Here is a 230,686-nt window from a genome sequence, read left to right as displayed (position 1 = left end):
ATCTCGATGCGTTCGGCGCGCAGCGGGGCAGGGCTGACACTGGACAATTGCTGCAACCAGCCGGCGATGATCGAATCCACCACAAAGCGGTTGTAGGCGTTATAGGGGCTGATCGAATAGAAGCGCAGCCAGGCGCCCTGGGCGTCTTCGTGAAAGCTTGATTGACCCCGATAATTGGAGCCATACAAGGCTTCGAATCGAATCAGGCAGCGGGCGGCTTCTCGTACCGTCGGCGCCTGGGCCGCAGTGACGCCAGCAAGGCCAGCCTGGCTCAGGCGACTGAGCTGGCCCATGCGCAAGCCAAGGGCCGGGTTGCCGGTCAGTTGAATGGCGCTGTGGCCCAGGCGCATGTAGCGCGGTATCGACAGTCGGGCACCGGCTTCGCTCAGGCGCCCGGCGTCGAGGCCGTATTGATCGAGCAGTGGCTGAGGATCGACGCCATGACTGCGCACGGCATCGGCCAGGCTATGAACAAAGCCCACCGACAGATCGCCCAGGCGCATCGGCTGCGGCTTCATGGCTACAACCAGAGGTTCAGCAAACGCGCACCATGGGCATTGCCGTCGGCAAAATGCTGGCCGTTGCTGCTGAGGAAGCTGTGTCCGGCGCTGCCCTGATCCCAGAACTGACCCCGCAGGAACACACTCATGCCAGCGACGGCTTGACTGGCAGGTGTCCGGGTCGTGAGATTCAGGCGCTGCCAGGCCTGGCCTTCACTGACTTCTCCAGGCTTCAAGATGACCGATGTCGGCGCTGACGAGCCCCTGTAGCCACGCCACGGTTGATCCCAGGTGCCACGGCCGGCAACAAAGGCCGGTACCGCGACCAGTTGCACGCTTTGGTCGTTGAGCTTGAGGTAGTTTTCCGGGTACCAGCTGTCATGACCGATCAATACGCCCAGCCTTCCGGCGGGGGTATCAACGACATTGAGCGAGTGCTCACCGTTCGCCTTGATCCCGTTCTGTTCTGCGAAGAACGGGTGTATCTGGCGCTGGGGCTGGCCGATCGGCAGGCCCTCGCTGTTGAACACCACGCTGCTGTTGTACAGCGCGCCGCGGCCGATTCTCAAGGTGCCGTCGATGATGCTCGGTTCGGGCAGTACGATGGAACCCGCCACCAGCGTCACGTGGAATTCCCTGGCCAGCCCTCCGAACAATGCCTGGTAGTCTCTGGCCATCGCCTTGGCTTTCATGCGTAGGTGGGCATCGTCCAGACGGTTGCCGCCCTCGGCGCTGATCAACGCCTTGGCGAACTTCAGGGGATTGCTCACCGCCAGCCAGTTCATGGCCTCCTTGAGGGTGCTGGCCTGATACAACTCATCCTTCTCGCCGCTGACCATCAGCCAGGTACCGATGTGCTCCGGCAACACGACGACGGTCTTGCCGTTCAACAGACCCTGGTCCCGGGCTGCTTGCAGATAGGCCGCGAGCTTGCGGTGCAAACGCTCGGGGCTTTGATAATCGGTGGGAAACAGTTCGGGCTGAATGCCCAACAGATTGCCGCGGTCCGCAGGTGTGCCCTGGTCGACAGCCAGGTTGATCCGCAGATCCGAAAGGTAATGACCCACCGGCCGGTCTGCGGCCCACATCGCGTAGGTCGTGAGGGTGGCGAGCAACGCCATGGAAAATGTCAGGTACAAAAGTTTGCGCATGGGGAAACAGTTTACAGCCTGGAACCGGTTCGAGCATAAAGGGAATCAAGGCCTTAGTGGGCAAATTTCAAGGGTTGGCTGTTTTTTTCGCTGGCGGCTGCCTTTCTGCGCCGCGACGCGGCCATGAAAGGCTGGATGGGGATCTTGGGAGGAGGGGCGCCGGTCTGCCATCATTCGGCTTGACCGACCGGCAGGTGAGCGTCAGTTGGTGACCAGCAGTTCCGGGCCGAGGTAGTTGTTGATCTGGTCGATATCGTCGTCGCCCAGGCTGCCCACCGAGGAGGCCAGGCGCAGGCGCGACATCAAATAGCGCAATTTGGCCTCGAACAGATCGTGGCGCGCAACGAAAAGCAGCTCTTCGGCATTGAGGACGTCCGAGTTGGTGCTGGTGCCGCCTTCCTTGAAGCCCTTGCGTGACGATGCCAGTGAGCGTTCGTTGGACGCTACTGCCTTCTCCAGCGCGCGAATGCGTCTGGCACCGCTCAGAATGCCTTGAAACTCACGGGTGGTTCCGGTGATGACTTCCTGTCGCGCAGCGTCGAGTTCATCCAGGGCCTTGTCGCTGTTGGCGCTGGCCTGGCGTGTCAGAGCGCTGACGCCGCCACCGCTGAACAGCGGGAAATTGACTTCCAGTCCGATCGAACCGTAGCGGTTGCGTTGATTCAGCTCGGAGAGTGATTGGCTCTCACCCGCGGTGTAGCCGGCGATGAAATCCAGTGTCGGCCAGTGGCCGGCCCTGGCGCGCTTCACTTCTTCTTCGGCGAGGTCACGGCTATAGCGGCGTGCATGGATCAGCGGGCTATCGGTCTGGGCTTTGACCAACCAGTCCTGCAGGTTGCTTGGCAGTAGTGGTGGTGTATCGAAGCTCGGACGCAAGGTGGTCAGCGAATCGGGGGTTTCACCGATGTATTCCTCGAGCTTGCGGCGCGCGTTGACCAGGTTGTCCTGCGCTTCGATCAGTTCGGCTTCGGCGAGGTCACGGCGGGCGGTCGACTCGTCGACGTCGGTGACGGTGCCGGCCCCCAGTTCCAGGCGCCGTTTCGCCGAGGCGAGTTGTTCGTCGAAGGCGTTCAGCTTGGACTTGGCCAGGGTGATGGTTTCGCTGGCCAGGAGCACATCGAAATAGCTTTCGGCCAAGCGCACCGCGGCGTCCTGGCTCTTGGCATCGAATACCGCGTTGCTGTAGTCGGCACGTTGTTGACCCTGGCGGTACTCGGCCATCTTCTGTTTGTTGAACAGCGGCTGGCGCAGGCGCACGTTGGCGCCCTTGGAGTCGTAATGGAGATCTCTGTCGATGTTGTTCTGGCTTTGAGTACCATTGACCTTGTTGTTGTAGGCCGAGGCGTTGACCTGCGGTAACAGGCCGGCCTTGCCGATGGCGCGATTTTCCCCGCCGGCCTTTTTTTCATTCACGGCGGCCTGGTAGATAGGGCCCTGGAACTGCAACAGGTCCCAGGCTTGCTTGAGGTCCATGGCGCTGGCCGGCAAGGCCAGCCCCAGCAGGCAGAAGAGCAGGCAATGACGGTCCATTTCATTGTTCCTTGAATGAGCTGTCCACGCGTTCGAGCATTGGTTTAAGAAGATAGCTCATCATGTTGCGTTCGCCGGTCTTGATGGTGACGCTGGCGGGCATGCCGGGGCGAATGTGATTGCTGCCAAGCAGGCTCATGCCATCGGGGGTGACTTCCACCTGGGCCAGATAGAACGGCTGCTTGCTTTCCTCGTCCATCAGGCGGTCGGCGGAGATAGTCATCACACGTCCGGGGATGTTAGGCGTCTGGGCATGGTTGAAGGCCGGGAAGGAAATGTCCACGGGCAGGCCGGGGACCATCTTGTCGATGGCCTGCACGGGAATCATCGCGTCGACCTGCAACGGTTCGTTGAGCGGAACGATTTCCATGATCTTGAAGCCGGGCTGAATGATCCCGCCGACGGTGGCGATGCTCAGGGCCTGGACCATGCCGTCGATCGGCGAACGAATCACCGTGTGCGTCACTTCATAGTCGAGGGCGCGCAAGCGGTCGGCCAGGGTGGTGTTTTCCTTGGCGGTTTCCGTCAACTGCGATTCGACTTCCTTCAGGTAATCGTGCTGGCGCTGCAGGATGCGCAGCTTGATTTCGGTGGTCTGGCTACGCACCCGGGCAATGTTGTTCAGGTTCTCGGCCTGGCCGGCGGAGAGGTCGGCATTGCTGCGCTCCAGCTCAAGCAGGCGGTTGCGCGGCACATAGCCTTCGGCCGACAGCACGCGGGTGCCTTGCAGTTCCTGGTTGAGGAAACTGATCTGCGAGGCACGGGCGCTATAGACCTGCTGCAGGCCCTTGAGCTGCACTGCCGACGCCGCCAGGTTTTCCTTCAGGATGCTGATTTCGCCAGCGAGACCGGCGCGCCGTGTATCGAGCAGGCGCTGTTGCAGGTCCATGGCGGCTTCCAGGCGTTGGTCACCCTTGAAGCGCTTGAGCAGTTCGGGATCGAAGTTCACCACTTCGCGGTTGTCACGTTCCGCTTCCAGACGGTTTTCCACCGTCTTGCTGACGATGTACTGGGCGCTGACCGCCCCCTGTTCGGCAAGGGCGCGCAACGAGTCGAGGCGGACCACCTCCTGACCCTTTGTTACCAGATCGCCTTCGCGAACGAGAATGGCCTCCACGGTACCGCCGCTCAGATGCTGCACGGCTTTGCGATTACTGGTGACTTTGACCGTGCCTGTCGCTACCACGCCGGCATCCAGCGGCGCCAGCCAGGACCACAGGAGGAAGCCGCCGAAACCGGCGAGCACCAGCCACACGCCCCAGCGCGCGGGTTTACCGACGTCCAGATCTACCACGCTCCTGGGATCGGCTTGAATCATCTCGGTGTGTTGGCTCAGTTGCATGATCGGTCACTCCCGTGCTTTGACGGAGGCCAGTGGAGTCGACGCGCTTGCAGGGATCACACTGGCCTTGCGCAGCGCTGCGAACACTTCATCGCGCGTGCCGAGCATCTGCACGCCGCCGTCGCGCAGCATCAGTACCTTATCGACGGCACAGAGTACGTTGGGACGGTGAGAAATCAGAATGACGGTGGCGCCACGGCCCTTGAGTTCGGCCAGGGCATCGACCAAGGCCTTTTCGCCGACGTCGTCGAGGTTGGCGTTCGGTTCGTCCAGCACGATCAGATTGGGCTCGCCATACAGCGCGCGGGCCAAGGCGATGCGCTGCTTCTGGCCACCGGATAGCGGGCTGCCATCGGTGCCCAGGCGGGTGTCATAACCCTGCGGAAAACGCAGGATCATCTCGTGCACGCCAGTGATCTTGGCGGCGCGGATGACCGCTTCGCTGTCCACTTCGCCAAAGCGCGCAATGTTGTCGGCGATATTGCCCTCGAACAGTTCCACGTCCTGTGGCAGGTAGCCGAGCCAGGGGCCAAGCTCGCCCTTGTTCCAGGTGAATATGTCCGCACCGTCCAGGCGCACCTTGCCGGCCTGCGTCGGCCAGACGCCAACAAGCAGGCGGGCGAGGGTGGATTTGCCCGAGGCGGATGGGCCGATAACGCCGAGGCTTTCACCGGGGACAAGGCTGAAACTCACTCCGCGCAGAATCGTGTTGGGGGTACCCGGAGCACCTGCATACACATTCTCCACCGCCAGCATGCCCATTGGTCGTTGCAGCGACATGCTCGGTGGCCGGCGCGGAAAGTCTTGCAGCATCTCGTTGAGCCGGCCCCAGGCCGAGCGGCAGCCGAGCAGTTGCTTCCACGACGCGATGACCTGTTCTACCGGACCCAGCGCGCGACCGGTGAGGATCGAGCAGGCAATCATCATCCCCGGGGTGATCTTGCCTTCGATCGCCAGCAGCGCACCGGCGCCGAGGATCAGTGACTGCAACGTGATCCGCACGAAGCGCCCGGTGCTGCTGATCAAGGCGGCACGGTCGGAGGCCAGGGTCTGCATTTCCAGAATGCGCAAATGGCTTTGGAACCAGCGCTTGCTGATCGACGGCAGCATGCCCATGGCCTCGATGACCTCGGCGTTGCGCAGGTTGTTGTTGGCGTACTGGCTGGAGGAGAGGGCGGCCTGATTGGCTTCGGCCAGCGGCTTCTGCGTGGCCTTTTCAGTGAGCCAGGCCAGGGCCACCAGAATCAGCGAGCCGATCAGCGTGATCAGTCCGAGTATCGGGTGAATCAAATAGGCGACCAGCAGGTAGATCGGCGTCCACGGTGCATCGAAGAAAGCGAACAGGGAGTTGCCGGTGACGAACTGACGAACCTGGGAGAGATCTTGCAGGGCCTGGGCCGGGTTACCTCCGGCGCGGTTCAGGTTGCGCTCGAATGCAGCGGTGAAAATGCGTCGGTTGAGGTCCATGTCGAGGCAGTTACCGACCCGGATCAGTACACGGGTGCGGACCATTTCCAGCGTGGACATCAGCAAGAACAAACCTACTACCAGAACAGTCAGCATTGTCAGCGTCGTGACGTTGCGACTGACCAGGGCTCGATCGTAAACCTGCAGCATATAAATAGCTGGCGTCAACATCATGACGTTTATGACGCCGCTGAACCCTGCCAGCAAATAAAAGCTGCGGCGCAGACGAAAGAGCGCGTCGGCCAGTTCTGAACGGATGCTCGACTGCTTGGGCATTTTGATCCTCCCACTGCGAAAAGCCGATTGCCCTTGGCGCGCAACAGCTAACAGTAAATGTAGTCCCGTAAACAGCTTATGGACACGCAGGCTGGTCGCTCTATAGATGGCGAGTCTTCCGAAATCGCTGCGTTGCTCCCTTATGCAGCAGCGTAGGTGGCGCTGAATCACTCCGAAATAACATTTCGCTCTATACCAGCACACAACTTTCTATATGTCCTTAAAAAACAGCTAGTTGTGATGCCTGCCACCAGTCGTCTGTTTTAACGACGTAATATTGACAAAGTTTTGCTATGGAACTTTAGTCTTAGTTATCGGGGGGGCCGCCCGCCTGAAGCCTGTCATCGTTTTGGCAACGCAGGGCGCAGTGATTTCCCGGGAGGAGCAGAACCATGTCGATCATTTCGTTGTTTTGCAGAGGGAAGGGGCTGTCCAGGACGTTCGCCTTCACTTCCAGATTCCATGGCCCGCCCAGGGCTCGAATCCGCTCTGCCTGATCGCCCGGCGAGCAATTCATATCGCGAATTCCAGGCGCGAATCCCGGGTCCCGGGTAACGCCAGCTCTCGCAAAAAAACATAACCAACAAACTGCGCAAGCCATCACTTGACTTGGCGCGGGAGGATTTTCTCGTCCCGCGCCTTTAACCAGACAGATCGAGGGCAATCCAAAATGGCCAATTTCAACAAGTCGGACCTGGAATTCATCCTCAAGCAAATCTTTATCGCCGAGGCGAATGCCGCCGGCACCAGCCTCATTGATTTGCTTCCCAATACCCAGGTGCCGTTCGGCCTGCGTACCGTCGATGGCAGCTTCAACAACCTGGTCACCGGCCAGAGTGATTTTGGCGCCGCGGACGCTGACTTCCCACGCCTGCTCGATCCTTCCTTTCTATCGGCGCAGTACGCCGGAACAGGGACGGTGATCGACCCGCAACCACGGATTATCAGTAACCTGGTCGTCGACCAGACCGCCAACAACCCGGCGGCCTATGCCTCAGCGTTCGACCCGGGCCTGGACGGTGTACTCAACTTCGGCACGGTGGGTAATGACGACGTACTCAAGGATGGCGTACAGATAGTCACCAGCCCCGGACTGGATGGCGTGTTCGGAACGGCCGATGACAAGGACGTGTTCTTCATGCCCAACGTGTCGCCGGACGTCGGCCTGACCGCCAGCTTCAACTCGTGGATGACCTTCTTCGGCCAGTTCTTCGATCACGGTCTCGACCTGGTCACCAAGAGCACTACCGACGTCGTGTTCATTCCGCTGCAGGCGGACGATCCGTTGTTCGTCCCGGGCAGCCTGACCAACTTCATGGTGCTGTCACGCGCAGTGCATACCGCCGGCGCGGACGGAGTAGTCGGCACGGCCGATGATGGCCAGACCAACACCACCTCGCCGTTCGTCGACCAAAGCCAGACCTACGCCTCGCACCCTTCGCATCAGGTGTTCCTGCGCGAGTACGTCATCAACGCGGCGGGCGATCCTGTTGCAACGGGGCGCTTGATTACCAACCGCGACCTCGGCCCGGATGGCCGGTTCGGCACGGCCGATGATGGCGACGGCGAAAATGGCGGCATGGCGACCTGGGCAGTGGTCAAGGCCCAGGCCCGTGACATTCTGGGCATCAACCTGACCGACGCCGATGTGCACAACGTGCCATTGCTGGCAACCGATGCGTACGGCAACTTCATCCGCGGGCCGAACGGCATGCCACAGGTGGTGATTCGCGTCAGTAACGGTGCTGACGGCATCGCCGGGACGGCTGATGACGTCACTCAACTGGTCGAAGGCAACCTGGCAGCTCCCATCAGTCTGGCCAATGCCGTGAGCACCGGGCATGGTTTCCTCGACGACATCGCCCACAATGCCGCGCCGGTCGTCGTCGGCGGGGTTCTGCAGGCGGATGCCGACATCGCTATCGGCAATGCGCAGCCCGTTGGCCCTGGCGGCAACAACCTGACCTATGACAACGAACTGCTCGACGCCCACTATATTGCCGGCGACGGCCGGGTCAACGAGAACATTGGCCTGACCACCGTGCACCATGTGTTCCACTCCGAGCACAACCGTCTGGTTCAGCAATCGAAGGACACCATCATTGCCGCAGGCGATCTGGCCTTCCTCAATGAGTGGCTGGTGGACGACGTGGCCGCGATACCGACTACACCCGCCGAGATTGCGGCGTTGGTGTGGGACGGCGAACGCCTGTTCCAGGCCGCCAAGTTCGGCACCGAAATGCAGTACCAACACCTGGTGTTCGAAGAGTTCGGGCGGACCATTCAGCCACAGATCGACGAGTTCCTCGCGCCCACCGGCTATGACACCTCGATCAACCCGGCAATCCTCGCCGAGTTCGCCCACGTGGTGTATCGCTTCGGTCACTCGATGTTGACCGAGACCGTCGATCGCTTCGACCCCGCGTTCAATCCGCTGCTCACTGACCCCACCAACCCGGACTCGCAACTGGGTCTGATCGCGGCCTTCCTCAACCCGCTGGCGTTCGCCAGCAGCGGGGTGACTGCGGACGAGGCGGCAGGGGCAATCATTCGCGGTGTTACCCGCCAGGTCGGCAACGAGATCGATGAGTTCGTCACCGAAGCGTTGCGCAACAACCTGCTCGGTCTGCCGCTCGATTTGCCGGCCCTGAACCTGGCACGTGGTCGCGACACGGGCATCCCCACCTTGAATGAGGCGCGCCGCGAGTTTTACGCATCCACCGGCGACACCCAACTCAAGCCGTACATCAGTTGGGCTGACCTGGCAGACAGCCTCAAGCACCCCGAGTCGCTGGTCAACTTCATCGCGGCCTATGGCACGCATAGCACGATCACGGCGGCGACCACGCTGGCAGACAAACGCGCTGCAGCCTTTGCGCTGGTATTCAACGGTGCGGGTTCGCCGGCTGACCGCCTGGACTTCCTCAACAGCACCGGTGCCTACGCCAACGTAACCCAGGCCGGCGCGGATGGGGTACTGGGTACTGCCGATGACCTGACCGGTGTGACGATCACGGGCGTCGACGACATCGACTTCTGGGTCGGTGGCCTCGCCGAACAGAAGATGCCGTTCGGCGGCATGCTCGGCTCGACGTTCAACTTTGTGTTTGAAACCCAGATGGAGGCGTTGCAGAACGGCGACCGCTTCTACTACCTGGCGCGTACCGCGGGCCTGAACTTCGGCGCCGAGTTGGAAAACAACTCCTTTGCCAAACTGATCATGCTCAACACCGATGTCACCCACCTGTCGAACACCGTGTTCCTGACGCCAACGTTCACCCTTGAGGTGGATCAGACCGCCCAGTTCACCGGCCTTGGCGTGGATGGCCGTGCCGATCCGACCGGCGGTATCATGATCAATGGCGTGGAAGTCGTGTCGCTGGTGATTCGCGACAACCCCGACACCGTGGGTCCGGACACCAATTATCTGCAGTACACCGGTGAAGACCATATCGTCATGGGCGGCACTGCCGGCAATGACATCATCATTTCCGGTGAGGGCGATGACACCCTTTACGGCGACGGCGGCAACGACCGCCTTGAAGGCGGTGCCGGGAACGATGCGGTACTGGGCGGCGCGGGTGATGACATCATCAGCGATTCGTTCGGCGACAACCGTCTGGAAGGCAATGACGGTAACGATGTGATCATCGCTGGCAGCATGCTTGCCGGAGGCAACCTGATCCTGGGTGGCGATGGCCAGGACTTCATCATCACCACGGAAGACATCTCCCTGACCTTTGGCGGGCAGGGTGACGACTTCATACTCGGTGCCAAGACCAACCTGCCACCTATGGGTGGCGAAGGTGATGACTGGATCGAGAAGGGCACCCAGGACGGTGCGCCTGGCGATAACGCCTCGCCGCTGCTCAATGACGATGTGATCGGCAACGACATCTTTATCGGTGGTGCCGGTTTCGACGAAATGATCGGCGAGGGTGGCGATGACATCTTTACCGGCAGCGATGCCCAGGACAAGATGGAAGGGATGTCCGGTTTCGACTGGGTGACCTACAAAAATGACAGGACCGGCGTGACCGCTGACCTGACCATGGCCGCGCTGGCGCAACCGCATGGCAATACACCCAACCAGAATGCCGGCATATTCAATCCGGTGGGCGCCTCGCCGGCCTCGATTCTCGACCGTTTTGCCGAGGTCGAGGGCTTGTCCGGTTCAAGTTTCGGCGATGTGCTCAAAGGCGATAATGTCGATGCGGACACCATCATCAACCACGGTGGTACCACGGGCAGTGCGCTGACCAATGTGGCGTTGATCCGCGGTCTGGACCAGTTCCTGGCCGATGCCGGTCTGCCGGTCACCGGCTTTGCCACTGGCAACATCATCCTCGGCGGCGATGGCAGCGACCTGATCGAGGGCCGCGGTGGCGATGACCTGATCGACGGCGACAAATGGATCAACGTCAGGATTGCCGTTTATGACCCGGCAGACGTCAACCATACCGGCCCTGAGATCGCCAGCTTCGACAGCATGGTCGATATGATCCCGTTGATGCTGGATGGCACCATCAACCCTGGTCAGCTCAAGGCCGTGCGGGAAGTCATGCCCGGCACCTCGACGGGCGGGGCAGCCTTCGATACCGCCATTTTCTCCGGGCTTGAGGCCGAGTATGCGGTGACTGTCGACGACCGTGGCACGGCCGATATCACGGACGATGTCTGGACAGTGGCCGATAGCGTAGCGGGTCGCGACGGCACCGATACCCTGCTGCATATCGAACGCCTGCAGTTCGCCGATAACCAGCAAGTGCTGGTGGCGGGGGAGAATGCCCAACCGGATGGCAATCCGACTGTTGCCGATGGCAACGGCGGCGCGATCACCGTGGGCGATTTACTGACTGTCAGCGTGGCCGGGGTGACCGATGCCGACAACGTTGCGGCGGGTAATCCGCAGGGGTTGATCACCAACTCCTCTGTGTCCTACATCTGGCAATTCGAGGCCGAACCTGGCAGTGGCGTATTTGAGGATATCATCCTGTTGCCGGCTGGCGACCTGGCGTTCCAAAGCGCCGACGGCACCGCGTTCAAGGTCTCTCCTGACCTCGCCGGGTTGTCGTTGCGGGTCAAGGCGATCTATCAGGACGGTCACGGCACCACGGAGATCCTGTTCTCCACGCCGACGGCTGCCATCGTTGCCGGTGCACCGGTTACGCCAACGGTGCAGGTACCTGTAGTCGATGCCACCTCGGGTGGCGCGGGTCTTAACATGGTCCGCTCCGACCTCAACTTCATTCTTGACCAGATCAAGATTGCCGAGGCTGATGCGGCCGGTCAGGACATCCTCTCGCTGCTCCCGAACATCCGCGCGCCGCTGGGCCTGCGTACGGTCGACGGGTCAAGCAACAACCTGATGAACCTCAACGGCATTGACAACACCGAGTTTGGCGCCGCCGATAACCTCTTCCCGCGCGTGGGCGATCCGGTCTTCAATCCGGCGGAAGGGGGAACGTCGTATGCGCAGAACAACGGCCTTGTGATCGACTCGCAGCCGCGCACCATCAGTAACCTGATCGTCGATCAGACAGCGAACAACCCGGCGGCCTATGCCACGGCATTCGACCCGGGCCTGGACGGTGTGCTCAACTTCGGCGCGGTGGGTAACGACGATGTGCTCAAGGAAGGTGTACAGATTGTTGCCAGCCCCGGGCTGGATGGACAGTTCGGTACTGGCGACGACCGCGATGTGTACCTGTTCGAGAACACCACGTCGGATGCGGGATTGTCCGCGCCGTTCAACGCCTGGATGACCTTCTTCGGGCAGTTCTTCGATCATGGTCTGGACCTGGTGACCAAAGGTGGTTCGGGCACCGTCTTCATTCCGCTTCAGCCGGATGATCCACTCTTTGTCCCAGGTAGCCTGACGAACTTCATGGTTCTGACCCGCGCGACCAACCAGCCAGGGGCGGATGGCGTTCTTGGCACGGCCGACGACATCCATGAGCACACCAACACCACCTCGCCGTTCGTGGACCAGAACCAGACCTATAGCTCGCACCCGTCGCATCAGGTGTTCCTGCGCGGTTATGAACTTACCGCCAGCGGCCCCGTAGCGACAGGCCGGTTGATCACTAACCGTGACCTGGGGGCGGATGGCACGTTTGGCACCGCTGACGACGTTGAAATCGGTGGTATGGCAACCTGGAAGGTGGTCAAGGCCCAGGCACGCGACGTGCTGGGTATCAATCTGACCGACGCCGATATCGACAGCGGCCCGCTGCTGGCGACTGACGCCTATGGCAACTTCATCAAGGGGCCGAACGGCTTCCCGCAGGTTGTCATTCGGGTCAACAACGGGGCGGATGGCATTGCCGGCACCGCCGATGATGTCACTACGCTTGTCGAAGGCAATCCGGCCAGCCCGGTAAGCCTCGTGAACGCGGTGCGCACCAGCCATGCCTTCCTCAACGACATCGCCCACAACGCCGTGCCGGTCGTTACCGGCGGGGTTCTGCAGGCGGATGCCGACACCCTTGTCGGCAATGCGCAGCCCGTTGGCCCGGGCGGCAACAACCTGACCTATGACAACGAACTGCTCGACGCTCACTACATCGCCGGCGACGGCCGGGTCAACGAAAACATCGGCCTGACTGCGGTGCATGCGATCTTCCACTCCGAGCACAACCGGCTGGTTGCGCAGACCAAGGACACCGTGCTCGATTCGGGTGACGTGGCCTTCCTCAACGAGTGGCTGTTGACTCCGGTGGCCGCGTTGCCAACTACCCAGGCTGAGTTCGATGCGCTGCAATGGAATGGCGAGCGCTTGTTCCAGGCTGCCAAGTTCGGCACCGAGATGCAGTATCAGCACCTGGTGTTCGAGGAATTTGCGCGGACCATCCAGCCCAACATCGACCTGTTCTTCGCACCGACCCAGGTCTACGACGTCGACCTCGATGCCTCGATCGTCGCCGAGTTCGCCCACACCGTGTACCGGTTTGGCCACTCGATGCTGACCGAGACTGTCGATCGCTACGATATCGACTTCAACGTGATAGGCGATCCGAGCAGCGCCAACCCCGATCAGCAACTGGGCTTGATCGCGGCGTTCCTCAACCCGTTGGCGTTCGCCGCCAGTGGCGTGTCGCCAGAGGATGCGACCAGTGCGATCATCCGTGGGGTGACCCGGCAAGCCGGTAACGAAATCGACGAGTTCGTCACCGAGGCGCTACGCAATAACCTGCTCGGCCTGCCGCTCGACCTGCCGGCGATCAACATCGCCCGTGGCCGCGACGTGGGGATTCCTTCACTCAACGCGTTCCGCCGCGACATCTACAGCCAAACCGGTGACACCCAACTCAAGCCTTACAATAGCTGGGTCGACCTGGTGCAGCACCTCAAGCATCCGGAGTCGTTGATCAACTTCATCGCGGCCTATGGCACGCATGACACCATCACGGCGGCGACCACGCTGGAAGGCAAACGCGCTGCAGCTATGGCGCTGGTATTCGGTGGTGTGGGGGCGCCGGCTGACCGCCTGGACTTCCTCAACAGCACCGGTGCCTTTGCCAACGTAACGCTGGCCGGTAGCGATGGGGTACTGGGTACTGCCGACGACCTGAGGAACGTGACGATCACTGGCGTCGATGCCATCGATATGTGGATTGGCGGCCTTGCCGAACAGAAAACTCCGTTCGGCGGCATGCTCGGCTCGACCTTCAACTTCGTGTTCGAGAACCAGATGGAAAAACTGCAGGACGGCGACCGCTTCTACTACCTGGAGCGTACCGCTGGCCTGACGATGAATGCGGAACTTGAAAGCAACTCGTTCGCCAAGCTGATCATGGCCAACACCTCGGCCACGCACTTGCCGGGCGTGGTGTTCACGGATCCTGGGTTCTATCTGGAAGTGGACCAGGGTAGGCAGTTCAACGAAGGTCTGCTCGCCGTCGATCCGCTCGGCCCGAATGGCGCGCAGGTGGTGTTCCGCGACAACCCGCTGACCGTGGGGGCGGACACCAACTACATCAAGTACACAGGTGACGAGCACATCGTGCTGGGTGGCACCGAAAACGCAGACATCCTCATCGCCAGTGAAGGCGATGACACGGTCTGGGGTGATGGCGGCAACGATCGCATCGAAGGCGGTGACGGCAACGACCAGTTGCGCGGTGGCGCCGGCGACGACATCATCACCGACACCGGCGGCGACGATAACGTCCAGGGTGGCGACGGCAACGACGTGCTGCACGGTGGCAACGGCGTCAACCTGCTCATTGGCGGGTTCGGCAACGACTTCATCATTACCGGTGAGGACGCCTCCGAGGCCATTGGTGGCCAGGGCAACGACTTTATCCTGGGCAGCAAAGCCAACGAACAGGACATGGGTAACGAAGGCGACGACTGGATCGAGAAGGGCACTTCGGACGGTGCACCTGGCGACAACTTCGACCCGCTCGGCAACGACCCGGTAATCGGTCACGATGTCTACATCGGCGGTAGCGAGAACGATAAGTTCAACGGCGAAGGCGGCGACGACATCATGGTCGGCAGTCTCGGCCTCGGTGACCGCTATATCGGCGGCTCGGGCTTTGACTGGGCGACCTTCAAGGGGCTCGCCCAGGGCGTGAGCGTCGATTTCAGCGACCGCTTCTTCGATGTGCCTCCGCAGCCGGGTTCGGGAGCGTCGGCGCTGGTGCGCTTCGACATCATGGAAGGCCTGTCGGGTTCGTCCCACGGTGACTTCCTGCGCGGCGATAGTGAAGATGCGACTTCGCTACCTACCTCGGGAGCAACCGGCAGTGTGCTGACCAACATCAGCCTGATCAACGGCCTGGCGGGTCTGCTGCCAGCGGGAGCTACGTTCTTCGACGGTGGCAACATCATCCTCGGTGGCAGCGGCAGCGACCTCATCGAAGGTCGTGGCGGTGACGACATCATCGATGGTGACAAGTGGCTGAACGTACGCATCAGCGTACGGGCAAACGCTGATGGCACCGGAGCGGAAATCGCCACGTTCGACACCATGGAACCGTTGGTGCCGTTCATGCTCAACGGTACCTACAGCCCGGGCCAGCTGGTCATCGTGCGGGAGATTCTGACCGGCACTGACAACTTCGACACCGCGATGTTCTCCGGTAATGCATCGGAGTACAGCGTCACTGTCGAGGGCAACGCGGTCATCGTGACCGACCTGGTGGCCGGGCGTGATGGCGTCGATCGCCTGACGGGCATCGAGCGTCTGCAGTTCGCTGACCAGTTGCAGGCCTCCGGTGTTGGCGCCGCCTTGAACAGCGCTCCTGTGGGGCGTCTGGCGATCCTCGATGCCACCACCGGTGCGCGTGAAGACACTCCTGTCGCCGGCCAACTGCTGCGCGTCAGCAGTCAGTCGATACGCGACGCGGACAGCGTCAGTGCGGCCAATCCGACCGGCGCGATTACCGGTCCCGTGTCTTACTACTGGCAGGTCGAAACCATTGCCGGTTCGGGCATCTATGAAGACATCACAATTATCGCCGCCGGCGAGGCATCGCGGGTGACGGGCACCACCTATCGGGTGGCGGATGATGTCGCCGGTCTGAACCTGCGCGTTCGCGCGGTGTATCAGGATGGCAATAGTACGCTGGAGTTCGTCGACTCGTCGGCAAACAACACACCGACTGCCGGGCCTGGCATCCTCGGGCTTGCGGTGCAGAACCAGGTGTTGACCGCCGACCCGTCGACCATCGTCGACGTCGATGGCCTCAGCAATCCGCAGTTCACCTTCCAGTGGCAGGAGACCAACGGGGTTACCTTCGTCGACATCGTCGGAGCCACCACCAGCACGCTCACACTTGGTCAAGCCCAGGTAGGCGATCAGGTGCGCGTGGTGGTCAGTTACGTGGATGACTTCGGTGTAGCCGAAAGCGTTGCGTCCGACGCCACGGCTCCGGTGGCCAATGTCAACGATGTACCGACAGGCGCATTGTTGGTCAGTGATACGACACCGACTCAAGGTCAGGTGCTGACCGCGCTGACGGCCGGGATTGCCGATGCGGACGGGTTGGGCGCCTTCAGCTACCAATGGCAGCAAGGTATCGGGACTACCTTCACCAACATCGCCGGCGCGACCGCCGCGACCTTCACCCCAGGTGCGGCGCAAGTCAACCAGCAAATCCGGGTGATTGCGCGCTACACCGATGGCTTCGGTACGCTGGAGTCGGTGACCTCTGCGGCGACGGCGCTGGTCGTGCTGCTGGGGGCGGTGCAAACGGGCGACGCCCTGGCGAACAGCCTCGTCGGTACCGCGGGTAGCGATGTGCTGTTTGGCCTGGGCGGGAACGATACGCTCATTGGCCTGGGCGGTGTCGACCAGTTGTTTGGTGGCATCGGCGACGACAATCTCAGTGGCGGAGACGGCAACGACTTCATCAATGGTGAGGACGGTAACGACTTCCTCAACGGCGGTGCGGGTAATGACCAGATGCTGGGCGGAGTCGGCAATGACACCTACCGCGTCGATTCAGCCGGGGATGTGCTGACCGAGTTGACGGGTGAGGGTGCGGATTCCGTACAGACCTCGCTGGCCAGCTTCACACTGGGCGCCAACATGGAGCACATGATCTATCTCGGCGCCGCCAACTTCACCGGTAACGGCAACGCGTTGAACAACGTCATGACCGGTGGGACGGCCAATGACACCCTCAACGGCGGTGACGGCAACGACACACTGATAGGTGCCGCCGGCAACGACTTCCTCAATGGCGGTACGGGCAATGACCGGATGGTCGGTGGCGTCGGCAACGACACCTTCCGCGTCGATTCGAGCGGAGACCAGGTGGTCGAGACGGCGGGTGAGGGTGCGGACTCCGTACAGACGACACTCAACAGCTACACCCTGGGTGCCAACGTCGAGCACATGATCTTTACCGGAACCGGCAACTTCACCGGCAACGGCAACGAGCTGGCCAACATCATCACTGGCGGGGTGGGTAATGACATCCTCAGCGGCGGTGACGGCAATGACACCTTGCTCGGTGGAGCTGGCAACGACTTCCTCAATGGTGGTGCGGGCAATGACCGGATGGTCGGTGGCGTCGGCAACGACACCTTCCGCGTCGACTCAACCGGGGATCTGGTGACCGAGGTGGCAGGTGAGGGTGCGGACTCCGTACAGACGACACTCAACAGCTACACACTTGGTGCCAACGTCGAGCACATGATCTTCACCGGCGTCGGCAACTTCGTCGGCACCGGCAACGCGTCGAACAACGTCATCACCGGCGGGGTGGGTAATGACACCGTCAGCGGCGGAGACGGCAACGACACCTTGCTCGGTGCAACCGGCAACGACTTCCTCATTGGCGGTGCGGGCAATGACCGGATGGTCGGTGGCGTCGGCGGCGACACCTTCAACGTCAATTCAACCGGGGATCTGGTGACCGAGGTGACAGGTGAGGGTGAGGACTCCGTGCAGACGACACTCAACAGCTACACCCTGGGTGCCAACGTCGAGCACATGATCTTCACCGGCGTCGGCAACTTCGTCGGCACCGGCAACGCGTCGAACAACGTCATCACCGGCGGGGTGGGTAATGACACCCTCAACGGCCTTGACGGCGGCGACACCTTGCTGGGCGGTGCAGGCAACGACATCCTCGATGGCGGTGCAGGCAACGACGCCATGACGGGTGGTGCCGGCAACGACACGATGAATGCCAGCGCTGGCGACGATGTCTTCGTGTTCGGACTGCTGCCCTTCGGCAACGATCGGATCATCGGCTTCGATGCCAACGCGGCGGGTGGCCAGGATCTGCTCAACTTCGTCGGGGGCGGCATCACGGCTGCGACGTTCAACAGCAGTGTCAACGTTACCGATCTGGGAGCGGATACATTGCTCACCTTCGGTGCCGGCACCATCACCCTGGTAGGTGTGGGTGATCCGAACACCATCTCGGCCTCGGACTTCATTCTGGCCTCTTGATGTTCTGACAGGCACTGTCGCAAGGAGCGTGGACCACGGAGGGGAGGGCAATGGATGCCCTCCCTTTCTCTTTTCATTCTCCGGGGTTTTGTCCGCAATACCATCCGTTATCGGGGTGCCAGCAGCGTACTGGAACTCATCAAAACAGGTTGGAACCGAGCGGCGAAATCAAAAAACAATGGAAAAAGGAAACCCTGCCTTGAACATTTCAGCCATCTGCGTCTTGAGCAGTCTATTGGTTTCGATCGCGGCTTTTGCGACTGGGATGACTCCACTCTTCGACCTGGACTTCACCAGGTCCGCCACGGACACGCTGAAAAAACTGAATATCGACGACGCTGGTATTATCGCCGTCTCAAGTCCTGCCGCGTTTACCTTCTGCCGAAAAGGATCGCCAACGCTATGGAAGTATCAGGTGTTGGATCTGGAGCAACTGGCGGCGAACCAGACTGGCCAAAAGCGCACTTCGACGGATGATCAGCGTATTACCGTTGAGGAAATCGACAGCGCCGCCTGCGAGCAGGATCACCTTGCGCTATTGGTCAAACCGGCTATTTCGCGTGGACTGGTCCTTGGCTTGATCACCCTGTTTCTGTTGCTAGGCATCCGACACACCTACCGGGCAATCCAGTATTGCCGTTATGACCAGTCCGGGTTTTCGAAATCCGGATTGCAGCGGTTGAGCGAATCCCGGTTACCGCATCATTCAACGGTAATGGCGTTGACCGCGTGGGGTGTAGCCGCGGCCATGGCATTTGTTTACTTCGGGTTTTGGGCATGATCACTGATAGCCCAATGTTGCTGCTCATTTCGGTCAATAAGTTGTCATTTACGGTCATTGAGGGATGACGGCACGACTCTTAGTCTGTCGAACATGACTGATGGGGGCCGCAGAGCTCCCGCACTTTCCGTGATCGCTCGATGTGGAGTTACCGATGACCGCCGCTCAATACCCGCACCTGTTGGCTCCGCTGGACCTGGGGTTCACCACGCTGCGCAATCGCACCCTGATGGGGTCGATGCACACTGGCCTTGAAGAGAAACCGGGTGGCTTCGAGCGCATGGCGGCGTACTTTGCCGAGCGTGCCCGTGGCGGTGTCGGCCTGATGGTCACCGGCGGTATCGGCCCGAATGACGAGGGTGGCGTGTATTCCGGCGCGGCCAAGCTGACGACCGAAGAAGAGGCGCTCAAGCACCGTATCGTTACCCGTGCCGTGCATGACGCGGGCGGCAAGATCTGCATGCAGATCCTCCATGCCGGTCGTTATGCCTACAGCCCGAAACAGGTTGCGCCAAGTGCGATCCAGGCACCGATCAACCCGTTCAAGCCCAGGGAACTGGACGAGGAAGGCATCGAGAAGCAGATCAGCGATTTCGTCACCTGCTCGGTACTGGCGCAAACCGCCGAGTACGACGGCGTGGAAATCATGGGTTCCGAAGGTTATTTCATTAACCAGTTCCTCGCCGCCCATACCAACCACCGTACCGACCGCTGGGGTGGCAGCTATGAAAACCGCATGCGCCTGCCGGTGGAGATCGTTCGTCGCGTGCGTGAAGCGGTAGGCCCGAACTTCATCATCATTTTCCGTCTGTCGATGCTCGACCTGGTTGAAGGCGGCAGCACCTGGGAAGAGATCGTTCAACTGGCCAAGGCCATCGAGCAGGCCGGCGCGACCATCATCAACACCGGTATCGGCTGGCACGAAGCGCGGATTCCGACCATCGCCACCAAAGTGCCGCGCGCGGCGTTCAGCAAGGTTACGGCCAAGTTGCGGGGTTCGGTCAATATTCCGCTGATCACCACCAACCGTATCAACACCCCGGAAGTCGCCGAGCAGATCCTGGCCGAGGGCGATGCCGACATGGTGTCCATGGCGCGGCCGTTCCTCGCCGACCCGGACTTCGTCAACAAAGCCGCTGAAGGTCGTGCCGATGAAATCAACACCTGCATCGGTTGCAACCAGGCCTGCCTCGACCACACTTTCGGCGGCAAGCTGACCAGTTGCCTGGTGAACCCGCGTGCCTGCCACGAAACCGAGCTCAACTATCTGCCCGTGCAGCAACTGAAGAAAATCGCCGTGGTCGGTGCCGGCCCTGCCGGTCTGTCCGCCGCGACTGTGGCCGCCGAGCGTGGCCATCAGGTGACGTTGTTCGATTCGGCCAGCGAAATCGGCGGTCAGTTCAACATTGCCAAGCGCGTTCCGGGCAAGGAAGAGTTCTACGAAACCATTCGCTACTTCAACCGCAAGTTGCAGACCACCAACGTCGAGGTGTGCCTGAACACCCGCGTCGACGTGGCCGGGCTGGTTGAGGGCGGCTACGACGAAATCATTCTGGCCACCGGCATTGCGCCGCGTGTGCCGGCCATTCCAGGGGTGGAAAACGCCAAGGTGCTGAGCTACCTGGACGTGATCCTGGAGCGCAAGCCGGTCGGCAAGCGCGTCGCGGTGATTGGTGCCGGTGGTATCGGTTTCGACGTTTCCGAGTTCCTTGTGCATGAAGGCGTCGCCACCAGTCAGGATCGCGTTGCGTTCTGGAAGGAATGGGGCATCGATACACACCTTGAGGCGCGCGGCGGCGTCGCCGGTATCAAGGCCGCGCCCCATGCGCCGGCCCGCGAGGTGTTCCTGCTGCAACGCAAGACGTCCAAGGTCGGCGACGGCCTGGGCAAGACCACCGGCTGGATTCATCGCACGGGCCTTAAGAACAAACAGGTGCAGATGCTCAACAGCGTTGAATACCTGAAGATCGACGACGAAGGCCTGCACATCCGCATCGGCGAAACCGGCGAAGCCCAGGTGCTGCCAGTGGACAACATCGTGATTTGCGCCGGGCAGGATCCGCTGCGCGAGTTGCATGACGGCCTGGCGGCGGCGGGGCAGAGCGTGCACCTGATCGGCGGCGCGGATGTCGCGGCAGAGCTGGATGCCAAGCGGGCGATCAATCAGGGGTCGCGGTTGGCGGCGCAGTTGTAACAGACCGGTCAAGCGTGCCAATGGCCATCGCGAGCAAGCTCGCTCCCACACTGAATCTGTGTCGTTCAGCAGATCGAAGGTGGGAGCGAGCTTGCTCGCGATGGCTGCCTTTGAGCGACTAGAATGTAATTTCTTTTTTTAGCTCAATCAGGCGCCAATGCTTCTCCCACCCTCCACCTGGTTACCCCAGGCCCCCCTCGACCCCCTTCACCTCGACTGGCTCACTCAAGCCGGCATCGAAGTGGCAGTCCTGCGGCTGGACCGGATCGATCCGCTGATCAGCGGCAACAAATGGTTCAAGCTCATCGAACACCTGAAGACCGCCGACAGCCTGGGGGCCGAAGGAATCATCAGTCTCGGTGGCGCGCACTCCAATCATCTTCATGCGTTGGCGGCGGCGGGCAAGCGATTGGGCTTTTCCACCGTCGGCCTGTTGCGCGGGCATCCTCAGCAAACCCCGACGGTCAAGGACTTGCAGGCGTTCGGCATGGAGTTGCACTGGCTGGGCTACGCAGGCTATCGAGCGAGGCATGAAGCGGGTTTCTGGCAACCCTGGCAAACCCGCTATCCGACATTGCATCCGGTGCCTGAAGGGGGAGGTGGATTACCCGGTGCTGAAGGTTGCATGCAATTGCGGGCCAGGGTTTGTACCCAATTGGCGGGCTTGGGCTGGAATGACTATGACGGCTGGTGGCTGGCCTGCGGAACCGGCACGACCCTGGCCGGCCTGGTGCTGGCCGAAGCGGGAGATCATCCGGTATATGGTGCCCTGGCCGTGCCTGATGACCACGGAGTGGCGCAGCAGGTCGAGCGGATCGTGCAGGAAGCGGGGGTGGTCGATGCAGTGTATGAGCTGTTCGAGGCCAGTCGCGGCGGGTTTGCCAAGGTTGATCCGTTGCTGCTCGACTTTATTGAAAAGACGGAGCAGGTGGGAAATATTCCACTGGAGCCGCTGTATACCGGCAAGGCACTGCTGGCACTCAAGCACCAAGTGGAAGCGGGCAAGTTCGCCCGGGGCACGCGGCTGATCTTCGTCCACACTGGCGGCTTGCAGGGGTGGCGGGGATTCAATTCACAAACCTGAAAGTCACCGAAAACCAATGTGGGAGCGGTCAAGTTCAGGCGTCGCGGTTTACCCGCTTGGGCATCATCCGCAGCAATGTGTTATCGCCCACCACATAATGGTGATACAGCCCGGCCACGGCATGCAGGCCGATCAGCCAATAGCCGATAGTGCCGCCGAGCTCATGCCAGCCCTGGAGCTGTTTGGCCAGGTCCTTGTTTTCCGCTACCAGCATCGGCAGGTCGACACCGTAGAACATCACCTGATTGCCTTTGGCGCTGGTGACCAGCCACCCGAGAATCGGCGTGACGATCATGAAAATGTACAGCGCCCAGTGCATCAGCCTGGCCAGTGTCGTTTGCCAGTGCGGCGAGGTCGGGAAGATCTGCGGCGCCGGGCCGAGGCTGCGTGCGAACAATCGCAGCCAGACCAGAACGAATACGGTCAGGCCGAGCATGAAGTGTGATTCGACGATCAGCGTGCGTGCGCCACTGCCCTTGGGAAAGAATCCGCGAAACTCGATACAGGCGTAAACCAGCACCAGCAGGACCAGCATCAGCCAATGCAGCGTGATCGATACGGTGCTGTAGCGCGACTCAGAGTTTTTCCACGGCATAGGTGTTCCTCAGAGGTCCGGTTTAAAGCCACCGTTCTTGTCCGACGGTGTGCGTTAACTGTAATCCTGTTTCACCGGATTTGCCTGAGGCGATTGGTCGCTGGATGCTCGGGTTCGGGTAAAGGCAGAGAAAAACCTTGTAGGAGCGGTATTTAGCTCGACTGTGGCATTTCGCCGTTGGCCAGGCGCTTGTTGATGTCGGCGATCACTTCCGGCAGATCGGTGATGGTGTCGATCATGTAGTGCGGGCGCGAACTTTCGAACATCCCATGGATGCGCTTGCGCTCGCTGTCCAGCTGATCGCTGCCCAGAGCGCGATAACCTTCGTAGTCCAGGCCCAGGGCGTTGCCCGAACAGATCAGCGCAACGGTCCACATGCCGGCGCGGCGGCCTTCGAGAATGCCCGGCACTGTGTCATCGATCTTCACGCACGCGGCGACATCGTCGATGCCCAGGGCGATGACGTTGGCCAGCGCCTGGGCGGGCCATGGGCGACCATTCGGGACTTCGTCGGTGGCGACCACGTGGTCGGCCACGTAACCGTTGGTGGCGGCCAGTTCGACCACCTTGTCCATGACCTGTTTCGGGTAACCGGAGCAGGAACCGATCTTGATCCCTTGCTGGCGAAGGTTGGCGATGGTCTCCAGTGCCCCGGGAATCAGCGCCGAGTGCTCGGCGATTTTTTCGATCTGCAGCGGCATGAAACGCTGGTAGATCGCAGTGACGTCATCGTCGGTCGGCGTGCGGCCGAACACTTTGCGATAACGCTCGGCAACTTCCGGCAGGTCGCACAGGGTGCGGATGTGGTCCCACTTGCCCATGCCCATCGGGCCACGGGCTTCTTCGATGGACACCTGGACGTCGAACTCGGCGAAAGCCTCGACGAAAATCTGCGTCGGGGCGAAGGAGCCGAAGTCGACCACGGTGCCGGCCCAGTCGAGGATGGCGGCTTGCAGTTTGGTTGGGTTGGCGTAGTTCATGGCGTTTGGATTCCTGTGATATCGATCTATTCGGACATTCAGCTTTTCTGTGGGAGCGAGCTTGCTCGCGATAGCGGTCTTACATTCAACATGTGTGTCGACTGATCGGGCCTCATCGCGAGCAAGCTCGCTCCCACAGGGAATGTGGTGTGGTTTAGATTTCGAGCACTTCCATCTCGCGCAACACTTCGGCAATCGCCGCCACGGCTTCACGCATTTGCGCCGGGTTGACATGGCCGATGCAGCCGACGCGGAAGGTTTCGACCTGGGTCAGTTTGCCGGGGTAGAGGATGTAGCCCTTGGCCTTGACCCGCTCGTAGAATTCTTTGAACGCGTAGCGCGGATCTTTCGGGGCGTGGAAGGTGGCGATGATCGGCGCCTGGATAGCCGCCGGCAGGAAGCTGCGCAGCCCCAGTTTGCCCATCTCTTCCATCAATGCCTGGCAGTTGGCGGCGTAGCGTTCGTGCCGCGCCGGCAAGCCGCCTTCTTCGTTGTATTGCAGCAGGGCTTCGTGCAGCGCCGCGACCACATGGGTCGGCGGGGTGAAGCGCCACTGGCCGGTCTTGGCCATGTAGGCGTGCTGGTCCTGCAAGTCCATCGCCAGCGAATGCGAGTTGCCGGCGGCGCTGGCCAGGGATTCTTTGCGAGCGAAGACAAAACCCATGCCCGGCACGCCCTCCAGGCATTTGCCCGAGGCGGCGATCAGTGCGTCGAACGGCACTTGCTGCGCATCCACGGGCAGGGCGCCGAAGGAGCTCATGGCGTCGATGATCAGGCGCTTGCCGTGTTGCGCCACTACTTGGGCGATCTCTGGCAGCGGATTGAGGATGCCGGTACTGGTTTCGCAGTGAATCAGGGCGACATGGGTAATGTCTTGATCGGCACGTAGCAGGCGGTCGACGTCGGCGGCGGTGGTCGGCTCATCTTCTGCGGTTTCGAAGGTACTGAAGGAGCGGCCCAGTACTTCGCAGATTTTCGCCAGGCGTTTGCCGTAGGCGCCGTTGATCAGGACCAGAATCTTGCCGTCCCGAGGCACCAGCGTGCCGATCGCTGCCTCGACCGCGAAGGTGCCGCTGCCTTGCAACGGCACACAGTGGTGGGTGGCAGCGCCGTTGATGATGGCCAGCAGTTGCTCGCAGAGGCTGGCGGTCAGTTGATTGAAGCGGTCATCCCATGAACCCCAGTCGATCATCATCGCCTGACGGGTGCGGGGCGACGTGGTCAACGGGCCGGGGGTGAGCAGGATGGGTTCGGCAGTACTCATTCTCGTGTCCTCGCAATCGATGGGATGAAGCTACGGGGCCTAAATTGCAATTTGCCGTGTTATCAATCAAATTGTTTATTGTTATGCCAGCCATCAGTGAGGGTTATTCATGAACCTGTTTCAGCTCCGCGCCTTCGATGCCGTGGCCCGGGAAGGCAGTTTTACCCGGGCGGCGGCGCGGCTATTCATCAGCCAGCCGGCGGTCACCGGGCACATCAAGGCCCTGGAGGAGCACTACCAGATCACCCTGCTGCGCCGCACCGCCCGACGGGTGGAGCTGACGGAGGAGGGCACCAAACTGGCGGCAATCACCCGGGCGATGTTCGGCCTGGCCGAAGAGGCGCAGGTGATGCTCGAAGCCAACCGGCAATTGCTGACCGGGCGTCTGGAGGTGGCGGCGGACGGCCCGCACATGGTCATGCCCATGCTCGCCAGCCTGCGGGCGCGCTATCCGGGGATCACGGTGAACTTGCGCCTGGGCAACGCCCAGGAAACCCTGGCGGCGCTGCTGTCCGAACATGCCGACGTGGCGGTGCTGACCGAGGTCGAGCCGCGCAAGGGCCTGCATCTGCAGGCACTGAACGAGTCGCGGATTTGCGCACTGGTGCCCGACGGGCATCCTTGGGCGCAGAAGACTAAAGGCGTGCAGCTCAAGGAACTGGATCAGGTGATCATGGTGCTGCGCGAACCGAGTTCGATCACCCGGCGCACCTTCGATGAGGCTTGCGCCCAGGCCAGGGTCAATCCACGGGTGTTGCTGGAACTGGACAGCCGCGAAGCGGTGACCGAGGCGGTGGCCGCCGAACTGGGGGTGGGGGTGGTGTCGTCGGTGGAGGTCAGCCACGATCCACGGGTGGCGGCGGTGCCGATCATTGGCGAGGGGTTGGTGAATCGGCACATGATTGGCTGTATGGAGCGGCGGCGGGATTTGCGCTTGATTCAGGCGTTTTTCGGGTTGGCGCCAGTCAGGTAAACCGAGTTGCCTGCATCGCGAGCAAGCTCGCTCCCACAAGGGATTTGCGTCGACCACAGATTAATCAGACGATACACCACCACTGTGGGAGCGAGCTTGCTCGCGATGGGGCCGGACCTGCCTACACAAGACTCTCGCGCACCATCTCAAGAAACGTCGCCACCACCCGCCGCGAACTCTGCTCGCGCAAGCACACCAGGGTTTCCGTCAGCCTGCGTTTGCAATCGATAATCGGCAGCGCACAGACCCGCGAATCCGCACCAAACTCGGCAGCCGATACAACGCCCACGCCAATCCCCACCACCACCGCCTCCCGCGCTGCCTCCCGACCTTCAACCTGAATCGCCGGCCGAATGCGAAACCCGGCCCCCGCCATTTCCTCCTCCAGCGTCTGCCGGGTCACCGAACCGATTTCCCGCAATACCAGTGGCGTGTCGTCGAGGTCGGCGAGGGTGATGGATTCGCGGTCGGCCCACGGATGATTGCGCGACACGAACGCAACCATCGGGTCGTTGCGCAGGGGCAGTGAAATCAGGCGTTCATCGCTGACATCACGGCCCAGCAATGCAAGGTCGGCCTGATAGTTGAACAGTCGAAACAGCGACTCATCGGTGTTGCCGGTTTCGATCTTCACGCTGATCCCGGGGTAGCGTTCGCAGAACCGGGCAATCTGCGGCAGCACGTGCACCGGTGCATCCACTGCCAGAATCAGGCTGCCGGTCTGCAGGGCCTGGGATTCCTGAAGCAGTTCCTGGGCTTCCGCCTCGATCACAAAAAGCCGCTGGGTAACGCTCAACAGACGCTCGCCCAGATCGGTCAGGCGCACCGAGCGTTTGTTGCGGTGAAACAGCAAAACACCGTAGCGCTCTTCGAGCTTGCGCACCTGGTCGGAAATCGCCGGTTGCGTCAGAAACAGGCGTTCGGCGGCCTTGGTAAAGCTTCCATGGACCGCCACGGCGTGGAAAGCTTTGAGCTGGGCGTGGGACACCGACATGGGAATCTCCAGTAACAAGCTGAACTTATATTTGAAATACGATAAATCGATTTCACTTATTAATCAGTAATTGTTTTTATCCACCTCAGCCCCGCTGACTGGTCAGTCGAACAGCAGCGGGTGCCATGAGCCTGTGCGTGCAACTACAGGACTCATCTGACCGGTATCCGCCGTAGGGACAGGGCGATATCGCAGTGCTCAACAATAAAAACACAGGCGTTTTCTTCCAATTCTGCCGGCACACTCACACCCTGAGGTCAGAACCACAATGAACAAGCACATCGGCACCATCAAGCGTTGGCGCGTGCAGATCTTCGCGATCACCTGGCTCGCCTACGCCGCGTTCTATTTCACCCGCAAAGCATTCTCGGTCGCCAAGCTCGGTATTGGCGAAGACCCGACCTTCATGCTCGACAAAATGGCCATGGCCAACCTCGACGCCATCTACCTGACGGCTTACGCCGTCGGTCAGTTCACCTGGGGCATCCTCGCAGACCGTTTTGGCCCGCGAGTTGTGGTGCTCGGCGGGTTGCTGATTTCCGCCGCCGCGGCGCTGGTGATGGGCAACTTCGCAACGTTACCGATTTTCGCTACCTGCATGCTGATACAAGGCCTGGCGCAGTCCACCGGTTGGTCGGGGCTGTGCAAGAACCTCGGCAGCTTCTTTCCCTCCGAGCAACGCGGACGGGTATTGGGCCTGTGGAGTTCCTGCTACGCCTTTGGCGGTCTGGTAGCCTCGCCGTTTGCCGGTTGGTGGGCGTACACGCTCATCGGCAGCTGGCATGCGGCGTTCATTTCCAGTGCGGCGGTGGTTGGGCTGGTCGCCGTGCTGTTTTTTATTTTCCAACGCAACAAACCGGAAGACGTCGGCTTGCCGGCGGTGGAGCCGGAGCCTGAGCTGACCGCCGAACAAGCCGAGGCGCAAAGCAAAATCAGCATGTGGGAGCCTTTGAAGGAAATCCTGCGCAACCGCACGGTGCTGGTGCTGGGGTTGGCGTACTTCATGCTCAAGCCGGCGCGCTACGCGATTCTGCTGTGGGGGCCGGTGATCGTCTTCGAACAGATGCCTTCGGTGGGCAAGGTCGGCGCGGCGATCATTCCGACTGCGTTCGAGCTGGCCGGGTTGCTCGGGCCGATCCTGATTGGCCTGGCCTCGGACAAACTGTTCGGCGCCCGGCGCATGCCGGCCTGCGTGATCAGCCTGTTGGCGCTGACAGTGTCCCTGGCGTTTTTCATGGGCGCCCTGCATACCGGCAGCGTGCTGCTGGTGGTGGCGCTGCTGTTCGTCATGGGCCTGACCCTCTACGGACCGGACTCGATGATCAGCGGCGCGGCCGCCATCGACTTCGGCACCGCCAAGGCCGGCGCCACGGCAGCCGGCTTCGTCAACGGCTGCGGTTCGGTCGGGGCGATTCTCGGCGGGCTGCTGCCGGGCTACTTCGACACCGTTACCGTGTTCATCGTCTTCGCCGGCTGCGCCATGTTCTCGGCGCTGGTCTTGATCCCGCACTGGAACAGCCGCCCCGGTGGCCTGGGCACTCACTTCGCCTATGTGCCCAATCAAGCGATGACTATCAAACCCCTGCGTACCTGAATCCTGTCCCTCGTCGCCTGCTGCACCTGCGGCAGGCCGGCGTGTGGGCCACTGACCGGAGATTGACCCCATGAGACCCTTTTGGCTGGACCAGGCCTTGAAGGCTGATGCATCCGAAACCTGTCCGCCACTGGAAGGCGACGCCCGCGCCGATGTCTGTATCGTCGGCGGTGGTTACACCGGGTTGTGGACCGCGATCATGCTCAAGGAGCAGAACCCCGAACTGGATGTGCTGCTGATCGAAGCGGACATCTGCGGTGCCGGGGCCAGTGGACGCAATGGCGGTTGTGCGTTGTCGTGGTCGGCCAAGTATTTCACCCTCGAACGTTTGTTCGGTGTCGAAGAAGCCGTGCGTCTGGTCAAGGAGTCGGAGCGCAGCATCCATGCCATCGGCGCCTTCTGCGAACAATATGGGGTGGACGCCGATTACCGCCTCGATGGCACCCTCTACACCGCGACCAATCGCGCTCAGGTCGGCTCGACCGACGCTGTGATCGCGGCGCTGGAGCGCAACGGCATCAACTCGTTCACCCAGCGGCCAGTGGCCGATGTGCAGCGCATGGCCGGTTCCAGCAAACACCTGGAGGGCTGGTTTTCCCCGGCCGCGGCCAGTGTGCAGCCGGGCAAACTGGTGCGTGGCTTGCGCCGGGTAGCCCTGCAACTGGGGGTGAGGATTCATGAAAACACCGCGATGACCGGGCTGGAGGAGGGCCGACCGGCGGGCATTCAAACCCCCAAGGGCACCATTCGCGCCGACCGCGTGGTGCTGGCGATGAACGCCTGGATGGCCCGGGCGTTTCCGCAGTTCGAACGCAGCGTGGCGATCGTTTCCAGCGACATGCTGATCACCGAGCCTCGGCCGGATTTACTCGACGAAATCGGCCTGACCAGCGGCGTCACGGTGCTCGATTCGCGGATTTTCGTGCACTACTACCACAACACGCCGGACGGCCGGATCATGCTCGGCAAGGGTGGCAACACCTTCGCCTATGGCGGGCGCATGCTACCGGTGTTCGATCAGCCATCGCCTTATGCCGGCCTGTTGCAGAGCAGTCTCGCGGATTTCTTCCCGGCGTTTGCCGACGTCAAGGTCGAGGCGACCTGGAACGGTCCATCGGATCGATCGGTGACCGGGCTGCCGTTCTTCGGGCAGATGAGCGCCAGTGGCAATGTGTTTTACGGTTTCGGCTATTCCGGCAGCGGCGTCGGCCCCTGCCACATGGGCGGGCAGATTCTGGCGTCGATGGTTCAAGGCCTGGACAACCCCTGGACCCGTTCGCCGCTGGTCAATGGCCCTCTGGGCTTTTTCCCGCCGGAGCCGATTCGCTATATCGGCTCGCTGATGGTGCGCAACGCCATCCGCCGCAAGGAGCGCGCGGAGGATCACGGGCATCGGCCACGGCATCTGGACGTGCGTCTGGCGAAGTTCGCTGCTGCAGCCGGCAAGGCTGACAAGGGTTGAGCGTCAGGGTGCAGGGTCCGAGCGGGTGAGCAGCCAGTCGAACAGCAGGCGGGTATCGCCACGGGGCTCATGCGGGCGAGGGCGGTGAGGTTGTGGCCGAGGGCCCATGGTCGTACAAAGCACCGGGCGATCCGGGTCACTGTCGAGGAAAATCACCAGTACCTCGCTGCCAGCCACGGGCAAGCGGGCCGGATCGATCCAGTCCTCGGCGGTGGTCAGCGCCAGCGGAAGCCACAGGCCGTTGGACTCTTCTGCGACTGGTTGTGTGGCGGGCCAGAGGTTCACCTGAACCCGGCCATCCTCGTCCACTGCCGCCGGTTGCCCGACCGGGCCGCACACGCGACCGGGCTGATACCCGGGGATATTCGGCCTGGGTTGTTTGAGCGCTGGCCTGAATACCGTCGACCAGGGGATGGCGCTGAATTGATTGCGGTAACCCGAGGCCGTGCCCGGTGTGTCGTCGAGCAGAATGGATGACTGACACCCCTGATGGCGGATTTCGGTAACCAGCCACTGATCATTGAAATTCGCCAGCGGGTGCTCGGCCACTTGCAGGATCCGGCCACTGCGTAATGCCCCCTGGCTACTTTGACCGTGGATCTGCTGGTGACGGCAGCGCAGGCGTTCCAGTTGTCGACGGCTGAGCTGGTCGCGATGTTGTTGCTCGCCAGCGGGACAGTGCCTCGCCGTGGCGAACGAGTGATTGGCTGCGCCTTCGCTGATGTCCGCTGCACCCGGATTCCTGGCGCCTGGACGCACAGGGGAGAGCGTGGCGTCATGGCGCTGGAACAGTTCGCTGATCACCGGTTCCTGGTGTTCGCCGGGGGCGCCGCCGCTCATCGACATGAGCAGGGGCTCCTGGGGAAAACTCAGGCTGTCGTCGGCCAGCACCAGCACATGGCCGTCGCGTTGATGCTCGAAGTGATAGTGGATGCCTTCTTCCTCGCACAGCCGTTGCAGCAACGCCAGGTCGGATTCCTCGTACTGAATGCAAAAAGGTCGCAGGGGATAGTGCCTGGTTGCCAGTTCAAAGCGATAACTGCTGGCGGGCAACCCATGTTGCTCCAGCAATTGGCGCAGGATCATGGGCACGCTGGCGTGCTGGAAAATACGTCGGCATCGTTGCTGTTCCAGCACCTGGACACGAGGCACCAGCACCAGCTTGTAAGCGACCCGGTGCCCGCTTCGATGTTCACAACTGGCGCTGTCCAGCACGCCATGAATGCCTTGATCGTGGCCGAATTCGAGGAACGCCGGTTGGTGCAGCAATCGCTCAAGGTTCAGGGCTGGTGCCAGCCCGATCACCTCGATGTCGAATCGATAGGGCTGGTTGAGAGCTTCATGACCACTGAACCGGACCACCTGGAAGTTCAGGTCGTCTTCGAGAAGCGTCAGGGTGGTGGGACTTTCCTTGTCGTTGTGCATCGAACGCGCTACCGCTGTGGAGTAGGGTGCAAAGCGTACGAAACCCCGGCGCATTGCGGGCACGGTAAAGCGACATTTCCGAATTGCCCTACAACCGCTGGTGAAGATGTCGATGCAAGTCGGGATTTTTTGGTCGATTGCCAACTTTAGGCCGTATAAACTTGTGCAAAGCGTCGGCCAATAGATGTCTCGGCGCCACAGATGCCACAGATAAGAGAGTGAGAAATGGGCGCACAGTGGAAGGTTAAACACAAAGAAGCGGCAGCCAATGCCAAGGGCAAGATCTTCGGTAAACTGGTGAAAGAAATCACCATTGCTGCGCGCAACGGCGCTGATACTGCTACCAACGCGCACTTGCGCCTGGTGGTTGAACAGGCCAAGAAAGCTTCGATGCCCAAGGAAACACTGGATCGTGCCATCAAGAAGGGCGCGGGCCTGCTGGGCGAAACCGTGCAATACCATCGCGTGACCTATGAAGGGTTCGCCCCGCATCAGGTGCCGTTGATCGTTGAGTGCGTGACCGACAACATCAATCGCACCGTCGCCGAGATCCGCGTGGCGTTCCGCAAGGGGCAGCTGGGGGCTTCCGGTTCGGTGGCCTGGGACTTCAACCACGTCGGCATGATCGAAGCGTCGCCGGACACCCCGGATGCCGATCCGGAAATGGCCGCCATCGAAGCCGGTGCACAGGATTTCGAGCCGGGTGAAGAGGGTGCAACCCTGTTCCTGACCGAACCGACCGACCTCGACGCGGTGCAGAAAGCCCTGCCGGAACAAGGCTTCACCGTGCTGTCGGCCAAACTGGGCTACCAGCCGAAAAACCCGGTCAGCGGCCTGAGCGATGAGCAGATGGCGGAAGTCGAAGCGTTCCTCGAAGGCCTCGATAACCACGACGACGTGCAGGACATGTTTGTCGGGTTGGCGGGTTAAGTCTTTGTGTCAATGACGGTCATGTTGTTTGACAGACCGTCATCGCAAGCAAGCTCGCTCCCACAGGTTTAGCGCTACCCTGTGGGAGCGAGCTTGCTCGCGATTGACCGCGCAGCGGTCACAGACTTTCCAATTGCCGCACGATTTCGCTGAACCCCGGCCGTAGCAGCACTTGCGGCTGGCAGCAACGCTGTTCCAGATCTTCCAGTACCCCACGCTGTTCGGCGCTCAACCCCGAACTAACCCGCTCCAGCAGTTCGCCCAGCAACACCCCGAACGCCCGCACCTCGATCCGCTGCAAGGCGCGGCTTTCCAGGCTGTCGGAAATCCCGTGGAACGACGCCGCGCCAAAATCCCCCAGCAAGCAATCGCCCTGTTCATTCCACAGAATATTGTGCCCGTAGAGATCGCCATGGGTGATGCCGTGGTTGTGCAAGTGTTCGGCCACCGAGGCAATGCCCGAGGCAATGCGCAGCGCCACCGCCGCACTGAAACGCAAGCCTTCGGCATAAATGTCGCGGCTGCACGACGCCAGGCTCGGCAGGCTGGCGAGGTTGCGAAAACTCGGCGGGACCAACTGCATGACCAGCCCGGCGGTTTGTTGCGGGTGATCGACAATCCGCCCTTCGACGCGAATCAGATTCGGGTGCAGACCCGCGGTGATGCAGGCGTTCATCTCGTGCAGCGGCGAGCCATCGCTGGTCATTTCGCCCTTGTAGAGCTTCACCGCAACGGGCATGGCCGGTTGGTCGGTCGGTTGCCAGACAGCTTGATGAATCACTCCGGACGCCCCTTCGCCGAGTTTTTTCTCCAGGTGCAATGCCGACCAGTCAATGCGCGGTGTGGCATCGAGGGCGGCGGCATCGGCTTCGGTTTCCAGCGGATTACCGGCGTAGGCCAGCCAGGTCAGGCTCGGCAGCGTCAGCAGCCATTGCGGCAAGTCGGTGAATTGGTTGGCGGCGATGCGGATCAGCTCCAGCCGATGACAATTGTGCATCGACTCCGGCAACGCCTGCAGGCGGTTACCGGCAAGCATCAGCTTTTGCAGGTATGGCCGCTCTCCCAACGCGCTCGGCAGCGTCTCGATGCAATTGTCGGTCAGGATCAGCCAGCGCAGCAGCGGTGGCAGTGCCGCTGCGGGCACGTGGGCGATACGGTTGGCCTTGAAGCCGATCATCGTCAGTGCAGCGCATTGGCCAACACAGGCCGGCAACTCGGTGAAACGGTTATCGGAGCAGAACAGTACGCGCAAACGGGTCAGGCGATGCAAGTCCTCTGGCAGCGCGCTCAGAGCATTGCCGCTGAGGTTGAGCACTTCCAGCGAATCCGCCAGATCGAAGATCTCCCGGGGAAACTCGGTCAGGCCTTCGGCCAGATCCAGCCGCGTGATGCCCGACAACTCGCCGGCGCGCAATTGAGCAAGGGTATGCATGAACAGATTCGCCATTAACCTAGAGGAGGGCGCGGGGCCCCGGAAATGGGCGACATGATAGCGGGAAAGATGTGGCGACTGTCAGGCCACCTTCGCGAGCAAGCCCGCTCCCACATTTGATCGGTGTAGATCAAAAATTCTGTATCCGACACAAATCCATTGTGGGAGCGGGCTTGCTCGCGAAGAAGTCAGTCAATGCAACAAAAAGCTATCGATCAGACCGGTTCGCTGACTTCGACCAGTTGTCCCAGTCGGCTGCGTGTGCGCGCCAGATCAATGGCATCGCCACCCAGGCTTTCGCGCAATGAGTGCTGCCCGAGCAACGTCAGGTGCTTGTCCTGGTCGTACAGCACGTCGATGAGATTGATAAAACGCTGCTGGGCGGCAATCGTGCAATCGCCCAGCAGTGGCAGTTCATCGATGATCCAGCGGTCGAACTGGCGGCACAGCTCCAGATAATCCATCACCGCCGTGGGCTGATCGCACAAATCGGTGAAGGTAAAACCGACGCCGCGCCCTTCGCAGAAACGTGCTCGCAAATGCCGGGTACCTACCGGCAACGAAACAGGCGGGGCATTGTGCCTGGGCAGGTTCAGCGATTGTCGTTGCGCCACGCTCGCCGGCCAGACGTAGTGACCTTGAGTGAACAACTGATGCGCATGGGTTCGGGCCTGGCTGCGGTAGTCGTGGGGCCCGCCGACCTCCATCACCTGCATGCGCGCATTGATCAAGTCGATCACCGGTTTGAAGCGGGCGTGGTACAGCGGATTGGGCAACAGGCCTTCGGGCGGATAATTGGAGGTGACCAGCAACAGGATGCCGCGCTGGAACAGTGCCTTGAACAACCGGGTGATGAGCATCGCATCGCCGATGTCGTGCACATGGAACTCATCGAAACACAGCACCCGGCAATCGCTGAGCAGTTCATCGAGGGTGATCGCCAGGGCGTCGGCCTGATCGCGGTGCTCGAACATGCCCTGGTGCAGTTGGGCGAAAAACTGATGGAAGTGCAAGCGTTGTTTTTGCGCGAGGGGAATGGCCCGGAAAAACCCGTCGAGCAGCCAGCTTTTGCCGCGCCCCACGGCACCATGCAGGTAAAGGCCGGGAAGGGGTTTCGCCGCAGTGCCCATCAGCATGCAGGCATGCCGGGCCATGCAGTCGATCACCCGCTGTTGGCTGTGACTGAGGGTGTAGCCCCGGGCATGGGCCTGATGGCGAAAGTAGTCGTGGATGACCTGGCCTGCCGTGGCGCTGCCGGCAGCCGGTGCCTTGCCGAGAAGGCGACGCAACGTTTGCCAGCGCGATTTGATTCGCGAACGGCTGGGCGGTCGAACGGCCACTGGGATATCACCTCTGGTGTACGGGCAGGCTCTTTGTGCTGCGGCGCCATAGTGTAACCAGAGCAGGGAATCTGCTTCCAGCAGTGTCGGCATATTCCGGGCCACCGTCACTGGGCTCTAAAAGAACACCGCAAACTCCCACAAAAAAAAGCAGCTGGATGGCGATCAGAATTGAGTGGTCTGTTTGAGCATCCGCGCCGCCGGTGTATCCGCCGGGCTGACCATCGCATAGTTGTAGCCACTTCCCGACCAGTACTCGGCCTGCAACTCGCCATCACTGCGACTGCCCCTGGGCAGCAGGAAGTTTTTCGGCCCTGGCGGGCGCACGTAGAAACTGATTTTCTGCCCGCTCTGGTTCTCGTAGACCACCATCGCCGCCGTGCCTTGCTCGGTGCTCAGCAGGCGCCCGCTGACCGGTTTGAAACCGGCATCCGAAAGGTCGGGCAGGCGATTGGCCTGTGTGAAGTAGCGGTCGAGCCAGCCTTGCATGTCACCGTCGTCGCCGACTTTGAAATCCGCCGGCAGGAGGCCTTGCTGGGCAATCAGGCGATACGCCTGCAGCGCATCGGTCATTGGAAGCTGGGGACTCGCCAGTGTCATCTCCCGCGCTTGCCAGCCGCTGACACCGCCGACGCTGACGGCAATGAACAACATCGCGGCACTGGCCAGGTGTCGACGGGATTGGCGTTTAAGGCGCTGGCGTATAACCGCCGGATCCAGGTCCGGGTTCGCGGGTTGCTGCAAGGCACCACTCAGAGCTGCGCGCAGTGCCTGGGCATCCTGCTGCCAGGCGCGCACTTGCGCGGCCATCTGCGGGTTACCGGCCAGAAAAGTCTCCACCTGGCGTCGGTCGGCGTCGCTCAGTTGGTGGTCGACGTAGGCGTGCAGGTCACACTCGCTGGGGGGCATGCTGATCATTTGAGTCTCCGCAGGGAAGGGCGGTTGATTTCGCCATCGCTGAGTTGGCGCAGGGCCTGGCGAGCTCGGGACAGGCGGGACATCACGGTGCCGGTGGGTACGTCGAGAATCTCGGCGACCTCTTTGTAACTCAAACCTTCCACCGACACCCAGAGCAGCAGCGCGCGCTGCTCGGTGGGCAGCCGGTCGAAGGCGTTGAGGGTCGATTGGGCAATCACGGTGCGCTCCACCGAGGGCTGGGCATCGTCACGCCCGGTGAAGAATTCGAGCATGCGCGCGTAGCGCCGAGAGCGGCGGTGGGCATCGAGAAACTGCCGATAGAGAATCGAGAACAGCCAGGCGCGCAAGTCGCCCTCGGTGCGTTTGCCAGCCCAACTCGAGAGTGCCCGCTCCAGGCTCGCCTGCACCAGGTCGTCAGCGCTGCTGGTGTTGCGCGTCAACGACACGGCGAACCGTCGCAATCCTGGAATGATTTCCCTCAGTTGTTCGTCGATATCGCTCATGAAGTTCTGACTAGTCACTACGCTTGGGACTAGGAAGACGTCCGGTACCGGAGGTTATTCCACGTCAGAAAAAATAAACACCGCGCGTGGGAATAAACCTGCATGCGGTTCGTCTGCTTGATTCTTCTCACTTGTGGCCGATGGCCCTGGAGTCTTTCATGGTAGATCGATCATCACCGCCAACCCGGCCACCCTTGAGTGCGGCCAGCCTGACGTTGCGTCTGGCTGGCATTGCCGTGGTCGTTGCCGCCGTGGCTGGGGCGTTTGCCTACGTCAACGGCACCTTTGACCCACAGCGCCTGACCCCGAAGAAACTGATCAACGTGCTGGAAACCAACAACGGCGTGCATCCGGGTTTCCGTCGCAACCATTCCAAAGGCGTGTGCGTGATCGGGCATTTCGAGAGCAGCGGTGAGGCGCGCAGCTATTCCACCGCCCAGGTGTTCAACGAAGCTCGGACGCCGGTGGTCGGGCGTTTCGCCTTGCCGGCCGGCAACCCTTATGCTCCGGACAGTGCCGTGCCGATCCGCAGCATGGCCTTGCGCTTCACCCAGGCCAACGGCCAGCAGTGGCGCACGGGGATGAACAGCATGCCGGTGTTCCCGGTAGGCACGCCCGAGGCGTTCTATCAATTGCAGCAGGCGCAGTCGCCGGACCCGGCTACGGGCAAGCCGAACCCGACCGCGGTTCCGGCGTTTTTCGGTGCGCATCCGGAAGCTGCACCATTTCTGGCCTGGATCAAGACCGCCAAACCGTCAGCCAGTTACGTCACCGAGACCTATAACAGCGTCAACGCGTTTTATCTGGTGAACGCTGCCGGACAACGCCAGGCTGTGCGCTGGAGCATGGTGCCGGTAGCGCAGGATGCGTCGGGTGTCATGGCGCCCGAGGGCAGCGACTTTCTGGAGAAAGACCTGGTTCAGCGTATAGCCGCAGGACCGTTGCGTTGGCAGTTGAATATCATCCTGGCCAATCCCGGCGATCCCGTGAACGACGCTAGCAAAGCCTGGCCTGAAGGGCGCAAAGTGTTGAACGCAGGCACGCTGGTGCTGGAAAAAACCCAGCCGCAACTCAATGGCGAATGCCGTGACATCAATTACGACCCGCTGGTTTTACCCGCCGGTATCGAAGCATCCGACGACCCGTTGCTCGCCGCTCGTTCAGCCGGTTACGCCAATTCCTACCTGCGTCGCACCAGCGAAGTCAGCCAGTTGCCCGCCGCCAAACAGGAGGCCCAGCAATGAGCACCCAACCCAACCACTTCGCTCCATTGGCGCGACTGCTGCACTGGCTGATGGCACTGATGATCATCGCCATGCTGTTTATCGGTGCCGGCATGGTCGCCTCGGTGTCCGAACGGCATGAATGGCTGATCAATCTGCACAAACCTTTGGGTGTCGCGATCTTGCTGCTGGTGATCGTGCGGCTGGTGGTGCGGTTCTCCACCACGCAACCACCGCTGCCGGCGGATTTGCCGGGTTGGCAAGCGATGGCGGCCAAGGCCTCGCATGTATTGCTGTATGCCTTGATGCTGGTCTTGCCGCTGCTGGGCTGGACGATGATTTCGGCGTCGGGCGAACCGGTGATGCTCAGCAGTTCGCTGCAGTTGCCATCGATCGTGCCGGCGAACGCCCAGCTGTTTGCGTTTTTGCGCAAGGCCCATGGGTATCTGGCGTATCTGCTGTTTCTGACCGTGTTGCTGCATTTGGCGGCCGCGTTGTTTCACGGCTGGGTGCGGCGGGATGATGTGCTGGACAGCATGTTGCGGGGCAAGGATCGCGGGTGATTTCAAAGACTGCGAGCCGGTTGTTGCTGAAGGTGGCTCGTTGACCTGTCAACTTTGACAGTTTCGCTCCCCTGAAAAAGCACGTTCAATGCTCAAAGACTGCAGTGGCCCCGGACGAGGTCAGTCGAACAGCACTGATCGTGTTATTCAGGGAGACGAACCATGTTCAAGACTGCAGGTGTGCGTTGTATACGGCGTGTTTCTTCAGCGCTATTGATTGTGTCGTTGGCTGTGTTGCTGGGTGCCTGTGCCCATACATCGCCGCCTGATCCGGGTGGGGTGAAAAGCTGGGTTGTGGAGAATGTTGCGAGTAAATCGACGGAGCAACTGTATGCGGATTTGATTAAACCGGGGGTGTTTGAACGGTCGAGCTCTAATGTGATTGATGGTTATACCGTTGAGAGCGGGAATCTATTGATGCCGGACAAGTCTGTCGGCTCATTGGTGACAGTCAGGTCTGGTAACGGTGGGTTGACTGCTGTAATTGAACAACCCGGAAACAATGGTTTGCTTGTTGTCAAGGGTGAAGGTGAAAGTCGCTTTACTCCTTTCCCAAAACGAGATTATTCACTTCCGGATATGGTAGTGGAAGACGCAAATACCGTTGTGCCGAAGTCGCCAGCTTCGGCAGGACCCTATGTCATCGACATGCTCATTGGGTATTCACGTTCTGCGGTTGAGGCGGCTGGTGGAGATGCTCATGCCAATGCATTAGCGCAGGTGGAAAGCGTTAATTTGGCTTTGCGTAATTCGCTTGTAACAAATGTATCTCTGAAATTGGTTGGGGTACAAGTTGTTGAAAATAACTATTCGATCACACCGGGAAATAATCAGACTTTAGGGCTGCTACCCGAGATTTTTTCTGAGGGTATGAAAACATTCGAGCCGGATATGGTCTATGGCGTGTTTTCAGGTCATCCCGAAGACTCGGCAGTCGGTTGGGCGTATGCGCCAGGCAGGTTTGCTATTGGCTATGTTTATGGAGAGGCGTTTCGTCATGAAGTAGGGCATAACGCGGGCGGATTACATTGCCAGCATGATGGCGGAGGTATAGTCCCCTATGGATATGGCTTTGCGAACGGAAACACCTTTACCGCTCAATGCGGAAATGGTAGCCCGTATTATTCAACCCCCGATGTGCGTGATGCTCATGGTTTACTTATAGGCAATACCGCTACCGCCGACATGGCACGAGTCTGGCGTGAAAATGCCGCAAGATTGTCCTCCTACGCTCCTCCTTTCGATGGTGAACGGATGTCACTTATTAGTATTGCTGGCTCTTCTGAGGCACAGTTTGAAATAGATATGCCTGCGCGGTATCAAGCGGGATTAGTTGCTTTGGATAGTGCGGTAGGCCCAATAAAATTAGCTCCAGCACCGCAGGGCTATACCCGACTGACTATAAGTATGAGAAGCGATTCGGGCGATGAGCGTGAAGTCTATTTACGTGCGGAGCGAGCGATTGGTGAATGTCAAAGTTATGCTATGAACGCTTATGCAGCATGTCCTTTCTCAGGCAGTACAGCCGACAAGATTTATTTTAAGTTGACATTTAATGCAGATGATAATCCAGCCTTGCCAAGGTCCGTCTACAATGGCGCTCTAAAATTAGAGGCTCGTAATTTGGCTGGCAATTGGACGAAACCTGTTACTGTGCTTGTTTCGGTTGCGGGTAGTCATTAACGAAAAAACTAGAGATAAGGGTTAGAGAGGCAGATATGAAAACCTGACCTTGAATGAGGTCAGGTTTTCTTTATCTTTTTATCGTAATACCCCAACCATCTCAGCCACAGTCGTCAACACATCCTTCCCCAACTGCTTCGACCGCTTGCCTGACCACCCCGTCAACGGATTCGGATGATCGTCGTGATCTTTGAACGGCATTTCCAGGGTCAGCGAAAGGCAGTCGTACTTCTGGCCCACGCTGTTGCAGGCCAGCGTCATGTTGGCTTGACCCGGCTCGTCGCGGGTGTAGCCGTGTTTGGTCTGGAAATCCTTTGTGGTGTGTTTCAGGTGGTTGCGGAAGTGTTCTTCGAGTTTTTCGATCCGCGGTGTGTAACCCGGATTGCCTTCGCAAGCAGCTGTGAACACATGAGGGATTTCCTCGTCACCATGGACGTCGAGGAACATATCGACGCCGTATTTTTCCATCTGCTGCTGAACGAACAGGACTTCCGGGCTGATTTCCTGGCTGGCGTTCTGCCAGGCGCGGTTCAGGTCCTGGCCCATGGCGTTGGTGCGCAGGTGTCCGTGGAAGGCGCCATCCGGGTTCATGTTCGGCACCAGGTACAGGTCGGCGCCGGCCAGCAGTTTGTTCAGCACCGGGTCGTCGTTCTTTTCCAGGCGCTCGATCACGCCTTCCATGAACCACTCGGCCATGTGCTCGCCCGGATGTTGCTGGGCGATGATCCACACTTTGCGCTGGCCTTCGGCGCCGGTGCCTTTGCGCAATAGCTGGATGTCGCGACCTTCGACACTCTTGCCGGTGGTCAGCAGTTCGGTGCCGGCCTTGGTCAGCGCCTGCTCGATCAGCCAGTCGTGGCGGCCACGGCTGTAGGGTTCGAAGTAGGCGAACCAGGCATGGGTCTGCTCGGCTTCGAGGCTGAAGCGCAGGCAGTCGCCTTCGAAAATGGTCGGTACGCGGAACCAGTTGACGTGGTCGTAGGACGCCACCGCCTGATAGCCGGCCCAGGCCTTGTTGTAGGAGGATTGGCTGGCATTGTTCAGGCGAAACCAGTGCTCCTGGCCGACATGCAGGCCGCTGGCCTTGAAGTGGAACCATTGGAAATGGTTGCTTTTGGTATCGGGGCGGATCGCCAGCAGGGGCTTGAGCGGGTCGCTGACATCGATTACCTGGATATTGCCGCTGTCGAAGTTGGCACTGATGTCGAAAGAAGATTTAGCCACGGCCATAATCGGGTCCTTGAATATGATTTTTATGGTGGCTACTTTACACGCAAGAGTGGGGTGAAACCGAGAGGAATTGCGGGGTGCGAGGGTGGGGGCGTCCTCCTTGACGCCGCCGCAGCTTAGAGACTATGCGATTGATTCTCAAGTGCTATCTGTCGCTGGTTTTAGCCAATGATGCCGGGCTTCTCTTGCCAACTGGAATTCTTTTGATATCATCCGCGCCATCGAATTTTCGGCACCCAAAGACTTCATTAGCCTGAAGCCAAAGCCAGAAAAACTGGCAAAAAAAAGACCCGGCAAAAAGCCGGGTCAAAAACCGTGATTAGCCTGATGAGGAGATAGTCCAGGAGACCGACCTAAGGTCACCTGGTCCATCGACTGATCTCGCGACCAGTTGATGCAATAATAATCATTCTCGTTTGCAAGTCAAGCGTTTTTACCTGCGCGACAGGAAGATTCTTTCCTGCCCTCTCGATTTGTCTTCTCACCTCAACCGTTTTCATACTTCTCCAGCGATCGATCGACCATCGCCTTGGCCATGTCGATCATGTGCACCGTCGAAAATGCCAGGTCGCGGCTTGCGCCTTGCAGATGATTGGCGGACTCGTACGCGGTGGCGGCAGCACAGCGCAACAGGTCCAGGGCATGGACCAGAGCCTCTTCGCCGCTGATATTGCGGTTTACATCAAAAAAACGCGGCTCGGCCACTCCCTCCGAAACAGCTGGTTTCAAGTAATAGTCCAGCGCGCGTTGTGCCGCCGCTGAGTCCAGGGGCGAGGCAAAGGTGGTGTCGATGTGCATGTCCGGCAGGTCATTGGTGGGTTGGTTCATGGCGATGGCAAGCTCCGTGTTAGATTCAGATCCGTGAACCGATCCTAATACGAACTGTATTTGTGACGACAATTTAAATACTACATTTTGTGTTTTGATGGCTGGAGTCGCCCACGTATCGTGCCGCACATGGATAAATGGATTGAATTGGTCAAGGCCAAGATGAGTGAACTCAAAATCACTCAAGAGATACTCGCCGAGCGCCTCGGGATGTCCCAGGGCGGCATTGGCCACTGGCTCAACAAACGTCGTGAACCCGGCATCGAAGACATGAACCGTGTGCTGCGGGCGCTGGGCCTTGAGTTTCTCGAAGTGGCGCTGGTGATCCGGGAGCCGCAGGCGTCAACGGACGACGAAATCCCCCTGACACAGAAGTACAACCCGTACTTTCGCTACCCGGTCAGTGACTGGCGCGAACCTGCCGAAGTGCGTGACGGCGAGGTTCCGGTGTACGGAAAAGGGCACTTTGAACTGTCCGATTACCACGCCCGGGGGCCGGCATTCTGGTTGAGAGTGGCAGGCGATGCGATGACCGCACCCAATGGCATCAGTATCCCGGAAGGCATGCTGATCCTGGTGGACCCTGCGGTGGACGTCGAGCCTGGCAAACTGGTCATTGCCCAGTGGCCGGGCAGCAACGAAGCCACGTTCCGCAAGCTCATCGAAGAGGGCGGGCAGCGTTATCTGGTCCCGCTCAATCCGACGTATCCGAAAGCCTTGTACACCGAAGAGTGTCGAATCATCGGTGTAGTGGTTCAGGCAACAGCCAGGTTCTGATCAGATCGGTCCTCGCGATGCGTAGGACCGATCTCATTTCACGCTTCTTCCAGTTCGACCAGCGCACTGCCTTCGCTGACCATTTCGCCTTCCTGGCAATACAGCGCCTTGATCACCCCGGCGTGGGGCGCGCGGATGCTGTGCTCCATCTTCATCGCTTCCAGTACCACCAATTGCGCCCCGGCCTCGACCGATTGCCCGGCCTCTACCAGTACCCGGACGATGCTGCCGTTCATGGGAGCGGTCAGCCCGCCCTGATGGCTGTGGCTGGCCTCGACGGCGCTGATCGGGTCGTAAGACTCGATGCGGCGCAACTCGCCATCCCACTGCAAATACACATAGTCGCCACGGCGTATTGCGCGGTGCTGACGGCGCACGCCTTCGTGCTCGGTCAGCAGTTGCTCGCCATTGAGACGTGCGCTGTGGGCATTGATGTCGCCCAGCGTCAGCGCACGGTCCTGACCTTCACAACTCAAGTGAAGAGTGATTTCTCTCGGCAAGCCGGCACGCAGCCCGTTAGGTGCAGCCCACGGCGAACTCGGGTCATCGGCGCGGGTTGCATGGGGCTGGCTCTGGGCGAACGCCTGGGCGGCGGCTTGCCAGAAATCCTCGCTGAGTTCCGCTGGGGTCGGCAGCAACTGTTCCTGATAACGCGGAATGAAACCGGTATCCAGTTCGGCAGTGGCAAATGCCGGGTGGCCTATGATGCGCCGCAGGAAATTGATGTTGGTCTTCAGCCCGCCGATGGCGAATTCGTCGAGCATGCTCAGCAGGCGCAAGCGCGCCTGTTCACGGTCTTCACCCCAGGCAATCAACTTGCCGAGCATCGGGTCGTAGAAAGGCGAAATTTCATCGCCTTCTTCAACGCCGCTGTCCACTCGACGCCCCGGCCCTTGGGCGGATTCGCGATACAGCTCCAGGCGACCGGTCGCCGGCAGGAAATCATTGCCCGGGTCTTCGGCATACAGCCGCACTTCGATCGCGTGCCCCACCAGCGGCACCTGGTCCTGAGTCATCGGCAACGCTTCGCCGCGTGCCACGCGAATCTGCCAAGCCACCAGGTCGAGGCCCGTGATGGCTTCGGTGACCGGGTGTTCGACCTGCAGGCGGGTGTTCATCTCCATGAAGAAGAACTCGCCGCGCGCATCCAGCAAAAACTCCACGGTGCCGGCACCGACGTAACCGATGGCCTGCGCCGAGCGTACGGCGGCTTCACCCATGGCGCGCCGTAGCTCCGGACTCAGGCCTGGCGCCGGGGCTTCTTCGACGACTTTCTGATGACGACGTTGAATCGAGCAGTCGCGTTCGTTGAGGTACAGGCAGTTGCCGTGCTGGTCGGCGAAGACCTGGATTTCCACGTGACGTGGCTTGAGCAGGTATTTCTCCACCAGCATCCGCGAGTCGCCGAACGACGATTGCGCCTCACGCTGGGCCGAGGCCAGGGCTTCGGCCAATTGGCTGACGTCCTCGACCACTTTCATGCCTTTGCCGCCGCCCCCGGCCGTGGCCTTGAGCAACACCGGATAGCCGATGCGTTCGCAGGCGGCGCGGAAGGTTTCCAGGTCCTGGGCTTCGCCGTGATAACCGGGCACCAGTGGCACGCCAGCGGTTTCCATCAGGGCTTTGGCGGCGGACTTGCTGCCCATGGCATCGATGGCCGAGGCGGGCGGGCCAAGGAAAATCAGGCCGGCCGCTTCGATGGCGCGGGCGAACCCGGCGTTCTCCGACAGAAAGCCATAGCCGGGGTGAATCGCCTGGGCGCCGCTGGCCTTGGCGGCGGCGATCAGTTTGTCGATCTGCAGATAGCTGTCGACGGCCTTGCTGCCACCGAGGTCAACCCGAATGTCGGCTTCGCGGCTGTGCCGGGCGTCACGGTCGGTGGCGCTGTGCACAGCCACGGTGGTCAGGCCCAGGGCCTTTGCGGTACGCATTACCCGGCAAGCGATTTCGCCACGGTTGGCCACCAACAGGGTGGTGAGGACAGGTGCGCTCATCAACGGGGCTCCTTGGTGGTTTCGGCTTGCCAGCTCGGCGGACGTTTTTGCAGGAAGGCGCGCAGGCCTTCCTGGCCTTCGGGGCTGACGCGGATGCGGGCGATGGCGTTTTCGGTGTAGCGGCGCAATGCCGGGGTCAGTGAGCCGTCGCCGACTTCGCGCAACAGGTCCTTGCTGGCGCGCATCGCGGCCGGACTGTTGAGCAGCAGGTTGTCGATCCATTGATCGACTTTCTGTTCCAGCTCGGCACCTGCATAGCTCTCCGACAACAATCCGATTTCCCGTGCCCGTTGCCCGCCGAAGCGCTCAGCGGTCAAGGCATAGCGACGTGTAGCGCGCTCACCAATGGCTTGCACCACGAACGGGCTGATTACCGCGGGTGCCAGGCCGATGCGCACTTCCGACAGGCAGAATTGCGCATCATCGGCACCGATGGCCATGTCGCAGCAACTGATCAAGCCCAACGCGCCGCCAAAGGCCGCGCCTTGCACGACGGCCAGGGTCGGAATCTTCAGTTTGGCCAGGTTGTACATCAATTCCGCCAGTTCCCGGGCGTCATCGAGGTTGGTGGCGTAATCGAGCTCGGCCGATTGCTGCATCCAGGCCAGGTCGGCGCCGGCGCTGAAATGCCTGCCGCGACCGCGCACGATCAGAAACCGCAGGCTGGCATCGCTGGCGACTTTGTCGAGGGCGAGTATCAGTTCGCGGATCATTTCGGCATTGAAGGCGTTGTTCTTTTCTTCACGGCTGAGCCACAGCGTGGCAAATCCACGGGGGTCGGTCAGCAGTTCGAGGGTGTTGAAGTCGCTCATATTGTCCGTCTCCACAACTCTGTTCTGTAGGAGCGAGCTTGCTCGCGATGGTCTTGAGGGCGCCGCTGGGTGTCAGGCTTTCAGCGTTATCGTTGACGATCATCGCGAGCAAGCTCGCTCCTACAAAAAATCACATCCGGAACACGCCGAAGCGGCTCGGTTCGATTGGCGCGTTCAACGACGCGGACAAGGCCAGGGCCAGTACGTCGCGAGTCTGGGCCGGGTCGATGACACCGTCGTCCCACAGGCGCGCGCTGGAATAGTAGGGGTGACCCTGTTCTTCGTACTGGTCGAGGATCGGTTGCTTGATCTCGGCTTCCTGTTCGGCGCTGAAACCATGGCCGCTGCGTTCGGCCTGTTCGCGCTTGACCTGCACCAGCACGCCGGCCGCCTGTTCGGCGCCCATCACGCCGATTCGCGCATTCGGCCACATCCACAAGAAGCGCGGATCGTAGGCGCGACCGCACATGCCGTAGTTACCAGCACCGAAACTGCCGCCGATGATCACGGTGAACTTCGGCACCTTGGCGCAGGCCACGGCGGTCACCAGTTTCGCGCCGTGCTTGGCGATGCCGCCAGCTTCGTACTTCTGCCCGACCATGAAACCGGTGATGTTCTGCAGGAACAGCAGCGGGATGCCGCGCTGGCACGCCAGTTCGATGAAGTGCGCGCCTTTCTGCGCCGCTTCAGCGAAGAGGATGCCGTTGTTGGCGAGGATCGCGATCGGGTAACCGTGCAGGTAAGCAAAACCGCAGACCAGCGTCGTCCCGAACAGCGCCTTGAACTCGTCGAACACCGATCCGTCCACCAGCCGCGCAATCACTTCGCGCACGTCAAACGGTTGCTTGGCGTCGGCCGGGACCACGCCGTACAACTCGTCACTGCTGTAGAGCGGGGCGATCGGCGTGCGTTGCTGAACCTCGCCTTGCTTGCGCCAGTTGAGGTTGGCGATGCTGCGGCGTGCCAGTGCCAGGGCGTGTTCATCGCTCTCGGCATAATGGTCGGCCACACCGGAAATCTTGCAGTGCACATCGGCCCCGCCGAGGTCCTCGGCACTGACCACTTCACCAGTCGCGGCTTTCACCAGCGGCGGGCCGGCGAGGAAGATGGTCGCTTGTTCGCGGACCATGATTGCTTCGTCGGCCATCGCCGGTACATAGGCGCCGCCAGCGGTGCAGGAACCCATGACCACGGCAATCTGCGGGATGCCCATGGCGCTCATGTTGGCCTGATTGAAGAAGATTCGTCCGAAGTGCTCGCGGTCCGGGAACACTTCATCCTGACGTGGCAGGTTGGCGCCGCCGGAGTCCACCAGATAGATGCACGGCAGACGGTTCTGTTGGGCGATGGTCTGGGCGCGCAGGTGCTTTTTCACCGTCAGCGGGTAATACGAACCACCTTTGACCGTGGCGTCGTTGGCGACGATCATGCACTCGACGCCTTCCACACGGCCGATCCCGGCAATTACGCCAGCAGCGGGGACGTCTTCGCCATACACCTCGTACGCCGCCAGTTGGCTGATTTCCAGAAACGGTGAACCCGGATCCAGCAAGCGGTTGATGCGCTCGCGAGGCAGCAGTTTGCCCCGCGAGGTATGGCGTTCCTGAGCCTTCGGGCCGCCACCTTGCGCCACTTGGGCGAGCAGGGTGTGCAACGCGTCGACCTGTTTGAGCATCGCCGCGCTATTAGCCGCGAATTCCGCTGAACGGGGGTTGAGCTGGGTATGCAGGGTAGCCATGTGCAGCTCCGTTTAGCGGGTTTCGTTGAACAGTTCGCGACCGATCAGCATGCGACGGATCTCACTGGTGCCCGCGCCGATTTCGTACAGCTTGGCGTCACGCAACAGACGGCCGGCCGGGAATTCATTGATGTAGCCGTTGCCACCGAGAATCTGGATCGCGTCGAGGGCCATTTGCGTGGCGCGTTCGGCGCTGTAGAGGATCACGCCGGCGGCGTCCTTGCGCGTGGTCTCGCCGCGCTCGCAAGCCTGGGCCACGGCATACAGGTAGGCGCGGCTGGCGTTGAGTTGGGTGTACATGTCGGCGACTTTGCCCTGGATCAGCTGGAATTCGCCGATGCTTTGGCCGAACTGCTTGCGGTCGTGGATGTACGGCACGATCAGGTCCATGCACGCCTGCATGATCCCGGTCGGGCCACCTGAAAGGACAACACGCTCGTAGTCGAGGCCGCTCATCAGCACTTTCACGCCGCCATTGAGCACGCCGAGGATATTTTCTTCCGGCACCTCGACGTCATCGAAAAACAGCTCGCAGGTGTTCGAACCGCGCATGCCGAGCTTGTCGAACTTGTTGCTGCGGCTGAAGCCTTTCCAGTCGCGCTCGACGATGAAGGCGGTGATGCCGTGAGGGCCTTTTTCCAGGTCGGTCTTGGCGTAGATCACGTAGGTGTTGGCGTCCGGACCGTTGGTGATCCAGGTCTTGCTGCCGTTGAGCACGTACTTGTCGCCGCGTTTATCGGCACGCAGTTTCATCGACACCACGTCGGAACCGGCATTCGGTTCGCTCATGGCCAAAGCGCCGATGTGCTCGCCGCTGATCAGCTTCGGCAGGTATTTGGATTTCTGCTCGTGGTTGCCGTTACGGTTGATCTGGTTGACGCACAGGTTGGAGTGCGCGCCGTAGGACAACGCCACCGAAGCCGAGCCACGGCTGATTTCTTCCATGGCCACCACGTGGGCCAGGTAACCCAGGCCGGCACCGCCGTACTCTTCCGGCACGGTAATGCCCAGCAGGCCCATGTCACCGAATTTGCGCCACAGGTCGGCGGGGAACAGGTTGTCGATGTCGATCTGAGCGGCGCGCGGGGCGATCTCCTTGGCGACGAAGGACTGAACCTGATCGCGCAGCATGTCGATGGTTTCACCGAGGGCAAAGTTCAGGGATGGATAGTTCATGGGTCACCTTTTGGCTTTTTTGTCGGTTGGTGAGACTGTCAATGGGTTCTCACCTTTACGTTAACGTAAGCCTGTGACGAATGGCTGTCAATCACCCTTTACGTAAACGTCAACTTGAGCGAGAGTAGAGGCAGTTCAAGATAGAACGCGGACCTACCCTGTGGTGATGGCCTGTGGCGAGGGGGCTTGCCCCCGTTGGGCTGCGAAGCTGCCCCAAAATTTTCGATGTCTCGAAGATCTTGTGAGTGCTGCGCACTCAAACGGGGGCAAGCCCCCTCGCCACAGGTTGCTCCCATAGGTAGTCGCGGCAAGCCCATAAATAAAGACAATAGGGGTCGTCATGGATCAACCCAGTGCAAGCCCGCAACGCAGTTACACCCGTGGTTCCCAGGACAAAGCCTTGCTGGCGATGACCATCGGCCAGGCGTTCGACAACACGGTTGCGCAGTACCCGGACGGGGAGGCGCTGGTGGTGCGCCATCAACAGCTGCGTTATACCTGGCGGCAATTGGCCGAGGCCGCGGACCTGCACGCCAGGGCACTGCTGGCGCTGGGGCTGCAAGCCGGGGACCGCCTCGGTATCTGGGCGCCGAACTGTGCGCAGTGGTGCATCAGCCAAATTGCCACCGCGAAAATCGGCGTGATCCTGGTCAACATCAATCCGGCGTATCGCAGTTCCGAACTCGAATACGTGTTGAAGCAATCCGGCTGCCAATGGCTGGTGTGTGCCGGGGCCTTCAAGACCTCGAACTATCACGCCATGGTGCAGGGCCTGGTGCCGGAACTGGCGGAGCAGTCCATCGGCAAATTGCTCAGCGAGCGGTTGCCGGAGTTGCGCGGCGTGATCAGCCTGGATGTGCAGCCGCCCAGCGGTTTCCTCCCGTGGTCGCAACTGACGGATCTGGCTGGCAGCGTGTCTCCTGAACAATTGCGCGAGCGTCAGGAAAGCCTGCATTTCGACCAGGCGGTGAACATCCAGTACACCTCTGGCACCACCGGTTTTCCCAAGGGCGCGACCCTCAGTCACTACAACATTCTCAACAACGGTTACATGGTTGGCGAAAGCCTGGGCTTGACGGCGGTCGATCGCCTGGTGATCCCGGTGCCGCTGTATCACTGCTTCGGCATGGTGATGGGCAATCTTGGCTGCATCACCCATGGCAGTACGATGATTTACCCGAACGACGCGTTCGATCCGTTGCTGACCCTGGGCACCGTGGCCGAAGAAAAGGCCACCGCGCTGTACGGCGTACCGACCATGTTCATCGCCATGCTCGATCAACCTCAGCGTGCCGGGTTCGACCTGTCGAGCCTGCGCACCGGGATCATGGCGGGCGCAACCTGTCCTATCGAGGTGATGCGCCGGGTCATCAGCGAAATGCACATGAGCGAAGTGCAGATTGCCTACGGCATGACGGAAACCAGTCCGGTGTCGCTGCAGACCGGACCTTCAGACGACCTGGAACTGCGCGTGACCACCGTCGGCCGCACCCAGCCGCAGCTCGAAAGCAAGATCATCGACGAAGCGGGCAACCTGGTGCCGCGTGGCACCATCGGTGAGCTATGCACCCGCGGTTACAGCGTGATGCTCGGCTATTGGAACAACCCTGAAGGCACGGCGGACGCCATCGATCAGGCTGGGTGGATGCACACCGGTGACCTGGCGAGCATGAACGACGAGGGTTACGTGTGCATTGCCGGGCGCAACAAGGACATGATCATCCGTGGTGGTGAGAATATTTACCCGCGGGAGCTGGAAGAATTTTTCTTCACTCATCCGGCCGTTGCGGACGTGCAGGTGATTGGCATTCCCTGCTCGCGCTACGGCGAAGAGATCGTCGCCTGGATCAAGTTCCACCCCGGCCACAGCGCCACCGAGCAAGAGCTGCAAACCTGGTGCAAGGAGCGCATCGCGCACTTCAAGACGCCGCGCTACTTCAAGTTCGTCGAGGAGTTTCCGATGACGGTGACTGGCAAGATCCAGAAATTCCGGATGCGCGAGATCAGTATCGAGGAGTTGCGCGAAAAGCAGGAATGAAGAGGAAACCTGTGGGAGCGAGCTTGCTCGCGATGAGGGTGTGACATTCAACATTTGTGCTGACTGATCCACCGCCATCGCGAGCAAGCTCGCTCCCACAGTGTCTTGAAGAGTTTTCAGAATCGCAGACAGCACAAAGGGGAGCCGAAGCTCCCCTTTAATTTTCGTTGCGCGTGCTCTTTTTTTATTATTGAGGGTCGGTCTGTTTTTGTTTTTGGCAACCGTTGCCCTTTACCGCTGTTTTTGGCGATCCCCATTCGGGATCAAGAGCAAACGTATTTTTTTGAGCGCTGATCTACTTTCTCGCTGAGCGATCCAACCAGTTCGGGAGCTACCTGAAGGTAGTTTTATTATTCTCTGCCCGGTTGCGGGTAACTCCGAAAAGCACCCTGAAAAGCACATCTTCTCCAAAAAAATCTGTTAGCTGCGTCTCTGCCGTGTTGTTTTTGTTATGTCAGAGTCGTTACGTCTTGTTTTTATTAGGTTTGCCGCAATTTTTTTATTCTTGTTATGCGATAGATATAGCAGGAGGCGTGCCAACTTTATAAAAGCCTTTAAAATCAATGGTTTGAAAATTTTTAGGGTTTTGCGCCTCAGGCAAAACCCTACATTTTGTTTCCGTGTTACTCGCTTGCGCCCACGTTTGAGTCCGTGCGGTAACACCCGGACACACTCAGCGCACTCACTGTGCGCTGCCGGCCTTGGCCACGCGGGAGCCGGTAGGGCGACCCAATACCGTGCAAATCTGCTGGCCGGCGAGCATCAAGGCGTCGAGGTCGATTCCGGTGTCGATGCCCAGGCCGTTGAGCAGGTAAACCACGTCTTCGGTGGCGACGTTACCGCTGGCGCCCTTGGCGTAGGGGCAGCCGCCGAGACCTGCGATGGAGCTGTCGAACACCGAGATGCCTTCCAGCAGGCTGGCGTAGATGTTGGCCACAGCCTGGCCGTAGGTATCGTGGAAGTGCCCGGCGAGTTTTTCCCGGGGCACCTCCTTCGATACCACTTCAAACATCTTGCGGGTTGCGCCAGCGGTGCCGGTGCCGATGGTGTCCCCCAGCGAGACCTCATAGCAGCCCATGGCATACAGCTCGCGGGCGACCATGGCGACCTGCTCCGGGGCGACATGACCTTCATAGGGGCAGCCCAGTACGCAGGACACATACCCGCGCACAGTCACCCCATGTTGTCTGGCGGCGTCCATGATCGGCCCGAAACGCTCCAGGCTTTCGCTGATCGAGCAATTGATGTTGCGCCGGGAAAACGCTTCGGACGCCGCCGCGAACACGGCCACTTCCTTGACTCCGGCGGCGAGGGCATCTTCGAAACCGCGCAGGTTGGGGGCGAGCGCGCCGTAGACCACGCCCGGTTTGCGCTGGATCTGCGCGAAGACCTCAGCGGAGCCGGCCATCTGCGGCACCCACTTGGGCGAAACGAAACTGCCGACTTCGATATAGCCGAGCCCGGCTGCGGTCAGTGCGTCGACCAGTTGCACCTTATCGGTAACACTGATGGGTTGGGCTTCATTTTGCAGGCCGTCGCGTGGGCCGACTTCGACAATGCGTACGTGGGTGGGGAGGGACATGGGGTTCGACCTGTGCTGATTGTTCGGAGAACCCTGTAGGAGCGAGCCTGCTCGCGATGGGCTCCCAGGCACCGTGTTTATCCAGCAAACACGCGTTATCGTTAACGACCATCGCGAGAAGGCTCGCTCCTACAAGGGGTCGGGTTTTACTGAATGACTTCCTGGCTTTTGAGCGTCTGCTCCAGCGCCTGCACGCAGCGCTCTTCGGCGGTATCGAGCTCCAGTTTCATCTGTTCGATGTCCAGCATTTGCTGTTCAAGCTGCTCCCGGCGCTCACTGATTTTCGCCAGCATGCTGTGCAACTGTTTGGTGTTACCGCTGGACGGATCGTAGAGCTCGATCAGCTCGCGGCATTCAGCCAGGGAGAAACCGATGCGCTTGCCCCGCAGGATCAGCTTCAGGCTGACCTTGTCGCGGGGCGAGTAAATGCGTTCCTGGCCACGGCGCTCGGGGCTGAGCAGGCCTTGCTCTTCATAAAAGCGAATGGCACGGGTGGTGATGTCGAGCTCGCGGGCGAGATCGGAAATGCTGTAGGTCTGGCTGCTCATGGACGCGCTCGCAAAAGGTCATGGCGCTAAGCTAATGGCAGGTTGACGTTTACGTCAAGGGGCAGGTTTTTCCGGTGTGGAGAAGGGCCTCATCGCGAGCAAGCTCGCTCCCACAGGGATCTGTGTCGGACACAAGTATTGTGTTCGCTGGATACCTACTGTGGGAGCGAGCTTGCTCGCGATGGGGGCACCTCGGTATCAAGCCCTACACCTTCTCGAGCTTTTTCTCCTGCGCCGTCACCTGCTGGCACAACTCGATCATCTGCTCGCGCATCCAGCGGTTCGCCGGGTCCTGGTCAGTGCTTTCGTGCCAGTAGAGGTGGGTTTCCACCGGCGGTACATCGTTGACCGGCAGATAAAAGGCGTGCAAATCGTTACGACGGGCGAAGCGTTCCGGTACGGTCATGACCATGTCGGTCTGCTGCAACACTTGTGAGGCCATCAGGTAATGCTGGGAGCGCAGGGCGATCTTGCGCTGAATGCCCATCTTGCCCAGCGCCAGGTCGACATAGCCGAGGCCGCTGCGACGACTGGAAATATGGATGTGGGTCAGGCTCAGGTAATCGTCCAGTGTGAGTTTTTCCTTGCCCGCCAGCGGATGCCCCTTGCGCATGGCACACACGTAGCGGTCCTCCATCAACTTGACGTGACGCACCTGCGGGTCGGTGTTGAGCGGCGCATCCACCGCGAAGTCGAGGCGTCCGGCGGCCAGTTCCTTGGTGGTTTCGCGACGTTTGGACAGGAAGCTTTCGATGATCACCGCCGGAGCCAGGCGGCGCAGGCGCTGGAACAGCGGCGGCAGGATCACCGCTTCGGTCAGGTCGGTCATGCTGATGCGATAGGTCTTGACCGCTTGCTGCGGGTTGAAAATGCGGCTTTCCTGCACCGACACGCGCAGCAGCGAGAGCGCGTTGCGCACCGGGCCGATGATGTTCTGTGCCATGGGCGTGGGCACCATGCCCTGGGCGGTGCGCACGAACAACGGGTCGTTGAAGGTCTCGCGCAACCGGGCCAGAGCGTTCGACACCGCTGGCTGGGTAATGCCCACAATCTGCCCGGCGCGGGTCAGGTTGGCTTCGGTGTAGATCGCGTCGAAGACGATGAAAAGGTTGAGATCGACCTTGCTCAGATTCATTACGCGGCTCTCTTATTGTGTGGGCGGGCTGACCGTGACGATCAGCCGATCATATATCGGTGATGAATGTTTATACACGCCGAGAATAGGCTAGGTAAATTATCAACGCTGTTCTAGCATCGATACATGACCTAAAACAACCTCCCCCAAGAAGGTATCTCGCTCATGGATTTCGCTTATTCGCCCAAGGTTCAGGAACTGCGTGAGCGCGTAACAGCGTTCATGGACACCTACGTCTATCCCGCCGAAGCCGTGTTCGAGCGCCAGGTCGCCGAGGGCGATCGCTGGCAGCCGACGGCGATCATGGAAGAACTGAAACTCAAGGCCAAGGCCGAAGGCCTTTGGAATTTGTTTCTGCCTGAGTCCGAACTGGGTGCCGGCCTGACCAACCTCGAATACGCGCCACTGGCGGAAATCATGGGCCGCTCGCTGCTGGGGCCAGAGCCGTTCAACTGCTCGGCACCGGACACCGGCAACATGGAAGTGCTGGTGCGTTACGCCAACGAAGAGCAGAAACAACGTTGGCTCGAACCGCTGCTGCGGGGCGAGATCCGCTCGGCGTTCGCCATGACCGAACCGGATGTCGCGTCCTCCGACGCCACCAACATGGCCGCCCGTGCCGTGCGCGATGGCGACGAGTGGGTGATCAACGGCAAGAAATGGTGGACCTCGGGTGCTTGCGACCCGCGCTGCAAAATCCTGATTTTCATGGGGCTGAGTAATCCGGACGCGCCACGTCACGCCCAGCACTCGATGATTCTGGTGCCGGTGGATGCGCCCGGTGTGAAGATCGTGCGTCCACTACCGGTGTTCGGTTACGACGATGCACCTCATGGGCACGCCGAAGTGCATTTCGAAAACGTGCGGGTGCCCTACGAAAACGTCCTGCTGGGCGAAGGGCGCGGCTTCGAAATTGCTCAAGGTCGCCTTGGCCCTGGCCGGATTCACCATTGCATGCGTTCGATCGGCATGGCCGAGCGCGCCCTGGAACTGATGTGCAAGCGCTCGGTGAACCGCACAGCGTTCGGCAAGCCTCTGGCACGCCTGGGCGGCAACATCGACAAGATCGCCGACTCGCGGATGGAGATCGACATGGCACGCCTGCTAACGTTGAAAGCGGCGTACATGATGGACACCGTCGGCAACAAAGTGGCGAAAAGCGAGATCGCGCAGATCAAGGTCGTCGCGCCAAACGTGGCATTGCGGGTGATCGACCGGGCGATCCAGATCCATGGCGGGGCAGGGGTTTCCAACGATTTCCCGCTGGCCTATATGTATGCAATGCAACGCACCCTGCGCCTGGCCGACGGCCCGGACGAAGTGCACCGTGCGGCAATCGGCAAGTTCGAAATCGGCAAATATGTGCCGAAGGAGATGATGCGTAGCGGACACTAAGACCGCGGCGCCTGCCATTCGCGAGCAAGCCCGCTCCCACATTGGATCTCTCCACGGCGAAGATTCAGTGTGGGAGCGGGCTTGCTCGCGAAGGCGTCATTCCATTCAATGCACCAACATCTGGCTCAATACACCCAAACCTCAACCCGCCGATTCTTGATCCTTCCCTCATCGGCGCTATTGGCCGCCACCGGCATTTCGGCACCGAATCCGCGAATCTCGCGAAACACCACGCCGCTCTTCACCAACTCCCGCCGTACCGCCATGGCCCGCAGCTTCGACAACAGATCGGCGCGCGCCGGGTCGCTCTTGGCATCGCCAAACCCCACCAGCGTCACTTGCCCAGCCGTTTTGTCGTGCTGCTTTATATAGTCGAGCACCCGCCACAGGTCTTGTCGGGCCTTGTTGTCCAGGGTGGCGCTGCCTTCCTCGAAACGGAAGTTCACCGACAACCGCTGAGCATGTCTGCTTAGCGCCTGATAACCCTCTGGCATCAACGCATTGGGGGTAACGGCCATGGCCTGGACGGTTTGGGCAATAAAACCGTTGGCGGCCACAATGGCCTGACCCTTAGTGCTTTGGGCAAACGCCACCAGGGCATTGGCCCAGGGATTTTTTCCGTTGGGTGGCAGATAGAAGAACAGCCGACGGGACAGCGGATAATCTTCCGTGGCAATCAGGCTGTTGAGCGGCGGCATGGCTTGCGATTGACCGTCGACAATGGCCACGGCTTTAGCCTGGCGCACGTAGGGCAAACCGATGAAACCGATGCCTTGCGGGTCTGCGCTGACCGCATCGGACAATTGTTCGCTGGACTCGAAGCGCTTCGCCGCACCGCCGAGGGTTTTCCCATGGCCGCTGAGGACCAGTTCCTTGAAGGTGTCGTAGGTCCCGGACTGATTATCCCGTGCATACAGATGAATCGGCCCGCCGCGACCGCCAATGTCTTCCCAGCTCTTCACCTCGCCACTGAAAATGCGCGCCAGCTGCACTGTGTCGAGTTGGTTCAGCGGATTGTCCGGATGAAGGACGATCGCCAGGCCATCGATGGCAATGACCTGTTCGGCGCTCGGGCTTTTCAGGTCGCCGAGCGATTGCAGGCTGGCCAGTTCGCTGTCCTTGATCGGGCGCGACGAGGCGGCCAGATCGGCGCTGGCTGCTTTGAGTGCAGTGAAACCGGTGCTGGAGCCATGGGCCGCTACCTCCACCACGACCCGACGGCCCTGAACGGTTTCGCCGACGATGCGCAGTTCGTTGGCGGTGTCCGGGGTTTCACGGCGGATCTTGCGCAGGCCCTGTTCACTCAACAGACCCTCGACCAGTGCCGGCCCCAATGCCGCACCGATGGTGTTGGAACCCTGAATCCGCAGCGCCGGGCCGTGTTCGGGTGTCGGCAAGTCGCCGGCCGAGGCCGCCTGCGGCAAGCCCGTGCACAGCATCAACAGGAACAACACGCGCAGCATCATGCCGGCACCATATATAGCCAAAGGAGGTGTCGGGAGATTAAGTCAGTAAGGTTTCCGAAAAATGACAAATTGCAGTGGTGGTCCCCTGTGGGAGCGAGCTTGCTCGCGATGGGGCCTTTACATTCAATATCGATGTTGAATGTAAGACTGCTATCGCGAGCAAGCTCGCTCCCACAGGGGATTGTGGTTGGTCCTGAATCAGCTCAACTCAAGCCAGATCGGCGCATGGTCCGAAGGTTTTTCCATGCCTCGCAGTTCATAGTCCACACCGGCGGCCTTCACCCGTGGCAACAGGCCGTGGGAGGCGAGGATCAGGTCGATGCGCAGGCCACGTTTGGGCTCGTCTTCGAAGCCACGGCTGCGATAGTCGAACCAGCTGAAGGTGTCGGTCACGTCCGGGTTCAAGTGACGGAAACTGTCGACCAGGCCCCAGTTTTTCAGGCGGGCCATCCACTCGCGCTCTTCCGGCAGGAAGCTGCACTTGCCGGTTTTCAGCCAGCGCTTCATGTTGTCCGGGCCGATGCCGATGTCGCAGTCTTCCGGGGAAATGTTCACATCGCCCATCACCACCAGCGGCTGGTCGTTCTTGAACTGGCTTTCCAGCAATTGCTGCAAATCGCCGTAGAAACGCTGCTTGGCCGGGAACTTGGTCGGGTGGTCGCGGCTTTCGCCCTGTGGGAAATAACCGTTCATGATGGTCACCGGTACGCCGTTGGCGTCGGCGAAGGTGCCCCAGATGAAGCGTCGTTGGGCGTCTTCTTCGTCGGTGGCGAAACCTTTATGCAGGGCCAGCGGCTCCTGGCGCGAGAGCAGGGCGACGCCGTAATGGCCTTTTTGCCCGTGGAAGTACACGTGATAACCCAGGGCCTGCACCTCGGCCAGCGGGAACTGTTCGTCGTGGACCTTGGTTTCCTGCAAGCCGATCACATCGGGCTGGTGCTTTTCGATCAGCGCCGCCAGCTGATGGGGGCGGGCGCGCAGCCCGTTGATGTTGAAGGAGACGATCTTCATGGTCGGCAGTCCTGGCAAAAGGGCGATGCTAGCTGACATGTGGGAATCGGGCCAGTGTGGGGTGAGGGGATTCGGCTGTGCCTGTCAGATGTGTATGGGCAGTGATGGCCCTTTCGCGAGCAAGCCCGCTCCCACAAAAGCAAGGCTGGCGCATCACCTGTGGGAGCGGGCTTGCTCGCGAAGGCGATTTCATTGCCTACACTCATTTCGGAACTGTGTCAGCGCCAACAGGCTCGTAACAACAAGAGCGCAGCCACCCGAGCTGTGCCGGGGAGATCAACCGTCATGCCCGAAACCTCGACCGCCATCGCCGATATTCACATGCTCGACAGCGGCTACGGCCGCGAAGCGCGTTCGTTGCTGTACCAGGCTTATCGACACGAGCCGACCTTCGGCTATCTGTTCGAAGCCGAGCGCCCCGGCTACGAACAGCGGGTTCGCGCCACAGTGCGCGAGTTGGTGACCCAGCACTTTTTTCAGGACCTGCCGGCCATCGGCCTGCTGGTCAACGACCGCCTGATCGGTATCGCCCTGATCGCACCGCCGCAACGTCGCCTCGGCGTCACCGAAAGTTGGGCCTGGCGCCTGCGCATGGTGCTCAGCACAGGATTTCGCTGCACCCGTCGCTACCTCGAATATCACGATGCCGTGGAAGCCTGTCTACCGAACGACTCGGTGCACGTCCTGCCGTTGCTGGGGGTTCATCCGCAGTTCCAGGGAAAACATTTCGGTGAACAACTATTGCAAGCCGTGCACAACTGGTGCGCAGTGGATGAAAATTCACAGGGCGTGATCCTCGATACCGGGAACCCTCGCTACCTGGAGTTCTATAAGCGCCAGGGCTATCAGGAAATCGGTGAAGTTGCCGTAGGACCGATTCGCGAGCACGTGTTTTTTCACCCCAATCCCCAGGTGTTACATACTGCAACCGCTTGAACGGCGAACTTTCTTTGCATGTCAGGCTCTATCACGCTTCCATGTTCATGATCCATGCTCGTGATAGCATCCGCGCCTATGAAGTTTCCAGGAAGAATTACCAGCGGTGTGCTGATGCTGATGACCAGCTGCGCAGCGCTGGCAAAAAGCGAATTGGATGTACGGATCAAACCGTCCAATGACGAGCTGAAAGCCAATATCGAAGGCTATATCGGCAGCCTCGGCGATCGCGATGAAGAAGCGTTGCTGCGCTTCAGCCGTGGCGCCGAAGAACAGGCGCGCAAGGCCGCCCAGGCCTTGGGCTATTATCAGCCGCACATCGACAGCGAGGTGAAGGGCGGCGAAAAGCCGCGCCTGGTGTTGACGGTCGACCCCGGCGAGCCGGTGCACTTGCGCAACGTCACGGTGCGCGTCGACGGTCCGGCAGCCTCCCTCAAGGCCTTTCGAATTCCCAAAAGCGACGCGCTCAAGCCCGGCGCCGTGCTCAACCATGGGCATTACGAGGACGCCAAGCGCCTGATCCAGAATCAGGCTTCGCGTTATGGCTTTTTCAGCGGCCGTTTCACCCGTTCAAAACTGTCGGTCGACCCCCGTGCCGGCGTCGCCGATATCGAACTGATCTATGAAAGCGGTCCGCGCTATACCTTGGGCAAGGTCAGTTTCGAGGGCGATACGCCGTTCGATGACGAGTTGCTGCAACGCATGGTGCCGTTCAAGACCGGCACGCCGTATGACTCGGAACTGATCGCCGAGCTCAACCAGAACCTGCAATCGAGCGGCTACTTCGAAGGCGTGCGCGTGGACGCGGCACCCACGGCGTCCAGGGACGAGGCGATCCCGGTGGACGTCAAGCTCGAAACCCGCAAGCCGCGGACCATGGGCCTGGGCCTGGGTTTCTCCACCGACGTCGGCCCGCGGGCCAAGGCCAACTGGACCCGGCACTGGGTCAACGCGCAAGGGCACAGTTATGGCTGGGAAACCGAAGTCTCGGCACCTCGGCAAAACGTCGGGTTGTTCTACGACATTCCGCTGGACCCGCCACTGACCGACAAACTGCGTTTTGCCGGTGGCTACCAGAATGAAGAAATCGCCGATAAGGACAGCCACAGCAAGCTGCTGACCCTCGGCCCCGAGTGGCACAGCAAACTGCCCAGCGGCTGGCAACGGGTGGTGTCGCTGAAGTGGCAGCGCGAGGATTATCAACTGGGCGATGACTCGGGACTCAGTACCTTGCTGATGCCCGGTGTGAGCTATTCGTACCTCAAAAGCGACAACCGCATCGACCCGCACAACGGTTATCGCCTGCAATTCGAATCCAAAGTGGCCAAGGAAGGTCTGGGTTCCGACAGCAACCTGCTCTACGGCACGGCATTGGTCAAAGGCCTGACCACGGTGTTCGATAAACACCGCCTCCTCGGGCGGGTGCAGGTCGGCGGCAGTGCCACCAACGGTTTCAAATCGGTGCCGCCATCGCTGCGCTTCTTCGCCGGTGGCGACCAGAGCGTGCGTGGCTACGACTATCAGAGCCTGTCCCCGGAAAACTCCGACGGCGACCGCATTGGTGGCCGCTACATGGTCGCCGCCAGCGCGGAGTATCAGTATTCCATCGCGGAAAAATGGCGGATCGCGACCTTTGTCGATCAGGGCAACTCCTTCAACACGCTCGAACTGCCGAACCTCAAGACTGGCGTCGGTATCGGCGTGCGCTGGGTATCGCCGGTGGGGCCGATCCGCCTCGACCTGGCCCACGCGCTGGACGACGATGGCGGTATTCGACTGCACTTTTCCATGGGGCCTGAGCTTTGAAGCGTGGTTTGAAAGCAACACTGCTGACGATGGCGGCGCTGCTGGCAGTGGTTGTCCTGACGCTGGCCACGGTGCTGGGCACGGCGACAGGCAGCCGCTGGGCATTGGGTTTCGTGCCGGGCTTGACCCTGGAAAACTTCCAGGGCCGGCTGGGCGGGCAGTGGAGTGCCGACCGGGTGCTGTGGCAGCAGGACAGCAACCGGGTTGAACTGAGCAAGGTGATTTTCGCCTGGTCGCCGTTGTGCCTGACCCGCATGACCCTGTGCATCGAGCAATTGCAGGCCGATCAGGTCAGCCTGACGTTCCCGCCGGGTGCCGAAGAGCCAGGCAGCGGCCCGATCACGCTCCCGGAGCTGAAGTTACCGTTGGCCCTCGAACTGGGAGAGATCAAGGTCGGCAGCCTGTTGTTCAACGGCAGCGAAGAGCTCAAGGGCATGCAATTGGCGGCGCACTGGACGACGGCCGGTTTGAAGATCGACGCGCTATCGATACAGCGCGATGATCTGAGCCTGAACCTCTCCGGCCTGTTGCAACCTTCCGGCAACTGGCCCCTCAGCGCCTCCGGCAAGTTGACCCTGTTGTCGACGCCTGAGCCGCTGGCGCTGGCGCTGAAAGTCGACGGCGACCTGCTCAAGACCCTGAACCTGAACGCCGACAGCAGCGGTTACCTCAACGGGCAACTGACCGGCGAACTGCAACCGCTGGTGGAAAACCTGCCGGCCAAGGTGCGGATCACCGCCGATGGCTTCAAGCCCAGTGCCGATCTGCCGGACACCCTGCAACTCAATCAGCTTGAACTCACGGGGGCAGGCGACTTGAAGAACGGCTACGCGCTGCTCGGCAAAGCCACACTGCCCGTCGAGCAAGGGCCCGTCACCCTGGCGCTGCAAGGCAAGGTCGACGCCAAGGGCGCGCAGATCGCCGCGCTGGACCTGACCGCCAACGACAAGCAAAGCCTCAAGCTCACCGGACAGCTGGATTGGAGCAAGGGCTTGAGCGCCGAGGCGAAGATCGACTGGCTGGATTTCCCGTGGCACAGGCTCTATCCGCTCATCGACGAACCGCAGGTAGCGCTTCGCACGTTCACCGGCGAAGTCTCTTACACCGACGGCAAGTACCTTGGGCATTTCGCCGCGGCGGCGGATGGTCCGGCCGGCGCCTTCACCCTGGCCAGCCCTTTCGCGGGCGACCTGACGAAAATCTATCTGCAACAGATTCAACTCCAGGCCGGGCAGGGTAAGGCTGAAGGGCACCTGGACCTGCAATTTGCCGACGGCATTGCCTGGGACACCGCGCTGGACCTGTCGGCGATCAACCCGGCGTACTGGGTCGCGGAGCTGCCGGGCACACTGGCCGGGCCGTTGCGCAGCACGGGTGAGATGAAGAACGAGGTGCTCAGCCTCAATGCCGACCTGGACCTCAAGGGCAAACTGCGCGGTCAGCCTGCGGTGATCCAGGCCAAGGCCGATGGCCGTGGCGAGCAATGGAACCTCAAGACCCTGCAAGTTCGCCTCGGCGACAACAGCATCAGCGGCAAAGGCAGCCTGCAACAGAAACTCGCCGGCCAGATCGATCTCAAGCTGCCGCGCCTGGCCCAGCTCTGGCCGCAACTGCGCGGCCAGCTCAATGGCCGCGTGGATGTCGCCGGCACACTCAAGGCGCCCCAAGGCAAGCTTGACCTGCAAGGTTCGCAACTGGCTTTCCAGGACCATCGCCTGCAAAGCCTGAACCTGGACGCCACGCTGGACAGTGCGCAACGGGCGAAAGTCGACCTCAAGGGCAGCGGCATCCGGGCCGGTGACACTTCACTGGGAACCCTGACCGCCAGCGGCCAGGGCGATATCAAGAGCCAGAAGCTGAACCTCGATCTGCAAGGGCCGAAGCTGAAACTGGCGCTGGGTCTGGACGGTGCGCTGGACAAAGGCAATTGGCGCGGACGCCTGGCCAGCGGTGATATCCAGGCCGGTGGCCAGGACTGGAAGCTGCAAGGGCCGGCGAAACTCGAACGCCTGGCGGACGGCAAAATCACCTTTGGCGCCCATTGCTGGGCCTCCGGCCAGGCCAGCCTCTGCGGTGAAGACGCGCGCCTGATGCCCGAGCCGAAGCTGCGTTATCACCTCAAGCAATTCCCGATCGACAGCCTCGCGCAGTGGTTGCCGAAGGATTTCGCCTGGCAGGGTCGGCTCAACGCCGACCTGCAACTGGACCTGCCGGCCAGTGGCCCGAACGGCCAGGTCAGCGTCGATGCCGGCGGTGGCACGTTGCGCATCAAGGACAAGGATCAGTGGCTGGACTTCCCGTACCAGACCCTGAAACTCACCAGCAAACTCACGCCCAAGCGCATCGACACCGAGCTCAACTTCGTCGGTGGCAAACTCGGCGAACTGATGGTGCAGGCGCAGCTCAATCCGTTGCCGAAGAACAAACCGTTGAGCGGCTCGTTCCGCTTGAGCGGGCTGGACCTTTCAGTGGCGCGACCGTTCGTGCCGATGGTCGAGAAACTGACCGGGCGCTTGAATGGCAGCGGCACGATTTCCGGTGGGCTGCTGGCACCGCAGGTCAATGGCAGCCTGCAACTCAGCGACGGTCAGATCTCCGGTCCTGAGTTGCCAATGGAGCTGAAAAATCTGCACCTCCAGGCGCTCATCGCCGGTGAAAGCGTGCAACTGAACGGTGGCTGGGACAGCGGCAAGGCCGGGCATGGCAGCCTGAACGGCAACGTCGCCTGGGGCCAGGCGCTGGTGGTGGATCTGGCGCTCAAGGGTTCGCAGTTGCCAGTCAGCGTCGAGCCTTACGCCAAGCTGGAAGTCGCACCTGACCTGAAAATCTCGATGAAGGGCGATGAGTTGGCCATCGCCGGCAAAGTGCTGGTGCCTAGGGGCGACATCACCATTCGCGAGTTGCCGCCATCGACGGTCAAGGTCTCCGATGACACGGTGATCGTCGGTCAGCAGACCGAGGAGGGCAAGCCGCCGCTGGCAATGAAAATGGACATCGAAGTGCTGGTCGGTGAGGACAAGCTGAGCTTTGCAGGATTTGGCCTGACCGCGAATGTGCAGGGGCATGTGCACATCGGCGACAACATGGACACCCGTGGCGAGCTGTGGCTCAACGATGGGCGATATCGCGCCTACGGCCAGCGGCTATCGGTGCGCCGGGCACGCTTGCTGTTTGCAGGTCCTATCGATCAGCCGTACCTGGACATCGAGGCCATTCGCAAGACCGACGACATCATCGCCGGCATTCGTTTGAGTGGCAGCGCCGAGCAGCCGACCACGCAGATCTTCTCCGAACCGGCCATGAGCCAGGAGCAGGCCCTGTCCTATCTGGTGCTCGGGCGTCCGCTGAGCAGCAATGGCGAAGACAACAACATGCTCGCCCAGGCGGCCCTCGGGTTGGGCTTGATGGGTAGCTCCGGGGTGACCAGCGGCATCGCCAAGAACCTGGGCATCCAGGACTTCCAGCTAGACACCCAGGGCAGTGGCGATGCCACCAGTGTGGTGGCCAGCGGCAATATTTCCGAGAAGCTCAGCCTGCGCTATGGCGTCGGCGTGTTCGAACCGGCCAATACCATTGCCCTGCGCTACAAGCTGAGCAAGAGGGTCTACCTCGAAGCCGCCGGCGGCGTGGCCAGTTCGCTGGACATCTTCTACAAGCGGGATTTCTAGGCCTGCGTTTTCGTTAAAACCGAGTTGCCCCCATCGCGAGCAAGCTCGCTCCCACAAGGTCCAGTGCGATCCCTGTGGGAGCGAGCTTGCTCGCGATGGCGTCAGTGTGGCCGCAACAAATCCCGACGCCATTGATCAACTATTTACCAAGCATGCTAACTATTACGTTGACATTCGCTGCCTAGGCAGTAACATCTTGACATACATTCACTGCCTAGGCAGCTAATTGGTGGTCAGATGAAACATTTCTCCCCGGAAGATTTCCAGAATTGCCATCTCGGCCTGTTGCTCGGGCGTGCCGCGCTGCTCAAGGACCGGATCATCGACACCCACATGGAACCCCACGGCATCACCGCCGCGCAGTTCAAGGTGTTGATCATCATCGCCCAGTACGGCGTCGATTCTCCGGGCGAGTTGTGCCGGCACCTGTCCCTGGACAGCGGCTCGATGACGCGCATGCTCGATCGTCTGGAACAGAAAGGTTTCCTTGCCCGCCAACGCTCCGAGGCAGATCGCCGCCAGGTGCAGCTTGTGCTCACGGAAGAAGGGCAGAAGCTCGCCGGGCGGTTGCCGCACATCGGCGCCGAAGCCATGAATGAACTGGCCGGTGCCATCACTCCGGAAGAACTGAAAACCCTGGAGTTGATCCTGAAGAAAATTTTGGTGGCAGCCGGTGACGCGATCACGCTGCTGCGGGTAGGTGACAAATGAGCAGTAACCCCTTGCGTACCGGCTTGAGCCTGGTGCTGTTGGCCATGAGCGTCGCCGGTTGCGCCAGTTACAGCGGCCTGAAAACCGAAGGCGTCAGCCTCGACGCGAAGGCCCTCAAGGCCGGGCAATCCCTCAGCGGTGTGACGTTGTCCCCCGCGGCCTGGCCAAAAAGCGACTGGTGGAAAAGCCTCGGCGACCCACAGCTCGATGGCCTGATCCGCGAGGCCCTGCGCGACAGCCCGGACATGCAGATCGCCGATGCCCGTGCCCATCAGGCCAGCGCTGCCGCTTCCGCAGCCGACGCTGCGCGGATGCCGACCCTGGATGCCAGCGCTGGTGTCAGCCGTTCGCGCTTGGCCCGGGACCAGGACCCGCTCGGGCAGGGTGACGCTTACGCCACCGTTCGCAACATCAGCACCGGTTTCAACTACGACTTCGACCTGTGGGGCGGTCAACGCGATGCCTGGGAAGCGGCCCTCGGCCAGGCTCGCGCCGCCGAAGTCGACCAGCAGGCTGCGCAACTGACGCTGGCCGCCGATGTCGCCCGGGCCTATAGCGATCTCGGTCAGGCGCACATCGTCTACGACCTGTCCAACGAAGACCTCAAGCGCACCCGGCAAATGCTCGACCTCAGCCAGCGGCGCCTGACTGCCGGGATCGACAGCCAGTACCAGTTCCAGCAGACCGAAAGCCTGGAAGCCACTTCCCAGGCCAACCTGATCGACGCCGAAAAACGCTTGAACAGCGCGAAAATTGCCCTGGCCGTTCTGCTCGGCAAAGGCCCGGACCGCGGCAATGAAATTGCCCGACCCAACATTCTTCAGTCGAGTGCGGTAGCGCTACCTTCGGTGCTGCCGGCCGAGTTGCTCGGGCGTCGCCCGGACCTGGTGGCCGCGCGCTGGCGGGTCGAAGCGGCGAGCAAAAGCATCGACGCCGGCAAGACCCGGTTCTATCCCAACCTGAACCTCAGTGCCGCTGTCGGCGCCGAATCCTTGCTGGGCGATGCGATGTTTGGTTCGGCCAGCCGCTTCTTCAACATTGCACCGACGATCTCTGTGCCGATCTTCGACGGTGGCCGCTTGCGCGCCGACCTCGATTCTCGCGACGCCGATTACGACCTCGCCGTGGCGCAGTACAACAAAAGCCTGGTCAAGGCGCTGGGGGATGTCAGCGACAGCGTCAACCAGCTGCGTGACATCGGCCGGCAGATCGCTGCCCAGCAGCACGCCACCGACATCGCCCAGGATTCCTACAACACCGTGGTCCAGCGTTACGGTTCCGGCATCGGCAACTACCTGGACGTGCTCAGCATCGAGCAGCAATTGCTCCAGGCCCAGCGTCAGTTGGCCAACCTGAATGCCGAGCAGATCGACCTGTCGATCCAACTGATGCAGGCGCTGGGCGGCGGTTTCCAGCCTGAGGCCATCGCCTCGGCCAACGCCACGTCAGCCACGCTGACCCACTAATTCAAGGTACTTGTCATGGCCACTGCCGATACAACTCAACCTCCTGAAAACACCCAGGGCAACCCCAATTCGGGCAAGCGCAAGTTCATGCTGCTGGTCCTGGCTGCCGTCGTCGTGCTCGGTTGCGCGGGTGTCTGGGCCTACCACGAATTCTACGGGCGCTGGAGCGAAAGCACCGACGACGCCTATGTGAACGGCAACGTGGTGGAAATCACGCCGCTGGTCACCGGCACCGTGGTCAGCATCGGTGCCGATGATGGCGATCTGGTCCATGAAGGCCAGGTGCTGGTGAACTTCGACCCGAACGACGCCGAAATCGGTCTGCAAAATGCCCAGGCCAATCTGGCGCGTACCGTGCGTCAGGTGCGTGGCTTGTATAGCGATGTGGACGGCATGAAGGCCCAGGTCAACGCCCAGAAAGCCGAAGTGCAAAAGGCCCAGGACAACTTCAGCCGCCGCAAGAACCTCGCCGCCGGCGGGGCGATTTCCCAGGAAGAGCTGTCCCACGCCCGCGACGACCTGACCTCGGCGCAAAACGCCCTGGCCAATGCCGAACAAAAGCTCAAGACCACCAGCGCGCTGGTCGATGACACCGTGGTTTCATCGCACCCGGATGTGATGGCCGCTGCCGCGCAACTGCGCCAGGCCTACCTGAACAACGCCCGCAGCACCTTGATTGCACCGGTGACCGGTTACGTGGCCAAGCGTTCTGTACAACTTGGCCAGCGCGTGCAACCGGGTACCGCGCTGATGGCGGTGATTCCGCTGGATCAGCTGTGGATCGACGCCAACTTCAAGGAAACCCAGTTGCGTGACATGCGCATCGGCCAACCGGTGCAGATCGAGACGGACCTGTATGGCAGCAGCGTCAAATACAGCGGCATCATCGACAGCCTCGGCGCCGGGACCGGCAGTGCGTTTGCCTTGCTGCCAGCGCAAAACGCCACCGGCAACTGGATCAAGATCGTGCAGCGCGTGCCGGTGCGAGTCCACGTCAACGCCGAGGAGCTGGCCAAACATCCGCTGCGGGTCGGCCTGTCGACCATGGTCGATGTGGACCTGCACGACCAGAGCGGGCCGGTGCTGGCGCAACAGCCGCCGCAGAAGGCTTCGTTCAGCACCAGCGTCTATGACCGTCAGCTGACCGAGGCCGACGCGATGATCACCCAGTTGATCCACGACAACAGCGCCGCGGTCAGCAAGACCGCACAACGCTGATATGCCAGTCCGTCATCAACCGGAAATTGTGGGAGCGAGCTGTGGCGAGGGGGCTTGCCCCCGTTGGGCTGCGAAGCAGCCCCAAAATTTCCGATGTATCGAAGATCTTGTGAGTGCTGCGCACTCAAACGGGGGCAAGCCCCCTCGCCACAGCTCGCTCCCACAGGGTTAGCGGCGCTAGCCGAGTTTCAAAGGATTTGCGATGAGCAATAACGCGTCTTTCACACCGCCCAGCCTGTTGCTCAGCACCATCGGCCTGTCGCTGGCGACCTTCATGCAAGTGCTCGACACCACCATCGCCAACGTGGCGCTGCCGACGATCTCCGGCAACCTGGGCGTGAGTTCGGAGCAGGGCACCTGGGTCATCACCTCGTTCGCCGTGAGCAACGCCATCGCCTTGCCGCTGACCGGTTGGCTCAGTCGGCGTTTCGGCGAGGTGAAGCTGTTTGTCTGGGCGACGTTGCTGTTCGTGCTGGCTTCGTTCCTGTGCGGGATTTCCACCTCGATGCCGGAGCTGGTGGGCTTCAGGGTGCTGCAAGGGGTAGTGGCCGGGCCACTGTACCCGATGACCCAGACCCTGCTGATTGCGGTTTACCCCCCGGCGAAACGGGGGCTGGCGCTGGCGCTGCTGGCGATGGTCACAGTGGTCGCGCCGATTGCCGGGCCGATCCTCGGCGGCTGGATCACCGACAGCTACAGCTGGCCGTGGATTTTCTTCATCAACGTGCCGATCGGCCTGTTCGCGGCATGGGTGGTCACCCGGCAGATGAAAAAGCGCCCGGTGGTCACCAGCCGCCAACCGATGGATTACGTCGGTCTGATCGCGCTGATCATTGGCGTCGGGGCGCTGCAGATCGTGCTCGACAAGGGCAACGATGCCGATTGGTTCGAATCCAGCTTCATCGTGATCGGCTCGGTGATTTCGGTGGTGGCCCTGGCGTTCTTCGTGATCTGGGAAATGACCGACGAACACCCGGTGGTCAACCTGCGCCTGTTCGCCCATCGTAACTTCCGCTACGGCACCATCGTGCTGATCCTGGGCTATGCCGGGTTCTTCGGGATCAACCTGATTTTGCCGCAGTGGCTGCAAACGCGACTGGGCTACACCGCGACCTGGGCCGGTTTTGCCGTGGCCCCGCTGGGGATCCTGCCGGTGCTGCTGGCGCCGTTTGTCGGTAAGTACGCACCGAAATTCGATATGCGCCTGCTGGCGGGCGGGGCGTTCCTGGCCATCGGCCTGAGCTGTTTCATGCGCGCAGGCTTCACCAATGAAGTGGACTTCCAGCACATCGCCATGGTGCAGCTGTTCATGGGGATCGGCGTAGCGCTGTTCTTCATGCCGACCCTGACCATCCTGCTCTCGGACCTGCCCCCGAACCAGATTGCCGACGGTTCGGGGCTGGCGACATTCTTGCGGACCTTGGGCGGCAGTTTCGCGGCGTCGTTGACCACCTGGATCTGGATTCGTCGGGCGGACCAGCACCACGCTTACCTGACCGAAAGCATCACCCCCTTCGATCCGGCGACCCGCGAAGCGCTGACCCACCTGGGCGGGGCAGGGGCCAAGGCCTATACGCAGCTGGACCAGATGGTGATCAGCCAGGCGTACATCATGTCCACGGTGGACTACTTCACCTTGCTGGGTTGGATGTTCGTGGGGTTGATACTGATTGTCTGGCTGGCCAAGCCGCCGTTTACGGCGAAGGCCGGGCCAGAGGCTTCCGCGGGGCACTGACAAACACAGTGGAACCCATGTGGGAGCGAGCTTGCTCGCGATAGCGGTGGATCAGTCAACAAAGATGTTGGATGTTAATCCGCTATCGCGAGCAAGCTCGCTCCCACAGGGATCTCCTGCAGCCTTCAGTTCGCGGGTGCTGCCAGTTGCGGTGGCGGAGTGAAATCAAACGGCGCCAGCGCAAACCCTTGCTCATCCACCTGCAATGCCCACCCTTGACGATCCCAATCCCCCAGCACAATGCGCCGGGCCGCTTGCTCGCCAAGCTGCAACTTGTGAATCGCGGGGCGGTGGGTGTGCCCGTGGATCAAGGTCTTCACGCCGAATTCCTGCATGATCCGCGGAATCTCTTCGGGCGTGACATCGACGATGTCATTGGCCTTCATCCGCGTTTGCGCACGGCTTTCACTGCGCAGTTTGCGCGCCAGCTTGTGCCGGGTGCGCAGCGGCAGATGCCGCAGGATGAACAGGGTGATCGGGTTGCGCAGGTAGCGACGCAGCTTCATATAGGCTTCGTCGCGGGTACAGAGGCTGTCGCCGTGCATCAGCAGCACCGGCTCGCCGTTGAACTGCACGACACTCGGATCCTTCAACAAGGTGCAGCCGGCTGCTTTGCAGAAGGCCTTGCCCAACATGAAGTCGCGATTGCCGTGCATCAGGAAAATGGCCGTGCCGCTGTCGCTCAATTCGCGCAGGGCCTGGCAGATGGAACGCTGGAAGGGTGTCATGGCGTCGTCGCCAATCCACACCTCGAAGAAGTCGCCCAGAATGTACAACGCACTCGCCGAGCGGGCGCGTCCGGCGAGCAAATCCAGAAACGCCCGGGTAATGTCCGGGCGCTCCTCTTCCAGATGTAAATCTGAAATCAGCAATATCACTCAATGATCTCGGCTTTCTCGATGATCACGTCGTCTGCCGGTACGTCCTGGTGGCCGGACTTGGAAGTGGTGGCCACGCCTTTGATCTTGTCGACAACGTCGGTGCCGGCGGTCACTTTACCGAATACCGCGTAGCCCCAGCCCTGAACGTTCTTGCCGCTGTGGTTCAGGAAGCTGTTGTCCGCCACGTTGATGAAGAACTGTGCGGAAGCCGAATGCGGCTCCATGGTGCGGGCCATGGCGACGGTGTATTTGTCGTTGGAAAGACCGTTGTCGGCTTCGTTCTGGATGCTTGGACGCTTGTCTTTCTTTTCTTTCATGCCTGGCTCGAAACCGCCGCCCTGGATCATGAAGTTACCGATGACACGGTGGAAAACGGTGTTTTCGTAGTGACCGGCTTTAACGTACTCAACGAAGTTGGCCACGGTGATCGGGGCTTTGTCGGCGTTCAGTTCGAGGACGATGTCACCGAAGTTGGTAGTCAGTTTGACTTGGGTCATGATCGTTACTCACTAGAGGAATTCGTGGTGTTGGAACATCTCGTCCCGCCACCGGTTCAGCCTTTTTGGCCAAGGTGCGCAGTTTAGCGTGCCAGACGCGAATTTCGAGGCTGTTTTTTCATTTACGGCCTATTAAATGCGACGGTTTACAGAGTGCGCTCTGTCAGGTACTTGACGGCATCGGCTATGATAGCGGCTTTGTTTTGTCCGGCCTTCATTACGGCCACGCACTTGTACGTTCAAGGATCCTATGAGCAAGCCCACTGTCGACCCTACCTCGAATGCCAAGACCGGCCCTGCCGTGCCGGTCAACTTCCTGCGGCCGATCATCCAGGCAGACCTGGACTCGGGCAAGCACACGCAGATCGTCACCCGTTTTCCGCCTGAACCCAACGGCTACCTGCACATCGGCCACGCCAAGTCGATCTGTGTGAACTTCGGCCTGGCCCAGGAGTTCGGCGGCGTCACGCACCTGCGTTTCGACGACACCAACCCGGCCAAGGAAGACCAGGAATACATCGACGCGATCGAAAGCGACGTCAAATGGCTGGGCTTCGAATGGTCCGGTGAAGTGCGCTACGCCTCGCAGTATTTCGACCAGTTGCATGACTGGGCGGTGGAGTTGATCAAGTCCGGCAATGCCTACGTCGACGACCTGACCCCGGAACAAGCCAAGGAATACCGTGGCAGCCTGACCGAGCCGGGCAAGAACAGCCCGTTCCGCGACCGCAGCGTCGAAGAGAACCTGGACCTGTTCGCCCGCATGAAAGCCGGCGAGTTCAAGGACGGCGCACGGGTGCTGCGGGCCAAGATCGACATGGCCTCGCCGAACATGAACCTGCGTGACCCGATCATGTATCGCATCCGTCACGCGCACCACCACCAGACCGGTGACAAGTGGTGCATCTACCCCAACTACGACTTCACCCACGGTCAGTCGGACGCCATCGAAGGCATCACCCATTCGATCTGCACCCTGGAGTTCGAAAGCCACCGTCCGCTGTACGAGTGGTTCCTCGAGCACTTGCCGGTACCGGCCAACCCGCGCCAGTACGAGTTCAGCCGCCTGAACCTGAACTACACCATCACCAGCAAGCGCAAGCTCAAGCAGCTGGTCGATGAAAAGCACGTCAACGGCTGGGACGATCCGCGCATGTCCACGCTGTCGGGCTTCCGCCGCCGTGGCTACACGCCTAAATCGATCCGCAACTTCTGCGAAATGATCGGCACCAACCGTTCCGACGGCGTGGTCGACTTCGGCATGCTCGAATTCAGCATCCGCGACGACCTCGACCACAGCGCCCCGCGCGCCATGTGCGTGTTGCGTCCGCTGAAAGTCGTGATCACCAACTACCCGGAAGGCCAGGTCGAGAACCTCGAACTGCCGTGCCACCCGAAAGAAGACATGGGCGTGCGCGCGTTGCCGTTCGCCCGTGAAATCTACATCGACCGTGACGACTTCATGGAAGAGCCGCCCAAGGGCTACAAGCGCCTGGAGCCGGCCGGTGAAGTGCGCCTGCGTGGCAGCTACGTGATCCGCGCCGACGAAGCGATCAAGGACGCCGATGGCAACATCGTCGAACTGCGTTGCTCCTACGATCCGGACACCCTGGGCAAGAACCCGGAAGGTCGCAAGGTCAAAGGCGTGATCCACTGGGTGCCGGCCGCTGCCAGCGTCGAGTGCGAAGTGCGTCTGTACGATCGTCTGTTCCGTTCTCCAAACCCGGAGAAGGCCGAAGACAGCGCCAGTTTCCTGGACAACATCAACCCTGATTCGCTGCAGGTACTCACCGGTTGTCGTGCCGAGCCTTCGCTGGGCAATGCACAGCCGGAAGACCGTTTCCAGTTCGAGCGCGAAGGTTACTTCGTCGCCGATCTCAAGGACTCGAAACCAGGTCAGCCGGTATTCAACCGTACCGTGACCCTGCGTGATTCGTGGGGCCAGTGATTTAGCGTCAAGGAATAAACGTGCTTACGATCTACAACACGCTCACCAAGAGCAAAGAAGTCTTCAAGCCACTCGATGGCAACAAGGTGCGCATGTACGTGTGCGGCATGACCGTGTACGACTATTGCCACCTGGGCCACGGCCGCAGCATGGTCGCGTTCGACCTGGTGACGCGCTGGTTGCGCTTCAGCGGCTACGACCTGACCTACGTGCGCAACATCACCGACATCGACGACAAGATCATCAATCGGGCCAACGAGAACGGCGAGTCGTTCGAAGCCTTGACCGAGCGCATGATCGCGGCGATGCACGAAGATGAAGCGCGCCTGAACATCAAGAAGCCGGACATGGAGCCGCGTGCCACGGATCACATCCCTGGCATGCACGCGATGATCCAGACCCTGATCGACAAGGGCTACGCCTACGCCCCGGGCAATGGCGACGTGTACTACCGCGTCGGCAAGTTCATGGGCTACGGCAAGCTGTCGCGCAAGAAGATCGAAGACCTGCGCATCGGCGCACGCATCGAAGTCGACGAGTCCAAGCAGGACCCGCTGGACTTCGTTTTGTGGAAAGCCGCCAAACCGGGCGAGCCGAGCTGGGAATCGCCGTGGGGCGCCGGACGTCCGGGCTGGCACATCGAGTGCTCGGTGATGTCCACCTGCTGCCTGGGCGAGACCTTCGACATTCATGGCGGCGGCAGCGACCTTGAGTTCCCGCACCACGAAAACGAAATTGCCCAAAGCGAAGCTGCCACCGGCAAGACCTACGCCAACGCCTGGATGCATTGCGGCATGATCCGTATCAATGGCGAGAAGATGTCCAAGTCCTTGAACAACTTCTTCACCATTCGCGACGTGCTCGACAAGTACCACCCGGAAGTCGTGCGTTACCTGCTGGTGTCGAGCCACTACCGTAGCGCCATCAACTACTCGGAAGACAACCTCAAGGACGCCAAAGGCGCCCTGGAGCGTTTCTACCACGCGTTGAAAGGCCTGCCGAACGTGGTTCCGGCGGGCGGCGAAGCCTTCGTCGAGCGCTTCACCCAGGTGATGAACGACGACTTCGGTACGCCGGAAGCCTGCGCGGTGCTGTTCGAGATGGTTCGCGAGATCAACCGTCTGCGCGAGAGCGATCTGAACGCAGCGGCCGGTCTGGCAGCCCGTTTGAAAGAACTGGCCAGCGTGTTGGGTGTGTTGCAACTCGAAGCCGATGACTTCCTGCAGGCCGGCGCCGAAGGGCGCGTGGATGCCGCTGAAGTCGAGGCGCTGATTGCCGCGCGTCTGGCGGCACGCGCCGGCAAGGACTGGGCCGAATCCGACCGCATCCGCGACCAGCTCACCGCCATGGGCGTGGTGCTGGAGGACGGCAAGGGCGGCACGACCTGGCGTCTGGCTGACTGATTGCTTGATCCCGCTGTAAAACAAAACCCGCCTTGTGCGGGTTTTTGTTTTTGCGGTTGGACTCCAGGCTTGTGTTGACAGGGCAGACGCCACCGCGAGCAAGCTCGCTCCCACAGGTTCTGTGGTATGCGCAGATTTTGTGTTCGACACGGACACTGTGGGAGCGAGCTTGCTCGCGATGGTCTCAAGCCGAATATTACCGCTGCGATTCACTCGTCATTCAGTCTGGCGCAACCGCTTGTAAAGGGTATTGCGACTAACCCCCAACCGCCGCGCCAGATGGGAAATATTCCCCCCAACCGCCTGCAGCTGCCGATTCAACTCCTCGGCATCATCAAGATCAACCGCCAACGGCTCCTGCGACTCCACCGGCTCCATCTCCAGATCAACAAAAAAATCATCCGGCAAATGCTCCGGCCTTATCGGTTGTTCCTCGGCCATGGCCAACGCCACCTGCATCACGCTGCTGACCTGACGCAGGTTTCCCGGCCACGGATGGCGCTCGAACAGCGCCAATACCTCGCGGCTCAGTCCGGCCCATTGGCTTGGTTCGCGATGCTGTTCCCACAGGCGTTTGAACAACGCCTCTTTATCGCTGCGCTCTCTTAACGGTGGCAGTTCCAGGGTCAGGCCGCCGATGCGGTAATACAGGTCTTCACGAAACCGCCCCAGTTGTACCTGTTCGCGCAACGAGCGATTGGTCGCTGAAATGATGCGCAAGTCCACAGGAAACAACTCGCTGCTGCCCACGGGCTGCACGCAACGCTCCTGCAACACCCGCAACAGTCGTGCCTGGGTTGGCAGTGGCATATCGCCGATTTCATCGAGGAACAGCGTGCCTTTGTCAGCCTTGCGGATCAGGCCGATGCTGCCTTTCTGGTTGGCGCCGGTGAACGCGCCTTTCTCGTAGCCGAACAGCTCTGACTCGACCAGTTCGGCGGGGATCGCTGCACAGTTCACCGCAATAAACGCCTGTTTGCTGCGAGAGCTGGCCTGATGCAGGGCTTTGACGAAAACTTCCTTACCGACGCCAGTCTCGCCGTGGATTAACAGCGGAATGTCTTTTTCCAGCAACCGCTCGGCCTGGCGCACAGCTTTTTCCACGCGGCTGTCGCCGAAGTGCAGGGTGTTGAGGCTGATCGCGGCCGGTGTTGGCGCAGTCACGGCAGGTTCGGCGAACACTCGCGGCTGAATCGGAACCTGCTTGGGTCTTTTCAGCAGACACTGGAAGCGGTTGCGCCCGGAAGCCTGCAGCGAGAAGGGCAAGCCTTCGGGTTGATTCAGCAACTCCAGCAGCGAGACCTTGAACAGGCTTTCGACACTGACTCGCGACAGGCTGATGCCCAGCAGGTTGTCGGCCCGGCGGTTGGCCGACAGCACTTGGCCGGTTTCATCGAATATCAGCAATCCGGCCCACTGACTGTCGAGGTTGTTCAGCCCGGTGTTGAACGTCAGCTGAAAATGCTGGCCATGGAACAGGTTGAGGATCAACCGGTTTTCCACGGTCTGGCTCATCATCTTGACCATGCCCAGCGTGTGGGAGGGCGGCAGGTAGCTGTCGCTGGACACGTCCAGCACCGCGATCACCTTGCGCTCGGTATCGAATATCGGCGCGGCGGAACCGGTCATGAAGCGGTTGGCCTTGAGGAAATGTTCGTCGTGCTCGATGTGCACCGCTTGCTCGCAGGCCAGGGCGGTGCCAATGGCGTTGGTGCCGGTGCAGCGTTCCATCCAGCTGGCGCCGGCGCTGAAACCCCGGGCCAGTTTCGGCTCGATAAAGCGCTGGGTGCCCCACGACGTGAGCACCTGGCCCTGATGGTCGGCGAGCATGATCAGGCAATTGGAGTTGCTCAGGATGTTCTCGTAGTAGGGCAGCACTTCCTGATGGGTGGTTTGCACCAGTGAATGCTGGCTCTCCAGCAGTTGCGCGATGCCTGCGGCCGGCAATGGGTCGAATGCCGGCGTGCTCTGATGACTGAGGCCGAACGCGCGGCAACGGGACCAGGAGTCCTGGATGATGGCGTCGTGGGACAACGGCGATGCGGGTGCGGCCATGGCAGTCGATCTCTGAGCAAGCTTTTATTGTTGTTATTCAATTACACATGGCGCCCTGTGTAGGAGCGAGCTTGCTCGCGATGGACGTGAGGTCGCCTCGTTCCTTCAGGCAGCCCTCGTCACGTTGACCTCCATCGCGAGCGAGCTCGCTCCTACAAGGGCCGGAATACGGTCTGTAGAGTGTTGTTCACTAATGTTCATTGTCAACCGTTGAAGTGTTCAGTTGTTCAGTCGCGGTTGTTCATTTGTGTTCAGCAACGAACGTGACTCTGTAGTCATTTTCAGGAATTTCAAACTGAATCAATCGTTTGCAATTTCTGGCACAAATGTCGCTATACAGCTCCGGTCGCTTGACTCCAATAAGAAAAAGGCCGAGCCATGTCACTCACCCTGGAACACGTCAGCCGCACCGTCGAGGGCCAGACCTGGATCGACGATGCCAACCTGAGTTTTGAACCCGGTTCCTTCAACGTTTTGCTGGGTCGCACCTTGTCCGGCAAGACCAGCCTGATGCGCCTGATGGCCGGTCTGGACAAGCCCGACAGCGGCCGCATCCTGATGAATGGCGTCGATGTCACCCAGCGCCCCGTGCGCTTGCGCAATGTGTCGATGGTCTATCAGCAGTTCATCAACTACCCGACCATGACGGTGTTCGATAACATCGCCTCGCCGCTGCGTCAGGCTGGTGTTTCCAGCGAGCAAATTCAGAGCAAGGTGCTGGAAACCGCGAAGATGCTGCGCATCGAGAAGTTTCTCAAACGCTATCCGCTGGAGCTTTCCGGTGGCCAGCAACAACGCACGGCCATGGCCCGGGCGCTGGTCAAGGATGCCGAGCTGATCCTGTTCGACGAGCCGCTGGTCAACCTCGACTACAAGTTGCGCGAAGAACTGCGCCAGGAAATGCGCGAGCTGTTCAAGGCGCGCCACACCATCGCGATCTACGCTACCACCGAGCCCAACGAGGCCCTGGCCCTGGGCGGCACCACCACCATTCTTCACGAAGGCCGGGTGATCCAGAGCGGCCAGTCTTCGTCGGTCTATCATCAGCCGCAAACGGTGCTGGCGGCGGAGCTGTTTTCCGAGCCGCCGATCAACCTGATGCCGGGGCGCATTGCCGGCAACGAAGTGAGTTTCGCCAATTTCGTGCACTTCCCGCTGAACGTCGATCTGCGCCCGGTGGGCGAGGGCGAGTTCCGCTTTGGCGTGCGACCCAGTCATATCTCGCTGGTGCCGAGCAACGACGATGACCTCGAATTGGCGGTGACTGTCGAAGTCGCGGAAATCAGTGGCTCGGAAACCTTTCTGCACGTGCGCAACGAGCATTTCCTGCTGGTGCTGCACTTGCCCGGCGTTCACGAATACGACGTCGATGCGCCGATCCGCATCTACATCCCGACCCATAAACTGTTTGTGTTCGATACGCAGGGGCGGCTGGTCCAGGCGCCGGGCCGGCGTGTCACGAGGGTTGCCTGATGGCCGAAATTCGTTTGCAGAACCTCGCCCACAGCTACACCAAAACCCCGACGGGGCCGGAGGACTACGCGATCCGCGAGATGGACCACATCTGGGAGCAGGGTGGCGCCTACGCGTTGCTTGGCCCTTCGGGCTGTGGCAAATCGACCTTGCTCAACATCATTTCCGGGCTGCTCAGCCCGTCCCAGGGCCATGTGCTGTTCGACGGTAAAGCGGTCAACAACCTGACCCCGGAGAAGCGCAACATCGCCCAGGTTTTCCAGTTCCCGGTGGTCTACGACACCATGACGGTGTTCGACAACCTGGCCTTCCCGCTACGCAATCAGGGCATGGCCGAGGCCCGGGTGCATAGCAAGGTGCAGGAAATCGCCGAAGTTCTCGACCTGCAGAACCTGTTGAGCAAAAAGGCCCGCAACCTCACCGCCGACGAAAAACAGAAAGTCTCCATGGGGCGTGGGCTGGTGCGCGACGACGTGTCGGCGATCCTGTTCGATGAGCCGCTGACGGTGATCGACCCGCACCTCAAGTGGAAGCTGCGGCGCAAGCTCAAGCAGATCCACGAACAGTTCAACATCACCATGGTCTACGTCACCCACGATCAGCTGGAGGCCTCGACCTTCGCCGACAAGATTGCGGTGATGTACGGCGGGCAGATCGTGCAGTTCGGTACGCCAAGGGAGTTGTTCGAGCGCCCGAGCCACACCTTTGTCGGCTACTTCATTGGCAGCCCCGGGATGAACCTGATCGAGGTGCAGCCGCAACCGGGTGGCGTCGGTTTCGCCTCGACTCACCTGCCGCTGTCCGAGGCGATGCAGCAGCGTATTGCTGAATCGGAGTGGAAAACCCTGAAGGTCGGCATTCGCCCGGAGTTCGTCCATGTGTGGGACGAAGCCTTTGATGACGCTCTGCGGGCACAGGTCGTACACGTCGAAGACCTGGGCACCTACAAGATCATGACCCTCAACCTCGATGGCGTCCCCCTGAAAGTGCGCCTGGCCGAAGACAAACCGGTGCCGCAAGGCACGGCCTACATCAGTTTTCCGGCGCAGTGGCTGATGGTCTACGCCGATGAATTCCTGCTCGAAGCCAATGCCAACCAAGAGGCGCAGCCATGAACAAGGTGCAGAACAACAAGGCCTGGTGGCTGGTGCTGCCGGTGTTCCTGCTGGTGGCGTTCAGTGCGGTGATCCCGATGATGACCGTGGTCAACTATTCGGTGCAGGACATCTTCGACCAGTCCAGCCGCTACTTTGTCGGCGCCGATTGGTACAAGCAGGTGCTGCTCGATCCGCGCCTGCACGACTCGTTGCTGCGCCAGTTCATCTACTCGGCCTGCGTGCTGTTGATCGAGATCCCGCTGGGGATTGCGATTGCCCTGACCATGCCGACCAAAGGGCGCTGGTCGTCGGTGGTGCTGATCATCCTGGCGATTCCGTTGCTGATCCCGTGGAACGTGGTCGGCACCATCTGGCAGATCTTCGGCCGGGCCGACATCGGTCTGCTGGGGGCGAGTCTCAAGGCCATGGGCATCAGCTACAACTATGCGGCGAACACCATGGACGCCTGGGTCACCGTACTGGTGATGGACGTCTGGCACTGGACCTCGCTGGTGGCGCTGTTGTGCTTCTCCGGCCTGCGGGCGATTCCGGACGTGTATTACCAGGCGGCGCGGATCGACCGTGCCTCGGCCTGGGCGGTGTTCCGGCATATCCAGTTGCCCAAGCTCAAGAGTGTGTTGCTGATCGCGGTGATGCTGCGCTTCATGGACAGTTTCATGATCTACACCGAGCCCTTCGTGCTTACGGGTGGCGGTCCGGGCAATTCCACGACCTTCTTGAGCCAGACCCTGACGCAAATGGCGATCGGGCAGTTCGACCTGGGGCCGGCCGCCGCATTCTCGCTGGTGTACTTCCTGATCATCCTGTTGGTGTCCTGGCTGTTCTACACCGCCATGACTCACTCCGACGCCAACCGCTGAGGCCATCATGAGCAAAAGAAAGCTGATTCCACTGCTGATCTACATCCTGTTCCTGCTGGTGCCGATCTACTGGCTGCTGAACATGTCCTTCAAGAGCAACAGCGAAATCCTCGGTGGCCTGACGTTGTTTCCGCAGGATTTCACCCTGGCGAACTACAAGGTGATCTTCACCGATCCAAGCTGGTACACCGGCTACATCAACTCGGCGTACTACGTGAGCCTGAACACGATCATTTCCCTGACCGTGGCCTTGCCGGCAGCCTATGCGTTCTCGCGCTACCGCTTCCTCGGTGACAAGCACCTGTTCTTCTGGCTGCTGACCAACCGCATGGCGCCACCGGCGGTGTTCCTGTTGCCGTTCTTCCAGCTGTATTCCTCGATTGGGCTGTTCGATACCCACATCGCCGTGGCCCTGGCCCATTGCCTGTTCAACGTGCCGCTGGCGGTGTGGATTCTCGAAGGCTTCATGTCCGGCGTGCCCAAGGAGATCGACGAAACCGCCTACATCGACGGCTACAGTTTCCCCAAGTTCTTCGTGAAGATTTTCATCCCGCTGATCGGCTCCGGCATCGGCGTCACGGCGTTCTTCTGCTTCATGTTTTCCTGGGTCGAACTGCTGCTGGCGCGAACCCTCACTTCGGTGAACGCCAAACCGATCGCAGCGGTGATGACCCGCACGGTCTCGGCATCCGGTATCGACTGGGGCGTGCTGGCGGCGGCGGGGGTGTTGACCATCCTGCCGGGCATGTTGGTGATCTGGTTTGTTCGCAACCACGTGGCCAAGGGCTTTGCCCTGGGCCGGGTATGAGGAACTGATGATGGAATGGATGAGTTGGACCGTCCCCACGGCGGCGTTCTTCGGTGTCATTGCCTTGATCCTGGTGGGCATGACCACCTGGGAATTGCGTTCGCCGAGCGTGCTCAGGCGAGGTTTTCTACCGATTGCCACCACCCGTGGCGATCGGTTGTTTATCGGTCTTCTCGGCAGCGCCTACCTGCATCTGCTGGTAATCGGCGTCACCGACTGGAGCATCTGGGTCGCCTTCGCGATGTCCCTGGTGTGGCTGTTGGCTGTGATGCGTTGGGGCTAGTCGAATCGCTCGGCAATGTTGCTCCGAAACTCAATAAGGAGGTCTCTATGTTCGACAAAAACAATAAGCTGCGACATAGCATTTCATTGGCAGCCATGCTGGCACTCAGCGGTTTGAGCGCATCTGCCTGGGCTGATGCCTATGAAGACGCGGCGAAGAAATGGATCGGCAGTGAATTCAAGCCGTCCACCCTGACGGCTGATCAACAACTGGAAGAACTGAAGTGGTTCATCAAGGCGGCGGAGCCGTTTCGCGGGATGAGCATCAAGGTGGTGTCGGAAACCATCGCCACCCACGAGTATGAGTCCAAGGTACTGGCCAAGGCCTTCACCGAGATCACCGGAATCAAGCTGACCCACGACCTGCTGCAGGAAGGCGACGTGGTGGAAAAGCTGCAGACCCAGATGCAGTCGGACAAGAACATCTATGACGGCTGGGTCAACGACTCGGACCTGATCGGTACACACTTCCGTTACGGCAAGACCGAATCGATCACCGACCTGATGGCCAACGAGGGCAAGAACTTCACCTCGCCGACCCTCGACATCAAGGACTTCATCGGCATCTCCTTCACCACCGCGCCGGACGGCAAGATCTATCAATTGCCCGACCAGCAGTTCGCCAACCTGTACTGGTTCCGCGCCGACTGGTTCGAACGCGCGGACCTGAAAGCCAAGTTCAAGGAAAAGTACGGCTACGAGTTGGGCGTACCGGTGAACTGGTCGGCCTATGAAGACATCGCCAAATTCTTCAGCGAAGACGTCAAGGAAATCGACGGCAAGCGCGTTTACGGGCACATGGATTACGGCAAGAAAGACCCGTCGCTGGGTTGGCGTTTCACCGATGCCTGGTTCTCCATGGCAGGCGCTGGCGATAAAGGCATACCTAACGGCTTGCCGGTGGACGAGTGGGGGATCCGCGTCGAGGATTGTCATCCGGTCGGCTCCAGCGTGACCCGCGGTGGCGACACCAACGGCCCGGCAGCAGTGTATGCGACCACCAAGTACGTTGACTGGATGAAGAAGTACGCGCCACCGGAAGCGGCGGGCATGACTTTCTCCGAATCAGGTCCCGTGCCATCCCAGGGCAACATTGCCCAGCAGATCTTCTGGTACACCGCATTTACCGCCGACATGACCAAGCCTGGCCTTCCGGTGATGAACGCCGACGGCACGCCGAAATGGCGCATGGCGCCTTCGCCGAAAGGTCCATATTGGGAAGAGGGCATGAAGCTCGGTTATCAGGACGCGGGTTCCTGGACATTCATGAAGTCCACGCCTGAGAAACAAAAACTGGCGGCCTGGCTGTACGCGCAGTTCGTGACCTCGAAAACCGTGTCGCTGAAGAAAACCATCGTCGGCCTGACCCCGATCCGCGAATCGGACATCAACTCCCAGGCCATGACCGACCTGGCGCCGAAACTCGGTGGCCTGGTGGAGTTCTACCGCAGCCCGGCCCGCGTGCAATGGACCCCGACCGGGACCAACGTGCCTGATTATCCTCGCCTCGCGCAGTTGTGGTGGAGCCACATCGCCGAAGCCGCCAGCGGCGAGAAAACCCCGCAAGAGGCGCTGGATGGCCTGGCCAAGGATCAGGACGCAATCATGACCCGTCTGGAACGCTCGAAGGCACAAGCCACCTGCGCCCCGAAAATGAATCCAGAGCGCGATGCGCAATACTGGTTCGACCAACCGGGCGCACCGAAGCCGAAACTGGCGAACGAAAAGCCTAAGGGTGAAACCGTGAGCTACGCCGAACTGCTGAAATCGTGGGAGGCGGCGCGCAAGTAAAGCACTGGAGTTGTGAAAGGCGAACGGCACCGGGAGGTGCCGTTTTTTATAGTTGCTTGTGTCACCGCATTCGCCAGCAAGTTGGCTTGTTGGGTCGCCGCATCGCAGCGAAAACGTCGTTGAAACGATGTCGATAGTTCAGATCACCGCGCCACCCTCGGTTCGTGCAAGCCGGTCAGATCTCAATTGAGAGCTCGCCACCCTCGGCATATGTGCAACAAGCCAATGCGTAGCCCGACTCCAGTTCCGCAGTGCTGAGCGAGAAGTCAGGCGCTCTTTTGCATGCCCCGGAAATAACCTTGATCCTGCAACTGCCACAGATGCCTGAGCGACACTGACTGCGGATGGGTACCTGGTTGGCTTCCAACGCATCAAGCAGCGTTTGTCCACTACTGACCTGGAAATGGTGGTCCTGCTGATTTGATCGAGCACAGACAGTGGTCAGCGGGCTGTGTTCGGCTGCCGGTCCTGATTGTTCCATGCTGCTGAACGCTTCGATGTAACAGGGGATGTTGTTGTTCAGCTCCTTGACCAATACCTGCTGGGCGACGGAAAAGCCATGGCTGCCGCAAATGACTGCCGCGTCGACGGGAACTGAATCCGGTAAGGAAAGTTTAACCAGCCGTCCTCCGGTAAAGTGGTGAGAGTGTGTATCGATTGATTCTCGAGTAATAAAAAAACGAACGTTGAACCAGTTCGATCGAAACGCTAAGGCGAGGAGTTCCGCGAGGAAAGGTATGCTCGCAATCGTAGGTGAACTAACCAGCAGCGTTACTCTGGGAATGGGTTTATCTTTGCTTTCAAGCTCGACAAGGCTACGGATCAGCGCGATCGGCAATGTGATGCCGATACCGCCTGCCAGCATCAAGACATGCCGGTAGGCGATAATACTGTCCGAAGTGATGTTGCCACCAACGTTGGAAAAACAAAGGAGTGATCCGCAGCCGACGTTCGAATACAAAGTGTCCGATACTCCATTGTTGCCGGTGCGCTTGACCGTGATTTCAATTTGATTGATATCTCGCACCGCCGTGATCGAGTAATTACGTTGTTGTGCCGTGCCAGAGCGGTCTGGATGATTGATCGCAATATATCGTCCCGGCTTTAATTCATTGGGTTCAATGCATTGGGGCAATCGCAGCAGGTAAGTCTTCGTGTTGGTTGCTGCATCTGAGATTTTCTCGCAACTCAAGAACGTAAGCCGCTCCATGGTCGTCCCCTTCATGGTAAAGAGATAAGTACGTTTTTAATGAGTTGTTCAAGAAGTGCCAACTGATATCAGTGGGTTTCTTCGAGACCTATTCTGCTTAGCAATTTGTCGACCGACTCGGTGTAAACGTTGACTTCGCCAAGTGTTGCCGTGTCGTGGATGATGTCCGCATAGCGAGGCAGGCGAGCATGAGAAAATGCCATTTCCCACGCCCCCATTTCATTGTTTGCAAACATTGATACGGTTTTTTTAATAATGGCCTTTAAATGCGTTTTTTCATGTTGAGATAGCGTCGATATCAGATCTGCCGCTACATAACTGAATACACTGGAATGACTCCATTCATCCATCGCATGGGTCTTGGTGACTTGATGGCAAATGCTTTGAACGGAACTGTCTTCGGCCAGCGTTTTAAGATAGTCCGTAATCAGCGTTTCACTGGCGCAGGCGATACCGAAGCGAGTGAGTCTGCGCTCCCATTCGGCAGAACAGGACGATAGCACCCAATTCTTCCATTTGATCAGGTTGAAGTCGGTGAAATTCAGGTGTGCAAGATCTCTGTGGTGATAAATGTAGTTGCATGCGGTGACCGACATCTTGGTGTGCAGTGCTTCGTCAAGCAGTGCTTCGGAGATGGACTCCTGAAGCAATGCTCGATTCCTTGTTGCGCTGGGTGGCGTTTTGATGATGTCCTCGCAAGCTGGCGTGACGATGTCGCATTCGATGTAAATGGTTTTCAGGTTATAGATGATCCATGCATAGGAAAGGCATGTTGATTTCATTTCGGGAGAGGCTTCGATCCAGGCAGGGTGATTTCTGAAGGGAAGCAAGCTCTCGCAAAAGTCGTTTTTGCCGGGATCGAAGGCTAGCTCGGAATAAGTAGGTTGTTTGTTATTGACTGCGGCTCGGGTGCTCCAAAGCACCGAAAGTTTTTCGAGCATCTGTGCAACCGAGTAAGTTTGAATGTCGTGAGTGTTCATGATAGTTACCTTTTGTTCTAAATAGTCGGCCAGATGAGCTTTGTTAGAGTGGCAGGTCGAGCCAGTTTGAAATGATTTTCAGGGCAACGGTTTTCAATGACTTACCGTGTAAAGCTATCTGTCGACGCAAGTCGCGAGGGTCAATTGAGGCCATGTTCAATTCGGCTGCGTGACCGATCAGCCATTGTTCAAAGCGGTCAGGATCAATTTCCAGGTGGAACTGTAGACCCAGTATGTTTTTGCCGACACTAAACGCCTGATTGGCACAGAGTTTACTGCTCGCCAAGTGATGAGCTCCTTTGGGGATGTCGAATTGATCTCCGTGCCAATGCAATACGGCGACATCGTCGTTCAATAGATCAAGGCAGGAAGGGTGTGCGTCATTACTCAACTGTAAAGGGCTGAAGCCAATCTCCAAGTGCCCCATTGGATAAACGGAGGCTCCCAACACCCTCGCTATCAGCTGGGCACCAAGACAGATTCCCAACGTTTTTTTGTTGCTTTGCAAACGTGCGTTGATAAGTGCAATTTCATTTTCTATGAATGGGTATTTTTTTTCATCATAAGCACCGATCGGCCCTCCCAATATCACCATCAGATCAGGCGTTATGGGATCAACTGCCTGCAGCTCTTCCGAAGTGGCATCAATAATATGAATATTATAGTTGCGTTGAATCAACGGCTGTTCAAGTGTGCCAAGATCTTCAAAGTTTAAGTGTCGAATCACGAGTGCGTTTTTCATTGTGGCCCGTTTCTTGTAGTTGATCTGGGCGATAAATTAAACTCGGTACTCAGGTGTTGTCGAACGGCAAAATGTAAGAATTATGCAATAACATTTCTATTTGTTTGGGTTTTTATCCGTCGCCGGCCTCAATTCACTATGAATGCGAGGACTTTCTGACTCAGTCTTTAGGGGGGCGTGATGCAAGCGCCGAATAAAGATTGAATATATGTGACAAGAACTGACGTTCACATGGGAAGCATCCCTTCGGAAACCTGAATCAATAGCTGCTTGCAATGCTTGGTTCTTGCTGTCGGCGATTTCTGATGGGACATACAGATATTCTCCGGCAATAAGGTGGGCATCGATCTTAAAAAAACCAAACGCAAAAACGCCACTCGGAGGTGCCGTCTTGTTTGGCCAGTGCCCCCGGATCGCCCCCGGAGCAGGCTCGCGAACAGGCCATCCGCTGCGCTGACATAAATGTCGGCAGCGTTCTCAATGAGCTTTCTGGCTTTACCCGAAAGCTGCGGATCATCACTGAGTGTCCAGAGTAAATTACGCGTGTCGAGTAGAAGCCTCATTCGTGAGTGCTTTCAAAAACATCAAGCATTTCAACTGGTAGTGGCGCGTCAAAATCTTCTGGAAGCACCAATTTGCCTTTCCTCGTTCCGATTCGCTGCCCGACATTACCTTTGCGTTCGGCAGCAAAGGCATCGAAACCCTCTACGATTTCGGAAAAAAATCTCACTTTTTATTGTTAGTTCTCGCATTGGTTTATCAATCTAGAAGTCATTCAAGATAGAACCAAGTGCTCATTGCTGGATGTAGGACGAGGCGGGTAATCCCGCGTGAGCTTTCGGGGATTGTCGGAGGAGGGGAGCGCGCCGGTAACATATCCTACAAACGCAAAAACGGCACCCGAAGGTGCCGTTTCTGTTTACTACTGAATGGCTCTAAGCGATCAACCCGCCAGGCCCGACTGTTGAACCAGGTTCAGCAGCGGTTGTGGGTACAGGCCGAGGAAGAAAGCCAGTACCGCGATGGCCAGCAGCATCACGCCGCCTGCCTTCTGTTCCCAGTGCAATTGAGCGTCGACGCGGCGCAGGTTTGGCTCGATCAGGTACAGGGTGACCATCACTCGCAGGTAGTAGAACACGCCGATGGCACTGCCCAATACCAGCGAACCAACCAGCCACCACTGATGGGACTCGACGCCGGTGGCGATGATGTAGAACTTGCCGATGAAGCCCGCGGTCAGCGGGATACCGGCCAGGGACAGCATCATCACGGTCAGCACGGCGGTCAGGTACGGACGGCGCCAGAACAGGCCGCGGTATTCGTACAGGGCGTCTGCGTCACGGCCTTTGTACGGCGAGGACATCAGGGTGATCACACCGAAAGCACCGAGGCTGGTGATCACGTAGGTGACCAGGTACACGCCGATGGCTTCCACGGCCAGGCCCTTGCTCGCCACCAGGGCGATCAGCAGGTAGCCGAAGTGGGCGATGGACGAGTAACCCAGCAGACGCTTGAGGTTGCTCTGGGTCAGGGCCAGCAGGTTACCGAACAGGATCGACGCGATGGCGATGATGGTCAGCACGTTGCTCAGGACGCCGCTGCTTGCAGCAGGGGAGATCTGGAACAGGCGCACCATGACCGCGAACACAGCCACTTTGGCAGCGGTCGCCAGGAACGCGGCAACCGGCGCCGGGGCCCCTTCGTAAACGTCCGGTGTCCAGAGGTGGAAGGGTACCAGCGACAGCTTGAACGCCAGGCCGATCAGCATCATGCCCAGGCCCAGTTGTGCCAACGAGCTTGGCAGACCGGTAGCCGCCAGCGCCTGACCGATGCCGACGAAGCTCAGGGAACCCGAGTCTGCGTACAGCAGTGCCATGCCGAACAACAGGAACGCGGAGCCGGCGGCCGACAGCACCATGTACTTGATACCGGCTTCCAGCGAGCGCTTGTTGAAGAAGGCATAGGCCACCAGACCGTAGACCGGCACCGACAGCAGTTCCAGACCGACGAACAACCCGGCCAGGTGCTGTGCGCTGACCAGCACCAGGCCACCGGCGGCGGACATCAGGATCAGCAGGTACAGTTCTTCACGGTTGCCCGGGTAACCCGTGCCGCCATCGCCGAGGTAGGCGTGGGCGAGGGTGACACAAGCGAGGGTGGCGACCAGGATCAGCGCCATGTACAAGCAAGCGAAGCTATCGATTTGCAGCAGTGGGGTCACAGCCAATGGCGCGACCTTCAAGGCTGGCAGGATCGACAGCAACGCCAGGTTCAGACCCGCCACCGACAGCAGGAAGGTCTGGGAGTGGTTGCGGCGCCAGGCAATTGCCAGCATCACCACGATGATCGTGGCGCTGGTAATCAACAGCGGCGCTAGCGCGATAAAGTGTTGAGTCGTGAATTCCATAGCGCTCTTACCGGGCCGAAGCGAGTTGAGTGAAGGCGGTGCCGAGCCATTGCTGCACGCCATGCATCGTAGCGGCAGAGGTATCGAGGAACGGTTGTGGATAGACGCCGATGTAAATCAGCAGCGCTGCCAGACCGGCCACCATGATCAGTTCGCGACCATCCATGCCATGCAGTACCGCGTCCGATTTGGCCGGGCCGAAGTAGGCACGATGGATCATGATCAGCGAGTAGACCGAACCGAACACCAGGCCGGACGTCGCGATGATGGTGACCCATGGAGCGATCGGGAAGGTGCCGATCAGGATCAGGAACTCACCGACGAAGTTGCCGGTACCCGGCAAGCCCAGGGACGCAGCGGCGAAGAACAGGCTGAGGGCCGGCAGGTAAGCAATCTTCGACCACAGGCCACCCATTTCACGCATGTCGCGGGTGTGGGTGCGTTCGTACAGCTGGCCACTCAGGATAAAGAGTGCCGCTGCCGACAGACCGTGCGCCAGCATCTGCATCACCGCGCCCTGTAGAGCCAGTTGGCTGCCGGAGTAGATGCCGATCAGAACGAAGCCCATGTGGGAAACGGACGAGAAGGCAATCAGACGCTTGATGTCGGTTTGCGCGAACGCCAGGAACGCACCGTAGAAAATCCCGATCAGACCCAGGGTCATGGCGAACGGCGCGAACTCGGCCGACGCATTCGGGAACAGCGGCAGGGCGAAACGCAGCAGGCCGTAGGCAGCGGTTTTCAGCAAGATACCGGCGAGGTCGACGGAACCTGCAGTCGGCGCCTGGGCGTGAGCGTCAGGCAACCAGGAGTGGAACGGCACGACTGGCAGCTTCACCGCGAAGGCGATGAAGAAGCCGAGCATCAGGATGTACTCGGTGGTCGTCGACATCTTGGTTTTCAACAGGTCGGCGTAGTTGAAGGTAATCACGCCGGTGTCGTTGAAGTTGACCAGTACCAGACCCAGGATCGCCACCAGCATGATCAGGCCGGAAGCCTGAGTGAAGATGAAGAACTTGGTCGCCGCGTAGATCCGGGTTTTCTTGCCGTCCGAAGAACTGTGACCCCAGAGCGCGATGAGGAAGTACATCGGCACCAGCATCATTTCCCAGAAGAAGAAGAACATGAACAGGTCGAGGGCGAGGAACACACCGACGACACCGCCCAGGATCCACATCAGGTTCAGGTGGAAGAAGCCCACGTGACGCTGGATCTCTTTCCACGAGCAGAGTACCGAGAGGACACCCAGCAGACCGGTCAGCATGATCATCAACAGCGACAGGCCGTCGAGGGCCAGGTGCACGTTGATGCCGAAGCGCTGGATCCAGACGTGCTTGAACTCAAGCGCCCAGGTCGGGTCGGCGCCAGGCGCCGGGGCAAATGAATAATCACCGTTGGCCCACAGCCAGAGGCCGAGGGAGAGCAACAGGGACATGGTGATCAGCGCAATCCAGCGGGGGAGGGTGGCGCCGAAGCGCTCACCCATCCAGCACAGCAGGCCGCCGATGAAGGGGATCAGGATTAGCCAAGGCAGAATCATGACGGGCTCAATTCCTTTCGCAAGTTCGCAAGGTTCATATCAGACCGCTACCAGCACGACGGCGCCGATAACCAGCACGGCACCAGCAGCCATCGAGGCGGCATACCAACGCAGTTGACCGGTCTCGGTACGGCTCAGGGCGGTGTGACCGCCTTTGGCCATTCGCGGGATCAGACCGATGGTCTGGTCCAGCGGGTCTTTGCGCAGGATGTGGATGATCGCCAGGTACGGCTTGACGAACAGTTTGTCGTAGATCCAGTCGAAGCCCCAGGCAGCGAACCACCAGGCCGAGAGGATACGGCCGATGCCGCTGTTGGCGATGGCGGTGACGAAGCGACGCTTGCCGAGGAACAGCAATGCGGCCAGCAGGATACCGGCCAGGGCAATGGCGCCCGAGGCGATTTCCAGGCTGTGCTTGGCTTCGCCGCCGGCATGGCCGACGCTTTGCGGCAGTACGCCGTGCAGCGGTGGAACGATCATCGCGCCGACGAAGGTCGACAGTACGATCAGCACCGACAGTGGCAACCAGTGAGCGATGCCGTGACCGGCGTGGGCTTCGGTCTTCGCTTCACCGTGGAACGCGATGAAGATCAGGCGGAAGGTGTACAACGAAGTCATGAATGCGCCGACCAGACCTGCGTAGAGCAGACCGTTGTTGCCGCTGGCGAACGCTTCCCAGAGGATTTCGTCCTTGGAGTAGAAGCCTGCGGTTACCAGTGGCAGGGCCGCCAGGGCCGCGCCGCCGACGATGAAACTGGCGTAGGCCAGTGGCAGCTTTTTCCACAGACCGCCCATCTTGAAGATGTTCTGCTCGTGGTGGCAGGCAACGATCACCGAACCGGACGCAAGGAACAGCAGGGCCTTGAAGAAGGCGTGGGTCATCAGGTGGAAGATCGCGCCATCCCAGGCACCGACGCCCAGGGCCAGGAACATGTAGCCGATCTGGCTCATGGTCGAGTAGGCAAGGATACGCTTGATGTCGGTCTGAACCAGGGCTGCGAAGCCAGCCAGGACCAGGGTCACACCGCCGACGATGCCCACCAGGTGCAGGATTTCCGGCGCCAGGGTGAACAGGCCGTGGGTACGGGCGATCAGGTAGACACCAGCGGTCACCATGGTTGCGGCGTGGATCAGTGCCGAAACCGGGGTAGGACCGGCCATCGCATCCGCCAGCCAGGTTTGCAGCGGCAGTTGCGCGGATTTACCGACAGCACCACCGAGCAGCATCAGGGTGGCCATGACCATCCAGAAGTCGCCGGACTGGAATTTCTGCGGAGCCAGCACCAGCAGTTCCTGAACGTTCAGCGTGCCCAGTTGGGCAAACAGAATGAACAGGCCGATGGCCATGAACACGTCACCGATACGGGTCACGATAAAGGCTTTGAGTGCGGCGTTACCGTTGTTGCGGTTGCTGTAGTAGAAACCGATCAACAGGTAGGAGCACAGGCCCACGCCTTCCCAGCCGAAGTACAGGAACAACAGGTTATCGCCCAGCACCAGGAACAGCATGCTGGCGATAAACAGGTTGGTGTAGGCGAAGAAGCGCGAGTAACCGGCTTCACCGCGCATGTACCAGGACGCGAACAGGTGGATCAGGAAGCCGACGCCAACCACCACACCGAGCATGGTCAGCGACAGGCCGTCCAGGTACAGGGCGAAGTTCGGCGTGAAGCCTTCCACCGCCATCCACTGCCACAACACCTGGGTGTAGTGACCGCCTTCAGGTGGTGCGACATTGAATTGCCAGATCACGTAAGCCGCGACGATGGCAGACAAGCCGACGGAACCGACGCCGATCAGCGCCGAAAGGTTTTCCGAGAGACGGCCGCGAGAAAACGCCAGCAGCAGGAAACCGATGAGAGGGAACAGGAAAGTCAGATAGAGAAGATTCATCCGCGCATCTCACTGGCAGCGTCGATATCGAGCGTGTGGAAGCGGCGATACAGTTGCAGCAGGATCGCCAGGCCGATACTGGCCTCGGCGGCTGCCAGGCTGATCACCAGGATGAACATGATCTGTCCATCCGGCTGTGCCCAGCGGCTTCCGGCAACGATGAACGCCAACGCGGAGGCATTCATCATGACCTCCAGGCTCATCAGCACGAAAAGGATGTTGCGGCGGACCATCAGGCCGACCAGACCGAGGCAGAACAGGATGCCGGCGACCGCCAGACCATGCTCCATGGGGATAGCAGGCATCGTCATTGCTCCTTGGCTTCGTTGCGGCCCAAGTGGAACGCCGTGACGGCTGCGGCGAGCAGCAGCATCGAGGCGAGTTCGACCACCAGCAGGTACGGACCGAACAGGCTGATGCCCACGGCCTTGGCGTCTACGGTGGTGTGGCCGATGGCTTCACCGGTCTGGTGGGAGAACAGCACGTACAGCAGTTCCACCAGCAGCAGCGCAGCGAGGAGCACCGGGCCGCCCCAGATACCGGGCTTGAGCCAGACGCGCTCTTGCTGAACCGAGGCCGGGCCAAGGTTCAGCATCATCACCACAAACACGAACAGCACCATGATGGCGCCAGCGTAGGCGATCACTTCCAGGACGCCGGCGAACGGCGCGCCGAGGGCGAAGAAGGTCATCGCCACGGCAATCAGCGAAATGATCAGGTAGAGCAGGGCGTGCACAGGGTTGGTGTTGGTGATCACGCGAAGCGTGGACACCACAGCGATACCCGATGCGAAATAGAAAGCGAATTCCATCTTTCTTCCTTAAGGCAGCAAGCTCTTCACGTTGACCGGCTGGGCTTCGTTCTGCGCGGAGCCTTTCGGCTTCCCGGCAATCGCCATACCTGCAACACGATAGAAGTTGTAATCAGGGTTTTTGCCGGGGCCGGAGATCAGCAGATCTTCTTTCTCGTAAACCAGGTCCTGACGTTTGAACTCGGCCATTTCGAAATCCGGTGTCAGCTGGATCGCGGTGGTCGGGCAGGCTTCCTCGCAGAGGCCGCAAAAAATGCAGCGCGAGAAGTTGATGCGGAAGAAGTCCGGGTACCAGCGACCGTCTTCGGTTTCAGCTTTCTGCAGCGAGATGCAACCGACCGGGCACGCCACGGCGCACAGGTTACAGGCTACACAACGCTCTTCGCCGTCGGGGTCGCGGGTCAGGACGATACGACCACGGTAGCGCGGCGGCAGGTAGACCGGTTCTTCCGGGTACTGCAGCGTGTCGCGCTTGCGGAAGGCGTGGCCGAAAATCATCACCAGGCTGCGAAGCTGGGTGAAGAAGCCATGCACGATGTCAAATATGTACTTCATGATTCTCTATCCTCACTGAGCCGCGACGGCGGGCGTGTTGAGCAACACGATCGCAGCGGTCACCAGCATGTTGACGAGGGTCAGCGGCAGGCAGAACTTCCAGCTGAAATCCATCACCTGGTCATACCGTGGGCGCGGAATCGAAGCGCGCAACAGGATGAACATCATGATGAAGAACGCGGTTTTCAGTGCGAACCAGATGAACGGGATCTGCGGCAGGATGCCGAACGGACCGTGCCAGCCACCGAAGAACAAGGTCACCAGCAGCGCCGAGATCAGCACGATGCCGATGTACTCGCCGACGAAGAACATGCCCCATTTCATGCCGGCGTATTCAATGTGGTAACCGTCTGCCAGTTCCTGTTCCGCTTCCGGCTGGTCGAACGGGTGACGGTGAGTCACGGCCACGCCAGCGATGAAGAAGGTCAGGAAACCGAAGATCTGCGGAATGATGAACCACAGGTTCTGCGCTTGATATTCAACGATGTCGCGCATGTTGAACGAGCCGACCTGGATCACGATGCCCATCAGCGACAGGCCCATGAACACTTCGTACGACACGGTCTGCGCCGAGGCGCGCAAGCTGCCCAGCAGGGCGAACTTGTTGTTGCTCGACCAGCCGGCGAACAGCACCGCGTAGACCGACAGGCCAGCCATGGCGAAGAAGAACAGGATACCGATGTTGATGTCCGCCACGCCCCAGGTCGGGGTGATCGGGATGATCGCGAAGGCAATCAGCAGGGCGCTCATGGCGACTACCGGTGCCAGGGTGAAGATCATCTTGTCGGCGAATGGAGGCGTCCAGTCTTCCTTGAAGAACATCTTGATCATGTCGGCGGCGATCTGGAATGCGCCGAACGGACCGACGCGGTTCGGACCGTAACGGTCCTGCCAGAGGGCAAGCAGACGACGCTCGACCCAGCTCAGCAGGGCACCGCAAACCACCACGGCGAGCAGAATCACCACGGCCTTGAGGACCGTGATGATGATGTCGATCACTTCAGGAGTGAACCAGGTCATTGAGCTGCCTCCTGCAGACCGTCAACGGATTTGCCAAAGATTGCTGGCGGAATGCCGGCGATGCCCGCAGGCAGTGCCACCAGACCGGCGCCCAGCTCTTCGTTGATGCGCAGCGGCAGACGCAAGGTCTGGCCAGCGACATTCAAGCTCAGCATCGCGCCGTCATTGACACCCAGGCGGTCGGCTTCGGACTTGGCCAGCGACACGTAGGCGGCCGGGATGCGTTCCTGAACCGGAGCGGCTTTCGAAGAGTTCTCTTCGCTGCCGAACAGGTGGAAGAACGGCACGACCTGCCAGGTGCCCTGGGCCGGGTTGAACGCGCGCGGAACACTGGCGAACCAGTTCAGCGAGTCACCGCTGCTTTCGATCAGGCGGGTGCCCGGGTCGCCAGCGCGGATGTGACCACCGACTTCGTCCTGGAACTTGTTCCAGGCTTGCGGCGAGTTCCAGCCCGGAGACCAGGCGAATGGCACTTGCTGACGCGGTTCGACCGAGCCCGAGTAACCTTCCATCGAGAAGTTGAACGCGGTGTCGTTGTCTTGCGGGGCACGCGGTTCGTGCACGTTGATGTCGGCGCGCATGGCGGTACGACCGGAGTAACGCAGCGGTTCGCGGGCCAGTTTCATGCCCTTGATGCGGAACGCGGCGGACGGTGCGGCATCGACGATGCGATTCAGGATCGAAGTGCTGGAAGCGACGGCGGCGGTGGCGTGGTCCAGTTGGGTCCAGTCGATCGGCTGGTTCAGCAGGGTCGCGCGCAGGGCATGCAGCCAGCGCCAGCCTTCGTGAACCAGGATGCTCGCGTCCATGTACTTCGGATCGAAGACCTGGAAGAAGCGCTGGGCGCGGCCTTCCTGGCTGACCAGGGTGCCGTCGCCTTCAGCGAAGCTGGCGGCTGGAAGAACCAGGTGCGCGCGATCGCTGGTGGCAGTCTTCTGATGGTCGGCGACGATCAGTACTTTGGCGGCGGTCAGGGCGGCATCGACCTTGGCCTTGTCGGTACGGGTATACAGATCGTTTTCCAGCACGACGATGGCGTCGGCACGGCCATCGATCACGGCTTGCAGCGCGGCGTCGACCGATTCGCCACCGAGCATGGCCAGGCCGAGGCTGTTGGCCTCTGGCACGATCAGGCTGATGGAACCGTTCTTCTCGCGCAGTTTCAACGCTTTGGCGATGTTCGCAGCAGCTTCGATCAACGCCTTGGAACCCAACGAGGTACCGGCAATGATCAGTGGACGCTTGGCAGCGAGCAGGGCGTCGGCAATGCGCTTGGCCAGTTCGAGTGCTTCAGCATCCAGGCCTTCAACGGCTGGAGCGCTGGCGTCGAGGGCGTGAGCCACGGCGAAACCGATGCGGGCCAGGTCGTCTGGAGCGGCGTGAACGCATTCTTCCGCGATGTCGTCGAGCTTGGTTTCAGCCAGGCTGGCGATGAACAGCGGGTTCAGCGCGTGCTGGCCGATGTTCTTCACCGCGGCGTCGAGCCAAGGCTGGACGCGCATGGCGTCGGCCATGTCTTCGGCCTTGCCCTTAACCGATTGACGCAGGGACAGGGCCATGCGCGCAGCGGTCTGGGTCAGGTCTTCACCGAGGACGAACACGGCGTCGTGGTCTTCGATGTCGCGCATGTTCGGTACTGGCAGCGGGCTGTCTTTGAGCACTTGCAGGACCAGGCGGATGCGCTCCAGCTCGGCAGCTTCGATACCGGAGTAGAAGTGCTCGGCACCGACCAGTTCACGCAACGCGTAGTTGCTTTCGAGGCTGGCGCGGGGCGAACCGATACCGACGATGTTGCGACCGCGCAGCAGGTCGGCGGCTTTGTCCAGCGCTTCGTCGAGGCTCAGCTTGGTGCCGCCCGCCAGCTGCGGCTGGCGTGGGCGGTCTTCGCGGTTGACGTAGCCATAGCCGAAACGGCCACGGTCGCACAGGAAGTACTGGTTCACCGAACCGTTGAAACGGTTTTCGATACGACGCAGCTCGCCGTAACGCTCGCCCGGGGAGATGTTGCAACCGCTGGAGCAGCCATGGCAGATGCTCGGCGAGAACTGCATGTCCCATTTACGGTTGTAGCGCTCGGAGTGAGTCTTGTCGGTGAACACACCGGTCGGGCAGACCTCGGTGAGGTTGCCGGAGAACTCGCTTTCCAGGGTGCCGTCTTCTACGCGACCGAAGTACACGTTGTCGTGGGCGCCAAACACACCAAGATCGGTGCCGCCGGCGTAGTCCTTATAGAAGCGCACGCAGCGGTAGCAAGCGATGCAGCGGTTCATTTCGTGGGAAATGAACGGGCCCAGTTGCTGGTTCTGGTGGGTACGCTTGGTGAAGCGGTAACGGCGCTCGTTGTGGCCGGTCATTACCGTCATGTCTTGCAGGTGGCAGTGACCGCCTTCTTCACAGACCGGGCAGTCGTGAGGGTGGTTGGTCATCAGCCATTCGACAACACTGGCGCGGAAGGCCTTGGATTCTTCATCTTCGATGGAGATCCAGGTGTTGTCGGTGGCAGGGGTCATGCAGGACATCACGATACGACCACGGGTGTCGTTCTCGTCGGTGTACTGCTTGACCGCGCACTGGCGGCAAGCGCCAACGCTGCCGAGGGCAGGGTGCCAGCAGAAATACGGAATATCGAGGCCCAGAGACAGACATGCCTGTAACAGGTTGTCTGCCCCATCGACTTCGAGCGCTTTGCCGTCTACGTGGATAGTGGCCATGGTTCAAAGTTCTTCGTTGGCCCGGTGTCAGCGGGCGTGGCTAATGGAATCTTGTTATCCGCGTGAATCAACACAGCCGTTAAAGGCGTCATCACACGAAAAGCGAAGGGCGCGGGCCCTTCGCTTTTTAAGCGTTTACGCGCCGACTACGATCGGCCTTGCCAGAGGCGGGACGGCGGCGCTGACAGGCGCGATACCGGCTTCGAACTCATGGCGGAAGTATTTGATTGCGCTGCCCAACGGCTCCACGGCGCCCGGTGCGTGAGCACAGAAGGTCTTGCCTGGGCCGAGGAAACCGACCAGACCCAGCAGGGTCTCGATGTCGCCTGGCTGGCCTTCACCGTTCTCGATGGCCATCAGGAGCTTGACGCTCCATGGCAAGCCATCGCGGCAAGGGGTGCAGAAGCCGCAGGATTCGCGGGCGAAGAACTGCTCCATGTTGCGCAGCAGGGACACCATGTTGACGCTGTCGTCCACCGCCATGGCCAGGCCGGTACCCATGCGGGTGCCCACTTTGGCGATGCCGCCGGCGTACATTTGTGCGTCCAGGTGTTCCGGCAACAGGAAACCGGTACCGGCGCCGCCAGGCTGCCAGGCCTTGAGCTTGTAACCGTCGCGCATGCCGCCGGCGTAGTCTTCGAACAGCTCGCGACCGGTGACGCCGAACGGCAGTTCCCACAGGCCCGGGTTCTTGACCTTGCCGGAGAAGCCCATGAGCTTGGTGCCCATGTCTTCGCTGCCTTCGCGAGCCAACGATTTGTACCAGTCCACGCCGTCGGCAATGATCGCCGGCACGTTGCACAGGGTTTCGACGTTATTCACGCAAGTCGGCTTGCCCCACACGCCAACGGCGGCAGGGAAGGGCGGCTTGGAGCGCGGGTTGGCGCGACGGCCTTCGAGGGAGTTGATCAGTGCGGTTTCTTCACCGCAGATGTAACGCCCGGCGCCGGTGTGAACGAACAGCTCGAAATCAAAACCCGAACCCAGGATGTTCTTGCCCAGCAGGCCGGCTGCCTTGGCTTCTTCCACAGCACGGTTCAAGTGCTTGGCGGCGGTGGTGTATTCGCCACGCAGGAAGATGTAGCCACGGTAGGTTTTCAGTGCGCGGGCACTGATCAGCATGCCTTCGATCAGCAGATGGGGCAGTTGCTCCATCAGCATGCGGTCTTTCCAGGTGTTGGGCTCCATTTCATCCGCGTTGCACAGCAGGTAGCGGATGTTGATGGATTCGTCCTTGGGCATCAGGCCCCACTTCACGCCAGTGGGGAAGCCTGCACCGCCGCGGCCTTTGAGGCCGGAGTCTTTCACGGTCTGGACGATGTCGTCCTGGGCCATGTCGGCGAAGGCCTTGCGCGCAGCGGCGTAACCGTTCTTGGCCTGGTACTCGTCGAGCCATACGGCTTCGCCGTCGTCACGCAGACGCCAGGTGAGCGGGTGAGTCTCGGCCGAACGCTTGATGCGGTTGGCCGGACCGAAGGAAGTCAGGGTCATACGTAGCCCTCGAGCAATTTGGCAACGCCTGCAGGCTGCACATCACCGAACGTGTCGTCGTCGATCATCAACGCCGGCGCCTTGTCGCAGTTGCCGAGGCAGCAGACCGGCAGCAGGGTGAAACGACCGTCGGCGGTGGTCTGACCCAGGCCGATGCCGAGCTTGCTCTGGATTTCGCTGACCACGGACTCGTGGCCGCCGATGTAGCAGACCATGCTGTCGCAGACACGGATGATGTGACGGCCCACTGGCTGACGGAAGATCTGGCTGTAGAACGTCGCCACGCCTTCAACGTCGCTGGCCGGGATGCCGAGGATCTCGCCGATGGCGTACAGGGCGCCGTCCGGCACCCAGCCACGTTCCTTCTGGACGATCTTCAGGGCTTCGATCGACGCCGCGCGCGGGTCTTCGTAGTGATGCAGCTCGTGCTCGATGGCCGAGCGCTCGGTTTCACTCAAGGTGAAACGGTCTGTCTGGATAAGCGTGCTGTTCATGCTTAGCGGTCCACGTCGGCCATAACGAAATCGATACTACCCAGGTACGCAATCAAGTCCGCGACCATGCTGCCTTTGATCACCGAAGGGATCTGCTGCAAGTGCGGGAAGCTTGGGGTACGAATCCGGGTGCGGTAGCTCATGGTGCCGCCATCGCTCGTCAGGTAATAACTGTTGATGCCCTTGGTCGCTTCGATCATCTGGAAGGATTCGTTGGCCGGCATGACCGGACCCCACGAAACCTGCAGGAAGTGCGTGATCAAGGTTTCGATGTGCTGCAGGGTGCGCTCTTTCGGCGGCGGCGTGGTCAGCGGGTGATCCGCCTTGTACGGGCCTTCCGGCATGTTGCGCAGGCACTGGTCGATGATCCTGATGCTCTGGCGCATCTCCTCGACACGCACGATGCAGCGGTCGTAGGCATCGCCATTGGCGGCCAGCGGCACTTCGAATTCGAAGTTCTCGTAGCCCGAGTACGGGCGTGCTTTACGCAAGTCGAAATCGCAACCGGTCGAACGCAGGCCGGCACCGGTGACGCCCCATTCCAGAGCCTCTTTGGTGTTGTAGTCGGCGACACCGATGGTGCGGCCACGCAGGATGCTGTTGTCCAATGCGGCTTTCTGGTATTCGTCCAGACGCTTTGGCATCCACTCGACGAAATCCTTGACCAGTTTTTCCCAACCACGCGGCAGGTCGTGGGCGACGCCACCGATGCGGTACCAGGCCGGGTGCAGGCGGAAACCGGTGATGGCTTCGATCACGGTGTAGGCGCGCTGACGGTCGGTGAACGTGAAGAACACCGGGGTCATGGCGCCGACGTCCTGGATGTAGGTACCCAGGAACAGCAGGTGGCTGGTGATCCGGAAGAACTCGGCCATCATGATGCGGATGACGTCGACCTTCTCCGGCACCTTGATGCCGGCCAGCTTCTCGACCGAAAGCACGTACGGCAGGTTGTTCATCACGCCGCCGAGGTAGTCGATACGGTCGGTGTACGGGATGAAGCTGTGCCAGGACTGACGCTCGGCCATCTTCTCGGCACCACGGTGGTGGTAACCGACGTCCGGTACGCAGTCGACGATCTCTTCACCGTCCAGCTGCAGGATGATGCGGAACGCACCGTGCGCGGACGGGTGGTTCGGGCCGAGGTTGAGGAACATGTAGTCCTCGTTCGGACCGGAACGCTTCATGCCCCAGTCTTCCGGCTTGAAGCGCGCGGACTCTTCCTCGAGCTGTTGCTTGGCCAGGTTCAGGGTGAACGGGTCGAACTCGGTGGCACGGGCCGGAAAGTCCTTGCGCAGCGGGTGACCTTCCCAGGTCGGCGGCATCATGATGCGCGACAGGTGAGGGTGACCTTTGAAGTCGATGCCGAACATGTCCCAGACTTCACGCTCGTACCAGTTGGCGTTCGGCCAGATGCTGGTGACGGTCGGCAAGCTGAGGTCGCCCTCGGACAAGGCAACCTTGATCATTACGTCACTATTACGTTCGATCGACATCAAGTGATAGAACACGGAGAAGTCGACGCCGTTCGGCAGCCCTTGACGCTTGGTGCGCAGACGCTCGTCCACGCCGTGCAGGTCATAGAGCATGACGTACGGCTTGGGCAGGTTACGCAGGAAGGTCAGGACTTCGACGAGTTTGGCGCGGGCAACCCAAAGCACCGGCATGCCGGTGCGGGTCGGCTGGGCGGTGAACGCCTCCGGGCCAAAACGGTTGTTCAGTTCGACGACCACATCCTGGTCGTCTGCCTTGTAAGGCGGGATGTACAGAGCACTGCCTGTAGTCATGGTTATTTATCGCTTTCGGTCAACGTAAAGAATGAAGCCAGGTTCTCGTTCTATTTAAGAAGCAGATCTGGATCAGACTTCGTCGGGGCTGCGCAGGTTGGTGACTGCGATTCGCTGTTCGCGGCGCTTTTCCTTCTCGGAAGGCATCTCGGCGCGATAGACGCCTTGATCACCAACGACCCAGGAAAGCGGGCGACGCTCCTGTCCAATCGACTCCTGCAACAGCATCAAGCCTTGCAGGAAAGCCTCAGGGCGGGGCGGGCAGCCAGGCACGTAGACGTCCACGGGCAGGAACTTGTCCACCCCTTGAACGACGGAGTAGATGTCGTACATGCCACCGGAGTTGGCGCACGAACCCATGGAGATGACCCATTTAGGCTCGAGCATTTGCTCGTAGAGACGCTGAATGATCGGCGCCATCTTGATGAAGCAGGTACCGGCGATAACCATGAAATCCGCCTGACGCGGCGATGCCCGGATAACCTCGGCGCCAAAGCGCGCGATGTCGTGGGGCGCCGTGAAGGCGGTGGTCATTTCCACGTAGCAGCACGAAAGACCGAAGTTATACGGCCACAGGGAGTTCTTGCGCCCCCAGTTGATCGTGCCGTTAAGCACGTCTTCGAGCTTGCCCATGAAAATGTTTTTGTGGACTTGATCTTCTAACGGATCGGAAACGGTTTCCCGCTGGCCAATCGGATACTGCTCGTTAGGAGCATCGGGGTCGATCCTGGTGAGATTGTATTGCATTGCCAAAGCCTCATTGTTTCAGCTTCGCTTGCCGCTTGCGCCGAGCTTCCGGAGCCCAGTCAAGGGCGCCCACTCGGAATAGGTAGACAAGGCCTGCCAACAGAATTGCTATGAAAACGAGAGCTTCGACGAATCCGGTCCAGCCGCTTTCGCGGACGGACACAGACCATGCAAAGAGAAAGAGGGCTTCGATATCGAAGATCACGAACAACATCGCGACCAGATAGAATTTGGCTGAGAGCCGCAAGCGGGCGCCACCTGTAGGTAGCATGCCGGACTCGAACGGTTCGTTTTTGCTGCGGCCCCAGGCTTTTGACCCAAGGAGGCTGGAGACGCCCAGCATGAAGGCACAGAGGCCGACGACGCCTAGAAGGAAAATGGCAAAGCCCCAGTTGTGGGCCATGAGTCCTGTCGCTTCGGGCATGCTGGTAATCCTTAACAGAGAGCAAAGGTCTCTGAGCTTGAAAAGAAACAAAAGCAGTGACGATATGTCGCAGCAATCAATCCCGCTGATTTTATGGCTAAACACCCGGCAAGTAAAATTCCTATAGCGAAATTATTTATAGGAATAAGGACATAGCGCGCTTCAAAAGCCCCGCAGGCCTTGCGCCTTGGGCATTAGCCGGCATTTCGTCAATTATGTTTTGTAGGGAATGTAACGAACATAGTTGGCGCTAAATGATAATCAATATTGTTTGGCTTGGTTTTTAAACTGCTTATCCTTCGGATACTCCGGAAGTTGTCTTATATGGGCGTTACAGCAAGTAGCGGCGGAGAGCGTTTTAGCGGATTTTTCTGACGGTCGTAGCGCTCTGGATCAATGTTTTTCCAGGTCACCACCATCCCCTGTAGGAGCGAGCCTGCTCGCGATGGTGGTCAACGATGACGCTGGGGGCCTGAAACCCAGCGGCGTCCTCAGGTTCATCGCGAGCAGGCTCGCTCCTACAGAGGGGCGCTCATTGAATCGCAGGCAAAAAAACGCCCCGAACCAGTCGGGGCGTCAGAGGTGCAGCGCTGCGGTTAGCTTTCTATTCGGTCCGCAGCGGCTGATGTCTCAGGCGAAGCAGATCAGTGGAACTGTTCTTCTTCAGTCGAACCGGTCAGTGCGGTTACCGAGGACGAGCCACCCTGGATCACGGTGGTCATGTCGTCGAAGTAGCCGGTGCCCACTTCCTGCTGGTGCGCCACGAAGGTGTAACCCTTGGAGGCGTCAGCGAATTCCTGCTCTTGCAGCTTCACGTAGGCAGTCATGTCGTTGCGGGCGTAGTCGTGCGCCAGGTTGAACATGCTGTGCCACATGTTGTGAATGCCGGCCAGGGTGATGAACTGGTGCTTGTAACCCATGGCGGACAGTTCGCGCTGGAACTTGGCGATGGTCGCGTCGTCCAGGTTTTTCTTCCAGTTGAAGGAAGGCGAGCAGTTGTACGACAGCAGTTGGTCCGGGTATTCCTTCTTGATCGCTTCAGCGAAGCGACGAGCCTCGTCCAGATCCGGCTTGGCGGTTTCGCACCAGATCAGGTCGGCGTACGGAGCGTAGGCCAGGCCACGGGCGATGGCTTGATCCAGGCCGGCGCGCACTTTGTAGAAACCTTCCTGGGTACGTTCGCCAGTCACGAATGGCTGGTCGTACGGGTCGCAGTCGGACGTCAGCAGGTCAGCGGCGTTAGCGTCGGTACGGGCCAGGATGATGGTCGGAGTACCGGCAACGTCAGCAGCCAGGCGAGCAGCGGTCAGCTTCTGTACGGCTTCCTGGGTAGGAACCAGTACCTTGCCGCCCATGTGGCCGCATTTCTTCACGGAAGCCAGCTGGTCTTCGAAGTGAACGCCGGCGGCGCCTGCTTCGATCATGCTCTTCATCAGCTCGTAAGCGTTCAGTACGCCGCCGAAACCGGCTTCGGCGTCAGCCACGATTGGCGCGAAGTAGTCGATGTAACCGTCGTCGCCCGGGTTCTTGCCGGCTTTCCACTGGATCTGGTCGGCACGACGGAACGAGTTGTTGATGCGCTTGACCACGGTTGGAACCGAGTCCACCGGGTACAGCGACTGGTCCGGGTACATCGATTCGGCGGAGTTGTTGTCCGCAGCCACTTGCCAGCCAGACAGGTAGATCGCCTGGATGCCGGCCTTGACTTGTTGTACAGCCTGGCCGCCGGTCAGGGCGCCCATGCAGTTGACGAAATCTTTCTCAGGACGGAAGGCTGGCTTGGCACCCTGGGTCACCAGGTTCCACAGCTTCTCGGCGCCCATTTTTGCAAAGGTGTGCTCAGGTTGAACCGAGCCACGCAGGCGGACGACGTCAGCAGCGGAGTAAGTGCGTGTCACGCCTTTCCAGCGCGGGTTTTCAGCCCAGTCTTTTTCGAGGGCTGCAATTTGCTGTTCGCGTGTCAGTGCCATGGGAGATAAACCTCGTCGCGTCTTTATGAAAAGTTGTTCTGCGGTGGAAAATTCCTGCGCTCGCTGACCAGAAGCTTAAGCGGTCAAGTCGGATTCGGCGGGGAGGGCGACGGGATGAACGATCGGCTCGAGGGGAAGTGAGCAGGTAAAGGCGAACTGCGGGCGCATTCGGGCGTCGTGGGCCTTGGTGCGAACATCAGTGTGGTGCCGGGTTACCTATTACGCTTCCGTCCCTCGGGACAACTTCGTTCCAGTCGACAACCTCGTCAAACACACCTTGTGGGCGGTACAGACACGAAGCGGTTCGCGGGGTAGGTGCGAACATCGCCTCGAAGGCCCTTGCCAGGGCCTCTGATTAGCGGGAGCGAGGCCATCATGCCTTCGCTTTTTTGGCTCGTCAAACGTTTTGTAGTGCTTTTTTTAAGGCACTACATCTTTGGTCTAATACGACTCGTCAGTCAGTTTTTGGTGCTTTAGTCCAAGGTGTCGACTTTCACCCGCAAAGTCATGTCGTTGCGGCTCTGGGTCGAGTAGCTGCGGGTCAGGCCCTGATTGTCGGCCTGGGTCTGGCCGTTGACCCCGGCCAGCAGGATCCACTCACCGAGGTGGCCGGTGACGGTTGTGTCGGTGCTTTGTACGTTCACTACATCGGGACGTTCCTGGCTCATGCGGTCACGGTTGGTACTGATCGACAGATGAACGATGTCGCCGGTGACGTTTGCGGTGACGTAGAAGCCCTGAGTGACGTTGCGGTATTCGGTCTGGCTGCGCAGGTCGCCGTAGGAATCGGTCTGCGAACTGGTCAGCGGCACGCTCTGGCCGACCTGGATCAGCGCCGGTGTGCCTTCGCTGGCCTGCACCTGCTGAATGCCGCCGTCACGACTGTCGGTGGTGTAGTTGATGATGCGGGTCTGGCTTGGCTTGGCGCCGTTCACCGAATGACCCTGGTCACCCTGGAAGTTGTTGTCGCTGGTATCGACGGTGATCAGCAGGCGCTTGGGTGCGGTGTCGAGTTGGGAGAGAAGGGCTTTAAGTTCGTCGATCTTGCGTTGATCCGCGTTGACGATCAATTGATTACCGTAGGCGCTGACCTGTCCGTCCTTGCCGACGAAATCCTGCGCCACCGGCAGCAGGTCGGCACTAGTGTGGTATTTGAGGGGGATGATTTCTGTGGCAGCCAGCACCGAAAAACTGCAGCCGAGCAGTAGGGTGGTGAGCAGGGTGCGTAGGGACATGTCCGTTATCTCCGCGTTCTAAAGGCTTGATATTGCCACTTTGTCGGCCCGGGGTTTGTAGGAGCGAGCTTGCTCGCGATGGGCGTGAACGATAATGCTGGAAGTCTGACACCCCGCGGCGTTCTCAAGACCATCGCGAGCAGGCTCGCTCCTACAGTTTGTCGGCCCGGGGTGGGGTAAGTTGAATCGTAGACAGCAAAACGCCCCGGTATCCGAAGATAGCGGGGCGTTTTGTGGTGTTCTTCAGGCCGCCATCGCGAGCAAGCTCGCTCCCACAGGGATCGATGGTGTTGCTGAGATCTTCAGCAACTCACAAATCCAATGTGGGAGCGAGCTTGCTCGCGATGGCGGCACCTGGGCCTTATGCCGAATGGCGAACCATGTCCACGTGCGGAATCCCGGCTTCCAGGAACTCCTCACTGACCATGTGAAAGCCCAGTCGCTCATAGAACGCCGTGGCTTGTACCTGGGCGCTGAGCATCTGCTGCTTCAGCCCGCGCTCTTCGGCTTCACCAATCACTGCTTGCATCAGTGCATCGCCGACTTTCAGGCCGCGCCAGTCCTTGAGTACCGACACCCGGCCGACGTGCCCATCGGGCAGCAGGCGGGCGGTGCCAATCGGAAAGTCGCCTTCGAGGGCGAGGAAATGCACGGCCGTTACATCATCGGCATCCCATTCCAGCTCGGGCGGAACGGATTGCTCGGCGACGAACACCGTCTCACGAATGCGCCGGATCTCGGCGTTGTCCTTCTGCCAGTCTGCGACACGTACGTGAATCTTATTCATCGGCAAACCCCAGGCTTCCTTGCTTGACCAGTTCGCACAGCAGCCCGCGACCGTCTTCGTCGCTCAGCCAGTCGCCAAGGTTGTCGGCGTGCAGCGCGTCGGCGGCGCAGATCATCTTCAACAATTCGCGCAGTTTGCCCGGCAGGTAACGGCTCTGGCCGCTGGCGAACAGCAGCAGGTCGTCATCGACTTCAGACCACGCCAGGCGTGCGCTCGGGTTGCGAATCAGGATCGCGCCTTGTTCCAGGGCGGACATGAAGTCCTCTTCTTCGACGTCTTCCGGGCCCACCACCAGTTCCGGGTAGCGTGGCTCGGTCATGAACTGGCCGAACCAGGTCAGCAGCAGGCGCTCGTCGCTCATGTGCTCGGCCAGCAGGCCTTTGAGGCGGTCGAGTGCGTCGCGCTGGATCTGGTGAGGGTCGGCGGCCGGCAAGGCGTCGGCGTCGGTGTAGCGTTCTTCGTCCGACAGGAACTGGCTGAGGAAGTCGGTGAAGTGGGTCAGCACTTCAGCGGCGCTCGGTGCGCGGAAACCGACCGAGTAGGTCATGCATTCATCAACGGCAACGCCGCAATGGGCCAGGCGCGGTGGCAGGTAGAGCATGTCGCCCGGTTCCAGCACCCATTCATCGGTGGCTTCGAATTCGGAGAGGATGCGCAGGTCGGCGTGGGCCAGCATCGGGCTCTCGGTGTTGCACATCTGGCCGATCTTCCAGTTGCGCTTGCCGTGGCCTTGCAGCAGGAACACGTCGTAGTTGTCGAAGTGCGGACCAACGCTGCCACCCGGTGCAGCGTAGCTGATCATCACGTCGTCGATGCGCCAGCTCGGCAGAAAGCGGAAGTTTTCCAGCAGTTCGCTGACTTCCGGGACGAACTGATCCACGGCTTGAACCAGCAGGGTCCAGTCAGTTTCAGGCAGCTTGCTGAATTCATCTTCGGCGAACGGGCCGCGACGCAGTTCCCACGGGCGCTCGCCATTCTCGATGATCAGTCGCGATTCGACTTCTTCTTCCAGCGCCAGGCCGGCCAGTTCGTCGGCGTCGATCGGGCTTTCGAAATCAGGAATGGCCTGGCGGATCAGTAGCGGCTTTTTCTGCCAGTAGTCGCGCAGGAATTCCCGTGCCGTGATGCCGCCCAGAAGTTGAAGAGGAATATCAGGATTCATGTGTAACCTATTGAAAAAATGCACTTTTCAGACGGGAATAAAAACGCCCGGCGCGGCCGGGCGTCTTATAAAGGGTCTAGCGGTCGATCAGATGCGTTTGGCTTGTTCTACAGCGTTGCCGATGTAGTTCGCCGGGGTGAGCAATTTCAGCTCGGCCTTGGCGGCGGCTGGCATGTCCAAGCCGTCGATGAAAGTCTGCAGCGCTTCCGGGCTGATGCCCTTGCCGCGGGTCAGTTCTTTCAGCTTTTCGTACGGGTTTTCGATGTTGTAGCGACGCATCACGGTCTGGATCGGCTCGGCCAATACTTCCCAGCAGGCGTCCAGGTCGGCGGCAATCTTCTGCTCGTTGAGCTCAAGCTTGCTGATGCCCTTGAGGCTGGCTTCGTACGCGATCACGCTGTGGGCGAAGCCGACACCGAGGTTGCGCAGTACGGTGGAGTCGGTCAGGTCGCGCTGCCAGCGGGAGATCGGCAGTTTGCTCGCCAGGTGCTGGAACAGTGCGTTGGCGATACCCAGGTTGCCTTCGGAGTTTTCGAAGTCGATCGGGTTGACCTTGTGCGGCATGGTCGACGAACCGATTTCGCCAGCGATGGTGCGCTGTTTGAAATAACCCAGGGAGATGTAGCCCCAGATGTCGCGGTCGAAGTCGATCAGGATGGTGTTGAAGCGGGCGATCGCGTCGAACAGCTCGGCAATGTAGTCGTGCGGTTCGATCTGCGTGGTGTACGGGTTGAAGCCCAGGCCCAGCTCGTCTTCGATGAAGGCGCGGGCGTTGGCTTCCCAGTCGATCTCAGGGTAGGCCGACAGGTGGGCGTTGTAGTTGCCGACAGCGCCGTTGATCTTGCCCAGCAGCGGAACGGCAGCGACTTGAGCGATCTGGCGCTCCAGGCGGTAAACCACGTTCGCCAGCTCTTTGCCCAGGGTGGTCGGCGAGGCCGGCTGACCGTGGGTGCGCGACAGCATCGGCACGTCGGCGAAACGGATGGCCAGTTCGCGGATGGCGTTGGCGGTCTGGCGCATCAGCGGCAGCATCACGTCATCACGGCCTTCGCGCAGCATCAGGGCGTGGGACAGGTTGTTGATGTCCTCGCTGGTGCAGGCAAAGTGGATGAATTCACTGACCTTGGCCAGCTCCGGCAGCTTGGCCGCTTGCTCTTTGAGCAGGTACTCGATGGCCTTGACGTCGTGGTTGGTGGTGCGCTCGATCTCTTTGACGCGCTCGGCGTGCTCCAGAGAGAAGTTTTCCGCCAGGGTGTTGAGCACAGCGTTGGCTTCGGCGGAGAACGCCGGCACTTCACTGATGGCAGGGTGAGCGGCCAGGCGCTGGAGCCAGCGCACTTCAACCAGAACGCGGGCACGGATCAGGCCGTACTCGCTGAAAATTGGGCGCAGGGCCTGGGTTTTGCCGGCGTAGCGGCCGTCAACAGGGGAAACCGCAGTGAGCGAAGAAAGCTGCATGGGGTGTTCTCGGACAGTCGGGCAACGAAATGGGGCGCGTATCATACATGAAAAAATCCGCCGGTCCGTCGCCAACTGACCGGCGTATTACGCGTATTGCTGAGTTCGGTTCTGTCGATGCGGGTTATTCGTTACGCATCAAGGGGTAAAGCTCTTTGAGCAATTTGCGGCGGCTGATCACCAGTTGCCAGCGATGACCGCCCAATTGCCGCCACAGGCGTGCTGAGCGAATGCCGGCCAGCAGCAGGGCGCGAATTTTCGAGGCGTTGCTCGGTTGTTGCAGGTTGCGCATGTCGCCGTGCACCTGAATGCGCTGGCGCAGTGTGCTCAGGGTGTCCTGATACAGCGCGCCGCAGGCGGCGATCACGTTTTCGTGGGCCGGGCCGAAGTGTTCGACCTGGGACTGAATCTGCGGCAGGCGTTTGCCGATCACGTCGAGCATGTCCCCACGTTTGGCCAACTGACGCTCAAGGCCGAGCATGGCCAGGGCATAACGCAGGGGCTCGCGCTGCAGGGCGCTTGGGTCGCGTTCGAGGGCGCCGATCAGTGCGCGGTAGCCTTCGCGCAGGTTGATGTCGTCGCCACCATAGACTTCCAGCGTGTCCTTGGGGTCGCGGATCAGCAGGCTGCCGAGCATGCAGCTCAGGCCGGCTTCGTTGGTCTGGCCGGTCTTGGCGATCCTGTCCACCAGCACCGCGGCGAGAAACACCCCGCCCAGTGCCGTCAGTTGCTCCTGAATCGGGTTCATAGGGCCTGGCCCTTGCTCGTCCACGGCTCGGCTACTTCAATCACGCCGCCGCCGAGGCAGATTTCACCGTCATAGAACACCACGGACTGGCCCGGAGTGACCGCGCGTTGCGGATCATCGAAGGTCGCGCGATAACCGGTGGCGGTTTTTTCCAGGGTGCAGGGCTGGTCGCTCTGGCGATAACGCACCTTGGCGGTCAGTTTGCGCGGCTCGGTCAAATCGATCGGGTTGACCCAATAGATGTCCGAGGCGAGCAGGGCGCGGGAGAACAAGTAAGGGTGATCATTGCCCTGGCCAACGATCAGTTCGTTGTGTTCCAGGTCTTTGATCAGCACATACCACGGCTCGTCACCGGCGTCTTTCAGGCCGCCGATGCCCAGACCCTGACGCTGGCCGATGGTGTGGTACATCAGGCCGTGGTGACGGCCGATGACTTCGCCTTCGGTGGTCTTGATCTCGCCTGGCTGGGCCGGCAGGTATTGCTTGAGGAAGTCGCTGAAGCGGCGTTCGCCGATAAAGCAGATCCCGGTGGAATCCTTTTTCTTCGCGGTCGCCAGCTCGTACTTCTCGGCAATGGCGCGCACTTGCGGTTTTTCCAGCTCGCCGACCGGGAACAGGGTCTTGGCGATCTGTTCGCCACCGACGGCGTGCAGGAAGTAGCTCTGGTCCTTGTTCGGGTCCAGGCCCTTGAGCAGTTCGGTGCGACCATCGATGTCGCGGCGACGCACGTAGTGGCCGGTGGCGATCAGGTCGGCGCCAAGCATCATGGCGTAGTCGAGGAACGCCTTGAACTTGATTTCGCGGTTGCACAGGATGTCCGGGTTCGGCGTGCGTCCGGCCTTGTATTCGGCCAGGAAATGCTCGAACACGTTGTCCCAGTACTCGGCGGCGAAGTTGGCGGTGTGCAGCTTGATGCCAATCTTGTCGCACACGGCCTGGGCGTCCGCCAGGTCATCCATGGCGGTGCAGTATTCCGTTCCATCGTCTTCTTCCCAGTTCTTCATGAACAGGCCTTCCACCTCATAACCCTGCTCGATCAGCAGGAGGGCGGAAACGGAAGAGTCCACGCCGCCGGACATGCCGACAATGACGCGCTTCTTTTGTGTGTCAGAAGGGGCTGGATCACGCATAGGGATTCAATGAGTGTCTTGAAAAAGGACGCGATTCTAGCAGGCTCAGGCCCGCAAGGCTAAAGAGAAGGACGGATCAATTCGAGGCCGAAGTGTTGGCCTGCCAGATAGTCGTCGATGCAGCGGATGATCAGCTCGCTGCGCCAGTTGTCGCGCTGCTCGATTAATTCCTCACGGGTCAACCACTTGGCGCCGACGATGCCGTCATCCAGTTGATAATCCGCGTGGTGTTTCAGTGGTTTGGCGATGAAGCAGACCCGCTGGTAGGTCACGCCATTGCTCGGGGCGGTGTAGAGGTAAATGCCCAGTACGCCGGTCGGTTCGACGTCCCAGCCGGTTTCCTCGAGGGTTTCGCGCACGGCGGCTTCGGTCAGGGTTTCGTTCGGGTCCAGATGGCCGGCGGGCTGATTGAGCACCACGCGTCCGTGCTTGAGTTCCTCGACCATCAGGAAGCGGCCGTTGTCTTCGACGATCGTGGCGACGGTGATGTGGGGTTTCCAGTCCATAAAACTTCCTCAGTTTTGAATGTTGAAACACTATCCCTGTGGGGGCGAGCTTGCTCGCGATGGCGGCGAGTCAGTCACCAGAGGTGTTGGATGATATACCGCTATCGCGAGCAAGCTCGCTCCCACAGGGGTTGTGTGTTTATTCGGTATTGTGTGAGGTCCGGAAAACACAAACCCCGGCACAGGGCCGGGGTTTGTGATGTTCCCTTACAACCTTAAACCAGCGCAGCGACAGCCGCGTTGAAGGTTGCGCTTGGGCGCATGGCCTTGCTGATCAGCTCGGCGTCGGCGTGGTAGTAACCGCCGATGTCCACTGGCTTGCCCTGAACGGCGTTGAGTTCGGCAACGATGGTCGCCTCGTTCTCGGTCAGGGTCTTGGCCAGGGTCGCGAACTGCGCTTGCAGTGCAGCGTCTTCGGTCTGGGCAGCCAGGGCCTGAGCCCAGTACAGCGCCAGATAGAAGTGGCTGCCGCGGTTGTCGATGTTGCCGACTTTGCGCGATGGCGACTTGTTGTTGTCCAGGAACTGGCCGGTGGCCTGGTCCAGGGTCTTGGCCAGAACCAGCGCCTTGGGGTTGTTGTAGGTCACGCCCAGGTGTTCCAGGGACGCGGCCAGGGCCAGGAATTCACCCAGCGAATCCCAGCGCAGGAAGTTTTCTTCCAGCAGTTGCTGAACGTGCTTCGGAGCCGAACCGCCGGCGCCGGTTTCGAACAGGCCACCGCCGTTCATCAGCGGCACGATCGACAGCATCTTGGCGCTGGTGCCCAGTTCCATGATCGGGAACAGGTCGGTCAGGTAGTCGCGCAGTACGTTGCCGGTTACCGAGATGGTGTCCTTGCCGGCGCGGGTGCGCTGCAGGGTGGACTTCATCGCGTCGACCGGTGCCATGATCTGGATGTCCAGGCCGGCAGTGTCGTGATCCTTCAGGTAAGCCTGAACTTTCTCGATCACTACGCCGTCGTGGGCGCGCATCGGGTCCAGCCAGAAGATCGCCGGGGTGCTGCTGGCGCGAGCACGGTTGACGGCCAGTTTGACCCAGTCCTGGATCGGCGCGTCTTTGGTCTGGCACATGCGGAAGATGTCGCCGGCTTCAACAGCCTGTTCCATCAGCAGGTTGCCCTTGCTGTCGGTGACGCGAACAACGCCGTCAGCCTTGATCTGGAAAGTCTTGTCGTGAGAGCCGTACTCTTCGGCTTTCTTCGCCATCAGGCCAACGTTCGGCACGCTGCCCATGGTGGTCGGATCGAACGCACCGTTGGCTTTGCAATCTTCGATCACGGCCTGGTAAATGGTGGCATAGCAACGGTCCGGGATCACGGCTTTGGTGTCGTGCAACTGGCCGTCGGTGCCCCACATCTTGCCGGAGTCACGGATCATTGCCGGCATCGAGGCGTCGACGATCACGTCGCTCGGCACGTGCAGGTTGGTGATGCCTTTGTCGGAGTTGACCATCGCCAGGGAAGGGCGAACGGCGTAGACCGCCTGGATGTCAGCTTCGATCTGCGCTTGCTGCTCGGCAGGCAAAGCCTTGATGCGAGCGTACAGGTCGCCGATGCCGTTGTTCAGGTTGAAGCCGATCTGTGACAGCACGTCAGCGTGCTTGGCCAGTGCGTCTTTATAGAACTCGGCAACGATCTGGCCGAACATGATCGGGTCGGAGACCTTCATCATGGTGGCTTTCAAGTGAACCGACAGCAGCACGCCTTGTGCCTTGGCGTCTTCGATTTCAGCCGCGATGAAGCTGCGCAGGGCGTTTTTGCTCAGTACCGCGCAATCGAGGATCTCACCGGCTTGTACGCTGGTCTTTTCTTTCAGGACGGTAGCGGTGCCGTCTTGGGCGATCAGTTCGATTTTCACGGCGTCAGCGGCGTCGATCAGGGCGGCTTTTTCGCTGCCGTAGAAATCGCCGGTGCTCATGTGCGCGATGTGGGACTTGGAGTCCTTGGCCCAGGCGCCCATTTTGTGCGGGTGCTTGCGTGCGTAGTTCTTGACCGACAGCGGTGCGCGGCGGTCGGAGTTGCCTTCACGCAGGACCGGGTTCACGGCGCTGCCCTTGATCTTGTCGTAACGCGCCTTGGCTTCTTTGTCGGCGTCGCAGGTGACAGTCTCAGGGTAGTCCGGCAGTGCGAAGCCTTGAGCTTGCAGCTCTTTGATCGCGGCTTGCAGTTGCGGAACCGAGGCGCTGATGTTCGGCAATTTGATGATGTTGGCTTCAGGCGTAACGGCCAGGGCGCCCAGTTCGGCGAGGTGGTCGGCTACGGCTTTGTCACCCAGTTGCTCGGGGAAGCTGGCCAGGATGCGCCCTGCAAGAGAGATATCGCGGGTTTCAACGGCGATATCAGCCGAGGCGGTGAACGCCTCTACGATAGGCAACAGTGAATAGGTGGCGAGGGCAGGAGCTTCGTCGGTGAAGGTATAGATGATCTTCGAGCGGGTGGGCATATTCGGATTAACTCTCTCTTCTTTGCTAAAGCGTGCGCAGAAACTCGAGGGCGCCGGGTAAGCGCGTTCGTTCAAAGTCATCCATGAGCCGAATATCGAGGTTTCGTTGCTGTGATGTTGGGTGCATCAGTAGGGCGTCAAGTAGCCGGACTGCGATAACAGGCCGGCTTGCCGGGCGGAAAGTCTCATCGTAGAGCACTTCAGCCGTCGTGACCCTGTGGTCAGCGGGCGGCATTATACATAGGTAGCTGGCAATCTGCCGATGGTTCATATGCAACGAATGTCGTCCATTGGTCTAAAGGTCGCAGGGGCGAGCAGGGCGTAAGGTCACTCGTCGTGCTTGGTTTTGGCGCTTTTCCCTTTGCTTTCAGGCTTGTAGCGCGCGAGTTGCAAGGCTTTGCGCCAGATCGATGGAACATAGGGTTTGCGCGCCGATTCAACTGGGTTACGCTCGAACCAAGCCAGATGTTCAATCCAATCAATGGAGTTCAGCATGGGTTACAAGAAGATTCAGGTTCCAGCCGTCGGCGACAAAATCACCGTCAATGCAGACCATTCTCTCAATGTTCCTAATAACCCGATCATCCCCTTCATCGAAGGTGACGGCATTGGTGTCGACATCAGCCCGGTCATGATCAAGGTTGTCGATGCTGCTGTTAAGAAGGCCTACGGTGGCGAACGCAAGATTTCCTGGATGGAGGTGTACGCCGGGGAGAAAGCGACTCAGGTTTACGATCAGGACACCTGGCTGCCTCAGGAAACCCTGGATGCGGTCAAGGATTACGTGGTTTCCATCAAGGGCCCGCTGACCACCCCGGTCGGTGGCGGCATCCGTTCCCTGAACGTGGCCCTGCGTCAGCAGCTCGACCTGTACGTCTGCCTGCGCCCGGTGCGCTGGTTCGAAGGCGTGCCTAGCCCGGTCAAGAAGCCAGGCGATGTCGACATGACCATCTTCCGCGAGAACTCCGAAGACATCTACGCGGGCATCGAGTGGAAGGCCGGTACGCCGGAAGCCACCAAGGTCATCAAGTTCCTGAAAGAAGAAATGGGCGTTACCAAGATCCGTTTTGACGAGAACTGCGGTATCGGCGTCAAGCCGGTGTCCCTGCAGGGCACCAAGCGTCTGGCGCGCAAGGCCCTGCAATATGTGGTCGACAACGATCGCGATTCGCTGACCATCGTGCACAAAGGCAACATCATGAAGTTCACCGAGGGTGCCTTCAAGGAATGGGCCTACGAAGTGGCGGCTGAAGAGTTCGGCGCAACCCTGCTCGACGGCGGTCCGTGGATGCAGTTCAAGAACCCGAAAACCGGCAAGAACGTCGTCGTCAAGGATGCCATCGCCGACGCCATGCTCCAGCAGATCCTGCTGCGCCCGGCCGAGTACGATGTGATCGCGACCCTGAACCTGAACGGCGACTACCTCTCCGACGCCCTGGCGGCGGAAGTGGGCGGTATCGGTATTGCGCCTGGTGCCAACCTGTCCGACACCGTCGCCATGTTCGAAGCCACCCACGGTACGGCGCCGAAGTACGCCGGCAAGGACCAGGTCAACCCGGGGTCGTTGATCCTGTCGGCTGAAATGATGCTGCGCCACATGGGCTGGACCGAAGCGGCCGACCTGATCATCAAGGGCACCAATGGCGCGATTTCCGCCAAGACCGTGACCTATGACTTCGAGCGTCTGATGGAAGGCGCCAAACTGGTGTCGTCTTCCGGCTTCGGTGATGCGCTGATCTCGCACATGTAACAAAACGCAGGCACACAAAAACCGCCTGATTCAAGTAGATGAGTCAGGCGGTTTTTTTATGGCGCTATGACGGTGTGGACTTACACTGTAACGGTCTGTTGCGGGGCGGATGCCGTCGCTTTCGAAGCGCCCACCAGGCTGCCGATGTTGACCGCGTGCAGGCCTTTGGGGCCCTGGATGATGTCGAATACGACAGCTTGCCCGGCTTTCAGGGTTTTATAACCTTCCATCTGGATGGCGGAGTAGTGGGCAAACAGGTCTTCTGTCTTGCCGTCCTCATTGATGAAACCGTAACCCTTGGCATTGTTGAACCATTTGACCTTGCCGCTGACCTTGCCGCCTGACATACCCAACTCCCTCTGCAACACACTCCATCACTGGAGTATCATCCAGTACATCCGCAGTCGAATCTGTAAATAAGATTGACTCCGCGGACCTTTTTTACCCACTGTGGGCTCTATTGGTTGTAACACCGTTTTGCCGATAGTCAAGCTGACCCGGCAGTCGGAGTTGAAATCGCTGATAGCCGCCCCCACCACTGTATTTGAACAACTGACGAACCTTTCTTTCCATGCATGCAATCAGCCAGATTCGACTAACATTCAATCAGGATCGCCCGACTCTCCAGAAGGATCGCCCGGAGGAACACGACGACGATTCCGCAGGCATTGCTGTTCAGGAGGCCAAGCCTGCTTTACAGGCGCCGCCGATGTACAAGGTGGTTTTGTTCAATGATGACTACACACCGATGGATTTCGTCGTCGAAGTGCTCGAGGTGTTTTTTAACCTGAATCGCGAGCTGGCGACCAAGGTCATGCTGGCCGTCCACACAGAAGGACGGGCAGTATGTGGAGTGTTTACCCGCGACATCGCCGAGACCAAGGCCATGCAGGTCAACCAGTACGCCAGGGAAAGCCAGCATCCGCTACTCTGTGAAATCGAGAAGGACGGTTAATCGCCGGACACTTGGGTATGAGGTGAAGCTATGTTAAACCGCGAGCTCGAAGTCACCCTCAATCTTGCCTTCAAGGAAGCTCGTTCGAAGCGTCATGAGTTCATGACCGTCGAGCACCTCTTGCTGGCCCTATTGGACAATGAGGCTGCCGCCACCGTTCTGCGTGCGTGCGGCGCAAACCTCGACAAACTCAAGCATGACCTGCAGGAGTTCATCGACTCCACCACGCCATTGATCCCCGTGCATGACGAGGATCGCGAAACCCAGCCAACCCTGGGCTTCCAGCGTGTACTGCAACGTGCTGTGTTTCACGTACAGAGCTCGGGCAAACGCGAAGTGACTGGCGCCAACGTGCTGGTCGCGATCTTCAGTGAGCAAGAGAGTCAGGCGGTGTTCCTGCTGAAACAGCAGAGCGTTGCCCGTATAGATGTCGTCAACTACATCGCCCATGGCATTTCCAAAGTGCCGGGGCATGGCGATCACTCTGAAGGTGAGCAAGATATGCAGGACGACGAGGGCGGTGAGTCTTCTTCCTCAGGCAATCCCCTGGATGCTTATGCCAGCAACCTCAACGAACTCGCGCGCCAGGGTCGCATCGATCCGCTGGTGGGGCGTGAGCTGGAAGTCGAGCGCGTTGCGCAGATCCTGGCGCGTCGGCGCAAAAACAATCCGCTGCTGGTGGGCGAGGCGGGCGTGGGTAAAACCGCGATTGCCGAAGGCTTGGCCAAGCGCATTGTCGACGACCAGGTGCCGGATCTGCTGGCAAACAGTGTTGTTTATTCCCTCGATCTTGGCGCTCTGCTCGCGGGCACCAAGTATCGTGGCGATTTCGAGAAGCGCTTCAAGGCGTTGCTCAATGAACTGAAAAAACGTCCGCAGGCAATCCTGTTCATCGACGAGATCCACACCATCATTGGTGCGGGTGCCGCGTCCGGTGGCGTCATGGATGCCTCGAACCTGCTCAAGCCGCTGCTGTCCTCGGGTGATATCCGTTGCATCGGTTCAACCACCTTCCAGGAATTCCGCGGCATCTTCGAGAAGGATCGTGCCTTGGCCCGACGCTTCCAGAAGGTCGATGTGTCGGAGCCTTCGGTGGAAGACACCATTGGCATTCTGCGCGGCCTGAAGGGGCGTTTCGAAAGCCATCACAATATCGAATACAGTGATGAGGCCCTGCGCGCGGCTGCCGAACTGGCCTCGCGTTACATCAACGACCGTCATATGCCGGACAAGGCTATCGATGTCATCGACGAGGCGGGTGCCTATCAGCGCCTGCAACCGGTCGAGAAGCGTGTGAAGCGCATCGAAGTGCCGCAAGTCGAGGACATCGTCGCGAAAATCGCGCGGATTCCGCCAAAACACGTCACCAGTTCCGACAAGGAGCTGCTGCGTAACCTGGAGCGTGACCTGAAGTTGACCGTGTTCGGTCAGGATGCCGCGATCGATTCGCTGGCAACCGCGATCAAGCTGTCCCGTGCCGGCCTCAAATCCCCTGACAAGCCTGTCGGTTCGTTCCTGTTCGCAGGGCCTACCGGTGTCGGTAAAACCGAAGCGGCGCGTCAGTTGGCCAAGGCCTTGGGTGTCGAGCTGATTCGTTTCGACATGTCCGAATACATGGAGCGCCACACCGTATCGCGTCTGATCGGTGCGCCTCCTGGTTATGTCGGATTCGATCAGGGCGGTCTGCTCACCGAAGCCATCACCAAGCAGCCACACTGCGTATTGTTGCTCGATGAAATCGAGAAGGCGCATCCGGAAGTCTTCAACCTGCTGTTGCAGGTCATGGACCACGGTACGTTGACCGATAACAACGGGCGCAAGGCGGATTTCCGTAACGTGATCGTCATCATGACGACCAACGCCGGTGCCGAGACTGCAGCCCGCGCTTCGATCGGTTTCACCTATCAGGATCACTCGTCCGATGCGATGGAAGTGATCAAGAAGAGCTTCACGCCGGAATTCCGCAACCGTCTGGACACCATCATCCAGTTTGGTCGCCTCAGTCATGAGGTTATCAAGAGCGTGGTGGACAAGTTCCTTACCGAGCTTCAGGCGCAACTGGAAGACAAGCGAGTGTTGCTGGAAGTCACCGATGCAGCCCGCAACTGGCTGGCCGAAGGTGGCTACGACGCGGCGATGGGTGCTCGCCCAATGGCTCGCCTGATCCAGGACAAGATCAAGCGTCCGCTGGCGGAGGAGATTCTCTTTGGCGAACTGGCCGAGCATGGCGGTGTGGTACACATCGACATCAAGGACGGAGAGCTGACCTTCGAGTTCGAGACCACGGCCGAGATGGCCTGACGTTAAACCGCAAAACAAAAAGGCGCCGAGAGGCGCCTTTTTGCTGTCTGTTGATCGGCATGTCTGCTGTCTGTGGGAGCGAGCTTGCTCGCGATGGTCGTCAACGATGATGCGGGGAGTCTGACTTGACGTGGTGCTCTCAGGTTTTTCGCGAGCAAGCTCGCTCCTACAGGAGGTGGGGGGTAAATTACAGGCAAACAAAAACGCCCGGCATAAGCCGGGCGTTTTGTATTGACTTGCTTAGCGAGTGAGCCCTATCTCTGTAGGAGCGAGCTTGCTCGCGATGTTCGTCAATGATGATGCGGGGACTCTGACTTGACGCGGTACCGTCAGGTTTTTCGCGAGCAAGCTCGCTCCAACCTTATCGAGCGCGGTAAGTGATGCGCCCTTTGCTCAAGTCATAAGGAGTCAGCTCTACGCGCACTTTGTCGCCGGTAAGAATACGGATGTAGTTCTTGCGCATCTTGCCGGAGATGTGCGCGGTTACGACGTGCCCATTTTCCAACTCCACACGAAACATGGTGTTGGGCAGGGTGTCGACGACAGTGCCTTCCATTTCGAAGCTGTCTTCTTTCGACATGCAGTAAAGCCCTCGGTGTCCAATGAATGGCCCGGTGCAACTGCGCCAGGCAAAAGCGGCGTGCATTGTGCCCGAAAAATGGGGTTTAAGCCAAGGGGTTTAGGGGCGGCTCTAGTTTAGAACCACCCAGCGCTGATTAATCAGCAACTCAATAGGGCGATATTGAGTCTTGTAGTTCATTTTTTTGCAGTTTTTGATCCAGTAGCCGAGGTAGACCGCATCCAGCCCCAGCCGCCTGGCCTCGGCGATTTGCCACAGGATCGCATAGCGCCCAAGGCTGCGGCGCTCTTCGGCCGGTTCGTAGAAGGTGTAGACCGCCGAAAGACCGTTCGGCAGTAAATCGGTGACGGCGACGGCCAGCAGCCGGCCATTCAGGCGAAATTCATAAAATCTTGAAAACGGCAGGTCCCGCACCAGGAATGTCGAAAACTGGTCGCGACTCGGCGGGTACATGTCGCCATCGGCGTGACGCTGTTCAATATAGCGCTGGTAAAGGTCGAAGTATTCTTCGTTGAAGCCGGGCTTGGCTGGACGTACCTGCAAATCCACGTTGCGCTTGAAGATGCGTTTCTGTTGCCGGTTGGGCGTGAACTGTCCCACGGGAATGCGCGCCGGAACGCAGGCATTGCAATTCTGGCAATGCGGCCGATAGAGATGATCGCCACTGCGACGAAACCCCATCTCCGACAGGTCTGCATAGACATGCACATCCATGGGCTGGCTAGGGTCGAGGAACAGGGTTGTGGCCTGCTCCTCCGGCAGATAACTGCAAGAGTGCGGCTGAGTGGCATAGAACTTCAATCGCGCCAACTCGGTCATGATCAACCCTCGGGATAATGCTTTTGAATAAGTGTAAGCCACCTGCGCAAAAGTCGCTCAGCAAACCCAGCTAGCGCGATTGGGCTGGTCCAGATGCCTGGCCAGATAGTTGGCAAATTCATGGCGGGGTATCGCCCGGGCTCCGAGACTGTGCAGGTGATCGGTGGGCATCTGGCAATCGATCAGTACAAAACCCGAGTCTTTCAGATGCCGCACCAGTGTGGCAAAGCCGAATTTCGAGGCGTTGTCAGCGAGGCTGAACATGGATTCGCCGAAAAACAGCTGGCCCATCGCCAGGCCGTAGAGTCCGCCCACCAGTTCGTCCCCGTCCCACACTTCCACCGAGTGCGCGTGGCCACGCCTGTGCAGTTCGATGTAGGCGTCCTGCATGGCCTCGGTGATCCAGGTGCCGTCGGCGTAATCCCGGGGCGCGGCACAGGCGCGGATGACGGCGGCGAAGTCCTGGTCAAAGGTCACTTGATAGCGTTGCTGGCGTAGCAGTTTGTTCAGGCTGCGCGAGACGTGCAATTCGTCGGGAAACAGCACCGTACGCGGGTCCGGAGACCACCAGAGGATTGGCTGGCCCTCGGAAAACCAAGGGAAGCAGCCGTGGCGATAAGCCGAGATCAGCCGATCGGCGGACAGATCACCACCGGCAGCCAGCAGCCCGTTGGGGTCGCGCATGGCCTTTTCCAGTGGAGGGAAATGCAAGGTATTGCGTTGTAACCAAGTCAGCATGGCATCCGGGCTTGCAGAAGGGGAGGGCAGTGGCGGGTGTTGGCCCGCCATAAAGTTTGCCTTCAAACGGTTGGAATGTCGTCCAGGTATTTTTCAGCGTCCAGCGCCGCCATGCAACCGGCACCGGCAGATGTAACGGCCTGGCGATAAACGTGGTCGGCCACGTCACCGGCGGCAAACACACCTGCAATCGCCGTAGCGGTGGCATCGCCTTCGCTGCCACCCTTGACCTGCAGATACCCGTCGCGCATTTCCAGTTGGCCTGTGAACAGGTCGGTGTTGGGTTTATGGCCGATGGCGATAAACACCCCGGCCAGCGGCAGCTCCCGGGTTTCACCCGTGTGACTGTCCCGCAGGCGGGCACCGGTCACGCCGCTGGCATCGCCGAGCACTTCGTCCAGGTTTTGGTTCCAGTGCAGGCGAACATTGCCGTTGGCGGCCTTTTCAAAGAGTTTGTCCTGGAGGATTTTCTCCGAGCGCAGTTTGTCGCGCCGATGGATCAGGTGCACTTCTTTGGCGATGTTCGACAGGTACAAGGCTTCCTCGACCGCCGTGTTGCCGCCGCCGACCACAGCAACCACTTGATTGCGATAGAAAAATCCATCACAGGTCGCGCACGCCGAAACTCCTTTGCCGGCGAACGCTTCTTCCGACGGCAGGCCCAGGTATTGCGCGGAGGCGCCGGTGGCAATGATCAAGGCGTCGCAGGTGTAGGTGCCGCCATCGCCGATCAGCTCGAACGGTCGTTGTTGCAACTTGGCGGTATGGATGTGGTCGTAAACGATCTCGGTGGCAAAGCGTTCGGCGTGTTTTTGCATGCGATCCATCAGCACCGGTCCGGTCAGGCCTTCAACGTCGCCTGGCCAGTTATCCACTTCGACGGTGGTGGTGAGCTGGCCGCCTGCCTGGATGCCGGTAATGACAACCGGCTTGAGGTTGGCGCGGGCGGCATAAACTGCCGCGCTGTAACCGGCAGGGCCGGAGCCCAGGATAATCAGGCGGGAATGCTTCGCTTCGCTCATAAAAAACACCTCATAAGCCTTTGTCACCAAAGAGAATGCATGCTCAAATTGAATGGCATGTCATGTGCTGTTGACTATGCTGCATCCAAGGGTCTCAAGCATGGCGTCGTGCGTACAAACCCGTACAATGCCCTGCGTGTTACATATATTCAGTGTGCGCCGTGTTTATAGAAACAGGGGTGCAGTGTTAAAAGTAGTCCCGGTTACACGTGTTAACTTTATTACCTGCCTGGATTGGGCAGTTTTTTCGCGGTTTTTATAGACATTCACCAGATGGACGCGCCATTGGCGCAGGAAAAGAAGCGTTTTGAAGAAATCCACCGCAGCACCCAAACCAGCCGTCGTGCCGCTCTGGCGCCAGCACTTGCACTACCGACTCAAGGAAGGTGCGCTGATCGCCATCGGTGCCTTGTGCCTGTTCCTGATGATGGCCTTGTTGACCTATGGCAAGGATGATCCGGGCTGGAGCCATAACAGCAAGATCGACGACGTGCAGAACTTCGGCGGGCCAGCGGGCTCCTACAGCGCCGATATCCTGTTCATGGTGCTGGGTTACTTCGCCTACATCTTCCCGTTGCTACTGGCCATCAAGGCGTACCAGATCTTCCGCCAGCGTCACGAACCGTGGCAGTGGAGCGGGTGGCTGTTCTCCTGGCGCCTGATCGGCCTGGTGTTCCTGGTGCTGTCGGGCGCCGCTCTGGCCCATATCCATTTTCATGCCGCGACCGGTCTGCCGGCCGGTGCGGGCGGTGCGCTGGGGGAAAGCCTCGGCGAACTGGCCAGGAACGCCCTGAATATCCAGGGCAGCACGCTGTTGTTCATTGCGTTGTTCCTGTTCGGCCTGACTGTGTTTACCGACCTGTCGTGGTTCAAGGTGATGGACATCACCGGCAAGATCACCCTCGACCTGTTCGAGCTGTTCCAGGGCGCCGCCAATCGCTGGTGGGCGGCCCGTACCGAGCGCAAACAGCTGGTTGCCCAGTTGCGTGAAGTCGACGACCGTATGGATGAAGTGGTTGCGCCGACGGTCACCGACAAACGCGAGCAGGCCAAGGTCAAGGAACGCCTGATCGAACGTGAGCAAGCCCTGAGCAAGCACATGTCCGAGCGCGAGAAGCAGGTGCCGCCGGTGATTGCGCCCGCGCCGCCAAAGCCCGCCGCACCGAGCAAACGCGTCGAGAAAGAAAAGCAGGCGCCGCTGTTCGTCGACAGCGCCGTGGAAGGCACCTTGCCGCCGATTTCGATTCTCGATCCGGCGGAAAAGAAACAGCTCAATTACTCGCCTGAATCCCTGGCTGCGGTCGGCCACTTGCTGGAAATCAAGCTCAAGGAATTCGGCGTTGAAGTCGCAGTGGATTCGATCCACCCGGGCCCGGTGATCACCCGTTACGAAATCCAGCCGGCGGCCGGGGTAAAAGTCAGCCGAATCTCCAACCTGGCCAAAGACCTGGCCCGTTCCCTGGCCGTGACCAGCGTGCGCGTGGTGGAAGTGATTCCGGGCAAGACCACGGTCGGTATCGAGATTCCCAACGAAGATCGGCAGATCGTGCGTTTCTCCGAGGTGTTGTCGACTCCGGAATACGACAACTTCAAATCCCCGGTCACCCTGGCCCTGGGCCATGACATCGGCGGCAAGCCGGTCATCACCGACCTTGCGAAAATGCCGCACTTGCTGGTGGCCGGTACCACCGGTTCCGGTAAGTCGGTGGGTGTGAACGCGATGATCCTGTCGATCCTGTTCAAGTCTGGCCCGGAAGACGCCAAGCTGATCATGATCGACCCGAAAATGCTGGAACTGTCGATCTACGAAGGCATTCCGCACCTGCTGTGCCCGGTTGTCACCGACATGAAAGACGCCGCCAACGCCCTGCGCTGGAGCGTTGCCGAGATGGAGCGACGCTACAAGTTGATGGCCAAGATGGGCGTGCGAAACCTGTCGGGCTTCAACGCCAAGGTCAAGGAAGCCCAGGACGCCGGCGAGCCGTTGAGCGATCCGCTGTACAAGCGTGAAAGCATCCACGACGAAGCGCCACTGCTGCAGAAGCTGCCGACCATCGTGGTCGTAGTCGACGAATTCGCCGACATGATGATGATCGTCGGCAAGAAGGTTGAAGAACTGATCGCCCGTATCGCGCAAAAGGCTCGTGCGGCCGGTATCCACTTGATCCTTGCGACCCAGCGTCCGTCGGTGGATGTGATCACCGGTCTGATCAAGGCCAACATCCCGACCCGCATGGCGTTCCAGGTATCGAGCAAGATCGACTCGCGGACCATCATCGACCAGGGCGGCGCCGAACAACTGCTGGGCCACGGTGACATGCTCTACATGCCGCCGGGTACCAGCCTGCCGATTCGTGTTCACGGTGCTTTCGTGTCCGACGATGAGGTTCACCGCGTGGTGGAAGCCTGGAAGCTGCGGGGTGCGCCGGAATACAACGACGACATCCTCAATGGCGTCGAAGAAGCGGGCAGCGGCTTTGAAGGCAGCAGCGGTGGCGGCGACGGTGACGATCCCGAGGCCGACGCGCTGTACGACGAAGCGGTCCAGTTCGTGCTGGAAAGCCGTCGTGCCTCCATTTCTGCGGTTCAGCGTAAGCTGAAGATCGGCTACAACCGCGCTGCGCGCATGATCGAAGCCATGGAAATGGCCGGGGTCGTGACGTCCATGAACACCAACGGTTCGCGTGAAGTCCTGGCCCCGGGGCCGGTGCGCGACTGACCCGAGTATGAAAGGGGGGTGCCTTTGGCGCCGCCCGCACTCCCACGAATGTTATGAGGACTCCCATGCGTCTGATCCGCATGCTGTTGCTGCCGGTACTGGCCTTGACCACGCTCCAGGCTAACGCCGATGACAAGGACGTGGCGCGCCTGACCCAACTGCTGGAAAAATCCCAGACCCTGACCGCACGTTTCTCGCAACTGACCCTTGATGGCACAGGCACCCAATTGCAGGAAACCGCCGGCGAGATGTCCCTGCAGCGTCCGGGCCTGTTCTACTGGCACACCGATGCGCCGGCCGAACAGACCATGATTTCCGATGGCAAGAAAGTCACCTTGTGGGACCCGGATCTGGAACAGGCCACCATCAAGAACCTCGACCAGCGCCTGACCCAGACCCCGGCCTTGCTGTTGTCCGGTGACGTGTCGAAGATCAGCCAGAGCTTCGACATCAGTGCCAAGGAAGCCGGCGGCGTGATTGACTTCACCCTGAAGCCGAAAACCAAGGACACCCTGTTCGACAGCCTGCGCCTGTCGTTCCGCAATGGCTTGGTCAATGATATGCAACTGATCGACAGCGTCGGCCAGCGCACCAATATCCTGTTCACCGGGGTGAAGGCGAACGAGCCGATCCCTGCGTCCAAGTTCAAGTTCGATATTCCCAAGGGCGCGGACGTCATTCAGGAATAAACGGCTGATGCAAAACCTGTGGGAGCGAGCTTGCTCGCGATAGCGTTGGGTCAGTCGACATAAATGTTGAATGTGATGCCGTAATCGCGAGCAAGCTCGCTCCCACAGGGTCAGCGTTTTGGCCCGCAGGTATTAAGTAACCCGAGGTTTTCAACGTACGCCATGGATCTGTTTCGCAGCGCTCCCATCGCCCAGCCCCTGGCCGCCCGTTTGCGCGCGGCCAATCTGGACGAGTACGTCGGTCAGGAACACGTGCTCGCTCGCGGCAAGCCCCTGCGCGAGGCGCTGGAGCAGGGTGCCCTGCATTCGATGATTTTCTGGGGGCCGCCGGGCGTGGGCAAAACCACCCTGGCGCGATTGCTCGCGGAAGTCTCGGACGCGCACTTCGAAACGGTCTCGGCAGTGCTGGCCGGGGTCAAGGAGATCCGTCAGGCGGTGGAAATCGCCAAACAGCAGGCCGCGCAGTACGGCCGCCGCACCATTCTGTTCGTCGACGAAGTGCATCGATTCAACAAGTCCCAGCAGGATGCGTTCCTGCCCTATGTCGAAGACGGTACGCTGATTTTCATCGGCGCAACCACGGAAAATCCCTCGTTCGAACTCAACAACGCCTTGCTGTCGCGGGCGCGGGTCTATGTGCTGAAAAGCCTCGACGAAGCGGCCCTGCGCAAACTGGTGCACCGCGCGCTGACCGAAGAGCGTGGCCTGGGCAAGCGTAACCTGACCCTCAGCGACGAAGGCTTCCAGATGCTGCTGTCGGCTGCCGATGGCGATGGTCGGCGCCTGCTCAACCTGCTGGAAAACGCCTCGGACCTGGCGGAAGACAACGGCGAAATCGGCACCGACCTGCTGCAAAGCCTGCTCGGCGATACCCGCCGGCGGTTCGACAAGGGCGGCGAAGCGTTCTACGACCAGATTTCCGCCCTGCATAAATCGGTGCGCGGCTCCAACCCCGACGGCGCCTTGTACTGGTTTGCGCGGATGATCGACGGCGGTTGCGACCCCTTGTACCTGGCCCGGCGCGTGGTGCGCATGGCCAGCGAAGACATCGGCAATGCCGACCCCCGCGCCCTGAGCCTGTGCCTGGCGGCCTGGGAAGTGCAGGAGCGCCTCGGCAGCCCCGAAGGCGAGTTGGCGGTGGCCCAGGCCATCACCTATCTGGCCTGCGCGCCAAAGAGCAACGCGGTGTACATGGGCTTCAAGACGGCATTGCGCGCCGCCGCCGAGCACGGTTCGCTGGAAGTGCCGCTGCACCTGCGCAACGCGCCGACCAAGCTTATGAAACAATTGGGCTACGGCGATGAATACCGTTATGCCCACGATGAGCCGGACGCCTATGCCGCTGGCGAAGACTATTTCCCGGAAGAACTCGACCCGATCCCGTTCTATCAGCCCGTGCCCCGTGGCCTGGAGTTGAAGATCGGCGAAAAACTCAATCACCTGGCGAAACTCGACCGTTTAAGCCCAAGGCAGCGGAGAAAATAGTGCTTCCCTTGATCGTTGCGGTTTCCGTCGGCGGGGTGGCCGGCACGTTGTTGCGCTTCGTCACGGGCAACTGGATCAACGCGAATTGGCCTCGGCACTTCTATACCGCGACGCTGGCCGTTAATATCGTGGGCTGTTTGCTGATCGGCGTTCTATACGGTCTGTTTTTGATACGCCCGGAGGTGCCCATCGAGGTGCGTGCCGGGTTGATCGTTGGCTTCCTCGGGGGGCTGACGACTTTTTCATCCTTTTCACTGGATACGGTGCGCCTGCTGGAAAGCGGGCAAGTGCCGCTAGCCTTGGGCTATGCGGCGCTCAGCGTATTCGGCGGGCTGCTTGCCACCTGGGCCGGCCTGTCCTTGACCAAACTTTGATAAACGAGAAACCGACATGCTCGATTCCAAACTGTTACGTAGCAACCTTCAGGACGTAGCGGACCGCCTGGCATCCCGTGGCTATACCCTGGATGTTGCGCGCATCGAAGCGCTGGAAGAACAGCGCAAGACCGTCCAGACCCGCACCGAAGCACTGCAGGCTGAACGTAATGCGCGCTCCAAATCCATCGGTCAGGCCAAGCAGCGCGGCGAAGACATCGCGCCGCTGATGGCGGACGTCGAGCGCATGGCGGGCGAATTGAGCGCGGGTAAAGTCGAACTGGACGCGATCCAGACCGATCTGGACTCGATCCTGCTGGGTATCCCCAACCTGCCGCACGAATCGGTGCCGGTCGGCGAAGACGAAGACGGCAACGTCGAAGTGCGCCGCTGGGGCACCCCGACTGCCTTCGATTTCCCGGTTCAGGACCACGTCGCCCTGGGCGAGAAGTTCGGCTGGCTGGACTTCGAAACCGCCGCCAAGCTGTCCGGCGCCCGTTTCGCCCTGCTGCGCGGCCCGATTGCCCGTCTGCACCGCGCCCTGGCGCAGTTCATGATCAACCTGCACGTCACCGAGCACGGCTACGAAGAGGCCTACACGCCTTATCTGGTCCAGGCCCCGGCGCTGCAAGGCACCGGCCAGCTGCCGAAGTTCGAAGAAGACCTGTTCAAGATCGCGCGCGAAGGCGAAGCCGACCTGTACCTGATCCCGACCGCTGAAGTGTCGCTGACCAACATCGTCGCCGGCGAAATCGTCGATTCGAAACTGCTGCCGATCAAGTTCGTCGCCCACACGCCATGCTTCCGCAGCGAAGCCGGTGCATCGGGTCGTGACACCCGCGGCATGATCCGCCAGCACCAGTTCGACAAGGTTGAAATGGTGCAGATCGTCGAGCCATCGAAATCCATGGAAGCGCTGGAAGGCCTGACCGCCAACGCCGAGAAAGTCCTGCAATTGCTGGAACTGCCTTACCGCACTCTGGCGCTGTGCACCGGCGACATGGGCTTCAGCGCGGTCAAGACCTACGACCTGGAAGTGTGGATCCCGAGCCAGGACAAGTACCGCGAAATCTCGTCGTGCTCCAACTGCGGCGACTTCCAGGCCCGCCGCATGCAAGCGCGTTTCCGCAACCCGGAAACCGGCAAGCCGGAACTGGTACACACCCTGAACGGCTCCGGCCTGGCGGTGGGCCGTACCCTGGTCGCGGTGCTCGAGAACTATCAGCAGGCCGACGGTTCCATCCGTGTGCCTGAAGTCCTCAAGCCCTACATGGGTGGCCTTGAGGTCATCGGCTAAATGAACTATCTGCCGCTGTTTCACAACCTTCGCGGCAGTCGTGTGTTGGTCGTCGGCGGGGGGGAGATTGCCTTGCGCAAATCCCGCCTGCTGGCCGATGCCGGTGCGCTGCTGCGGGTGGTTGCACCTGAAATCGAAGCGCAATTGCGCGAGCTGGTTGCCGGCAGCGGTGGCGAGTGCCTGTTGCGTGGCTACGCCGAGGCGGATCTGGACGGTTGCGGGCTGATCATTGCCGCCACCGACGACGAAACGCTGAACGCACAAGTTTCCGCCGATGCCCATCGGCGTTGCGTGCCGGTCAACGTGGTGGACGCGCCGGCCCTGTGCAGCGTGATCTTCCCGGCCATCGTCGACCGTTCTCCCTTGATCATTGCTGTGTCCAGCGGCGGCGATGCGCCGGTGCTGGCACGTTTGATTCGCGCCAAGATCGAAACCTGGATTCCTTCCACCTACGGTCAATTGGCCGGGCTGGCTGCGCGATTCCGTCATCAGGTCAAAGGCCTGTTTCCGGATGTGCAGCAGCGTCGGGCGTTCTGGGAAGATGTTTTCCAGGGCCCGGTTGCCGATCGGCAACTGGCTGGGCAGGGCGGTGAAGCCGAGCGGTTGCTCCAGGCGAAAATCGATGGTGAGGCGCCAGTGGCGACCGGTGAAGTCTATCTGGTGGGCGCAGGGCCAGGTGATCCCGACCTGCTGACGTTCAAGGCATTACGTCTGATGCAGCAAGCCGACGTGGTGCTGTACGACCGTTTGGTGGCACCGGCGATTCTCGAACTGTGCCGTCGCGACGCCGAGCGGGTTTACGTCGGCAAGCGCCGATCCGATCACGCGGTGCCGCAGGATCAGATCAACCAGCAATTGGTGGATCTGGCCAAGCAAGGCAAGCGTGTGGTGCGATTGAAGGGCGGCGATCCGTTCATCTTCGGTCGTGGTGGCGAGGAGATCGAAGAACTGGCGGCCCATGGCATCCCGTTCCAGGTCGTGCCGGGGATCACGGCAGCCAGCGGTTGCGCGGCCTATGCCGGGATTCCGCTGACCCACCGCGATTATGCGCAGTCGGTGCGTTTCATCACCGGCCACCTCAAGGACGGCTCCAGCGATTTGCCATGGGCCGATCTGGTCGCCCCGGCGCAAACCCTGGTGTTCTACATGGGGCTGGTGGGCTTGCCGATCATCTGCGAACAGTTGATCAAGCATGGTCGCGCCGCCGATACCCCGGCGGCACTGATCCAGCAGGGCACCACGGTCAACCAGCGGGTGTTTACCGGCACCCTGGCGGACCTGCCACGACTGGTGGCAGAGCATGAAGTGCATGCGCCGACCTTGGTGATCGTGGGTGAAGTGGTGCAACTGCGCGAGAAACTGGCGTGGTTCGAAGGGGCTCAGGGGCAGGTCTGAGACCGAGTTGCCCCATCGCGAGCAAGCTCGCTCCCACAGGGGATTTGTGAACGACACAAATCAATTGTGGGAGCGAGCTTGCTCGCGATGGGGCCTTCAAAACCTGCACAAATCTCAAGCTCTGCGCCAAACCCCTTTCCCACTCAACCGCTCCCGATCATGGGCCGCGGTGAAGTCCTGCGCCGGCCCTTTCGGCACCACACCCGTCGGGTTGATGGTGCGGTGGCTGGCATAGTAGTGGTTTTTGATGTGGGTGAAGTCGACGGTCTCGGCAATCCCCGGCCACTGGTAAATCTCCCGCAGCCAGTTCGACAGGTTCGGATAATCCGCAATCCGCCGCAGGTTGCACTTGAAGTGCCCGTAGTACACCGCGTCGAAGCGAATCAGCGTGGTGAACAGGCGGATGTCCGCTTCGGTCAGGTACTCGCCCGCCAGATAGCGGTTGGCGCCCAGCAACAGCTCCAGCCGGTCCAGCTCGGCAAACACATCATCGAACGCTTCTTCATAAGCCTGTTGCGACGTGGCAAACCCGGCGCGGTACACGCCATTGTTCACCGCCGGATAAATCCGCTCGTTCAACGCATCGATTTCTCCCCGCAGCGGCGCCGGGTAGAAGTCCAGGTCGTTACCGGTCAGATCGTCGAAGGCGCCATTGAACATGCGGATGATTTCCGATGATTCATTGTTGACGATGCGCTTTTGCTGTTTGTCCCACAGCACCGGCACGGTGACGCGACCGGTGTAGTCGGCGGTGTCGGCGGTGTAGCGCTGGTGCATGAATTCGAAATGGTCGAGCTTGTCGCCGGTCGACCCCAGGTGCTGGTCGAAGGTCCAGCCGTTTTCCAGCATCAACCAACTGACCACCGAAACGTCGATCAGGTTTTCGAGGCCTTTGAGTTTGCGCAGGATCAGTGTGCGATGAGCCCACGGACAGGCCAGGGAAACGTACAGGTGATAGCGCCCGGGCTCAGCCGCGAAACCGCCGACGCCGGTCGGCCCCGGCTTGCCGTCAGCGGTCAACCAGTTGCGACGCTGCGCCTGTTCGCGCTGGAACGCACCGTCCTTGCTGCTTTCGTACCACTTGTCCTGCCAGCGGCCATCCACTAACAAACCCATGTTCAAGACTCCCGAAACCCATAATCGATGGAGTCGAGTCTATTCCGATGAGTTCGAACAAAAAGCGCAAAGATCGGGCGCGAATGATCGATTAAATCGATTTGTCCCGCGCGGCCCAGTATTTTTCAGCGGTTTCGAAGGCCTGTTCGCGGGTCTGGCCAAGGCCACGCAGGGCCAAGGCCATGGTCGAGATCAGGGCCATTTGCGGGTAGCTGTCGACCACGTCGCCACGCCAGACCGCTTTCAAATGCTCAGGATCAAGCGAGGCAGGTTTGACGTGACGCTGCGCCGACAACTGCGGCCATTCCTCGTCCCAGCTCTCGCCCCCGGTGGTGCCGTACAGGTGACTGTCGGCGTCCGGGTTGATCTCGATCTCGCCGCCATCGCCCTTGATCACAATGGCGGTATCACCGAGCAATCCACTGGCGTCGCGATGCACGGCCTGATAACCCGGGTGGAAAATGCTCTGCAGGCCACAACGGGCGCCCAGTGGGTTGAGGATCCGCGCTAGGGAGTGGATCGGCGAGCGCAGGCCCAGGGTGTTGCGCAGATCGATCATGCGTTGCAGCTGTGGCGCCCAGTCCATCAATGGCATGAAGGCCAGGCCGCCGTTATCCAGCGCCGAACCCACCTGTTGCCAGTTACGGCACAACGGGATGTTCAATTCGCCCAGCAGTTGCTCGCTGTACAAGCGTCCGGCCGTGTGGGCGCCGCCGCCGTGCATGAAAATCCGCACGCCGTTTTGCGCCAGGCACTTGGCCGCCAGCAGATACCACGGCAAGTGCCGCTTCTTGCCGGCATAGGTCGGCCAGTCCAGATCCACTGCCATTGCCGGAGGATTCAGGCGTTCGCGCAATGCCTCGGTGAAACCCGCCATCTCCTCGAAGCTTTCTTCCTTGTGCCGCAACAGCATCAGGAAGGCGCCGAGCTGGGTTTCCTCGACCTTTTCATCGAGCACCATGCCCATGGCTTCGCGGGCCTCGACCCGGGTCAGGTCACGGGCGCCGCGCTTGCCTTTGCCAAGGATCCGTACGAACTGGGCGAACGGGTGCTCGGCGGGCGTTTCGAGTGTCAGTGCTGGGTAATCGGTCATAAGCAATTCGTCGGTTTGGGCAGGCCCGCGAGTTTCGCGGCGAGTTTGGCGGGAGTGCCTTTGAACAGTCGGTTCAGGTGCAGGCTGTTGCCTTTTTCCGGGCCGAGTTTCAGGGCTGTGTACTTGATTAACGGGCGGGTGGCCGGTGACAGCTGGAATTCGGCGTAGAAACTGCGCAGCAGTTCGAGGACTTCCCAGTGTTCGGGCGTCAGTTCGATGTCTTCGGCCGCCGCCAGGGCACTGGCCACATCGGCGGACCAGTCACTCAGTTCGACCAGGAAACCGTCCTTGTCCAGTTCGATGGCGCGGGGGCCGACCGTCAATGCCTTCATAGCCAACTGTTGACCTTGTCGTAGTGAATCGACAGCTCGACGAAGGCCGGGTAATCGATGGCACTGGCCCAGTCTGGAACCGCAAGCGCACGGGCCTGGGCATCTTCGACCAGCACGAACAGCTTCAGGCCACGTGCGCTGAGCGCAGTGAACGGCGCGGTGCCTGGTTGCAACGCATAGGCGGCATCACCGGACAACAGCAACCCGTCGTTGGCGCCGATCACGCGCAGGCAACTGGTCAGGCGTTCGTCGCCGAACGGGGAATGAGACAACACATGCAAAGTCGACATCAGAGGGTGATCACCTGGTCGTAACGGTCAATGAGGGCGGTGATTTCGTGAGCGGCCAATACCTGGGCTTCTTCCAGCGACAGGCTGCTGGGGTCCAGGCCACGCCGGGTGATGCTGTCGCCACAGGCAAACAGTTCCTCGACACCGAACATCGGCAGGGCTTGCAGGTTGGCGCTCAGGTCTTTCTGTTGCAGGGCCTTGGCGTTCTGACCGGCGGCCAGCTGGAACACACCGTCATCGAGAAACAACAGGCCGATCGGCAGATCGAAAGCGCCCCCGGCCAGCACGATATCCAGCGCTTCCCGCGCGCCTGGGCCGGACCATGGCGACTGGCGGCTGATGATCAATATGGATTTGGCCATGTCATGCGCCTCCGAAACAGATCAGACGGTCGGCATCCTGCGCGGCGTCATGCAATTGGCCGAGTCCGGACAACTCCCACGGTGCACCGACGGCTACGGCCTCACGCTGATAGCGCCTGGCTTCTTCCTCGTTCAACACGCCACGACGCAGCGCGGCGGCGATGCACACCACGCCATCGAGTTGATGGTCACCGACAAAGGCACGCCATTGCTTGGGCAAGTCCGGTTCATCCTGGGGCGTGACCACGCTGGCGGACGCGTTGTAGACGCCGTCCTGATAGAAAAACAGCCGGACAATCTCGTGCCCGCCGGCCAGCGCGGCCTGGGCGAACAGCAGGGCGCGGCGCGAGGAGGGCGCATGGGCGGCGGAAAATACGGCGATGGCGAACTTCATGACGGACTCGATCAGCGAAACTGCCGCCATGATAATGCTTTATCGGCGGGGCGGCTAAAGTGATGTTGTCTGGGCGGGCCTCATCGCGAGCAAGCTCGCTCCCACAAGGGATTTGCGTCGGACACAAAATCAGCGACCACCACACGTCCACTGTGGGAGCGAGCTTGCTCGCGATGAGGCCCGCCCAGTCAACACCAGACTCAGCGCGGCATATACCCCAACTGCCAACGCCGCGGGATCTTCAACGACAGCACCCCGAGCCCGGCAGCCAGCAGGCCACTGGCAAACAACGCCTTGAGCCCAAGATGATGTTCCAGCACGGCACCGAGTACCGCGCCGGCGAACATGCCGGTCCAGGGGATCAACTGCACCCGCCAGCCGCTACGGCGCTCACCGAGCATCCAGCGGCCCAGCCCGCGGCCGAAACGCGACAGGGCACCGGTAACGTAGGTCAGGCCCACCGGCAGGCCATTCACTTCTTCCACCGCGGCGTTGAGCATGCCCATCGCGATGATCGCCGCCAGCAGGGCTGGCAGTTGCTCGTCATACGACCAGGCCGCGGCGGCGCACAGCAGGGCGGCAATGCACAGTAACAAGGGCAGGGTCCGGCGTCTGCCCAGGCGGCTGACGATAATGCCCAGCGCGTTGCCGACGATGAAGGTGGCGATGAGAATCACCAGGCGCAGGGTCAACCCAAGGTCGCCAGTACTGATGGCGACCGCCATCCGGGTGGTATTGCCGCTCATGAACGAGACGAAGTCGCCGCTGGCCATGAAACCGATGGCGTCGGTCATGCCGGCGAGTACCGAGAGCATGGCCACCAGGCTCAAGCCTATGCGCCCGCGCCATTTCTGTGTGTGCAAATGACCTGGGCTGGCGTGGGTCCTGGCGGTGTTGGGCAGCATCGGCGATGGCCTCCTTGAACAGTGTTTACGGTTTTATCCCATTCAACTCGCAATATTCCAGCCAGTCCATGCCGGCCATTTCCGCCACTTCTCGGTGCACTTCAAGGCGCTGCGCTTCGTAGTCCCGGGGCGTGGCGGCAGTCAACTGTAACGTCAGTTCCCAAGCGAACAGCTGCTGGCGTTCTGCTTCAGCTTCAAACGCTTCGTGCAGCCGTTCTTCGCGATACTGTGCCGCCGTTTCACCCTTGGCCTGGGCCAACAGCGGGTTGAGGTGGTCGAGTTCTTCGCGCAACTCGGGGCGCGCATCGAGAAACCGCTTCAGTGCTTGCTCATGCTGCAGTTCGGTTGCCGCCATGGTCGCTCCTTGTGAACGGGTTACGAGGATTGCTTCTTACTGGCCTTGGCCGCTGCCGCCAGGCATTCGAGGGCAAACTGTTCGGTGTAGGTCATCTGGATCGGCGTGGTTTCGCCTTTGACGGTTCTTTCGCCGTCGAGGATGTAGCGAATCCGCTTGTCGGTGACGCCGATTCGCTTGGCAATCCAGGAAGGCGTCTGACCGATCTGGCTGATCAGCTTGTCGGCATATTCAGTGCTCGGTTTGTAGAACTCGGCATTAGGTGTCATCAGGGTTCCAGTCATGGGTGCGATGGGGCGTTATTGGCGCGACAGGGTGCGCGAATCGTTGCGCGCTGTCGCGGTATAAATGCAGTAAAGCAGAACGGTACGGCCCGCCGGGGTGATAAAGTCCGCTTTTTCCTGATGAGTGAATGCAATGCGAATTCTGATGGTGGCGCTGGCCGTGACGTTGCTGACCGGATGCGCCGGTTCGGCGATGAACGACGCCCGCACCAAGGCCCCGTACAAGACCCTGAACTCGGAAAAACCGGGAAAAGACGTCGCCCAGTGCGTGCAGTTTTCCTGGCAGGACGAGGCCGTGTTCGGCGTCGATGCCGCTGCCTATCTGCAACCGGGGGAGAAGGGCGGCACGACGGTTTACACCCGTTCGGCGGAGTCTTTCGTCGACGTGACCACCGATGCCTCGGGCACGGTGTTGAGCTACTACGCACAGAAGGACGATTTCGTGGCCAAGCGCCGCTTGGCGGCGTTGGCGACTTGCCTGTGATCTGACGCTGTACCCCCTGTAGGAGCGAGCTTGCTCGCGATGGTCATCAACGAAAACGCTGGATGCCTGACACCCTGCGGCATTCCGGTTTTTTTCGCGAGCAAGCTCGCTCCTACAGGGGGGGGCGGTATGGATCAGTAGCTCAAGCGTTTCTGGAAGAAGAAGTGCTTGTGGCCCGGCGGGTAATCGGCAATGTGCCCGATCTCGCTGTAGCCGCATTTCTTGTAGAACCCAGGTGCCTGGAATTCGAAGGTGTCGAGCCACAGCCCGACGCAGCGCCGTTCCCGCGCCAGGTCTTCGGCCATCTGCATCAGTTTCGAACCCAGGCCCTGTCCCCGGGCCTGTTCCGGCACCACCAGCAAGTCGATGTACAGCCACTGGTAAAACAATCGGCCATGCAGGCCGCCGAGGATCTCGTCGTTGTCGTCGCGCACCAGCAAGGCGATGTGCTCGGGCACGTTGCCTTCGGCTTTCGAGCTGTTGTACGCGCGCAAGGGTTTGAGAATGGCCTGGCGTTGTTCATCCGTGGGGTTTTGCGACAGTTCGATACGCAGGTTCATGGCTATATCCTTATGGCAGTGAAACCGCAGCCTAGCGTGGTCGCCGCGAATGTTCCATCGGCACAAAGCAGGTGGAACCGTCGCCTGCGCGCAGATGTCACTCATTAGTACGCGTCATTCCAGAGTGCGACCGATGAGGACACGCCGTGAATATTTTCGAAGCCCTGCGCGAAAGCCATGAACGCCAACGTACTTACGCCAAAGCCCTGATCCACACCAGCGGCGACAGTCCCGAACGCGTCGAGGCCTACAAACAACTCAAGTCAGAACTGCAAGCTCACGCCACGGCCGAAGAGCGGCATTTCTACATCCCGTTGATGGAGTTCGACAACGGTATCGACCTCAGCCGTCATGGCATTGCCGAACATCACGAAATGGACGAAATGATGGAGGAACTGGACGGCACCGAGATGTCCAGCCCGGCCTGGCTGGTGACCGCGAAGAAACTCTCGGAGAAAGTGCATCACCACCTCGAGGAAGAAGAGCAGAGGTTCTTCCAGATGGCTGGCAAGCTGCTCAACGACAAACAGAAAGAGTCATTGGCCGGACAATACGAGAAGGAGTACAAGGCGCAGCTTGCCTGAGGAGGCAAGCGCTGTCCGTTTTCACTTAACATGTGGACCCTCAGACAAATCACAGGACGCGTTGTCATGTCGAACACAGCCGAGCGGGTCAACATCCTTGAGTCTCAGGTATTGTCCCACGACTGGTACCTGCTCAAGAAAATCACCTTCGATTACCAACGCAACAACGGCGAGTGGCAACGCCAGGTCCGGGAGGTCTACGACCGTGGCAATGGCGCGGCGATTCTCCTGTACAACCGCGAAAAGAAAACCGTGGTACTGACCCGGCAATTTCGCCTGCCGGTGTTCGTCAACGGCCACGATGGGCTGTTGATCGAAGTGGCGGCGGGGCTGCTGGAAGGCGCGGCACCTGAAGACCGCATCCGCGATGAAGCGGAGGAGGAAACAGGTTACCGCGTGCACCATGTGCAGAAGGTGTTCGAGGCGTACATGAGCCCCGGTTCGGTGACGGAAAAACTGCACTTCTTCATTGCCGAATACGACGCGAAGTTGAAAGTCAGCGACGGTGGCGGGCTGGAGGCGGAAACCGAAGAGCTGGAAGTGCTGGAGTGGACGTTCGAGGACGCGCTCGAAGCGTTTTACCGTGGCGAAATCTGCGACGCCAAGACCATCATGCTGTTGCAGTATGCGGCGATGAAAAACCTTTTCGCCCCAACCTGACCCTGTGGCGGAAGGGCTTTTGTGGCGAGGGGGCTTGCCCCCGTTCGGCTGCGAAGCAGTCGTCATCGCGGAGCGTGCGAACGTCCAGAATAAAAGTACAAATGCTTTTGGGACCGCTGCGCAGTCCAACGGGGGCAAGCCCCCTCGCCACAAAGATGCAGTGCGTCCCTAAAACAAATCATCCATGTGACTGGCGCCTGACCACTCGCAGCCCTCCAGGGTCAGCAACAACGCCTTCGCCTCAAGCCCACCGGCAAACCCGGTGAGCTTGCCCGACGCGCCAATCACCCGATGACAGGGCGCCACGATCGAAATCGGGTTCTTGCCATTCGCCGCACCCACCGCCCTGACCGCTGCCGGGTTACCGATCTGTTCGGCGATCTGGCCGTAGCTGCGCGTCTCGCCGAACGGGATGGTCAGCAGCGCTGCCCAGACCTTCTTCTGAAATTCCGTGCCGGCAAAATCCAGATCCAGTTCGAAGCGATCGCGGGTGCCGGAAAAATATTCGCGTAGCTGCGCAGCCGTGCGCACCAGGATCGGGTTGTCCGGCGCTTCGCTCATCGGTCCCAGGCGCACCCGCCCGGGTTTGTCGTTTTCCCAGAGGATGGCCGCCAGTCGTGAACCGTTCGCGACCAGCTTCAACTGGCCCACGGGGGAGGCCACGGTGGTGCATGTATAGGTCATGCAAGGGCTCGCGCAAAATTGCTGAACAGGCGTTAAGGATACTGCCTCGGCGGGGAGGCGCAATACGTAATCCCGACCATACTTGCCTACTGCTTTCGAAACGTTCCCCCTGTTTAATAACAAGAAGAGACTGACTCATGAAGTACGAACCTTTTGCCAAATCGCTGATTGCGACCTCATTGGCGCTCAGCTGCCTGACTGCTCATGCCGCCTCCGTGGCCCCGGCTACCGGGGAAAACGGCATGGTGGTCACAGCCCAGCACCTGGCCAGCCATGTGGGCGTGGATGTGCTCAAGAACGGCGGCAATGCCGTGGATGCGGCGGTCGCGGTCGGCTATGCGCTGGCAGTGGTGTACCCCGCGGCAGGCAACCTCGGCGGCGGTGGTTTCATGACCATTCAACTGGCGGACGGGCGCAAGACCTTCCTCGACTTCCGTGAAAAAGCGCCGCTGGCCGCAACCGCCAACATGTACCTGGACAAGGAGGGCAACGTCGTCCCCGATCTGAGTACCCGTGGCCACCTGGCCGTGGGCGTGCCAGGCACCGTTTCAGGCATGGAACTGGCGCTGTCCAAGTACGGCACCAAGCCGCGCAAGGAAATCATCGCCCCGGCCATCAAACTGGCTGAAGACGGTTTCGTGCTGGAGCAGGGGGATGTCGATCTGCTGGACTACGCCACCGACATGTTCAAGAAGGACATCAAGGATTCCGGCTCGATCTTCTTGAGCAATGGCGAGCCGATGCAGGTCGGCCAGAAACTGGTGCAAAAGGACCTGAGCAAGACCTTGCGGGAGATCTCCGACAAAGGCGCCGACGGTTTCTATAAAGGCTGGGTGGCCGACGCCATCGTCACCTCCAGCCAGGCCAACAAGGGCATCATCACCCAGGCCGACCTCGACAAATACAAGACCCGTGAACTGGCGCCCATCGAGTGCGACTACCGTGGCTACCACGTGGTTTCCGCACCGCCACCGAGCTCCGGCGGCGTGGTGATCTGCGAGATCATGAACATCCTCGAAGGCTACCCGATGAAGGAACTGGGCTACCACTCGGCCCAGGGCATGCACTATCAGATCGAGGCGATGCGCCACGCCTATGTGGACCGCAACAGTTACCTGGGCGACCCGGATTTCGTGAAGAACCCGATTGCCCATCTGCTGGATAAAAACTACGCGACCAAGCTGCGCGAGGCGATCAAACCACAAAAAGCCGCGGTATCCAGTGAACTCAAGCCCGGCGTAGCGCCCCATGAAGGCAGCAACACCACCCATTACTCCATCGTCGACAAGTGGGGCAACGCAGTGTCGGTGACCTACACACTCAACGACTGGTTCGGAGCCGGCGTGATGGCGAGCAAGACCGGGGTCATCCTCAACGATGAAATGGACGACTTCACCTCGAAGATCGGCGTACCGAACATGTACGGCCTGGTGCAGGGCGAGGCCAACGCCATCGCGCCCGGCAAGGCGCCGCTGTCGTCCATGAGCCCGACCATCGTCACCAAGGACGGCAAAGTGGTGATGGTGGTCGGCACTCCGGGCGGCAGCCGCATCATCACCGCGACCCTGCTGACCATGCTCAACGTGATCGACTACGGCATGAACATCCAGGAGGCGGTGGATGCACCGCGTTTCCACCAACAGTGGCTGCCGGAGGAGACCAACCTGGAAACCTTCACCACCAGCCCGGATACGGTGAAAATCCTCGAGAGCTGGGGCCACAAGTTCACCGGTCCCCAGGATGCCAACCACCTGGCGGCGATCCTTGTCGGCGCGCCATCCCTGGGTGGAAAACCGGTAGGCAATAACCGTTTCTACGGGGCGAACGACCCACGGCGTAACACCGGGTTGTCGCTGGGTTATTGAGGGTTGTGTCCGGAGGGGGACGGGCTTATGTTCGTCTCCTGACCCCTCGACATATCAAGGAAGGAAATCATGACCACTGCGTTGTTAATCATCGATGTCCAACAGGCTTTGTGTTCCGGGGAGTACGAGTGCTTCGAGATTGGACGGGTCATCAACACCATCAATGACCTGTCTGCCCGGGCGCGCAAGGCCGGCGTTCCGGTGGTGCTGATCCAGCATGAAGAAGAGGATGGTCTGTTGAAACACGGTGTCCCAGGCTGGCAACTGGCCGAAGGGCTGCAAACATCGCCCGAAGATCATCGCGTACGCAAAACCACTGGCGATTCGTTCTATCAGACCAACCTGCAACGGTTGGTGCCGGTAGAAGACTTCGAAAGGCTGGTCATCTGCGGTCTGCAAACCGATTACTGCGTGAATGCAACCCTGCGTCAGGCGCATCAATTGGGCTATGACGTGGTGCTGGCCGCCGACGCGCACTCCACCGTCGACAATGGCAATGTCACTGCCGAGGACATCATTGCCCAACACAACAAGGATTGGGCAGATCTGAGCGGCTCGGTGGCCCGGATCGATGTGGTCCCGGCTGCTGAAATCCGCTTCTGATAACACCATTGCGCCCCCCTTGTAGGAGCGAGCCGGCTCGCGATGGACGTTAACGATAACGCGGGGGGCCAGATACCCAGCGGTGCCCGGAAGTCCATCGCGAGCAGGCTCGCTCCTACAAGGGTGAACCGAAAATCTCGATCAGCTCGTTCAGGAACGCACTCACCAGGTCCCGCTGCCGCGCCGAATGCCGCACCGCCGCATGAAAACTTACCTCATAGCGCAGCAGATCCGGGTTCAGCGGGTGCAACTGCCCCAGCTGTTCATGCCGGGTCGCGTAGTGCTGCGGCAGAAACCCCAGGTGCTGGCCAGACAGAATCAGCAGGGCCGCGCCGTCCATGCTGTCGGTGAGCACGGTCAGGCGTTCGATGGAGGTGGGGGCCGGCATTTCCGGCAACGGATGGCTCGGCCAGACCCAGTCAAACCCGCTGACATCTTCCCGGGTCAGCGCGCCAACCTGCTCGAACAGTGGATGCGAGGGCGCGCAGTAGGCAATCTGGGTTTCCGGGAACAGCGGGAAATAATCGATGCTGGGCAAGCGGTGCCAGAAGTAACCGATGGCCAGGTCGATATGGCCATTGATGATTTTTTCTTCCAGCAGCGACGACGACAGCTCGGTGAAGTGGAAGTACAGCCCCTCGTGCCGCGCCCGCAAACGGGCAATGGCCTGGCCGATTTTCCTGTTCGCCACCGGGTCGATTTGCCCTAGCAAACCGATGTTGATACTGCCCGAGACTTTGCGATTGATGTGCTGCACTTCCACCCGGAAGCCCTCGGCCGCCGCCAGCAAGCGCCGGGCTGCCTCGATGAATTGAGTACCTTTGGGCGTTACCGAAAACCCGCCACGTCCGCGTTCGCACAGGCGGAAACCGACCCGCGCTTCCAGCGTTGCCAGTTGCGCGCTGATCGTGGGTTGCGTGGTGTTGAGAGCGGTTTGTGCCGCCGAGATGCCGCCCGCTTCGACGACGGTCAGAAATACCCGGATCAGACGCAGATCCAGCTCCGTTACAGTTCCCAGCATGGGGGCTCCCGATTCTCGCTTACATAGATACTGATCTATGTAAACAGTGTGCCTGCGATATTTTACTGCCAGAACTCACGCCCTACATTGCCGTGAAACCAGCGTCATCGTCAGCTTTTTCTGGAGTTTCACCTGATCTGGACGTCGTAGCGAGCGCTGTACCCACAAAAACAACAAACAACAGCATAGGAACAATCGTATGTCAGGTTCCCCAGTGTCTGCGCACGCCACCGAGGCGAGCGGCGGGTTGGCCATCGAAGGCCACTCCATCGATTACATTCCGGAAAACGAACGTCACGCCAAACTCAGCAGCCAGGGCCCATTCTGGTTCCTCGGCAATTTCCACTTCTTCACCATCTCCATCGGCTTTGTCGGCCCGAGCCTCGGCTTGTCGGCGCTGTGGACCATGCTCGCCGGTGCCCTGGGCATCATGTTCGGCACCATTTTCATGGCGTTCCACGGCTCCCAGGGCCCGGAAATGGGCCTGCCGCAGATGATCCAGTCCCGTGCGCAGTTCGGTTATCGCGGGGTGATCCTGGCGTTGATGGCGACGATGTTTGTGTTCGTGGGTTTCAACGTGGTGAACATCTCGCTGATCATGAACGGCCTTGAACATGTGTTCGGCATCGACCCGACCATCGTCGCCGTGGCCGTGGTGCTGATCGGCGCACTGTTGTCGATCTACGGCCACGACCTGATGCACAAGGCCTTCAAGTGGGCCTTGCTGGCGACCTTGCCGCTGTACGCACTGGTGACCATCGCCCTGATGTTCGGCGCAGGTTCCGAAGGCGTCACCCCGGCAACCGACCTGGGCTTCAACTGGGTGGCCTTCGCCACGTTGTTCGCCATCGGTGCCAGCTACAACATTTCCTATGCACCCTACGTGTCCGACTATTCCCGTTACCTGCCGAAAAACACCAGCCGAACGAAACTGATTGCGGCGGTGTTCATCGGCGCCTCGTTGTCGGGCAGCTGGATGATCGGCCTCGGTGCCTGGCTGGCGCAGCAATTGAACGCGGCGGATGCGCTGGTGGCGTTGAATCAGGTCGGCTCGTCGATGATTCCGGGGCTGGGTAATCTGCTGGTGATCGTTTCGGTGGCGGGCTTCCTGCCGATCATCGCGCTCAACACCTACAGCGCCATGCTGACGCTGCTGACCGGCGTCGACTCGATCAAAAAAATCACCCCGACACCCCGCGCCCGTGTGCTGTCGATCAGTGTGATCAGCGTCATCCTGTTGACCTGCGTGCTGTCGATCAAAGGTGACGGCATCGCTCTGCTGAACACCTTCCTGGTGTTGCTGCTGTACTTCCTCGTGCCGTGGACCGCCGTCAACCTGGTGGACTACTTCTTCGTGCGCAAGGGCCGTTATGCGATCCCGCATTTCTTCACGCCAAAAGGCATCTACGGCGCCTGGCAATTTCGCGGCATCGTTTCGTACCTGATCGGCTTCGCCGCGATGGTGCCGTTCTTCTACATCTTCAACGCAGCGGCCAACAAGGAAGTGTTCGTTGGTCCGCTGGCGCGGATGCTTGAAGGCGTGGACATCGCCTGGCTGGTGGGTCTTGTGGTGTCGGGGCTGACCTACTACCTGCTCAGTCGCTCGATTGATCTGGCCGCCGAACGCCGGGTGATCGACGCGCTGAGCGAAAGCGACATCGTCGCCATGACCCATTCATCTGCGGAGACAGTGCGTTGAACAACGCTAAAAACACAATGGTCGCCTGCTGCCAACTGGCACCGAAAATAGGCGACTTGGCCTACAATCGCACGCTCACCGAACGCGCGATTCGCCAGGCAGCCTTTCAGGGCGCGCAAGTCGTCGTGCTGCCCGAACTGGTGCAGAGCGGCTATCTGTTTGCCGACCGCTTTGAGGCGCTGGGCCTGGCGGAAACCGTTGATGGTCCGACCTTGCAACTGTGGCAGGCCTTGGCCCGTGAGCTGAACCTGGTGATCGTCGGCGGCTTCTGCGAGCGCCTGCCCGCTGATGAATTGGCCAACAGCGCGGCGATGATCGACGCCAACGGCCTGCGCGCGGTGTACCGCAAGGCGCATCTGTGGGATGCCGAGAAGGACATCTTCACGGCCGGCGATGCGCCACCGCCGGTGGTCGAAACGGTGCATGGACGGCTCGGTATGCTGATTTGCTACGACCTGGAGTTCCCCGAGTGGGTGCGTCTTGCGGCGCTGGCCAGGGCCGAACTGTTGTGCGCGCCGGTCAATTGGCCCGACGGTCCGCGGCCGCAAACCGAGCGCCCGGCCGAAGTGCTGCGGGTGCAGGCCAATGCCTCGGTCAACCGCATGTTCATCGCCGCCTGCGATCGCTATGGCCATGAGCGTGGAGTCGCTTGGGTCCAGGGCTCGGTCATCGTCGATGCCGACGGCTACCCGTTGGCCGGGCCGGCGGAGCAGGGTGGCGAGCAGATGTTGCTGGCCACGCTGAACCTCGCCGAGGCGCGCAACAAGCGCATCAGTGCGCGCAATGACCTGCATCAGGACCGCAGACCACAGCTGTACGGGTTGCACAGCACTTAGTAACCGATGATGTCATTGCGTGCTGGACGCTCGTCACGGGCCTATGGCATCGTCGAAACCAAAGGCCATGCAGTGAACGGGAACGCAATGATGGGGGAGGGAAATAAAGTCGAGGGCGACGCAACGATGGTCACGCTCAAGGCGTTCAATCATTGCGTATTGCACCTGGGCCGGCTGGCGCGGGAGAGCGGGGCGTCGCGGTTCATCGCCGATGGCCTGCAGGCATTCGGTCAGCTGGTGCCCTTCGCATCTGCCTGGTGGGGCGAAATGTCTGCACCAGGTCCTGAGGTGCCCATGCAAAGCTGGATGCATGGCAGCATCAATCTTCCTGAATCCTTTGCCGCCGAATGGCATCCGGTGGCGGCCAACGATCAATTCTCCTACGCCACGCTCAATCGTCCCGGTGAGGTGGTGTGCGACACGGGTTTCAACGACCCTTGCGAGGCGGTCAATGATTTCGCCCGGCGCTTCGACCTCTATCACTTGATGAGCATCACCTACGAATTGCCCGAAAGCGGCCTGATGTTTTTCGTCTGTCTCTACCGTGGTCAGGATGAACAGGCGTTCGAGGAGAACGAAGCCGAGCTGTTTTTGGCGTTCTGCGATCACCTGTTCCAGCTGTGGCGGTTTCAGGTGCAGGACATGATTCGCTTCGACAGCGAAAACGGCGCGAGTGATTTTGGCGTCGCGCGCATGGACGGCAGTCTGCTCTATGTGGGGGCCAGGTTGTGCGTCGCCATCCAGCGCGAACTGCCCGGCTGGAGCGGTTCCACGCTGCCACCGGAGGTGATCGCGCAATTGTCCAAAGCCCCCTGCGTGATCCGTCTGGGCCGCTGCGCCCTGACCCTGAGCCCCAACGCCGAACACGTCATCGTGTCCCTGGAAGCACCCTCGGGCGGGGACGGCCTGGCACCTCGGGAGCGCACGGCGGCGATGCTGTTCGCCGCGGGCCACTCCTACAAGGAAATCGCCAGAATGCTCGCCTTGAGCCCGTCGACCGTGCGCACCTATTTGCGTAACTGCTACTTGCAGCTCGGTGTGAAAAGCAAGGTGGAACTGGGCTCCGTCCTGCGTTCGCCGGGCGCGCTGACGGAGTCCGTGCGCCGGGACTGATCCCCGCCGTTTCAATTATTTGCCTTACCCCTCCTCATTTGCAGAGGTCCATTCGCGCGCCGCGCCCTATAGGGTAGGCCCTGTCTATACAAGGGCTTGCGCAGTCGCTTCGGGCCGCTTCAAAACAATAAGAACAGGGGTGAGGCATTTGAGACTTTCCAGGTTGTTCATCGCCGTTGCATCGACAACGGCGTTTTCCTGCGTGGCGTTGGGCGCGGCGCCCGCCGACACGGTCATGCGCAATGGCTACGTCTACACCGTCGATGGCCAGAATTCCGTGCAGCAGGCCATCGCCATTTCAGGTGGCAAGATCGTCTACGTCGGCAGCGATGCCGGGGTCGACGGCTACATCGGCAAGCAGACACAACTGATCGACCTGGCCGGACGCATGCTGATGCCGGGCTTCGTCGATGCACACATGCACCCCGGGGATGGTGGTCGCGCCATGACCTTGTGCGACCTGAAATACCAGACCATGACCCGCGCGCAGTTTCAGGCGAGCATCCAGGCCTGCCTCGATGCCGACAAGGACAAAGGCCCGGACGTCTGGCTGGAAGTGGGCAGCTGGGACCGCATGGGCATGACCGGGCTCGACGGCGATGCCGACAAATCGACCCTGGACGCGCTCAAGACCCAGCGTCCGATCCAGGTGCGCTCCACCGATTTCCACACCGTGCTCACCAACTCCCGCGGCCTGGAACTGGCCGGGATCAACAAGAACACCGCCGACCCCGAGGACGGCAAATACCGACGCGACAGCGCCGGCAACCCGAACGGTATTTGTGAAGACGGCGCCGCCGAATCGTTGGCCGCCGTGGTGCCGCCGGCGACCGACGCGGAAAAACTCAATCAGATGCGAGCGGCCCTCGACGCCATGCGCCAGCAAGGCATCACCAGTTTCTTCGATGCGCTGGCGGGGCCGGAAAACGGCAAGGCCTTCACCCGCCTGCAACAGTCCGGCGAACTGACCGCCCGGGCCTTGCTGGCGATCAAGCTGGACCCGGCCGCCGCGGCCGCCGACCCGGTGAAAACCATCGCCGAGGCCAAGGCCCTGGCCAGCACCTACGACCAGGGCGACGCGAGGGTCGCGCCGGGCGTGAGCATGCGCCACGTCAAACTGTTCTTGGACGGCATCATCAATGCCCCGGCGGACACCGGCGCCATGTTGACCCCGTACCTGCACAACAGCGGCACCGACAAGGCGCCGCAGTGGACGCCGGGCAAGAACCTGGGCGAGCTGTACTTCCCGCCGCAGGTGCTCAATCCACTGGTGCTGCAAGCGGTCAAGGCCGGTCTCGATCCGCACCTGCACGCCACCGGCGAGCGCGCGGTGCGCGACGCTCTGGACAGCGTTGCCTACGTGCGTCAGCAACTGCCCGGTCAAGACTTCCGCCCGGCCATCGCTCACGCCGAGTCAGTCGACCCTGCCGATTACGCACGCTTCAAGGCACTGGACGTCACGGCCACCATGTCGTTCCAGTGGGCGCAGCAGGCCCCGTCCACGGTCGACGGTACCAGCGATCACCTCGGTGCCGCGCGATTTGCGCGCATGGAACCCTCGGGCAGCATCGCCCATGCCGGCGGCCGTGTGGCCTTTGGCAGCGATTGGCCGGTCGATCCGCTGGATGAGTTCCTGGCGCTGAAAGTCGGTGTCACCCGTTCCGGCGACCCGAGCAATCCGCACAGCTATGGCCCCAAATATGCCGGGCGACTCAACGCCGATCCGGCGCTGTCGCGAGCCGAGGTGCTGCGCAGCATCACCCTCAGTTCCGCCGAACAGCTGAAGCTGGACGCGGTGCTGGGCTCGGTCGAAGTCGGCAAGTTCGCTGACCTGATCGTGCTCGACAAGAACTTCATGCAGGTGCCCGAGGAGGAACTGGGCCGCAATGACGTGCTGCTGACGTTGGTTGGCGGCAAGGTCGTGTGGGCCAAGGCGCCGTTCCTGGGACTGGCGCCACAGGTTGTTTCCCAAGTTGTCACTTCTCGATCCGTCCAATAAAAACTAGAGAGCGTTCCGATGCGATTTATTCCAAACCTGTTGGCCGCCGCGCTGGCATTGTCCTCGGTACAAGCGATGGCCGCCGCTGACCTGGTGTTGTTCAACGGCAAGGTCTTTACCGCCGAACCCGGCCAGGCGCTGGTGCAGGCTGTTGCGGTGCAAGACGGCAAGATTCTGAAAGTGGGCAGCGATGCCGAAATCAATGCCCTGGCCGATGCCAAGACCCAGCGCATCGACTTGGCGGGCAAAGTGTTGATGCCTGGCATGATCGACACCCACAGCCACCCGGTGGTGGGCGCTTTCGACAGCATGAAAGCCAACCTGCTGGACGAGGTCAAACCCTTGCCGGAACTGGAGCAATGGTTGATCGAGGAAGACAAGGCTGGACGCGCACGCGCCGGCGATGTGATCAGCGTGGCCGGGGTCAGTTCGGCTTACTGGGAGAAAAGCCGTGAACTGGGCAAGGTGTTCAACCAGGGACGCTGGGCGGATCAACCGATTGTCTTCAGTGGCATCGACGGGCACACCGGTTGGGCCAACAACGCGATGCTCAAACGCCTGGACATCGACACGGCGCTGGTCAAGAGCCTGCCGGAAAAGGAACGCGGTTACATCGGCCATGAAGCGGACTTCACTCCTAACGGCTACTTTGCCGAATCCCGCTGGGACGTGGTGCGTAACGGGATTCCGGCGCCCACCCCGGAGGCCATGCTCAAGGCCGCTCGCGAAGCGGTGAAGATCAACAATCAATTCGGCGTCACCGCCTGGATGGACGCGGCGGCGAACGGCGGCAGTGAGGATTCGCTGTTCGATTTCCATGCCACCGCCGAAAGTGTCGGCGTGCTGCCGCTGTACAAGGAACTGGCGCAGAACGGCGAACTCAGTGCCCATGTCGCCGCGCTGATGGTCACCAATCCGAAGAGCAAACCTGCCGACCTGGAGGTGATCGCCACGGTAATGAAACAGTTCGAGGGCGTGCCTAACCTGACGTTCCCCGGCGTCAAGGTGTTTGTCGACGGCATTCTCGAATTCCCGGGGCAAACAGCGGCAGTCGTCGTGCCGTACAAGAACAGCCACAAGGACGGTCAGCTGCTGACCGACCCGGCGCACTTTGGCGAACTGGTGGTGGCAGCGGAAAAACGCGGCTGGATCGTGCACATGCATGCCGTCGGCGACCGCGCGGTGCGTGAAGCGCTCAATGGCGTGGCGTATGCGCGCAAACTCAGCCCGACACCCGTGCCCCACAGCATCGCGCACCTGCAACTGGTCAACCCCAAGGAGTTTGCGCGCTTCAAGCAACTGGGCGTGATTGCCTCGATGCAACTGCTGTGGGCCACCGGCGAGTCCTACACCGTCGAACTGGTCAAACCTTACATCAGCGCCTTTGCCTACGGTTACCAGTATCCCGCGCGGTCCTTGCATAACGCCGGCGCGACGATTGCCGGTGGCAGCGACTGGCCGGTGTCGAGCGCCAATCCGTTCAACGCCATTGCCCAGGCCAGCACGCGCAAGGGTCCGTTGGGCGTACTCAATGCCAAGGAAAGCATCGACCGCCAGACCATGTTCTACGCCTACACCATCAACGCGGCGAAAACCCTGCGCCTGGATCAGCAGATCGGTTCGCTGGCACCGGGCAAGCAGGCCGACCTGATCATCCTCGACCGTGACGTGTTCAAGGTCAGCGATGACGAACTGTTCGAAACCAAAGTCCTGAACACCTTCTTCGCCGGCAAGCAGGTCTACGCCCCCGCGTCCTGACCTGCGTACACCTAGCACACGCAAAAAACCGCCAGCCCCTCGTAGCGCGAGGGGCCTGGCATCGCCATGCCTGAAATTCCCGTACGCCATAACAACAAGAGAATTGTATGAACGCACTTTCAGCATTGACCCTCGCGACACTGGCATTGATCCCCCTGACCAGCCAGGCCCTGACCCTCAACGATGATTTCAGCCTGGACATGACCCTGGGCGTCGTCAGCGATTACCGCACCCGGGGCATCTCGCAGACCTTGGGCGATCCGGCAGTGCAGGGCGGCGCAACGCTGTTGCACAGCAGCGGCCTGTACATCGGAGCCTGGACCTCCAACGTCGATTTCGGCGGCGGCTTCGATACCCGCCAGGAGCTTGAGTACTACGCCGGTTATTACTGGCAGGCGACGGATGCCATCAGCCTGGATCTGGGCTACATCAAGTACGACTACCCGAAAAATTCCGACTTCAACCTCAGCGAGGTCTACGCCGTCCTCGACCTGTACGGCGTGAAGCTGGGTGCCTATTACTCCAAGGACACGCCGAACTTCTTCGGCGAGGACCAGGACACCCTTTACACCTACCTGGGCTACAAAATCGAATTGCCGGCCGAAGTCGGCCTGGACCTGCGCTTTGGGCGCAACGATGTGAATGACCCCGCGTTCTGGTCCGCCAATGGCGATAGCCGTGAGTCTTACTACGAGTGGGAGGCCAAGCTGACCCGCGACTTCGTCGGCGTCACCTGGGGCCTGAGCTATATCGACACGGACTTGTCGAAAAGCGAGTGCGCCAGTTGGTACGGCTATGACGACCTGTGCTCGGCCACGGTCGTTGCCAGTGCCACCAAGACCTTCTAAGTTCAGCCCCGACAACAAAAACAGTTCCTCAAAGGAAACACCCTCATGAGTGCGCAACGCAGTCCCCTGATCGAGACCCGCTCGATCGATTTCATTCCCGAGGCTGAGCGACACGGCAGTCTCTATAGCCAGTTCACCCTGTGGCTCGGCGCCAACCTGCAGATCACCGCCATCGTCACCGGCGCCCTGGCCGTGGTGCTGGGCGGCGATGTGTTCTGGTCGCTGATCGGCCTGTTGATCGGGCAAGTGTTGGGCGGTGCCGTGGTGGCGTTGCACGCGGCGCAGGGGCCGAAGCTCGGGCTGCCGCAGATGATCTCCAGCCGAGTGCAGTTCGGGGTGTATGGCGCGGCGATCCCGATTGTCCTGGTGTGCCTGATGTACCTGGGGTTCAGCGCCACCGGCGCGGTGCTGTCGGGGCAGGCGATCGCGCAGTTGATCAGTGTCAGCGACAGCACCGGCATCCTGATTTTCGCCGCCTGCATCGCGTTCCTGACGATCTTCGGTTATCGGGTGATTCACCTGGTCGGGCGGGTGGCCAGCGTGCTGGGCATCATCGCGTTCGCCTACCTGTTCACCCGGTTGATGACCCTCAACGACATCGGCCTGCTGCTCGACAATCGTCATTTTGGCTGGAGCACCTTCCTGCTGGCGGTGTCGCTCTCGGCATCCTGGCAGATCGCCTTCGGCCCCTACGTGGCGGACTACTCACGTTACCTGCCGAGCAATACTTCGTCGTGGAAAACCTTCGCCGCGGTCGGCCTCGGCACTGTATTGGGGGCTCAGGCATCGATGGTGCTGGGCGTGTTCGCCGCCGCACTGGCCGGGGCGAACTTCCGTGGTCATGAAGTGGCGACCATTGTCGGCCTGGGCAGTAGCGGTGTGATCGCGTCTTTGCTGTACCTGAGCATTGTGTTCGGCAAGGTCACGGTGTCCACTCTCAACGCCTATGGCAGTTTCATGTGCATCGCCACCATCATCAGCGGCTTTCGTCGTCGCCTGGAAATCACCGCCCGCCAGCGCATGCTGTTTGTGCTGCTGATCGTCGCGGCATCCACCGCCCTGGCATTGCTGGGGCAGTACTCGTTCCTCAACTCGTTCAAGTACTTCATCCTGTTTTTGCTGACGTTCTTCACCCCCTGGAGCGCGATCAACCTGGTGGATTACTACTTCATCAACAAGGAACGTTACGACATTCCTGCGCTGTCCGACCCGAGCGGGCGCTACGGTCGCTGGAACGTGCTGGGGATCAGCGTGTACGTGATCGGCGTATTGATCCAGTTGCCCTTTGTCGACACCCATTTCTACTCCGGGCCGATGGTTGCGCAACTGGGCGGCGTGGACATTTCCTGGATCGTCGGGCTGCTGGTACCGGGTGTGATCTATTACGCGCTGGCCAAGCCGTCGATGAGTGGCGTAGTGGTTGAGCGGGGTTAATTCCCGCATTTGTGGCGAGGGGGCTTTTGTGGCGAGGGGGCTTGCCCCCGTTGGACTGCGTAGCAGTCCCTTTTTTGGGTGTACTTCGTGCCCCAACGGGGCGATGCGGCGTTCCGACAAGCCCCCTCGCCACAGGGTTCAGCGTTTACTCGCGTTCGGGAAGTTCCCAGCGCTGGCGCAACTGTTCGTACTGCGCTTCGGGCAGTTGCACCAGCATCGGGGATTTTCCCGGGTCCAGCCAGTTGAACAACCGCGCGATATCCGCCGGGGCCATGGCGGTGCAGCCGCGAGTCGGTGCGGTGGGTCCGCGCCAGATGTGGAAGAAAATGCATGATCCGGCAGCGGGAGTGGCCAGGGTGTTGTGCCGGATGAAAATGCCCTGGCGATACAAGTCATCGCTGCGGCGCATGCGTTCGGAACTGTTCCAGTCTCTTGCAATGACCGAGCTGTCGACCAGCTCGTTGTAGCGAGCCGACTGGCTGTCGTCCACGCATTCGATGGTCGCTGTCAGCGCCAGGTAGGGCAGGCGGGTATTGGCCGAAGGCTCGTAGCCAAACGCCGTGCCCAGGCTGAACATCCCGGCCGGCGCCTTGCCGTCGCCTTCCTTTTTGATCGGCCCTTCAGGTCGCCCGGGGTTGAGTTGGCCCTTGCCCCAGCCCATGCCATTCTTGCCGAGCACCACTGCAAAGGGCGCTTCGAATTTCTGCAAGGTTTGCCCGTGCCGTTCATAGCGCTGGGCAGTACCCTGGATGTCATCCCAGCCTTTACTGGTGACCACGACCAGTTGGTCACTGCCGTCGAGTCCCTGGGCCATGGCGGCCAGCGGAAAAAACACCACCAACAGGGTCTTGAGGAGAGTGTTCATGGTGCGAGCGGCGTGATGGGGAAGTTCATGACGTCCGGCTTCGGCGGATTCCCGCTGTACGTGAAGTGCCACCACTCGGCCGAATAACCCACAAAGCCTTCCTTGGCCATGGCACTGGTCAGCCGCTGGCGATTGGCCTTGGCCGTGGCGTTGATCAGCGCCGAGTCGGTGTGCGCCCGCTCATCGAAGCAATCGAAACCGGTGCCCATGTCGAGCGCGCCGTCGTGCCAGCGCTCGCCGTAGGGGGCGGTGCAATCCGCCGGTATCGCCGAAGGTGTCCAGGTGTCGGCGGGCAGGGCGTCGGGGCCGGTCAGGGTCAGGTCGACGGTGTTGCCTCGGGAGTGATTGGACACCCGGGCCACATAACCCAGGCGCCAGAAGTCCTGCTTGTCGACCCGTGGATAGAACTCGGTCTTGAGCGGGTCGCCGGGTTCGCTGGCGAAGCGTCCCATGTCCGCCACCGCGCGGGTCGGGCGATAGCAGTCGAATACCTTCAAGCCGTAGCCTTCGGCTTTCAGTGAGTTTTGCACTCGGGCTAACGCCTTCGCCGCATCCTGCGACAGCAGGCACTCCGCCGCCTGGTAGCCGTCGAGCGGGTGCCCGGTGAAGTTGTGCGCGCTGGCGTAGCGGATGTCCTGCGAGATGCCCGGGTCGACGCTGCGCACATACACCATGTGTCCGGGTTTCGACTCGTCGGCCATGCATGGCGTGGCAAGGCTCAGGCACAGCAACAACAGACAGGGTGAACGCGACATCGGAAACGGCTCCATGCATGACCAGTCACTCCATCATGGCTTGAAACCGTCCGTACCTCCATGGAGTTGTTGATCGGCGTGATAGGACGAACGCACCAGCGGCCCGGACGCCACGTTCTTGAAACCCATGCGCGTGCCTTCTTCGGCAAACCAGGCAAAGGTGTCCGGGTGCACGAAGCGCTGTACCGGCAAGTGACTGCGGGACGGTTGCAGGTACTGACCGAGGGTCAGCATGTCGATATTGTGCTCGCGCATGCGCTGCATGACCTCGATGACTTCCTCGTCGGTTTCGCCAAGGCCCAGCATCAGGCCGGACTTGGTCGGAATGTGCGGCATCATCTGCTTGAATTTCTGCAGCAGGTCCAGCGACCACTCGAAGTCCGAACCCGGCCGCGCGGCCTTGTACAGGCGCGGTACCGTTTCCAGATTGTGGTTGAACACATCCGGCGGCTCATGGGCGGTGATCGCCAGGGCCACGTCCATGCGTCCGCGATAATCCGGCACCAGGGTTTCCAATTGAATGCCGGGCGACAGCTTGCGGATCTCGCGCAGGCAATCGACAAAGTGCTGGGCGCCGCCATCGCGCAAATCGTCGCGGTCCACCGAGGTGATCACCACGTACTTCAGGCGCAGCTCGGCGATGGCCACGGCCAGGTTCATCGGCTCGTTGGCGTCCAGCGGCTTGGGCCGGCCATGGCCGACATCGCAGAACGGACAGCGACGGGTGCAGATGTCGCCCATGATCATGAAGGTCGCCGTGCCACCGGAGAAGCACTCGCCCAGGTTCGGGCAGGACGCCTCTTCGCAGACGCTGTGCAGCTTGTGTTTGCGCAACAGTTGCTTGATGCGGTCGATCTCGGGAGAGATCGGCATGCGCACGCGAATCCAGTCGGGTTTGCGCGGGAATTCATCCGTGGGAATGATCTTCACCGGAATCCGCGCAACCTTTTGCGCACCGCGCAGTTTGGTGCCGACCTCTACTTTGGCCGGGCTGTTGCCGGTCGACTCGACAATGGCGTTCATGATGCTTTCCTTTTGCAGCAATGGGCACGAAACCTGTGGGAGCGGGCTTGCTCGCGAAGAGGGAGTGTCAGTTGAAATTAATGTTGACTGACACACCGCCTTCGCGAGCAAGCCCGCTCCCACAAGGGGTTTTGTGTTGTGTGGTCAGTCGCGATAGACCGGGAAGTCGGCGCACAGGGCGGCAGCCTGGCGGGCGACATTGGCTTCGATATCGGCATCGCCAAGGTGATCGAGGATGTCGCAGATCCAGCCGGCAAGGGCAATGCTCTGCGCCTCCTTGAAGCCACGGCTGGTGATCGCCGGGGTACCGATGCGCAGGCCGGAGGTCACGAACGGCGATTGCGGATCGTTGGGCACGGCGTTCTTGTTCACGGTGATGCCGGCGCGCCCGAGGGCGGCGTCGGCGTCCTTGCCGGTCAGGCCCTGGCGGATCAGGCTGACCAGGAACAGATGGTTGTCGGTGCCGCCGGACACCACGTCATAACCACGCTCGATAAACACCTGCGCCATGGCCTGGGCGTTGCGGATCACTTGCGCCTGATAGGTCTTGAAGCCGGGCTCGAGCGCTTCCTTGAAACACACGGCCTTGGCGGCGATCACGTGCATCAGCGGGCCACCCTGACCACCTGGGAACACCGCGGCGTTGAGCTTCTTTTCCAGTTCCGGATTGGCTTTGGCCAGAATCAGACCGCCACGGGGGCCGCGCAGGGTCTTGTGGGTGGTGGTGGTGACCACGTCGGCGTAGGGCAGGGGATTGGGGTACAGACCGGTCGCCACCAGGCCGGCGACGTGGGCCATGTCGACGAAAAAGTACGCGCCGACCTTGTCCGCGATCTGGCGGAAGCGCGGGAAGTCCAGGGTCTTCGAATAAGCCGAGAACCCGGCGATGATCATCTTCGGCTTGTGTTCGACCGCCAGGCGCTCGACTTCGTCGTAATCGATCAGGCCCGTGGTGGTGTCGATGCCGTATTGCACGGCGTTGTACAGCTTGCCGGAAAAGCTCACCTTGGCGCCGTGGGTCAGGTGACCGCCGTGGGCCAGGCTCATGCCGAGCACGGTGTCGCCGGCTTGCAGCAGGGCCAGATAAACCGCCGCGTTGGCCTGGCTGCCGGAGTGCGGCTGGACGTTGGCATAATCGGCGCCGAACAGCTGCCTGGCGCGGTCGATGGCCAATTGCTCTACCACATCGACGTGCTCGCAACCGCCGTAATAGCGCTTGCCCGGATAGCCTTCGGCGTACTTGTTGGTCAGGCCGCTGCCCTGGGCTTGCATCACCCGCTGGCTGGTGTAGTTCTCCGAGGCGATCAGTTCGATATGGTGTTCCTGCCGTGCATCCTCGGCGTTCATCGCCGCCAGCAGTTCGTCGTCGTAGCCTTTGATCTGGTCGTGCTTGCTGAACATGGTGTGGTCCTTTTTCGGATTCGGGAAATGCGTAGGGGACTTCAAGCGTCGGCGTGTTCTGCGGTAAGGCGTTCATAGGCGTCTTGATCCAGTAGATCGCTCAACGCCTGGACATCGACCGGTTTGAAGCGAAAGAACCAGCCTTCGCCCAATGGGTCTTCGTTGACCAGTTCCGGGGTGTTCTCCAGTGTCGCGTTGATCTCGACCACTTCACCGTCCAGCGGCATGCCGATACTGCTGGCGGCTTTCACCGATTCCAGTACCGACACTTCAGCGCCTGCATCGAAGGCGCCCAGCTCAGGCACCTGAACGAATACCACATCCCCCAGCGCCTGCTGGGCAAACGCCGTGATGCCGACGGTGACCAGGCCATTGCTCTCAAGGCGCAGCCATTCGTGATCGACGGTAAAACGCAATTCGCTCATCTCAACTCCTTATTGTTTTAAGGCTCGTGGCGGGGCGACGAGCGGGGTTGGAGGAGTGATAGCAAGGGTGGTGCCAATGTTTTTTATTTGTTTTAAATCAATAGGTTGAGTTGTTTGTGCGGAGTTTGTGACATCTCGCTCGTATTGAATTCAATACAAGCAGGTATGGCCTTGGGGGCAAGCGCCGTGATTGTTGGCGTGGAAGGGATTGTCTTGATTTCGCTACGCTGTATCGATTTGCAGACGAAGAATTCAGCAACACCACTGATCCCCTGTGGGAGCGAGCTTGCTCGCGATTGCGGTGTGACAGGCAAAATTGATATCGACTGGCACGGCCTCATCGCGAGCAAGCTCGCTCCCACAGGGGAATGTGTTGTCGGTGACAATGTGTTCCGACAGATAACTCAGGGCTTGGCGGGAATCCCGTATTTGCGCAGGCGAATCGCGATGGCGCTATGGGACGTCTGCAGTCGTGCAGCGAGCAACCGGCTGGACGGGTAGCTGCGATAAAGCTGTTCCAGCAGATTCTTTTCAAAGTCACCCACAGCCTCTTCCAGGCTGCCGACTTCGCCGTCATTTTGCCGTTCAACGGCGGTGCGGGCGATGTCGAGGTCGTCGATGTCCACCAGCGGATTTTCGCAAATCGCCGCTGCACGGAAGATCACGTTCTGCAATTGCCGCACATTGCCCGGCCAGCGGTTGCCGAGCAGGGCGCTGAAGGTGCTCGGTGCCAAACGACACGCCGGCCGCTGGATTTGCGCGCAGGCCTGTTGCATGAAGTGATTGGCCATCAGCAGGATGTCGTGACCGCGCTCGCGCAGTGGTGGCACTTGCAGGTTGAGCACGTTGAGGCGGTAGAACAGGTCTTCGCGAAAACGCCCTTCAGCGACCATTTTTTCCAGGTCGCGGTGGGTCGCGCTGAGCACCCGCACATTGACCCGGACCTCTTTATCGCCACCGACCCGACGGAAGCAGCCATCGCTCAAAAAACGCAGCAACTTGGCTTGCAGGTAGGGCGACATTTCCCCGACTTCATCGAGGAACACCGTGCCCTGGTCGGCCAGTTCCAGCAGGCCGAGCTTGCCGCCCCTTTGCGCACCGGTGAAGGCGCCGGGGGCGTAGCCGAACAGCTCGCTCTCGGCCAGGCTCTCCGGCAGTGCCGCGCAGTTCAGGGCCAGAAACGGCGCATCGTGCCGTGGGCTGATGGCGTGGCAGGCGCGGGCCACCAGCTCCTTGCCGGTGCCGGTTTCACCCTGGATCAACAGCGGCGCATCGAGGGCCGCCACCCGTTGGGCACGAGCCTTGAGCGCGCGAATCGGCGGTGATTCACCCAGCAGTGCATCGAAGCCTTCGGCATGGTCATGGTGCAGCGCCGACAGGCGTTCGCCGATGCGATTGGGTTGATACAAGGTGAGCAGGGCGCCGGCGTCGGTGATCGGCATCGCGTCCAGGAGCAAGGTCTGGCCACCGAGGCTGACCTCGTGCATCGGCAGGCGGAAATGGTGAGCGATCAAGGTGCGTTGCAAATCGACATCGTCGAACAGCGCGGTCAGCGATTCACCGGCCGGTTCGCGCCCGCACAGGGCGATCAGCGCCGGGTTGGCCAGCAGCACATGACCTCGGTCATCCACCGCCAGCACCGGGTCTGAACTGGCTGCCAGCAACGCGTCCAGTTGCAGGCGCCGGCGTTGCCCCGGAAGGATGTCGACCATGGTCACCGCTTGCACGCCGCGCACACCGAAAAGCGCCTCGCGCAACTCCTCCAGCACCTCGGCGCCGAGGGTTGGCGCATCGATGTAGACGTTCGGCGGCACCATCTCCACGGCGTCCAGATTGAAACTGCGTCCACCGAGCAGGGCCAGCACTTCCTGGGTGATTCCGACGCGGTCGATGAAGGTGACGTGGATGCGCATGACGGGCCTGCAAGGTTGGCGAACCGAATCAGTATGCCCGGCAAATTTTCAATTTGGCGAGTGTCACATCACAGCTGGCCGGTTTTACGGGCGCTGGCGGCCAGGTCTTCCAGGAACGCCTGGAGGATCGGCGGTGGTGCCGTGCCGCGACGGGTGATCACGTCGAACGGCGATTTCAGGCGCAGGCTCGCGGGTGCCAGTTGGTGCATCTCGCCACTCTTGACCCATTGGGCGGCGAAGTGCTCAGGCAGAAAACCCAGGTAGGCGCCGGAAATGATCAGGATCGCCGTGGCTTCGATGTTGTCCACGGTGGCGGCCGCCTTGCTGACGCCCAGGTGTTCGAGGTCGTATTGCTGCATGTAGCCGCGCACGACGATGCGCCCCGCAGCGACTTCTTCGAGCAGCTCCTCACCTTCGGCGTGGCTGCCGTACAACGGGTGACGCCGCCCGCAATACAGGCCCAGGGCTTCCTGGTACAGCGGTGATTGCAGCAGGCCCGGCACATGGATCGGGAAGTGCCCGATGGCCAGGTGCAGGCGACCGTCGAGCACCCGTTCTTCGAGTTCCGCCGGGGTGCCGACGTACACGTTCAGGTGCACGTCATGCCCGCGGGAGACGAAGCGCTGGGTGGTGCGCGGAATCGGCGAGTCGGGGTCGGTAATCGTGGTGTCGATGATCCCCAGGTTGAGCTTGCCGCTGATGTGCTGCTTGAGCACGTCGGCGTCCATGCAGAAGTTTTCCACCGCCGACAGCAGGCGCTGGGTGGCTTCATGAATCGCCACCCCTTGTTCGGTCAGGCGAAAGCCGCTGCGCCCACGCTGGCAGAGTTTTACCCCAAGACGGGTTTCCAGGTGGGTCATCTGTTCGCTGATGGTCGACTGTCCGGCATTCAACGCTGCCTGCGCGGCCGAGAAACCGCCACAGCGCACAATCGTGGCAAACACCCTGAGCAGTTTCAGGTCGACGTCGTGCAGCTGGATCATCTTGAACCTCCGGCATGTGGATGCATCGGGAATGCCGATATGAGTATCTGATGTTTAGCATTTTTTCCACGAAAACCTGCGCCCATAGTCTTTCCAACGGCGGTCGCCTTGCAGTCCGTCAAGCCGATAACAAGAAGTGGAGAGGCTAGAAATGTCGAACAACGGTTATGAATCCGGTCGCCTGAACCTGCCATTCGTGGGTCATTGCACCTTTGGCAAATCCCCGGTGTGCACCGATTGGGATGCACTGGATGCCGACGTCGCGGTGCTCGGCGTGCCCAACGACATGGGCACCCAGTGGCGCTCCGGCGCACGCTTCGGACCACGCGGGATTCGTGAAGCATCGACGCTGTTTTCCTTCGGCCACGCCGGCGCCTACGATCATGAAGATGACGTGATGTACCTCACCGCATCGGACGTGCGCATGGTTGACGTCGGTGATGCCGACATCGTCCACACCGACATGGCTACCAGCAACAAGAACACCGAGTACGCCGTGCGCAAGATCCTCGACGCTGGTGTCATGCCGGTTGTTCTCGGCGGCGACCATTCGGTGCACGCACCAGTGATCAAGGCCTTCGAGGGCCGTGGCCCGATCCACATCATTCACTTCGATGCGCACCTGGATTTCGTCGACGAGCGCCACGGTGTTCGCTATGGCCACGGCAACCCGCTGCGCCGCGCCTCGGAAATGAACCACATTGTCGGCATGACCCAAATGGGCATTCGCAACGTGTCGTCGTCCAACCGTGATGACTATGAAGCGGCCCACGAAGCCGGCTCGAAAATCCTCTCGGTGCGCGACGTGCGTCGTCTCGGCGTCGAAGGCGTGCTGGCGCTGATCCCGCAGAACATCAACTACTACATCACCATCGACATCGACGGTTTCGACCCGTCCATCGCCCCCGGCACCGGCACCCCGAGCCACGGTGGCTTCCTCTACTACGAAGTACTGGAAATCATCCAGGCCCTGGCCAAGCGCAGCAAGGGCAACATCGTCGGCATGGACCTGGTGGAAGTGGCTCCGGTGTACGACCCGACCGGCATGACTTCGATTCTCGCCGCGCAACTGCTGCTCAACAGCATCGGTTTCATCTTCCACGAGCGAGGCAAGGTGCGGGCGGCCGCCGAAAGCGAAACCGCATCAGCCTGATCATCGAAACCAGTGACCCGGCAGGCCCTGACTGCCGGGCAGAGAGAACAAAAATGGACACGATCGTCAAAAGTTACCTGCAAAAATTCGGCGTCAGCGAAGCCACCCAGACCTTCCTTGGCAAGGTCCAGAAAATGTTCATCGGCGGCGCCTGGGTCGAGGCCAGCGACGGCCAGACTTCCGATGTGGTCGAACCCTCGACCGAAGGCCTGATCACCCGCATTCCCATGGGCACCACCGATGACCTGGACCGCGCCGTGCAAGCCGCCCGCGCCCAGTTCGACGGCGGCGCCTGGCGCCAGGCCAAACCCGCGGAACGCGAGCGCATGATGCAGCGCCTGGCCGACCTGATCGAGCAGAACGCTGCCGAGCTGGCGCAAATCGAATCCATCGACATGGGCAAATCGGTTGCCTTCGCCAAGGACGTGGACATCCAGGGCACCGTGGATACCCTGCGTTACTTCGCCGGCTGGGCCACCAAGCTGCACGGCCGTACTGTCGAACCTTCGCTGCCGGGCAACTACCTGGCCTATACCCGCAAGGAAGCGGTAGGTGTGGTCGGCGCCATCGTGCCGTGGAATTTCCCGCTGCAAACCATGGCCTGGAAGCTCGGCGCGGCGCTGGCGACCGGTTGCACCGTGGTGGTCAAGCCCGCCGAACTGACTTCGTTGTCGGCCCTGCGTTTCGCTGAACTGGTGCAGGAAGCGGGCATCCCCGACGGCGTGATCAACATCGTCACCGGGCGCGGCAGCGTGGTCGGTGCGGCCATGGCCACCCACCCCGGCATCGACAAACTGACCTTCACCGGATCGACCCCGGTCGGCCAGACTGTCGGCCGCGCAGCGCTGGATGACATGAAGCGGCTGACCCTCGAACTCGGTGGTAAATCACCGGTCATCGTCTGTGCCGACGCCGACATCCCGGCCGCCGCCCAAGCGGTCGCCAACGGCGTGTTTTTCAACTCCGGGCAGGTATGCGACGCCGGTACACGGGCCTATATTCATAGCAGTGTCTACGACGAATTCCTGCGTGAGCTGATCGCCTACACGCGCACCCTGAAAATGGCCCCGGGCCTGGATCCGGATTGCTTCATCGGCCCGCTGGTCTCGGCGCTGCAAAAGCAGCGCGTGACCGAGTACATCGAAACCGGCAAGGCCGAAGGCGCCGAACTGGTCTACGGCGGTCAGCCGGTCGATGGCCCTGGCTTCTTCGTCAAGCCGACCATTTTCGCTAATTGCCGCAACGACATGCGCATTGTCCAGGAAGAAATCTTCGGCCCGGTGCTGGTCACCGCACCGTTCGACGACGAGGAAGAAGCGCTGGCCCTGGCCAACGACTCGCCTTACGGGCTGGCTGCCGCACTGTATTCCAACGACCTCGGGAAAGTGCACAGCCTGATCCCGCGCCTCAAGGCCGGTTCGGTCTACGTCAACGCCCACGGCACCCTCGATCCGTCGATGCCGTTCGGTGGCTACAAGCAGTCCGGATTCGGCAAGGACCTGGGCGCCGAGCAGCTCGACTACCTGCTCGAAACCAAGGCGGTGTGGATCACGCTGCCTTGAGTCAGGGCTGACTCAATTCCTGTGGGAGCGAGCTTGCTCGCGATGACGGTTGCACATTCGACATCTGTGTTGCCTGACCCTCCGCTATCGCGAGCAAGCTCGCTCCCACAGGTTTTCGGTTCCAGCAAGAACGCCAGGTAGGCACGGGCAACACTGAACCTGTGGCGAGGGAGCTTGCTCCCGCTGGACTGCGCAGCAGTCCCATTTTCAGGGCCACAGGGGAGTCGTTCACCCGAAAGAACGCGGTTATCTCGTCATGATCTTCCAACAATAAGAGTCCATCATGAACACTAACGCCAAGTCCGCCCCGAGCGTGTCCAGCCTCGATGAAAAATCCGTCGTCGAGGGGCATTCGATTGACTTCATCCCCGAGAACGAGCGCACCGACAAACTGTCGAGCCAGGGCCCGTTCTGGTTCCTCGGCAATTTCACCTTCTTCACCATGACCATCGGCTTCGTTGGCCCAAGCGTCGGCCTGACCGCGCTCTGGACCACGCTCGCCGGTACGCTGGGCATCATGTTCGGCACGCTGTTCATGGCGTTCCACGGCTCGCAAGGCCCGCACCTTGGCCTGCCGCAGATGATCCAGTCCCGCGCGCAGTTCGGTTATCGCGGGGTGATCCTGGTGCTGCTGGCGACGCTGTTCGTGTTCGCCGGCTTCAACATCGTCAACCTGGTGCTGATGATGCAGGGGCTGCACACGCTGTTCGGCTTCAACCCCGCGGTGATCGCGGTGGCGGTGACCATACCGGCGGCGGTGCTGGCGATTCTCGGCCATGACTGGATGCATCGCAGCTTCAAATGGGCGTTGTTCCTGTCTCTGCCGCTGTATGGCCTTGTCACTGTGGCGGTGTTGATGGGTTGGGTGCCGGACGCGGTAATGCCGGCGCTGGCGGCGGGCGAAGTGGCCCGGGAGCCGCTGGGTTTCAACTGGACCGGTTTCATCGCGCAGTTTGCGGCGGCCGCCAGCTACAACATCGCCTATGCGCCTTATGTGTCGGACTACTCGCGCTACCTGCCGAAGAATACTTCCAGCGGCAAGCTGATCGCCGTGGTGTTCCTTGGGGCGTCGCTGTCCGGTGCGTGGATGATTTCCGTGGGTGGCTGGCTGGCCGATCACCTGCACTCCACTGACGTGCTGGTGGCCCTCGGGCAAGTCGGCAACACCGTGTCGCCGCTGGTGGGCACGGCGGTGGTGGTCGTCACCATCCTGGCGTTCCTGCCGGTGATCGCGATGAACATCTACAGCGCCAAGCTGACCACGCTGACCTGCGTCGACTCGATCAAGCACATCGAGCCAACCCGCAAGGCGCGCATCCTGGCCATCGGCTTCGTGATCCTGCTGCAACTGGGCGTGGCCCTGAGCATCCAGAGTTCCGGCAAAGGCCTGTCGGTACTGGGGATCTACCTGGTGGTGATGCTGTACTTCCTGGTGCCCTGGACCTCGGTCAACCTCACCGACTACTTCTTCGTGCGCAAGGGCCGCTACGCCATCCCGCACTTCTTCATGCCCCACGGCAACATTTACGGCAGCTGGGGACTGCGCGGTATCGCCGCCTATGCCATCGGTTTTATCTCGATGATCCCGTTCTTCTACATCTTCGACGGCGTTGAACAGCGCGAGGTGTATGTCGGTCCGCTCGCCAAGGCGCTGGGCAGCATCGACATCGCCTGGCTGGTCGGGCTGATCGTATCGGGCCTGGCGTACTACTGGCTGAGCCGCTCGATCGACCTCAAGCGCGAAGAAGCGGTGATCCAGCAGATTGAGAAAAACTCCCCGCAATACACCACCGGCGACACGCTGACCCACAAACAGCAGCCTATGCCGGTATTCACTGAATCAACGGTCGGGAGATAGTCATGACCACACAAAAAATGGCTACGCAAAAATACGACTACATCATCATTGGCGCAGGCTCGGCAGGTTGTGTGTTGGCCAACCGCCTGAGCGAAGACCCGGCCACCTCGGTGCTGGTCCTGGAGTTCGGCGGCAGTGACAAGAGCGTAGTGATCCAGATGCCGAGCGCATTCTCGATCCCGATGAACACCAAGAAGTACAACTGGCGCTACGAAACCGAGCCGGAGACCCACCTCAACGGCCGACGCATTCACTGCCCGCGGGGCAAGGTGCTGGGCGGCTCTTCGTCGATCAATGGCCTTGTGTACATCCGTGGCCATGCACTGGACTTTGACGAGTGGGAATCCCTGGGTGCCGAAGGCTGGGGCTATCGCAACTGCCTGCCGTACTTCAAGCGCGCCGAGAGCTACGAGTCGGGCGGTGATAGCTATCGCGGGCAAACCGGGCCGCTGCACACCACCAACGGCAACCATATGAAAAACCCGCTGTACGGTGCCTGGGTCGAAGCCGGTGCCGAAGCGGGCTACATCAAGACCGAAGACTGCAACGGCTACATGCAGGAAGGTTTCGGCGCCATGCACATGACTGTGAAGAACGGCGTGCGCTGCTCCACGGCCAACGCCTATCTGCGCCCGGCCATGGGCCGTCCGAACCTGACGGTGATCACCCATGCGATGACGCGCCAGGTCATCCTCGAAGGCAAGCGTGCGGTGGGGGTCATGTATGACCACGGCGGCCAGACCCACCAGGTGTATTGCAACCGCGAAGTGCTGATCTCGTCCGGGCCGATCGGTTCGCCGCACCTGCTGCAACGCTCGGGCATCGGCCCGGCGGACGTCCTGCGCAAGGCCGGGATCGGCGTACGCCATGACCTGCCGGGGGTAGGGGAGAACCTGCAGGATCACGCCGAGGTGTACATCCAGTTCGGTTGCAAGGAGCCGGTGACCCTCAACAGCAAGATGGACCCGCTGAGCAAGCTGATGATCGGTCTGCGCTGGCTGCTGTTCAAGGACGGCCTGGGCGCCACCAACCATTTCGAGGCCGGTGGTTTCATTCGCTCCGAGAAGGGCCTGCGCTGGCCGGACATCCAGTTCCACTTCCTGCCGGCGGCGATGCGCTACGACGGCAACAAGCCGATCAAGGGCCATGGCTTCATGGTGCTGACCGGGCCGAACAAACCGAAAAGTCGTGGTTATGTGCGCGTGCGCTCGGCTGATCCGTACGAGCATCCGGAAATCCGCTTCAACTATCTGGAGCGGGAAGAGGACCGTGAAGGTTTCCGCCGCTGCATTCGCCTGACCCGCGAGATCATCGGCCAGAAAGCCATGGACCGCTTCCGCGACGGCGAAATCGCCCCGGGGGCGCAAGTGACCAGCGATGAAGACCTCGACGCGTTCGTGCGCGACAACCTGGAAAGCACCTACCATCCGTGCGGTTCGTGCCGCATGGGCGAGGACGACATGGCGGTGGTCGATTCCGAATTGCGCGTGCGTGGCATCGCCGGTCTGCGGGTGATCGACTCGTCGGTGTTCCCGACCGAGCCGAACGGCAACCTCAATGCGCCGACCATCATGCTCGCCGAACGGGCATCCGACCTGGTGCGTGGCGTGCAGATGTTGCCGTCGGCGGATGTGCCGGTGGGGCTGGTCGAGGGCTGGGAAAGCAGCCAGCGTACTTCGCTGCCGGGGCGTAATGTGCGGGTCTGACCGCAACCTGCAAACCAATGTGGAAATCTAATGTGGGAGCGAGCTTGCTCGCGATGGCGGAGTGTCAGGCAGCGTCAATGTCGACTGATCCACCGCCATCGCGAGCAAGCTCGCTCCCACAGTGGACGGCGGTGCTTTCAGAAAATTTTACGTCGCTGTTGCCTCGCCATTGCTAGTCTGTAATTCCTTGAGACCGCAATGGAGCACCCTCATGGCTATTCAGGCCCTGCGCGCCGACGCATCGCACATCGACCAGATCGCCCCTTTGTTTGACGCCTACCGGATGTTCTACCAGCAGCCGTCGAACCTTTCGCAATCGCGCGCTTTCATCGCCGAGCGCCTCGCCCGGGATGAATCGGTGATTTTTCTTGCCCGGGACAGCGATGGTGAAAACCTCGGCTTCGTCCAGCTGTTCCCGACCTTTTCCTCGATCGACGCCCATCGCACCTGGCTGCTCGGTGACCTGTTCACCACGCCCGCCGCCCGGGGCAAAGGCGTCGGCACCGTGCTGATGAACACCGCCCGGGATTTTGCGAAGCTGGCCGGTGGCAAAGGCATGACCCTGGAAACCGCCACCGACAACGTCACCGCCCAGCGCCTGTATGAATCCCTGGGCTGGGTGCGCGACCCCGGTTATTACACCTATTGCCTGGATCTGCAAAAAGGCTGACTCAGCGCGCCTGCTCGCCAAACACCGGCCGCATGAACGATCGCTCGTAGCTGAGGATGAATTTCTTCTCCTCGGCGTACTTGAAGGCTGCGATGCACTCTGGATCGTTCATCGACTGCTGCCGGTAATGTTCGTACTCGGCCAGGCTGGGGAAGGTGAACAGCGCCAGGGCGATGTTGTTGGCACCCTCCGATGGCAAAAAGTAACCGTGGTGCTGGCCGCCGAACTTTTCCACCAGGGGAATCCACAACTTGCCGTAGTGCTCGAACGCTTCGAGCTGGTAGGGATCGAGCACGTATTTCAAGTAGCAAGTGACCATTTTTTCGTTCCTTGATCAGGTTTTGAGGGCAGTCGCCACTGTAATGAACAGTGGGCGTGCGGCACAGCCGCTTGTTCGACATTGACCGGTAATTTTGCGCCAAAGGCAGCTGCTGGCGCCGCAGCACTATTGGTTCAATCAATAGTCACCATCAAGAATCGCAAGTTCTGTTTTGTGCGCAAAGGCGGAAAATTGCCTGCATTGAACACGCTGCTCAAGGAACCTGCGCGATGAAAATCTTGACCCGACTGGCTGTGATTGCCCTGTTGCTGGGCAGTGTTGCGTCCACCGCATCGGCCTTTGCCGAAGATGCACGCGCCTGCCATCTGCCGCCGATCACTGGTGGTCACAGCGGGCTGCAATACGGTCAGACGGTCGGGGTGCTCTACAGCGACAACACTGTGGAAAACCTGCAATACCTTGAGCAATACCACTCGGTGGCCGTCAACGGTGCGAAGAACGCACTGGATACGCGGATTCGCCAGGCGTTCGTCAACAGTTCCGATCCGGCCCTGGCCATCGACTGGCTGATGGGGTCGTTGCACCACACTTTTCTGTCGGTGACCGTCTACGAAAATCTCGATGCCCTGGTGCAGGCCCATCCCGATGTGGTGGTGATGCTCGATACCCACAATCAGTTGCTGACTCAGCGTAACGGCCGGGTCGAGGCGCGTTTTGCCGCACGGTTCTACGACGCCAGCCTGCAGTACATCGGCAAGGCCGAAGGCGCGGTGGAAAAACAACTGCCGTCGGTATGGGTGCATGACAAGACCGCGCCCGAGATCGCCGCGCAAATCGAACAGCAACGCGACCTGCAACTGACCGCGCTGAAACAGTTCGATGCATCGTTGAAGGCGCTGGTAACCGCCGGATTGACCGCAACAACAAATTAACAAGCCCAACGTCCATTGAGCGGCGGGCAACCCGATCCACCGTGGATTTCTATTCAGGACCTGATTCATGCGCACTGTTTTTGCCCCGAGCCTGGCCTTCGCTTCGCTGCTGCTGACCGGTTGTGCCACGCCGAACGATCCGACCATGACCTTGCAGACCAGCAAGTCACCGGAGGAGTACACCCATTGCGTGGTGCCGAAGTTGCAGCACGATGCGCTCAACCCAACGGTGTCGCAGACCCAGCGCAGCTACCGGATCGTCGTATCAAGCAAAGTGTCTGCGGACAACGTGCTTGAAACCTATAAAGCCTCGAACGGCGGCAAGGTGTTCCTGTACGAGCGCAAGCTGCTGGCGTCGACCTTCGTGCCGTCGCCGTTCGAGCGTGCGGCGCAGGAGTGTTTGTAAGGGCAATTTCAGGCAAAAAAAAGCTGCCGGGACTGGCAGCGGAAAGTTAAAGCACGCATTGGATGGACTGAGTATGGCGCTCGGTTCATGACGATTCGATGACAGCTTGATGGCCATCCATCAGGATGCCGAAAATCCTGCCACTGTTGTGGTGTGGCTCAGAACTCCAGGCCTGTCATCCGGGTGTCATCAAAGCAATGGCAAGATCCTCGCAATCCGTCTTGAGTGACCGGCGGCCGTCAGTCCGCCGGCAGATGAATGTGCAAGGAACCCCATATGAAAGACGCCCCGCTGTTTGCCGCCATCGACCTGGGTTCCAATGCGTTTCGCCTGATGATTGGCCAGTCGGTGAGACGGAACCAGCAGATGGTCATCCAGGAAGTGAAAACCCTGCGTGAACCGGTGCGTCTGGCCGAGGGCCTGCAGGGCGGGGCGCTCGATGAATTGGCGCTGGACCGTGGCTGGCAGGCGCTGGCGCGATTCGGCAAGAAACTGCGCGGCTTCGAGGCCGGGCGCGTGCGGGCGGTGGCCACCAGCGCGGTGCGCGAGGCGGACAATGCGCCGCTGTTCCTGGCCAGTGCCGAGCGGCACCTGGGCTTTCGCATCGACGTCATTTCCGGTCACGAAGAGGCGCAACTGGTCTACGCCGGCGTCGCCCACACCTTGCCGGCGCAAACCACGCGGCTGGTGGTGGATATCGGCGGTGGCTCCACGGAAATGATCATCGGCCGTGGCGACCGGTTGCTGGTCACCGAGAGCATTGCCATCGGCAGCGGCACCTTCGGTGCGCATTACTTCCACGGCGGGCGGATCGTGGCCGAAGCGCTGCTGGAGGCCGAACGCGCAGCCACCGTGCAATTCGAACGCATTGCCCGCCGCTATCGCACCATGGGTTGGCAGCAGGCGATCGGTTCTTCAGGGACGGCGCGGATGCTGGCCAAGGTGCTCAAGGCCAATGGCTTGAATGATGACGGCCAAGGCGGCATCACCTACGGCGGCCTGTTGCGCTTGTCGTTGCGCCTGCTGGAAGTCAAACATGTGAAACACCTCAAGTTGGCCGGTTTGCCCATCCACCGCCTGAGCATTCTGCCCGGTGGTCTGGTGGTGATGCTGGCGGCGTTCAAGGTGTTCGGGATCACGCATATGATTGCGTCGGAACCGGGTCTGCGGTTCGGCGTTCTGCATGGATTGATGAGCAAACACTAAAAACCTGCCAGCCGAGGTAAACCCATGACCGACCCCCGTCGCGTGCTGTTCGTCTGCGCCCGAAACGATGTCCGCTCACCCATGGCTGAAGCCCTGCTTCGCCACACCGATCCTGCCGATTTCCAGGCCTTCAGCGCCGGGCTTGAGGCCAGCGAGATCGACCCGCGCACATTCGAATCCCTCGATCACATCGGTGTCGATGCCAGCGGCTTGCGCAGCAAGTCCCTTGAAGATTTCGAAGGCCAGGAATTCGACTACGTCATCACCCTGTGCGACAAGTCTTGCGAAGAGGCCTCACGCATGCCGTTTACCGGTGAAGTGATGGTCTGGAGCTTCGAAGACCCGACCACCAGCGAAAGACACGACCCGTTCCGCCATACCCTCCAGGAAATTGGCGACCGCATCAAAATGTTCGTCACCGTGAAAACCCGCCCCGTGCCCCAGGCGCCGTCAGGCAGCGATTCCTGAAACCCTCGAACACCGTCTACCCTCATCGGTCACAACCATCATGATGAGCACAGGCCCCCTGTGGGAGCGGGCTTGCTCGCGAAGAGGCCTTCACATTCAACATCGTAGGTGGCTGGACTACCGCTTTCGCGAGCAAGCCCGCTCCCACAGGGATTGCGTCCATTTGACCACTTGGGATATCCCCGGCCCGCATGTTCCAATAGCCATCCGGCAACACCCGACTGGAAACGGAACATGAAGAAACTCGCAGCACTGACCCTCGCCTCGGCGCTCACCGCGGGCCTGTTCAGCACACCCACCCTTGCTGCGGGCGATGTCCAGGCCGGGGAGAAAGTGTACAAGCGCCTCTGCAGCGGCTGCCATCAGATCGGTGAATCGGCTCGTGCCTTCTTTGGCCCGCAACTCAATGGCGTGATCGGTCGCCATTCCGCCGTCACCACGGACTACGTGTATTCCGATGCGATGAAATCCGCCAACCTGGTCTGGGACCGCGAAACCCTGATCGCCTACCTCGAAGCGCCGAAGAAAGTCGTCCCCGGCACCCGCATGATTTTCTGGGGCCTCAGTGACTCGGAAAAAATCGAAGACCTGCTGGCCTACCTGCAAACCTTCCCCGCGCAATGATCACGCCGTGGTCTGCTGCTCGGCCGCCAGATTGTCGACCAGCCACTGGGTAAAGGCCCGGGCCATCGGGATGTTCTCGCTGTCACGGTGGGTCAGCAGCGCCCAGTTCGGGCCGCGGATGGTTTGCTCCACCATCGGCTGCAACAGCCCGGTGGCCCGTGCCTGCCGACTCAGCAACTGGCTCACCAGCGCAATGCCCAGTCCGGTACAGGCTGCGTCCAGCAGCAAACCCGGATCGGAAAAATTCAGCCCCTGATCCATCTGCCCCACATCTATGCCCGATTCCACCGCCCAGTGGCTCCAGTCCATTTCCCGCTCGCCATGCAAGGTGGTGCGCTGTTCCACGGGCACGGCCAACAGGCTCGGGTGACACGCCGGGTAGAGGCGGTCGGCGTGCAGCACCTTGAAACTGCATTCGGCCTGGGAACTGATGTCGTCGCGCACCGCCAGGTCGATGGTCTGGCTGGCCATGTCCGGCACTTCATCGGTGCTGAAAATCCACAGATCGACCTGCGGATGCTGTCGGCGGAAATCCCCCAACCGTGGCAACAACCAGTGCCGGGCAAACGCCGGGGTGGTGTTGAGCACCAGTTGATTGGGCTTCTGGTATTGCCCCAAGCGGCGAATGCCCACCGCCAGTTGCTGCAACAACGCCTGGGTGGTGCTCAGCAGATCGTGGCCGGCATCGGTCAGGCTGACGCTGCGCCCGCTGCGATGGAACAACGGTTGCTCCAGGTACGCCTCAAGGCTGCGGATCTGCTGGCTGATCGCCGATTGGGTGAGGTGCAACTCGTCGGCAGCCTTGTGAAAACTGCCCAGCCGGGCGGCGGCTTCGAAGCCGCGCAGGGTGCTCAGGGGCGGCCAGTGTTTGAGCATATTGATAAGCTCCTCTAATCAGTTGTCTGCAAAATCCATCGTTTGTTTGCCCGTTTTTCCAGTCGTAGCATGCATGCCAAGACCGCCAAGGCCGTTTTCATTGAACACAATGACTTAACTCAGAGGTGCTTGTCATGCAGCAGAACGTAATTCAAAACAGCGGTTGGACGATGCCGGCCGAGTGGGTCACTCACGCCGCCACCTGGATGGTCTGGCCGCACAACAAGACCCTGTGGGAGTCAGGCTGGCGGGTGACACTGCCACAGGTTCAAGAAGATTTCGCCCGGGTGGCCAACGCCATCGCCCGCTTCGAACCGGTGAAACTGGTGGTCGATCCTTCAGCTATCGCCAGTGCCAAAGCCTTGTGCGGACCGAACATCGAGTTGATCGAACTGGCGGTCAACGACAGCTGGTGCCGCGACTCCGGCCCGAGCTTCGTCTGCCACCCGCAGCAAGGCCTGGCCGGTGTGAGCTGGCGCTTCAATGCGTGGGGCGGCAAGTCGGCCCACGATCTGGACGAAAGCCTGGCCCGCCGTGCGCTCAACCATTTGGGGCTGGAGTGTTTCGGCACGGCGCTGAGCAACGAAGGCGGCGCGATTCATGTGGACGGCGAGGGCACGCTGATCACCACCGAATCGGTGTTGCTCAACCCCAATCGCAACCCGGGCGTGAGCAAGGCCGAGATCGAAGAGATCTTCACCCGCCTGCTGGGCGTGAAGAAAACCATCTGGCTGCCGGGCGATCCGGACTACGTGACCGGCGACATGACCGACGGCCACGTCGATGGCGTGTGCGCCTTTGCCCGTCCCGGCGTGTTGCTGGTGGACGCCACCCACGACAAGCAATCGGTGTACGCCGAAGTGGCCCGGGAGAACCGCCGCGCCCTTGAACTGGCCACCGACGCCCAGGGCCGTCAGTTCGAACTGATCGAACTGTTCGAAGCCACCGATGCGGTGGACACCGAGGCCGAAGTGTTCTGCGCCTCCTACACCAATTTCTATATCGCCAACGGCGCGATCATCATGCCGGCCTACGGCATCGATGCCGACAAGGTCGCTGCCGAAGTGCTGGCGCAGGCGTTCCCCGGTCGTGAAGTGGTGCCGGTGCGGATCAACCATCTGGCCCATGGTGGTGGCGGTGTGCATTGCATCACCCAGCAACAGCCGGCCTGGCCGGTGCGGGGTTGATGCCATGACACTGCTGACCATCGCCACCACCCAGATGCCCTGCACCTGGGACCTGAAACACAACCTCGACCAGGCCGAGCAACTGGTCCGCGAAGCGGCGGCCAAGGGCGCGCAGGTCATCCTGTTGCAGGAGCTGTTCGCCACGCCGTATTTCTGCATCGAGCAACACCACAAACACCTGGCACTGGCCGAGGAGTATCGCGACAGCCACGTGCTCCAGCGCTTCGCCGCATTGGCGAAAGAGTTGGGCGTGGTGCTGCCGCTGAGCTGGTACGAGAAGGCCGGCAACGCCTACTTCAACTCACTGAGCGTGGCCGACGCCGACGGGCGCCTGTTGGGCGTGTACCGCAAGACCCACATCCCCAACGCCATCGGCTATCAGGAGAAAGAATACTTCAGCCCCGGCGACAGCGGTTTCCGGATCTGGGACACCGCGTTCGGGCGCATCGGCCTGGGCATCTGCTGGGATCAGTGGTTCCCCGAAACCGCTCGCTGCCTGGCGTTGATGGGGGCCGAAGTGCTGCTGTTCCCGACGGCCATCGGCTCCGAACCGGGTTGTGCCACTCTCGATTCCCGGGATCACTGGCAGATGACCATGCGCGGCCACGCCGCCGCCAACCTGCTGCCGGTGGTGGCGGCCAACCGGGTCGGCCGGGAAGCGGCGACCACCGACCCGACTCTGCAAATGAGCTTCTATGGCTCGTCGTTCATCTGCAACCACAAGGGCAAGTTGCTCGCCGAAGCCGACCGCGACAGCACCGGCGTGCTGGTCCACAGCCTGGACCTGGCGGCCATGCGCGAGGACCGCCTGACCTGGGGTATCTACCGCGATCGCCGTCCGGAAATGTACGGCGCCTTGTTGACCCAGGACGGTCGTCAGATCCACTCACGCTGGGCAACCCAAGGGGTGTGACATGAACACGATCAACAAGCTGTGCCTGGCCATGGGGCTGGCGCTGAGCTGTGCGGTGCCTGCGTTGCACGCCGAGGAGAAAACCCTGCGGCTGTACAACTGGGCCGACTATTTCGCCGAGGACACCTTGAGCAAGTTCACCGCCGAAACCGGGATCAAAGTGATCTACGACGTGATGGACGGCAGTGAAACCCTGGAAGCGAAAATGCTCGCTGGCGGCAGCGGCTACGACCTGATCTTCCCCGGTGACACCGTGGCCGAACGCCTGATGCGCGCCGGCAGTTTGCAGCCCCTGGATCAGTCAAAACTTACTGCTCTGAACGACGTCGAGCCGGGGTTGCAGAAATTGCGCTCGCACTATGAGCAGTCGCGCCAGGCCACGGTCCCGTACACCTGGGGTACCATCGGCCTGACCTACAACGCCGGGCAGATCGCCCAGCGTGCGCCGGATGCGCCGGTCGACAGCCTGGACATGCTGTTCAAACCGGAACTGGCGGCGAAATTCGCCGACTGCGGCATCTCGATGATCGACTCGCCGGACGAAGTGCTGGCCGTGGTGCTCAATTACCTGGGCCGCGACCCGCGGAGCGCCAAACCGGCGGACCTGGCGGCGGCCAGTGACTTGCTGATGAAACTGCGGCCGTACATTCGCAAGTTCCAGTCGCAACCGGTGACCGACCTGGTCAACGGCAACCTGTGCATGTCCCTCGGCTACAGCGGCGACATGACCCAGGCGCAACGCACGTCTGATAGTGCCGGCAAGAAAACCGCCTTCCACTACCGCATCCCCCGCGAAGGCACCACGGTGTGGATGGACACCATGGCCATTCCCGTCGACGCCCGGCATCCGGAGTACGCCTACGCGTTCATCAACTTCGTGATGCGCCCGCAGAACATGGCAGCCATCAGCAACTTCACCGGCTACCCGACCTCCAACGCCAAGGCACGACCGGATGTCGATGCCGCGATGCGCAACAACCCGGACATCTACCTCGATGATGCCACCTACGCGCGGCTGATTCCCGGCAAGGACATTCCCCAGGCCGACATGCGGGCACGCATGCGCACCTGGACCAAGTTCAAGACCGCTACAGTCAAATGATCACCGGCCGGCCCGAGGGTCGGCCAAACCTCGATTTCAGGAAAACACATGCCGACACGTCGAACATTCATCAAGCAGGTATCGGTCGCAGCCGCAATGGGCACGGTGGCGTCCATGGGATTGGGCCTTGGGTCCATGCCCGCGCGAGCGGCCGGCAAAGGCAATTGGTACATGCCCGATGAAGGGGACAAACACCAGCGGGCCTTCATCGCCTTCGGGGCACAGGCCGCGATCTGGGAGGACTTCACGCCCCACGTGCAAGACGCCCTTGGCCGGATCGCCCGCAGCATTGCCCAATACGAGCCGGTCACCGTGTTCTGTCGCCAGAGCGAACGGCGCCTGGCCGAAGCCAAATGCGGCAGCCACAACACCACCTTCGTGATCACCGAACTGGATGACATCTGGATGCGCGACATCGGCGCCAATTTTGTCGTCGATGGCAACGGCGACCTCGGCGCCGTGGACTTCAACTTCAACGGCTGGGGCAACAAACAGCAGCACGCAGACGATGCGCAACTGGCTACCCTGGTCGCCGAAAACGCCAAGGCGGATTACCAGCAAAGCGAACTGGTGGGCGAGGGCGGTGGCATCGAAGTGGATGGCCACGGCACCGGGATCATGACCGAAAGCAGCTGGATCAACCGCAACCGCAATCCTGACTGGAGTAAGGCCGAGGTCGAGGCAGAACTGAAAGAGCGCCTGGGGCTGCGCAAAATCATCTGGCTACCGGGCATCAAGGGCAAGGACATCACCGACGCCCACGTCGATTTCTATGCGCGCTTCGTCAAGCCCGGCGTGGTCATCGCCAACCTCGACAACGACCCCGAGTCCTACGACTACAAGGTCACTCGCGCCCATCTGCAGATCCTGGAAAACGCCACGGATGCCAATGGCCGCAAGTTGCAGGTGCATACCGTGTCGCCGCCGCTCAACCCGCGCAACAGCCGGTTCAGCAACGACAACCCGGACTTCGCCGCGGGCTACATCAACTACTTCGTGATCAACGGCGCGATCATCGCTCCGCAATTCGGCGACGAAGAAGCCGATGCCAAGGCCTTCGACCTGCTGTCCGAACTCTACCCGCAGCGCAAGGTGGTGCAACTCGACATCGACGCGATCTCCGCGGGCGGTGGCGGCATTCACTGCGTGACCAGTCACCAGCCGATGGTGTGATGACTTCCGGTTTTACACAAAACCTGTACCTGTAGGAGCGAGCTTGCTCGCGATGGACTCAAGAGCGCCGCGTTGAGCCAGCAAGTACGCGTTTTTGTTAACGCCCATCGCGAGCAAGCTCGCTCCTACAGGGGGGATCAGGATGTCAGGCTTTTGTGGCCTTCAGGTAAGCCCCCAACCGCCGCCCCATTTCCTCACCCAGCGCCTGCAAGCCACTGAGCGGCCGCACCATCACTTCAAACTCGACAATCTTGCCCTGTTCGTTGAAGCGGATCATGTCGATGCCCTTCAGCTCTTTCTCGCCGACTCTGGCGCTGAATTCGAGAATCACGCTCAAGCCATCCGCGGTCGTCAGCTCACGGTGATAGGCAAAATCCTCGAACACGTCCATGACCGTATTGAGGATCATCGACACCACCGGCGCTCCCGGATACGGCGTGTGCGCCATCGGCGAACGGAACACCGCCTGCGGATCGAGCATTTCGGGCAAACCGCTCAAGTCGCGGTTGTCGAGCATCGCGTGCCACTGCTTCAGGGACGCTGCGACATTGGGGTTCAGTTTCAGCTCAGACATCTTCAACTCCTGTTTTTATTGTTGTGGTGCGAAAGCGTTGGTCGATCACTCTGGCGGCATCGTCAGCCCATTGCCGATAAAGCAGCGGCCCCGGATGAAAACCATCGCTGGCCATCAAGCCTGGTTCGGGCGCCAGCGGGGTGGTCAGCATCGTACATTGATCCAGGCGTGCGGCCAGATCCGCAAGATGTGCATTGAACCGCCGCGCCCTGAAACCCAGAAACCAGCGCAGCGGCTGGGGCAGTGCGGGGAACAAATGCATCGGCGGAAGCGGCGACACCACGATCTGCCTCACCGCGTATTTATCGCACAGCAGCGCCATCAAGCGCCGTTGCCGAGCGAGCCACTGATCCAGGGTGAGAGAGCTGGTGACATCGTTGACGCCAATCGACAACAGCGCCACATCGAACGGCTCGGGGGCGTGCTGTTCGAGCAGCTCCAGCAACCCTTGTGAATCCAGCCCCGAGTGCGCCCAGAGTTTCCACGACAACTGGTAATTATCGGCCAGGCGCGCGACCAGCCGACCACTGAGGGCTTCACCTTGAGTCGCCGCACCTACCCCCGCTGCGGCGCTGTCGCCGACAATCAACAAGCGCAGCACGTCACCGCTGCCGGCCTCGCCCTGGCGGTCACCTTCGGCCTCCGGCAACTTGGGCGTCACCCGCCGCGTATACAGGCCCTGCGCCAGCAACAACGGGCCGAGCAGGATTTTGGCGAGGGTTTCAATGTGGCTCATTTGACGTTATCGCCCTGCAATACACAGCTCCCCGGTCGCACGAATCATCGCCTGGCCATGCAAATAATCCTTGATCAGCGCGGAACGTTCGGTGGCCAGCCATTGCGGGCAGTTCGGGTCGTTGCGGTAGGGCAGGAACGCGGCGTACTGCGTGAGCAGCAGGTTCTGCAGGTTGTCGAGCTTGGGCCGGATGTCGTTGCCCAGGTCTGGCCGTGGCGTGTCCGGTGCCTTGTGCGCCGCTTGCCATTGTGCGAGCCGGCCGTATTGCACCAGTTTGCTGGCTTCAATCTGGGCGGCGATCAGGTCGGCGACATCGTCGGGGTCAAGCTGGCGTTCGGCCGCCTGCTTCCTGGCGTTGGCGATGACTTGCGCTTCCCGGGTGTTGTCCTGGACCGGTTTGCCGCTGTCCCACTTGGTCAGCGCCACCAGTTCGCTGATGTTCAACCGCTCATTCATCGTCGCCAACAAAGGCTGCAAGGCATCTGGCGCCGGGGGTGTCGTGCCGGCTTGGGCGCTGCCAGCGAGCAAGCCGAGCAGGGCGCAGGCCAGCCAGTGCGGCAGGTGCAGGGAACGGGGCATGGGCAGAACCTCCTTGGACGCGAAAATCACTCCGGCTTGTGTATCACAAGTGCGGCCAGGGAACGACAGGTTGCGAAAGATTCAGGCCAGCAGCCGTTCAATCTGCGCCAGCTCCCAGGTGCTGAGCAAACTCACCGGGTCGGTGCCGAAGCGCTGCCCGTTGTCGAACACATATTCTCGGCCATCGGGGCTTTGGCCGTGCAGGCAGTGGCGCAGGTGACCGGCGTCGACGTCGAGCGTCAGGCGCCAGCCGTCGATGTCGACCTGTACATGGTCAGGCTCGCAGGCGTCGTCGACTCGCTTGAAGGTGCAGATGCCTTGAGCGGCATCGCGCAACGGCTGGTAAACCTCGCGGGCGGTGAGGGCGGGCACAGGTGTCTCCGGGGCGGAATCGGGGAGGCACAGGATAGATCATCAGCCTGCAAAAAAGCCCGGAAACGCCAAACAACCTTGTGGGAGCGAGCTTGCTCGCGATTAGGCCGGCACATCCAACATCAATGGCGCCTGACACGCCGCCATCGCGAGCAAGCTCGCTCCCACAGGTTAATCAGCACGCGCCTATTTCCTGTCCAACGCCGCCTCCGCCGCGGCAATTTCAGCCTGGCGCTTGACTATCATGTCGCCCACCGGCGGCCCCTGGAAGCGCCGGGCTTCAAAACCGAACCAGACGATGGCCGTCAGGATCAGGAAACCGATGGTGATGTACAGCGCCCAATCGTTCGGTGGCTGGATGCCGATGACGAAAATGATGATCATCGCCAGGATCGAGAGGATGGCGAACACCGAGTACCAGAAACGCCCCATGTTCCACGGCCCCATGGTCGGCCACTTCGACGTCCCAAAGGTAAACAGGCCGAGCGCGATGGGAATGGCGAAGGAGAAGAACAGGAAGATCACCGTGCAGGACACCACGATGGTATAGACCGGCGTTGTCCCGATCGAGATCACCGACGATCCCCAGACGAACAACACCGCTAGGGTGGCACCGGTCCAGATCGCTGCCACCGGGCTGCGATGGGTCGATGAGACCGAGGACAGCGCTTTTGAGCAGGGCAGGCCTCCGTCCCGGGAGAACGCGAAGATCATCCGTGAAACCGAGGTGACGGTGGCCAGCCCGCAGAGCACCTGCGAAATGAAGATCGCCACGAAAAGCACCAGTTTCAAGGTCGGGTCGACCTGGGTGTTCATGGCCCAGAAAAACACGTTCCAGCCTTGCTTGGCCGCCTCGTCCATGTTCGGCAGCATCAGCACGAACGCGCTGAGCATCAGCCAGCCGAACAGCAACGACCAGACCACCGACATGACCATGCCGCGCGGCACCGACATGGCCGCGTTGCGGGTTTCCTCGGAGGTATGCGCAGAGGCGTCATAGCCGGTGATGGTGTAGATCGGCAACAGCAGCCCGAGCATGAACACCCAGCCGTTGGAGACCTGCGGCCAGACGCTGCCACCCGCTTCGCCGGAATAGTTGCCGAAGGTCCACAGCCGTGCGAATTCATAGCTGGGTGCCGATATCAGGCAGACGATGGTCAGGGCCAGCGCCGTGGCGAAGATCAGGTAACCTGAGAAGTCAGTGAGCTTGGCGGTCAGGCCGATCCCCAAGTGGTTGCACAAGGCCTGCAGGCCGGTGAGGATTGCCAGGAAAATCACCCTGACCGTGGTCGTGTCTTCCATGCCCAGTGCCGGCCCGAAGGCACCGAAAAAGAAGTAATAGGTACCGACGTTGATCGCGCCCAGCACCGTGACCAGCCCCAGCAGGTTGAACCACGCGGTCAGCCATCCGGTGAAGCGGTTACCGAGGATCGAGCCCCAGTGGTACAGGCCGCCAGCGGTGGGGTAGGCCGAGGAAATCTGCGCCATGGCCATGGCGAATACCCCGGAGATCAGGCAACCGATTGGCCAGCCGATCCCGATGGATGCCCCGCCCGCGCCCGAGGTGCCCTGGGCCAGGGAGTTGATGCCACCCGAGAGGATGCAGATGATCGAAAAGGAAATGGCGAAGTTGGAGAAAACCCCCATTCGTCGTGAGAGTTGCTGGGCATAGCCCATGCTGTGCAGCACCTTGACGTCATCGTCGTGCGTTTCGGTGCCCGGCTGGCTTGCTGGGTTCATGATGTGTGCCCCTTTTCAGGTTTTGGACAGGCCGAACTAAGCCGCCGTAGGCTCGACCTTGGTTTTCTGTAGGAGCGAGCTTGCTCGCGATGAACGTCAACGATGACGCGGGGAGCCTGACCCCTCGCGTCATCCTCAAGTCCATCGCGAGCAGGCTCGCTCCTACAGACGGCCGTGAAGTGCCGCGTCGAAAATCTTTGCCACGCCGTCCCGGGTCAATGGCAGCGGGTTGCCGCCAGCGGAAGGGTCGACAATCGCCATGTCGGCGATCAGGTCGGCCTGCCGGTCATCCACGCCCAGTTCAACCAGGGTATGGGGCACGCCGATGTCCTTGCGCAGCTTGAGGACGAAGGCCAGGAAACTGTCGAACCCCGGGGAGGGCAGGCGCAGGTACGCCGCCAGGCGGGTGATGCGCTCCTCGATGGCCGAGCGATTGAAGTGCAGGACATAGGGCATGAAGGTGGCATTGGTCATGCCGTGATGGGTGTCGTACAACGCACCCACCGGATGGGAGAGCGCATGCATCCCGCCCAGGCCTTTCTGGAATGCCGTGGCGCCCATGGCCGCCGCCGCGAGCATTTGTGCGCGGGCCTCAAGGTCCGACGGCGTGTGTACCGCCTTCACCAGTGAGTTGGCCACCAGGCGCATGCCTTCCACGGCAATGCCATCGGCCAGGGGGTGAAAGCCGGGGGCGCAGTACGCTTCCAGGCAATGGGACAGCGCGTCCATGCCGGTGCCTGCGGTGATTTTGGCGGGCATGCCGACGGTGAGGGCCGGATCGCTGATCACCACGCGTGGCATCATTTTCGGGTGGAAGATGATGCGTTTGGTGTGGGTGCGCTCGTCGATGATCACCGCCGCACGGCCGACTTCGGAACCGGTTCCCGCCGTGGTCGGCACGGCAATGACCGGGGCGATGCGGCTGTCGTCGGCGCGGGTCCAGTAGTCGCCGATGTCTTCGAAGTCCCAGACCGGACGGGTCTGGCCGCTCATGAAGGCAATGAGCTTGCCCATGTCCAGGCCACTGCCGCCGCCGAACGCGATCACGCCATCGTGCTGGCCGGCACGCCAGGCATCGAGCCCGCCAGCCAGGTTGGCTTCCACCGGATTGGGCTTGAGGTCACAAAACAGCGCCACGCCAAGACCGGCGGCGCGCAATGCGTCCAGTGCCGCCGTGGTGATCGGTGCGCGCGCCAGGCCGCTGTCGGTCACAAGTAAAGGTCGCTGGATACCCTGGCTGCGACAGACCTCGGCCAGTTCGGCGATGCGCCCGACACCGAAACGAACGCTCGTGGGGTAGTTCCAGTTTCCTGTCAGGTTCATGGTCTACACCTCGTGACGCAGATGAAAGGATTTGGCCCGGGTCAGGTGCTCGTAACCCAGTGGCGACAGGGTGACGCCGCGACCGCTGTTCTTCACGCCGGTCCAGGCCAGTGCCGGGTCCAGGTAATCGCAGCGGTTCATGAACACCGTGCCGGTGGCGATCTCGTTGCCCAGGCGTTCGGCCGCTGCGAGATCCCGGGTCCAGATGGAAGCGCTGAGCCCGAACTCACTGTCATTCATCAAGGCGATGGCTTCTTCATCGCTGGCCACCGGCATGATGCCGACCACCGGGCCAAAGCTTTCGTCGCGCATGACCGACATTTGATGGTTCACGTCCACCAGCACTTGCGGTGCCAGGTAGGCGCTGCCCGGCACGTCGGCGGGAAAGGACTTCGGATCGATCAGCGCTTTGGCGCCCTGGGCCAGCGCATCGGCAATCTGGCCGCGAACGAAGAATGCGGCGCCCGGTGTCACCAGCGGACCGAGGGTGGTGGCTTCATCCAGTGGGTTGCCCAGCACGTACTGGCGGGTCAGTTCGGCGAAGCGCTCGACAAACACCGGGTAGATTTTCTGGTCGACGTAGATGCGTTCCACGGCGCAGCAACTCTGCCCGGAATTGAAGAAACTGCCGTCCACCAGATTTTCCACCGCCTGTTCAAGGTTCGCGTCTGCCCGGACATAGGCCGGGTCTTTTCCGCCGAGCTCCAGGCCCATACCGAGAAATTGTCCGCTGGCGGCGCTTTCCATGACTTTTCCAGCCTCCACGGAACCGGTGAAGTTCACTTGTTGCACGCGCCCGCAAGCAATGATCGCCCCGGTCGACACATGGTCGAGCAGCAGATTCTGGAACAACCCCTCGGGCAGTTTTGCGCGACGCATGGCCTCGGCGAAGCGCTCGCCCACCAGCAGCGTTTGCGAAGCATGCTTGAGGATCACGCTGTTGCCGGCCATCAGCGCCGGGATAATGGTGTTCACCGCCGTCAGATAGGGGTAATTCCACGGAGCGACCACCAGCACCGTGCCCAGCGGCTCGCGTTTGATATAGCGGCGAAATCCCGCGACAGGCTCGGGCTCTACCCGATCAAGGACTTTCGGTGCGATAGCGATCATGTGCCGGGCACGTTCGGCGAAACCGCGCAGTTCGCCGGCGCCATAACGCACCGGGCGGCCCATTTGCCAGGCCAGCTCCGGCACGATGTCGGCCTGCATCGACAGCATTGCGTCCACCGCGGCAGTGCAAAACGCCGCGCGTTCGCTCAGTGAGCGGCGTTGCCATGCCGCCTGTGCGCTGGCAGCGGCCGTCAGCGCCTGCTCGATCTGCGCCGCATCGGCCACCTCGCGTTCGGCGTACACCCGGCCATCGACCGGGGAGATCAATTGAACCTTCGCAGTCATGATGTTCTCAATAGCGCTCGAAGCCGCGCTGCAATTCCCAGTCGGTGATTCGCCGGTCGTACTCTTTCTGCTCCCACTCGGCGGTGTGCACGTAATGGTCGACCACCTCGTCGCCGAACGCCTTGCGCAACATGCCGGAGGCCTTGAGTGCGGCGCTCGCTTCGCGCAGGGTCTTGGACACTTCCGGCAAATGCTCGTCCAGGTAGGCGTCACCTTCGAACGGCGGTGCGAGGTCGAGCTTCTCGTCGATACCGGCCAGGCCCGCCGCGATCAATGCGGCGAAGGCCAGATAGGGGTTGAGGTCGGCGCCACCGATGCGGCATTCGATGCGGATGGCCTTGCTGCCTTCGGCGCACAGGCGAAAGCCGGCGGTGCGATTGTCGCGGCTCCAGACCGCCCGCGTCGGCGCAAAAGTGCCAGCCTGGAAGCGCTTGTAGGAGTTGATGTAGGGCGCGAGAAAACAGGTGATGTCGTTGGCGTACTTGAGCTGGCCGGCGACCCAGGAGCGCATCAGTTTCGACATGCCGAACTCGGCTTTCGCGTCGAAGAACAGCGACTTCTTGGCGTTCTTGTCCCACAACGAATTATGGATGTGACTGCTGGAGCCGGCAGCGTCGTAGCGCCACTTGGCCATGAAGGTGATCGCCTTGCCCTGCAATTGCGCGATCTCTTTGCAGGCGTGCTTGATGATGACGTGGTGGTCGGCCATGGTCAGGGCATCGGCGTAGCGAATGTTGATCTCTTCCTGCCCCGGGCCCCATTCCCCCTTGGAGTTTTCCACGGGAATGCCCGAGGCCTGCAAGTGCTTGCGAATCGCCCGCAGCACCGGCTCTTCGCGGGTGGTCTGGAGGATGTTGTAGTCCTCGATGTAATGGCCGGCGGTTTTCGGTTTGTGATAGTTGCGCTTGTGGATCGCCTCGTAACTCTCATCGAACAGATAGAACTCGAGCTCCGAGGCAAACATGCCGGTGTAGCCACGCTCGCGCAGGCGCTCGACCTGTTTTTTCAGAATGGCCCTTGGGCTGTGGGGCAGGTCCTGGCGATGGTGATGATCGAGCACGTCGCACAGCACCAGCGCCGTGCACTCAAGCCAGGGCACGCGCCGCAGGGTGGACATGTCGGGCTTGAGCACGAAATCGCCGTAACCCTTGCTCCAACTGGCCGCGGCGTAACCCGGCACCGGCTCCATGTCGATGTCATCGGCCAGCAGATAGTTGCAGCAGTGGGTTTCTTCGTGGCCGCTGTCGATGAAAAACTCGACCTGGAATCGCTTGCCGACCAGGCGTCCCTGCATGTCGACCATGCAGACCAGTACGGTATCGATTTCGCCGGCAGCCGCGGCGCGCTTGAGTGCATCAAAGCTGAGGAGGGGCTCTGTCATCACGGCAATCCTGCGTGAAAGGTTTGGGACAGTCTGGGATAGCTGTTGCAGACGCTCTCCAGAAAAACCCAAACCTGCAGAACCGAGCATCATGAGCAACGAGTTGCTCAAAGCTTAGCCTACCGTTGCAATTGTAGGAGCGAGCTTGCTCGCGATGGATTTGAAGACACCGCGACTAATCAGAAAACCCGCGTCATCGTTGACGACCATCGCGAGCAAGCTCGCTCCTACAGGTTAGTCACCTTCACTCTGGCAATCCCGCCAGGCGCAGTCCATCGACGAAACGGGCGAAATCCTCAGGCCGTTGAATGGGCAGCCAGTCCTTGAGGGTGCACAGACGCAAAGAGGGATCCAGCTTTTGCAGACGCTGCATCGCCAGATCCGCTTTTTCCATTCGACCGCCGAGCGCATCACTGGCCGCCACCAGCGCCGCCGCGACCAGCAGACTGGGCAGGTTACCCAGGGCCTTTTCCGCCCACTGCGCAGCGGCATCGAAGTGCCCGGCGAAGAAATGCGCGAGCGCCATCCCCACCTGCATCCTGAACATTTCCGGATCCAGCGGACTCAAGCGAACGGCATGGTTCAAATGCTCGATGGCGGCGTCTGTTTCACCGTGCAGTGCCCGCAGGATACCGCCCAGAAACCAGGCGGGGGCGAGGTTGGGATTGAGCAGGCGCGCCCTGTCGAGCAGCGCAATGCCGCCGTCGACTTCGCCGGCGAGATGAGCAAGCGCATGTCCGCCCCGGGTCAACGCGACGGCATCGTCGCGGCCGAGGGTCACCGCCAGACGTGCCAGGCGTATGCCCTCGGCGATTTCTGCGGGTCGATCGCTCATCCAGCCATTGAGCTTGCGCCAGAAGTGGCACCAGGCGGCCATGCCATAGGCCGAAGCGAATTCCGCATCGAGTTCGATGGCCTGGTAGAACATCGGCAGCGCCTGCTCGATGGCTTCCCGGCTGCCGCTGTGCAGTTTTGCCATGGCCCGCAGGTAGTAGTCGTAGGCGTCCAGGCTTTCCGTCGGCTTGCGCTTGGCGCGTTCGATTTCTGCCCGCTCCAGTTGCGGCGCGATGGCACCGACGACGCTTTCGGTGATTTGGTCCTGCAGCTCGAAGAGGTCGTCGAGCAGGCCTTCGAAGCGCTCCGCCCAGATATGCGTCCCGCTTGTCGCGTCGATCAGTTGCCCGGTAATGCGCAGCCTGTTCCCGCACTTGCGCACGCTGCCTTCGAGCACATAGCGCACGCCCAGTTCCTGGCCGACGCCCTGGGCGTCCACGACCTGGCCCTTGTAGGTGAAGCTCGAATTGCGCGCAATGACGAACAGCCAGCGGATACGCGACAGGGCGGCGATGATGTCCTCCACGACGCCATCGGCGAAATACTCCTGCTCCGGATCGCCGCTCAGGTTCTGGAAGGGCAGGACGGTGATCGAGGGTTTGTCCGGCAGGACGAGCGTAGGGGAGAGGATTTGTTTCGGGGCAGCGCTTGCGCGTTCGTCGATGTCAGGCTGTGGTGTTTGCCCGCTCAAGTCGCCGTTGATCCGACCAACGAAGCGGTAGCCCTTGCGGGGGACGGTGCGCACCAGGCGCTGCTCCTCACCGGTATCACCAATGGCCTTGCGCACCGCATTGATGTGGCTGGTGATCGTCGATTCCGAAACGATCCGGTCGCCCCACACCGCCTTGAGCAACTCGTCCTTGCTGACGACGCGGTCGGGATTGTTGACGAACAGGAGCAACAGATCGAAAACCTGCGGTCCGACGGCCACGATTTGCCCGCGCAGGGTCAGCTCCCGGCGCTCCTGATCGAGTACGTAGTCTTCAAACGTGAATGGCAAATTGAGCATCCCCTGGCGAAGCGCCCTCAACTCCGTGTCCCAGGCGGCTGGCGGTTGGTAACTGAGGCAGATGATACGGCAGCTCGACACCCGCTGCACCGTCTGCGGCAAGGGCGGCTGGACGAACGTCAATGGCTTTGGACATAAATCCAAGCACTCGCCAAGGCAAACCCAAGCCCGGCGCAAGGACTTGCCTGGTGCGCGCAGGCACTCTTTCTACACCGACGCAATGGTTGCAGTCGACAAGTGGAGAAAAGTCATGAAGATCGTCGTCATCGGAGGCTCCGGCCTCATCGGATCGAAACTTGTGAACACCCTGCGCGAGCGCGGCCATGATGCGCTCGCCGCCAGCCCCAGCACGGGCGTGAACAGCATCACCCGCGAAGGCCTGGCCGAAGCGATGGATGGTGCTGATGTGGTGGTCGACGTGGCGAACGCGCCGTCGTGGGAAGACCAGGCCGTTCTCGATTTCTTTGAAACGTCGAGCCGTAACCTGCTGGCCGCCGAAGCCGCTGCCGGGGTTCGTCATCACGTAGCCTTGTCGATTGTCGGCAGCGAACGGCTTCCCGATACCGGCTATTTCCGGGCCAAGGTCGCGCAGGAAGCCCTTATCAAGGCATCCAGCGTTCCTTACACCATTCTACGTGCCACGCAGTTCTCCGAGTTTGCCGGCGGCATTGTCCAGTCGTTCGCCGTTGGCGAGGAAATTCATGCTTCGCCGGCGCTGATCCAGCCGATAGCGTCCGACGACGTGGTAGCGGCGCTGGCCGATGTCGTGCTGGCAGCACCGGTCAATGGCACCGTTGAAGTCGGCGGCCCGGAAACCATGCCGATCGACGAACTGGCCAGGCGTTATCTGCGGGCGACCCAGGACAACCGCAAGGTCGTGCCGGATGTACATGCCCGTTACTTCGGCGCCGTGCTCGACGATCAATCGCTGGTCACCGGCAAGAACGCACGCCTGGGGGCGATCCGCTTCGACGACTGGCTGGCCCGGTCGACAGCGCAGTAACGAATCGCACCCGCACATTACCCTACGAATCCAGGAGAAATCCCATGGTTACCCGTTTGCTAATGGCCGCTGTCTTCGCAGCGCTCTCGATCAGCGCCGCATCAGCCGCCGAGCCGCCTCCCGGCAAGGTGACGGTGGTGTTCGACCGTCCCATTCCCAACATCCCTGGCAAGAGCATGAGGGGCGTGGTCGTCGAGTATGGGCCGGGTGCCGCGTCGCCGGCCCACACCCATCCGAAAACGGCCTTCATCTATGCAACGGTGCTGGAGGGTTCGTTTCGCATCAAAGTCAAAGGCGAGCCGGAAAAGATCTACAACGTCGGCGAAAACTTCGTAGAGGAACCGGGCTCCGTGCACCTGGTCAGCGCCAACGCCAGTGACACCCAACCTGCACGCCTGTTGGCGGTGTTCGTCCTCGACACCGAGGAAAAGGTGCTCGTAACGCCTATCAAACAGTGAGCCGATCACGCGCTCATGAAGGCTCGACCGCCGGGCGGCAGACCCTGTCGCCCAGTGGCTGAGTCAGTTCTTGGCACTTTACAGGAAATGAAAAAATGAACTCGCTCCTGGACAAGGCCGCCATTGCCACCAGCGCAAGTAGCGGCACGCCCGTGGTCGTGGTGCGGCGAAGCAAGCGCAAGACCATCGGCCTGTTGCTGTGCGTCGCGGCTGTAATGGTCGTGGCGGTTTGGGGAGCCATGGCGTTTTCAAGTGGCGTGACCTCGACCGACAACGCGTATGTCCGCGGGGACGTCACCTCGCTGGCCGCCAAGGTCGCCGGCTATGTCACGGCGGTCGAGGTCCGGGACAACCAGGCCGTGCGTGCCGGTGATGTGCTGTTTCGAATCGATGACCGCGACTACCGTGCCAAACTTGCGCAAGCCGAGGCCAATGTCAGCGCCGCCCAGGCGCGCCTGACCCATGTCGACGCACAGATCCAGCTCCAGCATGCGCTGATCAGGCAGGCCGAAGCGCAAAGGCGTTCAGCCTCCGCCGACATGAGCCTGGCGGCCAAGACCCACGACCGCAGCCGCAAACTGATCGTCAGCAATGCGGTGAGCCAGGCCCTGGTCGATGAAACCGGCACCGCGCAATCCAGAGCCGCGGCCTCGGTTTCGGCCGCTTCGGCAACGGTCGAGGCGCAACAGCAGCGCATCACGGTGTTTGTAGCCGAGCGCGAGGCTGCCGTGGCCGCTGTGAGCCAGGCAGAGGCCGCACGTGATCTCGCCCGGATCGATCTCGAGCACACCGCGGTACACGCACCTGTGGATGGCGTGGTCGGTAACCGTCAGGTTCGCCTCGGTCGTTTCGTCACACCGGGCGTTTCCCTGCTCGATATCGTGCCGGTCAACGATGTGTGGGTCGTGGCGAACTTCAAGGAAACCCAGCTCGAACAGATTCGCCCCGGCCAGCACGTGCGCGTCACGGTCGATGGCTACCCCGATGCGGCACTCGATGGCGTGGTCGACAGCTTTGCACCGGGCAGTGGCTCGGCGTTCAGCCTGCTGCCGCCCGACAACGCCACCGGGAACTTTGTGCGTGTCGTGCAGCGCGTTCCGGTGAAGATCCGCCTGGCTGAAAACCCCCTGCCGGGGCGCATCGTGCCGGGCCTGTCCGCGCGGGTGGAAGTTGCACAAGGGGCCGGCTCATGAGCCGCGTTGCCTGCGCCACGCCGAGCAGCGCCAGGACAACGAACGGCGTCCTGCTCATGGTGGGCATCGTGTTGGCGACGTTGACGGAAGCGATCGCCAGCACCGTGCTGGCCCTCGGTCGCGGCGACATCATCGGCGACACCTATGCCACGCCCGACGAGTTCGCCTGGCTGGATGTCGGCTACATCGCGCTCAAGCTGATCGGGTTCATGCTCGCCCCTTGGCTGATGCAGCGATTTTCTGCGCGCAACGTGATCATCGGCGCCACACTGGTCATGGGCCTGGCGTGCTGCGTGGCTGCCGTTACCGCCTGGCTGGAACTGCTGATCGCATTACGCATCCTGCAAGGCTTCGCGGGAGGTGCTTTGCTGGTGGCGGGCCAGGCGATCATCTTTCGCGGCTATCCGCGCGCGCTTCAGCCGATCCTGCAAGCCCTGTTCGCCATGGCGGCGGTGGTCGCGTCGGCGACCCTCGCGCCAGCCCTGCAAGGGTGGTTGATCGACAGCCAGTCCTGGACCTGGATCTTCTTCAGCGTGGTGCCGCTGGCCCTGGCGGCGACCGGCCTCTTGCTCATCGCCGACCACCCCATGCCCGCCAGGGGCCGGCAACCTTCGTTTGACTGGCTCGGCTGTGCACTGATCGGTGCCGCGCTGTTCTGTTTCACCTACGTGCTCAGCCAGGGCAGCCGCTGGGACTGGTTCGAGGAACCGCGCATCCTGGTGCTGACGGTGATCGGTACCGCCGCGCTGCTGGCCTTTCTCGGTCAACAGGTGTTGGCCAACGGCCAGGGGCTGCTCGATTTCAGCCTGTTCAAAACAAGCGATTTCACCTTTGCCTTTATCGTCAGTTTCGTCGCCGGTGCCGCCCTGTTCGGCAGCGCCTACCTGATCCCGGCGTTCGCCCTGTCGGTACTCGCGTTCACGCCGACCGATGCCGGCCTGCTCCTGTTGCCCAGTGGCGGTTTTTTTGTCGGTTCGCTGCTCATCGCCGCCTATCTGTTCAGCGTGCGTCGCGTGCCGCCGGTGGCGACCGTGCCGTTGGGTATCCTGCTGATCATGGGGGCGATGTGGATGCTGTCCGGCTCCAACAGCGAAAGCGGCACCGACGACATGATGGCGGCCATCCTGTTGCGCGGCCTGGGCCTTGGTTTCCTGTTTCTGTCGATCACGCTGATTGCTTTCAGCCACCTCAACAGCCGCAACCTGGCCAGCGGCATCGGCCTGTTCAACACAGGGCGCCAGTTGGGAGGCTTGATGGGCGTCGCCGGGCTGCAGACCTTGATTGACCATCAGGTTGTCAGCAATGGCATGGTCCTTGGCGCCAACGTCACCCCGGGAGGGCACGCGCTCATCGAACGGCTGATTACCACAAGCGCGATGCTGGCAGGGAAGGGCATGGATCAGGTGGCTGCTGACCGGGCAGCCACGAGCCTGCTGGGCAAAGCGGTGTCAGGTCAGGCCACGGTGATTGCCTTCGATACGGCATTCTTCGCCGTGGCCCTGCTGTTCGTCTTTGCCGCACCCATACTGGTCGGCATCAAGATTGGCCTCTCGCGATCCGCGAAAGTGCATGACCTACAAACGAATTGATAACCCGCACGAAAAAGCCCGGCTGTTGAAGCCTGATGCTGTTCAGTTAAATGAGAACGATCCCCTGCAGGAGCGAGCTTGCTCGCGATGGTCGTTAACGATGCCGCGTGTTTACAGGCTAAACGCGGCGTTCTTGATTCCATCGCGAGCAAGCTCGCTCCTACAGTGAGTGGATCATTCTCGCTTGATTGAGCAGCATCAGGCTGTTGAGGCCGGGCTTTTCGTTGAGTCTTGTGGTAAAGCACTGCATTCAGACAGCGCGGCTTTCGATCAGACGGTCGGAACCGCCTTCGGCAACACGTTTTTCCAGCAGGCGATCCGAACCACCTTCAGCCACACGATTCTCGATCAAACGATCCGAACCACCCTCGGCCACACGGCTTTCAATCAGACGATCCGAGCCGCCTTCAGCGACCACAGGTTGAGCAGGGTTTGCGGCAAAAGCGTTAACTGCGAAAACCGAGAAAGCGATGCTGAGGAGGGTTTGGCGTTTCATGGTGGTGTGCTCCGGAGGTGCTTATGGGTTGGTATGGAGCAGATGTTACGCCGGGGAATTTTCAAGAGAACTTCATTGAAATGATGGTGACTATCGATGCGCTCAATGGATCGCAGATCCCACAGGTATTCATGTGCCTGACAACGGGGCTCAAGCCTCACTGATCTGACTGACACTGGTGATCTGCCCATTCCAGACCATCTCGTAATGCGCCGTCTGCACAATCGACGAAACCGGCCTCGGCGTCATCAACGCCCAGCAATGACTGCCCGGCATCCGCACCGAGTGATAACGCAAACCGGGGCAACCGGCATCGCGCACTGCCTGCCCCAATACACGGGAATGGCTGTAGTCGTCCGGCGCATACACCGGATCGCTCATCGGCAGGGCCGCGGCGTCCTTCATCCCGCCATCGCCAAATGCACAGGCCAATCCACGAAACACAAAGCGCTCATAGTTCAGGCTCGGAACCCTCGACCAATACAGCGCCTGGTGATGCCGCACCTCGGCCAGCGCCGCGTCCATCGACTCCGCCAGGTACAACACCCCAAAACGGCCATCGCTGAAACGCGAGCCCGCCGGGTTGACGTGGGTAAACGGCGCAATGGCGTAGGAGCAACCCCGAATGCCGAACGGGATTTCGTTGCGCGCAATCAACTCCAGCTGACCCACCTCATTTTTCAACCGCGGATTGGTCAGAGCCTGAATCTCGAACAACACCTCGAACTCAGCCGCATCCGCCACATCATCAAACAACGCAATGGGCGGAAACTTCGAATTGACCAGGCGAAAAGCCTGCAACGACTGACCGGCAAACACCGCCAGCTCACTCGCCATCACCATTGCGCACCCCGCAGCATGTCGATGCGGCGGAAGGTTTCGTACAGCGAAATCATGTCGCCCTGGGCCATGATCTCCAGCGGCGAACGCCCGTTGAAAAACTCGTTGTCATTGGCCATCGAGGCAAAGCCGTACACGTTATCCGGGTTGTCGAACACCAGCCGCAACGTCGCGTGAATGTTCAACACAAAACTGATGCGCTGCATCTGGTCCGCATCCAGCGCCACCGCCCAGTCCGGGTCCCGCTGCCGGGCGCGGGTGTAGGTGCTGCGGGAAATACGCAGGATGCGACAGGCCTGATCGCTGGTGGCTTGCCACTTTTCCAGAATGCTCACGGCGGCACGCAGGCCGGTGACGCATTGGTTTTTGCTGAAGGATTGGGGTTGCAGGGGGACGGCCATGATCAATACCTATCTTGAGTCCATAGACTCAAAGATAGGTTTGTTGAATCTGTAGAGCAAATCGGTTCGACCAACGGAAAACTTCTCCCGTCGAGCATCACTGATGAAACGTCCGCCCCAACGCATCCAACCGGGTCGCAATGGGCGGCAAGCGCCGACTGCTCAGCGCCAGTGTCTCCACATCATCCGCCGTGTTTTGCGCAATGCTCTGCACCGACTGCAAGCGCCCGACAATCTCGAAACTTGCCGAGGACTGTTCGCGGGTCGTCGTGACGATCCGCCCATTGAGTTCATCGATCTGCGAGATGTCGCTGCCGACGGCCTGCAACATTGCAGCGGCCACCTGACTGTCCTCGACGCAGCGCACTACACCTTCGCGGCTGTCCTGCATGGCCTCCACGGCTTTGCGGCTGCCTTGCTGCAAGGCTTCGATGATGGTGCGGATTTCCTTGGTGGACACTGCCGTGCGTTGCGCCAGGCTGCGCACCTCATCGGCCACCACCGCAAAGCCCCGGCCTTGCTCGCCGGCGCGCGCCGCTTCAATCGCCGCGTTGAGCGCCAGCAAGTTGGTCTGCTCGGCAATGCTGCTGATCACCTCCAGCACCGTACCGATCTGCTGCGCCTGCCCGGCCAGTACCTGCACGGTCTGGTTGGTGCCTTCCAGGCGTGAGGCCAGTTGAGTGATTTCCTGCCGCGCACGGTTCACGCTTTCCTGGCCGCGGGTGACTTGCGCGCTGGCTTGGCCGGCATGGGCAACGGCATGCTCGACATGCACCACGATGTGCTCCATCGCATCGCCCATGCGCTGCATCGACCCGGTCATCTGCGCGATTTCCGTCAACTGATGCTTGGCGCCTTTCTCCAGCGTGTTGCTGGCCTTGGCCAACTCCTGGCCCAACTGACCCAAACCCTGAGAGTCACGCACCACCCCGTCCACCAAGGCGGTGATCTGCGTCAAAAACTGATCGAAGCGCTGGGCCAGCGACACATGCACCCGAGCCTTGTCACCCTGGCCGGCACCGACAGTGAACTGGGACGTGGTGGCGAGCATCTTGTCCAGCATGTCCTGGCTCTCCACCGCATCGGCCTGGCTGTGCACCGCCAGATAGAGCAGCGCGACCGTTTCCATCACCACATAAAAAGCGTGAACGAACACCATCGTCCAGCCACCGTGATGGGCCATCACAAACACCGGAAAACCCTGATGTTGCAGCACATGAAACACCACGTGATGCAGCGCAATCGTCACCGCCGCCACCAGAATCGGCAGCCAGTCCCGATAAAACGTCAACACCGCCAACAACGCAAAAATCCCGAAGTGCGACTCAATGACCCCCTCGGCCTGATTGATATGCAACGCCGCCATCACCATCAAACCCAGGCCCAGCAGACAACGCATCAACCGCGTTCCGCCGATGGCTCGATACAACAACGTCAACAACACACTGGTGCCGCCGCCCACCAGCAGCGCCTGCTTGAAGGTGTCGTGCCAGAACGCCAGGCCGATAGCGAACGCGAACATCAGCCAGATCAGGCCCAGCATGATGCGGTCGGCTTTGCGGTAATGGTCGAGGAAACGAGGGGGGAAGGGCATGTACGCTTACTCCATGTAAATGAGCCAGAAAAAGCAGGGTTTATGGCAACACGGGACATCGCGAAAGCTTGGGGGCGTTAAGGAAGCAGACGTTTTCAGAGTCAGGGATGCGAATCAGTTGGCAGCGTGGTCGAGGTGTATTTGAGAAACCGTGGAGAGCGTAGCCCTTGGCCATCATTCTAGGCAGCTACGACGTCGCTCGTGGAAAACAATGTCCGATATAGAGGCAAGTAATGCTGAAGTGACGGGGGAGTGCGACAGACTCCGTTGCAAAGCCTGTCGTACACCCGAGGCAATTACGACTTCTTCGGCGGATAGTTACCGCGCAAGCCACCGGACTTGTTGCCGGTTTTGCTCGGCAGGTTCGGCACCAGCGGACGGGATCTGGGCTGGGGGTTGGAGCGGCTTTGGGGTTGCGGTTGTTTGCTCATGTTCGCCTCCTGAGTTTTCAGGGATTCGCGAAGTGGTATTACTGATGAAGTTTAGCTAATCGACTGTCGGTCGCTTCGTTTAGCACTTCCGCATATTTATGGCCGTAGAAATGCGTAGCCCGCCCCCGACCGCGACCCGCGCTACTCTGCTGCCGTTCGGCATCGGTGCCGCCCTGGCACTGATAATCTTTGCCGCCGCCGCCATAGTCGTCCGACTGCTCTAGTCTCTTGTCCTCAGCCCTGATGGCTGGGGCGTCTTGTTGATTCATACGAATTGAATCGAGCAGACGAAAAAAAGCCCGCGATGGGGAGAGCGGGCTGGAAATCACAAAGGAGCTGGATCCACCGTATGCCAATGGATGTGAAAATACTGTGATGGATGTCTGATTACTTGCTCGCGCAGAAATCAGGATTTCGTCTGGCGAATGTCATTTTGGAAGTTGCTCGCAGGCAAATCGTCAGCGTTGCAAGGCTCGGTGCTGTTCCCGACGAATCTGGTGCGAGCTTGGGTTTGCGTCGTGTCACTTGGCGCAGCAGTGAGCTGCGCCGACCCGCTTGCTGCCTTAGAAGCGATACTTCGCCGAAGCTGTGATGCTGCGCGGCGCACCATATGTGAGGGCACCATAGGCATCGAAGATGTCGAAGTACTTCTCGTCGGTGACATTGTCGGCATTCACCTGTGCCGAGAGGTTTTCGGTGATCTCGTAGCGAGCCATCAGGTTGACCAGGGCATAGGCATCCTGCTGGATCTTCTCGGAGTTGCCTGCCGGGTTGATGGCGTAGGTGTAGATCGAGTCCTGCCAGTTAACCCCGCCGCCAATGGTCAGCTTGTTGAAAGCACCGGGCAGACGGTAGGTGGTAAAGGTACGCAGCAGCTTGGTCGGGTACAGGGTGTTGACGTCGTCGCCCTTGGCATCTTCGGCGGTGAACTGGGTGTAGCCCACTGTTGCATTCCAATCGGTCGCGAGCTCGCCGGACACTTCCAGCTCGAAGCCCTTGCTGGTTGCGCCTTCACTGGCCTCGTAGGCGTAACCGCCGACGGGGTTCGAAGGATCGATCAGCACGCCGGTGCTTTGACCCAGATTATCCTGCTTGATCTGGAAAATCGCAGCGGAGGCGTTCAAACGGCCACCGAAGTACTCACCCTTCAAACCGATTTCACTGCTCTGGCCAACGATGGGCTCCAATTGCTGGCCACTGCTGTCGCGTACCGACTGCGGCAGGAAGATTTCGGTGTAGCTGGCATAGGCCGAGAGGTTATCGGTGAGGTCGTAGACGACGCCTGCATAAGGGGTAAGTTCGTGATCGACATCGATCTTGCTCACCTCCGAGTAGATGTCATCGCTGGTCTTCTCGTACCAGCTCTCACGTGCACCAAGAATCACTTTCAAATCGTCGGTCACATTCAAGCGAGTGGCGGCGTAAAGCCCTTTCTGCCGGGTTTCGCTGTAGCCGTAGTCTGTCCGCGGGCCCCAGATCGGTTCCGGGAAATCGCCGTTGTAGGCATCGAAATTGGCAACACCGTCAAAGCCGGTTTGCGCATTGAGTGCATCGGCGTCGAATTTCTGCTTGCTGTCTACATAACCGAAGGCCGCTTCATGCTCACGGCCCAACAGCGAGAACGGGCCATTGAAGCGGATGCCGTAGTCGTCCTGGGTGGTCTTGGTCTTGTAGGTCGCCGGGAACGAAGACATACCGGCACTACCGTTCTGGCCTGGATTGCCAGAAAGGTACAGCAGGGAAGAGTCGCCGGTTCGCTCGCCACGGTTGTAGCTGAGGTTGACTTGCCAGTCGTTGGCGAAGGTGTGATCGAGATTGACGAAGTAGGTATCGTAGGTGGTGTCCCACTTGCTCCATTTGGCGGAGGTTGTCTTCGAGCGGCTCCAGTTTGTGCGGCTACCGTCTGCGTACCAGACCGGCAGGCCGCCCCACATCGGCGAGTCGGCGTTGTTTTCCTGGTGGCTCAAGCCGAACCACAGCGTGGTGTCGGGTGTCAGGTCGATATCCATCGTGCCGTAGAGCGTCTGGCGCTTGTTGGAGTTCATGTCGATCCAGGTATCGCCTTCGTTGGTTTCCCCGACCAGCCGCGCGCGAATGGTGCCTTCCTCGTTCAACGCCGTGGACACATCGGCCTCGACGCCATAGGTGTCCCATGTGCCGGCGCTCAGTTCTACTGACCCCTTCAAGTCAGTGCTGTAGGCGCGCTTGCGTACCATGTTGATGGATGCGGAAGGGTCGCCCGCGCCGGTCATCAAGCCGTTGGCGCCACGGACCACTTCAACGCGGTCGTACATGGCCAGGCTGCTGAAAACCTCCCCCGAACTCCAAGGCTGCTCAAAGATGGTAGGTACACCGTCGATCATCAGCGAGTTGAGCTCAAAGCCGCGGGCGTTGAACTGTGCCCGGCTGGTCTCGTAGCGGTTGACCGACACACCCGTGGCATTGTTGACCACATCGAGGATCGTACGCAGATCCTGGTCCTGAATGCGCTGCTGGGTGACGACACTGACTGACTGCGGGGTTTCGCGCAGCGACATGCTCAACGGTGTCGCCGTGCGCGCAGCGTCAGTGGTGTAAGAGCGGGTGTCTTCGGTCACGCCGATTCGCGCTTGAGTGGCGGTCTCCGTGATAGCGATAGGCGCCAGGGTCAAAGAGCTTTCAGTCTCGCTCTGATCAGCCTGGTCCGCTGCCTGTAGTGGTGGCGCAGCGACAGTGATACCGACTGCAAGCATGTGCACTGCGAGGGCCAGAGGCCGGAGTGCCAGGGGCGAGCGCGGGGTAACGGTGTTTTGTGCACACAGGAGGGCTGGGGCGGACATGCGGACTCACATATGATCTGGGTTTTATTGAGAATAACTATCATACGCAAGTGTTACTAAGTGTGGAATGGGTTTCATACGCATTTGAGAGCGCTTATCAAATGTGATAGCTTCCGGCACATCCCCTCACAAGATCGTTTCCCGCTGATGGCCTCCTGTAAATCCCCGACACTGACCCAGCTGGTAGAGATCCACTACGAGGAACTCAAGGCCTATATCCAGCGCAGAGCGGGCTCATCGTTCATTGCGTCGGATATCGTTCAAGAGACGTGGCTACGCGCTGCCAGGCACTCGACGAAGCAGCCGGACAAGCCACTGGCCTACCTCTATCGCACGGCAACCAATCTGTTGCTGGACAAGCAACGGCAGGATACGACCCATGGTCGTTACTTCGGCGAAAGTGATTTGGCTGAGGAGATCGAGTGCCCTTTGTCATCCCCGGACAAGGCCGCCGGTATTCGTCAGGAGCTGGAAATACTGTCCAATGCGTTAGACGATCTGCCGGAGAAATACCGCGTAGTGTTTCTGCTCTCCCGTTGCGAAGGATTCACCATGCGCGAGATCGCTGTGCAGCTGGATATCAAGGAGGGCACCATCGAAAAGCAGATCGCCAAAGGCATGCGGCACTGTCGTACGCGACTGGAACGGTCAGTTCATAGCGCCAGCGGATAAATTCAACACAATCAGTCGAGGGTCTTGCTCAGCGATCAGGTCGCTGGCTATGAGGATCTCGGGAAGAACCAGGAAACGGGTAACCGAGACGGTCACGCGCCGCGACCTGCCGATTTGAGAGAGTGCCTGTTCAGTCACTCTCTGGAAGGCACCTTCACCTCTATCCAGTTGATGCCCCACGAAGTCATACCGGTTGCATCACCTTTCGATGCACCCACTGAGCCTCGCTTTGCAGTTCCAGAACTTGCCAGTGGAAGCGTTCCAGCGAGGCATTGTGGCCGACGCTGATCAGGATCGTCTCCGGCAGCGTTTGTTTGAGTAACTGATAGCAGCGCGCCTCGTTCGCCGCATCCAGCGCCGAACTGCTCTCGTCGAGGAACAGCACCGCTGGGCGGGCCAACAGGGCGCGGACGAAGGCACAGCGTTGCTGTTCGCCAACGCTCAGGATTTGCGACCAGTCCAGTTCGTCATTCAGTTGCTCGCTCAAGTGTTGCAGGCCGACGTGCTGCATGTGCAGGCGTAACGCGGCGTCTGCATCACGATCCGGTTGATTGGGGTACCAGAGTGCTTCGCGCAGGCTGCCTAGCGGCAGGTAAGGTTTCTGCGAGAGTGTCAGGGCACGCTCACGGTCGTAACTGGCGCAGCCGCGAGCGTGAGGCCAGAGTCCTGTGACAGTGCGTATCAACGTCGACTTACCGTAGCCGGACGGTGCGCTGATCAGCAGGCTGTCACCGGGCTCAAGTGAAAGGTTGAAGCTGTTGAGCAAGCGCCGACCGTTCGGCAACCAGATGTCCAGATCCTTGATTTGAAGGCCCTTGGGCTGCTGCCCCACAACGACATTCGACTTGACTTCGACCTTGTCCAGGCGCTCCTGGAAACCAATCAACCGGTCGATCACCGATTTCCATGCCGACAGCTCCGGGAACACCTCTACGAGATAGGCAATGGCCGAGTGCACTTCGCCGAAGGCAGCGCTGATCTGGGTCAGGCGGCCAAGAGGAAACGCGCCGGCGAAGAACTGCGGCGCCATGATGAACATCGGTATGACTGTGGCACTGCGCAGGTAGAAGGTCGAATAGCCCATGATCAGCTTCTGCTTTTTCACCAGCGTCCAAAAGTTTTCCAGCGCCGCCTCCAGGCGTTGGTTGAAGCGGGCGTTTTCTGTCGCTTCACCCCGGTACTGGGCCACCGAGTCGGCGTTTTCCCGCAGGCGCATCAGCGAGAAGCGAAAGTCGGCTTCGCGCCGCTGTTGCATGAAATTGAGCCGCGGCAATGCGCGCCCCAACCAGAACGCCAGCCCCGTGCCCAGAAGGGCGTAGACGAGGGCGATCCACACCAGCAACCCCGGAATGACTACGGACTCACCGGCGAACGGCACGCTAACCAGGCCGGATGCCTGCCAGAGGATGTGCAGGAAGGAAAACAGTGACACCACCGAGGTTAGCAATCCCAGGCTCAGCTTGAGCGATTTGACGATAAACAGATCGATGTCTTCGGCAATCCGCTGGTCAGGGTTGTCGACATCGGTCTCGGTCAACTTCAGTTTTTGGTAACGCTGGCTGCCCAGCCATTGATCGAGCATGTTGCGGGTGGCCCAACGGCGCCAGCGCAAGGTCAGCTTTTGCTGGAAGTGAAACGCGCCCATGGTAAAGGCGGCCGTACCGACTTGCAGCAGGATGAACTGCAGACCGCCCAGGAGAAAACCAGCGTAGTCCTTGTCCTGCAAGGCGTTGTAAAAGTGCAGGTTCCAGAAGTTGGTGAGGATGTTGACGCCCACCAGGCACAGGGTCATCAGCACGGTGGCTACAAGTAGCAGCAGGGCCGGATACTTCTGTTCGGATGTCCAGAAAGGCCGTGCGAGACGCCAGAAATTGCGGAGTGTGTGCATTTGGTCTGGAGAGCCCGGTCGCTGACGACGTTGAGTTTGCAGGGGAGGGAGGATAGGATCGGCCAATGCTAATCGTTTGCATTAATTAGGGAAAGCCACGGGAGACCCGTCATCGAATTCCCAGAATGGCTTGGCCAGGCCTGGCCGCCGATACAGCGTGTCATCCGCGATGAACCGGGTGATCAGCCTTCCATAGCCGTAAGCCAGCTTGCCGACCCCGCCGTGCTGCAACCTTTGCTGACCCGGTTCGCCTTGCTTTATCCGGGGGTGAACCGCGCGGCCGTGGTGTCGCAGTGGTCGATGAATTACATGAGCATCGTACTGCCGGCCGCTTTGGCCTGTGCCCTCACGCGTCATTGCGCGATAGATTTCTGGGACAAGGGGGTTGTGCTATTGCACGATGATGGTCAACCCCTGGCGCTGAGACTGGTCGCCCGGCTACCAACCCAGGCCCCCGAAAATCGCGCAGCCTATTGGTCGCGGTTGATCCACGAACACCTCGCGCCGCTGTTCACCACCCTGGCCGCCGCCGGTGGCCTGGCCCCGAAAATACTGTGGGGCAACATGGTCGCCATCTGGGACGGTGCCTTCGCGAGAATGGATGCCGACTTGTCCCGGGACGGATTCGCCGAGGCGCACCAGTGGCTGGAGCAGGTCACTGTGAACGATGGGCGCCTGAAGTTGCGGGGCCTGCAACGCATGGTGGAATCACCTGCGCCGCAGATTTGCCCCTGCCTGCCGTTGCGTCGGCATTGCTGCCTGCACTACCAGTTGCACGAGCCAGTCGAAGGCACGCCGCCGGTGCTCTGCGAGTCGTGCCCCAAGCTGCATCGACTGCCCGTGGCAGAGCAGGTGAGCTATCTGCACTATATCTATCAGGACAGTTGAGCACCGGTACCTGTCCAGCCCTTGATTATCGGCAGGCGTCCTGGGCCAGGGGCGATGCGCCTGCATCCGCGCGCGGGGTGATGTCGCTGAGCATCCCGTTTTCGATACGGATCAGTCTGTCCGCCAAGCCGAAGTACGCATCGTCATGGGAAATGACGATCACCAGTTTGCCGCGCTCGCGCAGGTCCGCCAGGATCCTGTTGTAGAAAAAATGTTTGAACACGGGGTCCTGGTCGGCGGCCCACTCATCGAACAGATAGCAGGGGCGGTCATCCAGCCAGGCACTGAGCAGCGCCAGACGCTTGCGTTGCCCGGTAGACAGCGCCAGCGTCGTCAACTGTCCTTCCTCGACTTGCACCTTATGGTCCAGTTGCAGGTGTATCAGGTAATCCCGTGCCTGCTGCACACGTTGCGGATCGTCGCTATTCAACAGATTTTCGAACAGGCAGAAGTCGGTAAATATCGCCGAGAAGTGCTGTCGGTAATGGTGGTTGTCGCTGGTCGAGGACACTTGCTCGTCGAGCTCGATGTCACCGCTCTCTGGCCGGTAAAGGCCGGTCAGCAACAAGGCCAGAGTGGTTTTGCCGCTGCCGTTGCCGCCGGTAATGAACACCACCTCCCCGGCATTGAGGGTGAGGTCGATCGGGCCAAGAGTGAAATGACCGTCCTCGCGCTCGCGGTAGTAGGTATGGGCGACTTGCCGGCAGACGAGGCTTTGCACCTGGGTCGGCGGGATCGTCTCGACGTTCTCGCTGGCCGCTTGCATCTCGCCGTCCAGGGTGCGGATCTTGTTCAGCGCGACGCTGGCCCGACCGAACGTTGGCAGGGCATTCATCAGCTCCGATAGCGGGGTAATCATGTAGAGGATGGCCAGGATGTAGCCAGTGACCAGGCTGGCACTCAGGTCGATGAAGTGTGGCGCGGCGAAAAGCACCACACCGATCAACATATAGAACACCGCATTGCCCCAGTTGAGCACTACGGCGTAGATGCTCATGCCGCGCACGAAATCCTGGCGGTACTGCAGGCTCACCGGCAGTAGCAGGCGAGTGAAAAAGTGTTGCCGGCGCGGGTGGTTAAGCTGCAATTCCTTGCTGCCGTCGGTGAGCAGGCGATAGTGATCGAACAACTGATCCTTTTGTTCGCGGGCACGAGAGATCGACGTCAATGCCCGGCGTTGCGGCCAGTGGAAACTGAGGCTGCCCAAGGCAATCAGCAACAGCGTCAAACCGAGTAGCGGCAGGCTGAGCCAGGCCAGGTAGGCCAGGCAGGCGGCGATGATCCCGGCGTTGACCAAAAGGATCGGCACCAGCTCCACCGCTTGGCTGATGGTTTGCGCATCGTCGGTCAGCATCGCCAGCAAACGGTGTTTACCAAGGCGCTGCAACTGCGCGTATGGCGCATCGATCAGTCTGGTGCTCAGGTGCAGGCGCATATCGTGAACCGCGGCCTGACCCAGACGCAGCAGGCTGACGTCGGCAATCACCCGCGACACTGCCACCAACACCACCAGGCCCGCAAAGTACAGGCCGTCCGCCGGGCGCAGTTGGTCGAACACCGTCAGGCTGTGGTTGATGGAGGCGATCAGGCCGGCCGCCGCGAGGCCGCAGATCAGGCCCGAGAGGGTCGCAAGCAGCAATGCGCGCCACGAGCGTTTGGCCATGAAAATCAACAAGTCCATTTCAAACCGCTCCGTCTGTGGTGATGACCTCAAGGCGCGGGACCCGTTGCGGATGCAAGGTGCGTTGCTTAAGGACGCAAATGTATTGGCGATGATACATGGCACCGCTATCAATACAAATGAGATGAATTATCAATACTATTCCTTTAGATTTTTTTTTGAATTAGACTCCCGCCGCCTGTAGGAAAGCGGCGTTCAGGGCGTAGGAAAGAATACTAATAATCTGTCGCAGGGGAGCGGGGCGTGCATTTCAAAAAAAATACAATTGCGTTGGCTGTGGGGTCGGCGTTGTGCCTGTCCAACAGCGCATGGTCGGCCGAACAGTCGAACACCATGGAGATCGCTCCGATCACGGTGACGGGTGAAAAGATCAACCGAACCCTGGAGCAAACCCAGTCGAGTGTCGTCGTGGTGACCGACAAGCAACTGCGCGAGAAGGAGGACCACAATCTCGTCGATGTGTTCGCCCGAACGCCAGGTGTCTACAACCAGTCCGGTAACGAAAACTGGGGTATCCGCGGCGTGCCGGTGTCCGGTTTCGATGACCAAGGCCCGGCCACGCTCAATGGTGCGGTCTCGGTATTCGTCGACGGCGCCGTGCAGCCCAACCGTGCACTGACCCTCAGCCCGATGCCGCTGTGGGACGTCGAGCAGGTTGAAGTGTTCCTGGGCCCGCAGTCCACCACCCAGGGCCGTAACTCGCTGGCCGGTGCGGTGGTCATCCAGACCAGGAACCCGACCTTCGTCCCGAGCCTTTCGGCACAGGCCAACACGGGCAACTACGGTGAAAGCGGCGGTGCGCTTGCCGGTGGCGGCTCGATCGTCGATGACAAGATCGCCGGCCGTATCGCCGTGGATTACCAGGACGGTGACGGCTACATCGACAACGTCGCACTCGATAACGACGCCAACCCGACCCGCACCTACAATGCTCGTGGCAAGCTGTTGATCCTGCCGAACGACAATCTGGATGTGCTGCTGACTTACGCTCATGGTGAAAGCCGAAAGGGCGATAACTCGGTCATGCGCGAAAACGGCAAGGTCCGTTACTACGACATATCGTCCAACACCAACGCGTACGACAAGCTCAAGCAAGACACTGTCAGCGCCAAGGTGGATTACCGCCTGGACGATAACTGGTCCGTGACCAGCCTCACGGCCAATACCGATTCGGATTATGACGCGCGTCTGGACTTCGACCAGACGGCCGTGGATAACCAAGTCGTACTGCGCAAACAGGACGGTAAACTGTTCAGTCAGGAGCTGCGCCTGAACTACGCCGGCGACACGGTGAAGAGTTTCGTCGGTGCCTACTACGGCCACAACACCAACAACTTCCAAGACCGGTTGCTGTTCGACGACGAGCTGTTCGGTACCGCCAAAGGTGATACCAAGATCGAAAACACGGCGCTGTTCGGTGAGATCAACTGGACCTTCGCTCCGCGCTGGACGTTGATCACCGGCCTGCGCTACGACCACGAGAAGAACGACACCGACATCGATCAGGACGATTTCTCCAGCCCGGCGGAAGTCAGCAAGTCGTTTGATGCGGTATTGCCCAAACTCGGCATCGATTATGAACTGGCCACGGATCAGTACGTGGGCTTTATGGTGCAGAAAGGCTATCGCGGCGGCGGTGTCAACGTCCGAGCCGGTGGCGGTCATGAAGACTACGATCCGGAATACACCACGAACTACGAGTTGTCCTACCGCGGTTCGTTCATGGACAAGACCCTACGTACCCGCGCCAACGTTTACTACACTGACTGGAAAGACCAGCAGGTCAGCGTTCTGGACCCGAATACCGAGTTCGCCCACATTTTCAACGCCGGTAGCAGTGACATCAAGGGCCTGGAAGTCTCCGTTGAAAAAGACTTTGGTGAACAGTTGACCCTGACCGCCGGTGCCTCCGTGACCGATGGCAAGTACAAGGACTTCGTCACGGGTGATGGCCGGGACATGAGTGGCGAGGACTTCCTGTTTTCGCCCAAATACAAGATGTCGCTGGGCGGTACCTATCGCTGGAATGATCGTCTGACCCTGAACACTGACGTCATCTACCAGAGCACCTCGCCGTCGGAGTACGAGTTCGATGACGCAGGTCAGGTCACGGACGAGCGTCGGGCAGACAACTACTGGCTGGCCAACTTCAACGCCGAATACAAGATCACCAAGAACATCGCCGTATCCGGCTACGTTAAAAACGCCTTCGACAAGGAATACGTCACCAACAACCGCAGCGGCGACATCATTGACGTTGGAGCACCGCGTACGCTCGGTCTGGTGCTGCGCTACGACATGTAAAAAATTGCCGCGGGGACCTTGGCCCCCGCGTTTGCTTTTACTTCTTTGCTGTCTGCGACATCCGTCACTGCTGGCAGCGTGGCGTTATAAACCCTTGCCCAATGCTGGTGTCGATCCATTTGAACAGGCACGTGAAGCCTTCGAGCATTTCGCCAGGGGGCGTTTGGGAAAGTGGTCATCAAGATCGCTTGATAATTTAAAGGCGCCGAATAGGCGCCTTTTTTCATTACTGAGGCGGAGTAAAAATCCAGTCGTAATCGTCTGTTTTTGGCCGGTTGCTGTCTGTCACGAAGGGCAGCAGTCGACTGTGGATTCAACCGGTCGACGCAACTGATTGGCTAAATCGTTCAGCGGGTGTTTCGTAGTCTAGTGTTTTCCGAGGGCGGCTATTTAGCTGCCTTGCGACTTCATTGAGCGTGGCTTGCGAGTGCTCCGCAAGGTCGGTTCCTTTCGGGAAGTACTGCCTTAACAAGCCGTTGGTGTTCTCATTCGATCCCCGTTGCCAGGGACGATGAGGATCGCAGAAGTAGACCTTGATGTCGGTAGCCACCGTAAAGCGCTTATGGTCAGCCATCTCTTTGCCGCGATCCCAGGTCAGCGATTGGTAGAGTTCTTGGGGTAAGTTACGGGCGTTTTCGATCAGGGCGCTGATGACCGTCTCGCTATCCTTACCGTCCAATTTCACCAGCATTACGTAGCGGGTATGACGCTCCACAAGAGTGGCAATCTGGCTGTTCCTGCTACCGCACAGCAGGTCGCCTTCCCAGTGACCTGGCACCGCCCGATCCTTAGCCGCGGCCGGGCGTTCGCGGATCGATACCGCGTCAGTGATTCGACCGTGATTTTCTTTCTTCTGCGTGTGATGGCGCGAGCGACGCATGGCCCGCGTGCGCCGTAAATGCTCAAGCAACTCCTTCTTCAGAGCCCCGCGGGCCTGTATGAAGAGCGTGCGATAGATCGTCTCGTGTGACACCTGATAGCTCGTATCGTCCGGGTAGGTACGCTTCAACCAACCGGCAATTTGTTCCGGTGACCACTGCAATTGAAGCTTGTCTGCAACAATTTGCGCCACCGTTCGGTTCTCAACAAGTTTGCAGACCTTAGGTCGATGGGCGCGATCCCAGGCAGCCTGATCAGCTTGATTAGCCCGGTAACCTCCTTGGCCACCGTTGCGTCTGATCTCACGACTGATCGTAGAGGCTGCTCGCCCTAGCAGCGCGGCCATGGAACGGATCGAGTTACCTGCCACCACTGCACGCGAAATCTCTTCGCGCTCAGCCACGTCAGCGCCAATCTGGACCTGCGGCGTACAGCGGGTCTGATACCGCCTGTTTCCGCCAAGATGCGCTGTATCGATGAATGGTTTCGATCAAATAGTTGGGCGATGTGCTGGAGAGAGTCACCTTTCTGCCAGTGATCCCACATCAGTTTTTTCTGACTTTCGGTGTAATAGATCCGAGGTCTCTGCTTCATCTGCAACACTCCTTCTGCTCACACAGAATTTAGTTGTGTTGCGTCGACCGGTTGAATCCACAACCCATAGCGGTCTTTCGTTTGGATGACCCTAGGCAAAAGCGGACATCCATGACGTCCGCTCGACCGTTTTCAATCTGTTGTCACGCCAACGCCAATTCACTGTCCTTGATGTTCGCAATCGGCCCCAGAATCGAGGAGTCAAACTCGGCAAGGGCTGTGTGAGTTGCCAGGCGACGGGGAAGATCCGGGTTAGCAAGAGCCGCTTTGCCCAACGCGATCATATCGGCGCCGTCTCGTAATACTTGCTCCGCGTGGTGCGGTACATCCAGCCCCCCATTGGCGATGATCGCAACCTGGGACGCATACCGGCGAGCCAGTTCAACCAGACTTGCATTTCCTTCGATGAATGCCGGTTTCCATGCCTCAAACTCCGTCACATGGATAAAGTCCACACCAGCGTCCTTCAGCGAGCCGAAAATGACCTCGGCGGCAGCTTCGCCTTCTGCCCACTTATGTTCATAGTCGTTCACCTTGCTTTGCGAGATGCGCACACCCACAGGAGCGAGCGTGCCGACAGCGGCCTTGACTGCCTTGATGACTTCCAATGTCAGTCCAATCCGTGCCTGTACATTTCCGCCCCAGCGATCATCTCGTTGATTGGTGTAGTCAGTCAGAAATTGGTCTAGCAGATAGCCGTTCGCCCCATGGATTTCAATACCGTCGAATCCAGCGGTATGCGTGGCCAGCACGGCGGCTTGTGCAAATCCCGCAATGGCATCAGCGATGTCCTCGTCACACATCGCCTGGGGTAGCGGGTACTGTCCCTCACCGTAATAGAACTTCATCTGCGTTCCTTTCGGTCGAACAGCCGAGGGTGCAGCGGTAGCAGTTTCAAAACGGTTGCCCTGATTCAGTGCTCCAGCATGCATGAGTTGAGCGAATACTGAGCCATTGTGGGCACGAATTAGATCTGTCACGCCGCGCCACGCCTTGGCCTGTTCGACATCACTGAGCCCTGGTTGGAAGGGGTAGCCCTGAGCATACTTCTGATCGGTGTACAGCCCTTCTGTAATGATCAGACCAAATCCCCCTTTGGCAAATCGCTCGTAGTAACGCGCAATCTCAGCGGTTGCTAGGCCCGCCTCGGTGGCACTGACACGCGTCATGGGCGCGACAGCAAGACGATTCCTCAATCTGCGATTGCCAATATCATAGGGAGTTAAAATCTGTTGGTTGTAGTCAATCATGTGGTCAGTCCTCATTTTTCCGAAAGGCTTTAAAAATCGATGTGGAGGACAGTAAACTTGGCCCGAAGTGTTGAGAAGCCTGCAACAACGATAAGCCGCTTTATCACAAATGGATGTAATGATGCAGATCCCGGATGTGGAAGTGTTTAGTGCCATTGCTGAGAGTGGCAGCCTGTCAGCCGCCGCCCGACGACTCGGTCTGGCACCCATGACAGTGTCGCGCAGACTGGCAGCTCTCGAAGGCGAGCTAGGAGTTCGGCTGTTTCATCGAACAACCCGCGCCGTGTCGTTGACAGCCGAAGGCGAAACATTTCTCCCCTTTGCAACGACGCTGTTGGAAGCCAGCGAGGGAGCGAAGGTCAGCTTGAAATCCTATGCTGGTACTGCCAGCGGTGTTTTGAAGGTAACTGCGCCCACCGTATTCGGACAGTCAGTGATCATGCCGCTGATTCCCGCGCTCCTGGCAGAACACCCGGCGCTGCGCGTTGATCTGACACTGTCGGACAGCATCGTGGATATTGTCGGGCTCGGAATCGATGTCGCAATTCGCATTGCGACCCTGCGAGACTCTGCCTTGATCGCGCGCCCCCTCGCACCGAATCCTAGAGTGCTGTGTGCCAGTCCGATTTATCTGGAGCGTCATGGAGTGCCTACTACGATGGACGCATTATTGAGCCACCGCCGCATCGCTTTGCATGGCATGCCTTACTGGCCGTTCATTCGTGACGGTGAAGCGGTTGCCTTGCGGGCGGAGGGCGTTTTTTCGGCAAACAGTGTCGAGGCGGTGCGCACGGCGAGTAGGCAAGGTTTGGGGGTGGCGATGCTTACGTACTGGGACGTCCTTGATGATCTGGATGCTGGAACCCTTCGTCTGGTCGAATTGGAGGATGTCAGCCCGGAGCAACTCTTCATCACCGCGATATTGCCTACTCGCCAGCATGTGCCACACAGAGTAAGAGTTTTCCTTCTGCATCTGGAGGCAGTGCTGAATTCCTGAGACCGAACATCAATGATACGTCCACTTATGGCCTATGCCGCCCATTTGAAGGAGCGTCCGTTACTGGCCGATTGCTGCCTGTCGCGAAGGTCTGAAAACGAAAACAGACGAAATTTACGCCACAGAACAAAAAGCCGCTTTTCTCGTCAGACAAAAAAACGGGCACCTTTGGCGCCCGTTTTCATTCACTCCGCCACCTGCGCCCGCAACCGCCGCCCAATCACATCCATCAAATCACAACCATCCCTCAACGGAATGACCAGCAGCTTGGAAAAGTCCTCCAACACCACGGTGTCGCAACCGAGTTCTGATCGGTAGGCGATGTTTTCCAGCACTTGCGTGACTGTCCGAATACGGTAGTCGGCCATGGCTTGCAGGACGTCGAGGGGGGCTTGGGTGTCGATGAGCAGGGAGGCCGGAACCAGATCGATTCCGGTAAGAGGCATGTATCTTTCCATAGATGAAACTCCGATCAGTGCAAAGGATGACTGTCCCTCACTCGTCGCCAAACGAATGGGTGACAGCTGTACGCAGGTTGGCGAACCGGGATCGGAAAACCGGCAGACCCGAAGGTCTCCCGCGCACAGCTGCCATAAAGACAGCTTTGCGAAGGTGCAACAGCATCTGCAAAAAAGCACAGAGCTTTTGCATCCGATCGAACAGGTCGCCAAACCTGGTCGCCATTTGGGCGACGGGGCGGACTATAAGCTTCATCAAGGCCGTGGGCAAGGTGAGGGCTTCTGAGGTTGTCGTAGGATCGCCGATGATGAAACTTCAGACCTTTCACCTCACGTCGCTGGAAATATAAACACAGACCTGAGATGTTCACGGCCCCTTGGATTCAGCCACCCACGCTATCCTTAATCATCGCTCCGGCCGTCGAGATGGACCTTCCCGAATGCAAACCCAACCCCAACGCCCCCTCTGGAAAACCTACCTGCTGTTCCTCGCCCCCATGGTCCTGTCGAACTTCCTGCAATCCATGTCCGGCACGGTCAACAGCATCTACATCGGCCAGATGCTCGGCACCCAGGCCCTGGCGGCGGTGTCGGGGATGTTCCCCATCGTGTTTTTCTTCATCGCCCTGGTGATCGGCCTCGGTGCCGGCGCGGGGGTGTTGATCGGGCAGGCGTGGGGGGCGCGGGAGACGCATCTGGTGAAGGCGATTGCCGGGGCGACGTTGTTGTTGGGGGTGTTGATCGGGTTGGTGGCGGCGGTGGTGGGGAGTGTGTTTGCGCGGTCGGCGCTGGTGGGGTTGGGGACGCCGGCGGATGTGCTGGACGATGCGGTGGCGTATGCCCATGTGATGTTGTGGATCATGCCGTCGCTGTTGGTGTTCGTGTTGTTCACGCAGTTGCTGCGCGGGGTGAGCGATACGTTGTCGCCGTTGTTGGCGCTGGTGGTGTCGACCTGTGTGGGGCTGGCGCTGACGCCTGCGTTGATTCGCGGGTGGCTGGGTTTTGCGCCGATGGGGATTCAGAGTGCGGCGATTGCCGGGTTGGTGGGTAACCTGGTGGCGATGGGGTTGCTGGCATGGCGCTTGATCGGCAAGGGCCATCCGTTGGCGCCGGATCGCGAGTTCTTTGCGGCGATGAAGCTGGACGTGGCGATCCTCGGCAAGGTGCTGCGCATCGGTTTGCCCACCGGGTTGCAGATGGTGGTGTTGTCGCTGTCGGAGTTGGTGATTCTGGCGCTGGTGAACCAGCACGGGTCCCAGGCGACGGCGGCGTATGGCGCGGTGACGCAGATCGTCAATTACGTGCAGTTCCCGGCGCTGTCGATTGCGATCACCGCGTCGATCCTTGGGGCCCAGGCGATCGGGGCGGGGCGCATCGAGCGCATCGGGCCGATCCTGAAGACCGGGCTGATGATCAACGTGTGTTTGACCGGTGGTCTGGTGGTGCTCGGGTACTTGTTGTCGAGCTGGTTGCTGGCGTCGTTCCTCACTGAGGAGGCGACACTTGGCATGGCCGAGCACCTGTTGCACATCATGCTCTGGAGCCTGTTGGTGTTTGGTTTCCAGGCGATTATCGGCGGCATCATGCGCGCCAGCGGTACGGTGATGGTGCCGGTGGCGATTTCCATTGTGTGCGTGGTGGGCGTGCAGTTGCCGGCGGCATATCTGCTGGATGCGAAGTTTGGATTGCAAGGGGTGTGGATGGCGTTTCCGGTGGCGTATCTGGGGATGCTGGTGTTGCAGACGCTGTATTACAAACTGGTGTGGCAGCATCAGAAGATTGAGCGGTTGGTGTAGGCGGAACGCTGCGGGAGGGGCATGCTGTTCACAGACCTATTGTGGCGAGGGGGCTTGTCGGGTCGCCGCACCGCCCCGTTTGAGTGCGAAGCGCTCACAAAAATCTGGATGTATTGTTAGATTTTGGGGGCCGCTGCGCAGCCCAACGGGGGCAAGCCCCCTCGCCACAAAGTCCCTTGCCACAAAGCCCCTCGCCACAAAAGGACGGTGTGACTGAAAAAGACAGGCGCCATCGCCTGGGGAGGTTTTCAAATGAGCCCCTTGTCCCATTCCATCCTGCAAGACCGACCAGCAGCCGGGCGGCGTTTGATTGAGCCGTTGCTGCCTTACGCCAATCGCCCCGACGTCATCGTTCTGGCCTTGCCCCGTGGCGGCGTGCCGGTGGCTTATGAGGTGGCCACGGCGCTGAAGGTTCGCCTGGACCTGATGCTGGTGCGCAAGCTCGGCGTGCCTTCCCACCCGGAGTACGCCATGGGCGCGATTGCCAGCGGTGGTGTCCAGATTCGTAATGAAGAGGCGCTGCGGATGCACCCGATTGATCGCGCCGCTTTCGACGCCGTGGTCGAACGGGAAAGCCGCGAGTTGCTACGCCGCGAGCAGGTCTACCGAGGCACGCGACCGGCGGTGCAGCTCAAGGATCAGGTGGTGATCCTGATCGATGACGGCCTGGCCACCGGGGCTTCGATGAGGGCGGCGATCCAGGCGCTACGGGCGCAGACGCCATCGCGCATCGTGGTGGCGGTGCCGGTGGCGCCGATCGAAACGGTGGAGGCGCTGCGCAGCGAGGTGGATGAGTTGATCTGTCCGCTGATGCCCGAGTGGTTCACGTCGATTGGTCATTGGTACATGGATTTTTCCCAAACCTCGGATGCCGAGGTGATCGACCTGTTGCGGCGGGCGTGGCAACGCGGGGAGTGCGGGTAGCGCTGGCGGCCAGCGGCAGGTGGTCACAAATCAACGGGTGAGGTGGAATAAACCCCGGTTGTTTGCTTTAGTCCATCTGATACGACCCGACTTGTGCGGCACGCCAACTCAGGACGGGAGCCCTCCCGGAGAGCGTCATGAACCTTCGATCCGCGCGTTGCGTCGCTCTGGCCGGCACGTTGGTGTTCGGCCTGGTGCCGTTTGCTGGAGCCGTGGAATACAAGGATGTGAACGCCAGGGCCAGTACCTTGAGCTTCACCTATGAGCAGATGGGGTCGAGAGCCTACGGCACCTTTGGCAAGTTCAAGGCCAAACTGGACTTCGACACCGATAACCCCGGCGCCGCCCATGCCGCGCTGACCATCGACCTGAACAGCATCGACGCCGGCAGCAGCGACGCCAACACAGAGCTGCAAAAACCGGCGTGGTTCGACACGGCGACTTATCCGGTGGCGACCTTCGAGTCGACGTCCATCAAGGCCCTGGGCAATAACCGCTACACCATCACCGGCAAACTTTCCCTGCGGGGGCTTACTCGAGAAGTGAGTGTACCGGTGCTGCTCAAATCCGAGAGCGCCATCGGCATCTTCGAGGGCCAACTGGTGCTCAAGCGTGACGACTTCAAGATCGGCGAGGGCGAGTGGGCGGACAGTGTGGTGTCCAACGAGATCAATATCCGCTTCCGGATGGTGGCGCCGCAGCGGTGACTGGGACCCCATCGATAGTTCGTCGGCCAATCATGTGACCATGCTGCTGGGGGGATGGAATGTGGTTTGTCTGATAGACCGAGGTGCCGCCATCGCGGGCAAGCCCGCTCCCACAAGGATCTTCAGCGAGCACATAAATTATGCTCGACGCAGCCCCCCTGTGGGAGCGGGCTTGCCCGCGATGGCGGTGTAACAGTCAATACAAAGGCTGAGATCCATCAGGCACTTTGCGGATAGAGCGGACAGTCAACAAAACCCACCTCGGTCCCACCGCACGCTGCACAAAAGAAAAACGCCCGATCCACATTGCATGGGCCGGGCGTCGATCAATCCGCTCTAGTTCGCCTTTATCGGCACCGTCACGGTTTTGCCGAAGGCCGATTTGATGGTCGCCGTCGGGCTAGGCGAGGGGCCGCTGCCGGCGGTCGTCACTGCTATGTTCCAGCGCGCGCCTGTCGGTGTCTGCGTCAGGACGGCGGCGCCAAGGTTCACCGTACCGGTTGTGGTCGTGGCCGTTGCCGTGATGGTATTGCCCGTGCCACGGGAGGTGGTGCCGGACAGGACCCAATACCAGCGGCTGTTGCTGCGGGCGGTGACGGTGGCGCTGGTGACGATCAGGCTCTCGTTGATCGGTGCCGAGACCGCCACGGACACCGTCGCCGGTGCCGACTCGGCGCCCTTGGCATCGGCGGCCCTATAGGTAAAGGTCGCGGTGAACGGCGCGGGGACCGTGGCCGGTGGTGTGTAGGTCACACGCAGACCATCGGTGCTGACCACGCCCTTGCCTGAGTCCGGTTGCTCCAGACCTACCACTTTAAGTGGCACGTTACCGTCAGGGTCGCTGTCGTTGGCCAGGACGTTGATGATCACCGGTTGGCCGGTGTTACTGATGGCGCTGTCGGCGTTGGCGACCGGTTTTTGGTTGTCGGGGTCCTCGACACGTTTATCGCCAGTGCGGAAGGTCGGCAGCGCGGCGGAATTGACGTAGGTGACGCCGTCCCAGCCGGGCAGGGGGGTTGGCATCAACTGGAACTGGCCCGGATTCTCGACATCCCAGCGCAGCAGCATGGAGGTATCCTCGTGCTGGGTGTTGTGGCAGTGCTCCATGTAGGTCCCGGCGAATTCGCGGAAGCGGATCGCTATCTCCACGTCCACCGAACTGTCGACTTCTGCACCAACCCGATAGACGTCCTTGCGCGCCCATTTTTCCCATTCCGGCGGTGCCTTGCCGTCGCGCTTGAGTACGATGCCTTCTTCAAAGTGCACGTGCACCGGGTGGCTCCAGCCGTTGCCGCCGTTGATGATTTTCCACACTTCCAGGGTGCCGTCGCCGGAGAACCCGGCAGCGGTCGGGCCGGTAGCCAGTTGCGGAGCGGCGCTGATTATCCGAGGGTCCATCTGGTAGCCGAAACCGCCGTCGGTCTTGATGGTCCAGGGTTCTTCGTCGGTGCCGTCGGAGCGGCCGAAGATGAACTCGCGATGGCGCGCCAGTTTCAGTTTGGCCTGCACCGTCGGATCGTCGCGGTTAAGGGTCAGCGGGATCATGCTTTTACCCACGGGCTTGCCCGGCTTGGCGGGTTCGTAGTCGGCGGGGTTCATGCTCACGTCCTGGCCGGCATAAGTCTGCACCACCATCTGCATGAACTTGCCCACCACCGGATCGCCGTTCTCCCATTCCAGCCCTTTGCTGCCCAGCTTGAGCACTGCCTTGTACCTGCCGGACAAGACATCGGCCAGGCTCTGCGATGCAACCTCCGGCCCCTTGCCGTCGTGGTGCTCCATCAGGTTGACGAAGTACAGTTTGTCGCCGGTCTTGATCCCGTATTTCGAGAAGTTGACGATGATGTCGTAACGCTCGGCGATGGCCAGGGTGGGCAGGATGGCGTTGTGGTCCTGCACATCGCCGTCGGCGTCCAGGTCCATGCTGCCGTCGAACGGCACGGCGTGCTCCATGAGGTTGCCGTCGTTGGCGATCATGTGGAACGGCACGCGGGTGTAAGACAGGCCGGAGCCTGTCGGGCCGGGGAATTCGCCACCGGTGCCGACGATCTCACGCACCAGCGCGATCTTGAAGTAGCGCGACACCGAGCCGTTGAGGATGCGGAAACGATAGCTGCGCGCCCGCACGTTCAGGCGTGGCTGGTACTGCCAGTTGACGAGGATCTGGTCGCCGAGAAAACCATCGGTGTTGAACGGGTTGAACCACAGTTGGCCATTGGTATCCCAGGCCTTGTCGGCAATCATCAGGTTGACGTCATAGTCGCGGTTGCCCCAGGGCAATGCCGAACCGCTGGGCAGGCGCAGGTTGACGCCGTCTTGCAGCGCTTCGTTGCCACGATCCATGGCGCTGTAGTAGTTCATCATCACCGCGTTGCCCTTGTAGACGTTCTGCGCGGTGAAATCGAGCATGTGGTCGTGGAACCAATGGGTGCTCATGGCTTCGCGCCAGTCGCCACGGATCTTGATGCTGCCGTTGTTGCAGGTCTTGAGGCCCGGTGTGGCATCGTTGACATACAGGGTTTCACCCGGCGCGCAGGGGAACGCCGCGCGCGGATCCTGAGCGCTGGTGTTGATGCTGTCGTAACCGGCCAGCTGAATCGGCCAGCGATAGTCGTAGTACTGCCCCGGAAAGAAAAACGCATTGGAATAGCCGTCACTTTCCGCCGGGACGTGGCCGTTGTGTTCGTGGGTGCTGAGGGTGTGCAGGCCGAACCCCATGTTGGCCGACGGATCGATCGGCAGGGCGTTGTAGTGGCGCATCAGCACGGGTTGGCCGTACCGCACCATCAGCAGTTTTGGTGGAAAGGTGCCGTCGAAAGTCCAGAGCGCCTTGTGGTTCTGAATCGGCATGTTGGGGTGAAAGCGGGTGTCGATGCCTTTGGTGGTGCCCGCAATGATCGGGGTGTCCGAGGTCTGGTTGTAGAGCCCGCCCGGCCCGAACTCACCGACGGCGTAGTTGTGCAACTGGCGGCGGTCGCGCATGCCGCCGTTGAGCTTGGCGCCGGCTTGAGCGGTCTTGAAGGCGACCTGTGGGTAGAACTCGTTCCAGCGCTGGTGCGACCAGCCTTTTCCTGGCGGACGACCTTCGGCCGGCGAGCCCACCGGATGGCGGTTGAGGAAGGCTTCGATCTGCGCTTTCCACGGGTTGCGGTCCAGCACGTTGGAATACTGCGCCGGAAACGGGTACAGCCCCGGCTGGCGCATGAAGGCTTCCAGCGCCGCGGCCGAAGGGCCGCTGCGGGCGATGTTGTTCGGGTCCTGCGTGGGCGCCGGGCCGACGATCGGAACCGGGAAGGTCAGGGGCGGTGCCGGCAGTGTCGGGTCGAGTTTTTCCGTGCCGAATTCTTCGAACAGCAGCAGTTGCTGAGTGTATGGCTGGGCCCCGAACAACGGGCTGGGCTTGCCGTTGGTGGGGATTTTGAAGGATGTCTGCAGGGCTGGCGGCAGCACGTTGTCGGTCGTTGGCGTGGTGCGAGTGCCGTACACACCATTGGGCAGGGCGTAGGAGCCCTGGTTGGTGGGAGGCATGGTCTCTATGGCATCCAGCGCAGCCTTGGGGTCGGCCGGCGGGTTGGTATACGCCGACGGATCTGTTGGCGGCGGCGGGCTGACATCGTCGAGCGGTGCTGCATTGACGATGCCGAGGCTGACGTTGATCAGCATCACAGCGGCGATGCCCGGTTTGCTGAAAAAGCCGAGCGATTTGAGGTCAGTTTTGTTTTTCATCTTGTTTCCTCGGGACGCGTCGGTGTGGCTGACGTTTGCAAAAACGCTCGATGCAATAGGTGCGCCAATCGCGGGGAAATTTGGGGGAAACAAAAACCTGTTTGATATCAAAAGGCTGGCGGTTCGGGTTTTGGTCCTGATGGCGCAGTAGGTGGGAATCCTCAAAGTTGGGGGCTTTCACCCACCCGTTCTCCCCCGTTCATACCCGAGGTCGGTGTAGTGGTAACCGCTTTCGCGAGCAGGCGAGCTCCCACAGCAGATTGAGGTGTGGGCAATACCGCTGTCCCCTGAAGGAACAGGCCTGATCGCGAAGAGGCAAGTTCATCCAGCACAATGTGTGCCGGACTCACTGTTGTCGGCCTTGAAAATGATGCGCATGGCTCAAGGAGGGTGGATGTCTGTCCATCACCTTCGGACCGGACGTGCCGGGCGCGCTATGATAGGCGGCCCTTGCCTCCCGGAGCCTGTCACCGCAATGCCCCTGATCAGCCATTTCAAGACCCCGTGCCCCGAGCACATCAATAGCCAGATCCTGCAGATGGTGGTCGACAACCTGACCGACATCAGCATGGTCGCGATCCCGCCCAGCAACCTGCTGTACAACCTCTATCAATACGCGATCGGCTATGAGGTGCACCTGTATCTGGAAGCGCTGAACGGTGAAAAAGGCATTGCCGTGGAGTTGATCGTCGCCACGGACGAAGACGACCCGCAAAAGGTGACGGGCTTTGTGCTGTACCTGCCGGTGCAGGACGACCCCGAGGCCTGCGGCGTGGCGTACATGGCGGTGCAGGCCGAGTATCGGCGCCAGGGCGTGGCCCGGCGGATGCTGCGGGAAATGGTCGGTCGCTACCCCCATGCCGAGCTGACCTGCTCGGTGGCCAAGGTGCCGTATTTCGAGGCGATGGGCTTTGAGGTGGTGGGCGTGCGTGCGACCCAGGTGTTGATGAACACTCGCGACCACGCTACCGCTGGCTTGATGGCGCTGCTGGATGTGGCGTCGATCTACAGCTCGCTGGAAGTGCGGCAGATTCATACCTACCTGCTGCAAAAGCATGGCAAGCGGGCCATGACCGACGCGGAAAAACAGCGCGACCGGCATCTGGACCAGCTGACGCGCAAGGCCCAGGCATTTGTGCGGGGGCGGTTGGGTGACGATGCGGTGCCGGCCGCAGGCCCTCGATTGCGCCTGGTCTGATCGCACTCTCCTAAACCCCCACAAATCCCCCTGTGGGAGCGAGCTTGCTCGCGATAAGGCCGGGTCAGTCGACATTTACTGTGGCTGACCCCACCGCTATCGCGAGCAAGCTCGCTCCCACAATGAACAGTGTTGGTTTTCAGAGGTAAAAAAAGAGCCTCAAAGCTCTTGATGGGGAGGAAGTGGAGCCGTGAGGCTCAAGATGCGCATGAAACAAGTGGTGAGCTTGGTAGGGGTTCAGTTCACTCACCACCTACGCAGCGGCTTGCGCAAGCAAGCGGCTGCGTAAGTTCATCCTAAAAAGACCGAGTGTTTCACTCAAGTACCGCTAGTCGCATCCCCCGGCCAGCCGGCGCGGCGCAACGCCTTGAGCAAGGTTTCGGCATCCAGCCCCTGCACCCCATGCCCGTTGCCTTCGGCGGTGTCGGCGGCTAGCAGGGCATTGATGATGGCTTCTTCCACGGCTTCGGTGGCGGCCAGGAACAGCTCGCTGATGTGGTCGTTGTTGACCATGCTCAGATTGTGGGTGGTCGGTGCTTTCTTGCTCTCGTAGGCAGCCGGTGGCACGTGATCGTTACCGGTGGCGAAGGCGATGAAGATGTCGCCGCTGTGGTCTTCATTGCCGCCGCCGGTGCGGGCCAGGCCGAGGCTGGCGCGCTGGGCCAGGCGTGTGCACTGGTGCGGCAGCAACGGCGCATCGGTGGCCAGGCTGACCACGATCGAACCCATGCCCGGATGGGGCAATGAGGCCTTGAGGAACGGCGAATCGACCTGTTCCATGTGGCGCCCGACCGGGTAGCCATCGACGCGCAACTCATTGCGAATGCCGTGGTTGGCCTGGACAATCGCCCCCACCGTCCAGCCGCCCTGGGCACTGTTCAAGCGGCGCGACGCGGTGCCGATGCCGCCCTTGAATTCGTGGCAGATCATGCCGCTGCCACCGCCGACATTGCCTTCGGCCACCGGTCCGCCCGCCGCCGAACGCACGGCCTGGGCCACGTGTTCAGGATTCACGTGAAAACCGTTGATGTCGTTGAGCAGGCCGTCGAAGGTTTCCAGCACCACTGGCATATTCCAGTAGAGGCGCCCGTCATCCGGCTGCTGCTCGCGGTCGAGCACGATCAGCGCGTCGCGCACCACGCCCAGGCTGTGGGTGTTGGTGAAGGCGATGGGGCTGGTCAGCAAGCCTGCCTCGCGTATCCACTCCAGCCCCGTGGCATCGCCGTTGCCGTTGAGCACATGCACGCCGGCAAAGCAGGGTTGCTGACTGGTGGAACCGGCGCGCGGTTCGATGACGGTAACGCCAGTGAGGATGTCGCGGCCATTGGCCGTGCGGCCTCGTACGTCGCTGTGGCCGACCCGTACGCCGGGGACGTCAGTGATGGCATTGAGCGGGCCGGGTTGCAGTTGACCGATCGGGATGTTCAGGTCGCGGGCGCGTGGTTTCATGGTTTTTCTCATCTTCGATTCGTGGCAGAAAAAGTATTCTTTGGACACCACGGACACTGTGGGAGCGAGCTTGCTCGCGATGGGGTCGCTAAGTTCAGCATCCATGGCGACTGATCCACCGCTATCGCGAGCAAGCTCGCTCCCACAGGATTTTGTGGTGTCCGGTCATTGACCGTTTTTGACCTTGCTCCAGATCCGCGTGCGCACGCGCTCGGTAGCGGGTGGCAGTGGCTGGAGGGTGAACAAGGTGGCCATGGCTTCGGCGGGCGGATAGACGGCCGGGTTGCTGCGGGTCGCTTCGGCCACCAGTGTGGTGGCGCTGCGGTTGCCGTTGGGGTAGTTGAGGTGGTCACTGACCGGAGCGATGACTTCGGCGCGCATCAGGTAGTCGATGAAGGCCAAGCCTTGTTCCGGGTGCGGAGCGTCCTTGAGCAGCACCAGCGTATCGAACCACACCGGCGCGCCTTCCTTCGGCAAGCTGTAGGCGATCTTCACGCCGTTGCCGGCCTGCTCGGCGGTGGATTTGGCTTCAAGCATCGCGCCGGACCAGCCCACCGCCACGCAGATGTTGCCGTTGGACAGGTCGCTGATGAACTTCGACGAGTTGAAGTAGGCGATGTGCGGACGCAGTTTCAGCAGCAGCGCTTCGGCCTTCTTGTAGTCCTCGGGGTTGGTGCTGTTGGGCGGCAGGCCGAGGTAGTGCAGGGCAACCGGCAGCATCTCCGACGGCGAGTCGAGCATGGCCACGCCGCATTCGCCGAGTTTCGCCAGGTTCTCTTCCTTGAACACCAGGTCCCAGGAATCCACCGGCGCCTTGTCACCCAGCAGCGCGCGCACTTTGTCGATGTTGTAGCCGATACCGTTGGTGCCCCACAGGTAGGGTACGGCGTACTGGTTGCCCGGATCGTTGTTGGCCAGTTTCGCCAGCAGTTCGGTGTCCATGTTCTTGTAGTCCGGCATCTGCGCACGGGGCAGGGGGGCGAGGGCGCCGGCCTTGATCAGCGTAGGCAAACTGAAGTTGCTGGCCACGACCACGTCGTAGCCGCTGCGGCTGGTGAGCAACTTGCCTTCGAGCACTTCGGCGCTGTCGAAGGTGTCGTAGACCGGTGCAATCCCGGTGTCACGCTTGAAGTCCTGCAAGGTGGTGGGACCGATGTAGTCGTACCAGTTGTACACGTGCACCGTCGGGGCTTCGACCGCAAAAGCCGACAGCGAAACCGCCAGACAGGCACCCAACCCCAGATTGAAATACAAGCGGTGACGACTCATGATGCGGCACTCCTGGCCTGTTGCGGCCGGTGGTATTCAGGAGTTTGCAGCGTATCGACCGGGGTGGCCTTCACCCATTCCCATCATGGGTTACTCAAAAGGGGTAGTGCGTGGACGCGTTGTTGAAAGAGTTGCCGGTGCATCAGGGGCTGGCGCGGGTCTTTACGGCGGTGGGGCAGGACAGTTTCTGGCGTGCGCTGGTCGATACCCTGCGCTTGCTGGTGCCGCTGGATAACGCGTTGGTGGCGCTGATGCGCCCGGGGCATGTGCCGCGCCTGCTGATTGACTTCGATGCCAAGGGCAACAGTGATGAGCAGGAAGAGCTGGCGGACTACCGCGCCGGCATGTACCTGCTTGATCCGTTCTACCAAGCCGCTTGCGCCGGCATCGCCGACGGCTTGCACAGCCTTGATTCGGTGGCCCCCGACCAGTTCCAGCACAGTGAGTACTACCTGAGTTACTTCAGCACCGTGGTCGGTGGGGATGAATTGCAGTTCATGGTCAACGTCGATGGCGCCGTGCTCGGCCTGTCCCTGGGGCGTTCGACACGCTTCAGCCTCGAGGAGCAGGGCCGTCTGCTGTGCGTGCGTGACTGGGTGCTGGCGGCGATGCGCCGACACCTGGATTTGCTGCCACTGGAAGGGCCGGTCGCCGAACCACCGGCCGGCGATCTGGCGACCTTGCTCGATCGCTTCGACGCACGCCTGACCCTGCGGGAAATCGAAACCGCGCGCCTGATTCTCCAGGGGTTCTCCAGCAAGGCCATCGCCCAGCAAATGGGCATCTCCCCGGAGACGGTGAAGGTGCATCGGCGCAACCTCTATCACAAGCTCAACGTGAACGGGCATGGCGAGTTGTTTGCACTGGTGTTGCGGCCGCGTTAATCCGGATTGTCCGGTTGACCAGGCCGTTGCCTTCGCGAGCAGGCTCGCTCCCACAGTTGAACTGCATTCCATTGTGGGAGCGAGCCTGCTCGCGAAGGGCATGACTCGGTGTTACTGCCGAAACACCAACGCCTTCAACCCACACTCGAGATCGGTATCCGGAAACTCCGGCGGATTCTCCAGCCGTTGCTCGAACCGCAGGCTTGGCGCCTCGTGTGTCACGCCATCGATCAGGAAATCAGCACCGAACGCCGGGTCGTTCATGCACGCCAGCACGGTACCCTGGGGGCTGAGCAATTCCGGCAATCGGCGCAACACTCGCTGGTAGTCCTTGGTCAGCAAAAAGCTGCCTTTCTGGAACGACGGCGGGTCGATGATCACCAGGTCGTACGGGCCTTTGCCGATCACCTTGCCCCAGGACTTGAACAGGTCGTGGCCGAGGAAACTGACCTTGCTCATGTCGTGGCCGTTGAGCCGGTGGTTGTCACGGCCACGGTTCAAGGCCGGGCTCGACATGTCGAGGTTGACCACGTGGCTCGCGCCGCCTTCGATGGCCGCCACCGAAAAACCGCAGGTGTAGGCGAACAGGTTCAACACCCGCTTGCCCTCGGCATTGGCCCGCACCCAGTCGCGACCGTAGCGCATGTCGAGGAACAGCCCGGTGTTCTGTTTGCGGCCCAGGTCCACCCGGTACTTCAGGCCACCCTCGGTGATGGTCATTTCCTCGATGACGTCCCCCAGCAGCCACTCGGTGGTGCTTTGCAGCAGGTAGCGATGTTGCAGCAACAGGGTGTGGGCGCCGGACTGGGCCCATTGCGCTGACTCGGTGATCGCCATCAGCAACTGCTTCAGGTCTTCCAGCTGCGCCGCTTCCGGTTCCTTGAACAGCGCCACGAGCACGACGCCCTGCAACCAGTCCACGGTCACTTGCTCCAGCCCTGGCCAGCAGCGGCCACGGCCGTGGAACAGGCGGCGGGTTTCGGTGGGGGCTGCCGCGAGGGCGGTCAGCAGGTGCTGGTTGAGAGTGGCGAGGGCTTCAGGGTTCATCGGGTCGGTTCGGTGGCGTGAAAGGGGCAGCATTCTAAACCCAATTGCCCCCTCAACGAACCGTTAGCGCAAGCGTTTACCAGTCCACCGAATAGCTGACGGCCAATCGACGTCCTTCGGCATTCGGGTATGGCGCGGCGGCATTGGCTTGCATGTAGAGCGTTTGATAGTTGCGGTCGCTCAGGTTGTAGATGCCCAGGTCCAGTTTGCCGACCGGTAGCGCCACGCCAGCCAACAGATCGACCGTGGTGTAGCCTTCGATTTTACGACCGTTCCCGTCCTGGAATCCGGCGTCGTAGCTTTCCAGGCGAAGGGCTTGCAATCGCAGGTTGTAGTCGCTCTGCTCATAGGCGATGAAGGCCGTGGTTTTGGCGGGTGAGATGCGGGTGGCCGGCAGGTCGCGCCATTCGCCGTTCTGATGGGTTTCACCTTTGGTCCAGGCATAGGTTCCGCCCAGCGACCAGGCATCGTCCAGGTGATAGGCAAGACTGGTCTCGATGCCACGCACGCGTTCTTTCTGGTCGATAAGACGCTGCGCACGTGTGACGGAATCGTAGTACTGAGTCACGTCGGAACGGTTTTCGAACACGGTGATGTTGCCTTGCAGCGAGTCCCAATCCCCACGCCAGCCCAGTTCGTAACTGTCAACCTTGATGGCCTGGGCGTTGAGGTCCTGGATGTCATAGCTGCCGCGAACATCACGCAGGAAACGCTGGACATCGGGCAACGAGAAACCCTGGCTGAAATTGACGAAAACATCCTGCGCACTGCTGATGTGATAGACCGCGCCGAGGTTGTAGAGGGTGTCTTCGTACTTCAGCGTACCGCCCGGCAGCACCTCGGTCACCCCCGCTTGCCAGATGCCGCCAAAGGCAATGCTGTCGGCGACGTCGCTGTGAATCCATTCATGCCGCGCACCGCCGCGCAGTGTCCAGTCGCCGATGTCCCAGCTCGACTGGGCAAAGAGCGCGGTGGTGTTGGTTTCGATGTCGGGGCCGAATGCATAGCGCTGACCCGTCGGCGTATAGACCAGCCCATCGACGCTGTAGCGGTCGCCGTGCTGGCTGATGCGTTCATTCTCGAAGTCGGCACCCCAGACCAGGCTGCCGGTGGCGCTGCCAATCGAGGGCAACGCACTGTCCACGGCGGTGCGCACGCCATAGACATCGGCCTGGCTTTCGGAGGCGACGACCCCGGCATTGGCGCCCCAGTTGTAAGGGAAGAAACGTGCCTCTTGTTTGCGCCAGTAGCTTTCCACCTGCAATTGCTGGCCGAACAGATCCTGATCGCTGTAATTGAAGTTCACCGCCTGATTATGGGTAAACGGCTGATCACTCAGCTGCAAACCCTTGACCGCCACTGACTCACCATTGCGAACGCCGGCCACGTAACCGGTGTCTTGCTTGTCCTCGTATTCCTGCAAGGAAAGGCTCAGGCGTCGATCGTCATCCAGATCAAAGCCGAATCTGGCGTGCAGGTCATGGCTTTCGGTGTCCATGTTGCTGCCCTGAAAAGCTTCCTGGGCGATGCGATTACCGTTGCCGTCGAACTGATCGTTGCGTTGCAACAGGTCGGCCGACAGGTACCAGTCGAAGGCTTTCTCACGCCCGGTCACGCTCTGGAAGACATCGTAGGCAAAGCCTTTGCTATTGAAATTGTCGGCGCTGCTGATGCCCACGCGACTGCTCAATGCCAAGGGTTGTCCTTCGTTGCGTTTGGTGATGACGTTGATGATCCCCCCGGAAGCGCCGGCACCGTAAAGGCTGCTGGCGCCTGAGACCACTTCGATGCGCTCGATGCTCGATGGCGCGATGCTGTTGAGTTGGCGTGACACATCGCGGCTGGCGTTCTGGGATACACCATCGATCAGCACCAGCACGTTACGTCCGCGTATGGTCTGGCCATAGTTGCTCATGGTCCCGGAGGAGGGCGCCAAACCCGGGACCAGCGTGCCGAGAATGTCGGCCACGTTGCGCCCGGCAGCGGACTGTTGCGCAATTTCCTTTTGCGATATCAGCTGCACGGTGCCGGGAATCGAGGCGATGCTGGCTTCGCTGCGGGTGGCGGAAACCACCGTATCGGACAACGCCAGCGGACCGTTACCCAGTTCCATCGGTGCCGGCGCCGGTTGCAGGATGACGCTGTTGTCCCCGCTGAAGCGCCATTGCAGGCCGCTGTCGCGCAGCACGGCATTGAGCGCCTGTTCAGCGTTGTAGTCACCTTGCAGCGACGGCGCCGATTTGCCACGCAGCAGTGCTGCGTCGACACCGATGGAGAGCCCGGTTTGAGTGGCCAGCGCCGTCAGCGCGGTTTCCAGCGGCTGGCTCGTCAGCTCGAAGTGCCAGGTGTCTGTCGCGGTGTCGGCGAAGGCCGGTGCGGCGCAGCTCAAGGCCAGTGCCAGAGCGCTCAGGCGAAAGAGGGAAAAGGTCTGGTTGGTCATTGTTGTTGCCCATGGAATCGACTGTATTAACTCCAATGACCGGGCTGAAATGAAATCGGGCAGTTGTCTTGAAGATTTTTTTCGAGGCTCTTTCCAGAGACTCAGCGTTTGCGCACCTGGATTAGCAATTGGCTGTAACTCTCGACGCGTATCGGCAAGGCCGCCTGCAACAACGCCAGCGCGGCATCGCTGTCTTGTGCCGGCAGCACGCCCGTAAAGCGCAGGGCCTGCAATTGCGCATCCGACACCCAGATAATGCCCCGACGATGCCGTTCAATTTCGGCCAGTACCTCGGGCAATGGCCTGTCATGGAAGATCAGTTGGGCGCGGGGCGACATCGGTGCCTGCGTGCCGGGCGCGATCCAGGTTTGCACCGGCAGGAACTGGGCGAGGGCGATTGCCGCCGGTAACACCAGCGCTGCGCCAATCAGCCGAGCGCGACGAGGCCGGGTTTTCGCGGGCGGTGACAGCGATTGCCACAGTTGCTGGAGTTGTTCGAACAGTTGCGCATGGCGTGCATCCGCGTCCCGCCAGGCGTTGAATTCGGCCAGTTCGGTAGTCGTCGGGTTCTCGTCCAGACGCACCAGCCACAGTGCCGCCTGCTCGCGGATCTGCTCCTGAACAAGGCCGTCAGTCATCGTTCAATCCATCGGGCAGGGCGTCGAACAGACGGGCGTGGCAGTGCGCAAGCGACTTGGCCAGGTACTGCTTGACGCTGCTTTCTGAGACCTTGAGGTGCCTGGCGATCTGGGCATAAGAACAGCCATCGACACGCGCCATCAGGAACGCCTGGCGCGGTTTCTCCTCCAGTTCTTCCAGCAAGAGCAGCAGGACTTTACCGAGCAACTGGTTTATCGCGTTGATCCGTTCCGGGCCTTGCTGGGTCTGTTGATCAAGCAGAACAGCCATGCTGCGCAGGGTTTCCGCTTCGACCTGGCGGCGATGGTACTGATTGATCAACAGGCGATTGGCCGCCACCAGCAGATAGGCCCGCGGCTCCTGCAACGTCGGCAGCACGTCCAGGCCCAGCAGTTTGACGAAGGTGTCATGGGCCACGTCAGCCGCGTTTTCGGGACAACCGAGCTTTTTACGCAGCCAGCCGAAAAGCCAGCCGTGATGCCCACGGTAAAGCTCGGAAAGGGACGAAGCGGACTGGCCCGACACGACGAAACCTCGAACGAAGATAATTCGCAAATGGGAAGTTGTTGCAGTTGCGAATGCTGTCATGTCGCAACGCGCCGTTCAAGTCCGTTGATGACGAGGTTGATTGTCGGGAGGCAGAAAGCGGGGCGCGTGTCCTGAGAGTTATCACGTTTAATTTAACTTTGCGTGAGGATTTGGCGATCTTCCGGCTTCCATACTCGGCTCCAACGAACAACAACAAACGGGAGCCGGACATGTCGCAGACAACTGCTTCACCCAAGGCCAGCCATCCACGCTGGCTGCGGCTGACCCATTGGCTCAACGCCCTGGCGGTGCTGGTGATGGTCACCAGCGGTTGGCGCATCTATAACGCCTCGCCGATCTACGATTTCAGCTTTCCCAATTCGATCACCCTCGGTGGCTGGCTGGCAGGCGCGCTGCAATGGCACTTCGCGGCGATGTGGTTCCTGGCGATCAACGGTCTGATTTACCTGGCCTTCAACCTGTTCAGCGGGCGCCTGAAGCGGCGTTTCTTCCCGGTGTCGCCCAAAGGCGTGTTGCACGACCTGTGGGCCGCCTTGCGGGGAAAACTCGGGCACGCCGACCTCAATCATTACAACCAGGTGCAGCGTTTTGCATACCTGTTCGTGATGGTCGACATCCTCCTGCTGGTGCTCTCCGGGCTGGTGTTGTGGAAGTCGGTGCAGTTTCCGCTGCTGCGTGAGTTGCTGTTCGGCTACGAGGGCGCACGTCGCGTGCACTTCTTCGCCATGGCATTGCTGGTGGCCTTCGTGGCGGTGCATCTGGTGATGGTCGCACTGGTTCCAAAAACGCTGTGGGCCATGATCGTCGGCCACAAGGAGCAGGTATGAAAAAGCGCATTCAGGTAGCCGGGCTGGACGAGGATTCGATCCTCACCGATGCCCGCAAGATCCTCGCGCCACAGATCGAGGACCGCTCGCGCCGCTCGTTCCTGTTGCGCGGCCTGACCCTTGGCGGCGTGGCGATGCTGTCCGGCTGCAACATCACTGACAACGACAGTGTTGAGACTGCGCTGTCGTCCATGTCGCGCTTCAACGACCGGGTGCAGGGTTGGCTGTTCAACCCCAACGCGATGGCGCCGACCTATCCCGAATCGATGATCACCCGGCCGTTTCCCTTCAATGCCTTCTACGGCATCGATGAAGCGCCGACGGTGGAGGAGGAGGGCTATCGCCTGGAAGTCACCGGCCTGGTCGCCGACAAGCGCAGCTGGCGCCTCGAAGAGCTAAGGGCCATGGCCCAGACCGAGCAGATCACCCGGCACATTTGCGTCGAAGGCTGGAGCGCGATCGGGCGTTGGGGCGGCGTGCGCTTCAGCGATTTCCTCAAGCGCATCGGCGCCGACACCGATGCCAAATACGTCGGTTTCAAATGCGCCGACGACTACTACACCAGCATCGACATGGCCACCGCGCTGCATGCGCAAACCCTGTTGGCGCTGACCTGGGACGGCGCGGTGCTGCCGCGCGAATACGGCTTCCCGATGAAGCTGCGCATGCCCACCAAGCTTGGCTACAAGAACCCCAAACACATTCAGGCGATTTTCGTCAGCAACACCTACAGCGGCGGCTACTGGGAAGACCAGGGCTACAACTGGTTCGGTGGCAGCTGATGAACGTGCGAAACATTCACCGTCCGCAAACCCGTGCTCCAAGGAGATCCATCATGAAAAAGTTGACCACTGTTGTTCTGTCCATGTGCCTGGCCGTTGGTGCTGCCTCTGTGTTTGCCGCTACTGCTGTTGATAACGGCAGCATGAGCAAGGACAGCATGAGCAAGGACTCGATGTCCAAAGATGCCATGTCCAAGGATGCGATGAAGAAGACCGATTCGATGTCCAGGGACGCCATGTCCAAAGACGGCATGTCCAAAGACTCCATGAGCAAGGAAGGCATGAAAAAAGACGCCATGTCCAAGGATGCGATGAAAAAAAGCGAAATGTCGCAGTAATTCCAAGCACCGCAGACCCTGTGGGAGCGGGCTTGCTCGCGAAAGCGGCGTATCAGTCAACATTGATAGCGACTGACACTATGCCTTCGCGAGCAAGCCCGCTCCCACAGGTTTTTGTCGCCCCGAACTACCTGAATCCCCAAAAGGGACATCGATGATTGATCCGGACGCTTGGCGCCGGTCATCTGGCTGTATCAAAAATGAATTTCCACCGATTCCGCTGCTCATACCTTTTAGGTGGCGGATCAGAACCCGCGAAATCATCGAGGCAATCAGGGAGCGGCACGGTCATGAGTCGAGTACCGACGGCGGGTGGGGATCTTCCTGGCGGGTTGATTCTGGTGGTTGAGGACGACCCGCTGATCCTGGAGTTTCTCTGTGAGATTCTTCAGGAGGAAGGTTTTGTCGTCGAGCCGCAAATCAGCGCGGACGCGGCAGCGATCTATCTGGAACAGCATGCGCCACAGGTGGGCATGCTGCTGACAGACATCACCATGCCCGGGACGCTCAACGGCGCGGACCTGGCCAACCAGTTCGGCGATCGCTGGCCGGACAAGCCGATCATGATCATGTCCGGTTTCGAAACCCCTGAAAGCGCAGGCGTGAGGCACGAGGTCTCGTTCATCAAGAAACCCTGGATGATTGGCGGGCTGCTCGATTGCGTGGGCCAGACCTTCAAGTCCAAACGACTCAACTGATCTGCGCGCAGATGCTACATTGCCGGGCAAATCCGTCCGGCACCTGCGAGGTTCTTTTCCTTGTCCGATCACTCTGTATTCAACTCGACTTACCGTGCCTTTCTGTTCGATATGGACGGCACCGTCCTGACGTCCATTGCCGCCGCCGAGCGGGTCTGGACCACCTGGGCCGTGCGCCATGGTGTCGATGTCGACAGCTTTCTGCCGACCATTCACGGTGCCCGCGCCATCGACACCATCAGGCGCCTGGACTTGCCCGGGGTGGATGCCGAGGCCGAAGCCGCGTGGATTACCGAAGCGGAAGTCGTCGACGTCGACGGGGTACTGGAAGTGGCTGGCGCGGCGAAATTCTTGCGGTCCTTGCCAGCCGGCCAATGGGCCATCGTCACTTCCGCCCCGCGGGAACTGGCGTTGCGGCGGATGGCGGCGGCGGGGATACCGGAGCCTGACGTCATGATTACGGCCGAGGACGTCACGGTCGGCAAACCCGATCCGGCGGGGTACAAACTCGCGGCCCGGCGCTTGGGTGTCGAGCCTGAGCAGTGCCTGGTTTTTGAGGACGCCACGGTGGGGATTCTGGCGGCCGAGGCGGCGGGGGCGGACTTGATGATTGTCACGGCGACCCATGAGCAGCCGATCGAGACGTTGCATGCGACGTTGGCAAGTTATGAATCGGTGCGGGTTCTGGTGGATGCCGAAGGTCTGCATCTGCACGCCGTCTAATGTGGGAGCGAGCTTGCTCGCGATAGCAATTTTCCAGTCAAATCAATAGCAAACAGGTAGACGCTATCGCGAGCAAGCTCGCTCCCACAGGGGCCTGCGTTTCTTCAGTAAAGCCCGGGGATCAATCGCCAGGAGCGGGCGCAATAGGCCTCGTATTCGCTGCCGAACTGCGCCCTCAGCAAGGCTTCTTCCGAGTGAATGCGCGCAATCAGCGGGATCAGCGTCAGCGCCACCAATATCAGCCCGACACCAGAACGAAAGGCCAGTGCCCAACCGATGCCGATGACCATCATCCCCAGATAACTGGGGTTGCGCAGGTTGCGGTAGATCCCCTCGGTGACCAGTCGATGGCCCGGCTGAATGGCCACCAGCCCACTGAAGCGCTTGCCCAGCACAAACACCGGCCACAACCGCAGCGCGCCGCCGACGATGAACAACAGCGCCCCAAACCAGCGCACGCCTTCACCGCCAAAGGTCCAGAAATCGATGCGGTCGGTATAGGCCGGCAGAAAGCCGCTCAGCAACCCGATCACCCCGAAGGCCGGAATGACCCAGCGGTTGGCCCGGTCTTCGCGTTCCCCCGAACTCAGGTTGACCTCGGTGAACAGAGACGCGACAGCCATGATCAGGGTGGCCAGGGCAATGACGAGCAGTGAACCGTGGCTAAAATAAGCCGCGAATCCACCGATTCCCCAGATCGCCAGGCCAAGGTAGGCGAGGGTGCTGACCACGGCGAAAAACGCCAGTCTGGCCGAGATTTTCATAAGTGCCTCACACGCGAAAGTGCCTCCCTTCATTGTAGGAGCTGGCTTGCCAGCGAAGGCGTTTGAAGACTCGACACCGGCTTCAGAGGATATGACCGGCGAGCCGGCGCCTACACAAACTCCTCCGCTCTCGCATTGCGCCGAATCACCTGTGGCGGTTGACCGAACACCCGCAGGAACGTTTCGCGCATGCGACGGCGGTCTGTGAACCCGGTTTCCTGGGCGATCTGGTCGAGGGTCAGGCGTCCGCGTTCAAGCATCTGTCGCGCCGCTTCCAGACGCAGGTTCTCGATGGCCTTGGCCGGGGATTGCCCGGTTTCGGCGCGAAATGCCCGGCTGAACTGCCGGGGGCTGAGGTTGGCCACTTGCGCCAGTTGCTCCACCGAAAGAGGCTGGGCGAGGTGTTCCCGGGCGTAGCCGAGCACGGTTTGAATACGATCGGATTTCGGTGCCAGCTCCAGCAGCGCCGAGTGCTGCGACTGGCCGCCAGCGCGCCGGTGGTACATCACCAGTTTCTGCGCCACGGCCCGGGCCAGCTCGGCGCCGTGGTCCTTTTCCACCATGGCCAGGGCGAGGTCGATGCCCGCCGTCATGCCGGCGGAGGTCCAGATCGAACCGTCGATCACATAGATGCGATCAGGCTCGACCTTGATCGCCGGAAACCGTGCCTGCAGTTCCCGGGCGTAGGCCCAGTGGGTGGTGGCCCGCCGTCCGTCGAGCAAGCCGGCCTGGGCCATGACGAACGCCCCGGAGCAGATCGACGCCGTGCGGCGTGCCGAATTGATACTGGCCCGCAGGTAATCCAGCACGGCTTCGGGCGCCTGTTCGATGATCGAGTCGCCGCCGACCACGATCACCGTGTCGAACACGCGCTCGTCGAATGCCTCGGTGCCGACGCTCAAACCGCCGGAGGCACGCAGGGTGTGACCGTTTTCGGACAGCACGCGCACGTCATACAGCGTCTCTGCGGCACTGAAATTGGCGTACTCGAACACCGGCATGGCGGCCAGCGCCATGGACTGGAAACCCTCGAAAACCACGAACGCCACGTTGATCATGGGGCTGCCCTCAAATGCTCATGTCCGAAAAACGTACTTTAAACGTCATTTGAGACAGTCGTAAGTCCCTTTATAACGGTCTGCACCCGGCGAATCTCTCGCCTCACCGTAGAGGAATTGCACCATGGCGCTCTCATCCAAAGGTACTGCACTGATCACCGGCGCTTCTTCGGGCATTGGCGCGGTGTATGCCGATCGTCTCGCCCGGCAGGGTTACGACCTGATTCTGGTGGCCCGCAGCCGGACCAGGCTCAATGCCCTGGCCAATCATTTGAGCGACCAGACCGGGCGCACCGTGGAAGTGGTTGTCGCCGACCTGAAGAACAAGGCGGATTCGCTGCGGGTCGAACAGATCCTGCGCGGCGATGCCAGCATCACCCTGTTGGTCAACAACGCCGGAGTCGGTGGCGTCATGTCGCTGCTTGGAAGTCCCGTGGACGACATGGAAGCGATGATCAACCTAAACGTGACAGCATTGATGCGCCTGGCGTATGCCGTGGTGCCGGGCTTCGTCGCCCGGGGCACTGGCACCGTGATCAATATCGCCTCCATCGTCGCCATCGCCCCGGAAATCCTCAACGGCGTGTACGGCGGTACCAAGGCGTTCGTCTTGAGCCTGAGCCAGTCGATGCAGCATGAACTGGCGGACAAAGGCGTGCGCATCCAGGCTGTGTTGCCGGGGGCAACCGCCACTGATTTCTGGAGCGAGGCCGGCAACCCGGTGGAAAACCTGCCGCAGGAAATAGTGATGTCGGCCGAAGACATGGTCGATGCCGCGCTCGTTGGCCTGGCAGCCGGCGAAGTGGTGACCATTCCCGGCCTGCACGATGCCAGCCAGTGGGACCGTTACGAAGCCCAGCGGCAGACGCTGTCCGGGTTGTTTGGCAACTCCGTGGCGGCGCCGCGCTATCGCTGAGGCGGTCGCCCCGAGGCCGGGTGAACTAAGCTTGGGAGAGAGGACCGTTCACCACCGGCTCGTGCAAGCTCGACGAGCCGGTGGCGTGTAACAGGAGCCCATATGCTTCACATCCGCACGCCTTTGATCCTGCACCCTGGCCTATCGACCCCGACCCGCCGCATCTGGCTGAAACTGGAAAACCTGCAACCTGGCGGCTCATTCAAAATACGCGGCATCGGGTTGCTGTGCAGCCGGGCGGCGCAGCAGGGCAAGCGCAAGGTGGTCTGTCCCTCCGGCGGTAACGCGGGACTGGCGACGGCCATGGCCGCTGCATGCCTGGGGCTCAAGGCATGCATCGTGGTGCCGCACACTACCCCGCAAAGCACCCGGGCACGGATCAGCAATACCGGCGCCGAGGTGATCGTGCACGGCAAGGTCTGGGACGAAGCCAATCAACGGGCGCGGGAACTCGCCCAGGACCCGCGCACTGAATTCGTGCCGGCCTTCGACCACCCGGTGTTGTGGGAAGGGCACAGCACCATGGTCGATGAAATCCTCGAAGATTGCCCGCCAGTGGATGTGCTGGTGACATCGGTGGGCGGCGGTGGCTTGCTGGCGGGGCTGCTCACCGGCCTGATACGTCATCGGCACACCGATTGCCGCATCGTTGCCTGCGAAACCGAAGGCGCGGCGTCGTTCGCCGCGGCGGTGGCGGCCGGGCACCCGGTCAGACTGCCGAAAATCGACACTGTCGCCACCTCCCTTGGCGCCGCACAAGTGGCCGCCTGGCCGGTCAAGCACATCGGCGAATTCCCCCATGAGTGCGTGGTGCTCAGTGATGATGAGGCGATCATGGGCGTGGTGCGTTACGCCAATGATTTGCGTCAGCTGGTCGAACCTGCGTGCGGGGTTTCATTGGCGATTGCCTACCTGGATCACCCGGCGATTGCCGACGCCAATGACGTGGTGATCGTGGTGTGCGGCGGGGTGAGTATCAACGCTCAAATCGTGGCCGGGTGGGCACGTTTGTCCACTGGCACGCACGCCAGGTAGGGCTGGAAACGCTATCCCGGTGTCACAAGCCCCACCGCTGGCGATGACGATCTTCAGTGATCGGTGGCAACGCCTTCCTGGACGAGAATGGCGCGGGCCAGGTCTTCGTCGCTTGCATTGTTGAGGGCGGGATTGTCCTGGCGGACCTTTTTCAACAGTGCCTCCAGGTAAGCACCACGAATCGCACCGCCGCTGGCGACGAAGCTGGAAGCGTCATCCCGGGCGGGAATCATGAGTTTGTCGTCTTTGAACGTCGAGTACAGCGAGGCGGAAACCCCGGCGGAAGTGGCGACGTCACCCGCATCCACATCGGCCAGAGCCGAGCCGAAGGGTAAACAAAGTACCAGGGAAGAAATGATAAATATGCGGCGCATGACGGTGTCCTCCGACAGCATGAAGCATAAGGTAAGTACCACATAGTTTAGGATGCGTGACGGTCGCCGAGAGTTCCCTGGCATTAGCGAGGAACGGGGTGAGAGGGAGGCAAGGTCGTTGAACGTCGATATTCAAAGCGTGGTGATCGGGGCCGGCGTGGTCGGCCTGGCGGTGGCCAGGGCCCTGGCCAGGAACGGGCGGGAAGTGCTGGTGGTCGAGGCGAGTGAGGGGATCGGCACGGGCATCAGTTCGCGTAATTCAGAAGTGATTCACGCCGGCATCTATTATCCGGACGGCAGCCTCAAGGCGCGGCTGTGCGTGGAGGGTAAGCAGCGTCTCTATGCCTATTGCGATGAGCACGGCGTCGATTACCGGCGCGTGGGCAAGCTGATAGTGGCCACCGACGAGCAGCAGCACGCGGCTTTGCAGCGCCTGTTGCAGCAGGGGCGTGCCAATGGTGTCGATGACCTGCAATGGCTGGATGGCCCGCAGGCCCGGGAACTTGAACCGGCGTTGTCCTGCGTCGC

General features: G+C 60.5%; 196 protein-coding genes and 3 pseudogenes (2 of these 199 cut by a window edge). 87 read left to right on the top strand and 112 right to left on the bottom strand.

Translation table 11 applies throughout. The features are described from left to right. The 5 genes from ABIE16_RS17375 to ABIE16_RS17355 form a co-directional block, all read right to left on the bottom strand. Nucleotides 1–518 carry the 5' end (the start) of an AraC family transcriptional regulator gene (locus ABIE16_RS17375; RefSeq protein WP_057714096.1) on the bottom strand. It extends 523 nt beyond the left edge of the window, so only the first 518 of its 1,041 coding nucleotides appear in the window; the start codon lies at nt 516–518; its stop codon lies beyond the left edge, outside the window. A gap of 2 nt (nt 519–520) precedes the next feature. Further along, nucleotides 521–1,651, bottom strand: a complete 1,131-nt coding sequence (locus ABIE16_RS17370; RefSeq protein WP_218496154.1) for a carbon-nitrogen hydrolase family protein — start codon at nt 1,649–1,651, stop codon at nt 521–523. Between the two features lie 201 nt (nt 1,652–1,852). Further along, entirely contained in the window at nt 1,853–3,181 is a 1,329-nt protein-coding gene (locus ABIE16_RS17365) for a TolC family outer membrane protein (protein ID WP_429521645.1), read from the bottom strand. Between the two features lies 1 nt (nt 3,182). Continuing rightward, on the bottom strand, nt 3,183–4,523 hold the full coding sequence (locus ABIE16_RS17360; protein WP_218496157.1) for an HlyD family type I secretion periplasmic adaptor subunit: 1,341 nt from the start codon (nt 4,521–4,523) through the stop codon (nt 3,183–3,185). 6 nt (nt 4,524–4,529) lie between these two features. After that, the gene (locus tag ABIE16_RS17355; RefSeq protein ID WP_090456696.1) at nt 4,530–6,266 is read right to left on the bottom strand and encodes a type I secretion system permease/ATPase; all 1,737 of its coding nucleotides are present in this window, start codon (nt 6,264–6,266) and stop codon (nt 4,530–4,532) included. Nucleotides 6,267–6,936: 670 nt separating this feature from the next. On the opposite strand from ABIE16_RS17355, the gene ABIE16_RS17350 reads away from it, so the two are divergent. The 4 genes from ABIE16_RS17350 to ABIE16_RS17335 all read left to right on the top strand — a co-directional run bounded on the left by ABIE16_RS17350 (nt 6,937) and on the right by ABIE16_RS17335 (nt 22,239). Next, the gene (locus ABIE16_RS17350) at nt 6,937–18,180 is read left to right on the top strand and encodes a peroxidase family protein (protein WP_429521644.1); all 11,244 of its coding nucleotides are present in this window, start codon (nt 6,937–6,939) and stop codon (nt 18,178–18,180) included. A 199-nt stretch (nt 18,181–18,379) separates the two neighbouring features. Continuing rightward, a complete protein-coding gene (locus ABIE16_RS17345; RefSeq protein ID WP_429521643.1) occupies nt 18,380–18,961 on the top strand; it encodes a hypothetical protein in 582 nt (193 codons plus the stop codon). 154 nt (nt 18,962–19,115) lie between these two features. Further along, nucleotides 19,116–21,155 (top strand): FAD-dependent oxidoreductase, encoded by a 2,040-nt coding sequence (locus ABIE16_RS17340; RefSeq protein WP_429521642.1) that lies wholly within the window; start codon nt 19,116–19,118, stop codon nt 21,153–21,155. Nucleotides 21,156–21,312: 157 nt separating this feature from the next. Continuing rightward, complete coding sequence (locus ABIE16_RS17335) at nt 21,313–22,239, top strand: 1-aminocyclopropane-1-carboxylate deaminase/D-cysteine desulfhydrase (protein ID WP_429521641.1); 927 nt, start codon at nt 21,313–21,315, stop codon at nt 22,237–22,239. A gap of 34 nt (nt 22,240–22,273) precedes the next feature. Here the strand turns inward: ABIE16_RS17335 and ABIE16_RS17330 are convergent, their stop codons facing one another. From ABIE16_RS17330 to ABIE16_RS17320, 3 genes are all read right to left on the bottom strand, one after another. Then, nucleotides 22,274–22,834: a cytochrome b gene (locus ABIE16_RS17330; protein WP_429521640.1), complete on the bottom strand. Its 561-nt coding sequence runs from the start codon at nt 22,832–22,834 to the stop codon at nt 22,274–22,276. Between the two features lie 152 nt (nt 22,835–22,986). Further along, nucleotides 22,987–23,814 (bottom strand): phosphonoacetaldehyde hydrolase, encoded by an 828-nt coding sequence (phnX, locus tag ABIE16_RS17325; protein ID WP_218496168.1) that lies wholly within the window; start codon nt 23,812–23,814, stop codon nt 22,987–22,989. 154 nt (nt 23,815–23,968) lie between these two features. After that, nucleotides 23,969–25,078 (bottom strand): 2-aminoethylphosphonate--pyruvate transaminase, encoded by a 1,110-nt coding sequence (locus tag ABIE16_RS17320; protein ID WP_429521639.1) that lies wholly within the window; start codon nt 25,076–25,078, stop codon nt 23,969–23,971. 109 nt (nt 25,079–25,187) lie between these two features. Between ABIE16_RS17320 and ABIE16_RS17315 the strand changes: the two genes are divergently transcribed. Next, complete coding sequence (locus ABIE16_RS17315) at nt 25,188–26,051, top strand: LysR substrate-binding domain-containing protein (protein WP_154861372.1); 864 nt, start codon at nt 25,188–25,190, stop codon at nt 26,049–26,051. Between the two features lie 121 nt (nt 26,052–26,172). Here ABIE16_RS17315 and ABIE16_RS17310 read toward each other — a convergent pair whose 3' ends face one another. Then, nucleotides 26,173–27,045: a LysR family transcriptional regulator gene (locus ABIE16_RS17310; protein WP_057714111.1), complete on the bottom strand. Its 873-nt coding sequence runs from the start codon at nt 27,043–27,045 to the stop codon at nt 26,173–26,175. A gap of 268 nt (nt 27,046–27,313) precedes the next feature. Between ABIE16_RS17310 and ABIE16_RS17305 the strand changes: the two genes are divergently transcribed. Both ABIE16_RS17305 and ABIE16_RS17300 read left to right on the top strand, forming a co-directional pair. Continuing rightward, nucleotides 27,314–28,639 (top strand): MFS transporter, encoded by a 1,326-nt coding sequence (locus ABIE16_RS17305; RefSeq protein WP_057714112.1) that lies wholly within the window; start codon nt 27,314–27,316, stop codon nt 28,637–28,639. 70 nt (nt 28,640–28,709) lie between these two features. After that, entirely contained in the window at nt 28,710–30,101 is a 1,392-nt protein-coding gene (locus ABIE16_RS17300; protein ID WP_057714113.1) for an FAD-dependent oxidoreductase, read from the top strand. Nucleotides 30,102–30,104: 3 nt separating this feature from the next. Here the strand turns inward: ABIE16_RS17300 and ABIE16_RS17295 are convergent, their stop codons facing one another. Continuing rightward, nucleotides 30,105–31,526: a type VI secretion system Vgr family protein gene (locus ABIE16_RS17295; RefSeq protein ID WP_429521666.1), complete on the bottom strand. Its 1,422-nt coding sequence runs from the start codon at nt 31,524–31,526 to the stop codon at nt 30,105–30,107. Nucleotides 31,527–31,751: 225 nt separating this feature from the next. On the opposite strand from ABIE16_RS17295, the gene ABIE16_RS17290 reads away from it, so the two are divergent. Continuing rightward, on the top strand, nt 31,752–32,456 hold the full coding sequence (locus tag ABIE16_RS17290; protein ID WP_056854673.1) for a YebC/PmpR family DNA-binding transcriptional regulator: 705 nt from the start codon (nt 31,752–31,754) through the stop codon (nt 32,454–32,456). A gap of 118 nt (nt 32,457–32,574) precedes the next feature. Here the strand turns inward: ABIE16_RS17290 and ABIE16_RS17285 are convergent, their stop codons facing one another. The 4 genes from ABIE16_RS17285 to ABIE16_RS17270 form a co-directional block, all read right to left on the bottom strand. Then, the gene (locus ABIE16_RS17285; protein ID WP_429521638.1) at nt 32,575–33,888 is read right to left on the bottom strand and encodes a leucine-rich repeat-containing protein kinase family protein; all 1,314 of its coding nucleotides are present in this window, start codon (nt 33,886–33,888) and stop codon (nt 32,575–32,577) included. A gap of 215 nt (nt 33,889–34,103) precedes the next feature. Then, nucleotides 34,104–35,228: a cell division protein ZapE gene (gene zapE / locus ABIE16_RS17280; protein WP_429521637.1), complete on the bottom strand. Its 1,125-nt coding sequence runs from the start codon at nt 35,226–35,228 to the stop codon at nt 34,104–34,106. Between the two features lie 165 nt (nt 35,229–35,393). After that, on the bottom strand, nt 35,394–36,146 hold the full coding sequence (locus ABIE16_RS17275; protein ID WP_429521636.1) for an anti-sigma factor family protein: 753 nt from the start codon (nt 36,144–36,146) through the stop codon (nt 35,394–35,396). Beyond that, the gene (locus ABIE16_RS17270) at nt 36,143–36,649 is read right to left on the bottom strand and encodes a sigma-70 family RNA polymerase sigma factor (protein WP_429521635.1); all 507 of its coding nucleotides are present in this window, start codon (nt 36,647–36,649) and stop codon (nt 36,143–36,145) included. Before ABIE16_RS17270 ends, ABIE16_RS17275 begins: the two co-directional genes overlap by 4 nt. Nucleotides 36,650–36,807: 158 nt before the next feature. Between ABIE16_RS17270 and ABIE16_RS17265 the strand changes: the two genes are divergently transcribed. From ABIE16_RS17265 to ABIE16_RS17255, 3 genes are all read left to right on the top strand, one after another. Next, entirely contained in the window at nt 36,808–37,893 is a 1,086-nt protein-coding gene (locus ABIE16_RS17265) for a catalase family peroxidase (RefSeq protein WP_429521634.1), read from the top strand. Beyond that, on the top strand, nt 37,890–38,435 hold the full coding sequence (locus ABIE16_RS17260) for a cytochrome b (protein WP_057714120.1): 546 nt from the start codon (nt 37,890–37,892) through the stop codon (nt 38,433–38,435). The genes ABIE16_RS17265 and ABIE16_RS17260 overlap by 4 nt, the downstream gene beginning before the upstream one ends. Nucleotides 38,436–38,597: 162 nt before the next feature. Next, entirely contained in the window at nt 38,598–40,118 is a 1,521-nt protein-coding gene (locus ABIE16_RS17255; protein ID WP_429521633.1) for a hypothetical protein, read from the top strand. Between the two features lie 78 nt (nt 40,119–40,196). Here ABIE16_RS17255 and ABIE16_RS17250 read toward each other — a convergent pair whose 3' ends face one another. Both ABIE16_RS17250 and ABIE16_RS17245 read right to left on the bottom strand, forming a co-directional pair. Continuing rightward, entirely contained in the window at nt 40,197–41,348 is a 1,152-nt protein-coding gene (locus ABIE16_RS17250) for a M14 family metallopeptidase (RefSeq protein ID WP_429521632.1), read from the bottom strand. 486 nt (nt 41,349–41,834) lie between these two features. Further along, a complete protein-coding gene (locus ABIE16_RS17245) occupies nt 41,835–42,176 on the bottom strand; it encodes a DUF6124 family protein (protein ID WP_090456664.1) in 342 nt (113 codons plus the stop codon). 129 nt (nt 42,177–42,305) lie between these two features. Between ABIE16_RS17245 and ABIE16_RS17240 the strand changes: the two genes are divergently transcribed. After that, nucleotides 42,306–42,953: a LexA family protein gene (locus tag ABIE16_RS17240; RefSeq protein WP_150812591.1), complete on the top strand. Its 648-nt coding sequence runs from the start codon at nt 42,306–42,308 to the stop codon at nt 42,951–42,953. 38 nt (nt 42,954–42,991) lie between these two features. Here the strand turns inward: ABIE16_RS17240 and ABIE16_RS17235 are convergent, their stop codons facing one another. The 4 genes from ABIE16_RS17235 to ABIE16_RS17220 form a co-directional block, all read right to left on the bottom strand. After that, on the bottom strand, nt 42,992–44,947 hold the full coding sequence (locus ABIE16_RS17235; RefSeq protein WP_429521631.1) for an acetyl/propionyl/methylcrotonyl-CoA carboxylase subunit alpha: 1,956 nt from the start codon (nt 44,945–44,947) through the stop codon (nt 42,992–42,994). Further along, a complete protein-coding gene (locus ABIE16_RS17230; RefSeq protein WP_429521630.1) occupies nt 44,947–45,759 on the bottom strand; it encodes a gamma-carboxygeranoyl-CoA hydratase in 813 nt (270 codons plus the stop codon). The genes ABIE16_RS17235 and ABIE16_RS17230 overlap by 1 nt, the downstream gene beginning before the upstream one ends. Nucleotides 45,760–45,889: 130 nt before the next feature. Continuing rightward, nucleotides 45,890–47,497: a carboxyl transferase domain-containing protein gene (locus ABIE16_RS17225; protein WP_090456656.1), complete on the bottom strand. Its 1,608-nt coding sequence runs from the start codon at nt 47,495–47,497 to the stop codon at nt 45,890–45,892. A 12-nt stretch (nt 47,498–47,509) separates the two neighbouring features. Further along, a complete protein-coding gene (locus ABIE16_RS17220; RefSeq protein WP_340314095.1) occupies nt 47,510–48,673 on the bottom strand; it encodes an isovaleryl-CoA dehydrogenase in 1,164 nt (387 codons plus the stop codon). Between the two features lie 340 nt (nt 48,674–49,013). On the opposite strand from ABIE16_RS17220, the gene ABIE16_RS17215 reads away from it, so the two are divergent. Next, nucleotides 49,014–50,711, top strand: a complete 1,698-nt coding sequence (locus ABIE16_RS17215; protein WP_429521629.1) for an AMP-binding protein — start codon at nt 49,014–49,016, stop codon at nt 50,709–50,711. A gap of 682 nt (nt 50,712–51,393) precedes the next feature. Here ABIE16_RS17215 and ABIE16_RS17210 read toward each other — a convergent pair. The 3 genes from ABIE16_RS17210 to ABIE16_RS17200 form a co-directional block, all read right to left on the bottom strand. Then, a complete protein-coding gene (locus tag ABIE16_RS17210; RefSeq protein WP_429521628.1) occupies nt 51,394–52,293 on the bottom strand; it encodes a hydroxymethylglutaryl-CoA lyase in 900 nt (299 codons plus the stop codon). Between the two features lie 146 nt (nt 52,294–52,439). Then, nucleotides 52,440–52,841 (bottom strand): MerR family transcriptional regulator, encoded by a 402-nt coding sequence (locus ABIE16_RS17205; RefSeq protein WP_057714129.1) that lies wholly within the window; start codon nt 52,839–52,841, stop codon nt 52,440–52,442. A 205-nt stretch (nt 52,842–53,046) separates the two neighbouring features. Next, nucleotides 53,047–53,976, bottom strand: coding sequence for a LysR family transcriptional regulator (locus ABIE16_RS17200; RefSeq protein WP_090456650.1), 930 nt, complete (start codon nt 53,974–53,976; stop codon nt 53,047–53,049). A gap of 165 nt (nt 53,977–54,141) precedes the next feature. Between ABIE16_RS17200 and ABIE16_RS17195 the strand changes: the two genes are divergently transcribed. Next, on the top strand, nt 54,142–55,371 hold the full coding sequence (locus tag ABIE16_RS17195; RefSeq protein WP_095059574.1) for an acyl-CoA dehydrogenase: 1,230 nt from the start codon (nt 54,142–54,144) through the stop codon (nt 55,369–55,371). A gap of 125 nt (nt 55,372–55,496) precedes the next feature. Here ABIE16_RS17195 and ABIE16_RS17190 read toward each other — a convergent pair whose 3' ends face one another. After that, nucleotides 55,497–56,837, bottom strand: coding sequence for a phosphate ABC transporter substrate-binding/OmpA family protein (locus ABIE16_RS17190; RefSeq protein WP_429521627.1), 1,341 nt, complete (start codon nt 56,835–56,837; stop codon nt 55,497–55,499). Between the two features lie 198 nt (nt 56,838–57,035). Then, nucleotides 57,036–57,848 carry an exodeoxyribonuclease III gene (gene xthA, locus ABIE16_RS17185; RefSeq protein WP_057714133.1) on the bottom strand — a complete coding sequence of 271 codons (813 nt, stop codon included), beginning with the start codon at nt 57,846–57,848 and terminating at the stop codon, nt 57,036–57,038. Between the two features lie 285 nt (nt 57,849–58,133). Between xthA and ABIE16_RS17180 the strand changes: the two genes are divergently transcribed. The 7 genes from ABIE16_RS17180 to ABIE16_RS17150 all read left to right on the top strand — a co-directional run bounded on the left by ABIE16_RS17180 (nt 58,134) and on the right by ABIE16_RS17150 (nt 69,388). After that, the gene (locus ABIE16_RS17180; protein WP_218496187.1) at nt 58,134–58,784 is read left to right on the top strand and encodes a GNAT family N-acetyltransferase; all 651 of its coding nucleotides are present in this window, start codon (nt 58,134–58,136) and stop codon (nt 58,782–58,784) included. A gap of 78 nt (nt 58,785–58,862) precedes the next feature. After that, a complete protein-coding gene (locus tag ABIE16_RS17175; protein ID WP_429521626.1) occupies nt 58,863–60,590 on the top strand; it encodes an autotransporter assembly complex protein TamA in 1,728 nt (575 codons plus the stop codon). Then, nucleotides 60,587–64,258, top strand: a complete 3,672-nt coding sequence (locus ABIE16_RS17170) for a translocation/assembly module TamB domain-containing protein (protein ID WP_429521625.1) — start codon at nt 60,587–60,589, stop codon at nt 64,256–64,258. Before ABIE16_RS17175 ends, ABIE16_RS17170 begins: the two co-directional genes overlap by 4 nt. 237 nt (nt 64,259–64,495) lie before the next feature. After that, nucleotides 64,496–64,969, top strand: coding sequence for a MarR family winged helix-turn-helix transcriptional regulator (locus ABIE16_RS17165; protein ID WP_090456640.1), 474 nt, complete (start codon nt 64,496–64,498; stop codon nt 64,967–64,969). Then, a complete protein-coding gene (locus tag ABIE16_RS17160) occupies nt 64,966–66,435 on the top strand; it encodes an efflux transporter outer membrane subunit (RefSeq protein ID WP_429521624.1) in 1,470 nt (489 codons plus the stop codon). The genes ABIE16_RS17165 and ABIE16_RS17160 overlap by 4 nt, the downstream gene beginning before the upstream one ends. A gap of 15 nt (nt 66,436–66,450) precedes the next feature. Then, nucleotides 66,451–67,653 (top strand): efflux RND transporter periplasmic adaptor subunit, encoded by a 1,203-nt coding sequence (locus tag ABIE16_RS17155; protein WP_429521623.1) that lies wholly within the window; start codon nt 66,451–66,453, stop codon nt 67,651–67,653. A gap of 202 nt (nt 67,654–67,855) precedes the next feature. Next, nucleotides 67,856–69,388: a DHA2 family efflux MFS transporter permease subunit gene (locus ABIE16_RS17150; protein ID WP_429521622.1), complete on the top strand. Its 1,533-nt coding sequence runs from the start codon at nt 67,856–67,858 to the stop codon at nt 69,386–69,388. A 125-nt stretch (nt 69,389–69,513) separates the two neighbouring features. Here ABIE16_RS17150 and lpxH read toward each other — a convergent pair whose 3' ends face one another. After that, nucleotides 69,514–70,266: a UDP-2,3-diacylglucosamine diphosphatase gene (gene lpxH / locus ABIE16_RS17145; protein WP_090456633.1), complete on the bottom strand. Its 753-nt coding sequence runs from the start codon at nt 70,264–70,266 to the stop codon at nt 69,514–69,516. Then, nucleotides 70,263–70,766 (bottom strand): peptidylprolyl isomerase, encoded by a 504-nt coding sequence (locus ABIE16_RS17140; protein ID WP_008053603.1) that lies wholly within the window; start codon nt 70,764–70,766, stop codon nt 70,263–70,265. Before ABIE16_RS17140 ends, lpxH begins: the two co-directional genes overlap by 4 nt. A gap of 250 nt (nt 70,767–71,016) precedes the next feature. Between ABIE16_RS17140 and ABIE16_RS17135 the strand changes: the two genes are divergently transcribed. Both ABIE16_RS17135 and cysS read left to right on the top strand, forming a co-directional pair. Beyond that, nucleotides 71,017–72,714 (top strand): glutamine--tRNA ligase/YqeY domain fusion protein, encoded by a 1,698-nt coding sequence (locus ABIE16_RS17135; RefSeq protein WP_150812606.1) that lies wholly within the window; start codon nt 71,017–71,019, stop codon nt 72,712–72,714. A gap of 20 nt (nt 72,715–72,734) precedes the next feature. Next, a complete protein-coding gene (cysS, locus tag ABIE16_RS17130; RefSeq protein WP_218496192.1) occupies nt 72,735–74,117 on the top strand; it encodes a cysteine--tRNA ligase in 1,383 nt (460 codons plus the stop codon). A gap of 216 nt (nt 74,118–74,333) precedes the next feature. Here the strand turns inward: cysS and ABIE16_RS17125 are convergent, their stop codons facing one another. Next, nucleotides 74,334–76,172: a sigma-54-dependent Fis family transcriptional regulator gene (locus ABIE16_RS17125; protein WP_429521621.1), complete on the bottom strand. Its 1,839-nt coding sequence runs from the start codon at nt 76,170–76,172 to the stop codon at nt 74,334–74,336. A 378-nt stretch (nt 76,173–76,550) separates the two neighbouring features. Between ABIE16_RS17125 and ABIE16_RS17120 the strand changes: the two genes are divergently transcribed. From ABIE16_RS17120 to ABIE16_RS17095, 6 genes are read left to right on the top strand one after another with little or no spacing between them, the layout of a single operon-like run. Further along, the gene (locus tag ABIE16_RS17120) at nt 76,551–77,645 is read left to right on the top strand and encodes an ABC transporter ATP-binding protein (protein ID WP_057714145.1); all 1,095 of its coding nucleotides are present in this window, start codon (nt 76,551–76,553) and stop codon (nt 77,643–77,645) included. Beyond that, a complete protein-coding gene (locus ABIE16_RS17115; RefSeq protein ID WP_090456627.1) occupies nt 77,645–78,760 on the top strand; it encodes an ABC transporter ATP-binding protein in 1,116 nt (371 codons plus the stop codon). The genes ABIE16_RS17120 and ABIE16_RS17115 overlap by 1 nt, the downstream gene beginning before the upstream one ends. Beyond that, on the top strand, nt 78,757–79,623 hold the full coding sequence (locus ABIE16_RS17110; RefSeq protein WP_008046507.1) for a carbohydrate ABC transporter permease: 867 nt from the start codon (nt 78,757–78,759) through the stop codon (nt 79,621–79,623). The genes ABIE16_RS17115 and ABIE16_RS17110 overlap by 4 nt, the downstream gene beginning before the upstream one ends. A gap of 7 nt (nt 79,624–79,630) precedes the next feature. Then, nucleotides 79,631–80,431: a carbohydrate ABC transporter permease gene (locus tag ABIE16_RS17105; RefSeq protein WP_008046506.1), complete on the top strand. Its 801-nt coding sequence runs from the start codon at nt 79,631–79,633 to the stop codon at nt 80,429–80,431. A 10-nt stretch (nt 80,432–80,441) separates the two neighbouring features. After that, the gene (locus tag ABIE16_RS17100; RefSeq protein WP_057716585.1) at nt 80,442–80,714 is read left to right on the top strand and encodes a DUF2160 domain-containing protein; all 273 of its coding nucleotides are present in this window, start codon (nt 80,442–80,444) and stop codon (nt 80,712–80,714) included. 47 nt (nt 80,715–80,761) lie between these two features. After that, nucleotides 80,762–82,504 carry an ABC transporter substrate-binding protein gene (locus ABIE16_RS17095; protein ID WP_150755568.1) on the top strand — a complete coding sequence of 581 codons (1,743 nt, stop codon included), beginning with the start codon at nt 80,762–80,764 and terminating at the stop codon, nt 82,502–82,504. A 175-nt stretch (nt 82,505–82,679) separates the two neighbouring features. Here ABIE16_RS17095 and ABIE16_RS17090 read toward each other — a convergent pair whose 3' ends face one another. The 27 genes and pseudogenes from ABIE16_RS17090 to ABIE16_RS16960 all read right to left on the bottom strand — a co-directional run bounded on the left by ABIE16_RS17090 (nt 82,680) and on the right by ABIE16_RS16960 (nt 113,248). Beyond that, on the bottom strand, nt 82,680–83,714 hold the full coding sequence (locus tag ABIE16_RS17090; protein ID WP_429521620.1) for a 2Fe-2S iron-sulfur cluster-binding protein: 1,035 nt from the start codon (nt 83,712–83,714) through the stop codon (nt 82,680–82,682). Between the two features lie 68 nt (nt 83,715–83,782). Further along, nucleotides 83,783–84,694, bottom strand: coding sequence for a diiron oxygenase (locus ABIE16_RS17085; protein ID WP_057714149.1), 912 nt, complete (start codon nt 84,692–84,694; stop codon nt 83,783–83,785). Nucleotides 84,695–84,737: 43 nt separating this feature from the next. Further along, nucleotides 84,738–85,436, bottom strand: coding sequence for a glutamine amidotransferase (locus ABIE16_RS17080; protein WP_429521619.1), 699 nt, complete (start codon nt 85,434–85,436; stop codon nt 84,738–84,740). A gap of 446 nt (nt 85,437–85,882) precedes the next feature. Beyond that, nucleotides 85,883–85,999, bottom strand: a pseudogene (locus tag ABIE16_RS17075) (PIN domain nuclease); the annotation flags it as partial. A gap of 380 nt (nt 86,000–86,379) precedes the next feature. Then, nucleotides 86,380–87,843: an NADH-quinone oxidoreductase subunit NuoN gene (gene nuoN / locus ABIE16_RS17070; protein ID WP_090456625.1), complete on the bottom strand. Its 1,464-nt coding sequence runs from the start codon at nt 87,841–87,843 to the stop codon at nt 86,380–86,382. 7 nt (nt 87,844–87,850) lie between these two features. Continuing rightward, nucleotides 87,851–89,383, bottom strand: a complete 1,533-nt coding sequence (gene nuoM, locus ABIE16_RS17065; protein ID WP_057714153.1) for an NADH-quinone oxidoreductase subunit M — start codon at nt 89,381–89,383, stop codon at nt 87,851–87,853. Nucleotides 89,384–89,422: 39 nt separating this feature from the next. Further along, nucleotides 89,423–91,276, bottom strand: coding sequence for an NADH-quinone oxidoreductase subunit L (gene nuoL, locus ABIE16_RS17060; RefSeq protein WP_218496200.1), 1,854 nt, complete (start codon nt 91,274–91,276; stop codon nt 89,423–89,425). After that, entirely contained in the window at nt 91,273–91,581 is a 309-nt protein-coding gene (nuoK, locus tag ABIE16_RS17055; RefSeq protein WP_007946416.1) for an NADH-quinone oxidoreductase subunit NuoK, read from the bottom strand. The genes nuoL and nuoK overlap by 4 nt, the downstream gene beginning before the upstream one ends. 2 nt (nt 91,582–91,583) lie before the next feature. Next, entirely contained in the window at nt 91,584–92,087 is a 504-nt protein-coding gene (nuoJ, locus tag ABIE16_RS17050; RefSeq protein WP_053161453.1) for an NADH-quinone oxidoreductase subunit J, read from the bottom strand. Between the two features lie 9 nt (nt 92,088–92,096). Beyond that, a complete protein-coding gene (gene nuoI, locus ABIE16_RS17045; RefSeq protein ID WP_429521618.1) occupies nt 92,097–92,642 on the bottom strand; it encodes an NADH-quinone oxidoreductase subunit NuoI in 546 nt (181 codons plus the stop codon). A gap of 12 nt (nt 92,643–92,654) precedes the next feature. Beyond that, nucleotides 92,655–93,662 carry an NADH-quinone oxidoreductase subunit NuoH gene (nuoH, locus tag ABIE16_RS17040; RefSeq protein WP_090456620.1) on the bottom strand — a complete coding sequence of 336 codons (1,008 nt, stop codon included), beginning with the start codon at nt 93,660–93,662 and terminating at the stop codon, nt 92,655–92,657. Beyond that, nucleotides 93,659–96,373: an NADH-quinone oxidoreductase subunit NuoG gene (gene nuoG, locus ABIE16_RS17035; protein ID WP_218496202.1), complete on the bottom strand. Its 2,715-nt coding sequence runs from the start codon at nt 96,371–96,373 to the stop codon at nt 93,659–93,661. Before nuoG ends, nuoH begins: the two co-directional genes overlap by 4 nt. A gap of 135 nt (nt 96,374–96,508) precedes the next feature. Next, nucleotides 96,509–97,864 (bottom strand): NADH-quinone oxidoreductase subunit NuoF, encoded by a 1,356-nt coding sequence (gene nuoF, locus ABIE16_RS17030; RefSeq protein WP_057714158.1) that lies wholly within the window; start codon nt 97,862–97,864, stop codon nt 96,509–96,511. Then, nucleotides 97,861–98,358, bottom strand: a complete 498-nt coding sequence (nuoE, locus tag ABIE16_RS17025) for an NADH-quinone oxidoreductase subunit NuoE (RefSeq protein ID WP_008020715.1) — start codon at nt 98,356–98,358, stop codon at nt 97,861–97,863. Before nuoE ends, nuoF begins: the two co-directional genes overlap by 4 nt. A 2-nt stretch (nt 98,359–98,360) precedes the next feature. Continuing rightward, on the bottom strand, nt 98,361–100,145 hold the full coding sequence (gene nuoC, locus ABIE16_RS17020; protein WP_057714159.1) for an NADH-quinone oxidoreductase subunit C/D: 1,785 nt from the start codon (nt 100,143–100,145) through the stop codon (nt 98,361–98,363). Nucleotides 100,146–100,217: 72 nt separating this feature from the next. Beyond that, nucleotides 100,218–100,892, bottom strand: coding sequence for a NuoB/complex I 20 kDa subunit family protein (locus ABIE16_RS17015; RefSeq protein ID WP_046037844.1), 675 nt, complete (start codon nt 100,890–100,892; stop codon nt 100,218–100,220). 10 nt (nt 100,893–100,902) lie between these two features. Then, nucleotides 100,903–101,316, bottom strand: a complete 414-nt coding sequence (locus tag ABIE16_RS17010; RefSeq protein ID WP_003223812.1) for an NADH-quinone oxidoreductase subunit A — start codon at nt 101,314–101,316, stop codon at nt 100,903–100,905. A gap of 644 nt (nt 101,317–101,960) precedes the next feature. Beyond that, complete coding sequence (gene aceA / locus ABIE16_RS17005) at nt 101,961–103,286, bottom strand: isocitrate lyase (protein ID WP_034146910.1); 1,326 nt, start codon at nt 103,284–103,286, stop codon at nt 101,961–101,963. A gap of 473 nt (nt 103,287–103,759) precedes the next feature. Then, nucleotides 103,760–104,521, bottom strand: a complete 762-nt coding sequence (locus tag ABIE16_RS17000; protein WP_429521617.1) for a secretin N-terminal domain-containing protein — start codon at nt 104,519–104,521, stop codon at nt 103,760–103,762. Between the two features lie 361 nt (nt 104,522–104,882). Next, nucleotides 104,883–105,308: a GNAT family N-acetyltransferase gene (locus tag ABIE16_RS16995; protein ID WP_150812619.1), complete on the bottom strand. Its 426-nt coding sequence runs from the start codon at nt 105,306–105,308 to the stop codon at nt 104,883–104,885. Continuing rightward, nucleotides 105,301–106,470, bottom strand: coding sequence for a cupin domain-containing protein (locus ABIE16_RS16990; protein WP_057714162.1), 1,170 nt, complete (start codon nt 106,468–106,470; stop codon nt 105,301–105,303). The genes ABIE16_RS16995 and ABIE16_RS16990 overlap by 8 nt, the downstream gene beginning before the upstream one ends. 87 nt (nt 106,471–106,557) lie before the next feature. Next, a complete protein-coding gene (purB, locus tag ABIE16_RS16985) occupies nt 106,558–107,928 on the bottom strand; it encodes an adenylosuccinate lyase (protein ID WP_007972090.1) in 1,371 nt (456 codons plus the stop codon). A gap of 124 nt (nt 107,929–108,052) precedes the next feature. Next, on the bottom strand, nt 108,053–108,676 hold the full coding sequence (gene hflD, locus ABIE16_RS16980) for a high frequency lysogenization protein HflD (RefSeq protein WP_057714163.1): 624 nt from the start codon (nt 108,674–108,676) through the stop codon (nt 108,053–108,055). Beyond that, nucleotides 108,673–109,806 carry a tRNA 2-thiouridine(34) synthase MnmA gene (gene mnmA / locus ABIE16_RS16975; protein WP_150812620.1) on the bottom strand — a complete coding sequence of 378 codons (1,134 nt, stop codon included), beginning with the start codon at nt 109,804–109,806 and terminating at the stop codon, nt 108,673–108,675. Before mnmA ends, hflD begins: the two co-directional genes overlap by 4 nt. A 59-nt stretch (nt 109,807–109,865) precedes the next feature. Then, nucleotides 109,866–110,312 (bottom strand): NUDIX hydrolase, encoded by a 447-nt coding sequence (locus ABIE16_RS16970; RefSeq protein ID WP_057714165.1) that lies wholly within the window; start codon nt 110,310–110,312, stop codon nt 109,866–109,868. A 215-nt stretch (nt 110,313–110,527) separates the two neighbouring features. After that, nucleotides 110,528–112,753 (bottom strand): NADP-dependent isocitrate dehydrogenase, encoded by a 2,226-nt coding sequence (locus ABIE16_RS16965; protein WP_429521616.1) that lies wholly within the window; start codon nt 112,751–112,753, stop codon nt 110,528–110,530. A 327-nt stretch (nt 112,754–113,080) separates the two neighbouring features. After that, nucleotides 113,081–113,248 (bottom strand): hypothetical protein, encoded by a 168-nt coding sequence (locus ABIE16_RS16960; protein ID WP_167362871.1) that lies wholly within the window; start codon nt 113,246–113,248, stop codon nt 113,081–113,083. Between ABIE16_RS16960 and icd the strand changes: the two genes are divergently transcribed. Beyond that, on the top strand, nt 113,247–114,503 hold the full coding sequence (gene icd / locus ABIE16_RS16955; protein ID WP_057399856.1) for an NADP-dependent isocitrate dehydrogenase: 1,257 nt from the start codon (nt 113,247–113,249) through the stop codon (nt 114,501–114,503). The genes ABIE16_RS16960 and icd overlap by 2 nt on opposite strands. Nucleotides 114,504–114,583: 80 nt before the next feature. Here icd and cspD read toward each other — a convergent pair whose 3' ends face one another. Continuing rightward, nucleotides 114,584–114,850: a cold shock domain-containing protein CspD gene (gene cspD / locus ABIE16_RS16950; RefSeq protein WP_429521615.1), complete on the bottom strand. Its 267-nt coding sequence runs from the start codon at nt 114,848–114,850 to the stop codon at nt 114,584–114,586. Nucleotides 114,851–115,074: 224 nt separating this feature from the next. On the opposite strand from cspD, the gene clpS reads away from it, so the two are divergent. After that, complete coding sequence (gene clpS, locus ABIE16_RS16945; RefSeq protein WP_020799529.1) at nt 115,075–115,458, top strand: ATP-dependent Clp protease adapter ClpS; 384 nt, start codon at nt 115,075–115,077, stop codon at nt 115,456–115,458. Between the two features lie 30 nt (nt 115,459–115,488). Next, nucleotides 115,489–117,759, top strand: a complete 2,271-nt coding sequence (clpA, locus tag ABIE16_RS16940; RefSeq protein WP_057714168.1) for an ATP-dependent Clp protease ATP-binding subunit ClpA — start codon at nt 115,489–115,491, stop codon at nt 117,757–117,759. 361 nt (nt 117,760–118,120) lie between these two features. On the opposite strand, the gene infA is transcribed toward clpA, so the two are convergent. The 4 genes from infA to trxB form a co-directional block, all read right to left on the bottom strand. Continuing rightward, nucleotides 118,121–118,339, bottom strand: a complete 219-nt coding sequence (gene infA / locus ABIE16_RS16935) for a translation initiation factor IF-1 (protein ID WP_002553999.1) — start codon at nt 118,337–118,339, stop codon at nt 118,121–118,123. Between the two features lie 111 nt (nt 118,340–118,450). Then, nucleotides 118,451–119,158: an arginyltransferase gene (locus ABIE16_RS16930; protein WP_102670534.1), complete on the bottom strand. Its 708-nt coding sequence runs from the start codon at nt 119,156–119,158 to the stop codon at nt 118,451–118,453. Between the two features lie 57 nt (nt 119,159–119,215). Next, nucleotides 119,216–119,896 (bottom strand): leucyl/phenylalanyl-tRNA--protein transferase, encoded by a 681-nt coding sequence (aat, locus tag ABIE16_RS16925; protein WP_057714170.1) that lies wholly within the window; start codon nt 119,894–119,896, stop codon nt 119,216–119,218. Nucleotides 119,897–119,958: 62 nt separating this feature from the next. Then, nucleotides 119,959–120,918, bottom strand: coding sequence for a thioredoxin-disulfide reductase (trxB, locus tag ABIE16_RS16920; RefSeq protein ID WP_429521614.1), 960 nt, complete (start codon nt 120,916–120,918; stop codon nt 119,959–119,961). Between the two features lie 307 nt (nt 120,919–121,225). On the opposite strand from trxB, the gene ABIE16_RS16915 reads away from it, so the two are divergent. The 6 genes from ABIE16_RS16915 (at nt 121,226) to cysG (ending at nt 128,877) form a co-directional block, all read left to right on the top strand. Further along, the gene (locus ABIE16_RS16915) at nt 121,226–123,637 is read left to right on the top strand and encodes a DNA translocase FtsK (protein ID WP_057714172.1); all 2,412 of its coding nucleotides are present in this window, start codon (nt 121,226–121,228) and stop codon (nt 123,635–123,637) included. A 65-nt stretch (nt 123,638–123,702) separates the two neighbouring features. Continuing rightward, nucleotides 123,703–124,326: an outer membrane lipoprotein chaperone LolA gene (gene lolA / locus ABIE16_RS16910; RefSeq protein WP_008049385.1), complete on the top strand. Its 624-nt coding sequence runs from the start codon at nt 123,703–123,705 to the stop codon at nt 124,324–124,326. 162 nt (nt 124,327–124,488) lie between these two features. Then, nucleotides 124,489–125,811: a replication-associated recombination protein A gene (locus ABIE16_RS16905; protein WP_429521613.1), complete on the top strand. Its 1,323-nt coding sequence runs from the start codon at nt 124,489–124,491 to the stop codon at nt 125,809–125,811. Continuing rightward, on the top strand, nt 125,811–126,185 hold the full coding sequence (gene crcB, locus ABIE16_RS16900) for a fluoride efflux transporter CrcB (RefSeq protein WP_429521612.1): 375 nt from the start codon (nt 125,811–125,813) through the stop codon (nt 126,183–126,185). The genes ABIE16_RS16905 and crcB overlap by 1 nt, the downstream gene beginning before the upstream one ends. A gap of 16 nt (nt 126,186–126,201) precedes the next feature. Continuing rightward, a complete protein-coding gene (gene serS, locus ABIE16_RS16895) occupies nt 126,202–127,482 on the top strand; it encodes a serine--tRNA ligase (RefSeq protein ID WP_057714175.1) in 1,281 nt (426 codons plus the stop codon). Further along, nucleotides 127,483–128,877: a siroheme synthase CysG gene (gene cysG / locus ABIE16_RS16890; RefSeq protein WP_090456605.1), complete on the top strand. Its 1,395-nt coding sequence runs from the start codon at nt 127,483–127,485 to the stop codon at nt 128,875–128,877. It begins immediately after the preceding gene. A gap of 114 nt (nt 128,878–128,991) precedes the next feature. Here cysG and ABIE16_RS16885 read toward each other — a convergent pair whose 3' ends face one another. The 9 genes from ABIE16_RS16885 to ABIE16_RS16845 all read right to left on the bottom strand — a co-directional run bounded on the left by ABIE16_RS16885 (nt 128,992) and on the right by ABIE16_RS16845 (nt 133,993). Continuing rightward, entirely contained in the window at nt 128,992–129,993 is a 1,002-nt protein-coding gene (locus ABIE16_RS16885) for a glutathione S-transferase family protein (RefSeq protein WP_429521611.1), read from the bottom strand. 91 nt (nt 129,994–130,084) lie between these two features. Beyond that, complete coding sequence (locus ABIE16_RS16880) at nt 130,085–131,086, bottom strand: glycosyl transferase family protein (protein WP_057714178.1); 1,002 nt, start codon at nt 131,084–131,086, stop codon at nt 130,085–130,087. After that, nucleotides 131,083–131,418: a TusE/DsrC/DsvC family sulfur relay protein gene (locus ABIE16_RS16875; RefSeq protein ID WP_057714179.1), complete on the bottom strand. Its 336-nt coding sequence runs from the start codon at nt 131,416–131,418 to the stop codon at nt 131,083–131,085. Before ABIE16_RS16875 ends, ABIE16_RS16880 begins: the two co-directional genes overlap by 4 nt. Continuing rightward, nucleotides 131,415–131,708, bottom strand: coding sequence for a sulfurtransferase complex subunit TusB (gene tusB / locus ABIE16_RS16870; RefSeq protein WP_090456601.1), 294 nt, complete (start codon nt 131,706–131,708; stop codon nt 131,415–131,417). The genes ABIE16_RS16875 and tusB overlap by 4 nt, the downstream gene beginning before the upstream one ends. Further along, nucleotides 131,708–132,070 carry a sulfurtransferase complex subunit TusC gene (gene tusC, locus ABIE16_RS16865; protein ID WP_349735584.1) on the bottom strand — a complete coding sequence of 121 codons (363 nt, stop codon included), beginning with the start codon at nt 132,068–132,070 and terminating at the stop codon, nt 131,708–131,710. Before tusC ends, tusB begins: the two co-directional genes overlap by 1 nt. A gap of 1 nt (nt 132,071) precedes the next feature. Then, entirely contained in the window at nt 132,072–132,464 is a 393-nt protein-coding gene (gene tusD, locus ABIE16_RS16860) for a sulfurtransferase complex subunit TusD (protein WP_429521610.1), read from the bottom strand. A 200-nt stretch (nt 132,465–132,664) separates the two neighbouring features. Then, nucleotides 132,665–133,369 (bottom strand): YoaK family protein, encoded by a 705-nt coding sequence (locus ABIE16_RS16855; RefSeq protein WP_090456597.1) that lies wholly within the window; start codon nt 133,367–133,369, stop codon nt 132,665–132,667. Between the two features lie 25 nt (nt 133,370–133,394). Continuing rightward, nucleotides 133,395–133,724, bottom strand: a complete 330-nt coding sequence (locus ABIE16_RS16850) for a DUF6388 family protein (protein ID WP_057714183.1) — start codon at nt 133,722–133,724, stop codon at nt 133,395–133,397. Nucleotides 133,725–133,744: 20 nt separating this feature from the next. After that, on the bottom strand, nt 133,745–133,993 hold the full coding sequence (locus tag ABIE16_RS16845) for a hypothetical protein (protein WP_008015571.1): 249 nt from the start codon (nt 133,991–133,993) through the stop codon (nt 133,745–133,747). Between the two features lie 148 nt (nt 133,994–134,141). Here ABIE16_RS16845 and ABIE16_RS16840 point away from each other — a divergent pair, with 148 nt between their 5' ends. Then, nucleotides 134,142–134,492 (top strand): hypothetical protein, encoded by a 351-nt coding sequence (locus ABIE16_RS16840; RefSeq protein WP_407515615.1) that lies wholly within the window; start codon nt 134,142–134,144, stop codon nt 134,490–134,492. Nucleotides 134,493–134,626: 134 nt separating this feature from the next. On the opposite strand, the gene ABIE16_RS16835 is transcribed toward ABIE16_RS16840, so the two are convergent. Then, complete coding sequence (locus tag ABIE16_RS16835; RefSeq protein WP_090456591.1) at nt 134,627–135,052, bottom strand: GNAT family N-acetyltransferase; 426 nt, start codon at nt 135,050–135,052, stop codon at nt 134,627–134,629. A 146-nt stretch (nt 135,053–135,198) separates the two neighbouring features. On the opposite strand from ABIE16_RS16835, the gene ABIE16_RS16830 reads away from it, so the two are divergent. Continuing rightward, entirely contained in the window at nt 135,199–135,636 is a 438-nt protein-coding gene (locus tag ABIE16_RS16830) for a hemerythrin domain-containing protein (protein WP_429521609.1), read from the top strand. 66 nt (nt 135,637–135,702) lie between these two features. Then, nucleotides 135,703–136,296 carry an NUDIX domain-containing protein gene (locus tag ABIE16_RS16825; RefSeq protein WP_340314009.1) on the top strand — a complete coding sequence of 198 codons (594 nt, stop codon included), beginning with the start codon at nt 135,703–135,705 and terminating at the stop codon, nt 136,294–136,296. 168 nt (nt 136,297–136,464) lie between these two features. Here the strand turns inward: ABIE16_RS16825 and ABIE16_RS16820 are convergent, their stop codons facing one another. Further along, nucleotides 136,465–136,980, bottom strand: coding sequence for a methylated-DNA--[protein]-cysteine S-methyltransferase (locus ABIE16_RS16820; protein WP_429521608.1), 516 nt, complete (start codon nt 136,978–136,980; stop codon nt 136,465–136,467). A 137-nt stretch (nt 136,981–137,117) separates the two neighbouring features. Here ABIE16_RS16820 and ggt point away from each other — a divergent pair, with 137 nt between their 5' ends. Further along, nucleotides 137,118–138,845, top strand: a complete 1,728-nt coding sequence (gene ggt, locus ABIE16_RS16815; RefSeq protein ID WP_349735593.1) for a gamma-glutamyltransferase — start codon at nt 137,118–137,120, stop codon at nt 138,843–138,845. Between the two features lie 69 nt (nt 138,846–138,914). Next, nucleotides 138,915–139,448 carry a cysteine hydrolase family protein gene (locus tag ABIE16_RS16810; RefSeq protein ID WP_429521607.1) on the top strand — a complete coding sequence of 178 codons (534 nt, stop codon included), beginning with the start codon at nt 138,915–138,917 and terminating at the stop codon, nt 139,446–139,448. A 115-nt stretch (nt 139,449–139,563) separates the two neighbouring features. On the opposite strand, the gene ABIE16_RS16805 is transcribed toward ABIE16_RS16810, so the two are convergent. Beyond that, a complete protein-coding gene (locus tag ABIE16_RS16805; RefSeq protein WP_429521606.1) occupies nt 139,564–140,469 on the bottom strand; it encodes a LysR family transcriptional regulator in 906 nt (301 codons plus the stop codon). Between the two features lie 199 nt (nt 140,470–140,668). Here ABIE16_RS16805 and ABIE16_RS16800 point away from each other — a divergent pair, with 199 nt between their 5' ends. The 7 genes from ABIE16_RS16800 (at nt 140,669) to ABIE16_RS16770 (ending at nt 150,156) form a co-directional block, all read left to right on the top strand. Further along, nucleotides 140,669–142,168, top strand: a complete 1,500-nt coding sequence (locus ABIE16_RS16800; RefSeq protein ID WP_349735595.1) for a purine-cytosine permease family protein — start codon at nt 140,669–140,671, stop codon at nt 142,166–142,168. Continuing rightward, nucleotides 142,165–143,004, top strand: a complete 840-nt coding sequence (locus ABIE16_RS16795; protein WP_429521605.1) for a nitrilase-related carbon-nitrogen hydrolase — start codon at nt 142,165–142,167, stop codon at nt 143,002–143,004. The genes ABIE16_RS16800 and ABIE16_RS16795 overlap by 4 nt, the downstream gene beginning before the upstream one ends. Nucleotides 143,005–143,094: 90 nt before the next feature. Further along, nucleotides 143,095–144,117, top strand: coding sequence for a helix-turn-helix transcriptional regulator (locus ABIE16_RS16790; protein WP_429521604.1), 1,023 nt, complete (start codon nt 143,095–143,097; stop codon nt 144,115–144,117). Nucleotides 144,118–144,265: 148 nt separating this feature from the next. Next, nucleotides 144,266–146,116, top strand: coding sequence for an amidohydrolase (locus ABIE16_RS16785; RefSeq protein WP_429521603.1), 1,851 nt, complete (start codon nt 144,266–144,268; stop codon nt 146,114–146,116). Nucleotides 146,117–146,134: 18 nt separating this feature from the next. Then, nucleotides 146,135–147,874, top strand: a complete 1,740-nt coding sequence (locus tag ABIE16_RS16780) for an amidohydrolase (protein ID WP_349735600.1) — start codon at nt 146,135–146,137, stop codon at nt 147,872–147,874. A gap of 107 nt (nt 147,875–147,981) precedes the next feature. Continuing rightward, on the top strand, nt 147,982–148,722 hold the full coding sequence (locus ABIE16_RS16775) for a TorF family putative porin (RefSeq protein ID WP_057714197.1): 741 nt from the start codon (nt 147,982–147,984) through the stop codon (nt 148,720–148,722). Between the two features lie 45 nt (nt 148,723–148,767). Next, the gene (locus tag ABIE16_RS16770; RefSeq protein WP_429521602.1) at nt 148,768–150,156 is read left to right on the top strand and encodes a purine-cytosine permease family protein; all 1,389 of its coding nucleotides are present in this window, start codon (nt 148,768–148,770) and stop codon (nt 150,154–150,156) included. 145 nt (nt 150,157–150,301) lie between these two features. On the opposite strand, the gene ABIE16_RS16765 is transcribed toward ABIE16_RS16770, so the two are convergent. From ABIE16_RS16765 to ABIE16_RS16735, 7 genes are all read right to left on the bottom strand, one after another. Then, on the bottom strand, nt 150,302–151,021 hold the full coding sequence (locus tag ABIE16_RS16765; RefSeq protein WP_429521601.1) for a L,D-transpeptidase family protein: 720 nt from the start codon (nt 151,019–151,021) through the stop codon (nt 150,302–150,304). Continuing rightward, nucleotides 151,018–151,776, bottom strand: coding sequence for a M15 family metallopeptidase (locus ABIE16_RS16760; RefSeq protein ID WP_429521600.1), 759 nt, complete (start codon nt 151,774–151,776; stop codon nt 151,018–151,020). Before ABIE16_RS16760 ends, ABIE16_RS16765 begins: the two co-directional genes overlap by 4 nt. 33 nt (nt 151,777–151,809) lie before the next feature. After that, the gene (gene lipA / locus ABIE16_RS16755) at nt 151,810–152,799 is read right to left on the bottom strand and encodes a lipoyl synthase (RefSeq protein ID WP_429521599.1); all 990 of its coding nucleotides are present in this window, start codon (nt 152,797–152,799) and stop codon (nt 151,810–151,812) included. A 144-nt stretch (nt 152,800–152,943) separates the two neighbouring features. Beyond that, the gene (glyA, locus tag ABIE16_RS16750; RefSeq protein ID WP_407515604.1) at nt 152,944–154,200 is read right to left on the bottom strand and encodes a serine hydroxymethyltransferase; all 1,257 of its coding nucleotides are present in this window, start codon (nt 154,198–154,200) and stop codon (nt 152,944–152,946) included. A 41-nt stretch (nt 154,201–154,241) separates the two neighbouring features. Further along, nucleotides 154,242–154,625, bottom strand: coding sequence for a glycine cleavage system protein GcvH (gene gcvH / locus ABIE16_RS16745; RefSeq protein ID WP_057714203.1), 384 nt, complete (start codon nt 154,623–154,625; stop codon nt 154,242–154,244). Between the two features lie 404 nt (nt 154,626–155,029). Continuing rightward, complete coding sequence (locus ABIE16_RS16740; protein ID WP_429521598.1) at nt 155,030–156,538, bottom strand: sigma-54-dependent transcriptional regulator; 1,509 nt, start codon at nt 156,536–156,538, stop codon at nt 155,030–155,032. 68 nt (nt 156,539–156,606) lie between these two features. Continuing rightward, nucleotides 156,607–157,521, bottom strand: coding sequence for a LysR family transcriptional regulator (locus ABIE16_RS16735; protein ID WP_340313978.1), 915 nt, complete (start codon nt 157,519–157,521; stop codon nt 156,607–156,609). 151 nt (nt 157,522–157,672) lie between these two features. Here ABIE16_RS16735 and speB point away from each other — a divergent pair, with 151 nt between their 5' ends. From speB to ABIE16_RS16710, 5 genes are all read left to right on the top strand, one after another. Next, on the top strand, nt 157,673–158,674 hold the full coding sequence (speB, locus tag ABIE16_RS16730) for an agmatinase (protein WP_057714206.1): 1,002 nt from the start codon (nt 157,673–157,675) through the stop codon (nt 158,672–158,674). A gap of 53 nt (nt 158,675–158,727) precedes the next feature. Then, a complete protein-coding gene (locus ABIE16_RS16725; RefSeq protein ID WP_429521597.1) occupies nt 158,728–160,236 on the top strand; it encodes an aldehyde dehydrogenase family protein in 1,509 nt (502 codons plus the stop codon). A 283-nt stretch (nt 160,237–160,519) separates the two neighbouring features. Next, entirely contained in the window at nt 160,520–162,094 is a 1,575-nt protein-coding gene (locus tag ABIE16_RS16720; RefSeq protein ID WP_090456554.1) for a purine-cytosine permease family protein, read from the top strand. 17 nt (nt 162,095–162,111) lie between these two features. Continuing rightward, the gene (gene betA / locus ABIE16_RS16715) at nt 162,112–163,800 is read left to right on the top strand and encodes a choline dehydrogenase (protein WP_090457955.1); all 1,689 of its coding nucleotides are present in this window, start codon (nt 162,112–162,114) and stop codon (nt 163,798–163,800) included. Nucleotides 163,801–164,011: 211 nt separating this feature from the next. Beyond that, nucleotides 164,012–164,470 carry a GNAT family N-acetyltransferase gene (locus ABIE16_RS16710; protein WP_429521596.1) on the top strand — a complete coding sequence of 153 codons (459 nt, stop codon included), beginning with the start codon at nt 164,012–164,014 and terminating at the stop codon, nt 164,468–164,470. A gap of 1 nt (nt 164,471) precedes the next feature. Here the strand turns inward: ABIE16_RS16710 and ABIE16_RS16705 are convergent, their stop codons facing one another. Beyond that, nucleotides 164,472–164,789, bottom strand: coding sequence for an NIPSNAP family protein (locus tag ABIE16_RS16705; protein WP_218496257.1), 318 nt, complete (start codon nt 164,787–164,789; stop codon nt 164,472–164,474). Between the two features lie 230 nt (nt 164,790–165,019). Here ABIE16_RS16705 and ABIE16_RS16700 point away from each other — a divergent pair, with 230 nt between their 5' ends. The 5 genes from ABIE16_RS16700 to ABIE16_RS16680 all read left to right on the top strand — a co-directional run bounded on the left by ABIE16_RS16700 (nt 165,020) and on the right by ABIE16_RS16680 (nt 168,386). Further along, complete coding sequence (locus ABIE16_RS16700) at nt 165,020–165,682, top strand: ATPase (RefSeq protein ID WP_429521595.1); 663 nt, start codon at nt 165,020–165,022, stop codon at nt 165,680–165,682. Between the two features lie 67 nt (nt 165,683–165,749). Next, the gene (locus tag ABIE16_RS16695; RefSeq protein ID WP_429521594.1) at nt 165,750–166,088 is read left to right on the top strand and encodes a hypothetical protein; all 339 of its coding nucleotides are present in this window, start codon (nt 165,750–165,752) and stop codon (nt 166,086–166,088) included. 276 nt (nt 166,089–166,364) lie between these two features. Next, a complete protein-coding gene (locus ABIE16_RS16690; RefSeq protein WP_429521593.1) occupies nt 166,365–167,294 on the top strand; it encodes a Ppx/GppA family phosphatase in 930 nt (309 codons plus the stop codon). 24 nt (nt 167,295–167,318) lie between these two features. Beyond that, nucleotides 167,319–167,762, top strand: coding sequence for an arsenate reductase ArsC (locus ABIE16_RS16685; protein ID WP_057714214.1), 444 nt, complete (start codon nt 167,319–167,321; stop codon nt 167,760–167,762). 234 nt (nt 167,763–167,996) lie between these two features. Continuing rightward, the gene (locus ABIE16_RS16680) at nt 167,997–168,386 is read left to right on the top strand and encodes a c-type cytochrome (protein ID WP_429521592.1); all 390 of its coding nucleotides are present in this window, start codon (nt 167,997–167,999) and stop codon (nt 168,384–168,386) included. Here the strand turns inward: ABIE16_RS16680 and ABIE16_RS16675 are convergent, their stop codons facing one another. Continuing rightward, nucleotides 168,387–169,262: a LysR substrate-binding domain-containing protein gene (locus tag ABIE16_RS16675; protein WP_057714216.1), complete on the bottom strand. Its 876-nt coding sequence runs from the start codon at nt 169,260–169,262 to the stop codon at nt 168,387–168,389. It abuts the gene before it with no gap. Between the two features lie 134 nt (nt 169,263–169,396). Here ABIE16_RS16675 and ABIE16_RS16670 point away from each other — a divergent pair, with 134 nt between their 5' ends. From ABIE16_RS16670 to ABIE16_RS16655, 4 genes are read left to right on the top strand one after another with little or no spacing between them, the layout of a single operon-like run. Next, nucleotides 169,397–170,449 carry an agmatine deiminase family protein gene (locus tag ABIE16_RS16670; protein ID WP_057714217.1) on the top strand — a complete coding sequence of 351 codons (1,053 nt, stop codon included), beginning with the start codon at nt 169,397–169,399 and terminating at the stop codon, nt 170,447–170,449. A 4-nt stretch (nt 170,450–170,453) separates the two neighbouring features. Continuing rightward, nucleotides 170,454–171,362, top strand: a complete 909-nt coding sequence (gene aguB, locus ABIE16_RS16665; protein WP_429521591.1) for an N-carbamoylputrescine amidase — start codon at nt 170,454–170,456, stop codon at nt 171,360–171,362. Nucleotide 171,363: 1 nt separating this feature from the next. Further along, the gene (locus ABIE16_RS16660) at nt 171,364–172,464 is read left to right on the top strand and encodes an extracellular solute-binding protein (protein WP_223503335.1); all 1,101 of its coding nucleotides are present in this window, start codon (nt 171,364–171,366) and stop codon (nt 172,462–172,464) included. Between the two features lie 48 nt (nt 172,465–172,512). Further along, nucleotides 172,513–173,637 carry an agmatine deiminase family protein gene (locus tag ABIE16_RS16655; protein ID WP_429521590.1) on the top strand — a complete coding sequence of 375 codons (1,125 nt, stop codon included), beginning with the start codon at nt 172,513–172,515 and terminating at the stop codon, nt 173,635–173,637. Nucleotides 173,638–173,782: 145 nt separating this feature from the next. On the opposite strand, the gene ABIE16_RS16650 is transcribed toward ABIE16_RS16655, so the two are convergent. The 9 genes from ABIE16_RS16650 to ABIE16_RS16610 all read right to left on the bottom strand — a co-directional run bounded on the left by ABIE16_RS16650 (nt 173,783) and on the right by ABIE16_RS16610 (nt 183,571). Continuing rightward, nucleotides 173,783–174,211, bottom strand: a complete 429-nt coding sequence (locus ABIE16_RS16650) for a nuclear transport factor 2 family protein (protein WP_429521589.1) — start codon at nt 174,209–174,211, stop codon at nt 173,783–173,785. Next, on the bottom strand, nt 174,204–174,947 hold the full coding sequence (locus ABIE16_RS16645; RefSeq protein ID WP_429521588.1) for an SGNH/GDSL hydrolase family protein: 744 nt from the start codon (nt 174,945–174,947) through the stop codon (nt 174,204–174,206). Before ABIE16_RS16645 ends, ABIE16_RS16650 begins: the two co-directional genes overlap by 8 nt. A gap of 6 nt (nt 174,948–174,953) precedes the next feature. Further along, the gene (locus ABIE16_RS16640) at nt 174,954–175,526 is read right to left on the bottom strand and encodes a chorismate mutase (protein WP_429521587.1); all 573 of its coding nucleotides are present in this window, start codon (nt 175,524–175,526) and stop codon (nt 174,954–174,956) included. Between the two features lie 81 nt (nt 175,527–175,607). Beyond that, complete coding sequence (locus tag ABIE16_RS16635; protein ID WP_057714224.1) at nt 175,608–175,898, bottom strand: DUF7693 family protein; 291 nt, start codon at nt 175,896–175,898, stop codon at nt 175,608–175,610. 186 nt (nt 175,899–176,084) lie between these two features. After that, complete coding sequence (locus ABIE16_RS16630) at nt 176,085–177,638, bottom strand: amino acid permease (protein ID WP_223503343.1); 1,554 nt, start codon at nt 177,636–177,638, stop codon at nt 176,085–176,087. 162 nt (nt 177,639–177,800) lie between these two features. Then, nucleotides 177,801–178,961, bottom strand: coding sequence for an iron-containing alcohol dehydrogenase (locus ABIE16_RS16625; protein WP_090456528.1), 1,161 nt, complete (start codon nt 178,959–178,961; stop codon nt 177,801–177,803). Nucleotides 178,962–178,964: 3 nt separating this feature from the next. After that, on the bottom strand, nt 178,965–180,356 hold the full coding sequence (locus ABIE16_RS16620) for an aldehyde dehydrogenase family protein (protein WP_429521586.1): 1,392 nt from the start codon (nt 180,354–180,356) through the stop codon (nt 178,965–178,967). Nucleotides 180,357–180,363: 7 nt separating this feature from the next. Continuing rightward, a complete protein-coding gene (locus ABIE16_RS16615; protein ID WP_429521585.1) occupies nt 180,364–181,737 on the bottom strand; it encodes a glutamine synthetase family protein in 1,374 nt (457 codons plus the stop codon). Nucleotides 181,738–181,981: 244 nt separating this feature from the next. Next, a complete protein-coding gene (locus tag ABIE16_RS16610; protein ID WP_429521584.1) occupies nt 181,982–183,571 on the bottom strand; it encodes a winged helix-turn-helix domain-containing tetratricopeptide repeat protein in 1,590 nt (529 codons plus the stop codon). 259 nt (nt 183,572–183,830) lie between these two features. Between ABIE16_RS16610 and ABIE16_RS16605 the strand changes: the two genes are divergently transcribed. From ABIE16_RS16605 to ABIE16_RS16590, 4 genes are all read left to right on the top strand, one after another. Then, nucleotides 183,831–184,583: an SDR family oxidoreductase gene (locus ABIE16_RS16605; protein WP_429521583.1), complete on the top strand. Its 753-nt coding sequence runs from the start codon at nt 183,831–183,833 to the stop codon at nt 184,581–184,583. Nucleotides 184,584–184,627: 44 nt separating this feature from the next. Then, nucleotides 184,628–185,041: a cupin domain-containing protein gene (locus ABIE16_RS16600; protein ID WP_429521582.1), complete on the top strand. Its 414-nt coding sequence runs from the start codon at nt 184,628–184,630 to the stop codon at nt 185,039–185,041. Nucleotides 185,042–185,136: 95 nt separating this feature from the next. Then, nucleotides 185,137–186,234 (top strand): HlyD family secretion protein, encoded by a 1,098-nt coding sequence (locus ABIE16_RS16595; protein WP_429521581.1) that lies wholly within the window; start codon nt 185,137–185,139, stop codon nt 186,232–186,234. After that, nucleotides 186,231–187,823, top strand: a complete 1,593-nt coding sequence (locus tag ABIE16_RS16590; RefSeq protein WP_429521580.1) for a DHA2 family efflux MFS transporter permease subunit — start codon at nt 186,231–186,233, stop codon at nt 187,821–187,823. Before ABIE16_RS16595 ends, ABIE16_RS16590 begins: the two co-directional genes overlap by 4 nt. A 259-nt stretch (nt 187,824–188,082) precedes the next feature. Here the strand turns inward: ABIE16_RS16590 and ABIE16_RS16585 are convergent. The 7 genes and pseudogenes from ABIE16_RS16585 to ABIE16_RS16555 all read right to left on the bottom strand — a co-directional run. Beyond that, nucleotides 188,083–188,319, bottom strand: a pseudogene (locus ABIE16_RS16585) (hypothetical protein); the annotation flags it as partial. A gap of 150 nt (nt 188,320–188,469) precedes the next feature. After that, nucleotides 188,470–189,162, bottom strand: coding sequence for an RES family NAD+ phosphorylase (locus ABIE16_RS16580; RefSeq protein ID WP_429521579.1), 693 nt, complete (start codon nt 189,160–189,162; stop codon nt 188,470–188,472). After that, nucleotides 189,156–189,560, bottom strand: a complete 405-nt coding sequence (locus ABIE16_RS16575) for an antitoxin Xre-like helix-turn-helix domain-containing protein (RefSeq protein WP_223532980.1) — start codon at nt 189,558–189,560, stop codon at nt 189,156–189,158. The genes ABIE16_RS16580 and ABIE16_RS16575 overlap by 7 nt, the downstream gene beginning before the upstream one ends. A gap of 97 nt (nt 189,561–189,657) precedes the next feature. Continuing rightward, entirely contained in the window at nt 189,658–191,154 is a 1,497-nt protein-coding gene (locus ABIE16_RS16570) for a methyl-accepting chemotaxis protein (protein WP_429521578.1), read from the bottom strand. Between the two features lie 296 nt (nt 191,155–191,450). Beyond that, nucleotides 191,451–191,585 (bottom strand): hypothetical protein, encoded by a 135-nt coding sequence (locus ABIE16_RS16565; RefSeq protein ID WP_256355847.1) that lies wholly within the window; start codon nt 191,583–191,585, stop codon nt 191,451–191,453. A 38-nt stretch (nt 191,586–191,623) separates the two neighbouring features. Next, nucleotides 191,624–191,854: a hypothetical protein gene (locus tag ABIE16_RS16560; protein WP_429521577.1), complete on the bottom strand. Its 231-nt coding sequence runs from the start codon at nt 191,852–191,854 to the stop codon at nt 191,624–191,626. A gap of 294 nt (nt 191,855–192,148) precedes the next feature. Beyond that, a complete protein-coding gene (locus ABIE16_RS16555; protein ID WP_429521576.1) occupies nt 192,149–194,404 on the bottom strand; it encodes a TonB-dependent siderophore receptor in 2,256 nt (751 codons plus the stop codon). A gap of 147 nt (nt 194,405–194,551) precedes the next feature. On the opposite strand from ABIE16_RS16555, the gene ABIE16_RS16550 reads away from it, so the two are divergent. After that, a complete protein-coding gene (locus tag ABIE16_RS16550; RefSeq protein ID WP_429521575.1) occupies nt 194,552–195,076 on the top strand; it encodes an RNA polymerase sigma factor in 525 nt (174 codons plus the stop codon). Between the two features lie 184 nt (nt 195,077–195,260). Here ABIE16_RS16550 and ABIE16_RS16545 read toward each other — a convergent pair whose 3' ends face one another. Continuing rightward, nucleotides 195,261–196,964, bottom strand: a complete 1,704-nt coding sequence (locus ABIE16_RS16545; protein WP_429521574.1) for an ABC transporter ATP-binding protein/permease — start codon at nt 196,962–196,964, stop codon at nt 195,261–195,263. Nucleotides 196,965–197,186: 222 nt separating this feature from the next. Here ABIE16_RS16545 and fhuF point away from each other — a divergent pair, with 222 nt between their 5' ends. Beyond that, nucleotides 197,187–197,852 (top strand): siderophore-iron reductase FhuF, encoded by a 666-nt coding sequence (gene fhuF, locus ABIE16_RS16540; protein WP_429521573.1) that lies wholly within the window; start codon nt 197,187–197,189, stop codon nt 197,850–197,852. Between the two features lie 25 nt (nt 197,853–197,877). Here fhuF and ABIE16_RS16535 read toward each other — a convergent pair whose 3' ends face one another. After that, nucleotides 197,878–199,533, bottom strand: a complete 1,656-nt coding sequence (locus ABIE16_RS16535) for a cyclic peptide export ABC transporter (RefSeq protein ID WP_429521572.1) — start codon at nt 199,531–199,533, stop codon at nt 197,878–197,880. Here ABIE16_RS16535 and ABIE16_RS16530 point away from each other — a divergent pair. Both ABIE16_RS16530 and ABIE16_RS16525 read left to right on the top strand, forming a co-directional pair. After that, nucleotides 199,514–199,717, top strand: coding sequence for a hypothetical protein (locus ABIE16_RS16530; protein WP_340313915.1), 204 nt, complete (start codon nt 199,514–199,516; stop codon nt 199,715–199,717). The two genes, ABIE16_RS16535 and ABIE16_RS16530, sit on opposite strands and share 20 nt — an antisense overlap. Nucleotides 199,718–199,776: 59 nt before the next feature. Continuing rightward, nucleotides 199,777–201,837 (top strand): TonB-dependent receptor, encoded by a 2,061-nt coding sequence (locus tag ABIE16_RS16525; RefSeq protein ID WP_349735654.1) that lies wholly within the window; start codon nt 199,777–199,779, stop codon nt 201,835–201,837. A 313-nt stretch (nt 201,838–202,150) separates the two neighbouring features. Here the strand turns inward: ABIE16_RS16525 and ABIE16_RS16520 are convergent. Both ABIE16_RS16520 and ABIE16_RS16515 read right to left on the bottom strand, forming a co-directional pair. Further along, nucleotides 202,151–203,310, bottom strand: a pseudogene (locus tag ABIE16_RS16520) (IS30 family transposase). A gap of 143 nt (nt 203,311–203,453) precedes the next feature. Continuing rightward, nucleotides 203,454–204,560: an NADH:flavin oxidoreductase gene (locus ABIE16_RS16515; protein ID WP_340313911.1), complete on the bottom strand. Its 1,107-nt coding sequence runs from the start codon at nt 204,558–204,560 to the stop codon at nt 203,454–203,456. 121 nt (nt 204,561–204,681) lie between these two features. On the opposite strand from ABIE16_RS16515, the gene ABIE16_RS16510 reads away from it, so the two are divergent. Further along, on the top strand, nt 204,682–205,557 hold the full coding sequence (locus ABIE16_RS16510) for a LysR family transcriptional regulator (protein ID WP_340313909.1): 876 nt from the start codon (nt 204,682–204,684) through the stop codon (nt 205,555–205,557). A gap of 185 nt (nt 205,558–205,742) precedes the next feature. Here the strand turns inward: ABIE16_RS16510 and ABIE16_RS16505 are convergent, their stop codons facing one another. Then, complete coding sequence (locus ABIE16_RS16505) at nt 205,743–206,015, bottom strand: hypothetical protein (RefSeq protein WP_154862424.1); 273 nt, start codon at nt 206,013–206,015, stop codon at nt 205,743–205,745. On the opposite strand from ABIE16_RS16505, the gene ABIE16_RS16500 reads away from it, so the two are divergent. From ABIE16_RS16500 to ABIE16_RS16485, 4 genes are all read left to right on the top strand, one after another. Beyond that, complete coding sequence (locus ABIE16_RS16500) at nt 206,002–206,301, top strand: hypothetical protein (protein ID WP_340314147.1); 300 nt, start codon at nt 206,002–206,004, stop codon at nt 206,299–206,301. The two genes, ABIE16_RS16505 and ABIE16_RS16500, sit on opposite strands and share 14 nt — an antisense overlap. Before the next feature lie 154 nt (nt 206,302–206,455). Beyond that, on the top strand, nt 206,456–207,811 hold the full coding sequence (locus ABIE16_RS16495; RefSeq protein ID WP_150814801.1) for an MATE family efflux transporter: 1,356 nt from the start codon (nt 206,456–206,458) through the stop codon (nt 207,809–207,811). A 252-nt stretch (nt 207,812–208,063) separates the two neighbouring features. Then, the gene (locus ABIE16_RS16490; RefSeq protein ID WP_429521571.1) at nt 208,064–208,735 is read left to right on the top strand and encodes a phosphoribosyltransferase; all 672 of its coding nucleotides are present in this window, start codon (nt 208,064–208,066) and stop codon (nt 208,733–208,735) included. 137 nt (nt 208,736–208,872) lie between these two features. Beyond that, nucleotides 208,873–209,442: a YceI family protein gene (locus ABIE16_RS16485; protein WP_218496311.1), complete on the top strand. Its 570-nt coding sequence runs from the start codon at nt 208,873–208,875 to the stop codon at nt 209,440–209,442. A 336-nt stretch (nt 209,443–209,778) separates the two neighbouring features. Here the strand turns inward: ABIE16_RS16485 and ABIE16_RS16480 are convergent, their stop codons facing one another. Further along, entirely contained in the window at nt 209,779–213,168 is a 3,390-nt protein-coding gene (locus tag ABIE16_RS16480) for an Ig-like domain-containing protein (protein WP_429521570.1), read from the bottom strand. Between the two features lie 475 nt (nt 213,169–213,643). Between ABIE16_RS16480 and ABIE16_RS16475 the strand changes: the two genes are divergently transcribed. Beyond that, a complete protein-coding gene (locus ABIE16_RS16475; RefSeq protein ID WP_102671368.1) occupies nt 213,644–214,366 on the top strand; it encodes a GNAT family N-acetyltransferase in 723 nt (240 codons plus the stop codon). Between the two features lie 318 nt (nt 214,367–214,684). Here the strand turns inward: ABIE16_RS16475 and ABIE16_RS16470 are convergent, their stop codons facing one another. Together ABIE16_RS16470 and ABIE16_RS16465 are read right to left on the bottom strand one after the other, a co-directional pair. Continuing rightward, on the bottom strand, nt 214,685–215,815 hold the full coding sequence (locus tag ABIE16_RS16470) for a P1 family peptidase (protein ID WP_429521569.1): 1,131 nt from the start codon (nt 215,813–215,815) through the stop codon (nt 214,685–214,687). Nucleotides 215,816–215,980: 165 nt separating this feature from the next. Further along, entirely contained in the window at nt 215,981–217,084 is a 1,104-nt protein-coding gene (locus tag ABIE16_RS16465) for an extracellular solute-binding protein (protein ID WP_429521568.1), read from the bottom strand. Nucleotides 217,085–217,194: 110 nt separating this feature from the next. Here ABIE16_RS16465 and ABIE16_RS16460 point away from each other — a divergent pair, with 110 nt between their 5' ends. Next, nucleotides 217,195–217,968 carry a helix-turn-helix transcriptional regulator gene (locus tag ABIE16_RS16460; protein ID WP_090456486.1) on the top strand — a complete coding sequence of 258 codons (774 nt, stop codon included), beginning with the start codon at nt 217,195–217,197 and terminating at the stop codon, nt 217,966–217,968. A 111-nt stretch (nt 217,969–218,079) separates the two neighbouring features. Here ABIE16_RS16460 and ABIE16_RS16455 read toward each other — a convergent pair whose 3' ends face one another. The 4 genes from ABIE16_RS16455 to ABIE16_RS16440 all read right to left on the bottom strand — a co-directional run bounded on the left by ABIE16_RS16455 (nt 218,080) and on the right by ABIE16_RS16440 (nt 222,682). Continuing rightward, a complete protein-coding gene (locus ABIE16_RS16455) occupies nt 218,080–219,015 on the bottom strand; it encodes a class I SAM-dependent methyltransferase (protein ID WP_429521567.1) in 936 nt (311 codons plus the stop codon). Between the two features lie 76 nt (nt 219,016–219,091). Continuing rightward, nucleotides 219,092–221,455: a TonB-dependent receptor domain-containing protein gene (locus ABIE16_RS16450; RefSeq protein ID WP_429521566.1), complete on the bottom strand. Its 2,364-nt coding sequence runs from the start codon at nt 221,453–221,455 to the stop codon at nt 219,092–219,094. 101 nt (nt 221,456–221,556) lie between these two features. Further along, on the bottom strand, nt 221,557–222,093 hold the full coding sequence (locus tag ABIE16_RS16445; RefSeq protein WP_429521565.1) for a DUF4880 domain-containing protein: 537 nt from the start codon (nt 222,091–222,093) through the stop codon (nt 221,557–221,559). After that, nucleotides 222,086–222,682 (bottom strand): sigma-70 family RNA polymerase sigma factor, encoded by a 597-nt coding sequence (locus ABIE16_RS16440; protein WP_256353385.1) that lies wholly within the window; start codon nt 222,680–222,682, stop codon nt 222,086–222,088. Before ABIE16_RS16440 ends, ABIE16_RS16445 begins: the two co-directional genes overlap by 8 nt. A 170-nt stretch (nt 222,683–222,852) precedes the next feature. Between ABIE16_RS16440 and ABIE16_RS16435 the strand changes: the two genes are divergently transcribed. From ABIE16_RS16435 to ABIE16_RS16415, 5 genes are all read left to right on the top strand, one after another. Then, nucleotides 222,853–223,470, top strand: coding sequence for a cytochrome b/b6 domain-containing protein (locus ABIE16_RS16435; protein ID WP_429521564.1), 618 nt, complete (start codon nt 222,853–222,855; stop codon nt 223,468–223,470). Continuing rightward, nucleotides 223,467–224,252: a molybdopterin-dependent oxidoreductase gene (locus ABIE16_RS16430; protein WP_090456473.1), complete on the top strand. Its 786-nt coding sequence runs from the start codon at nt 223,467–223,469 to the stop codon at nt 224,250–224,252. The genes ABIE16_RS16435 and ABIE16_RS16430 overlap by 4 nt, the downstream gene beginning before the upstream one ends. Before the next feature lie 53 nt (nt 224,253–224,305). Next, nucleotides 224,306–224,590, top strand: a complete 285-nt coding sequence (locus ABIE16_RS16425) for a pentapeptide MXKDX repeat protein (RefSeq protein WP_429521563.1) — start codon at nt 224,306–224,308, stop codon at nt 224,588–224,590. A gap of 290 nt (nt 224,591–224,880) precedes the next feature. Then, on the top strand, nt 224,881–225,288 hold the full coding sequence (locus ABIE16_RS16420) for a response regulator (RefSeq protein ID WP_429521562.1): 408 nt from the start codon (nt 224,881–224,883) through the stop codon (nt 225,286–225,288). 60 nt (nt 225,289–225,348) lie between these two features. Beyond that, nucleotides 225,349–226,011, top strand: coding sequence for an HAD-IA family hydrolase (locus ABIE16_RS16415; RefSeq protein WP_429521561.1), 663 nt, complete (start codon nt 225,349–225,351; stop codon nt 226,009–226,011). Nucleotides 226,012–226,115: 104 nt separating this feature from the next. Here the strand turns inward: ABIE16_RS16415 and ABIE16_RS16410 are convergent, their stop codons facing one another. Together ABIE16_RS16410 and ABIE16_RS16405 are read right to left on the bottom strand one after the other, a co-directional pair. Next, the gene (locus tag ABIE16_RS16410; protein ID WP_429521560.1) at nt 226,116–226,775 is read right to left on the bottom strand and encodes a methyltransferase family protein; all 660 of its coding nucleotides are present in this window, start codon (nt 226,773–226,775) and stop codon (nt 226,116–226,118) included. 110 nt (nt 226,776–226,885) lie between these two features. Next, nucleotides 226,886–227,833 carry a GlxA family transcriptional regulator gene (locus tag ABIE16_RS16405; protein WP_090456464.1) on the bottom strand — a complete coding sequence of 316 codons (948 nt, stop codon included), beginning with the start codon at nt 227,831–227,833 and terminating at the stop codon, nt 226,886–226,888. A 124-nt stretch (nt 227,834–227,957) separates the two neighbouring features. Here ABIE16_RS16405 and ABIE16_RS16400 point away from each other — a divergent pair, with 124 nt between their 5' ends. Then, nucleotides 227,958–228,749: an SDR family NAD(P)-dependent oxidoreductase gene (locus ABIE16_RS16400; protein ID WP_429521559.1), complete on the top strand. Its 792-nt coding sequence runs from the start codon at nt 227,958–227,960 to the stop codon at nt 228,747–228,749. A gap of 102 nt (nt 228,750–228,851) precedes the next feature. Continuing rightward, entirely contained in the window at nt 228,852–229,784 is a 933-nt protein-coding gene (locus ABIE16_RS16395; protein WP_429521558.1) for a pyridoxal-phosphate dependent enzyme, read from the top strand. Between the two features lie 53 nt (nt 229,785–229,837). Here ABIE16_RS16395 and ABIE16_RS16390 read toward each other — a convergent pair whose 3' ends face one another. Further along, nucleotides 229,838–230,158: a DUF2388 domain-containing protein gene (locus ABIE16_RS16390; RefSeq protein ID WP_150815279.1), complete on the bottom strand. Its 321-nt coding sequence runs from the start codon at nt 230,156–230,158 to the stop codon at nt 229,838–229,840. Between the two features lie 118 nt (nt 230,159–230,276). Here ABIE16_RS16390 and ABIE16_RS16385 point away from each other — a divergent pair, with 118 nt between their 5' ends. Then, on the top strand, nt 230,277–230,686 hold the start of the coding sequence (locus tag ABIE16_RS16385; RefSeq protein WP_429521557.1) for an NAD(P)/FAD-dependent oxidoreductase. 700 nt of this gene lie beyond the right edge of the window; 410 of the gene's 1,110 nt are visible here — the first part of the coding sequence; it begins with the start codon at nt 230,277–230,279; its stop codon lies off the right edge, out of view.

The sequence above is a fragment of the Pseudomonas sp. 2725 genome (assembly GCF_050434585.1).
GTDB classification, from domain to species: Bacteria; Pseudomonadota; Gammaproteobacteria; order Pseudomonadales; family Pseudomonadaceae; genus Aquipseudomonas; species Aquipseudomonas jessenii.
Note: the sequence above shows the minus strand (reverse complement) of the source record. Positions and strands in the feature narration are given on the sequence as shown.

Bases quoted from the DNA above. Each gene is read 5' to 3' on its own strand.
- cspD (WP_429521615.1), bottom strand. From the start codon at position 114,850: ATGTCAGGCGGCAAGGTCAGCGGCAAGGTCAAATGGTTCAACAATGCC.
- ABIE16_RS17105 (WP_008046506.1), top strand. From the start codon at position 79,631: ATGAGCAAAAGAAAGCTGATTCCACTGCTGATCTACATCCTGTTCCTG.
- ABIE16_RS17320 (WP_429521639.1), bottom strand. From the start codon at position 25,078: ATGAGTACTGCCGAACCCATCCTGCTCACCCCCGGCCCGTTGACCACG.
- xthA (WP_057714133.1), bottom strand. From the start codon at position 57,848: ATGAAGATCGTCTCCTTCAACATCAACGGGCTGCGCGCCCGCCCCCAT.
- ABIE16_RS16655 (WP_429521590.1), top strand. From the start codon at position 172,513: ATGCCGACACGTCGAACATTCATCAAGCAGGTATCGGTCGCAGCCGCA.
- ABIE16_RS17175 (WP_429521626.1), top strand. From the start codon at position 58,863: ATGAAGTTTCCAGGAAGAATTACCAGCGGTGTGCTGATGCTGATGACC.
- aat (WP_057714170.1), bottom strand. From the start codon at position 119,896: ATGCTGACTTGGTTACAACGCAATACCTTGCATTTCCCTCCACTGGAA.
- ABIE16_RS16625 (WP_090456528.1), bottom strand. From the start codon at position 178,961: ATGAACCTGACAGGAAACTGGAACTACCCCACGAGCGTTCGTTTCGGT.
- ABIE16_RS17220 (WP_340314095.1), bottom strand. From the start codon at position 48,673: ATGAACTATCCATCCCTGAACTTTGCCCTCGGTGAAACCATCGACATG.
- purB (WP_007972090.1), bottom strand. From the start codon at position 107,928: ATGCAGCTTTCTTCGCTCACTGCGGTTTCCCCTGTTGACGGCCGCTAC.
- ABIE16_RS17155 (WP_429521623.1), top strand. From the start codon at position 66,451: ATGGCCACTGCCGATACAACTCAACCTCCTGAAAACACCCAGGGCAAC.
- ABIE16_RS17265 (WP_429521634.1), top strand. From the start codon at position 36,808: ATGGTAGATCGATCATCACCGCCAACCCGGCCACCCTTGAGTGCGGCC.
- ABIE16_RS16775 (WP_057714197.1), top strand. From the start codon at position 147,982: ATGAACGCACTTTCAGCATTGACCCTCGCGACACTGGCATTGATCCCC.
- ABIE16_RS17135 (WP_150812606.1), top strand. From the start codon at position 71,017: ATGAGCAAGCCCACTGTCGACCCTACCTCGAATGCCAAGACCGGCCCT.
- ABIE16_RS16400 (WP_429521559.1), top strand. From the start codon at position 227,958: ATGGCGCTCTCATCCAAAGGTACTGCACTGATCACCGGCGCTTCTTCG.
- ABIE16_RS16465 (WP_429521568.1), bottom strand. From the start codon at position 217,084: ATGAGTCGTCACCGCTTGTATTTCAATCTGGGGTTGGGTGCCTGTCTG.
- ABIE16_RS17270 (WP_429521635.1), bottom strand. From the start codon at position 36,649: ATGAGCGATATCGACGAACAACTGAGGGAAATCATTCCAGGATTGCGA.
- ABIE16_RS16555 (WP_429521576.1), bottom strand. From the start codon at position 194,404: ATGTCCGCCCCAGCCCTCCTGTGTGCACAAAACACCGTTACCCCGCGC.
- ABIE16_RS16965 (WP_429521616.1), bottom strand. From the start codon at position 112,753: ATGCCCACCCGCTCGAAGATCATCTATACCTTCACCGACGAAGCTCCT.
- ABIE16_RS16405 (WP_090456464.1), bottom strand. From the start codon at position 227,833: ATGATCAACGTGGCGTTCGTGGTTTTCGAGGGTTTCCAGTCCATGGCG.
- ABIE16_RS16885 (WP_429521611.1), bottom strand. From the start codon at position 129,993: ATGGGTTTGTTAGTGGATGGCCGCTGGCAGGACAAGTGGTACGAAAGC.
- ABIE16_RS16720 (WP_090456554.1), top strand. From the start codon at position 160,520: ATGAACACTAACGCCAAGTCCGCCCCGAGCGTGTCCAGCCTCGATGAA.
- ABIE16_RS16605 (WP_429521583.1), top strand. From the start codon at position 183,831: ATGAAGATCGTCGTCATCGGAGGCTCCGGCCTCATCGGATCGAAACTT.
- ABIE16_RS17275 (WP_429521636.1), bottom strand. From the start codon at position 36,146: ATGATCAGCATGCCCCCCAGCGAGTGTGACCTGCACGCCTACGTCGAC.
- ABIE16_RS17090 (WP_429521620.1), bottom strand. From the start codon at position 83,714: ATGGAGCGGCTTACGTTCTTGAGTTGCGAGAAAATCTCAGATGCAGCA.
- ABIE16_RS17310 (WP_057714111.1), bottom strand. From the start codon at position 27,045: ATGTCGGTGTCCCACGCCCAGCTCAAAGCTTTCCACGCCGTGGCGGTC.
- serS (WP_057714175.1), top strand. From the start codon at position 126,202: ATGCTCGATTCCAAACTGTTACGTAGCAACCTTCAGGACGTAGCGGAC.
- ABIE16_RS17360 (WP_218496157.1), bottom strand. From the start codon at position 4,523: ATGCAACTGAGCCAACACACCGAGATGATTCAAGCCGATCCCAGGAGC.
- ABIE16_RS16880 (WP_057714178.1), bottom strand. From the start codon at position 131,086: ATGACCGATTACCCAGCACTGACACTCGAAACGCCCGCCGAGCACCCG.
- ABIE16_RS16770 (WP_429521602.1), top strand. From the start codon at position 148,768: ATGAGTGCGCAACGCAGTCCCCTGATCGAGACCCGCTCGATCGATTTC.
- ABIE16_RS16645 (WP_429521588.1), bottom strand. From the start codon at position 174,947: ATGAGCCACATTGAAACCCTCGCCAAAATCCTGCTCGGCCCGTTGTTG.
- ABIE16_RS17165 (WP_090456640.1), top strand. From the start codon at position 64,496: ATGAAACATTTCTCCCCGGAAGATTTCCAGAATTGCCATCTCGGCCTG.
- ABIE16_RS16650 (WP_429521589.1), bottom strand. From the start codon at position 174,211: ATGTCTGAGCTGAAACTGAACCCCAATGTCGCAGCGTCCCTGAAGCAG.
- ABIE16_RS17305 (WP_057714112.1), top strand. From the start codon at position 27,314: ATGAACAAGCACATCGGCACCATCAAGCGTTGGCGCGTGCAGATCTTC.
- ABIE16_RS16680 (WP_429521592.1), top strand. From the start codon at position 167,997: ATGAAGAAACTCGCAGCACTGACCCTCGCCTCGGCGCTCACCGCGGGC.
- speB (WP_057714206.1), top strand. From the start codon at position 157,673: ATGTCGAACAACGGTTATGAATCCGGTCGCCTGAACCTGCCATTCGTG.
- ABIE16_RS16640 (WP_429521587.1), bottom strand. From the start codon at position 175,526: ATGCCCCGTTCCCTGCACCTGCCGCACTGGCTGGCCTGCGCCCTGCTC.
- ABIE16_RS17365 (WP_429521645.1), bottom strand. From the start codon at position 3,181: ATGGACCGTCATTGCCTGCTCTTCTGCCTGCTGGGGCTGGCCTTGCCG.
- ABIE16_RS16475 (WP_102671368.1), top strand. From the start codon at position 213,644: ATGCCCCTGATCAGCCATTTCAAGACCCCGTGCCCCGAGCACATCAAT.
- ABIE16_RS17010 (WP_003223812.1), bottom strand. From the start codon at position 101,316: ATGCCCGAAGCGACAGGACTCATGGCCCACAACTGGGGCTTTGCCATT.
- ABIE16_RS17340 (WP_429521642.1), top strand. From the start codon at position 19,116: ATGACCGCCGCTCAATACCCGCACCTGTTGGCTCCGCTGGACCTGGGG.
- ABIE16_RS16620 (WP_429521586.1), bottom strand. From the start codon at position 180,356: ATGACTGCGAAGGTTCAATTGATCTCCCCGGTCGATGGCCGGGTGTAC.
- ABIE16_RS16840 (WP_407515615.1), top strand. From the start codon at position 134,142: ATGCGAATTCTGATGGTGGCGCTGGCCGTGACGTTGCTGACCGGATGC.
- tusB (WP_090456601.1), bottom strand. From the start codon at position 131,708: ATGTCGACTTTGCATGTGTTGTCTCATTCCCCGTTCGGCGACGAACGC.
- ABIE16_RS17200 (WP_090456650.1), bottom strand. From the start codon at position 53,976: ATGAATCTGAGCAAGGTCGATCTCAACCTTTTCATCGTCTTCGACGCG.
- trxB (WP_429521614.1), bottom strand. From the start codon at position 120,918: ATGAGCGAAGCGAAGCATTCCCGCCTGATTATCCTGGGCTCCGGCCCT.
- ABIE16_RS16445 (WP_429521565.1), bottom strand. From the start codon at position 222,093: ATGACTGACGGCCTTGTTCAGGAGCAGATCCGCGAGCAGGCGGCACTG.
- ABIE16_RS16500 (WP_340314147.1), top strand. From the start codon at position 206,002: ATGTATCTTTCCATAGATGAAACTCCGATCAGTGCAAAGGATGACTGT.
- ABIE16_RS16790 (WP_429521604.1), top strand. From the start codon at position 143,095: ATGGGGGAGGGAAATAAAGTCGAGGGCGACGCAACGATGGTCACGCTC.
- ABIE16_RS16590 (WP_429521580.1), top strand. From the start codon at position 186,231: ATGAGCCGCGTTGCCTGCGCCACGCCGAGCAGCGCCAGGACAACGAAC.
- ABIE16_RS16700 (WP_429521595.1), top strand. From the start codon at position 165,020: ATGAAAATCTTGACCCGACTGGCTGTGATTGCCCTGTTGCTGGGCAGT.
- ABIE16_RS17335 (WP_429521641.1), top strand. From the start codon at position 21,313: ATGCTTCTCCCACCCTCCACCTGGTTACCCCAGGCCCCCCTCGACCCC.
- ABIE16_RS16420 (WP_429521562.1), top strand. From the start codon at position 224,881: ATGAGTCGAGTACCGACGGCGGGTGGGGATCTTCCTGGCGGGTTGATT.
- tusC (WP_349735584.1), bottom strand. From the start codon at position 132,070: ATGGCCAAATCCATATTGATCATCAGCCGCCAGTCGCCATGGTCCGGC.
- ABIE16_RS17190 (WP_429521627.1), bottom strand. From the start codon at position 56,837: ATGATGCTGCGCGTGTTGTTCCTGTTGATGCTGTGCACGGGCTTGCCG.
- betA (WP_090457955.1), top strand. From the start codon at position 162,112: ATGGCTACGCAAAAATACGACTACATCATCATTGGCGCAGGCTCGGCA.
- ABIE16_RS17260 (WP_057714120.1), top strand. From the start codon at position 37,890: ATGAGCACCCAACCCAACCACTTCGCTCCATTGGCGCGACTGCTGCAC.
- ABIE16_RS16685 (WP_057714214.1), top strand. From the start codon at position 167,319: ATGACCGACCCCCGTCGCGTGCTGTTCGTCTGCGCCCGAAACGATGTC.
- nuoK (WP_007946416.1), bottom strand. From the start codon at position 91,581: ATGCCTGCTATCCCCATGGAGCATGGTCTGGCGGTCGCCGGCATCCTG.
- ABIE16_RS16670 (WP_057714217.1), top strand. From the start codon at position 169,397: ATGCAGCAGAACGTAATTCAAAACAGCGGTTGGACGATGCCGGCCGAG.
- ABIE16_RS16545 (WP_429521574.1), bottom strand. From the start codon at position 196,964: ATGCACACACTCCGCAATTTCTGGCGTCTCGCACGGCCTTTCTGGACA.
- ABIE16_RS17285 (WP_429521638.1), bottom strand. From the start codon at position 33,888: ATGCATACCCTTGCTCAATTGCGCGCCGGCGAGTTGTCGGGCATCACG.
- ABIE16_RS17300 (WP_057714113.1), top strand. From the start codon at position 28,710: ATGAGACCCTTTTGGCTGGACCAGGCCTTGAAGGCTGATGCATCCGAA.
- ABIE16_RS17350 (WP_429521644.1), top strand. From the start codon at position 6,937: ATGGCCAATTTCAACAAGTCGGACCTGGAATTCATCCTCAAGCAAATC.
- ABIE16_RS16760 (WP_429521600.1), bottom strand. From the start codon at position 151,776: ATGTCGCGTTCACCCTGTCTGTTGTTGCTGTGCCTGAGCCTTGCCACG.
- ABIE16_RS16780 (WP_349735600.1), top strand. From the start codon at position 146,135: ATGCGATTTATTCCAAACCTGTTGGCCGCCGCGCTGGCATTGTCCTCG.
- ABIE16_RS17150 (WP_429521622.1), top strand. From the start codon at position 67,856: ATGAGCAATAACGCGTCTTTCACACCGCCCAGCCTGTTGCTCAGCACC.
- lolA (WP_008049385.1), top strand. From the start codon at position 123,703: ATGCGTCTGATCCGCATGCTGTTGCTGCCGGTACTGGCCTTGACCACG.
- nuoE (WP_008020715.1), bottom strand. From the start codon at position 98,358: ATGAACAGCACGCTTATCCAGACAGACCGTTTCACCTTGAGTGAAACC.
- glyA (WP_407515604.1), bottom strand. From the start codon at position 154,200: ATGTTCAGCAAGCACGACCAGATCAAAGGCTACGACGACGAACTGCTG.
- ABIE16_RS17240 (WP_150812591.1), top strand. From the start codon at position 42,306: ATGGATAAATGGATTGAATTGGTCAAGGCCAAGATGAGTGAACTCAAA.
- ABIE16_RS16550 (WP_429521575.1), top strand. From the start codon at position 194,552: ATGGCCTCCTGTAAATCCCCGACACTGACCCAGCTGGTAGAGATCCAC.
- ABIE16_RS16995 (WP_150812619.1), bottom strand. From the start codon at position 105,308: ATGAATAAGATTCACGTACGTGTCGCAGACTGGCAGAAGGACAACGCC.
- ABIE16_RS16615 (WP_429521585.1), bottom strand. From the start codon at position 181,737: ATGACAGAGCCCCTCCTCAGCTTTGATGCACTCAAGCGCGCCGCGGCT.
- ABIE16_RS16510 (WP_340313909.1), top strand. From the start codon at position 204,682: ATGCAGATCCCGGATGTGGAAGTGTTTAGTGCCATTGCTGAGAGTGGC.
- ABIE16_RS16930 (WP_102670534.1), bottom strand. From the start codon at position 119,158: ATGACCGAGTTGGCGCGATTGAAGTTCTATGCCACTCAGCCGCACTCT.
- ABIE16_RS16725 (WP_429521597.1), top strand. From the start codon at position 158,728: ATGGACACGATCGTCAAAAGTTACCTGCAAAAATTCGGCGTCAGCGAA.
- ABIE16_RS16845 (WP_008015571.1), bottom strand. From the start codon at position 133,993: ATGACACCTAATGCCGAGTTCTACAAACCGAGCACTGAATATGCCGAC.
- ABIE16_RS16960 (WP_167362871.1), bottom strand. From the start codon at position 113,248: ATGCTGAACTCCATTGATTGGATTGAACATCTGGCTTGGTTCGAGCGT.
- ABIE16_RS16800 (WP_349735595.1), top strand. From the start codon at position 140,669: ATGTCAGGTTCCCCAGTGTCTGCGCACGCCACCGAGGCGAGCGGCGGG.
- ABIE16_RS17195 (WP_095059574.1), top strand. From the start codon at position 54,142: ATGGATTTCGCTTATTCGCCCAAGGTTCAGGAACTGCGTGAGCGCGTA.
- ABIE16_RS16535 (WP_429521572.1), bottom strand. From the start codon at position 199,533: ATGGACTTGTTGATTTTCATGGCCAAACGCTCGTGGCGCGCATTGCTG.
- ABIE16_RS17290 (WP_056854673.1), top strand. From the start codon at position 31,752: ATGGGCGCACAGTGGAAGGTTAAACACAAAGAAGCGGCAGCCAATGCC.
- ABIE16_RS16705 (WP_218496257.1), bottom strand. From the start codon at position 164,789: ATGGTCACTTGCTACTTGAAATACGTGCTCGATCCCTACCAGCTCGAA.
- gcvH (WP_057714203.1), bottom strand. From the start codon at position 154,625: ATGAGCGAATTGCGTTTTACCGTCGATCACGAATGGCTGCGCCTTGAG.
- cysG (WP_090456605.1), top strand. From the start codon at position 127,483: ATGAACTATCTGCCGCTGTTTCACAACCTTCGCGGCAGTCGTGTGTTG.
- ABIE16_RS17215 (WP_429521629.1), top strand. From the start codon at position 49,014: ATGGATCAACCCAGTGCAAGCCCGCAACGCAGTTACACCCGTGGTTCC.
- ABIE16_RS16530 (WP_340313915.1), top strand. From the start codon at position 199,514: ATGAAAATCAACAAGTCCATTTCAAACCGCTCCGTCTGTGGTGATGAC.
- ABIE16_RS16835 (WP_090456591.1), bottom strand. From the start codon at position 135,052: ATGAACCTGCGTATCGAACTGTCGCAAAACCCCACGGATGAACAACGC.
- ABIE16_RS16505 (WP_154862424.1), bottom strand. From the start codon at position 206,015: ATGGAAAGATACATGCCTCTTACCGGAATCGATCTGGTTCCGGCCTCC.
- ABIE16_RS16660 (WP_223503335.1), top strand. From the start codon at position 171,364: ATGAACACGATCAACAAGCTGTGCCTGGCCATGGGGCTGGCGCTGAGC.
- ABIE16_RS16450 (WP_429521566.1), bottom strand. From the start codon at position 221,455: ATGACCAACCAGACCTTTTCCCTCTTTCGCCTGAGCGCTCTGGCACTG.
- ABIE16_RS17100 (WP_057716585.1), top strand. From the start codon at position 80,442: ATGGAATGGATGAGTTGGACCGTCCCCACGGCGGCGTTCTTCGGTGTC.
- ABIE16_RS16630 (WP_223503343.1), bottom strand. From the start codon at position 177,638: ATGAACCCAGCAAGCCAGCCGGGCACCGAAACGCACGACGATGACGTC.
- ABIE16_RS17120 (WP_057714145.1), top strand. From the start codon at position 76,551: ATGTCACTCACCCTGGAACACGTCAGCCGCACCGTCGAGGGCCAGACC.
- ABIE16_RS17295 (WP_429521666.1), bottom strand. From the start codon at position 31,526: ATGCACAACGACAAGGAAAGTCCCACCACCCTGACGCTTCTCGAAGAC.
- ABIE16_RS16435 (WP_429521564.1), top strand. From the start codon at position 222,853: ATGTCGCAGACAACTGCTTCACCCAAGGCCAGCCATCCACGCTGGCTG.
- nuoM (WP_057714153.1), bottom strand. From the start codon at position 89,383: ATGATTCTGCCTTGGCTAATCCTGATCCCCTTCATCGGCGGCCTGCTG.
- ABIE16_RS16735 (WP_340313978.1), bottom strand. From the start codon at position 157,521: ATGATCCAGCTGCACGACGTCGACCTGAAACTGCTCAGGGTGTTTGCC.
- ABIE16_RS16970 (WP_057714165.1), bottom strand. From the start codon at position 110,312: ATGGACTGGAAACCCCACATCACCGTCGCCACGATCGTCGAAGACAAC.
- ABIE16_RS16410 (WP_429521560.1), bottom strand. From the start codon at position 226,775: ATGAAAATCTCGGCCAGACTGGCGTTTTTCGCCGTGGTCAGCACCCTC.
- ABIE16_RS17370 (WP_218496154.1), bottom strand. From the start codon at position 1,651: ATGCGCAAACTTTTGTACCTGACATTTTCCATGGCGTTGCTCGCCACC.
- phnX (WP_218496168.1), bottom strand. From the start codon at position 23,814: ATGAACTACGCCAACCCAACCAAACTGCAAGCCGCCATCCTCGACTGG.
- ABIE16_RS16395 (WP_429521558.1), top strand. From the start codon at position 228,852: ATGCTTCACATCCGCACGCCTTTGATCCTGCACCCTGGCCTATCGACC.
- ABIE16_RS17085 (WP_057714149.1), bottom strand. From the start codon at position 84,694: ATGAACACTCACGACATTCAAACTTACTCGGTTGCACAGATGCTCGAA.
- ABIE16_RS16440 (WP_256353385.1), bottom strand. From the start codon at position 222,682: ATGACAGCATTCGCAACTGCAACAACTTCCCATTTGCGAATTATCTTC.
- ABIE16_RS17255 (WP_429521633.1), top strand. From the start codon at position 38,598: ATGTTCAAGACTGCAGGTGTGCGTTGTATACGGCGTGTTTCTTCAGCG.
- ABIE16_RS16855 (WP_090456597.1), bottom strand. From the start codon at position 133,369: ATGCTGCCCAACACCGCCAGGACCCACGCCAGCCCAGGTCATTTGCAC.
- ABIE16_RS16470 (WP_429521569.1), bottom strand. From the start codon at position 215,815: ATGAAACCACGCGCCCGCGACCTGAACATCCCGATCGGTCAACTGCAA.
- ABIE16_RS16875 (WP_057714179.1), bottom strand. From the start codon at position 131,418: ATGAAGGCATTGACGGTCGGCCCCCGCGCCATCGAACTGGACAAGGAC.
- ABIE16_RS17355 (WP_090456696.1), bottom strand. From the start codon at position 6,266: ATGCCCAAGCAGTCGAGCATCCGTTCAGAACTGGCCGACGCGCTCTTT.
- nuoL (WP_218496200.1), bottom strand. From the start codon at position 91,276: ATGAATCTTCTCTATCTGACTTTCCTGTTCCCTCTCATCGGTTTCCTG.
- lipA (WP_429521599.1), bottom strand. From the start codon at position 152,799: ATGAACGCCATTGTCGAGTCGACCGGCAACAGCCCGGCCAAAGTAGAG.
- mnmA (WP_150812620.1), bottom strand. From the start codon at position 109,806: ATGCGTGATCCAGCCCCTTCTGACACACAAAAGAAGCGCGTCATTGTC.
- ABIE16_RS17110 (WP_008046507.1), top strand. From the start codon at position 78,757: ATGAACAAGGTGCAGAACAACAAGGCCTGGTGGCTGGTGCTGCCGGTG.
- nuoF (WP_057714158.1), bottom strand. From the start codon at position 97,864: ATGACCCTGACTTCCTTCGGTCCGGCCAACCGCATCAAGCGTTCGGCC.
- ABIE16_RS17115 (WP_090456627.1), top strand. From the start codon at position 77,645: ATGGCCGAAATTCGTTTGCAGAACCTCGCCCACAGCTACACCAAAACC.
- ABIE16_RS16810 (WP_429521607.1), top strand. From the start codon at position 138,915: ATGACCACTGCGTTGTTAATCATCGATGTCCAACAGGCTTTGTGTTCC.
- ABIE16_RS17160 (WP_429521624.1), top strand. From the start codon at position 64,966: ATGAGCAGTAACCCCTTGCGTACCGGCTTGAGCCTGGTGCTGTTGGCC.
- ABIE16_RS16490 (WP_429521571.1), top strand. From the start codon at position 208,064: ATGAGCCCCTTGTCCCATTCCATCCTGCAAGACCGACCAGCAGCCGGG.
- tusD (WP_429521610.1), bottom strand. From the start codon at position 132,464: ATGAAGTTCGCCATCGCCGTATTTTCCGCCGCCCATGCGCCCTCCTCG.
- ABIE16_RS16455 (WP_429521567.1), bottom strand. From the start codon at position 219,015: ATGAACCCTGAAGCCCTCGCCACTCTCAACCAGCACCTGCTGACCGCC.
- nuoG (WP_218496202.1), bottom strand. From the start codon at position 96,373: ATGGCCACTATCCACGTAGACGGCAAAGCGCTCGAAGTCGATGGGGCA.
- clpA (WP_057714168.1), top strand. From the start codon at position 115,489: ATGTTAAACCGCGAGCTCGAAGTCACCCTCAATCTTGCCTTCAAGGAA.
- ggt (WP_349735593.1), top strand. From the start codon at position 137,118: ATGAAGTACGAACCTTTTGCCAAATCGCTGATTGCGACCTCATTGGCG.
- ABIE16_RS17330 (WP_429521640.1), bottom strand. From the start codon at position 22,834: ATGCCGTGGAAAAACTCTGAGTCGCGCTACAGCACCGTATCGATCACG.
- ABIE16_RS16820 (WP_429521608.1), bottom strand. From the start codon at position 136,980: ATGACCTATACATGCACCACCGTGGCCTCCCCCGTGGGCCAGTTGAAG.
- ABIE16_RS17245 (WP_090456664.1), bottom strand. From the start codon at position 42,176: ATGAACCAACCCACCAATGACCTGCCGGACATGCACATCGACACCACC.
- ABIE16_RS16560 (WP_429521577.1), bottom strand. From the start codon at position 191,854: ATGAATCAACAAGACGCCCCAGCCATCAGGGCTGAGGACAAGAGACTA.
- ABIE16_RS16485 (WP_218496311.1), top strand. From the start codon at position 208,873: ATGAACCTTCGATCCGCGCGTTGCGTCGCTCTGGCCGGCACGTTGGTG.
- ABIE16_RS17210 (WP_429521628.1), bottom strand. From the start codon at position 52,293: ATGTCCCTCCCCACCCACGTACGCATTGTCGAAGTCGGCCCACGCGAC.
- ABIE16_RS16565 (WP_256355847.1), bottom strand. From the start codon at position 191,585: ATGAGCAAACAACCGCAACCCCAAAGCCGCTCCAACCCCCAGCCCAGA.
- ABIE16_RS16850 (WP_057714183.1), bottom strand. From the start codon at position 133,724: ATGGCGGCAACCGAACTGCAGCATGAGCAAGCACTGAAGCGGTTTCTC.
- ABIE16_RS17015 (WP_046037844.1), bottom strand. From the start codon at position 100,892: ATGCAATACAATCTCACCAGGATCGACCCCGATGCTCCTAACGAGCAG.
- ABIE16_RS17095 (WP_150755568.1), top strand. From the start codon at position 80,762: ATGTTCGACAAAAACAATAAGCTGCGACATAGCATTTCATTGGCAGCC.
- ABIE16_RS17315 (WP_154861372.1), top strand. From the start codon at position 25,188: ATGAACCTGTTTCAGCTCCGCGCCTTCGATGCCGTGGCCCGGGAAGGC.
- nuoI (WP_429521618.1), bottom strand. From the start codon at position 92,642: ATGAAGTACATATTTGACATCGTGCATGGCTTCTTCACCCAGCTTCGC.
- ABIE16_RS16495 (WP_150814801.1), top strand. From the start codon at position 206,456: ATGCAAACCCAACCCCAACGCCCCCTCTGGAAAACCTACCTGCTGTTC.
- ABIE16_RS16425 (WP_429521563.1), top strand. From the start codon at position 224,306: ATGAAAAAGTTGACCACTGTTGTTCTGTCCATGTGCCTGGCCGTTGGT.
- hflD (WP_057714163.1), bottom strand. From the start codon at position 108,676: ATGAACCCGATTCAGGAGCAACTGACGGCACTGGGCGGGGTGTTTCTC.
- icd (WP_057399856.1), top strand. From the start codon at position 113,247: ATGGGTTACAAGAAGATTCAGGTTCCAGCCGTCGGCGACAAAATCACC.
- ABIE16_RS17250 (WP_429521632.1), bottom strand. From the start codon at position 41,348: ATGGCCGTGGCTAAATCTTCTTTCGACATCAGTGCCAACTTCGACAGC.
- ABIE16_RS16825 (WP_340314009.1), top strand. From the start codon at position 135,703: ATGTCGAACACAGCCGAGCGGGTCAACATCCTTGAGTCTCAGGTATTG.
- ABIE16_RS16570 (WP_429521578.1), bottom strand. From the start codon at position 191,154: ATGCCCTTCCCCCCTCGTTTCCTCGACCATTACCGCAAAGCCGACCGC.
- ABIE16_RS16905 (WP_429521613.1), top strand. From the start codon at position 124,489: ATGGATCTGTTTCGCAGCGCTCCCATCGCCCAGCCCCTGGCCGCCCGT.
- ABIE16_RS17000 (WP_429521617.1), bottom strand. From the start codon at position 104,521: ATGTCCCTACGCACCCTGCTCACCACCCTACTGCTCGGCTGCAGTTTT.
- clpS (WP_020799529.1), top strand. From the start codon at position 115,075: ATGCATGCAATCAGCCAGATTCGACTAACATTCAATCAGGATCGCCCG.
- ABIE16_RS17080 (WP_429521619.1), bottom strand. From the start codon at position 85,436: ATGAAAAACGCACTCGTGATTCGACACTTAAACTTTGAAGATCTTGGC.
- ABIE16_RS16990 (WP_057714162.1), bottom strand. From the start codon at position 106,470: ATGAATCCTGATATTCCTCTTCAACTTCTGGGCGGCATCACGGCACGG.
- nuoN (WP_090456625.1), bottom strand. From the start codon at position 87,843: ATGGAATTCACGACTCAACACTTTATCGCGCTAGCGCCGCTGTTGATT.
- ABIE16_RS16595 (WP_429521581.1), top strand. From the start codon at position 185,137: ATGAACTCGCTCCTGGACAAGGCCGCCATTGCCACCAGCGCAAGTAGC.
- ABIE16_RS16695 (WP_429521594.1), top strand. From the start codon at position 165,750: ATGCGCACTGTTTTTGCCCCGAGCCTGGCCTTCGCTTCGCTGCTGCTG.
- ABIE16_RS17235 (WP_429521631.1), bottom strand. From the start codon at position 44,947: ATGAGCGCACCTGTCCTCACCACCCTGTTGGTGGCCAACCGTGGCGAA.
- ABIE16_RS16600 (WP_429521582.1), top strand. From the start codon at position 184,628: ATGGTTACCCGTTTGCTAATGGCCGCTGTCTTCGCAGCGCTCTCGATC.
- ABIE16_RS16580 (WP_429521579.1), bottom strand. From the start codon at position 189,162: ATGGTGATGGCGAGTGAGCTGGCGGTGTTTGCCGGTCAGTCGTTGCAG.
- ABIE16_RS16740 (WP_429521598.1), bottom strand. From the start codon at position 156,538: ATGCGCATCCACGTCACCTTCATCGACCGCGTCGGAATCACCCAGGAA.
- ABIE16_RS16390 (WP_150815279.1), bottom strand. From the start codon at position 230,158: ATGCGCCGCATATTTATCATTTCTTCCCTGGTACTTTGTTTACCCTTC.
- ABIE16_RS16480 (WP_429521570.1), bottom strand. From the start codon at position 213,168: ATGAAAAACAAAACTGACCTCAAATCGCTCGGCTTTTTCAGCAAACCG.
- ABIE16_RS16675 (WP_057714216.1), bottom strand. From the start codon at position 169,262: ATGCTCAAACACTGGCCGCCCCTGAGCACCCTGCGCGGCTTCGAAGCC.
- ABIE16_RS17205 (WP_057714129.1), bottom strand. From the start codon at position 52,841: ATGAGCAGCCAGACCTACAGCATTTCCGATCTCGCCCGCGAGCTCGAC.
- ABIE16_RS17230 (WP_429521630.1), bottom strand. From the start codon at position 45,759: ATGAGCGACTTCAACACCCTCGAACTGCTGACCGACCCCCGTGGATTT.
- ABIE16_RS16805 (WP_429521606.1), bottom strand. From the start codon at position 140,469: ATGCTGGGAACTGTAACGGAGCTGGATCTGCGTCTGATCCGGGTATTT.
- ABIE16_RS17125 (WP_429521621.1), bottom strand. From the start codon at position 76,172: ATGGCCGCACCCGCATCGCCGTTGTCCCACGACGCCATCATCCAGGAC.
- ABIE16_RS17140 (WP_008053603.1), bottom strand. From the start codon at position 70,766: ATGACCCAAGTCAAACTGACTACCAACTTCGGTGACATCGTCCTCGAA.
- ABIE16_RS16765 (WP_429521601.1), bottom strand. From the start codon at position 151,021: ATGAACACTCTCCTCAAGACCCTGTTGGTGGTGTTTTTTCCGCTGGCC.
- nuoC (WP_057714159.1), bottom strand. From the start codon at position 100,145: ATGACTACAGGCAGTGCTCTGTACATCCCGCCTTACAAGGCAGACGAC.
- nuoH (WP_090456620.1), bottom strand. From the start codon at position 93,662: ATGACCTGGTTCACTCCTGAAGTGATCGACATCATCATCACGGTCCTC.
- ABIE16_RS16710 (WP_429521596.1), top strand. From the start codon at position 164,012: ATGGCTATTCAGGCCCTGCGCGCCGACGCATCGCACATCGACCAGATC.
- ABIE16_RS17225 (WP_090456656.1), bottom strand. From the start codon at position 47,497: ATGGCTACCCTGCATACCCAGCTCAACCCCCGTTCAGCGGAATTCGCG.
- infA (WP_002553999.1), bottom strand. From the start codon at position 118,339: ATGTCGAAAGAAGACAGCTTCGAAATGGAAGGCACTGTCGTCGACACC.
- ABIE16_RS16575 (WP_223532980.1), bottom strand. From the start codon at position 189,560: ATGGCCGTCCCCCTGCAACCCCAATCCTTCAGCAAAAACCAATGCGTC.
- ABIE16_RS16515 (WP_340313911.1), bottom strand. From the start codon at position 204,560: ATGATTGACTACAACCAACAGATTTTAACTCCCTATGATATTGGCAAT.
- ABIE16_RS16690 (WP_429521593.1), top strand. From the start codon at position 166,365: ATGAAAGACGCCCCGCTGTTTGCCGCCATCGACCTGGGTTCCAATGCG.
- aceA (WP_034146910.1), bottom strand. From the start codon at position 103,286: ATGGCACTGACACGCGAACAGCAAATTGCAGCCCTCGAAAAAGACTGG.
- ABIE16_RS17180 (WP_218496187.1), top strand. From the start codon at position 58,134: ATGCCCGAAACCTCGACCGCCATCGCCGATATTCACATGCTCGACAGC.
- ABIE16_RS16430 (WP_090456473.1), top strand. From the start codon at position 223,467: ATGAAAAAGCGCATTCAGGTAGCCGGGCTGGACGAGGATTCGATCCTC.
- nuoJ (WP_053161453.1), bottom strand. From the start codon at position 92,087: ATGGAATTCGCTTTCTATTTCGCATCGGGTATCGCTGTGGTGTCCACG.
- aguB (WP_429521591.1), top strand. From the start codon at position 170,454: ATGACACTGCTGACCATCGCCACCACCCAGATGCCCTGCACCTGGGAC.